General features: G+C 62.2%; 194 protein-coding genes, 1 tRNA gene, 1 other RNA gene, 2 pseudogenes and 3 riboswitches (2 of these 201 only partly in view). Of the genes and pseudogenes, 90 read left to right on the top strand and 108 right to left on the bottom strand.

The window, feature by feature from the left end; all coding sequences use genetic code 11:
• From E8L22_RS04050 to E8L22_RS04030, 5 genes are all read right to left on the bottom strand, one after another.
• A protein-coding gene (locus E8L22_RS04050; protein ID WP_136523958.1) for an OmpA family protein crosses the window boundary here: on the bottom strand, positions 1 to 3,682 show its 5' portion. The gene continues 3,080 nt to the left of window position 1, outside the view; 3,682 of the gene's 6,762 nt are visible here — the first part of the coding sequence; the start codon lies at positions 3,680 to 3,682; its stop codon lies off the left edge, out of view.
• Between the two features lie 18 nt (positions 3,683 to 3,700).
• Entirely contained in the window at positions 3,701 to 4,960 is a 1,260-nt protein-coding gene (locus E8L22_RS04045; protein ID WP_136523957.1) for a hypothetical protein, read from the bottom strand.
• A 52-nt stretch (positions 4,961 to 5,012) separates the two neighbouring features.
• Positions 5,013 to 6,452 carry a hypothetical protein gene (locus E8L22_RS04040; protein WP_136523956.1) on the bottom strand — a complete coding sequence of 480 codons (1,440 nt, stop codon included), beginning with the start codon at positions 6,450 to 6,452 and terminating at the stop codon, positions 5,013 to 5,015.
• A 225-nt stretch (positions 6,453 to 6,677) separates the two neighbouring features.
• Positions 6,678 to 7,175, bottom strand: a complete 498-nt coding sequence (locus tag E8L22_RS04035) for a DUF11 domain-containing protein (protein WP_136523955.1) — start codon at positions 7,173 to 7,175, stop codon at positions 6,678 to 6,680.
• A gap of 206 nt (positions 7,176 to 7,381) precedes the next feature.
• Positions 7,382 to 7,466: riboswitch (cyclic di-GMP riboswitch) on the bottom strand.
• Between the two features lie 185 nt (positions 7,467 to 7,651).
• A riboswitch (cyclic di-GMP riboswitch) is annotated at positions 7,652 to 7,737 on the bottom strand.
• Between the two features lie 383 nt (positions 7,738 to 8,120).
• Positions 8,121 to 8,726, bottom strand: a complete 606-nt coding sequence (locus E8L22_RS04030) for a hypothetical protein (RefSeq protein ID WP_136523954.1) — start codon at positions 8,724 to 8,726, stop codon at positions 8,121 to 8,123.
• Between the two features lie 373 nt (positions 8,727 to 9,099).
• On the opposite strand from E8L22_RS04030, the gene E8L22_RS04025 reads away from it, so the two are divergent.
• The 9 genes from E8L22_RS04025 (at position 9,100) to E8L22_RS03985 (ending at position 18,037) form a co-directional block, all read left to right on the top strand.
• On the top strand, positions 9,100 to 10,467 hold the full coding sequence (locus E8L22_RS04025) for a UbiD family decarboxylase (protein WP_136523953.1): 1,368 nt from the start codon (positions 9,100 to 9,102) through the stop codon (positions 10,465 to 10,467).
• A 27-nt stretch (positions 10,468 to 10,494) separates the two neighbouring features.
• Positions 10,495 to 11,364, top strand: coding sequence for a 4-hydroxybenzoate octaprenyltransferase (locus E8L22_RS04020; RefSeq protein WP_136523952.1), 870 nt, complete (start codon positions 10,495 to 10,497; stop codon positions 11,362 to 11,364).
• Positions 11,361 to 11,972 carry a UbiX family flavin prenyltransferase gene (locus tag E8L22_RS04015; protein ID WP_136523951.1) on the top strand — a complete coding sequence of 204 codons (612 nt, stop codon included), beginning with the start codon at positions 11,361 to 11,363 and terminating at the stop codon, positions 11,970 to 11,972. The genes E8L22_RS04020 and E8L22_RS04015 overlap by 4 nt, the downstream gene beginning before the upstream one ends.
• 98 nt (positions 11,973 to 12,070) lie before the next feature.
• Positions 12,071 to 13,147, top strand: coding sequence for an aminofutalosine synthase MqnE (gene mqnE, locus E8L22_RS04010; protein ID WP_136523950.1), 1,077 nt, complete (start codon positions 12,071 to 12,073; stop codon positions 13,145 to 13,147).
• 100 nt (positions 13,148 to 13,247) lie between these two features.
• Positions 13,248 to 14,312, top strand: coding sequence for a cyclic dehypoxanthinyl futalosine synthase (gene mqnC / locus E8L22_RS04005; RefSeq protein WP_136523949.1), 1,065 nt, complete (start codon positions 13,248 to 13,250; stop codon positions 14,310 to 14,312).
• A 74-nt stretch (positions 14,313 to 14,386) separates the two neighbouring features.
• Positions 14,387 to 15,439 (top strand): histidinol-phosphate transaminase, encoded by a 1,053-nt coding sequence (gene hisC / locus E8L22_RS04000; protein ID WP_136523948.1) that lies wholly within the window; start codon positions 14,387 to 14,389, stop codon positions 15,437 to 15,439.
• 171 nt (positions 15,440 to 15,610) lie between these two features.
• Positions 15,611 to 16,744 carry a ribonuclease D gene (locus E8L22_RS03995; RefSeq protein WP_136523947.1) on the top strand — a complete coding sequence of 378 codons (1,134 nt, stop codon included), beginning with the start codon at positions 15,611 to 15,613 and terminating at the stop codon, positions 16,742 to 16,744.
• A 164-nt stretch (positions 16,745 to 16,908) separates the two neighbouring features.
• Positions 16,909 to 17,613, top strand: a complete 705-nt coding sequence (locus tag E8L22_RS03990; protein ID WP_136523946.1) for a DUF72 domain-containing protein — start codon at positions 16,909 to 16,911, stop codon at positions 17,611 to 17,613.
• 97 nt (positions 17,614 to 17,710) lie between these two features.
• Positions 17,711 to 18,037, top strand: a complete 327-nt coding sequence (locus E8L22_RS03985; RefSeq protein WP_136523945.1) for a hypothetical protein — start codon at positions 17,711 to 17,713, stop codon at positions 18,035 to 18,037.
• 13 nt (positions 18,038 to 18,050) lie between these two features.
• Here E8L22_RS03985 and E8L22_RS03980 read toward each other — a convergent pair whose 3' ends face one another.
• Positions 18,051 to 18,791 carry a 16S rRNA (uracil(1498)-N(3))-methyltransferase gene (locus E8L22_RS03980; RefSeq protein ID WP_136523944.1) on the bottom strand — a complete coding sequence of 247 codons (741 nt, stop codon included), beginning with the start codon at positions 18,789 to 18,791 and terminating at the stop codon, positions 18,051 to 18,053.
• A gap of 3 nt (positions 18,792 to 18,794) precedes the next feature.
• Entirely contained in the window at positions 18,795 to 19,715 is a 921-nt protein-coding gene (gene prmA, locus E8L22_RS03975) for a 50S ribosomal protein L11 methyltransferase (RefSeq protein WP_136523943.1), read from the bottom strand.
• A 270-nt stretch (positions 19,716 to 19,985) separates the two neighbouring features.
• Here prmA and E8L22_RS03970 point away from each other — a divergent pair, with 270 nt between their 5' ends.
• The 3 genes from E8L22_RS03970 (at position 19,986) to E8L22_RS03960 (ending at position 23,053) form a co-directional block, all read left to right on the top strand.
• A complete protein-coding gene (locus E8L22_RS03970; RefSeq protein WP_136523942.1) occupies positions 19,986 to 20,798 on the top strand; it encodes a pyruvate, water dikinase regulatory protein in 813 nt (270 codons plus the stop codon).
• 35 nt (positions 20,799 to 20,833) lie between these two features.
• A complete protein-coding gene (locus E8L22_RS03965) occupies positions 20,834 to 21,508 on the top strand; it encodes a response regulator transcription factor (protein ID WP_129125324.1) in 675 nt (224 codons plus the stop codon).
• A 165-nt stretch (positions 21,509 to 21,673) separates the two neighbouring features.
• Positions 21,674 to 23,053: a DegQ family serine endoprotease gene (locus tag E8L22_RS03960; protein ID WP_136523941.1), complete on the top strand. Its 1,380-nt coding sequence runs from the start codon at positions 21,674 to 21,676 to the stop codon at positions 23,051 to 23,053.
• 115 nt (positions 23,054 to 23,168) lie between these two features.
• On the opposite strand, the gene E8L22_RS03955 is transcribed toward E8L22_RS03960, so the two are convergent.
• Entirely contained in the window at positions 23,169 to 24,215 is a 1,047-nt protein-coding gene (locus E8L22_RS03955; protein WP_136523940.1) for a ribonuclease Z, read from the bottom strand.
• A gap of 165 nt (positions 24,216 to 24,380) precedes the next feature.
• A non-coding RNA gene (gene ssrS, locus E8L22_RS03950) (6S RNA) lies at positions 24,381 to 24,562 on the bottom strand.
• A gap of 155 nt (positions 24,563 to 24,717) precedes the next feature.
• On the opposite strand from ssrS, the pseudogene E8L22_RS22005 reads away from it, so the two are divergent.
• The 5 genes and pseudogenes from E8L22_RS22005 to E8L22_RS03920 all read left to right on the top strand — a co-directional run bounded on the left by E8L22_RS22005 (position 24,718) and on the right by E8L22_RS03920 (position 30,858).
• Positions 24,718 to 25,311 (top strand): annotated as a pseudogene (locus tag E8L22_RS22005) (DUF507 family protein).
• 159 nt (positions 25,312 to 25,470) lie between these two features.
• Positions 25,471 to 25,761 (top strand): co-chaperone GroES, encoded by a 291-nt coding sequence (gene groES, locus E8L22_RS03935; RefSeq protein WP_136523937.1) that lies wholly within the window; start codon positions 25,471 to 25,473, stop codon positions 25,759 to 25,761.
• Positions 25,762 to 25,824: 63 nt separating this feature from the next.
• On the top strand, positions 25,825 to 27,468 hold the full coding sequence (groL, locus tag E8L22_RS03930; RefSeq protein WP_136523936.1) for a chaperonin GroEL: 1,644 nt from the start codon (positions 25,825 to 25,827) through the stop codon (positions 27,466 to 27,468).
• A gap of 251 nt (positions 27,469 to 27,719) precedes the next feature.
• Entirely contained in the window at positions 27,720 to 29,405 is a 1,686-nt protein-coding gene (locus tag E8L22_RS03925; RefSeq protein WP_136523935.1) for a HEAT repeat domain-containing protein, read from the top strand.
• A gap of 16 nt (positions 29,406 to 29,421) precedes the next feature.
• A complete protein-coding gene (locus E8L22_RS03920) occupies positions 29,422 to 30,858 on the top strand; it encodes an HD-GYP domain-containing protein (RefSeq protein ID WP_136523934.1) in 1,437 nt (478 codons plus the stop codon).
• Here the strand turns inward: E8L22_RS03920 and E8L22_RS03915 are convergent, their stop codons facing one another.
• Positions 30,859 to 31,455, bottom strand: coding sequence for a hypothetical protein (locus E8L22_RS03915; protein ID WP_136523933.1), 597 nt, complete (start codon positions 31,453 to 31,455; stop codon positions 30,859 to 30,861).
• A gap of 358 nt (positions 31,456 to 31,813) precedes the next feature.
• Between E8L22_RS03915 and E8L22_RS03910 the strand changes: the two genes are divergently transcribed.
• From E8L22_RS03910 to E8L22_RS03895, 4 genes are all read left to right on the top strand, one after another.
• Positions 31,814 to 33,865: a serine protein kinase PrkA gene (locus E8L22_RS03910; RefSeq protein ID WP_136523932.1), complete on the top strand. Its 2,052-nt coding sequence runs from the start codon at positions 31,814 to 31,816 to the stop codon at positions 33,863 to 33,865.
• 105 nt (positions 33,866 to 33,970) lie between these two features.
• Positions 33,971 to 35,332: a DUF444 family protein gene (locus E8L22_RS03905; RefSeq protein ID WP_136523931.1), complete on the top strand. Its 1,362-nt coding sequence runs from the start codon at positions 33,971 to 33,973 to the stop codon at positions 35,330 to 35,332.
• Positions 35,333 to 35,341: 9 nt separating this feature from the next.
• On the top strand, positions 35,342 to 36,967 hold the full coding sequence (locus E8L22_RS03900; protein ID WP_136523930.1) for a SpoVR family protein: 1,626 nt from the start codon (positions 35,342 to 35,344) through the stop codon (positions 36,965 to 36,967).
• Between the two features lie 14 nt (positions 36,968 to 36,981).
• Positions 36,982 to 39,270 (top strand): serine protein kinase PrkA, encoded by a 2,289-nt coding sequence (locus E8L22_RS03895; RefSeq protein WP_136523929.1) that lies wholly within the window; start codon positions 36,982 to 36,984, stop codon positions 39,268 to 39,270.
• Between the two features lie 151 nt (positions 39,271 to 39,421).
• Here the strand turns inward: E8L22_RS03895 and E8L22_RS03890 are convergent, their stop codons facing one another.
• The 5 genes from E8L22_RS03890 to E8L22_RS03870 all read right to left on the bottom strand — a co-directional run bounded on the left by E8L22_RS03890 (position 39,422) and on the right by E8L22_RS03870 (position 43,926).
• On the bottom strand, positions 39,422 to 40,603 hold the full coding sequence (locus E8L22_RS03890) for a methyl-accepting chemotaxis protein (RefSeq protein WP_136523928.1): 1,182 nt from the start codon (positions 40,601 to 40,603) through the stop codon (positions 39,422 to 39,424).
• A 212-nt stretch (positions 40,604 to 40,815) separates the two neighbouring features.
• Complete coding sequence (gene sucD / locus E8L22_RS03885) at positions 40,816 to 41,706, bottom strand: succinate--CoA ligase subunit alpha (RefSeq protein WP_136523927.1); 891 nt, start codon at positions 41,704 to 41,706, stop codon at positions 40,816 to 40,818.
• A gap of 44 nt (positions 41,707 to 41,750) precedes the next feature.
• Positions 41,751 to 42,908, bottom strand: a complete 1,158-nt coding sequence (gene sucC, locus E8L22_RS03880; protein WP_136523926.1) for an ADP-forming succinate--CoA ligase subunit beta — start codon at positions 42,906 to 42,908, stop codon at positions 41,751 to 41,753.
• A gap of 210 nt (positions 42,909 to 43,118) precedes the next feature.
• Positions 43,119 to 43,445: a hypothetical protein gene (locus E8L22_RS03875; RefSeq protein WP_136523925.1), complete on the bottom strand. Its 327-nt coding sequence runs from the start codon at positions 43,443 to 43,445 to the stop codon at positions 43,119 to 43,121.
• A 19-nt stretch (positions 43,446 to 43,464) separates the two neighbouring features.
• Positions 43,465 to 43,926, bottom strand: a complete 462-nt coding sequence (locus E8L22_RS03870) for a DUF4124 domain-containing protein (protein WP_246044541.1) — start codon at positions 43,924 to 43,926, stop codon at positions 43,465 to 43,467.
• Between the two features lie 218 nt (positions 43,927 to 44,144).
• On the opposite strand from E8L22_RS03870, the gene msrB reads away from it, so the two are divergent.
• The 5 genes from msrB to corA all read left to right on the top strand — a co-directional run bounded on the left by msrB (position 44,145) and on the right by corA (position 48,865).
• Positions 44,145 to 44,660, top strand: a complete 516-nt coding sequence (msrB, locus tag E8L22_RS03865; RefSeq protein ID WP_136523923.1) for a peptide-methionine (R)-S-oxide reductase MsrB — start codon at positions 44,145 to 44,147, stop codon at positions 44,658 to 44,660.
• A 236-nt stretch (positions 44,661 to 44,896) separates the two neighbouring features.
• Positions 44,897 to 45,502 carry a peptide-methionine (S)-S-oxide reductase MsrA gene (gene msrA, locus E8L22_RS03860; RefSeq protein ID WP_136523922.1) on the top strand — a complete coding sequence of 202 codons (606 nt, stop codon included), beginning with the start codon at positions 44,897 to 44,899 and terminating at the stop codon, positions 45,500 to 45,502.
• A 36-nt stretch (positions 45,503 to 45,538) separates the two neighbouring features.
• Positions 45,539 to 47,257 (top strand): DNA polymerase/3'-5' exonuclease PolX, encoded by a 1,719-nt coding sequence (polX, locus tag E8L22_RS03855; protein WP_136523921.1) that lies wholly within the window; start codon positions 45,539 to 45,541, stop codon positions 47,255 to 47,257.
• Positions 47,258 to 47,277: 20 nt separating this feature from the next.
• Complete coding sequence (locus E8L22_RS03850) at positions 47,278 to 47,748, top strand: EVE domain-containing protein (protein WP_136523920.1); 471 nt, start codon at positions 47,278 to 47,280, stop codon at positions 47,746 to 47,748.
• A gap of 52 nt (positions 47,749 to 47,800) precedes the next feature.
• The gene (gene corA / locus E8L22_RS03845; protein ID WP_136523919.1) at positions 47,801 to 48,865 is read left to right on the top strand and encodes a magnesium/cobalt transporter CorA; all 1,065 of its coding nucleotides are present in this window, start codon (positions 47,801 to 47,803) and stop codon (positions 48,863 to 48,865) included.
• A 6-nt stretch (positions 48,866 to 48,871) separates the two neighbouring features.
• Here the strand turns inward: corA and E8L22_RS03840 are convergent, their stop codons facing one another.
• Positions 48,872 to 51,592, bottom strand: coding sequence for an EAL domain-containing protein (locus E8L22_RS03840; protein WP_136523918.1), 2,721 nt, complete (start codon positions 51,590 to 51,592; stop codon positions 48,872 to 48,874).
• Between the two features lie 92 nt (positions 51,593 to 51,684).
• The gene (gene pepN, locus E8L22_RS03835; RefSeq protein WP_136523917.1) at positions 51,685 to 54,327 is read right to left on the bottom strand and encodes an aminopeptidase N; all 2,643 of its coding nucleotides are present in this window, start codon (positions 54,325 to 54,327) and stop codon (positions 51,685 to 51,687) included.
• Positions 54,328 to 54,518: 191 nt separating this feature from the next.
• On the opposite strand from pepN, the gene E8L22_RS03830 reads away from it, so the two are divergent.
• Positions 54,519 to 55,424, top strand: a complete 906-nt coding sequence (locus E8L22_RS03830) for a CopD family protein (protein WP_281282912.1) — start codon at positions 54,519 to 54,521, stop codon at positions 55,422 to 55,424.
• 35 nt (positions 55,425 to 55,459) lie between these two features.
• Positions 55,460 to 56,683: a GGDEF domain-containing protein gene (locus tag E8L22_RS03825; protein ID WP_136523915.1), complete on the top strand. Its 1,224-nt coding sequence runs from the start codon at positions 55,460 to 55,462 to the stop codon at positions 56,681 to 56,683.
• Here E8L22_RS03825 and E8L22_RS03820 read toward each other — a convergent pair.
• The 8 genes from E8L22_RS03820 to E8L22_RS03785 all read right to left on the bottom strand — a co-directional run bounded on the left by E8L22_RS03820 (position 56,680) and on the right by E8L22_RS03785 (position 68,924).
• A complete protein-coding gene (locus tag E8L22_RS03820) occupies positions 56,680 to 57,252 on the bottom strand; it encodes a response regulator (protein WP_136523914.1) in 573 nt (190 codons plus the stop codon). The two genes, E8L22_RS03825 and E8L22_RS03820, sit on opposite strands and share 4 nt — an antisense overlap.
• 32 nt (positions 57,253 to 57,284) lie before the next feature.
• Positions 57,285 to 59,663, bottom strand: a complete 2,379-nt coding sequence (locus E8L22_RS03815; protein WP_136523913.1) for an ATPase, T2SS/T4P/T4SS family — start codon at positions 59,661 to 59,663, stop codon at positions 57,285 to 57,287.
• 3 nt (positions 59,664 to 59,666) lie between these two features.
• Positions 59,667 to 60,953, bottom strand: a complete 1,287-nt coding sequence (locus tag E8L22_RS03810; protein ID WP_136523912.1) for a sensor histidine kinase — start codon at positions 60,951 to 60,953, stop codon at positions 59,667 to 59,669.
• The gene (locus E8L22_RS03805; protein ID WP_136523911.1) at positions 60,950 to 61,609 is read right to left on the bottom strand and encodes a GTP-binding protein; all 660 of its coding nucleotides are present in this window, start codon (positions 61,607 to 61,609) and stop codon (positions 60,950 to 60,952) included. The genes E8L22_RS03810 and E8L22_RS03805 overlap by 4 nt, the downstream gene beginning before the upstream one ends.
• Positions 61,606 to 63,177, bottom strand: a complete 1,572-nt coding sequence (locus E8L22_RS03800; RefSeq protein WP_136523910.1) for an HD domain-containing phosphohydrolase — start codon at positions 63,175 to 63,177, stop codon at positions 61,606 to 61,608. The genes E8L22_RS03805 and E8L22_RS03800 overlap by 4 nt, the downstream gene beginning before the upstream one ends.
• A gap of 61 nt (positions 63,178 to 63,238) precedes the next feature.
• Positions 63,239 to 64,054 carry a response regulator gene (locus tag E8L22_RS03795; RefSeq protein WP_136523909.1) on the bottom strand — a complete coding sequence of 272 codons (816 nt, stop codon included), beginning with the start codon at positions 64,052 to 64,054 and terminating at the stop codon, positions 63,239 to 63,241.
• Complete coding sequence (locus E8L22_RS03790; RefSeq protein ID WP_136523908.1) at positions 64,047 to 67,514, bottom strand: PAS domain S-box protein; 3,468 nt, start codon at positions 67,512 to 67,514, stop codon at positions 64,047 to 64,049. The genes E8L22_RS03795 and E8L22_RS03790 overlap by 8 nt, the downstream gene beginning before the upstream one ends.
• Before the next feature lie 144 nt (positions 67,515 to 67,658).
• Positions 67,659 to 68,924, bottom strand: a complete 1,266-nt coding sequence (locus E8L22_RS03785; RefSeq protein ID WP_136523907.1) for a sensor histidine kinase — start codon at positions 68,922 to 68,924, stop codon at positions 67,659 to 67,661.
• A 184-nt stretch (positions 68,925 to 69,108) separates the two neighbouring features.
• Here E8L22_RS03785 and E8L22_RS03780 point away from each other — a divergent pair, with 184 nt between their 5' ends.
• A complete protein-coding gene (locus tag E8L22_RS03780) occupies positions 69,109 to 70,398 on the top strand; it encodes a nitrite/sulfite reductase (RefSeq protein WP_136523906.1) in 1,290 nt (429 codons plus the stop codon).
• Positions 70,399 to 70,553: 155 nt separating this feature from the next.
• Here E8L22_RS03780 and E8L22_RS03775 read toward each other — a convergent pair whose 3' ends face one another.
• Both E8L22_RS03775 and E8L22_RS03770 read right to left on the bottom strand, forming a co-directional pair.
• Positions 70,554 to 73,154 carry a cache domain-containing protein gene (locus E8L22_RS03775; protein ID WP_136523905.1) on the bottom strand — a complete coding sequence of 867 codons (2,601 nt, stop codon included), beginning with the start codon at positions 73,152 to 73,154 and terminating at the stop codon, positions 70,554 to 70,556.
• Positions 73,155 to 73,716: 562 nt separating this feature from the next.
• Entirely contained in the window at positions 73,717 to 77,163 is a 3,447-nt protein-coding gene (locus E8L22_RS03770; RefSeq protein WP_136523904.1) for a pyruvate carboxylase, read from the bottom strand.
• Between the two features lie 286 nt (positions 77,164 to 77,449).
• Here E8L22_RS03770 and E8L22_RS03765 point away from each other — a divergent pair, with 286 nt between their 5' ends.
• The 11 genes from E8L22_RS03765 to E8L22_RS03715 all read left to right on the top strand — a co-directional run bounded on the left by E8L22_RS03765 (position 77,450) and on the right by E8L22_RS03715 (position 90,091).
• Positions 77,450 to 78,136: a DUF554 domain-containing protein gene (locus tag E8L22_RS03765; protein ID WP_136524817.1), complete on the top strand. Its 687-nt coding sequence runs from the start codon at positions 77,450 to 77,452 to the stop codon at positions 78,134 to 78,136.
• A gap of 288 nt (positions 78,137 to 78,424) precedes the next feature.
• Positions 78,425 to 79,261 (top strand): glutamate racemase, encoded by an 837-nt coding sequence (murI, locus tag E8L22_RS03760; protein WP_136524816.1) that lies wholly within the window; start codon positions 78,425 to 78,427, stop codon positions 79,259 to 79,261.
• A complete protein-coding gene (locus E8L22_RS03755) occupies positions 79,245 to 79,811 on the top strand; it encodes a GerMN domain-containing protein (RefSeq protein ID WP_136523903.1) in 567 nt (188 codons plus the stop codon). Before murI ends, E8L22_RS03755 begins: the two co-directional genes overlap by 17 nt.
• A gap of 147 nt (positions 79,812 to 79,958) precedes the next feature.
• Complete coding sequence (locus E8L22_RS03750; protein ID WP_136523902.1) at positions 79,959 to 82,397, top strand: homocysteine S-methyltransferase family protein; 2,439 nt, start codon at positions 79,959 to 79,961, stop codon at positions 82,395 to 82,397.
• Between the two features lie 111 nt (positions 82,398 to 82,508).
• A complete protein-coding gene (locus tag E8L22_RS03745; protein ID WP_136523901.1) occupies positions 82,509 to 82,988 on the top strand; it encodes a hypothetical protein in 480 nt (159 codons plus the stop codon).
• A gap of 24 nt (positions 82,989 to 83,012) precedes the next feature.
• Positions 83,013 to 83,837 (top strand): transketolase, encoded by an 825-nt coding sequence (locus E8L22_RS03740; RefSeq protein ID WP_136523900.1) that lies wholly within the window; start codon positions 83,013 to 83,015, stop codon positions 83,835 to 83,837.
• Positions 83,838 to 83,875: 38 nt separating this feature from the next.
• Positions 83,876 to 84,808 carry a transketolase family protein gene (locus E8L22_RS03735; protein ID WP_136523899.1) on the top strand — a complete coding sequence of 311 codons (933 nt, stop codon included), beginning with the start codon at positions 83,876 to 83,878 and terminating at the stop codon, positions 84,806 to 84,808.
• Entirely contained in the window at positions 84,808 to 85,437 is a 630-nt protein-coding gene (locus E8L22_RS03730) for a type II secretion system protein (RefSeq protein ID WP_198420116.1), read from the top strand. The genes E8L22_RS03735 and E8L22_RS03730 overlap by 1 nt, the downstream gene beginning before the upstream one ends.
• 53 nt (positions 85,438 to 85,490) lie before the next feature.
• Positions 85,491 to 86,972, top strand: coding sequence for a two-component system sensor histidine kinase NtrB (locus tag E8L22_RS03725; RefSeq protein ID WP_246044540.1), 1,482 nt, complete (start codon positions 85,491 to 85,493; stop codon positions 86,970 to 86,972).
• A 70-nt stretch (positions 86,973 to 87,042) separates the two neighbouring features.
• Positions 87,043 to 88,413, top strand: coding sequence for a sigma-54-dependent transcriptional regulator (locus E8L22_RS03720; RefSeq protein ID WP_136515490.1), 1,371 nt, complete (start codon positions 87,043 to 87,045; stop codon positions 88,411 to 88,413).
• 88 nt (positions 88,414 to 88,501) lie between these two features.
• Entirely contained in the window at positions 88,502 to 90,091 is a 1,590-nt protein-coding gene (locus E8L22_RS03715; RefSeq protein ID WP_246044539.1) for a hypothetical protein, read from the top strand.
• Here the strand turns inward: E8L22_RS03715 and E8L22_RS03710 are convergent.
• Complete coding sequence (locus E8L22_RS03710; RefSeq protein ID WP_136515492.1) at positions 90,088 to 91,194, bottom strand: DUF362 domain-containing protein; 1,107 nt, start codon at positions 91,192 to 91,194, stop codon at positions 90,088 to 90,090. The two genes, E8L22_RS03715 and E8L22_RS03710, sit on opposite strands and share 4 nt — an antisense overlap.
• Positions 91,195 to 91,463: 269 nt before the next feature.
• Between E8L22_RS03710 and E8L22_RS03705 the strand changes: the two genes are divergently transcribed.
• Positions 91,464 to 92,201: a response regulator gene (locus E8L22_RS03705; protein ID WP_136515493.1), complete on the top strand. Its 738-nt coding sequence runs from the start codon at positions 91,464 to 91,466 to the stop codon at positions 92,199 to 92,201.
• A gap of 341 nt (positions 92,202 to 92,542) precedes the next feature.
• Here the strand turns inward: E8L22_RS03705 and E8L22_RS03700 are convergent, their stop codons facing one another.
• The gene (locus tag E8L22_RS03700) at positions 92,543 to 93,583 is read right to left on the bottom strand and encodes an SDR family oxidoreductase (RefSeq protein ID WP_136523896.1); all 1,041 of its coding nucleotides are present in this window, start codon (positions 93,581 to 93,583) and stop codon (positions 92,543 to 92,545) included.
• Positions 93,584 to 93,722: 139 nt separating this feature from the next.
• The gene (locus E8L22_RS03695; protein WP_136523895.1) at positions 93,723 to 95,087 is read right to left on the bottom strand and encodes a chloride channel protein; all 1,365 of its coding nucleotides are present in this window, start codon (positions 95,085 to 95,087) and stop codon (positions 93,723 to 93,725) included.
• A 215-nt stretch (positions 95,088 to 95,302) separates the two neighbouring features.
• Between E8L22_RS03695 and E8L22_RS03690 the strand changes: the two genes are divergently transcribed.
• Positions 95,303 to 95,758, top strand: a complete 456-nt coding sequence (locus E8L22_RS03690; RefSeq protein ID WP_136523894.1) for a single stranded DNA-binding domain-containing protein — start codon at positions 95,303 to 95,305, stop codon at positions 95,756 to 95,758.
• A 74-nt stretch (positions 95,759 to 95,832) separates the two neighbouring features.
• On the opposite strand, the gene E8L22_RS03685 is transcribed toward E8L22_RS03690, so the two are convergent.
• From E8L22_RS03685 to E8L22_RS21700, 4 genes and pseudogenes are all read right to left on the bottom strand, one after another.
• On the bottom strand, positions 95,833 to 97,740 hold the full coding sequence (locus E8L22_RS03685; RefSeq protein ID WP_136523893.1) for a tetratricopeptide repeat protein: 1,908 nt from the start codon (positions 97,738 to 97,740) through the stop codon (positions 95,833 to 95,835).
• Positions 97,741 to 98,076: 336 nt separating this feature from the next.
• A complete protein-coding gene (locus tag E8L22_RS03680) occupies positions 98,077 to 98,670 on the bottom strand; it encodes an OmpA family protein (RefSeq protein WP_136523892.1) in 594 nt (197 codons plus the stop codon).
• 120 nt (positions 98,671 to 98,790) lie between these two features.
• Entirely contained in the window at positions 98,791 to 99,117 is a 327-nt protein-coding gene (locus E8L22_RS03675) for a hypothetical protein (RefSeq protein ID WP_136523891.1), read from the bottom strand.
• 111 nt (positions 99,118 to 99,228) lie between these two features.
• Positions 99,229 to 99,387: pseudogene (locus E8L22_RS21700) on the bottom strand (ATPase, T2SS/T4P/T4SS family); the annotation flags it as partial.
• Between E8L22_RS21700 and E8L22_RS22055 the strand changes: the two are divergent.
• Complete coding sequence (locus tag E8L22_RS22055) at positions 99,344 to 99,508, top strand: hypothetical protein (protein WP_198420115.1); 165 nt, start codon at positions 99,344 to 99,346, stop codon at positions 99,506 to 99,508. The pseudogene E8L22_RS21700 and the gene E8L22_RS22055 overlap by 44 nt on opposite strands.
• A gap of 77 nt (positions 99,509 to 99,585) precedes the next feature.
• On the top strand, positions 99,586 to 100,818 hold the full coding sequence (locus tag E8L22_RS03665) for a Tll0287-like domain-containing protein (RefSeq protein WP_136523890.1): 1,233 nt from the start codon (positions 99,586 to 99,588) through the stop codon (positions 100,816 to 100,818).
• Between the two features lie 33 nt (positions 100,819 to 100,851).
• On the opposite strand, the gene E8L22_RS03660 is transcribed toward E8L22_RS03665, so the two are convergent.
• On the bottom strand, positions 100,852 to 101,820 hold the full coding sequence (locus E8L22_RS03660) for a TolB family protein (protein ID WP_136523889.1): 969 nt from the start codon (positions 101,818 to 101,820) through the stop codon (positions 100,852 to 100,854).
• 324 nt (positions 101,821 to 102,144) lie between these two features.
• Here E8L22_RS03660 and E8L22_RS03655 point away from each other — a divergent pair, with 324 nt between their 5' ends.
• Positions 102,145 to 104,163 carry a hypothetical protein gene (locus tag E8L22_RS03655; RefSeq protein WP_162604769.1) on the top strand — a complete coding sequence of 673 codons (2,019 nt, stop codon included), beginning with the start codon at positions 102,145 to 102,147 and terminating at the stop codon, positions 104,161 to 104,163.
• Between the two features lie 259 nt (positions 104,164 to 104,422).
• Positions 104,423 to 105,277: a hypothetical protein gene (locus tag E8L22_RS03650; RefSeq protein ID WP_246044538.1), complete on the top strand. Its 855-nt coding sequence runs from the start codon at positions 104,423 to 104,425 to the stop codon at positions 105,275 to 105,277.
• A gap of 224 nt (positions 105,278 to 105,501) precedes the next feature.
• Here E8L22_RS03650 and E8L22_RS03645 read toward each other — a convergent pair whose 3' ends face one another.
• Positions 105,502 to 105,864: a winged helix-turn-helix transcriptional regulator gene (locus E8L22_RS03645; RefSeq protein WP_136523886.1), complete on the bottom strand. Its 363-nt coding sequence runs from the start codon at positions 105,862 to 105,864 to the stop codon at positions 105,502 to 105,504.
• A 170-nt stretch (positions 105,865 to 106,034) separates the two neighbouring features.
• Between E8L22_RS03645 and E8L22_RS03640 the strand changes: the two genes are divergently transcribed.
• Together E8L22_RS03640 and E8L22_RS03635 are read left to right on the top strand one after the other, a co-directional pair.
• The gene (locus E8L22_RS03640; protein WP_136523885.1) at positions 106,035 to 106,670 is read left to right on the top strand and encodes a flavodoxin family protein; all 636 of its coding nucleotides are present in this window, start codon (positions 106,035 to 106,037) and stop codon (positions 106,668 to 106,670) included.
• 17 nt (positions 106,671 to 106,687) lie between these two features.
• A complete protein-coding gene (locus E8L22_RS03635; RefSeq protein ID WP_136523884.1) occupies positions 106,688 to 107,512 on the top strand; it encodes a nitroreductase family protein in 825 nt (274 codons plus the stop codon).
• Positions 107,513 to 107,576: 64 nt separating this feature from the next.
• Here E8L22_RS03635 and E8L22_RS03630 read toward each other — a convergent pair whose 3' ends face one another.
• The 3 genes from E8L22_RS03630 to E8L22_RS03620 form a co-directional block, all read right to left on the bottom strand.
• Entirely contained in the window at positions 107,577 to 109,136 is a 1,560-nt protein-coding gene (locus E8L22_RS03630; protein WP_198420114.1) for a YiiX/YebB-like N1pC/P60 family cysteine hydrolase, read from the bottom strand.
• Between the two features lie 242 nt (positions 109,137 to 109,378).
• Entirely contained in the window at positions 109,379 to 112,753 is a 3,375-nt protein-coding gene (locus tag E8L22_RS03625) for an acyl-[ACP]--phospholipid O-acyltransferase (protein WP_136523883.1), read from the bottom strand.
• A 15-nt stretch (positions 112,754 to 112,768) separates the two neighbouring features.
• Complete coding sequence (locus tag E8L22_RS03620) at positions 112,769 to 113,773, bottom strand: amidohydrolase family protein (RefSeq protein WP_136523882.1); 1,005 nt, start codon at positions 113,771 to 113,773, stop codon at positions 112,769 to 112,771.
• A 276-nt stretch (positions 113,774 to 114,049) separates the two neighbouring features.
• Between E8L22_RS03620 and E8L22_RS03615 the strand changes: the two genes are divergently transcribed.
• A complete protein-coding gene (locus E8L22_RS03615) occupies positions 114,050 to 115,531 on the top strand; it encodes a sigma 54-interacting transcriptional regulator (protein WP_136523881.1) in 1,482 nt (493 codons plus the stop codon).
• 56 nt (positions 115,532 to 115,587) lie between these two features.
• Here the strand turns inward: E8L22_RS03615 and E8L22_RS03610 are convergent, their stop codons facing one another.
• The gene (locus E8L22_RS03610; protein ID WP_136523880.1) at positions 115,588 to 116,478 is read right to left on the bottom strand and encodes a GGDEF domain-containing protein; all 891 of its coding nucleotides are present in this window, start codon (positions 116,476 to 116,478) and stop codon (positions 115,588 to 115,590) included.
• A gap of 213 nt (positions 116,479 to 116,691) precedes the next feature.
• On the opposite strand from E8L22_RS03610, the gene E8L22_RS03605 reads away from it, so the two are divergent.
• Entirely contained in the window at positions 116,692 to 117,000 is a 309-nt protein-coding gene (locus E8L22_RS03605) for a TRL-like family protein (protein WP_198420113.1), read from the top strand.
• Positions 117,001 to 117,059: 59 nt separating this feature from the next.
• Here the strand turns inward: E8L22_RS03605 and E8L22_RS03600 are convergent, their stop codons facing one another.
• The 11 genes from E8L22_RS03600 to E8L22_RS03550 form a co-directional block, all read right to left on the bottom strand.
• Positions 117,060 to 117,968 (bottom strand): NAD(P)-dependent oxidoreductase, encoded by a 909-nt coding sequence (locus tag E8L22_RS03600; protein WP_246044537.1) that lies wholly within the window; start codon positions 117,966 to 117,968, stop codon positions 117,060 to 117,062.
• 38 nt (positions 117,969 to 118,006) lie between these two features.
• Positions 118,007 to 118,801, bottom strand: a complete 795-nt coding sequence (locus E8L22_RS03595; protein ID WP_162604768.1) for a universal stress protein — start codon at positions 118,799 to 118,801, stop codon at positions 118,007 to 118,009.
• Between the two features lie 37 nt (positions 118,802 to 118,838).
• Positions 118,839 to 121,775: an NAD-glutamate dehydrogenase domain-containing protein gene (locus E8L22_RS03590; RefSeq protein ID WP_246044588.1), complete on the bottom strand. Its 2,937-nt coding sequence runs from the start codon at positions 121,773 to 121,775 to the stop codon at positions 118,839 to 118,841.
• 104 nt (positions 121,776 to 121,879) lie between these two features.
• Positions 121,880 to 123,724 (bottom strand): aldehyde ferredoxin oxidoreductase C-terminal domain-containing protein, encoded by a 1,845-nt coding sequence (locus tag E8L22_RS03585; RefSeq protein WP_136523876.1) that lies wholly within the window; start codon positions 123,722 to 123,724, stop codon positions 121,880 to 121,882.
• 51 nt (positions 123,725 to 123,775) lie between these two features.
• The gene (locus E8L22_RS03580) at positions 123,776 to 124,000 is read right to left on the bottom strand and encodes a MoaD/ThiS family protein (protein WP_136523875.1); all 225 of its coding nucleotides are present in this window, start codon (positions 123,998 to 124,000) and stop codon (positions 123,776 to 123,778) included.
• Positions 124,001 to 124,136: 136 nt separating this feature from the next.
• The gene (locus tag E8L22_RS03575) at positions 124,137 to 124,847 is read right to left on the bottom strand and encodes an ABC transporter ATP-binding protein (protein WP_136523874.1); all 711 of its coding nucleotides are present in this window, start codon (positions 124,845 to 124,847) and stop codon (positions 124,137 to 124,139) included.
• Positions 124,844 to 125,569 carry an ABC transporter ATP-binding protein gene (locus tag E8L22_RS03570; RefSeq protein ID WP_136523873.1) on the bottom strand — a complete coding sequence of 242 codons (726 nt, stop codon included), beginning with the start codon at positions 125,567 to 125,569 and terminating at the stop codon, positions 124,844 to 124,846. The genes E8L22_RS03575 and E8L22_RS03570 overlap by 4 nt, the downstream gene beginning before the upstream one ends.
• Before the next feature lie 2 nt (positions 125,570 to 125,571).
• Complete coding sequence (locus E8L22_RS03565) at positions 125,572 to 126,573, bottom strand: branched-chain amino acid ABC transporter permease (RefSeq protein WP_136523872.1); 1,002 nt, start codon at positions 126,571 to 126,573, stop codon at positions 125,572 to 125,574.
• A 1-nt stretch (position 126,574) separates the two neighbouring features.
• Positions 126,575 to 127,462, bottom strand: a complete 888-nt coding sequence (locus tag E8L22_RS03560; RefSeq protein ID WP_246037871.1) for a branched-chain amino acid ABC transporter permease — start codon at positions 127,460 to 127,462, stop codon at positions 126,575 to 126,577.
• Positions 127,463 to 127,608: 146 nt separating this feature from the next.
• Entirely contained in the window at positions 127,609 to 128,850 is a 1,242-nt protein-coding gene (locus E8L22_RS03555) for an amino acid ABC transporter substrate-binding protein (RefSeq protein WP_136523871.1), read from the bottom strand.
• A gap of 369 nt (positions 128,851 to 129,219) precedes the next feature.
• Positions 129,220 to 131,001 carry a sigma 54-interacting transcriptional regulator gene (locus E8L22_RS03550; protein WP_136523870.1) on the bottom strand — a complete coding sequence of 594 codons (1,782 nt, stop codon included), beginning with the start codon at positions 130,999 to 131,001 and terminating at the stop codon, positions 129,220 to 129,222.
• Between the two features lie 509 nt (positions 131,002 to 131,510).
• On the opposite strand from E8L22_RS03550, the gene gabT reads away from it, so the two are divergent.
• From gabT to bfr, 3 genes are all read left to right on the top strand, one after another.
• Entirely contained in the window at positions 131,511 to 132,821 is a 1,311-nt protein-coding gene (gene gabT / locus E8L22_RS03545) for a 4-aminobutyrate--2-oxoglutarate transaminase (RefSeq protein WP_136523869.1), read from the top strand.
• 225 nt (positions 132,822 to 133,046) lie between these two features.
• Complete coding sequence (locus E8L22_RS03540) at positions 133,047 to 133,529, top strand: NUDIX hydrolase (RefSeq protein WP_136523868.1); 483 nt, start codon at positions 133,047 to 133,049, stop codon at positions 133,527 to 133,529.
• A gap of 246 nt (positions 133,530 to 133,775) precedes the next feature.
• Positions 133,776 to 134,243 carry a bacterioferritin gene (bfr, locus tag E8L22_RS03535; protein ID WP_136523867.1) on the top strand — a complete coding sequence of 156 codons (468 nt, stop codon included), beginning with the start codon at positions 133,776 to 133,778 and terminating at the stop codon, positions 134,241 to 134,243.
• An 89-nt stretch (positions 134,244 to 134,332) separates the two neighbouring features.
• Here bfr and E8L22_RS03530 read toward each other — a convergent pair whose 3' ends face one another.
• Positions 134,333 to 136,921 (bottom strand): MASE3 domain-containing protein, encoded by a 2,589-nt coding sequence (locus E8L22_RS03530; protein WP_136523866.1) that lies wholly within the window; start codon positions 136,919 to 136,921, stop codon positions 134,333 to 134,335.
• Positions 136,922 to 137,216: 295 nt separating this feature from the next.
• Between E8L22_RS03530 and E8L22_RS03525 the strand changes: the two genes are divergently transcribed.
• Positions 137,217 to 137,945 carry an AzlC family ABC transporter permease gene (locus tag E8L22_RS03525; RefSeq protein WP_136523865.1) on the top strand — a complete coding sequence of 243 codons (729 nt, stop codon included), beginning with the start codon at positions 137,217 to 137,219 and terminating at the stop codon, positions 137,943 to 137,945.
• Entirely contained in the window at positions 137,929 to 138,237 is a 309-nt protein-coding gene (locus E8L22_RS03520; RefSeq protein WP_136523864.1) for an AzlD family protein, read from the top strand. The genes E8L22_RS03525 and E8L22_RS03520 overlap by 17 nt, the downstream gene beginning before the upstream one ends.
• Before the next feature lie 171 nt (positions 138,238 to 138,408).
• On the opposite strand, the gene E8L22_RS03515 is transcribed toward E8L22_RS03520, so the two are convergent.
• The 3 genes from E8L22_RS03515 to E8L22_RS03505 all read right to left on the bottom strand — a co-directional run bounded on the left by E8L22_RS03515 (position 138,409) and on the right by E8L22_RS03505 (position 144,018).
• Positions 138,409 to 141,195 carry a GPMC system transcriptional regulator gene (locus E8L22_RS03515; protein ID WP_136523863.1) on the bottom strand — a complete coding sequence of 929 codons (2,787 nt, stop codon included), beginning with the start codon at positions 141,193 to 141,195 and terminating at the stop codon, positions 138,409 to 138,411.
• Positions 141,196 to 141,386: 191 nt separating this feature from the next.
• A complete protein-coding gene (locus E8L22_RS03510; protein WP_136523862.1) occupies positions 141,387 to 143,231 on the bottom strand; it encodes a TIGR04442 family protein in 1,845 nt (614 codons plus the stop codon).
• A gap of 31 nt (positions 143,232 to 143,262) precedes the next feature.
• Positions 143,263 to 144,018 (bottom strand): GPMC system MBL fold metallohydrolase, encoded by a 756-nt coding sequence (locus E8L22_RS03505; RefSeq protein WP_136523861.1) that lies wholly within the window; start codon positions 144,016 to 144,018, stop codon positions 143,263 to 143,265.
• A gap of 156 nt (positions 144,019 to 144,174) precedes the next feature.
• Here E8L22_RS03505 and E8L22_RS03500 point away from each other — a divergent pair, with 156 nt between their 5' ends.
• The 7 genes from E8L22_RS03500 (at position 144,175) to E8L22_RS03470 (ending at position 150,147) form a co-directional block, all read left to right on the top strand.
• Positions 144,175 to 145,197, top strand: coding sequence for a GPMC system family 4 glycosyltransferase (locus tag E8L22_RS03500; RefSeq protein WP_136523860.1), 1,023 nt, complete (start codon positions 144,175 to 144,177; stop codon positions 145,195 to 145,197).
• 301 nt (positions 145,198 to 145,498) lie between these two features.
• Positions 145,499 to 147,004, top strand: a complete 1,506-nt coding sequence (locus E8L22_RS03495; RefSeq protein ID WP_136523859.1) for a methylmalonyl-CoA carboxytransferase subunit 5S — start codon at positions 145,499 to 145,501, stop codon at positions 147,002 to 147,004.
• Positions 147,005 to 147,026: 22 nt separating this feature from the next.
• Positions 147,027 to 148,571, top strand: a complete 1,545-nt coding sequence (locus tag E8L22_RS03490) for an acyl-CoA carboxylase subunit beta (RefSeq protein ID WP_136523858.1) — start codon at positions 147,027 to 147,029, stop codon at positions 148,569 to 148,571.
• A gap of 11 nt (positions 148,572 to 148,582) precedes the next feature.
• Positions 148,583 to 148,783 (top strand): hypothetical protein, encoded by a 201-nt coding sequence (locus E8L22_RS03485; protein ID WP_136523857.1) that lies wholly within the window; start codon positions 148,583 to 148,585, stop codon positions 148,781 to 148,783.
• Positions 148,784 to 148,798: 15 nt separating this feature from the next.
• Complete coding sequence (locus E8L22_RS03480) at positions 148,799 to 149,203, top strand: biotin/lipoyl-containing protein (protein ID WP_136523856.1); 405 nt, start codon at positions 148,799 to 148,801, stop codon at positions 149,201 to 149,203.
• Positions 149,204 to 149,279: 76 nt separating this feature from the next.
• Positions 149,280 to 149,582, top strand: a complete 303-nt coding sequence (locus E8L22_RS03475; protein ID WP_136523855.1) for a helix-turn-helix domain-containing protein — start codon at positions 149,280 to 149,282, stop codon at positions 149,580 to 149,582.
• A gap of 100 nt (positions 149,583 to 149,682) precedes the next feature.
• Positions 149,683 to 150,147, top strand: a complete 465-nt coding sequence (locus tag E8L22_RS03470; protein ID WP_135868638.1) for a CHRD domain-containing protein — start codon at positions 149,683 to 149,685, stop codon at positions 150,145 to 150,147.
• Between the two features lie 290 nt (positions 150,148 to 150,437).
• Here E8L22_RS03470 and rmuC read toward each other — a convergent pair whose 3' ends face one another.
• The 5 genes from rmuC to recC form a co-directional block, all read right to left on the bottom strand.
• Positions 150,438 to 151,760 (bottom strand): DNA recombination protein RmuC, encoded by a 1,323-nt coding sequence (rmuC, locus tag E8L22_RS03465; protein ID WP_136523854.1) that lies wholly within the window; start codon positions 151,758 to 151,760, stop codon positions 150,438 to 150,440.
• Positions 151,761 to 151,762: 2 nt separating this feature from the next.
• Complete coding sequence (locus tag E8L22_RS03460; protein WP_136523853.1) at positions 151,763 to 152,560, bottom strand: alpha/beta fold hydrolase; 798 nt, start codon at positions 152,558 to 152,560, stop codon at positions 151,763 to 151,765.
• A 71-nt stretch (positions 152,561 to 152,631) separates the two neighbouring features.
• The gene (recD, locus tag E8L22_RS03455) at positions 152,632 to 154,434 is read right to left on the bottom strand and encodes an exodeoxyribonuclease V subunit alpha (RefSeq protein WP_136523852.1); all 1,803 of its coding nucleotides are present in this window, start codon (positions 154,432 to 154,434) and stop codon (positions 152,632 to 152,634) included.
• Positions 154,435 to 154,681: 247 nt separating this feature from the next.
• Positions 154,682 to 158,056, bottom strand: coding sequence for an exodeoxyribonuclease V subunit beta (gene recB, locus E8L22_RS03450; RefSeq protein ID WP_136523851.1), 3,375 nt, complete (start codon positions 158,054 to 158,056; stop codon positions 154,682 to 154,684).
• Positions 158,053 to 161,274 (bottom strand): exodeoxyribonuclease V subunit gamma, encoded by a 3,222-nt coding sequence (gene recC, locus E8L22_RS03445; protein ID WP_136523850.1) that lies wholly within the window; start codon positions 161,272 to 161,274, stop codon positions 158,053 to 158,055. Before recC ends, recB begins: the two co-directional genes overlap by 4 nt.
• A 259-nt stretch (positions 161,275 to 161,533) precedes the next feature.
• On the opposite strand from recC, the gene E8L22_RS03440 reads away from it, so the two are divergent.
• The 3 genes from E8L22_RS03440 to E8L22_RS03430 all read left to right on the top strand — a co-directional run bounded on the left by E8L22_RS03440 (position 161,534) and on the right by E8L22_RS03430 (position 165,185).
• Positions 161,534 to 162,565 carry a polysaccharide deacetylase family protein gene (locus tag E8L22_RS03440; RefSeq protein ID WP_246044536.1) on the top strand — a complete coding sequence of 344 codons (1,032 nt, stop codon included), beginning with the start codon at positions 161,534 to 161,536 and terminating at the stop codon, positions 162,563 to 162,565.
• Entirely contained in the window at positions 162,562 to 163,611 is a 1,050-nt protein-coding gene (locus E8L22_RS03435) for an endonuclease/exonuclease/phosphatase family protein (RefSeq protein WP_246044535.1), read from the top strand. Before E8L22_RS03440 ends, E8L22_RS03435 begins: the two co-directional genes overlap by 4 nt.
• Positions 163,612 to 163,976: 365 nt before the next feature.
• Positions 163,977 to 165,185, top strand: coding sequence for an acetate kinase (locus E8L22_RS03430; protein WP_136523849.1), 1,209 nt, complete (start codon positions 163,977 to 163,979; stop codon positions 165,183 to 165,185).
• Positions 165,186 to 165,252: 67 nt separating this feature from the next.
• On the opposite strand, the gene metX is transcribed toward E8L22_RS03430, so the two are convergent.
• The 5 genes from metX to E8L22_RS03410 all read right to left on the bottom strand — a co-directional run bounded on the left by metX (position 165,253) and on the right by E8L22_RS03410 (position 170,399).
• A complete protein-coding gene (metX, locus tag E8L22_RS03425) occupies positions 165,253 to 166,356 on the bottom strand; it encodes a homoserine O-acetyltransferase MetX (RefSeq protein WP_136523848.1) in 1,104 nt (367 codons plus the stop codon).
• 100 nt (positions 166,357 to 166,456) lie between these two features.
• Positions 166,457 to 166,556, bottom strand: a riboswitch (SAM riboswitch).
• Between the two features lie 87 nt (positions 166,557 to 166,643).
• Positions 166,644 to 166,814: a hypothetical protein gene (locus tag E8L22_RS21465; protein ID WP_198420112.1), complete on the bottom strand. Its 171-nt coding sequence runs from the start codon at positions 166,812 to 166,814 to the stop codon at positions 166,644 to 166,646.
• Positions 166,811 to 167,674 carry an NAD(P)-dependent oxidoreductase gene (locus E8L22_RS03420; protein WP_136523847.1) on the bottom strand — a complete coding sequence of 288 codons (864 nt, stop codon included), beginning with the start codon at positions 167,672 to 167,674 and terminating at the stop codon, positions 166,811 to 166,813. Before E8L22_RS03420 ends, E8L22_RS21465 begins: the two co-directional genes overlap by 4 nt.
• A 149-nt stretch (positions 167,675 to 167,823) precedes the next feature.
• Positions 167,824 to 169,542 (bottom strand): aminodeoxychorismate synthase component I, encoded by a 1,719-nt coding sequence (gene pabB / locus E8L22_RS03415; RefSeq protein ID WP_136523846.1) that lies wholly within the window; start codon positions 169,540 to 169,542, stop codon positions 167,824 to 167,826.
• Positions 169,542 to 170,399 carry a TIGR02757 family protein gene (locus E8L22_RS03410; protein WP_136523845.1) on the bottom strand — a complete coding sequence of 286 codons (858 nt, stop codon included), beginning with the start codon at positions 170,397 to 170,399 and terminating at the stop codon, positions 169,542 to 169,544. Before E8L22_RS03410 ends, pabB begins: the two co-directional genes overlap by 1 nt.
• Before the next feature lie 115 nt (positions 170,400 to 170,514).
• Between E8L22_RS03410 and E8L22_RS03405 the strand changes: the two genes are divergently transcribed.
• Positions 170,515 to 170,886, top strand: a complete 372-nt coding sequence (locus E8L22_RS03405) for a pyridoxamine 5'-phosphate oxidase family protein (RefSeq protein ID WP_136515601.1) — start codon at positions 170,515 to 170,517, stop codon at positions 170,884 to 170,886.
• On the opposite strand, the gene dtd is transcribed toward E8L22_RS03405, so the two are convergent.
• The 5 genes from dtd to dapF all read right to left on the bottom strand — a co-directional run bounded on the left by dtd (position 170,887) and on the right by dapF (position 174,136).
• Positions 170,887 to 171,336, bottom strand: a complete 450-nt coding sequence (gene dtd / locus E8L22_RS03400) for a D-aminoacyl-tRNA deacylase (protein WP_136523844.1) — start codon at positions 171,334 to 171,336, stop codon at positions 170,887 to 170,889.
• Positions 171,336 to 171,851: an O-acetyl-ADP-ribose deacetylase gene (locus E8L22_RS03395; RefSeq protein ID WP_136523843.1), complete on the bottom strand. Its 516-nt coding sequence runs from the start codon at positions 171,849 to 171,851 to the stop codon at positions 171,336 to 171,338. The genes dtd and E8L22_RS03395 overlap by 1 nt, the downstream gene beginning before the upstream one ends.
• A 23-nt stretch (positions 171,852 to 171,874) precedes the next feature.
• The gene (locus E8L22_RS03390) at positions 171,875 to 172,726 is read right to left on the bottom strand and encodes a deoxyribonuclease IV (RefSeq protein ID WP_136523842.1); all 852 of its coding nucleotides are present in this window, start codon (positions 172,724 to 172,726) and stop codon (positions 171,875 to 171,877) included.
• Entirely contained in the window at positions 172,726 to 173,160 is a 435-nt protein-coding gene (locus E8L22_RS03385) for an HIT family protein (RefSeq protein ID WP_136523841.1), read from the bottom strand. The genes E8L22_RS03390 and E8L22_RS03385 overlap by 1 nt, the downstream gene beginning before the upstream one ends.
• 133 nt (positions 173,161 to 173,293) lie before the next feature.
• A complete protein-coding gene (dapF, locus tag E8L22_RS03380) occupies positions 173,294 to 174,136 on the bottom strand; it encodes a diaminopimelate epimerase (protein ID WP_136523840.1) in 843 nt (280 codons plus the stop codon).
• 134 nt (positions 174,137 to 174,270) lie between these two features.
• Between dapF and E8L22_RS03375 the strand changes: the two genes are divergently transcribed.
• The 3 genes from E8L22_RS03375 to larE all read left to right on the top strand — a co-directional run bounded on the left by E8L22_RS03375 (position 174,271) and on the right by larE (position 175,950).
• A complete protein-coding gene (locus tag E8L22_RS03375) occupies positions 174,271 to 174,480 on the top strand; it encodes a hypothetical protein (RefSeq protein WP_136523839.1) in 210 nt (69 codons plus the stop codon).
• Between the two features lie 110 nt (positions 174,481 to 174,590).
• Entirely contained in the window at positions 174,591 to 175,049 is a 459-nt protein-coding gene (locus tag E8L22_RS03370; protein WP_129128128.1) for an RrF2 family transcriptional regulator, read from the top strand.
• Between the two features lie 94 nt (positions 175,050 to 175,143).
• Complete coding sequence (gene larE, locus E8L22_RS03365; protein ID WP_136523838.1) at positions 175,144 to 175,950, top strand: ATP-dependent sacrificial sulfur transferase LarE; 807 nt, start codon at positions 175,144 to 175,146, stop codon at positions 175,948 to 175,950.
• Position 175,951: 1 nt separating this feature from the next.
• On the opposite strand, the gene E8L22_RS03360 is transcribed toward larE, so the two are convergent.
• A complete protein-coding gene (locus E8L22_RS03360) occupies positions 175,952 to 176,374 on the bottom strand; it encodes an Hsp20/alpha crystallin family protein (protein ID WP_136523837.1) in 423 nt (140 codons plus the stop codon).
• Positions 176,375 to 176,484: 110 nt separating this feature from the next.
• The gene (locus E8L22_RS21460; RefSeq protein ID WP_198419372.1) at positions 176,485 to 176,658 is read right to left on the bottom strand and encodes a hypothetical protein; all 174 of its coding nucleotides are present in this window, start codon (positions 176,656 to 176,658) and stop codon (positions 176,485 to 176,487) included.
• Positions 176,659 to 176,842: 184 nt separating this feature from the next.
• Between E8L22_RS21460 and E8L22_RS03355 the strand changes: the two genes are divergently transcribed.
• From E8L22_RS03355 to E8L22_RS03345, 3 genes are read left to right on the top strand one after another with little or no spacing between them, the layout of a single operon-like run.
• A complete protein-coding gene (locus E8L22_RS03355) occupies positions 176,843 to 177,016 on the top strand; it encodes a DUF4177 domain-containing protein (protein WP_129128131.1) in 174 nt (57 codons plus the stop codon).
• Positions 177,017 to 179,695 (top strand): DNA polymerase I, encoded by a 2,679-nt coding sequence (gene polA, locus E8L22_RS03350; RefSeq protein ID WP_136523836.1) that lies wholly within the window; start codon positions 177,017 to 177,019, stop codon positions 179,693 to 179,695.
• 55 nt (positions 179,696 to 179,750) lie between these two features.
• Positions 179,751 to 180,737: a PilZ-like domain-containing protein gene (locus E8L22_RS03345; RefSeq protein ID WP_136523835.1), complete on the top strand. Its 987-nt coding sequence runs from the start codon at positions 179,751 to 179,753 to the stop codon at positions 180,735 to 180,737.
• Here E8L22_RS03345 and E8L22_RS03340 read toward each other — a convergent pair.
• Positions 180,721 to 181,572, bottom strand: a complete 852-nt coding sequence (locus tag E8L22_RS03340; protein WP_136523834.1) for an HDOD domain-containing protein — start codon at positions 181,570 to 181,572, stop codon at positions 180,721 to 180,723. The two genes, E8L22_RS03345 and E8L22_RS03340, sit on opposite strands and share 17 nt — an antisense overlap.
• A 1-nt stretch (position 181,573) precedes the next feature.
• Complete coding sequence (locus E8L22_RS03335; protein WP_136523833.1) at positions 181,574 to 183,484, bottom strand: GspE/PulE family protein; 1,911 nt, start codon at positions 183,482 to 183,484, stop codon at positions 181,574 to 181,576.
• Between the two features lie 246 nt (positions 183,485 to 183,730).
• Between E8L22_RS03335 and E8L22_RS03330 the strand changes: the two genes are divergently transcribed.
• From E8L22_RS03330 to E8L22_RS03320, 3 genes are all read left to right on the top strand, one after another.
• A complete protein-coding gene (locus E8L22_RS03330; protein WP_136523832.1) occupies positions 183,731 to 184,438 on the top strand; it encodes a Smr/MutS family protein in 708 nt (235 codons plus the stop codon).
• 244 nt (positions 184,439 to 184,682) lie between these two features.
• Positions 184,683 to 185,585 carry an ROK family protein gene (locus E8L22_RS03325; RefSeq protein ID WP_198420111.1) on the top strand — a complete coding sequence of 301 codons (903 nt, stop codon included), beginning with the start codon at positions 184,683 to 184,685 and terminating at the stop codon, positions 185,583 to 185,585.
• 78 nt (positions 185,586 to 185,663) lie between these two features.
• Positions 185,664 to 186,062 (top strand): FKBP-type peptidyl-prolyl cis-trans isomerase, encoded by a 399-nt coding sequence (locus tag E8L22_RS03320; RefSeq protein WP_136523831.1) that lies wholly within the window; start codon positions 185,664 to 185,666, stop codon positions 186,060 to 186,062.
• Positions 186,063 to 186,096: 34 nt separating this feature from the next.
• Here E8L22_RS03320 and E8L22_RS03315 read toward each other — a convergent pair whose 3' ends face one another.
• Positions 186,097 to 186,297, bottom strand: coding sequence for a hypothetical protein (locus tag E8L22_RS03315; RefSeq protein ID WP_136523830.1), 201 nt, complete (start codon positions 186,295 to 186,297; stop codon positions 186,097 to 186,099).
• A 10-nt stretch (positions 186,298 to 186,307) separates the two neighbouring features.
• Positions 186,308 to 186,604, bottom strand: coding sequence for an MTH1187 family thiamine-binding protein (locus tag E8L22_RS03310; protein ID WP_129128141.1), 297 nt, complete (start codon positions 186,602 to 186,604; stop codon positions 186,308 to 186,310).
• A gap of 212 nt (positions 186,605 to 186,816) precedes the next feature.
• Here E8L22_RS03310 and E8L22_RS03305 point away from each other — a divergent pair, with 212 nt between their 5' ends.
• The 4 genes from E8L22_RS03305 to E8L22_RS03290 all read left to right on the top strand — a co-directional run bounded on the left by E8L22_RS03305 (position 186,817) and on the right by E8L22_RS03290 (position 189,731).
• Complete coding sequence (locus E8L22_RS03305) at positions 186,817 to 187,752, top strand: NmrA family NAD(P)-binding protein (RefSeq protein WP_246044533.1); 936 nt, start codon at positions 186,817 to 186,819, stop codon at positions 187,750 to 187,752.
• A gap of 99 nt (positions 187,753 to 187,851) precedes the next feature.
• Positions 187,852 to 188,244, top strand: a complete 393-nt coding sequence (locus E8L22_RS03300; RefSeq protein ID WP_136523829.1) for a response regulator — start codon at positions 187,852 to 187,854, stop codon at positions 188,242 to 188,244.
• Between the two features lie 17 nt (positions 188,245 to 188,261).
• Positions 188,262 to 188,978, top strand: a complete 717-nt coding sequence (locus tag E8L22_RS03295) for a PilZ domain-containing protein (protein ID WP_136523828.1) — start codon at positions 188,262 to 188,264, stop codon at positions 188,976 to 188,978.
• A 42-nt stretch (positions 188,979 to 189,020) separates the two neighbouring features.
• Positions 189,021 to 189,731, top strand: a complete 711-nt coding sequence (locus E8L22_RS03290) for a cytidylate kinase-like family protein (protein WP_136523827.1) — start codon at positions 189,021 to 189,023, stop codon at positions 189,729 to 189,731.
• 33 nt (positions 189,732 to 189,764) lie between these two features.
• Here E8L22_RS03290 and E8L22_RS03285 read toward each other — a convergent pair whose 3' ends face one another.
• The 21 genes from E8L22_RS03285 to E8L22_RS03185 form a co-directional block, all read right to left on the bottom strand.
• Entirely contained in the window at positions 189,765 to 191,933 is a 2,169-nt protein-coding gene (locus E8L22_RS03285; RefSeq protein WP_136523826.1) for an alpha-amylase family protein, read from the bottom strand.
• Between the two features lie 154 nt (positions 191,934 to 192,087).
• Positions 192,088 to 192,513, bottom strand: a complete 426-nt coding sequence (locus tag E8L22_RS03280) for a MarR family winged helix-turn-helix transcriptional regulator (RefSeq protein WP_136515620.1) — start codon at positions 192,511 to 192,513, stop codon at positions 192,088 to 192,090.
• Positions 192,514 to 192,524: 11 nt separating this feature from the next.
• Positions 192,525 to 192,818 carry a hypothetical protein gene (locus E8L22_RS21675; protein WP_136523825.1) on the bottom strand — a complete coding sequence of 98 codons (294 nt, stop codon included), beginning with the start codon at positions 192,816 to 192,818 and terminating at the stop codon, positions 192,525 to 192,527.
• Positions 192,805 to 193,965, bottom strand: coding sequence for a sensor histidine kinase (locus E8L22_RS03270; protein ID WP_246044532.1), 1,161 nt, complete (start codon positions 193,963 to 193,965; stop codon positions 192,805 to 192,807). The genes E8L22_RS21675 and E8L22_RS03270 overlap by 14 nt, the downstream gene beginning before the upstream one ends.
• A 178-nt stretch (positions 193,966 to 194,143) precedes the next feature.
• Positions 194,144 to 194,893: a molybdate ABC transporter substrate-binding protein gene (gene modA / locus E8L22_RS03265; protein ID WP_136523823.1), complete on the bottom strand. Its 750-nt coding sequence runs from the start codon at positions 194,891 to 194,893 to the stop codon at positions 194,144 to 194,146.
• Positions 194,894 to 195,098: 205 nt separating this feature from the next.
• Positions 195,099 to 195,434 (bottom strand): c-type cytochrome, encoded by a 336-nt coding sequence (locus E8L22_RS03260; RefSeq protein ID WP_136523822.1) that lies wholly within the window; start codon positions 195,432 to 195,434, stop codon positions 195,099 to 195,101.
• Between the two features lie 5 nt (positions 195,435 to 195,439).
• On the bottom strand, positions 195,440 to 195,976 hold the full coding sequence (locus E8L22_RS03255) for a HyaD/HybD family hydrogenase maturation endopeptidase (RefSeq protein ID WP_281282911.1): 537 nt from the start codon (positions 195,974 to 195,976) through the stop codon (positions 195,440 to 195,442).
• Between the two features lie 3 nt (positions 195,977 to 195,979).
• Positions 195,980 to 196,648, bottom strand: coding sequence for a Ni/Fe-hydrogenase, b-type cytochrome subunit (gene cybH / locus E8L22_RS03250; protein ID WP_136523821.1), 669 nt, complete (start codon positions 196,646 to 196,648; stop codon positions 195,980 to 195,982).
• A gap of 15 nt (positions 196,649 to 196,663) precedes the next feature.
• The gene (locus tag E8L22_RS03245; RefSeq protein WP_136523820.1) at positions 196,664 to 198,361 is read right to left on the bottom strand and encodes a nickel-dependent hydrogenase large subunit; all 1,698 of its coding nucleotides are present in this window, start codon (positions 198,359 to 198,361) and stop codon (positions 196,664 to 196,666) included.
• Position 198,362: 1 nt separating this feature from the next.
• Positions 198,363 to 199,478 carry a hydrogenase small subunit gene (locus E8L22_RS03240; RefSeq protein ID WP_136523819.1) on the bottom strand — a complete coding sequence of 372 codons (1,116 nt, stop codon included), beginning with the start codon at positions 199,476 to 199,478 and terminating at the stop codon, positions 198,363 to 198,365.
• Between the two features lie 344 nt (positions 199,479 to 199,822).
• A complete protein-coding gene (locus E8L22_RS03235; RefSeq protein WP_136523818.1) occupies positions 199,823 to 200,461 on the bottom strand; it encodes a response regulator in 639 nt (212 codons plus the stop codon).
• Between the two features lies 1 nt (position 200,462).
• Positions 200,463 to 202,166, bottom strand: coding sequence for a sensor histidine kinase (locus tag E8L22_RS03230; protein WP_136523817.1), 1,704 nt, complete (start codon positions 202,164 to 202,166; stop codon positions 200,463 to 200,465).
• Between the two features lie 219 nt (positions 202,167 to 202,385).
• Positions 202,386 to 202,925, bottom strand: a complete 540-nt coding sequence (locus E8L22_RS03225) for a C-GCAxxG-C-C family protein (protein WP_162604693.1) — start codon at positions 202,923 to 202,925, stop codon at positions 202,386 to 202,388.
• 114 nt (positions 202,926 to 203,039) lie between these two features.
• On the bottom strand, positions 203,040 to 204,170 hold the full coding sequence (locus tag E8L22_RS03220) for an ABC transporter permease (protein ID WP_136523815.1): 1,131 nt from the start codon (positions 204,168 to 204,170) through the stop codon (positions 203,040 to 203,042).
• Positions 204,171 to 204,179: 9 nt separating this feature from the next.
• Positions 204,180 to 205,313 (bottom strand): ABC transporter permease, encoded by a 1,134-nt coding sequence (locus tag E8L22_RS03215; RefSeq protein ID WP_136523814.1) that lies wholly within the window; start codon positions 205,311 to 205,313, stop codon positions 204,180 to 204,182.
• On the bottom strand, positions 205,310 to 206,266 hold the full coding sequence (locus E8L22_RS03210; RefSeq protein ID WP_136515633.1) for an ABC transporter ATP-binding protein: 957 nt from the start codon (positions 206,264 to 206,266) through the stop codon (positions 205,310 to 205,312). The genes E8L22_RS03215 and E8L22_RS03210 overlap by 4 nt, the downstream gene beginning before the upstream one ends.
• Positions 206,263 to 207,207 (bottom strand): ABC transporter ATP-binding protein, encoded by a 945-nt coding sequence (locus tag E8L22_RS03205; protein WP_136523813.1) that lies wholly within the window; start codon positions 207,205 to 207,207, stop codon positions 206,263 to 206,265. The genes E8L22_RS03210 and E8L22_RS03205 overlap by 4 nt, the downstream gene beginning before the upstream one ends.
• Before the next feature lies 1 nt (position 207,208).
• On the bottom strand, positions 207,209 to 208,201 hold the full coding sequence (locus E8L22_RS03200; RefSeq protein ID WP_136523812.1) for an HlyD family secretion protein: 993 nt from the start codon (positions 208,199 to 208,201) through the stop codon (positions 207,209 to 207,211).
• Between the two features lie 15 nt (positions 208,202 to 208,216).
• Positions 208,217 to 209,557: a TolC family protein gene (locus E8L22_RS03195; RefSeq protein WP_136523811.1), complete on the bottom strand. Its 1,341-nt coding sequence runs from the start codon at positions 209,555 to 209,557 to the stop codon at positions 208,217 to 208,219.
• 23 nt (positions 209,558 to 209,580) lie between these two features.
• Positions 209,581 to 210,216, bottom strand: coding sequence for a TetR/AcrR family transcriptional regulator (locus E8L22_RS03190; protein WP_136523810.1), 636 nt, complete (start codon positions 210,214 to 210,216; stop codon positions 209,581 to 209,583).
• Between the two features lie 302 nt (positions 210,217 to 210,518).
• A tRNA-Asn gene (locus E8L22_RS03185) sits at positions 210,519 to 210,594 on the bottom strand.
• A gap of 293 nt (positions 210,595 to 210,887) precedes the next feature.
• Here E8L22_RS03185 and E8L22_RS03180 point away from each other — a divergent pair.
• From E8L22_RS03180 to E8L22_RS03165, 4 genes are all read left to right on the top strand, one after another.
• Entirely contained in the window at positions 210,888 to 211,517 is a 630-nt protein-coding gene (locus E8L22_RS03180; RefSeq protein WP_136523809.1) for a cation transporter, read from the top strand.
• 161 nt (positions 211,518 to 211,678) lie between these two features.
• Positions 211,679 to 212,107, top strand: a complete 429-nt coding sequence (mscL, locus tag E8L22_RS03175; protein WP_136523808.1) for a large conductance mechanosensitive channel protein MscL — start codon at positions 211,679 to 211,681, stop codon at positions 212,105 to 212,107.
• Between the two features lie 43 nt (positions 212,108 to 212,150).
• Positions 212,151 to 213,425 (top strand): OmpA family protein, encoded by a 1,275-nt coding sequence (locus E8L22_RS03170; protein ID WP_136523807.1) that lies wholly within the window; start codon positions 212,151 to 212,153, stop codon positions 213,423 to 213,425.
• 295 nt (positions 213,426 to 213,720) lie between these two features.
• Positions 213,721 to 215,091 (top strand): OmpA family protein, encoded by a 1,371-nt coding sequence (locus E8L22_RS03165; protein WP_136523806.1) that lies wholly within the window; start codon positions 213,721 to 213,723, stop codon positions 215,089 to 215,091.
• A 148-nt stretch (positions 215,092 to 215,239) separates the two neighbouring features.
• Here the strand turns inward: E8L22_RS03165 and E8L22_RS03160 are convergent, their stop codons facing one another.
• The 6 genes from E8L22_RS03160 to E8L22_RS03135 all read right to left on the bottom strand — a co-directional run bounded on the left by E8L22_RS03160 (position 215,240) and on the right by E8L22_RS03135 (position 219,308).
• Complete coding sequence (locus E8L22_RS03160; RefSeq protein WP_136523805.1) at positions 215,240 to 215,893, bottom strand: hypothetical protein; 654 nt, start codon at positions 215,891 to 215,893, stop codon at positions 215,240 to 215,242.
• Between the two features lie 89 nt (positions 215,894 to 215,982).
• Positions 215,983 to 216,564 carry a putative metallopeptidase gene (locus E8L22_RS03155; protein ID WP_136523804.1) on the bottom strand — a complete coding sequence of 194 codons (582 nt, stop codon included), beginning with the start codon at positions 216,562 to 216,564 and terminating at the stop codon, positions 215,983 to 215,985.
• Positions 216,561 to 216,860 carry a cytochrome C gene (locus E8L22_RS03150; RefSeq protein ID WP_136523803.1) on the bottom strand — a complete coding sequence of 100 codons (300 nt, stop codon included), beginning with the start codon at positions 216,858 to 216,860 and terminating at the stop codon, positions 216,561 to 216,563. Before E8L22_RS03150 ends, E8L22_RS03155 begins: the two co-directional genes overlap by 4 nt.
• A 203-nt stretch (positions 216,861 to 217,063) precedes the next feature.
• Positions 217,064 to 217,840, bottom strand: a complete 777-nt coding sequence (locus E8L22_RS03145; protein ID WP_136523802.1) for an acyl-CoA dehydratase activase — start codon at positions 217,838 to 217,840, stop codon at positions 217,064 to 217,066.
• Between the two features lie 140 nt (positions 217,841 to 217,980).
• Positions 217,981 to 218,964 carry a 2-hydroxyacyl-CoA dehydratase family protein gene (locus E8L22_RS03140; protein ID WP_136523801.1) on the bottom strand — a complete coding sequence of 328 codons (984 nt, stop codon included), beginning with the start codon at positions 218,962 to 218,964 and terminating at the stop codon, positions 217,981 to 217,983.
• A 5-nt stretch (positions 218,965 to 218,969) separates the two neighbouring features.
• Positions 218,970 to 219,308, bottom strand: coding sequence for a hypothetical protein (locus E8L22_RS03135; RefSeq protein WP_136523800.1), 339 nt, complete (start codon positions 219,306 to 219,308; stop codon positions 218,970 to 218,972).
• A 149-nt stretch (positions 219,309 to 219,457) separates the two neighbouring features.
• Here E8L22_RS03135 and gcvT point away from each other — a divergent pair, with 149 nt between their 5' ends.
• The 7 genes from gcvT (at position 219,458) to E8L22_RS03100 (ending at position 226,407) form a co-directional block, all read left to right on the top strand.
• Positions 219,458 to 220,549: a glycine cleavage system aminomethyltransferase GcvT gene (gcvT, locus tag E8L22_RS03130; RefSeq protein WP_136523799.1), complete on the top strand. Its 1,092-nt coding sequence runs from the start codon at positions 219,458 to 219,460 to the stop codon at positions 220,547 to 220,549.
• A gap of 50 nt (positions 220,550 to 220,599) precedes the next feature.
• Positions 220,600 to 220,971 (top strand): glycine cleavage system protein GcvH, encoded by a 372-nt coding sequence (gcvH, locus tag E8L22_RS03125; protein ID WP_136523798.1) that lies wholly within the window; start codon positions 220,600 to 220,602, stop codon positions 220,969 to 220,971.
• 2 nt (positions 220,972 to 220,973) lie between these two features.
• A complete protein-coding gene (gcvPA, locus tag E8L22_RS03120) occupies positions 220,974 to 222,311 on the top strand; it encodes an aminomethyl-transferring glycine dehydrogenase subunit GcvPA (protein WP_136523797.1) in 1,338 nt (445 codons plus the stop codon).
• Entirely contained in the window at positions 222,302 to 223,741 is a 1,440-nt protein-coding gene (gcvPB, locus tag E8L22_RS03115) for an aminomethyl-transferring glycine dehydrogenase subunit GcvPB (protein WP_136523796.1), read from the top strand. Before gcvPA ends, gcvPB begins: the two co-directional genes overlap by 10 nt.
• Before the next feature lie 222 nt (positions 223,742 to 223,963).
• Positions 223,964 to 224,773: a lipoate--protein ligase family protein gene (locus E8L22_RS03110; RefSeq protein WP_136523795.1), complete on the top strand. Its 810-nt coding sequence runs from the start codon at positions 223,964 to 223,966 to the stop codon at positions 224,771 to 224,773.
• Positions 224,773 to 225,669, top strand: a complete 897-nt coding sequence (gene lipA, locus E8L22_RS03105) for a lipoyl synthase (RefSeq protein WP_136523794.1) — start codon at positions 224,773 to 224,775, stop codon at positions 225,667 to 225,669. Before E8L22_RS03110 ends, lipA begins: the two co-directional genes overlap by 1 nt.
• 264 nt (positions 225,670 to 225,933) lie before the next feature.
• Positions 225,934 to 226,407, top strand: a complete 474-nt coding sequence (locus E8L22_RS03100) for a response regulator (protein ID WP_136523793.1) — start codon at positions 225,934 to 225,936, stop codon at positions 226,405 to 226,407.
• A 140-nt stretch (positions 226,408 to 226,547) separates the two neighbouring features.
• Here the strand turns inward: E8L22_RS03100 and E8L22_RS03095 are convergent, their stop codons facing one another.
• The 5 genes from E8L22_RS03095 to E8L22_RS03075 all read right to left on the bottom strand — a co-directional run.
• Positions 226,548 to 226,877, bottom strand: coding sequence for a carboxymuconolactone decarboxylase family protein (locus E8L22_RS03095; RefSeq protein ID WP_136523792.1), 330 nt, complete (start codon positions 226,875 to 226,877; stop codon positions 226,548 to 226,550).
• Between the two features lie 19 nt (positions 226,878 to 226,896).
• The gene (locus E8L22_RS03090) at positions 226,897 to 227,418 is read right to left on the bottom strand and encodes a flavodoxin (protein ID WP_136523791.1); all 522 of its coding nucleotides are present in this window, start codon (positions 227,416 to 227,418) and stop codon (positions 226,897 to 226,899) included.
• A gap of 11 nt (positions 227,419 to 227,429) precedes the next feature.
• Positions 227,430 to 229,232, bottom strand: a complete 1,803-nt coding sequence (locus tag E8L22_RS03085; protein WP_136523790.1) for an aldehyde ferredoxin oxidoreductase family protein — start codon at positions 229,230 to 229,232, stop codon at positions 227,430 to 227,432.
• Entirely contained in the window at positions 229,229 to 229,951 is a 723-nt protein-coding gene (locus E8L22_RS03080) for a 4Fe-4S dicluster domain-containing protein (protein ID WP_136523789.1), read from the bottom strand. Before E8L22_RS03080 ends, E8L22_RS03085 begins: the two co-directional genes overlap by 4 nt.
• A gap of 302 nt (positions 229,952 to 230,253) precedes the next feature.
• Positions 230,254 to 230,686, bottom strand: partial view of an MBL fold metallo-hydrolase gene (locus tag E8L22_RS03075; protein ID WP_198420110.1) — the final stretch only. Its footprint extends 647 nt past the window's final position; 433 of the gene's 1,080 nt are visible here — the last part of the coding sequence; its start codon lies beyond the right edge, outside the window; the stop codon is at positions 230,254 to 230,256.

The raw sequence follows: 230,686 nt of genomic DNA, 5'->3' as shown, positions 1-230,686 counted from the left end.
CCTTCTCTTGGCCGGCGTCGGCCTTTCCTTTGGCGACTTTTTCCTCGAACTCGACGCTGGTCTCCTCGTTCATCTTTGCCGGGGTCGGTGCCGCCTGGGGCTGCGACGCGACATCGGGGCGGTTGATATCGTCCATGCTGTCGGAGAGTTCCGCAGTGGCGCTGAGAGTCTTGATCGCCTTACCGTCGGCGTCGCAGATCCGGACGGTGACGTTGGTGTTGGAGTTCTCCTCCTTGACGTCGGGGTCGAGGAGCGACTGCAGGCGCAGGTCGAATTTGCCGTCCTTCGGGAGCTTTTCGAAGTGGTAAATCAGTTCGGTGTCGGTGACTTTCGGGTCAGCGGTTTCGCTCGCGCACAGGCGGGAGGTGCCGTTCATGTAGAGGAGGCTCTTCGGGAGCGCGAGGTTCACCGTGACGTTCTTGAGCGCCTGGTCCATGCCGGCCAGCTTGATGCGGTGGTGCACAACACCCTCGTTAAGGGCTGAGTAGAGCTCGACGCGCTCTGCCTTAAGGGCTGCGGCAGCAGGCGCCGCAGCTGTCGTAGCTGTCGGACTGGTCGGACTGGTCGGACTGGTCGGACTGGTCGGACTGGTCGGATGCGCGGCAGTTGCCGGAGCTACCTGGGCTACTGTCGCTGCTGTCGCTGCTGTCGCTGCCGGTACGGTTGTGGCGACCGGTGCGGGTGCGGGTGCAGCCGCGGATGCCCCAGCCGGTATGGCTGCCGGTTTGCTACCGGCCAACGGCTGCTTCTTCACGCCGCTTCTGTCTTTCACCATGGTCACCCGGCTCGTCTGCACCTGTCGGGAGAGCGAGACCTTCACTTCCACGCGACGGTTCTGCGCGCGCCCGGCTTCGCTCCTGTTGCTTGCTACCGGCTCCTTCTCGCCCCGGCCGGTAAGATAAAGCGCCTCGGGCGGTAGGTGCAGCGCGGCGGTCAGGTAACGCCCGACGTTCTTCGCGCGGGCGAAGGAAAGGGCGGTGTTGTCCGCATAGACGGCGCGGCTGCGCGGGGAGATGCGGACCTGGTCGGTGTGCCCGGTTACGTCGATCCGGTCGATATTGTATTGCTTGAGTAGGTCGGCCAGCGCTGCGAGCTGCTTGCGGTCCTCTTCGTTGAGCTCGGCGCCGAAGGTCGGGAAGTGCGGGCGCAGCACCATCGGCGGAAGCGAAACGCGGCTTTCTTCGCGTACGAGAGAGAGGACGTTGTCTGTCTCAGGGGCGGCAACACCTTTCGCGTCTGGGGTGTCAAAGGACAGGGTCGCCCTCGTCTGCAGGGCTCCTTGCGCTGCACCGTCGATGCCTGCCTTGAAACGGAGTTCTTTGACCCAAGCGGCGTCGGCAGCACCGAGATCGAAGATGAGGCGGTTTCCGGTGTTCTCGGGGTCGGGGTGCGGGAGGCCGCCCAGGTTGCTGCTTCCCTTGCGGTAGCTCACTCCCTGCGGGAGAAGAACGGCGAGACGCAGCTTCTGCAGGGGGACGCCGGCAGCCTGCATCGGTATCCGGTACTCAATTACTTCACCGCTTTGGGAGCTGATCATCTCCAGAGCGACTTCGCCTTGATATCTCGGGTCTTCCACTGGCGGCGCTGCGGTGACCGTGGATGCCGTGGATGCCGTGGACGCGGTTGCCGTGGCCGTGGATGCCGTTGCCTTGGGCGCGCTTGCAGCAGAGGTGGTTACTGCGGACGCGGTGGCTGGGGCGGACGCGCTGGTTTTCTCGGCGGTTACGGTCGGCACTGCGTCTGCGGTGGCGCCCTTGTTACCCAGCCGGGAGAGGTAGAAGTCGGTGCGCCACATGGTGCCGCCTTGCATCTCGGCAAACTGCGAGTAAGCGCGCCCGGCGAAACGGCTGTTCTTCTCGCACTGCTGCACCTGGTAACCCTCGGGGAGGGAGTCGATGTCGAGCTGCACTACGTGCGTGCCCGAGGCCACTCCCTCGAAGTGGAACATGCCGCGCTTGTCACTCACCACGAAGGTGCCGTCCTCAAGGTAGATCCCGACTCCTTCCATCCCTTTCTTGTTGTCCTCAGGGTTCTCGCCGCAGGCGCCCACGAAGACGCGCCCCATGATGATGTTGCGGCTCTGCATGAACGGCTCCTGCACCGTTACGGAAGCGGTGGCCGGTGTCGCGCTGACGGCGGGTGTGCTTGTGGCCGAAGCGATGTTCACCGCGGTGCCGGGTCTCGCGCTTGTACCGACCACGACGACATAACGCAGAAGTGCCGTGCTCTGCGGACCGAGGTCGCCGATCCTGAAGGTCAGCGTGCTGCCGTCGGCGGAGATCGCGGGATCTGCCACGGCGGAGCCGTTCAGGCGGACGGACCCCTTCTGGTAGCGGAACCCGGCGGGGAGCTTGTCGGTGATCACGGTGTTGAAGACGGTGCCGACCGAGTCGGTGTTCTGCACCGCGACGTCGTAGCTCAGGTACTCGCCGGTGGAAACGATGCTCTTGCCGGCATTCTTCTTGAGCCAGAGGGTGCCGATCTTCGGATCGATCGGTAGGTCGACGCGTATCGCGGGGCCTGCCGGTACCACGAAGACCTCACCGCGCGAACCGGGCTCCAGGATCTTGTACGGCGCCCCGGAGAGGGTTTGCAGCTTCGCGGTGTCGACCGTGGAGGGGGCGGTGTAGCGGTCCGGCGCCGTGACCTTGAGGATGTAGTTGCCCGGAGCGACGTACGGGAAACGGTATCCCCCCGGGCTGAAAGCGTAGGTTCTCCCCTCGCTGTCGTGGGCGATACCGCCGGATACGACCTTGTTCGGGAAGAGGTTGCCGGCGACACCGTTGTCGCCCAGGACCGTGGCGCCAAGCCCGGTGCCGGCGTCGATGAGTTCTACGGTGACACCGTCGACTGGTCGTCCGGTCACTGAATCGAAGACGATACCGAAGGGGTCGACGATGGCGGCGGCCGCGGAGCTGTCACTGCCGTCCACCTTGTCGACATACCGTGCCCTTATGTCGGAGGCCTCGGCCACGCTGAGGACACCGTTGCCGGCAACGCCCGTCTGGGACGTAGTCTGGATGTAGCCGACGAAGATGCCGGTATCAGGACCGGTTTCCGTGAGCAGCAGGTTTTCGCTGTCGCCGGTAGCGGGATCGGTGATCGTCACCTTCACACTTTCGGCGCTTTCCCTATCCAGGTTCTGGTCCGGATCGGTGATCCTGACGAAGAGGGGCTCACCGGCGTGGAATGTGTCGGAAGCGGATAGTTGCACCGGCGCGGAGAGGTCGATCGTGCTCTCGGTTCCAGAGGTGACCGGTGCGGCGAGCTTGGCGAGCGTGCCGGTCGCGTCGTAGAAGGAGGTGACAGGGACGGTGACGCTGCTTGCACCGGTCACGCCTGGTGAGTACTTGAGAAACTCCGCGGTCGAACTGGTGCGCGCCATCACCGTCACCGTTACCTGGGTCGTAACTTCCGGAAGCTGGCTGCAACTGAAAGTGGCGCGGTTCACGATCTGAACGCCGTTCACGGCGGCCAGGCCCTCCCTTCCCCCGAACAGCAGGAGAAGGGAGAGGATGAGAAGTGTCAGCGAGGCAGGGATGTGGCGCAGCTTCGGACGCAACTCTAGCGCAGCCCGCGGCGCAGACGCACCGCGACTAGGCCGGCGACCACTGGCGCCGGCAAGTTCCCCGGCCCGAAGGCCGGAGAGACTGCTCAAGATGTTGCAGATCCGTTTCATCATCACGCTGCCGTTATGCTCCTACTTGATCTTCACGCGGTAAGCCACGGCAATCCCTTTGCCTTTCGGGATGGTCCCGGCGGTGGTGGCGTTGGCGCCATCTCCGACGTTGACGATCAGGTTCGGGGAGTTGCCTGCTACGTAGCTCGCCTGGTTGGCGCCGACGGCGCCGGCGGCGATGGTGGAAGCGGCGGCGTTGGTGTCTATGTAGAAGATCGCACGGGAGCCGGTGTAGGCCGGCAGCGGATCGGTCACGTAGGCGGTCGGAATGTGGTCCGAGACGGCGCACGTGGTGAGGTCGAAGGTGCTGGCCCCGCTGTTGGACACCTCGATGACGTACTCGATCACGTCGTCAGGTTTCCCGGTGACCCCGCCGGTGAAGTAGGGAAGCGAGCCCGCGCCGGTGTTCCCCTCGATGGAGGAGTTGTAGTGCGGGGTGCCGCTGCCGGTGACCGGCGACGACACGTTCCTGGAGTACTTCTGGAATGTGATGGTCGGAGGCGTGGAGGTCCACTTGTCCGCCGGCGCGGTGGTGGCGGAATTGGTCGGGAAGTTGGTCGCGGTGACCTCCGCCTTCACCGTGGTGGTGATGTCCAGGCCGAGCGTGGCGATGGTGCCGGGCTTCGCGGTGAGGGTAACCTCCTGGCGCTCGCCGACCTGCACGCCCGCACTGAGGACGTCGGTAGAGGCGATCGCCTGGGTGTTGGCCCAGTTGATGGTGAAGGTGTTGTTGGCCGAGTTGTACTGGGTCGACGTCACCTTTGGGGTGTAGGTGTGGTTGTTCACCGTGAAGACGATGATGTCGTTCACGGCGATGCCGTTCACCTCGGCGTCGGCGGTGATGGCACCCCCGATCGGGGCCGGGACCACGATGGAGGTGGTGGTACCGGTGCCGGCGGTGATGGTCGCACCGAGTTTGATGCTCGTGCCGCCGGTAACGGTTGCACCGGTGGTGTTGCTCGCAGCTGCCACTGACGGGGTAACCGTGTAGTCGGCCGGGCCGTTCGCGGACGAGGTCACGGTGACCGTGTTCGAGATTGCGGGGGTATCGGGGCCCTGGTAGGCGCCGCTGCCGCTGGTGATGGTGACGTTGGGGAGCGACGGTACCAGGTCGACCTTGACCGTGACCGAGCTCTCGGCGGTGAGCCCCCCGTTATAGGAAAGGACCGCCTTGTTCACGATGGCGGTATTGGCAGCTGTGCTGGCGAACGCAGCCTGGGCGCACAACACCGCCGTAGCGGCCAGCGCAGGCGCCAGCCACTTCTTGCCGAAAAACTTCATGGGATGCCTCCTGCGGCGTCCCGGTCACCGTAGCGGCCGGGACGCCGGACGGTTAGTCGATCTTGACCTGATAGAGGATGGTGTAGGTATCAAGCCAAGTGCCGCCTTTGGTCGTGCACTCGCTCTGCGTTGCCGCAGTGGCGCTGCTGCAGGAAGGTACTGTTCCGCCAGCGGACTGGCTGGAGGTATCGCCCAGGTAGAAGTTTATGGCCCTGTTCGTATCGGTCGGGACTGCATCGCCGAAGCCGGTATTGATGGAAGTCGGCTGCCCCTCAGCGTCCACGGCCGTGGTGACCGTCACGCTTTTGCCGAGGGAGTCGGTGATGGTTGCGAAGTTGTTGCCGTTGGTAACGAGCGTGGTGTAGGCCGGGACTGCGTCCTTGATGCTGACCTTCGCTGCCTGTCCGCCGATGTTCTTGACGGTGATCTTGTATTCAAGGATGTCACCCGGGTTGCCGGTTGCGGTCCCGCCCCAAACGCCGCCGGCGGTGTTGCGCACCTGTTTCTGGATGGAGAGCTGGCTGCGCTTGTAGAAGCTTGCGGTGCAGGTGAGGTCGGTGCTCTTAGTACCGTTGGTGGCAGTGAGGGTGTAGCCGACCAGACCATCATTGGTAATGCTCGATGCGCTGGCTTTGACGTCGACCTTTACCAGCACCATTTCTCCGACCGGCACTCCCATGGTGGGAGCGGTGGCCGGGGTGGTGAAGGCCGGTGCGATGCTGTTGCCGCCGAAGGTGAACGTAGAACCGTTGAGTGTCACGGTGGTGTTTTCGTAAGCACCCAGTTTCAGGGAGCCTTTCACCTCAGGTTTTGCGTCGGATAACGCACCGGTGGTGTAGCCGGTGACTCCGTCGTTGTTGTCGTAGGTGGCCGGTGATCCAGGGGTAACTGCAAGGACCTTGTAGGCGCGTTTCACCTTGCCGCTGCCTTCTGCTACTTCCACGAGGACTATGTCGTTCTGCTCAAAGCCGCTCAGCGAGCCGCCCGGGAAGAGAAGGGTGTCAGCCGCGCTCACGCCGACCGGGATGGCGCTGCCGAGGATCCTGGAGCCGGGGTTAACCGTCTCAACACCGCCGTTGTAGGTCAGTGTGGTGTAGGTCCTGGTGATGTCTGTTACGTTTGCGGTGGTGCTGGGGGTGTTGTCTCCCATGGTGAGGGTATAGGTGTCCGCGCCGTTGGCCGTTGCGCTAAGGGCGTAGATCGCGGAAACCGTACCGCCGGACACGGTATCCACGGTGCCAAGGCAGCCAAGGCCGCCTACCGTGCCGTTGGAAGGGGCGGTGGTCGCATTAAGTGCCGACTGCACCAGGTTTACCGTGGTGGTGGTGGAGGCTGCTGCGGTGAATTTGTTGTTGCCGCTGGTGTCGCTGTAGGTGACTTCGACTACGTTGACCACTTTAGCGCCGGCGGAAGTGTTGGCGAGTGCCGTGGCGGGAACGGCGGCTGCCGCCACGGCGCTGAGCGCCAGGACGGCAAAAAGGTTGCGTTTCATAAGATCTCCTTTTGTACTGCTTCATTTCAATAAAAAATAAAAGGTCCTGCTGTTACTGCTGTTACTGCTGTTACTGCTGTTACTGCTGTTACTGCTGTTACTGCTGATTCTGCTGATTCTGCTGATTCTGCTGATTCTGTGGGGCTTCGGTTTAGTCTTGTGTCATATGCCTCCTTTGTACGTAACTTGTCGTTTTGTTTTCCTCTAGTCGTTCTGCGTTGATAACTATTTCACTTTTACCTTAAAGCTGACCGATCCCTTGCCACCTGCAGGCACCTGGGGGATGGTCCAGCGCACATCGGTATAATCGTCCGGGGACGCCACCTTCTTCTCCGGTTTCCCGGTGCTCCCCTTCACCTCGTAGGTGAGCAGTGTCGGCTTCTTGAAGGTTTTCCCCTTGTCGATGGAGAATGAGAGGTCGCCGGTCTCGCTCGCGCTGCCTGGGATGTACGAGGTCCCGGCAGGGATCGGATCACTGATGATCACGTCTTTGGCGGCATCGGTACCGGAGTTGACGTAGTTGAGGGTGTAGATGATCTCCTCGCCCGGCTGCACTCCTTTGGCCGCGACCCGTTTCTTAACCTGTTTCCCCTTGGCGGTGACACTCACCTCTTTCTCGGCCTTGATGGTGATGGCCACCTTGGGCTGCGCCCATGCGGACAGCGGCATTGCCGCCAGTATCAAACCTACGGCGCCTGCGAATAACCTACTGGTTCTTTTCATTTCTTCTCCTTGTTGTGCTCGTTGTGCTCTTGTTTTTGCACGGATTAGTTTTTCTTTGTTTTCGTCATAAGTGTCGCTTATACGGCTATTTGCTGAGTTTCATGTTTCTGATACAAAAATACCCGTCTGCATATGAAAATGGAGACGGGCATCTCTGTCCGGTGGGAAAGCGCAGCTTTCCCTTGCGGGCCTGACTCCAGATGCTCTTCGGTAGCCCGGCTATCCCTTGCTGCTCGCAGTGGACCCGTGGCTTTGCGTCGCCGGATTGCTCCGGGTTTGCCGTTATCGGAGTAAGCTATGTCTTTAGGTGAGCTATGGAACCATGCCTTCCTTTGATCGGTTGAAAACTTTATAAGCCAGCTTTCACGCTTTCATACTTATGATACAAAAATACCCGTCTGCATATAAATGGAGACGGGCATCTCTATCCGGTGGGAAAGCGCAGCTTTCCCTTGCGGGCCTGACTCCAGATGCTCTTCGGTAGCCCGGCTATCCCCTGCTTGCTTGCAGTGGACCCGTGGCTTTGCGTCGCCGGATTGCTCCGGGTTTGCCGTTATCGGAGTAAGCTATGTCTTTAGGTGAGCTATGGAACCATGCCTTCCTTTGATTAGTTGGAAACTGGTTATACCAATATTGTCGAGTGGTTACGGCGTCGATCTCCAGGGGCACTTCCGAGTGTGCTTAGATGTCCGCCATCTTATGTCCTACAAAATCGCGCCACAATACCAAATTGCTTGAAAAATATAAAGTTATTTTTCCAATGAGAGGTAGGGCGGATGCGTTGGCGCATCTGTCTTGCCGCTGCGACGGGTGGCACCCTGCTTCATTCATGAGTCGGCTTTCGATCAAGGGGGCTGGCTGGAGGGCAAAAAGAAACCGCCGTCGGCAGTGTTGCTGCCGACGGCGGTGGTTTATCAGGCTTTTTATGGGGCGGTGAACGTTTGGTTAAGGGGCCGGTGCCGGGCCGTAGCTGTCGATCACGAAGTCGAAGCTCGCGGCGATCGTGTAGGTAGGCTTGGCCGGGTTGTTGTCGTCTTCGATTATCGCGTTGTAGCTGCCGCTCACCCTGTCCCCGGTGTTGTTGCCGTAACGGGTGAAGCTGATCGTGCCGCCGATCGTTCTGATCAGGGTAGAAGGTTGCCCGTTGAGGAAGTAGACGCTGCCGGGGAAGGCCGGGGCCGCTCCACCGCTCCCCAAGGAGTACACCACCTGCGGCGTGATCGCTGCACCCGGGTCGATGTCGATGCGGGTGACCGTCTTGTAGTCCGGATCGGTGAGGCTCGTCGCGATGGCGGCGCGGAACACGATGCCGAGATCGGATTTGCTAGAGGAGAGGTAAGTCGCCTTTACCAGCCCGTAGCCGTCGCTCGTGATGGTGTAGGAGTTGCTCGGCGCGGTCGGAGTCGTGTCGACACCTGCAGGGGCGCTGCTGCCTCCGCCACCGCCGCAGCCGGCGAGGACCACCAAGGCAATCGAGAGAAGAAGCGCCCTGGTCCTGGCGCTGAATGAGCTTTTGCGGAATGTGTAGTTTGTGGTGGTGTAGGTGTTCATGGAAGCCCCCCCTGTTTACGTGGTTGCTACCTCTATTACATACACGGTGCCAGAATTTTCTCATGTGAAAGAATCGTCGTATGTAGTTCACTTATCGGCATTAATTTGTGTGAACTGGAGAAATTTTGCTCGCTATTTTCAAAAAGTTGATGTGCAGCGTTTGCGCAGCTTTGAGGGGTGCTGTACTAAACTTGGCTAGCAGCACGTCCTGCCCAAGTCCAGGGCGAAGGCTCATGAACAGCTGCGCATTCCGGAGACTGAGACTGGGGGTGCGCGGGAGGCTTTGGGCGCCCTGGTCTGGGGGAAGAAAAACGTTGTCATCGCCCAGTGGAAGTGTTAAAAACTTGCAGTTCAGGTTATTTGCGGAGTGTGCATGGCCATCAGGGACTTACGCGGCTTTCTTGCCGAGCTGGACGCGGCGGGAGAACTGCAGCGGGTGGATGCGGAGGTCGATCCCGAACTGGAGATCGCCTGCATCACGGATCGCCAGAGCAAGCTCCCCAACGGCGGCAAGGCGCTTCTCTTTGAGAGCGTGAAGGGAAGTTCACACCCGCTGGCAACAAACCTCTTCGGCTCACCCCTGCGGATGGCGCTCGCGCTCCAGGTTGAGAACCTCTCCCAACTGACCGGCAAGATGGAACACCTGCTTGAATCTCCGGACCTGGCCCCGGCGCCGCGTTTGGTGCGGCACCCTTCCTGTCAGGAAGTGGTCTGTCGTACACCGGACTTGGGACGTTACCCTTTCCTGAAGAGCTGGCCCGGCGAGCAAGGGCGCTTCATCACCCTTCCCCTAGTCTTCACGCGCGACCACGACACCGGCGCCGCCAACTGCGGCATGTACCGGGTTCGCATCTTCGATGAGCGGTCCGCGGGGATTCGGTGGAAGCCGGGAAGCGGTGGGCATGCGCACTGGCAAAAGTACCTCGATGCCGGCAAACCCATGCCGGTCGCCATCGCGGTAGGTGCGGCTCCAGCACTGACCCTGGCTGCCGCGCTCCCCCTGCCGCAAGGAGTGGACGAGGTTACTTTCGCCGGCTACCTGGAAGGGGCGCCGGTGGAGATGTCGCGCTGCCTCGATTCGGATCTCCTGGTTCCGGCCTTCGCCGAGATGGTGATCGAAGGGGTCATCGAGCCGGGCGCGACCCGGGGCGAGGGGCCTTTCGGGAACCACACCGGCGCATACGATCCGGGGGAAGAGGTCCCGCTGCTGCGGGTAACCTGCATCACCCACAGGAAAGATCTCATCTGCCAGGCCACCGTGGTCGGACCTCCGCCCATGGAAGACTGCTACCTCGCCAAGGCCGGCGAGCGGCTGCTGCTCCCGCTTTTGCGGCGCGATTGTCCCGAGATAGTCGACTTGGTCATGCCTTTGGAGGGGATCTTTCACGGCTGCGCCATCGTCGCCATCGAAAAGAAGGCGCCGGGGGACGGGCGACGGGTCCTGGAGAGGCTGCGCAGCGAGGGATGGCTGAAACGGGGAAAACTCCTGGTGGTCGTGGATAGGCCGGAAGGGGAGCTGACCCTTGCGGAAGGGTTTTGGCAGGCGCTGAATTCGGTTCAATTTCCGCGCGACCTGGTGGTGACGCCCGACGGCTGCCTCGGGGTCGACGCGACAGGCAAGCTTCCGGAGGAAGGGGGGCTTGCATCGGATAAATTACGGCAGGACGCATCGATAAGCGCCCGAGTGGAGAAGAGGTGGCGTGAGTACGGCTTCTTCGACAGCGACGGGCGGGAAAGGTAGTTCATGAGCAGTCACGCAGGAGTAGAGATGACGATATACGCCAGGGTAAGAATTTTCCTGGAGATGATAAAGTTCAGCCACACCATTTTCGCGCTTCCCTTCGCCTTCACCGGTGCCGTACTGGCCGCCCGTGGGGTGCCGACGCTGGCCCAGGTGGGGTGGATCATCCTCGCCATGGTCGGGGCGCGTACCGCAGCCATGGGGCTCAACCGGGTGATCGACGCCGAGATCGACGGCAGAAACCCGCGCACCGCGGGGCGCGCCATTCCGGCGGGCCTTCTGGGGCGCGGCGCCGTGCTCTTTTTCATCGCCATTTCCGTGCTGCTCATGCTTTTTGCGGCGCGCATGCTGAACCCGCTCTGCCTCTACCTTTCACCGGTGGCACTCGGTTTCATCCTGCTCTACTCGTACTGCAAGCGCTTTACCTCGCTGGCACACGTGGTCCTGGGCATCTGCCTTGCCGGGGCACCGCTCGGTGCATGGATCGCCATTCGCGGCAGCGCCGATCTCCCCGCCTTCCTGCTTGCCTTCGCCGTGCTGTTCTGGGTGGCCGGTTTCGACATCCTCTACGCGCTGCAGGACATGGACTTCGACCGCGCAAGCGGGCTGCATTCCATTCCGGCGAGGCTAGGCGTCAACGGGTCGCTCTGGACCTCGCGCATCTTCCATGTCGTTTCCTGTCTTTTCCTGATCGGCCTTTATTCCCACCTCGGGCTCGGCCATTTCTTCCTGGCCGGTGTGGTCGCCACCTGCGGAATGCTGCTGTATGAGCATTACCTGTTGCGCGGCGGGGACCTCGCCTGTCTCGATGCCGCCTTCTTCAACATGAACGGTTACATCAGCGTGACCCTCTTTTTCGCCACGTTGCTGGACACGATGACCGCGGGTGCGCTGTGAGTAAGCGGCACTTCGTCGTCGCCATAACCGGTGCCTCCGGCAGTGTGTACGGGCTTAGGGTTGTCGAGGAACTGCTCAAGGGGGGTGCCCGGGTCAGCGTCCTGCTCACCGCGGCGGGGTTCACCGTCCTGCGCGAGGAGTGCGGGCTTTCCTGGGGCGGGACGGCCGCAGAGGTGCAGGAACAGTTGCGCGGCTGGCTGGGGTATGAGGGTGACGGGCTGCGTTACTACGCCAGCGATGACCTTTTCGCCCCCATCGCCAGCGGTTCCTCCGCGCCGGATGCCATGATCGTGGTGCCATGTTCCATGGGGACGCTCTCCCGCATCAGTTGCGGCAACGCGGGCAACCTGCTCGAGCGTGCCGCCGACGTGATGCTCAAGGAGGGGCGCCCGCTCGTGCTGGTACCCCGTGAGACCCCCTTCAACGCGATACACCTGGAGCACATGCTGAAGCTCTCCCGGTTGGGTGTGCGCATCGTCCCCGCGATGCCCGGCTTCTACCACAAGCCGCAAAGCCTTGAGGATCTGGTGGACTTCGTGGTGGGGAAGGTGCTGGACAGCGTGCAGGTCGAGCACGATCTCTTCAAGCGCTGGGGTGCTGAAGCATAGCGGGCTTGTGAGCTGGGCCCTTCAAACCCGTCCGACTGTCCGACTGGTCCGACTGGTCCGACTGGTCCGACGTCCGACAAGAAAGGAAAAAAGCAGCTATGAATTTTGCAGCGATAGCAGAAAAAGTAAATTCCGGAGTGCGCATCGACGAAGCCGAGGCGCTCTTTCTCTTTGAGTACCCCGACCTCTTGGCGCTTGGTGAACTGGCCCAGACCGTGAACGAGCGGCGCAACGGCCGCAAGGTCTTCTTCAACGTCAACCGCCACATCAACCACACCAACATCTGCGTGAACCGCTGCCGCTTCTGCGCCTTCTTCAGAAGGCCCGGCGAGAAGGGCGCCTACCTGATGTCCATGGACGAGGTGCGTGCCCGGGCCGAGGAGGCGCTGCAGCAGGGGGCTACCGAGATCCACGTAGTCGGGGGGCTGCACCCCGATCTACCCTTCGAGTTCTATCTGGAACTGCTCGCTACCATCAAGGCGGTCTCCCCCGACCTCCACGTGAAGGCCTTCACCGCGGTCGAGATCGCTTACCTTGCCGACCTTGCCAAGCTCACCATCCCGCAGACCCTCGAGAAGCTCAAAGAGGCCGGGCTCGGTTCGCTTCCCGGCGGCGGCGCCGAGATCTTCGCCCCGGAAATCCGCAACCAGCTCTGCCCCGAGAAGATTAGCGGCGCAGAGTGGCTCTCGATCATGAAACAGGTGCACGAGGCAGGGCTGAAGTCGAACGCCACCATGCTCTACGGGCACCTGGAGAGCGTTGCCGACCGCGTCGATCACATGCGTCAGTTGAGGGAGCTGCAAGACGTAACCGGCGGCTTCCAGGTTTTCATCCCGCTTGCCTTCCAGCCCGAGCACTCGCAGCTTAAGATCGGCGGAAGCGGCACGAGCGGCGTCGACGACCTGCGGACCCTGGCGGTCGGCCGCATCTATCTCGACAACTTCGCCAACGTGAAGGCCTACTGGGTCATGCTCGGAGAGAAGATCGCGCAGGTCGCGCTCTGCTTCGGCGTCAACGACCTCGACGGGACCGTGGTAGAGGAACGCATCGGCCACGATGCCGGCGCCGAGACGCCGCAGGCGATGAGCCGCGACGCTATCGTCGCCATGATCCGCAAGGCGGGGCGCACCCCGGTCGAGCGCGACACGCTCTACCGCGAACTGCGCGTTTACTAGCATCCCCGTCCACGGTCGGTCCACCAGCTCCACTGCCTCACCAGGTCCACCGGGTCCACACCCCGTTGCTCGCGAGCCGAAAGAAAATGGCAGGTTTACCATGCTCAAAACCATAAAAGATAAAGTAGCCTCCGGCGCCGAACTGACCCGTGAAGAAGCCCTCTGGTGCCTCACCGAGGGGGACCTCGTTGCCGTCGGTCGCATCGCCGACACTATCCGCCGCACCATGCACCCGGATGGGTGCGTGAGCTTCGTGGTCGACCGCAACGTCAATTACACCAACGTCTGCGAGTCGCAGTGCAAGTTCTGCGCGTTCTACAGAAACGCCGACTCCCCCGACGCCTACCTGCTGGAAAACGGCGAAATCATGGCGAAGATCCAGGAACTCGTGGACCAGGGGGGCACCCAGCTCCTGATGCAGGGAGGGCTGCATCCTTCCCTCGACGTCACCTATTTCGAGAAGCTCTTCCGAGAGATCAAGCGCCGCTTCCCCGGCGTGCAGAACCACTCGCTCTCTCCCGCGGAGATCACCCATGTCGCCAAGCTCTCCGGACTCTCCATCCCCGAAACGCTCGCGCGCCTCAACGAGGCGGGGCTCGATTCCGTCCCGGGCGGCGGCGCCGAGATCCTCGTGGACAGCGTGCGCGCCGAGATCTCCCCGAAGAAGATCGGGTGGCAGGGATGGGCGACGGTGATGCACGAGGCGGCGAAACTCGGGATGTCCACCACGGCGACTATGATGTTCGGCAGCAAGGAGCGCATCGAGGACGTCGTCGAGCACCTGTTCCGGGTGCGCGACCTGCAGGCCGAAGGTGGCAGTTTCACCGCCTTCATCCCCTGGACCTATCAGCCGGGGAACACCGAGCTTGGCGGCGAGACGGCGAGCGGCGTTGAATACCTGAAGGTGCTGGCGCTCTCCCGCATCGTGCTGCGCAACATCAAAAACATCCAGGCAAGCTGGGTGACCCAGGGAGCCAAGATGGCCCAGGTCGCCCTCTTCTTCGGCGCGAATGACGTCGGGGGGACCATGCTCGAGGAGAATGTCGTCGCCGCGGCGGGATGTCGCTTCCGCATGTCGCAGCAGCAGATGATCGAACTGATCAAGGGCGCCGGCTTCACGCCGGTCCGACGCACCACCCTCTACCGGGAGCTTGAGCGCTACTAAACGCGGCGATCTTTGACTTTCCCGTTGAAATTTGGTTATATTCACACCCTGAATCTGCCAGCAAAGGAGTTGCCATGAGTGCCCTGCGAAAAAATATCGCAGATATGGCAGGCTATGTCCCCGGCTTCCAGCCCGAAGATGCGGCCTCCTACATCAAGCTCAACACGAACGAGAACCCCTATCCGCCGTCACCGCGGGTGATCGAGGCGATAAACGCCGAGGTCGGCGAGGGGCTGCGCCGCTACCCGGATGCCGCGAGCCGCATGGCCCGCGAGGAAGCCGGCAGGCTGTACGGATTCGATCCATCATGGATCATCATGGCCAACGGTTCGGATGAGGTGCTGAACAACCTGATCCGCGCCTTCGCCGGCGAGGGTGAAGAGGTCGCCTACATCCATCCCTCCTATTCTTATTACGGGACGCTTGCCGAGATCCAGGGCGCTAGGGTGCGCACCTTCGGGCTCTCCGAGGCGTTCGAGCCGCAGGGGATTCCGGAGCGCTACGACGCGAAGCTCTTTTTCCTCACCAATCCGAACGCGCCGCTTGGCTTCACCTACAGCCAGAAGTACATAGCGGATCTGGCCGGCCGGCTCTCCGGGGTACTCGTCGTGGACGAGGCGTACGCCGATTTCGCCGAGGAGACCTCGCTCGAGCTCGTGCGCTCCCTGGACAACGTCGTGGTCACCCGGACCTTCTCCAAGAGCTACTCGCTCGCCGGGATGAGGCTCGGCCTCGCCATCGCCCGTCCCGAGGTGATCGCTGCGCTCAACAAGATCCGCGACCACTACAACCTGGACCGCCTGGCCCAGACCGCCGCTGCCGCCGCGCTGAGCGATCAGGAGTATTTCCGCGGATGCGTCGCAAAGATCAAGGAGACGCGCGCCTGGTTCACCGCCGAGCTTGAAAAGATCGGCTACCACGTGATCCCTTCCAGCGGGAACTACGTCTTTGCCTCCCCCCCCGACCGAGACGGCACCCGCGTCTACCAAGGGCTCTACGACAGAAAGATCCTCGTGCGGCACTTCACCGACCCGAAGCTCAGCCACGGCCTGCGTATCAGCATCGGGACGAAAGAGGAGATGGAGCGCACCGTGCAGGCCCTGGTCGAGATCGGCCCGGGGCGGTAAACCGTCTCCTGGACGAGAAGTTTTTTCACAAAAAAGAAATTCAGGCACTTGTGTACTAGGTGAAAAAGTTGTAATCTTTGCGGCTGGCGCGTCGACTGGCTCAGCCAGCCGGCATCCTGCCCAGCTAACCATTTTGACCGCATATAGAGATGCAGAAACGGACGGAGACTTTTGCAGAACAGACATAAAGCTACAAATCCCGCAGCGGCAGACCTCATCACCGACCAAAAGACCCTGGATGAACTCGTTGAGCGGCTCGCGAAAGAGACGGTTCTGGCTTTCGATCTCGAGGCTGACTCGCTGCACCACTACACCGAGAAGGTATGCTTGATCCAGGTCTCTTCCGAGCAGGAAAACCGCCTGATCGATCCGCTGGCCGACCTCGATGTGAGGGTACTTGCCCCCATTTTCGCGAACCCCGCCATTAAGAAGATCTTCCACGGCGCTGACTACGACATGCGCTCGCTGTACCGCGACTTCGGCATCGAGGTCGTAAACCTGTTCGACACCATGATCGCCAGCCAATTCCTGGGCGAGAGCGAGTTCGGCCTGGCGGCGCTGCTGAAGAAGCGTTTCGGGGTGGAGTTGGACAAGCGTTACCAGAAGGCGGACTGGAGCAAGCGTCCCTTCTCGCCGGAGATGCTGGAATACGCCATGAAGGACACCTCTCTCCTCATCCCGCTTTACCGTCAGCTCGAACAGGAACTGGTCGGCAAGGGGCGTCTCACCTGGGTGGAGGAGGAGTCGGAGCTGGTGGCCGGGGTGCGTTCTCCTTCGCGCGAGGGGGAGCTTATGTGTCTGCGCTTCAAGGGGGCCAACAAGATGAAGCCGCGCGAGCTCGCCGTCCTTGAGGAGCTCTTGAAGTTCCGCGACGAGAAGGCGCGTACCGCCGATGTCCCTCCATTCCGTATTCTGAGCAACGACCTGCTGCGCGAGCTGGCGGAGAAGCAGCCGAGGAACAACTTCGAGCTGGTCGGCATCCACAGCATGTCCTCAAAGCTTATCGAACGTCTGGGTCGCGGCCTGCTGCAGGCGGTCGCCGCCGGTCTCGCGGTGCCGCAGGATAAGCTCCCCCAGGTCCAGCAGTCGCGTCGTCCGGTGCTGGACCGGATCCAGGATGAAAAGGTGAAACGGCTCAAGGTCTGGCGCGAGGCGAAGTCGGCCCAGCTCGGGCTCGGCGTCGGTCTTGTCGCTAACAACACGCTGCTGGAGGCCCTGGCCGAGCCCGGCTCCTCGCAGAACGCGCTTTTGAAGCGCTGGCAGCGCGAGGCCTTCGGCGACGAGCTCGCTTCTCTCATTTCCTAAAAGACCGTACATATCGCTGTGCTGAAAAGGCGGGTTCCTGTGAACCCGCCTTTTTTCGTAAATGAGCCTCGCCGCCCGTTCTTTTCCATTAGAACTCCTTGTGCGGGGCAAGGGGTGCTGTATAAATATGAAGCTGAAGTGGGAAGCGATCGGCGGAGGAGCAGATGGCTCTATACGTAGGGACCAGCGGGTTCTCGTACGCGGCATGGAAGGGGAGCTTCTACCCCGAGCACCTCGCGGGGCAACACATGCTCTCCTTTTACGGCACGCGCTTCAACGGTGTGGAGATCAACAACACCTTCCACCGGATGCCGAAACCCTCGTTGCTGGAAGGGTGGCGCGGTGAGGTACCGGAAGGGTTCCGGTTCGCGCTCAAGGCGCCGCAGAGCATCACCCACGTTCGGCGCCTGCGCGAGGTCGACGACGCGGTCTCTTATTTCTTCGACGTGGCCGGGGTGCTTGGAGAGCGGCTGGGGGCGGTGCTGTTCCAGATACCACCGAGCCTGAAGAAGGACGTCCCCCTGCTGCACGACTTTCTGTCCCTGGTCCCTCCCGGGCGCCGGGTCGCCCTGCAGTTTCGCAACCGCTCCTGGCTTGATGACGAGGTTTTCTCCCTGCTGCAGCGAAACGATGCGGCGCTATGCCTGGTGGACAGCGAGGAAGACGAAGCGATGCCTGACGTGGCGACTGCCGGGTGGGGATACCTGAGGCTACGGCGTCCGGAGTACGGCGCTGCGGAGTTGGGGCGCTGGGTAGACTTGGTCAACCGGCAGAGGTGGCGCGACGCTTTTGTCTTCTTCAAACATGAGGATGCGGCAAAGGGCCCCATGTTCGCGCGACAGTTTCTCGATATCGTTGCAGGGGGATGAGGAAAACGGGGGCAGTAGCGTGCCCCAGGAACGACCTGAAAAATGACTATGCTCAGAGCCGATTCCGGCTCGAGGAAGGCAAATAAGGGAGGTAAAGATGAGCATCTGGAGCGTGGCGAAGATAGCGGCGACGAAGATCCCGTGGGGAAGGGTGTTCGAGAACCTCCCTGTAGTGGTCGAGATGGCGAACAGGGCCAAGGGGCGGTTCATGGGGGAAGGCGCGGCAAGCGACCTGGAGGCGAGGGTGCAGCAGCTCCACGAGGAGAACCGCAAACTGGAGAAGGCGCTTCTTGAGACCTCCGGGCACCTGCAACTTGCCGTTAAGACGCTGAAGGTGGTGCTGGCCCGTCAGAAAGTTTTGATGGCTGCCACGGCGGTTTCTTTGGTGGTGGCCATCGCAGCGCTGGTGGTGGCGCTCAACTGAGGATTACCACCTGCTACCTGATGTCGCCCCAGTGGAACTGCAGGATTGAGACCATGGCAAGCCCCGCGGTCTCGGTGCGCAGGATCCGCTTGCCGAGGGTGACCGGGGTGAAACCGCAGGCCAGCGCCTCCTGTACTTCCTCTGGGCTCAAGCCTCCCTCCGGGCCAACGACGATCGCCACGCTCTTTGGCTCCGTGTGATGGGCCAGCGTTTCCCGCAGCGTGTTTTCGTCCTCCCCTTCCCACAAGAGCAGCTTCACATCCTGCCGCGATTCCTTGAGCACTTCCTTCAGATTCCCGCCTATCGCGACCCTTGGCGCGGCACTCCGCCCCGACTGCCGGGCCGCTTCCTGCACGATCTTCTCGAAACGCGCAAGTTTTCCTGCCGTCTTCTCACCGCGGAATTTAACGATGGAGCGCGCACCGTCGAAGGTGACCACCTCGGATATGCCGAGTTCGGTGCACTTTTGTAGGATGAGGTCCAGCTTCTCCCCCTTCGGGAGCCCCTGGTAGAGGGTGATGCTGAGTGCGGGGTCTTCTACAGCAGGTGCGGCGCTTGCGGCGATGCGGACGGTGAGGGTTTTTGCCCCCACCTCCGCGATAGTGCCGCAGTGCCTCACCCCGCCGGCGTCGATGAGCTCAACCTCGGCCCCTTCTTTGAGCCGCAGCACGCGGGCCATGTGCCGGTAGAGCTCACCGGTGACGACGGCTTCACCGTCACTGATGGCGTTGTCGCCCAGGAAAAAGCTGCGCATCCGCTACTGGGGCTTTCTCAGGGTTAGGCAGGACCACTCGGCCTCCCTGGGGTTTTCCACGAGGGTGAGCGAGGGAAAGCCGGCAAGGACAAACTCTTCCTTCTCGGTCAGGATACCGGAAAGGATGAGCCATCCGTCGGGAGCGACGCGGGAGATGAGCTGGTCGGAGAGTCGTACGAGTTCCTCGGCGAGGATGTTGGCGACCACCACGGGGTAGCTGCCCGGGAGCTTGCCAAGGTCCGTGGTGGACGCGGCCACCCGGTCGGCCACACCGTTCAGCTCGAGATTTTCCTGGGTGACGCGCACCGCCTCGGGGTCGATGTCGACGGCGGTAATGGCGTCGGCGCCGAGAAGGGCGGCGGCTATGCTGAGCACGCCGGAGCCGGTCCCGACGTCGAGAACGGGGGAGGGGAGCACGCCGCCGCAATGGTCGAGGGCGATCCGCTCCATAGACTCGAGGCACATCTTGGTCGTGGGATGGGCACCGGTGCCGAACGCCATGCCGGGGTCGATCTGGATCACCAAGTCGCCTGCCACCTCCTGGTATTCCTCCCAGGTCGGTTTGATGACCAGACGCCTGCCGATACGGACCGGCTTGAAGTGCACCTTCCAGTTGTTGGCCCAGTCTTCGTTCTTGATGACGGTGACGACGGGAGGCTTGTAGACGTACCCCTCGAATTCGGGCCCGCGCGTGGCGAGGAACTGCTCCACCTTGATGCGCATGTCCTCCAGGGAGTCGTCGAGAGGGAGGTACCCCTTGACGGTTTTGATGCTGCTATCCTCGAGGGAATCTAGGGAAAAGGTATCGAGATGCATGTTGTCGATGCCGACGCCGTTGCCGGTCAGTTCGACGAGGAAGTCCGCTAATGTGTCCACCATTTCGGCGGGGACGTCGCAGGCGATTTCGGCCCAGTCCGTGGTCATAATGAGTTTTTGTCTCCTTTGGGGTTTGCGAGTGCCGGATTAAACTAGCAGAGAAATAAAGGAAATGGCAATGAAAACCTTGACATCCAAAAAAAGTCGGGCGTAATTATAATTAAAATTTTTCGGGCATGTGTCGATAAGAAAAATCGAGAAGCTTTTCCCATTAAATTTTAGTTTTGCCTAAAATGAAAAAACATGGTATATATCTAATGAATTTGGCCGGGCGGGCGGTAAGAACCCAGTAAGGCCGCGGATTTTGGGTGATTAAAGATGTATCACGTCTATTTACTTTCGGATGCAACGGGTGAGACGGTGGAGAGGGTGGCGCGGGCCGCGCTGACCCAATTCAAGGACGTGGACGTCCGGCTGCGCCGGGTCGGGCAGATAAGGAACCAGGAAGACATCCTGAAGGCTCTGGACGAGGTCGCCAAGACCCCCGGCATAATCTTCTACACCCTGGTCAACACGGAACTGGCGCAGTTCGTACGAAACGAATGCGAGGCAAGGCAGCTCGATGCGGTGGACCTCATCACGCCGCTTCTCTTCAAGCTTGCCGAGTTTCTGGAAATGAGGCCGCAGAAGCTTCCCGGCCTGCAGTACGAGATGAACTCGGAGTACTACCGCCGCATGGAGGCGGTTGATTTCACGGTAAAGCAGGATGACGGCCAGGAGCCGCGCAACCTGCACAAGGCCGACATCGTTCTGGTCGGGGTGTCCCGCTCCTCCAAAACGCCACTTTCCATGTACCTGGCGCACAAGGGGTACAAAGTGGCGAACGTCCCGATCATACAGGGGATCGACCCGCCGCCGGAGCTGGAAGAAGTTGAGCCGGAGCGGGTGGTTGGCCTTATCATCAGCACCCAGCGGCTGGTAGACATCCGTTCGGCGCGCCTGAGAAACCTCAGGCAGAGCCCGCGCGGCAGTTACGCGGATTTCAGGCTGGTCGAAGAGGAGCTGGCGTACTGCCGGCGCTTTTACCGGGACCACCCCGCATGGCTGGTCATCGATGTAACCAACAAATCCGTTGAGGAGTCCGCGGCAGAGATCCTGAGCCGGCTCCATGGTGATATCAGGCACGATTAGAGGTCGACATATTTAACAAAGAGAGGGAAAACAACATGAAAATTCTGGTGGTTGAAGACGAGAAGAAGGTTGCCAGCTTCATAAAGCGCGGGCTCGAAGAAGAGCAGTACGAAGTCACCACCGCGGCGGACGGTGAAGAGGGGCTGAAACTTGCGTTGGAGAAGCCGTTCGACCTGATCGTGCTCGACTGGATGCTCCCGAAAAAGGACGGCCTGTCCGTTCTGAAGGAGCTCAGGGAGCGGAAGAACGTCACCCCGATCCTGATGCTGACCGCAAAGGACTCCGTAGAAGATATCGTGGCTGGTCTTGATTCCGGTTCCGACGACTACCTGACCAAGCCGTTCGCGTTCGCCGAGCTGCTCGCCCGCGTCCGTGCACTGATGAGGAGGAGCGAGCTCGACCGCGGTGCCGAGATCCGTTTCGCCGACCTGCGTCTTGACCCGGTAACCCACAAGGTGTGGCGCAAGGACAAGGAGATCGACCTTACCGCGAAGGAGTACGGCCTGCTCGAGTACTTCATGCGCAACCCGCACCAGGTGCTCACCAGGACCATGATCGCCGAGCACGTCTGGGACTACACCTTCGACAGCTTCACCAACATCATCGACGTCTACGTGAACTACCTGCGTAAGAAGATCGACCGCGACGCCGACAAGAAGCTCATCCACACCGTGAGGGGGGTAGGCTACATCCTCAAAGAAGAAGAATAAACAGAGGCCGAAGGCACCTGCCCTGCTGAATAAAACGGACCTTTTCCAGTCGAAACACGACCGGGAGGGGTCCGTTTTTCTTTGGAAGCGGTACAGTGTCGGGAGTCTTGACAAAGTACGGGAGCGGTATTAGCTTTACCCTACTCAAACTCTCAGGAGGTAGCCATGCAGGCAGCAATCGTAGCAAGATTCCTGGTGTTAAGCTTATTCCTCTCCTCAGTATTCTCGGCCGTGGCTGGAGCCGCGCCCCTCACCCCCGACTTTGCCAAGCTGGCTAAGAAACTGAAGCCGGCGGTAGTCAACATCAGCACTTCAAAGACGGTAGGCATGAAGAAGCACCCGAACGTAGGTCCCGGCGGCGATCCCTTCCAGGACTACTTCGAAAAGTTCTTCGAGACGCCCAGGCAGCACCCCTACAAGCAAAGGAGCATGGGCTCCGGCTTCATCATCAGCGACGACGGTTACCTGATCACCAACAACCACGTGGTGAAGGATGCCGACGAGATCAAGGTCAAGCTCTCCGACGGCCGCGAATTCAAGGGCGAGGTGAAGGGACGCGACGACAAGCTCGACCTCGCACTGATAAAGATCGCCGCCAAGGGGCACCTGCCGGTGGCACCTTTGGGGGACAGCGACAAGATCGAGGTCGGGGACTGGGTCATGGCGATCGGCAACCCCTTCGGTCTCGCGCAGACGGTGACCGCGGGGATCATCAGCGCCCAGGGGCGCGTTATCGGCAGCGGGCCCTATGACGACTTCATCCAGACCGACGCCTCGATCAACCCCGGCAACTCCGGCGGTCCCCTCTTCAACACCGACGGCGAGGTAATCGGGATCAACACCGCCATCGTCTCGGGCGGCCAGGGGATCGGCTTCGCCATCCCGATCAACATGGCCAAGGACATCCTGCCCCAGTTGAAGGAGAGCGGCAAAGTGACCCGCGGATGGCTCGGCGTGTCGGTGCAGCAGGTGACCCAGGATCTCGCCCAGTCCTTCGGTATGGAAGGGGAGGCGGGGGCGCTTGTCGCCGAAGTGATCAAGGACAGCCCCGCCGAGAAGGCTGGTGTCAAGGGTGGGGACATCATCCTCGAGTACGACGGTCACCACATCAAGGAGATGAGCGAGCTGCCGCGCCGCGTTGCTGCAACTGCGGTGGGGAAAACGGTGAAACTGGTGGTGCTGCGTGACGGCAAGCAGGTGCCGTTGCAGGTCACCATCGAGAAGTTGAAGGACGGCGAGGAGGAAGACGCCGCGGTGAGCGGCGACCGTCTCGGCCTCAAAGTGGCCGATCTCTCGGCGGAGCGTGCGCAGCAGCTGAGGCTCCAGGGCGACAAGGGGGTGCTTGTTACCGATGTCGATGCGGATAGCCTGGCCGAGCGTGCCGGCATCGTCGAGGGGGACGTGATCCGGGAGATCAACGGCGTCAGGATCACCAGCGTTAAGGATTACAGCAAGTCGATTGCGGCCGTGAAGAAGGGTGGTTACCTGAAGATGCTGCTCAAAAGGGGCGAAGCCTCCCTGTTCGTCGCTCTCAGGATCGACTAGGTCGCGCACAATAAAATCAGGAGACAAAAGGGGATCCGGTGTGCCGGGTCCCCTTTTTTAGTTCTGCGGAGCATGCAGCCCCCTCACCTACGGTCCCTCTCCAGCTTTCGCGGGCCTAAGCGCTCCGGCGTGCAGGCCCGGGGGCGAGAGGGTGCCGGTCGTGCCCGCTTCCGAAGGCCTCCGCCACTTCCCGGCGCAGCTCCTCTTCCGCGCCCAGGTGTCGCGGGGAGAAGTGGAAGGGGATCGCGCGCGCGGCACCGGCCTCGCGTGCGAGGGTCCCGGCCTGCCTGGCGGTCAGGTGCGCGCGCTCGCGGGCGCGCTCCCGGTCAGCATCGAGAAAGACCGCCTCGATGAAGAAGTAGTCCGCCCCGCGTGCTAGTTCCACGATGCGGCGGCGGTTTTCCGGCGTGTACGCGGTGTCGGTCACGTAGGCGATCTTTTCCCCCGGGACCACCTGCAGCACCTGCTCCTTCAGCTCGCCGAGTAAGAGCCCGCGCGCCCCTCCTGAGGGTAAGGGCACCGTGAACACGGTATCGTCCGGCGCACCGCGCAACACAGCGCGCTTCACCTCGGAGAGCCACGCGCCCACCGGCAGACCGAGTGCGGTGAGCCTGTTCTTCATGAAGTTTACGTGCAGCTTCTCCTCGAACGCGTAGCCGAGGCATGGGATGCTGTGCTCCAGGAATGTGACGGTGAGCCTCAGGTTCTCCTCCTCGTGGACCACTCCGTCGCGGAACGGGAACTCTTCCTCATCTTCCCGGGCGAAGACGCGCCGGGAGCTGAAGCGGGCGCGTCGGGCCATCCCTTCGGGATGCAGTTCGATGACGGTGATGACAAACTCGGTCGGATAGCTCTGGATAAGGTTCCAGCTGTAGGAGGCGAGCCGGTGCTCCACCTGGCTCAGGATGCCGGGCGGCCCGAAGAGGCGGAGCGTCATATCCCGTCCGAGCATGATGCGTAGCATCAGATCGAAGCCGATGAAGTGGTCGATGTGGGTGTGGGAGATGCAGACGTCGGTCAGCCTCAGGATCTTCCGTGCGCCAAGAGAGGCGATCTCGCCCAGGTCGAAGAGGAGCGCACGCCGTGCGAACTGGAAGTCGACATAGACCCCGGGGTCGCCAAAGGGTGGGTTGACGAGCCTGGGGAGGAAGTGGGGAGTCATGCGGCCTCCTTAACAGCCGTTCTACGTTCTACGTTCTACGTTCTACGTTCTGCGTTCTGCGTTACGTCGACGACGGGAGGCGGAGCAACTCCTGCTATATATCCATATGGGGCCGAGCGCAAGACGAAAAAAGGGGATCCGTTTCCGGATCCCCTCAGTGCTACAGCTCTCTCCGCCTTGTCGTTTGGTTGGGGGGCCTCACAGCGAGTTCCCATTCAGGTGGGTTCCTGTAGGTCGCTTTAGGCAATTCCCGCGCAATGGGGCAGCACACCACGACCGAAACAGGCTCCCGTACAAAAAATTATTCCGCAGGGGCGTTAATAACCTCACGGACAACGCAGAGAGAGCAAGTAAGTGGCTGTATTGTAGCGTCGCCCAAATGTGAAAGCAACATTGTTTTCTTTAATGTGAATTGTTGTGCCACCGGCCCCAAAACTGTTGCAATTTTGACCGGTTGACGTAGAATGCGCCGAACGAAAAATCCTCATAAACGGGAGGGAAGATGCGTCTTAAAGAGGAGCAGATCGCACGTCTGGCGGAGAAGGTTCTGGGCGATTTGGAACGAGCCCAACTCGTGGAGCAGAAGCAGGGGCGTGGCGCCGTGCTTACCGCCATCAAAGCGGCCATCGCGCAGGATCTGAAGCGGGAAGAGGACCTTGAGCGCGATGCCGAGGCGCTTCTCGAACAGACCCTGAAGGCGACGGGAGGGGCGGGGATCGACCGGCACAGGATGTTGAAGATGATCAAGGACAAACTGGCCAAGGAGAGGAAGATCGTCCTGTGATAACCGGTGTCGTCGGTAAAGCAAACCAAGGAGCCCACCATGCACATCTCTGAAGACCGCATCTCGCACATAGCCCACAAGATATACGACAAGCTCTACAACGACGACCTGGCCGATTTTCCGGACGAGCGGCGCGCCCTGGAAGCGATCAAGGGGTCGATCGAGGGTTTCTTCTCCATCATGGAACAGGTGGATCAGGCTGTGCGCGTGAAACTCTCCTCCTACAGCCAGGCCAAGGTTCCCGGAAGCCGGGAATGGGAGATCCTGTACCAGAAGTTTTACGCGGAGGAGCTGGCAAAAAGGAAGTGGTAACGCTGGAATAGCACGCGGAAAAATAATTTGGAGAGCGCCCTTGATTTTTGAGGGCATGCTGTTTATATTTAGCAGGTCTTTAGCACTCAGTGGTTTTGAGTGCTAATATTTTTTCAATATCAAGAGATCGTATGTATCTCAAGAAAGGAGAGGAAAAGCATGAATCTTAGACCGCTGCAGGACCGTATCATCGTGAAGAGGGTTGAGGAAGCTACCATGACCGCCGGTGGGCTTTACATCCCGGAGACCGCCAAGGAAAAGCCGCAGCAGGGCGAAGTCGTGGCAGTCGGTAACGGGAAGAGGGGCGAGGACGGCAAGGTGTACCCGATCGATCTCAAGGTGGGCGACAAGGTGCTGTTCGGTAAGTACGCAGGGAGCGAGGTGAAGCTCGAGGGGGAGGATTACCTCATCATGCGTGAGGACGACATCCTCGGCGTTGTCGAGAAGTAATTCCTTCAAGCCCGCGCCATCACGCGCATCGCGATTCATAAAATTCCAAGGAGGATATATACAATGGCAGCAAAGATCATCAAGTTCGACCAGGAGGCGCGCAACTGCATCCTCAAAGGCGTCAACACCCTGGCAGATGCCGTTAAGGTGACCCTGGGCCCGAAGGGGCGCAACGTCGTCATCGAGAAGTCCTACGGTGCACCGCTCATCACCAAGGACGGCGTGACCGTCGCCAAAGAGATCGAGCTCGAAGACAAGTTCGAGAACATGGGCGCGCAGCTGGTGAAGGAAGTCGCCTCCAAGACCTCCGACGTCGCCGGTGACGGCACCACCACCGCAACCGTTCTCGCCCAGGCCATCTACCGCCAGGGCGCCAAGCTGGTCGCTGCCGGCCACAACCCGATGGAGATCAAGCGCGGTCTCGACCAGGCCGTAGAGGCGCTGGTAGCCGAGCTGAAGAGCATCTCCAAGCCGATCAAGGACCACAAGGAAATCGCACAGGTCGGCACCATCTCCGCCAACAACGACAAGACCATCGGCGACATCATCGCCGAGGCCATGGAGAAGGTCGGCAAGGAAGGGGTCATCACCGTCGAGGAAGCCAAAGCGATGGAGACCACCCTTGAGACCGTCGAGGGTATGCAGTTTGACCGCGGCTACCTCTCCCCGTACTTCGTGACCGATCCGGAGCGCATGGAAGCGGCCATGGACAACGTCGCGATCCTGATCCACGACAAGAAGATCTCCAACATGAAGGACCTCCTCCCGGTTCTCGAGCAGACCGCCAAGTCCGGCCGTCCGCTGCTGATCATCGCCGAGGACATCGAGGGCGAGGCGCTGGCCACCCTGGTGGTCAACAAGCTGCGCGGCGTGCTGAACGTCTGCGCCGTCAAGGCCCCGGGCTTCGGCGACCGCAGGAAAGCGATGCTCGAAGACATCGCCATCCTCACCGGCGGCAAGGTCATCTCCGAGGAAGTCGGCTTCAGGCTCGAGAACACCACCCTCGACATGCTCGGCCAGGCTAAGAAGATCACCGTCGACAAGGACAACACCACCATCATCGACGGCTACGGTGCCGAGGCGGACATCCAGGGACGCGTCAAGATGATCCGTGCCCAGATCGAGGAGACCTCCTCCGATTACGACCGCGAGAAGCTCCAGGAGCGTCTGGCGAAATTGGTCGGCGGCGTCGCCGTGATCAAGGTCGGTGCGGCTACCGAGATCGAGATGAAGGAGAAGAAGGCACGCGTAGAAGACGCTCTTCACGCGACCCGCGCGGCAGTCGACGAGGGCATCGTCCCTGGCGGCGGCGTGGCTTACCTGCGCGCCCTCAGAGTGCTGGACAACCTCAAACTCGCTCCCGAGCAGCAGTTCGGCGTCAACGTGATCAAGCGCGCCCTCGAGGAGCCGATCCGTCAGATCGCCCAGAACGCGGGCGTTGACGGCTCCATCGTGGTCGACAAGGTGAAAAACGGCCAGGAGGCCTTCGGCTACAACGCGGCCGACGACGTCTACGTCGACATGATCGAGGCCGGCATCATCGACCCGACCAAGGTCTCCAGGAGCGCGCTGCAGAACGCCGCTTCCGTGGCCGGTCTCATGATGACCACCGAGGCCATGATCGCCGACAAGCCGAGGGAAGAGCCGGCAATGCCGGCGATGCCGGGCGGCATGGGCGGTATGGGCGGCATGGGCGGCATGATGTAACCAAAGTCGTATTTGGCAGCAAAGGGGGGGCGACCGCAAGGTCGTCCCCCTTTTTTTTACCCGATCAACGACGGCCTCTGGCTGGTCCCTCTCCCGCTTTCGGGCCGAAGCCTCTCCTTTGTACCTTCCCCGTCCTTCTCATGAGAACGTCGTCTTTACATCCCCCCCTCCCGCCGCGTATACTACCCGGGCAAAGATGAGAACGACTCGGGCCGGAAACACATGAGGCATGGTAGCCGCCAGGGAAGGGCATGACGCAAGAGACGCTGCAACAAGAAGACACCATTGGCAAAGAGGAACACGCCTCGGTGGTGCAGATCATCCAGACCATGGTGAAGACCTCCAAGGCGCTCAGGATCTATCTGCCGAACAACCCGGTCCTCATCGGGTTCATCTCCGAGCTCGACACCAAGATGACGGTACACCTTGCGCGTTACGGTGAGCTGAGCCTGGAGGTTGACCCCTTCGCGCTTCGCTGCCAGGGCGCCAAGGTGTACGAGAACACCGATCCCAAAGAGAGCATCGCAAGTCGCCTCTACGCCGACGGCATCAGGGCCCTGTTCTTCGACCAGGGGGTGCAGAGCGCGGAACTCACCGCCTTCCTGGGGATCGCCGGTTTCGACCGCCCGAGCAACGACGACGATATCGTCACTCAGCTCTGGGAGCGTAACCTCCAGCACATAGGGTACCTGACCGAGGAGGATTTCCGGGAGGGTGCTCCGACCGAGGAGGCCGGCACCTCGGGGGACCAGCGCGAGGCGCTGGAACGTATCCGCCAGGCGCTCGCGGAGCAGCCCCCTCCCGCGCCGAGGATGATACCGAAACATCTCCTCATGCTGAACGTCGACGAGGAGAAATGGCTGCAGGGCGCGCTGGAAGCCGAGGGACGCTGCAACGGGCTGGATGACGTCATCGGCGTCCTGGCCGCGACTGTGGCGGGGACAAGGGACACCGAGCTCTACCGCGACTTCATCGCGATGATGGAGACCCTCGCCGTCACCTTGCTCCTCGCCGGCGACATGGGGCATGCCCTCAAGCTGGTCCGGTTCCTCGACCGGATGAGGCAGCGCATCGGTATCACAGAAGAACAGCGGACCCCGCTCGAAGCGGCGCTCGCCGCGGTCCTCTCCGACGCGACGGTCCAGACGCTGCAGGTCTCCCTGGACACCACCGATGCCCGCACCGGTTACGGCGAACTGAAGGAGTTGCTGCTGATCCTTGGGCTCCCCGCTCTCGGGCCGATCTGCGAACTGCTCGGCAGGGTGGAAAAGCTCAAGGTGCGCAAGCTGCTGATCGAGGTCCTGGTTGAACTCGGGCGCGAGGATCCGGCGGTGTTCCGCCCCTTCCTGAACGACCCGCGCTGGTACTTGGTACGGAACCTCGTGCTGATCCTCTCCCTGATCGGGACACCCGAGGCACTCAGGATGATCCTCGGGCTCACCTCGAACCGGGAGGCGCGCATCCGGCGCGAGGTGCTCGGGTTTCTTGAACGCACCGACGATGAAAAGTCCAAGCCGTACATCCTCAAGTACCTGCGCGACGAGTCGAGCGCGTTGCGCATCAAGGCGCTCCAGGTGCTGGCGCGTGAGCGGCTACCCTTCGCCTTGAAACCGATTGTCGCCCTGGCCGCGGCCGACGATTTCCAGGAGCGTCCCTTCCCGGAGCGGATGGCGGTCTGTCTGGCACTCGGCGAGCTGGGGCAGGAGCGTGCCATCCCGATGCTGCGCGAGCTGCTCATGAAACGTTATTGGTTCAACAAAGGGAGCGAAAAGGAGGCAGTGCAGCTCGCCCTTGCGGGGCTTGCGCGCATCAACGGTTCCGCCGTCCTCCCCCTTCTGGAGGAGGCGCGCAGCCAGAAAAGAGGGAGCGAGTTGCGCGAGCTTCTCGACCAGGCGGTGAGCGAAGCGAGGGCGGCCAAGATCGTGAGAAAGAGATGAGGGGGAGCGCGTGGTCGTGAACGTCGAGACAGACCGGGAACGTCTGGGAGCTGAAATGGCGCGGCTGGGAAAAACCCTGGTCTCGCACCTCTTCGTCCTTTTGAAGAATTGCGCCAATTACAGCCCCGGTCATGCGGCCGTCCTGCAGCGGGTGACGAACCTGCTAGCGGTGGTGCGGGAGATTGCCGGGAGAAGCGAGGACGCCTCTCTTCAATTGACCGGAGCGCATCTGTACCTGGGCGAGTTGCGGCTGAAACCGGACATCGCGAGTTTCGAGGGGCCCCGCTACATCATCGAGCTCATGCAGCGCCACCAACTCGGGAGGATCACCTTCGCTCCCGACGTGAGCGCGGACGACGTGCAGCGTCTCGCATACCTGTTGCGTGAGCCGGAAACCGGCGACGACCCGTACCAGCGGTTCCTGGATGCCGTCAAAGAGCGGGGGATCACCGGGCTGGAGTTCGATATCCTGCGTGCGGAAGAGGTGCTGACCATCTCGACGCGGCAGCGCCGGGTGAGGGGAGGGGGACACACCGCCCGCCCGCTGTACCGAAAGCTCCTGGCGACGATGGATGAGGTTGCGGCAGAGGTGGCTTCCGGGCGCCGTCTGCGCCTCAGGGAGTCGAAGCGCGTGGTACAGCAGGTGATCGACCTCCTCTACACCCACGAGGCCGACCTTTTAGGGCTGAGCACAATGCGTTCCCACGACCGCTCCAGCCAGCACCACGCCGCCAACGTCTGCATCCTCTCCCTCGTCATGGGCAAGCGCCTCGGGATGAACAAGTTCCATCTCTGCGAGCTTGGGCTTGCCGCACTCTTCCACGACATCGGGTACTGCGATCTGCCGCCTGAATTGCTGGACAAGCCGGGGGAGCTTACCGCCGAGGAGCGGGAGGTGATGGAACGGCATCCCCTGTACGGGGTGAGGAAGGTGATGAACCTGAAGGGGCTCGACGAACTTTCCGCCCGCATCATCACGGGGATCTTCGAGCACCACCTGATGGCGGATTTCTCGGGTTACCCGCGGGTCGGGTACCGGAAACTGGGGCTTTTGGGGCGCATCATCAGCATCGCGGACAGCTACGACGGCCTTACCTCATCACGGGTGAGCGGCAGGAACGCCTATCCCCCCCATAAGGCACTCAGGGTGATGCTTTCCCAGAGCGGGAGATCCTACGATCAGGCGCTCTTGAAACTCTTCGTCGGCTGCGTGGGGATCCACCCGGTCGGCTCGCTTCTCCTGCTCGACGGCGGGGAACTGGCCGTGGTGGTCGGCAACAGCGAGGACCCCGCGCAGTGGGACAACCCGCTCGTGCGTATCATCGCCGCTCGCAGCGGTGAGTGGGTGGAGGGGGGAGAGGTGGTCGCTCTTGGCTCCCCCGGCTCCCCCCAGACCGTTACCGCCACGCTCGACGCCTACCACTACGATCTGGACGTGAGCAGGTTTTTCTAGCTAGTCGTAGACCACGACCAGCTTCGGAGGCGTTAAGTTCGATTCGCTGAGTTCCACCAGCCCCTGGACGTTGAAGTCGCGGTTCTCCAGGACGCGGAGCTGGAAGTCGTCGAAACCTCGCCGCTGGGCCTCGCGCATCAGGGATGTGACGTTGAAGGATACCTGATTGAAAGCGTTTGGGGCCGGCAGGGTGTACAGGGACGAGGCGTAGACGGTGAGCCCCTCCTCGTAGTAAGACGGGAGTAGCCCGGACGACGGCTGGAAGGAAACCAACTCCATTTCCAGCGGGATGTCGTCGGTGGGCGGAACGAGCGTAAAGGTCAACGTCGCCGAATGTATGAAGGCATCCAAGGGGATGGCATTCAGCGGAAAGCTCAGGAATCCCCGGTACTCTCCGGTGCTGGTCACCCCTGTCAAAACGGTTGACCCCTGCGCAACTATGCGAGGGTCGCCGTTTAGCGGCTCAAAAATATCACCGTCGACGTTCAAATCGCTCGCAATGGTCGTTTCCAACACCGGCCTGTCGCTTCCACCACCACATCCGGCCAGTGCAACAAGCACCGCCGCCAGCACCAGCCATAAAATCTTCCTCTTCATTTAGACCTCCTTTTCTTCATCCCAATTAGAGTCCCCCCCCAGGTGGAACACGCAAAATCCTACCAGACGAAACGGAAAATAAAAGACGGCGCCGGGGTCGCCATGAGCACTTTTCGGTTTAAGGGGGCAGCTTGCACAAACCTCAATGCCGGGTACAATACCTTGGCTAAATTCTAATGTAAACGCCGAAGTGCAGGCATTAACAGCGGGACGGGGAGCTGCCGTGCCGCCGCTTGCCCCCCCGGGGGCTCTCCCCTAAAGACTTTGCAAAAGTAAAGGGGGCGGGGGTATAATTTTTTTGGATATCAAAATCAATTAAAACGGAAAAACCGCAGCTTAACAAAACGCGGAGGGAACCATGACAGCGAAGAACGAAACGCTCCGTCAGCACCTGGCCGCCGTCAAGGCGGGAGAAAGGGTATTCGAAAACGCCTTCCAGGGGATCATCCGGATGATCCTGGAGCCGGGGTTCGAGAAGGTCGTCGTTAACGGCAAGACGACCTACGACTTCAACATCTTCCGGACCGGTCGCAAGCACACCATCGGCATGTACGACGAGATCAACAGCTTCGTCTCCTTCGTGAAGGACGCGGCCGAAGGGGGCTCCAGCAAGGAGATGGCGTTCGTACTGGTGGGGGAACCTGGCAACGGCAAGACCTTCTTCGTGGAGTTTCTCTGCGGCAAGTACCGCAACTTCCTGCAAGGTCGCAACCGGAAGTACAGCTTCAGGTTCCTGAACATGGAACAGATGGGGAACTACGGCCGCATCCGGGAGATCGACTCGGAGACGTACGAGGATCCTATGATCCTTGCCATGAACCTCTTCGAGGACCCGGAGGAGAGCCGCCGCTTCATCGGCGAGCAGGGGTTCTCGGAGGTCGAGCTGGACAACCTGTACCGGAACTACCGGCCACTCGGCGCGAGTACCGGCTATATCCTCAATGAGATCCGGATGCACCACGATAACGACATCGAGAAGGTGCTCGACTCGATTGCGGTGCTCCCCGTCCCGATGAGCGAGAGCCTCGGCACGCTGACCGGCAAGTACCCGGCCAAGGACAAGATCACCTCTTCGGCGGTCGACCTCTTGGGTGAGGAGTCGATCCAGCGCCTGTTGCACCTCTCCGACACCAACAACCCGTACCGCTTCGACCTGCGTCGCGGCGCACTGGCCCGCGTGGCCGGTGGCGGCATCCACTTTTCGGACGAGATCTTCAAGAATAAGAAGGACCTGGTACAGGTGTACCTCGGCGTGATCCAGAACCGCGCCATCGAGATCGACGGGTACAAGTGGCCCATCGATTCCATGATCATCGCGACGAGTAACAACTCCGAGTTCAACCGGTTCCTGGCCGAGAAGGAGGAGGCGCCGATCGTCGACCGTTGCCGCATCTGCTACGTCTCCCACAACACCAACTACCGGATGCAGGAGGGGCTCACCGCCTACGCCATCGGCGGCGAGTCGAAGACCACCCTCACGAAGGAAGAGCTGCACCAGGACCCGAACCTGAACTACGCGGCTTCGGTGGGGGTCGTGCTGACCAGGCTCCCGAGATCGGAGAAACTCACCCCGATCGAGACGATGAAGCTCGCCGCGGGCGAGGTGGCCGGCGAGAAGAGCATCAAGGCGCTCGCCGAGGTGATCGACACCCTTGGGCAGGAGCCGGACATCACCAAGCGCTTTGGGCAGCGCGGGCTCGGGCACCGCAGCCTCGGGAGGAGCATCCAGATTTTGAAGGAGAGCTCGGAGACCAACGAGGGGCGCTGCATGGTCGCCTACGACGTCTTCAAGAGCCTCGAGCGGGTGGTGCTTGACTACGTGGTCGAGCCGAACGAGCGGGCCAAATACCTGGAAGACCTGAAGACCGGAAAGAAGCTCTACCGCGAACGGATCATGACCGAGATGTTCAACGCCTACATGGACGAGCCCTTCGCGATCAAGAAGGACGTGCAGAACTACGTCAACATGATCATCGGCATAGACGCCGAGAACCTCGGGCCGGACCGGATGTGGAAGTACAAGGATCCGCAGACCGGCGAGCTGAAGGCGCTGAAGATCGACGAGCGCTACGTGAAGAGCGTAGAGGAGCGCATCGGTCTCAAGACCGAGGAGCAGCGCGCCTCGTTCCGGACCTCGATCCGGAAGATCTACGGCCAGAAGATCTCGGTAGACCCGAGCTACGACTTCATGGACAACCTGGAGCTCGTTAAGGCGGTCACCGACGTGCGGCTCAAGTCCGACATCGCCGGGGCGGGAAGCCTCATCGGGGCGCTTGCCAACCGGACCAACGAGGAGAACCAGAAGCTCTACGACAGGATGATCGTGACCATGCTGGGGAAACTCGGCTACTGCCGCACCTGCGCCCAGAAGACCATCGAGTACTTCTGCACCCAGGAGGATGAGAGCTAGCTCGGGCGTTGCCGCGAAGAGACGACCCCTCTCCCGAAGGGCGAGTGAATGGACAAACGTAGGGGCGAATGATCTTCGCCCGCCTTTTAAAAGGCCGATGACGCCATGAAAGATCCTCAAAAATACCTCGAAGAGCTGAAGGCCAAGGGGCTCGAGCCGGAGCGCGAGGAGCGCTTCAGGGAGGAACTGCGCGTGACGAGGGAATTCCCATCAGGCCGCGGGCGCGGTCCTTTCCCGGACTTTTCCCGCAGCCTCTACGCCTGGCACGACCTCGCCGTCCTCATGGGGCAGGAGCGGGTGCCGAACCCGTACCAGCTCCACATGAAGGCCCTGGACGAGCTTCTGGAAAGGGACCGGCAGCGCGAGAAAGACGGCTTCCCCCGCAAGATCAGGGTGGGGCGCCTCATCAAGCCTGGCAAGGCGGGTAAAGGTAAGATCGTCGTCGTTCCCTCGACGGAAGAGGAGAAGTTCCTCCACGACCCGACTATCCGCCCTCCTGGTGAGGGTGGCTCCACCGGCGGCTCCGGCAAGGGCGAGGAAGGGGAGGTAATAGGCGAGCAGAAGGTGCGCGAGACCGGTGAGGAACCGGGGCAGGGGCCCGGGCAGGGCGAGGGGGAGGCCCACGAGATGGGCGCCTCGGCCTACGAACTCGGGCGGGTGCTTACCGAACAGTTCCAGCTCCCGAACCTGAAGGAGAAAGGGAAGAAGCGCTCCTTCACCCGCTACATTTACGAGCTCACCGACCGCAACCGCGGCTCCGGGCAGGTGATGGACAAGAAGGCGACGCTGAGAAAGATCGTCGAGACCAACATCTCGCTCGGCAACCTTCCCGACCCCTCCGACCTCGATCCCACCCGTTTCCTCATCTCGCCACGGGACAAGGTCTACCGCATCTTCTCACAGGAGAAGGACTACGAGCCGCAGGCCATGGTCTTCTTCCTGCGCGATTACTCCGGATCCATGGCGGGCAAGGTGACCGAGCTCGTGGCGACCCAGCACGTGATGATCTACAGCTGGCTTTTGTACCAGTACGCGGGGCAGGTCGAGTCCCGTTTCATCCTGCACGACACCGAGGCGAAGGAGGTGCCGGACTTCGACACCTATTACAATTCGCGCGTGGCGGGGGGGACCGAGGTGGCGAGCGCGTACCGCCTGGTGAACGAGATCGTGGAGAAGGAAAATCTCGCCGCCGACTACAACATTTACGTATTCCACGGCACCGACGGCGACGACTGGGACACCGGCGGCGACAAGTCGATTCCCGAGCTGGTTAAGATCCTCAGCTACGTAAGCCGCATGGGGGTCACCATCGCCGAACACGCCGGGACGCAGTGGACCGAGGTGGCGCGCTACCTCGAGAACTCCGGGCTTTTGCGGGACAAGCCCGACCTTTTGCGCATGGACATCATGCACGAGGACGCCGAGGAGGCGCGAGTCATCGAGGGGATCAAGAGGCTCATCTCGTAAGAGGCAGTCATGGAACTCATCAACCAACATACCAAAGCGATCATGGAAGGGTGCAAGGAGAGGGCGCGGGCCGCAGGGCTCACCTTCACCGACGAGAGCCTCGAGTACATCGTCACGAATCGCGACCTGATCGAGCTCTCCCCTAAGGTAATGATCCCGACGCTCTACGACTACTGGGTGCACGACGTCGAGGTGCTCCGGGGCAAGGGGGAGTACGAGCTCTACCCGCACAACCCCTACGAGACGGTGATCAACACCCGTCCCCCAATCTCCTTCTACAACGATAACAACCCGGACTGGCTCAACGTGATGATCTTCTATCACGTGCTCGGTCACATCGACTTCTTCCAGAACAACCTCTACTTCCGCCACACCTGGGAGTACGACTTCACCGGCCAGGCCCTTTCCGACAAACGGGTGATCGCGAAACTGAGGGCGGAGAAGGGGCGTTGGGTCGACTACATCCTGGAATTCGCACGCTCCATCGACAACCTTGTGGCCTACCACGACGAGCTCTCACCGCTCTTCGCGGCGCCGGAAGCGGCCACCTCTAGTCGGCTCGACTACTACTTCGACGTATTCCTCCAAGTGGAGAAAAAACTCCCGGTGGGGGACTACCTGAAGGAGGTGGCGCGTTACAACGAGGCCATCGCTCAGAACAGGGAAGAGGGGGAGCGCATCTTCTTCGCCGAGGTGACCGCGAAGTACCCGGAGATGGAGGCGCATTTCGCCAAGGCGCAAAACGTTAAAAGGGTGGAGCGCCGCGACCTCATGAAGTTCCTGATCGAGAACTCGGAGTTCCTCTCCCGGGATGAGAACCAGTGGATGCGCAGCGTGCTTGAGGTGGTGAGAAAGACCTCGATCTTCTTCCAGCCGCAGATCCGCACCAAGATCATGAACGAGGGGTGGGCGAGCTACTGGCACGAGAAGCTCTTCCTCGTGGACGACCGCATCAAGGGACACGAGGTGGACTTCGCCCGCGTCCACGCCGGGGTCACCTCGATGCCGCGAGTGGGGATGAACCCGTACGCGCTCGGCATGCGCCTCATGTACCAGTTGAAGGATGCGGGGGACAAGGGCAAGACCGGCTACGAGTTCGACCGTCTCTCGGACCGCGAGCAGAGGCGTCACTTTGACACCGAAGCCGGCAAGGGGGAAGAGTACCTCTTCAAGATCAGGAGCAACTACTGCGATTACCTCTTCATCAAGGACTTCGTGGACCAGGAATTCACCGACCGCTACGACCTTTTCGTGACCGGAAAGAGGCTCGACCCGCAGCGCATGGTCTGGCAGTACTACGTGAAGAGCCGGGACGCCAAAGAGTATCGCGACATGGTGCTCGCCTCGCTCTACCATCCCCCCCACATCGAGATCGCGCCGGAACGAGGCGAGGAGGGGAGCCTTTACCTGGTGCACCACTTCGAGGGGAAGCAGCTCGTCTCGGAATACATCGCCAACACCATGGTCGGGATCGAATACCTTTGGGGGGCGCCGGTGCAGCTCGAGACGAGCGAGGCGCACATCGAGCAGCCGCGCGGCGGCGCCGGGCGTGAAGGGGTGGAAGAGGCGGATATCACCTGGCAGCGTGTGGTCTACACCATGAAAGACAAGGTTCTCAGCCGGCAGGTACTGTGACAGGCGGATAAGCTATGCCAGATCTAGAGACAGTCATAAAGCAGTTGAGCCGCACCATCGTCGAGCACAAGAAGGCGGCGTACATGTCGTTCGAGGAGTATATGCGTCTCGCCACGGAGCAGCCGGAACGGGTGATGCGCAACATCTTCCAGCTTTTCCACGACATGGTGCAGAGTTACGTGAACGAAGGCAACGACGAATATCCGGAGGACCCGGAGTCGATCAACTTCGTCCCGTACGATACCGGGAAGCTCTTCGTGCGCGAATCCGACCGCCCGTTCTTCGCCGATCGCCTCTTCGCCAACCGCTTCATGAACCACGTGGCCGCCATGAAGAGCGGGGCGCGCCAGAACAAGATCTACATCTTCGAGGGGCCGCCGGGTTCCGGCAAGAGCACCTTCCTGAACAACCTGCTGATGAAATTCGAGGAGTACGCGAGCACCGAAGAAGGTAAGACCTACGAGGTGGTGTGGCACCTGGACCGCCGCGTGCTGGGGAGCTTCAAGGAGCACCAGGTGAGCGCCTTCGTCGAGAAGCTTTCGCACCTTCTGGACGAGTACGAGCTGGAAACCCACGACCACATCGATCCGCGGGCCCTATTGCGCGGCGGCGACGTCGTCGAGGTCCCCTGCCCGTCGCACGACAGCCCGCTCCTCATGATCGACAAGGCGCAGCGCCGGGCCTTCTTCGACGACCTGTTCCAGAACGATTCCTTCAAATGGAAGCTCTTCACCGAGAAGGAGTACGACTGGGTCTTCCGCGACTCGCCATGCACCATCTGCACCTCCATCTTCCAGGCCCTTTCGGCGCGGCTCCAGGACCCGGCCGAGATCTTCAGCATGATCAAGGTGCGTCCCTACCGCTTCAACCGCAGGCTCGGCGAGGGGATCACAGTCTTCAACCCCGGCGACAAGTCGATGAAGCAGAACATCCTCACCAACGACATGCTGCAGAGGAAGATCGACCTCCTTCTTGGGGACAGCAACGAGGTGAAGTACCTCTTCTCCAACTTCGCCAAGACCAACAACGGCATCTACGCCCTCATGGACGTGAAGTCGCACAACGCGGAGCGGCTTCTCGAGCTGCACAACATCATCAGCGAGGGGATCCACAAGGTCGAGGACATTGAGGAGAACGTGAGGAGCCTCTTCATCGCTCTCATGAACCCCGAGGACGAGCGGAGCATCGAAGGGGTGCAGTCCTTCACGGACCGCATCGAGTTCATCAATATCCCCTACGTCATGGACCTGAACACCGAGGTGGAGATCTACCGCAACATCTTCGGCAAGCACATCGACACGAGCTTCCTGCCGAGGGTCCTGCACAACTTCGCCCGGGTCATCATCTCCACCAGGATGAACGTGAAGTCCGATGCGCTTTTGGAGTGGATCGGCGACCCCGAGAAGTATCGGCTTTACTGCGACGAGAACCTGCAGCTCCTGAAGATGGAGATCTACACCGGCCACATCCCCGACTGGCTCTCGGAAGACGACAGGAAGAGGCTGAACGCGAAGCGGAGGAAAAAGATCATCGCCGAGAGCGAGCACGAAGGGGACCACGGCTTCTCGGGGCGCGAGTCGATCAAGATCTTCTCCGACTTCTACGCCGCCTACGCCCGCAAGGACAAGATGATCAACATGAACAACCTGTCCACCTTCTTCACGAGATGGCACAAGGAGCTCAAGGAATCGATCCCGGACGGCTTCATGGAGAGCCTCGTGCACAACTACGACTACGTGGTGCTCCAGGAGGTGAAGGAGGCGCTCTATTACTACAACGAGGCGCAGATCGAGCGCGACATCCTGCATTACATGTTCGCGGTGAACTTCGAGCCGGGCGCCGTAGAGGTGTGCCGCTTCACCGGTGAGAAGCTCGAGATCACCGAAGAGTTCCTGGCCGCGATCGAGCGGCGCCTCTTGGGGGCGAAGGTAGAGGACGAGGCGCGTCTCGCCTTCCGTCAGGAGACCCAGCGCGAATACACCGGCCGCACCCTGACGCAGGAGATCATGGTCGAGGGGAGAAGGGCCCAGGAGACCCAGCTATTCCAGTCGCTGCATGACCGCTACGTCTTCAACCTGAAGGAAAAGGTGCTCGAGCCGTTCCTCGAGAACGCCAACTTCCGGCGCGCCATCAAGGACTTCGACACCGAGGCCTTCAAGACCTACGACAAGAGGATCCGGGACGACGTCACCTTCCTGATCAACAACCTGAGCTCCGAAAAGTTCAAGTACACCAAGCAGTGCGCCAAGGAGATCTGCGTGTACGTGATCGACAACGACCTGGCCCGCAAGTTCCATGTGTAGTCAATTGACAATGGACCATTGACATTGACAATGCGACGGCAGCTTTGGCTGAATAAACAAACAAGGGGGATGACTGCAACGCCTTTAGGCAGCGGTCATCCCCCTTCTTTGTTGCTTCGGCTTTTCGTTCTCAATTGCCCATCGTCAATCGTCAATTGGTTTTGAACCGGTTCACCATCTCCTGCAGCGATTGTGCGGAGCGGGCGAGTTCCTCGGCGGCGCAGGCCGACTCCTGGGCTCCGCTCGCCGTCTCACGCACCACATCCATGATCTGCCGCATGCTCTCGGAAATGTCGTTGGTCGTCGCGGACTGCTCCTCGGCGGCGGTGGCCACCTGGGATACGTCGTCCAGCAGCGGGGTTATCTGCTCCTTGATGGTGCCGATGGCCCGGCTGGAGTGATGCACGTCCTCCGTCCCGCTTCTGACGCTCGTCGCACTCCGCTCCATGAGCCCCACCACGTTTCGCACGTCACCCTGCAGCGATGCGATGATGGTCTGGACTTCCCTGGTCGACGAGGTGGTCCGCTCGGCGAGCCTTCTCACTTCGTCGGCCACGACCGCGAAGCCACGCCCCTGCTCGCCGGCGCGCGCCGCCTCTATGGCCGCGTTCAGTGCCAGGAGGTTCGTCTGGTCGGCGATGTCCTGGATGGCCACCACGATGTCGCCGATCTTGTCGGAGTTGGTCCCGAGGGCCTTCACCGCCTCGACGGTACCGGTAACCATCGTCTCGATTTCATCCATCACCGCGATCATCCGGGCGATGGTCTCTTCCCCTTTGCTGGTGGCGCTGTTGGTGCTACCGGCGCGCTCGGCCATCTTCTGGCAGCTTTCGGCGATATTGTTGCTCACCCCGGCCATTTCCCCGACCGCACTCGAGACAGAGTGCGACTGGTGCGAGGCATGCTCGGTTCCCTGGGCGATCATGGTGGAGGTGCTGCTCAGATCGTTGGAGGCGCTGGTCAGGTGATCGGCGGTTTGCTGAATCCCCGCTATCATGCCGCGCATCGAGCCTTGCAGCTTCTGCAGAGCACGCAGCATCTGGCTGATCTCGTTGCGGCGGTTGATAACGATTTCCTCGCTCAGGTCGCCTTGCGCCATGGTCTCCAAGTAGCCGACCGCCCTTACCAGCGGGGTTCTGATGGACCAAATGTTTATGCAGCCGAAGATGCCTCCCAGCACGATGAAAAGTGCGACGGAGCCGTACTTGATGATGATCGAGTCTGCCTGGGCCGCCCATGCTGCCGCAATGAGACAGAGGCTGTAGCAAAAGCACAAGAGGCTCAGCCTGAATTTGATAGTGAGGTTTAGGTAGTAGTTCCAGATTTGAGTCATGTCCATCTCCTTGCGTTGCAGCCGCTACCAGTGAAACAGTTCCTCACGCCTGTCCGCGATCCTTTAAGGGACATGGCTCTTATCGGGGGAGAAGGATCGAACTTGAACGTTTCTTCAACGATAACAATGAGGTTAGATAAAAATAATGCACAAAAAGGGGCACCCGGCCGATGCCGAGTGCCCCTGGTGTAAGTGTAACGTCGCCGGGTCAGTTACCCTTTTCCCTTCCCTTTCGCCGCCATCGCCATCTGCATTGCCTCTCCCATCCTCGTCGGGCTCGATGCCACGATGACCCCGCACTCGGTAAGGGTGCGGATCTTGTCTTCGGCCTTTCCCTTGCCGCCGGTGATGATGGCACCGGCGTGCCCCATCCTCTTGCCCGGCGGGGCGGTCACCCCCGCAATGAAGGCGGCCACCGGCTTCTTCATGTTCTCCTGGATCCAGTGCGCCGCGTCTTCCTCCGCGGCCCCCCCGATCTCCCCGATCATGAAGACACCTTCGGTACCGGGATCTTCGTTGAAAAGCTTAAGCACATCGACGAAGCTCATGCCGATGATGGGGTCTCCGCCGATACCGACGCCGGTGGACTGGCCGAGACCGGCGTCGGAGAGCTGCTTCACCGCCTCGTAGGTGAGCGTGCCGCTGCGCGAGACGACGCCGATGCTCCCGGGCTTGTGTATATGTCCCGGCATGATGCCGATCTTGCACTCGCCGGGGGTGATGACGCCGGGGCAGTTGGGGCCGACAAGGCGCATCTTGCTTTGCTTGAGGATCGCCTTCACCGGTACCATGTCACGGACCGGGATCCCCTCGGTGATGCAGACCGCGAGTTCGAGCCCCGCGTCAGCCGCCTCGAGGATGGCATCCGCCGCGCCGGGGGGCGGAACGAAGATCATGGAGACGTTGGCGTTGGTGTACTTCACGGCCTCTGCCACGGTGTTGAAGACCGGGATCCCCTCGATGTGGATCCCGCCTTTGCCCGGAGTCACCCCTGCGACGATGTTGCTGCCGTACTCGCGGCACTGCTGGGTGTGGAAGAGCCCGCTGCGGCCTGTGATCCCCTGGACCACAATTCTCGAGGATTTATTTACCAGTATGGACATATCGCTATCTCCCTGAATTTGAATCCCTACCCGGGTTGGGGGAGCTATCCAAGCATACCTACGATCTTGGAGGCCGCGTCGCCCAGGTTGTCGCTGCACTGGACGTTCAGGCCGCTCTCGGTGAGGAGGCGTTTCCCCTCCTCGACCTGGCTGCCGTCCATGCGCACCACGATGGGGAGGGTGCAATTCACCTCGCCGGCCGCCTCGATGATACCGTGGGCGATCACGTCGCAGCGCATGATGCCGCCGAAGATGTTGACGAAGATCCCTTTCACGTCGGTGTCCTGCAGGATGATCTTGAAGGCCTCGGCGACCTTTTCACGGGTGGCGCCCCCCCCGACGTCCAGGAAGTTCGCCGGCTCGCCGCCGTACTCCTTCAGGACGTCCAGGGTGGCCATGGCGAGCCCGGCGCCGTTCACCAAGCAGCCGATGGATCCGGAGAGCTTTATGTAGGCGAGGTCGTATTTGCCCGCGTTGATCTCGAGCGGGTCGAGCTGCGAGTAGTCCATCATGTCGGGGTATTCGCGGTGCCTGAAGATGGCGTTGTCGTCGAAGGTGATCTTGGCGTCCATCGCCATGAGCCATCCGGCCCGAGTCACGACCAGCGGGTTGATCTCCACGAGCGCGCAGTCCTTCTCAAGGCAGACGCGGTAGAGGTTGAGGATCAGGTTCACGCAGTCCTCGCAGACGCTGCCGGAGAGCCCAAGTTGCAGGGCGATCCACCGCGCCTGGTAGGACCTGAGACCGGTGAAGGGATCGATGGTGAGGGTATGGATCTTCTCCGGGGTCTTGCTGGCGACCTCCTCGATCTCCATCCCCCCTTCGGCGGAGGCGATCAGGACGTAGCGGGAACTGCTGCGGTCGAGCGTTATGGAGAGGTAGAACTCGCGCGCGATGTCCACCGCCTCCTCCACGAGGATGCGGCGCACCTTGAGCCCCTCCGGACCGGTCTGCGGGGTCACGAGGGTCTTGCCGAAAAGCTCCTTCGCGTATTCCTGCGCCTGCTCGGGATGATGGATCAGCTTGACGCCGCCAGCCTTGCCACGTCCGCCGGCGTAGATCTGGGCCTTGACGACGCAGCGCCCTCCCATCTCTTTCGCGGCTCGTTCCACCTGGTCGGCGGTGAGCGCCACGCGGCCACGCGGGATAGGGATGCCGTACGCATTCAGTATCTCCTTGGCCTGATACTCATGAATGTTCATCACGATCTCCTCTGGTGCGGCTATGGATTTTCAGCGCATGCGGGGTAAGCGTCCGTTCCGCTTGCCTTTGCGGCGAAGCGGCATGTAGGACTTATCGGCAACCGCGGGTGGAATTTCAAATTAAGAGTAAATAGTAACACAGGTTTAAAAAAAAGGAGCCCGATGGGGCTCCCCTTTTGACCGCAGTCAGCGAACTATTCGGATGAAGTGCTAAGGCAAGGTCTGTAGCGAGCGGCGCACCTCGAAGCTTTCCGTCCCCCTGGTGCAGTGCAGCTCCACCTCCGAGACCGCCCTGAAGTTGCCGCCGGGATTTTTGCGCGCCGCCCTTGCCTGGCGTTCGCGCGCGATGATCTTGCATTGGGCGAGGACCGCGTTCACGTCGCTTCCGGTGACGTCTGCCACCTCGAAGCGGTGCTTGCGTGCCACGATTCCCTCCCCTTGGGTGCTGATGATGTTGCCGCGGCAAAAGAGTTCCTCGCCGCCGGCGGTGCCGGTCAGCAAAAGAAGCAGGATTGCCGGTGCCATGAGTCTCTTCATGAGTTTCCTCCGGGGCGTGTCACTCGTCCGCGGCGTTGATACGCGCCCTGCGGGCCGCCCGGCGTTCAGCGAAGCTGGTGGGGCGGCGAGAGGATGGCGTGGTTACCTGCGGCTGCGGTGCCGGCTGAGGCTGAGCTACAGCGGCCGGCCCGGGTGGGGGCGTCGCCGGTTGCCCGGCAGCGGCTGCGGCAGGTTCTGGTGACGGCGCTGCGGTAGGCGGTGCGGCAGGCTGGGCGGCCGCCGGAGCCGGCAGCGCCAGCGGCGCCCTTGCCGTGGCGGACGCCACCGGTTGCGCCGGTGCGGGGGGCTGTGCGGTGGCGAGCCCACCGAGCTTGCCCGTGGCCACGTCCAGAACCCGTGCCTTTTTCAGGTACTTCGCAGGGATCTCGTGCAGGCTGTTGGTGTAAAACCTGGTCCCCTTGTTGTCTTTCCAGGTGTAAATGTCGGCCGACGCGGTGGTGGCCGAGAACGTGAGCAGCAATAATGCCAGAAGCGCCTTCATCTTCCCTCCAGATGCTGACTTGCAGCGTTACCTATTATTCAGGATAAGCTCTCCCTGTTCAACCCCAAACTGGCATTACTCTTCGGCAAAGAGCGATGATTCTTCAGTCCGGAGCTGTCATGCAATATTTGACGCCGTATGTTATCCTGAGTCTGTGCAACTGGAGACGTTCCAACAGTGTAGAGGAGGCAGACGTCATGAAGAAGGCCAGACTGATAATCGGCTTTTTGTTCTTTCTGGCGACGGCACTAGGTATCGAGGCCGACGCCGCTTCCAAGCTCAAAGTGTACTCCGCGGAAAAGGGGAGTTATATCATGACTGACGAGGTAGTAAAGACCAACGCGGAATGGAAGAAGATACTAACCCCGGAGCAGTACCACATCCTTCGTGAGAAAGGTACCGAGCGTGCCTTCACCGGCAAGTACGCGACGACCCATGATCACGGCGTTTACCGTTGTGCGGGGTGCGGACTGGATTTGTTCAAGTCCGAGGACAAGTTCGAGTCCGGCACCGGGTGGCCCAGCTTCACCCGCCCCATCGCGGCGGAGAACGTGAAGACGGCGGTGGATAGAAGCTTCTTCTCCACCAGGACCGAGGTGCTCTGCCGCCGCTGCGGTGGTCACCTGGGTCACGTCTTCAATGACGGCCCGAAGCCGACCGGGCTGCGCTACTGCATGAACTCAGCGGCGCTGCAGTTCGTGGCCACCAAGTAGTTAAAGACGAAAAACGTAAAGACTCAACGCAAAGACGCGAAGCCGCTAAGGCGCAAAGAAAGGCTTTAATACGTTTAACAGGGATGAAGGGGATGAACAGGATAGAGGCTTTACACCTTGAAACACAGGAATGTAAACCATAGAGCCTTCGGGCTTGACCTTATCCCCTGTATCCCTTTCATCCCTGGATACTTCGCTTTTTGTCTGGCTTTGCGGCTCGTTTTGGAGAGACGACGATGAAAACTTTGACTGCAGTGACGCTAGCCTTCCTGTTCCTGCTGACGGCGGCGGGTTCGTTGCCGGCCGCCCCGTTGCAGAAGGCGACCTTCGCCGGGGGGTGCTTCTGGTGCATGGAGCACCCCTTCGATGAACTGCCGGGGGTGGTTTCCGTCACCTCCGGGTACACCGGCGGACATGCCAGGAACCCGACCTACGAGGAGGTTTCCGCAGGAGGCACCGGCCACGCCGAATCGGTTCAGGTCATCTACGATCCCGGGAAGATAAGCTACGACAAGCTCCTCACGCGCTTCTGGCACAACATCGACCCGACCGCCAAGGACCGCCAGTTCTGCGACGCCGGACACCAGTACCGCAGCGCCATCTTCTATCACGACGAGGAGCAGCGCCGTCTGGCGCTCAAGTCCAAGCAGGCACTCGAGGCGAACAAGCCGTTCAAGGGGACGATCGCGACGGAGATCGTGCCGGCGACCGAGTTTTATCCGGCTGAGGAATATCATCAGCACTATTACAAGAAGAACCCGTTGCGGTACTCTTACTACCGTTTGAGCTGCGGCCGGGACCACAGGCTGAAGGAGCTTTGGGGCGACCAGGCCGGGCGCTGATCCGACGACGGTGACGGAAACCGGTTGGAGGTCCATATGAAAAACCGCGAGATAGCGCGGATCTTCGATGAGATCGCCGACATCATGGAGATCCGGCAGGACAACATCTTCAAGATCAGGGCCTATCGCAGGGCGTCCTTGAACCTGGAGGGGCTGAACCGCGACCTCGCCCAGATGACGCACAAGGAGCTCCTGGAGATCCCGGGTGTGGGTGCGGACCTCGCGGCACGCATAGAGGAATACCTGCAGACCGGGAGCATGGCCTACTACGAGCAACTGAAGCAGGAGATCCCGGCGGGGGTCTTCAACATGCTGGCCGTCCCGGACTTGGGCCCCAAGACCGCCAAGGCGATTTACGATGCGCTGCAGATAGCGAGCCTCGAGGAGTTGGAAAAGGCGGCTCTCGATCACCGCCTCACAGGCATCAAGGGGATCAAGCAGAAGACCGAGGAGAACATCCTCAAGGGGATCCAGGCGGTAAAGCGGGGACGCGAGCGCCAGCCGCTCGGGCGCATGCTGCCGGCGGCCGAGGAGCTGGTGGCGGCTCTAAGGGAGAAGGCGCCCGTCGAGCGCATCGAGGTGGCCGGGAGCATCCGGCGCCGGCGCGACACCATCAAGGACATCGACATCGTTGCCACCTCTCCCGATCCAGCGGCGGTCATGGAGGCCTTTCTCGGTCTCACGCAGGTGCACGACGTGATCATGAGGGGACCGACCCGGGCCAGCGTCACGATTCGGGAGGGGGTGCAGGTTGACCTGCGTGTGGTCGAGCCTGCCTCGTACGGCGCGGCGCTTGCCTATCTGACCGGGAGTCAGGCCCACAACGTGCGCCTGAGGGAGATGGCGCAGAAACGTGGGCTGAAGATCAACGAGTACGGCATCTTCCGCGAGGAGGACAACGCCCGGGTGGGGGGCGAGAACGAGGAGGACATCTACCGCCTGCTGGAGCTTTCCTTCGTTCCCGCCGTGCTGCGCGAGGACCAGGGTGAGATCGAGGCGGCGCTCAAGGGGCGGCTGCCGCGACTGATCACCGCACAAGACGTGAAGGGGGACCTGCACGTCCATTCACGGTGGAGCGACGGCGCCCACGGCATCGCGGAGCTCGTCGAGGCGGCCCGTCTCAGGGGGCTCTCCTACATCGCGGTTACCGACCATTCCCAGGGGCTCGGCGTCGCCCGCGGTCTCACCGTGGAGCGCCTCATGGAGCAGCAGGCGGAGGTCCGGGCGCTGAACCGGGAGCTGGACGGTTTCAGGGTGCTGCACGGCACGGAGATGGACATCCGCAACGACGGCTCCCTCGATTTCCCGGACGAGGTGCTGGCGGAGCTCGACGTGGTGGTGGCATCGATCCATTCCGGCTTCAACGGGACGAAGGAGGCGATGACGGCGCGCATCGTGGCCGCCATGCGCAACCCGCACGTGCACATCATCGCGCATCCGACCGGCCGCATCATCGGGGAGCGGGAGGGGTACCAGCTCGACATGGAAGAGGTGCTGCAGGTAGCGAAGGAGACCGGGACCGCCCTCGAGATCAACGCCTATCCGCTCCGGCTCGACCTGGAGGACCGCTACGTGCGCCGCGCGAAGGAGCTCGGCGTGAAGATCGCGATCAACACGGACACGCACGCGAAGCTGCAGTTCGAGACCCTGCCCTGGGGGATTTCCGTCGCGCAGCGCGGCTGGCTCGAGCGGGAGGACGTGCTCAACACGCTGTCGGCGGAGGAACTGCTGAAGCGGTTGAAAAGGAAGAAGTAACCAAGAAAGGAACATAAGACATGCCCAATTACTGGCTCTTCAAGAGCGAACCCTCCAGCTTTTCCCTCGACGATCTCAGGAATCGTCCCGACGCCACCGAGCATTGGGACGGGGTCCGCAACTTCCAGGCGCGCAACTTTCTGCGCGACCAGATCAAGGTCGGTGACCAGGTCCTCTTCTACCACAGCAACATCGCGGAGCCCGCCGTCGTGGGGCTCGCCGAGGTGGTGCGGGAAGGGTATCCCGACTTCACCGCCTTCGACCCCGCAAGCAAGTACTTCGACCCGCGCAGCAATCCGGAAAAGCCGACCTGGTTCATGGTAGACGTTCGCTTCGTGCGCGAGTTGCCGAGGCCGGTGACCCTTGCGGAGCTGAAGACCGTCACCGAGCTTTCGGAGATGGTGCTTTTGAACCGCAGCCGTCTGTCGGTCCAGCCGGTGCGCAAGGAGGAGTGGGACAGGATCATGAAGCTCGCCGGTGTCGCCCCCTGAAGTACCACACGGACGTAGAACCTAGAACGTAGAACGTAGAACCGGGGTTTTCATGGCATCGATAAAGAAACGCTCGAAAAAGGCAGGCCTTGCGCCGGGCACGCTGATCCACATGGGGCGCGCCAAGGCGGGCGACACCAGGGTGGACATGGTGGAATACGACGCAACCCACCTCGAGAAGCACCATGTCGCTTCCCTGGACCGCTGCCTGACCCGGCCGGACGCCCCCACCGTCTCATGGATAAACGTGGAGGGGCTCTCCGACATCGAGGTGCTCAGACACTTCGGGAGCTGCTACGGCATTCATCCCCTGGTCCTGGAGGATATCCTTGCCACGGACCAGCGCCCGAAAGCCGCCGACTACGGCGACTACCTCTACGTGGTCTTGAAGATGATCGAACTGGACGACGCGACAGGGGAGATCAAGAGCGAGCAGGTGAGCCTGGTGCTGGGGCGGAACTACCTGATCTCCTTTCAGGAGGGGCTCGAAGGGGACGTGTTCGAGCAGGTCCGCAACCGGCTCGGCAATGAGAAGGCGCGGCTGCGGACCATGGGAGCGGACTTTCTGCTGCACGCCCTGCTGGACGTGATCGTCGATCACTACTTCCTGGTGCTGGAGAAGCTCGCCGACCGGATCGAGGACCTTGAGGACGAGGTGATCGACAACCCCGCCCCGGCCACGGTGCAGTCCATCTACCACCTGAAGCGGCAGATGCTCTTCCTGCACAAGGCCGTCTGGCCGCTACGCGAGGTGGTGAGCGGCCTGCAGCGGCGTGATTCCCGGCTCATCGACGACGCCACCGTCATCTACCTGAGGGACCTCTACGACCACACCGTCCAGGTGCTGGACACCCTGGAAACCCTGCGCGACATGCTGTCCGGCATGCTTGACATCTACCTCTCAAGCGTCTCGAACCGGCTGAACGAGGTGATGAAGGTGCTCACCATCATCGCCACCATCTTCATGCCGCTCGCCTTCGTGGTGGGGTGGTACGGCATGAACTTCAAACACATGCCCGAACTGGACTGGAGCTTCGGGTACCCGATGGTCTTCGTCCTCTGCCTCACCATTTCCGGCGGGATGCTCATCTATTTCAGAAAGAAGCGCTGGCTGTGAGGCGCCCTAGCGGCTTGAGTGCAGCAGCGCGTAGTGCCTGAACGCCTCTCCCACGTTCTCTTTGATGTCGTTCTCACCCCACGGTTTGTACATAACCTTGTAGACCGCCCCGAGGTTGACCGCATTGGTGATCGCGTTGATGTCGGCGTAGCCGGAGAGCATGATGCGCACCGTGTCCGGGTAGAGTTCCCTGGCGCGCCCGAGAAACTCGGCCCCGTCCATCCCGGGCATCTTGAAGTCGGAAAGGATCACCAAGACCCGGTTGAGCGACAGCAGTTCGAAAGCCTCCTCCGCGTTCCTTGCCGTCAGCACGTTGTATCCCTCATCAAGAAGCACCCGCTGCAGCGCCCCAAGAATCCCCTCGTCGTCGTCCACCACCAGCACCGTTTTTTCCGGGCATGCGGCTCCGGGCTCCTGGACCTGGATGTGTCTTTGTTCCGTGAGGAGCCTTTCGAACTCACCCGCCGGGACCGGCTTGCTGAGGAAGTACCCCTGGATCTCGTCGCACCCCTGGCTCTTTAGGTAGTTCAGCTGCCCCTGGGTCTCAACCCCCTCGGCAATCACCTTGAGGTGCAGGCTGTGCGCCATGGCGATTACCGCCTTGGCGATGGCAGCGCTGTCTGGATCGCGTGTTATGTCCCGCACGAAGGACTTGTCGATCTTTAGCTTGTCGAAGGGGAAGCGCTTAAGGTAACCGAGGCTTGAATAGCCGGTCCCGAAGTCGTCCATGGCGAGGGTGAGCCCCATCTGCTTCAGCTCCCCGAGCACCGCGGCGACCCGAGTCGCATCCTGCATCACCATCCCCTCGGTGATCTCCAGTTCGAGCAGGTGTGGTTCGAGCCCGGTCTCGACGAGAACCTGCGCCACCGCCGCCGCTATGTCATGCTGCCGGAACTGGCGCGGCGACAGGTTGACCGCCACGGGGGGGGACGCTATCCCGGTGTCACGCCAGGCGCGGATCTGGGCGCAGGCCGTCTTCAGCACCCAGGCCCCGATCGGAAGGATGAGGCCGGTCTCCTCGGCAAGCGGGATGAAGGTGTCGGGGGGGACCACCCCGAGCTCCGGGCTGTGCCAGCGTAAAAGCGCCTCCATCCCGACCACGGCGCCGGAGGAGAGGCTTGCCTTGGGCTGGTAGTAGACGACCAGCTCATGGCGCTCCAGGGCGTGGCGCAGGTGGTTTTCCAAGGTCATGCGGGCGAGGGATCTCGCGTTCATCTCGCCGGTGTGGAATTGGAAGTTCTGGCGCCCCAGTTCCTTGGCGCGGTAGAGGGCTGCCTCGGCGTTGCGCAAAAGCGTCGGCGCGTCCTCGCCGTCCCTGGGATGGACGGCGATGCCGACGTTCGCCGTGACCGCTACCTCCCGTCCCGCAAGCCGTATGGGGCGGGCCACTGCCTCCTGGAGCTTGCCGGCGATGAGGGCCGCGTTGTCGGAGGCGGCTGGGTCCGAGATCAGTACCACGAACTCGTCGCTGTCGCGGCGCGCCACGGTGTCTTCGGCCCTGACGCAGCCGGCCAGGCGTTCGGCGATCACCTTGAGCAGGCGATCCCCCTCGTCGTGGCCGACGGCGTCGTTCACCGCCTGGAAGCTGTCCAGATCCAGCATGAAAAGCGCCACCTCGCGCCGCTCCCGGCGGGACATGAGCAGCGCCTGGCGCATGCGGTCGGCGAGCAGGTTGCGGTTCACGAGCCCGGTCAGGAGGTCGTAGCTCGCCTGGTATTCGAGCTGCTCCTCGTAGCGCTTGCGCTGGGTGATGTCCTCGAGGGACTCGATCACCGCCAGCAGCTTCCCGCTGCCGGAGCGTACCGGTGCGGCGTCGAATACGATGTAGCGGTCCTGCCCGTTCAGGTTGTTGTACCACCCCTCCGCCTGGAGCCCTTCAGGGATGAGATGGGACTGCCGCACCGGGCCGCACTCCTCGCGCACCCTTTCCAGGTCGCCGGTGATCACGAGGTCGGCAAGAACCGGGGTGGGGGAGGGGTAGAAGGCTTGCCAGGCGAGGTCGGTCCCGACCATCTCTTGCGCCTTCCTGCCGGTCAGCTCCTCGCAGGCGCGGTTCCAGATCAGCACGCGGTGCTCGGGATCCAGCACGAAGATGGGGACGGCGCTTTGCTGCAGGAGGCTCCCCAAAAGAGCATGCTGTTCCTCGGCCGCGGCGAGCGCGCGCTTCAGCGCCCTGATGTCGCGGACTATCGCGATGAACTTCCCGCCGCGCGGCAGTTCCAGCTCTCCCACCGAGACCTCCACCGGGAGGAGGGTGCCGTCCCGGTGCCGCCCGCGGCTCTCGCCTGGAGGGCGCCGCCAGGCAAGGGGCGGTTCGCTGGGGGCGATTTCCGGCAGGACGAGAAGGATGTCGCGTCCCTCCATTTCGCCGGGAGCGTAGCCGAAGATGGTTTCGGCGGCGTGGTTCAGGGTGTAGATGGTCCCGTTAGCGTCGAAGATGATCACCGCTTCGGCGATGGAGCGAAGCACGGTCCGGGCCGTGACGGATTCCCGACGCGCGAGGAACTCCAGAGGACGTGCGATGAGCCACCATACCGCCGGGGCACTCAGGGCGGTAAGGAAAAGGGCGTCGGTGAAGACCGCGGGGAATCCGTCAAGGGAGGGGAACAGGTATGAAAGGAGGGACATCACCACGGATTCCGTGACGAAGGTGACCATGAGGAGCAGGCCGAGGACGGCCAGCGGCCGCGCGGTCAGCAGATTGTCTTGAGACGTGGTTGGTTTCATATGTCGGCCGATAAGCGGCTCCTCCGTCCAAAATGGTTCCGGATGAGTTACTTATCGGCCGCTTTTTCATTATCTGAAGGGGAGCATGAGTACTAGAGGCTCTTCTCGGCGAGCTCGTAGACGTCGCGGGCAAGTCCGGGTTCGGCCAGGATGCGCTCCAGCTCCTTCTTCATCAGCTCCTGGCGGGCGGCATCGAAGCGGCGCCAGCGGCTGAACGGGGTGAGCATGCGCGCGGCGATCTGCGGGTTGATCGCGTTCAGGCGCAGGATCTGGTCGCCGAGGAAGCGGTAACCCCGTCCGCTTACGTCGTGGAAACGGACCTGGTTCGCCTGGCTGAAGGCGCCGACCAGCGAACGCACCCGGTTCGGGTTGCGGATGTCGAAGTCGGGGTGCTCCAGGAGCGCGAGCACGCGGTCCAAGGTGTCGGGAAGACGCGAGGTCGCCTGCAGCGAGAACCACTTGTCGATGACGCCGCGGTCGCCGCGCCATTTGTCGTAGAAAAGTCCCAGCGCCTCCTCGCGCTCCGGGCAGGCGCATCCGGTCAGCGAGACGAGGGCGCCCAAGGTGTCGGTCATGTTGTCCGAGCGCCTAAGCTGCGCCATGCTCATGTCGATGGCATCCTGTCCGCCCGCCGCCATCAGGTAGGAGAGGCAGATGGTGTTCACCCTGCGGCAGCCGGAGAGCCCGTCGTCGGGGCGGTAGGGTGCGGTAGGCGCGCACTTTTGCCGCACGCGTAAAAGCTCGGCGGAAAGCCTTCCCCCCACCGTGGCGCGCACGAGCTCACGGGCGGCGTGGATCGCGGATGGATCGATCACCTCCATCTGCTCGGCGAGGTAGCTCTCGGAGGGTAGGGTGAGCGCTTCGGCGAGGAAGGCCCGGTCCTGGCGGTCGTCGTTCAGAAGCCTGCGGAACGACTCGATGAAGCTCTCGGAAACGCGCGCATCGCGTCCCGCCTGGAAGTCGGCGACAAGCCCCATGATCTGCTTGAGCGCCTGCACCTGTCCCGCCTCCCAGCGCACGAAGGGATCGCTGTCGCGGGTCATCAGGAGGGTGAGGTCATCGTCGCTGTAGGGGTAGTCGAGCTTCACCGGCGCGGAGAAGTTCCTGTTCAGCGAGGGGACCGGGCGGCTGGAAAGCCCCGTGAAGACGAAGCTCTCGGTCTCCCGGGTAAGTTCCAGCACCCGCTTTGTCCCGGACGGGGCGGCTTCACCTGCGAGCGTAAGCGGAAGTTCGTTCCCTTCGCGGTCCAAAAGTCCCATGACGAGCGGCATGTGGAAGGGCTTCTTCTCGGGCTGCCCCGGCGTCGGCGGGCAGCTCTGTTTGACGGTGAGGGTGTAGCTGCCGCTCCCCGCGTCCCAGGCGTCGGTCACGGTGAGGACCGAGGTGCCGGCCTGGTCGTACCAGAGCATGAACTGCGCGAGGTCGCGCCCGCCTGCGTCCGCCATCGCCTGCACGAATTCGTCGACCCGGACCGCCTGGCCGTCGTGCCGCTCGAAGTAAAGGTCCATCCCCTTGCGGAAACCCTCCCGGCCGAGCAGGGTCTCGAGCATCCGGATCACCTCGCCACCCTTGTGGTAGACGGTCATGCTGTAGAAGTTGTTGATCTCGACGTACGACTCCGGGCGCACCGGGTGGGCCAAGGGGCCGGCGTCCTCGGCGAACTGGGCGCTTCTGAGCCCCTTTACGTCGGCGATTCGCTTCACCGGGCGCGACTGCATGTCCGCGGAGAACTCCTGGTCGCGGAAGATGGTGAGCCCCTCCTTCAGCGAAAGCTGGAACCAGTCGCGGCAGGTGATGCGGTTGCCGGTCCAGTTATGGAAGTACTCGTGCCCGATCACCTCCTCGATCGCCATGTAGTCGTCGTCGGTGGCGCTCTCCGGGCTTGCCAGCACGTAGCGCGAGTTGAAGACGTTCAGCCCCTTGTTCTCCATGGCGCCCATGTTGAAATCGTCCACCGCGACCACCATGTAGACGTCCAGGTCGTACTCGCGGCCGAATTTCTCCTCGTCCCAGCGCATGGCGTTGGCGAGCGAGACGAGCGCGTGGCCGCACTTGTCCCGGTTTCTCTCCTCGACGTAGATCTCCAGCGTCACCTCGCGTCCGCTCATGGTCGTGAAGCGATCCGAGATGTGCACGAGGTCGCCGGCGACCACCGCGAAGAGGTAGCTCGGCTTCTTGAAGGGGTCGTGCCACACGGCGTAGTGGCGCCCGTCCGGCAGTTCCCCCTTCTCGACGAGGTTCCCGTTGGAGAGCAGGACCGGGCAGGCCGCCTTGTCCCCTCTGAGCGTCACGGTGTAGACCGCCATGACGTCGGGGCGGTCCAGGAAGTAGGTGATGCGCCGGAACCCTTCCGCTTCGCACTGGGTGCAGAGCATGGGGCCGGAGGCGTAGAGGCCGGAAAGGGCGGTGTTCGCGGCGGGGTTGATCCTGGTGGTCACCTCGAGGACGAAGCGCTCCGGCGGGGCGTCGATGACGAGCCTTTCCTCCTCGACCCGGTAGCGCTCAGGCGCGAGCTCGGCGCCGTCCAGCTTCAGCGAAAGCAAGGTCAGCTCCTCGCCGTCCAGCACGAGGGGGCGCGGAGTCGCGCCGCGCTCATGGTTGCTGCGCAGGGAGAGGCGCGAGACCACCTTGGTCTCTTCCGGATCAAGGTCGAACTCGAGCTCGACTGTCTCAACCAAGTAGTCGGGAACTGTGTAGTCTTTCTGATGGATGGTCTGGTGCCGGCACTGTGACATGATTTCCCTCTCAAGGTGGTATTTACGCTGGACAAGGGAGCTATTGTACCGACACGGCACTCTCTTTTCAACGCCCGGGCGCTCTTCGCGGGAGATTCCTGCCATAGCCCACATCCGTTCAAAGAGAAAACATCGCGGCGGGAATGGGCAAAAAGTTGACTTTACAGGTAGATGGAGATATACAGGTGCGCATGAAAAGAGCCCTCCTACTGATCCTTTTCCTTTCGTGCCTCTGGTGCGCGGCGCCCGCGTCGGCCACCGAAATCTACGCGCAGCAGACCGGCAAGAGCTGCAACGTCTGCCATCTCGACCCGGCAGGGGGCGGAGAGCTCACCGCGGCAGGCAAGGAATTCGCGGCCTCCCGTACCGCGAAGAGCGAAGCGCCCGCGATGGGGGGGGTCGCCAAGGTGGTCCGTTTCGCGGCGGGCTACCTGCACATGCTCACCGCCATCCTCTGGTTCGGCACCATCCTCTACGTCCACCTCGTGCTGAAGCCGGCCTACGCCGCAGGGGGGCTGCCGCGCGGCGAGGTCCGGGTCGGCGTTCTCTCCATGGCGGTCATGGGGGTGACCGGCGCGGTGCTCACCCACTTCCGCGTCACCTCGCTCGACATGCTGCTGCACACCCGTTTCGGGGTGCTGCTTCTGATCAAGATCTCCCTCTACCTGTTCATGGTTCTTTCCGCCACCTACGTGGTCCTCTTCATAGGGCCGAAACTCAAGGCGAAGCGGCGTGAACCGGTCGCCCTTCCCACCGGGAGCGAGCTGACCGTGGACGAACTCGGCTCCTTCGACGGCAAGGAGGGGCGTCCCACCTGGTTCGCCTACGACGGGAAGCTCTACGACGCGAGTGCCAGCCGCCTCTGGAAGCAGGGTGTGCACATGGGGCGCCACAACGCAGGCGAAGACCTGAGCGAGGCGCTCAAGCTCGCGCCGCACGGCCCGGAGAAGGTGCTCGCCATGCCGCAGGTCGGGACGCTTTCTTCCGGGGCCCGCAAGGCCCCCCTGCACGAGCGGGTCTTCTTCTTCATGGCCTACATGAACCTAAGCATCGTCTTCCTCATCGTGCTGATACTGTCGCTCTGGCGCTGGGCCTGACGCGGCTCCCGGCATGCCGGGACCAAGGAAACACCGTGAAGCTGTTACGTATCTTTACCTACGCCGACGCCAAGAGGGATCCCGATTCCCTGTTGCGCCTGTTCGTTTCCATCGCCCTCCTTTCCATGGTCCTGATCACCTCAGGGGCCGGTTGCGCCTTTTTCCATCTCCTGTACCGAAACGTGATCGTCAGCGCCGAGGACGACGCCGTCAAAGTGAGCCAGGCGCTTCTTGAGAATCAGAGGAAGCGCATCATCTCGGTAGACGGCAGCGGCAGCAGGGTGGCCGTGGCGCCGGAAAACCTCGCCGAGCTCGACGACCGGCTGAGAAAGTTCCTCGCCCCTTTCGACATCGTAAAGATAAAGATCTATTCCTCCGACGCCCGAATCGTCTACAGCACCGAGGCGAAGCTGATCGGCGAGACGAACCGCGGCAACAAGCGGCTCGCCAACGCCCTGGCCGGTGCCAACGATTCCAAGCTGGAGAGAAAGGAAGAGGTGAAGGACTTAGCGGACGAGCGGAAGTTCAACGTGGACGTGGTTGAGACCTACATCCCGATCCGGGACCACGGCCGGGTGATCGGGAGCTTCGAGGTCTACATCGATGTCACCGGTTACCGCAGGCAGAGCGTCAACGCCGGGCTTCTCTCGCTGGCGTCCCTGGTGGCCATCCTGGTAGCGGTCTTCGGCATCTCCTATTTCGTTATCCGCAGGGGGACTCGGGAGCTCAAGGAGACCCAGGAGGTGCTCCGCAAACAGACGATCACCGATCCGCTGACGGGAACCTTCAACAAGCGACAGATAGAACTGATAGGGAGGCGGGAATTCGCACACGCCTTGCGGCGCAGGGAGAAGGGGATGTCCGATGCGGGAAGCGGCTTCCTGATGATCGACATCGACCGGTTCAAGGAGGTGAACGACCGCCACGGGCACCTGGCCGGCGACGACCTTTTGCGGCAGTTCGCAGAACGGATCGCCGCATCGCTTAGAAACTACGATTCGCTCGGGCGCTTCGGAGGTGAGGAGTTCCTGGTGGTGCTCCCCGGCTCGGACCCGGCACAGACCCGCGCGGTGGCGGAAAAGATCCTCACGCTGATCCGGCAGGAACCTTTCAGCCTGGATGGGGCTCCCTTGAAGCTCACCGCCAGCATCGGCATGACCACGGTGGAGGAGGGGGACGAAGACCTCATGGAGGTGCTGCGCCGCGCCGACCGCAACCTCTACCGGGCGAAGAGCGGCGGGCGCAACCAGGCGGTCTAGCTGGAGCGCTCGGCATCGTTGCACCCGGCGATGATGCTCGCTATCTCCTCCTCGGTGACGTCCTCGTCGATCCGGATCGCGCCGTCCGCTTCCCGGCGCAGTTCGGTAATCCCCGGATAACTCTTCTCCAGGTACTTAAGCTCCTGCGACTGGCGCTTCACCGTCCTCAAAAGGCGCCGGTTTTCCTCTTCCAGGTTGTACTTCTCAACGGCGCTTCTAAGCGCGAGCTTCAGCTCCGTTTCGTCCCATGGTTTCGTAAAGAAGCGGTAGATCTCGCCGCTGTTCACCGCGCGCATGGTCGCCTCGACGCTGGCGTGCCCGGTGAGCATGATGCGCACCGTCTCCGGGTAGAGCTCCTTCACGGCGCCCAGGAACTCCGCCCCGTCCATCCCCGGCATCTTCTCGTCGGAAATGACCACCTTGTAGCGGTGCTGCACCATGAGGCCGAGCGCCTCCTTTCCCCCGTGCGCCCCCGTGATCAGGTAGGGCTCCTCGTCCAGCCCGCGCACCAGGGCCGAGATCACGTGCGGCTCGTCGTCCACTAATAGAATCCTCGTTTCATCGGTCATCTTATCCTCCATGCTTTTGATCCTTTCTCCCGCTACTCCCTTGCCGCGCCGCAGTGCGGGCAGTTCAACCACTCCGGTTCCAGGGGGAGCTTGCAGTCGCGGCAGAGGTTGCGGCGCAGGGTGCCGCAGAAGGGGCAGAAGAGGTATTTCGCGTCCACCATCCGGTTGCAGCAGTCGCACCGGCGCTGGTGCAGGAGCTGCGGCCCCAGGACCCGTAAAAGCTCCTCCAGTGTGGTGAGCCCCAGGCGGACCTTCTCCAGGCCGTCCTCGAGGAGGGTGCGCATCCCCCCCGCGCGCGCCATGTCGAAGAGCTCGGTCTCCTTGTAGCTCGTGCTGATGAAATGCCGGAAGTCCTCGTTCATGGTGAAGAGCTCGAAGACTCCGGTCCGCCCCCGGTAGCCGGTCTTGTTGCACTGATCGCACCCCTTGCCGCGGCGCACCGCCCCGTCGAGGTATCCCGGCGGGACGCGCAGCAGCTCCATGATCTCCCGGTCCGGGGCGACCTCGGTGCTGCAGGCGGAGCAGACGCGCCGCACCAGGCGCTGCGCGAAGAGCCCCTCGAGCGCCGAGGCGATGATGTAAGGCTTCACCCCCATGTCGATGAGCCGTGTGATGGAGCCGACCGCGGAGTTCGTGTGCAGCGTGGAGAGGACCATGTGGCCGGTGAGCGCCGCCTTGAAGGCGACGTCCGCCGTCTCGGCGTCCCGGATCTCGCCGACCAGGATCACGTCCGGGTCCTGGCGCAGCGTGGCGCGCAAAACGCTCGCAAAGGAGAGCCCGATCTTCTCCCGCACCGCGACCTGGTTCGCCTCCTCGACGAAGTACTCCACCGGCTCCTCGATGGTCTCGAAGTTCCTGCTCCCCTCGAGCATGGTGGAGAGGATCGAGTAGAGCATGGTGGTCTTGCCGCTGCCGGTTGGGCCGGTCGCGATGATCACCCCCTGCGGCTTCTTCACCAGGGTGCGGATCTTCTTAAGCCCGTCCGGGAGCACCCCGAGGTCCGGGAGCTCCTTGATCGCGGCACTTTTGTCCAGGATGCGCAAGACGAGCTTCTCGCCGTTCAGGGTCGGCATGGAGGAGACGCGCATGTCGACGATGCGGGTCCCGGCCTTCACGGTGATGCGCCCGTCCTGGGGCTTTCTCCGTTCGGAGATGTCCATCTTGGCGAGGATCTTCACGCGCGAGACGATGGCGGGGTGCAGGTCGGCCGGGATCTTGATCTTGCTGTGCAACAGTCCGTCGATGCGGAAGCGCACCAGGGTGTACTTGGTCTTCCCCTCGATGTGGATGTCGCTTGCGTGGTAACGGATCGCCTCCGAGATGACCGCGTTCACGATGCGGATCACCGGCGGGACCTCGGAGGAGCCGATGAGCTCGGTGACGCTCACCTGGCTCTCCTCGTCGTCGATGATGATGTCGATCTCGTCGATCGGCTCCAGGTCCGTCGCCTGTTCGAGCGCCTGGCCCTCGCCCCAGGCCCGTTCCAGTAGGGCGAGGATCTCGGAACCGGTGGCGATGAGGGGGACCACGGCGAGTCCGGTCATCATGGAGATGTTGTCGACCTTGTAGATGTCGGAGGGATCGGCCATGGCCACGGTGAGCTGGCGGCCGGTCATCCGGATCGGGACCATGCGGTTTCTCTCGCACAGGTCGCGCGGCAAAAAGCGCACCGCCTGGGGCGTGATCTCCGCCGAGGCGAGATCCACGTAGTCGATGTTCAGCGCCGCCTGCAGGGCCTTCACCACCTCCCCCTCGGTGACGACCCCGAGGCGCACCAAGGCGTCGGTCAGGAGTTCCCCCTGGGCACGCTCCGTTGCGGCGCGGGCCAGATCCTCCCTCGTCACCGCCCCCGCCTTCAAGAGGATGTTGCCCGCCATGCCGCGGTTCTCGTCGAAGAGGCTTGCGTAATTCTTTATGCGCTGCTGCTGCGAGCGGGTGAGCTCTTTAAGGTTCTGGTTTTCCTGCATCAGCACGTACTGTTGCAGGGCGAGGCTCACCGTGAGGCGCAGGTCGTCGTCGTTCCAGGGCTTGGTGATGAACTTGTAGACCGCACCGTCCTTCACCGCTCCCATCACCGAGTTCACGTCGGCGTGCCCGGTGAGCATGATCCTGATCACCTGAGGCCAGCGTTCCTTCACCGTCTTCAAAAGCTCCGCGCCGGTCATGCCGGGCATGCGGTGGTCCGAGACGATGAGCTGCACCTCGTTCTCCTCCATCACGGCAAGCGCTTCCGCGCCGCTTGCCGCGGTGAAGAGACGGTAGTTCTCCTCCATGAAGATGCGGCGCATCGCGGAGAGGACTCCGGGCTCGTCGTCGACGAAGAGGACGCCGAAACTCTTGGCGGCGGGCTCCTGCGCCTCCCGCTCCTCCCCCTTCGCCGCCGTCTTGAATAGCTGTGAATATCTCGACATCGTTTAGTTCCTGCCTGCGGGGATGGTGATGATGAAGTCGGCGCCTCCCCCCGGGGCGTCGGCTACGGCAACGGTTCCTTGCAGCTTGAGGACCGCCTCCCAGACCACGGCGAGCCCCATGCCGGTTCCGGAGCCGACCGGCAGCGTGGTGAAGAACGGGTCGAAGATCTGCCCCCTGAGCGCTGCGGGGATCCCGGGGCCGTTGTCGGCGATGCTGATCCTGATCCTCTCCCCGTCGAAGCAGCTGGAGAGGGTGATGCGCGGCGAGGCCCCGGCGTGGGTGAGGGCGTTCTGGATCAGGTTCAGGAAGATCTGCCCGGGGAGCTGCCCCTGGCATTTAACCTCCGGGAGCGGCTGCAGCTCCTTGACGATCTCGGCGCGGCCGGCCAACTGGTGCGATAAAAGCGTGAGGGTCCGCTCCAGCTCCTGGTTCAGGTCCACGACGCTTTCGCCGCTCTCGTCGACATGGGAGAAACCCTTCAGGTCGGCGACGATGCGGGAGACCCGCTCGGCCCCGGCGAGGCTCTGCGCCATCAGGTCGCCGACGTCGGCCATGACATGCGGGAGCTTCAGCTCGCGCCACTTCGTCTCGGCCTCGGTAACGAGCCGTTCGCGCGGCTGCTCGAGCTCCAGGTGCTCGCGGTAGAACTGCAGCATGGCGCAGAAGCGGGCCACGTACTTCTGCAGCGTGTGCAGGTTGGAGGTGATGAAGCCGAGCGGGTTGTTGATCTCGTGGGCGACACCGGCGGCCAACTGCCCCACTGCGGCCATCTTTTCCTGCTGCAGCAGGTGCGCCTGGGCGCGCCGCAGTTCCGCGGTCCGCTCCTTCACGCGCAGCTCCAGGTTCTCCGCGAGCTCGCGGTAGCGCGCCTCGCTTCTCGCAAGCTCCGCGTTCATGGCGACGAGCTCCTCGTGCGAGCTGTTCACCACCGAGGTGTGGATCTCCGTGGTGAGGACCCGCTTCAGGCTGTTCCTTAGCACGGTGTCGAGCGCCACGATAAGGAGCGAGGCAAGCGGCTCCAGGCGCTCACGCATCTCCGGTGCCCCGAAAAGCTCCAGGTGCGCCACCGGTTCCCCTTCGAGCATGAGCGGCAGGGAGCGGAGGAGCTCCCCGCGTCCGGCCGGGGAACACGCCCCCCAGAGTTCCTCCCCGTCGTCACCGGTGACCCGGGCGCAGGAGGCCCCCGCCGCGAGTGCCCCCTTGAGCAGCGGGAGCACGTCCGCATCGAGCAGAAGCTCGCGCACCTTTTTCTCTTCCCCGACCACGAAATGCAGTGTCTCTGCGCTCATGGCTCCTCCTTGAGCGAGGTGAGCTGGGCGATGAAGCGCTCGCGCGTAAGGGCGTGCGTCGCGGCGAGGGCGAAGCGGGCGTCGATCCGGTCGTAGACGAGCCCCGCAAGCATGGCGAAGGTCTCGGCCACCCCCACCCCGTTCAGTGCGCTCGCCATCACCACCGGGATTCCGGTGGGGTCCCAGACGGTGCGGATCTCCTCCTCGGGGACCGCGGCCGGCAGGTCGCGCTTGTTGAACTGGATCACCAACGGGATGCTGTCGATGTCGAGCCCGACCAGGGAGAGGTTGCGCTCCAGGTTGTCGAAGCTCACCACGTTGTTTCCCGCTTCGGCGCGATTCGAATCGGCGACGAAGACCACGCCGTCGGCGCGCTGCAGGACCGCCTTTCTCGTCGCGTCGTGGCAGACCTGCCCCGGCACCGTGTAGACCTTCACCTTGATCTTCAGCCCGCTCGGCGCGGTGAGGAAGAAGGGGAGGAGATCGAAGTAGATGGTCCGGTCTCCGCTGGTGTCGAGCACCATCAGTTCGCCGCGCCCCTGCCGGGTGAGCAGGTCGTGCAGCTGCAACAGGTTGGTGGTCTTCCCCGAGAGCGCCGGGCCGTAGTAGACCAGCTTAAGCACCATGCGCCGCTCTTTCTCGTCGAACTCGATCATCGCGCCTTCTCGTCCGCCACGTAGACCCCGCAGGACGGCGGGTCGATCTGGTAGTAGCGCAGCACGGCCTCGATGCTGCCGCGGTTCAACTGCGTCCCCTCGGTCAAAAGCAAAAGCCCCGTCCCGCTGTAGAGGTTCCTGGTGAGCCGCATCCCTTCCTTGAGCCGCTTCGGCTCGACCTCGCGCTCGGGCACCGCCTCGGTCACGGCGATCTTCACACTCCCTGCGTCGGCGCGCCCGGAGGGGGCCCAACTGACGAAGATCCCGCCCGAGGGGGGATCGACCTGGTAGCTGCGCACGACGGCCATGATGCGCCCCGCGTCGAGCACCGTGCCGCGTTCCACGATGAGCGCGCCGGAACCGCTATAAAGGTCGCGGGTGGTGGTCATTCCCTCCAGAAGCTGCTTCGGGCGGAGCTCCTTCTCCGCCGCCTCGGCGCGCCGGGAGTAGGCGGCGAGGTAAAGTTCGCGCACGTGCCGCTCCGCGGCGGGGTAGAGCTCCGGGTCGAGGCTCTTGCCGAGCTCCTGCGTGATGCGCGCGAAAAGGGCGGGGAGGGGATCGTCGCCGCGCTGCTCGGTGAGTTCGCGGTCCACGAAGTCGGCCATGGCGATGATGCGGGCACCCAAGGGGATGCCGGCGCCGCTAAGCCCGTCGGGGAATCCGGCGCCGTCGTAGCGCTCATGGTGGTGCCGGATCAGCACCCCCGCCTCGCGCAACTCCTCGACCGCGTCCAGGGTGGCCTGTCCGCGCACCGCGTGCTGCAGGAAGATGCCGGTCTCCTCGCGGGTCATCGCGGACATCCGCTTTTGCAGGATCTCCTGGCTGATGCCGATCACGCCGATGTCGTGCAAAAGAGCGGCGGTCCGCACCGTCTCGACCTCTTCGGGGGAAAGCCCCGCTTCGCGGGCTAGCCGCACACTCAGCTCGGTGACGTTCCGGGTGTGTTCCTGCAGGCGGCTCGAGTGGAGCTCGATGAGGCGGGAGAAGGCGACGATGGTCTCGCGGAAGGCGTGCCCCACGCGCCGGTTACGCTCCTTCAGCTCCTCGTTCTGCCGCCTGATGGTCGACGTCTGCTCCAAAACGCGCCCCTTCAGGTTGTCGTTCCAGGCGGAAAGCTCGCGGTTTTGCTCCTCGACCAGGGCGGTCAGGCGCCGGTTTTCCTGGACCAGGTGGTACTGCTGCACCCCCTCCTGGATGGTGCGCACGAGCACGTCGTCGTCCCAGGGTTTCAGGAGGTAGCGCGAGGCGCCACCCTTGTTGATGGCGTCCATGGTGGCTGCCATGTCGGCGTAGCCGGTCAGGACCATGCGCACCGCGTCCGGGACGAGCCCACGCGCCTGCTCGAGGAACTGCGCGCCGCTCATGCCGGGCATGCGCTGGTCCGAGAGGATGAGGGCGACGTCCGGATGCTCCCTGAGCCTCTCCAGACCCTCGGCCCCGGAGGCGGCCCGCAGCACCTCGAGCTCCACCTCCTGCTCCATGAGAAGGCGCGCAATGGAGCGGGTGATGTTCTCCTCGTCGTCAACCAGAAGCACCTTGTGCGGTGCCGTTTCGGTTTGTATATCCATCTGTTGCTCCTCGTTTGCATCATAGGGCGCGGTACCGCGGGGCGCCTTACGCCGCGTCACCTCACGCCGCGCGCGCGATGGTGACCAGCAGTTCCACCGCGCCGTCACCAAGCGGATGGAGCTGCCGCAGGTTCAGCCGGTACCCCCCGGTCTCGACGGTGCCGGAGCCGGGGGCCGCCGCGGAAAACCCGTCGCCCAGGTCTGCGAACTGCGGCAGCGCTTCGGCGAGGCGTCGCCCCACCAGTTGTCCGTCGGCGACCTGCAAAAGATCCGCCGCCTCCCGGTTCATCTGCAGCACGATGCCGTCGCCGTTCAGGGCGAGCACCCCGAACGGCAGATGGTCCAGGATGAGGGCCGCGTGCGCCAGCGAGGCGTGTTCCTGCATGAAACCGCAGGAGCACGAGGCGGCCCGCCGCGCAAGGTCCGCGTTCAGCTCTTTAAGCTCGTCGGTCTTGCGCCTGAGCTCCTCGGCCAGCTGCTCGTTCCTGCGCTGGGTGGCGAAGTGCTCGAGAGCCTTGGCGACCGTCACCCTCAGCTCGTCGTCGTTCCACGGCTTCGGGATGAACTTGTATATCTTCCCCTCGTTTATGGCGGCGACCACCGCCGCCGTGTCGGCGTACCCGGAGAGAACGATGCGGATCGTCTCGGGATGGCTCTTGAACACCTCCTTCAGGAACTCGACCCCGTTCATCCCCGGCATCCGGAAGTCCGAGATCACCACCTGCACCTGCGGCGAGGCGTTCAGGAGTTCGAGCCCCTCCTCGCCGGAGGCTGCGGTGAGTATCTCGTAGTCGTCGTCGATGAAGATGCGCTCGAGGGCGCGGAGCACGTTGCGCTCGTCGTCCACGCATAGGATCCTGGTCTGGTGATCACTCATTTGAGCCAACCCCCTCTATCGGGAGCCTGATGGTGAAGGTGGTGCCGACCCCCACCTCGCTTTCCACCTCAATGCTCCCGTGATGTTTCTTGATGATGTCGTAACTGATGGAGAGGCCGAGCCCGGTCCCCTTGCCGACTTCCTTGGTGGTGAAAAACGGCTCGAAGATCCGGCTTCTGAGCTCCTCCGGGATGCCGCCCCCCGTGTCGCTGATGGCGATGAGGACCTGATCCCCCTCGCGCCTGGTGGTTACGGTGATCTCCCCCTGTTTCTCGATGGCGTGCGCCGCGTTCACCAGCATATTTAGGAACACCTGGTTCAACTGCTGGGGGAGGCATTTCACCGGGGGGAGTTCGCCGTAATCACGCGTGAGCGTGGTCTTGTACTTGAGCTCGTTCCAGGCGATGGTGATGGTGCTCTCGATGCATTCGTTCAGGTCCACGTAGGTGGCCTGCGCGTCGTCCACCCTGGAGAAGCTTTTCAGGTTCTGCACGATGTTGCGCACCCTCTCCGCTCCGTCCTGGGACTCGGCCAGGAGGCTGCGCGCATCCTCGAGGATGTAATCCACCTTGAACTTCTTGCGTGCCTGGGAGATGCGCTCCCTGGCCTCCGGCGTCGCCGCGGCGAGCCCATCGGACTGGGCCTCCAGGAATCCTTCCAGCCGCTCGAGGTATTTCCCCATGGTGCCGAGGTTGCTGGAGATGAACCCCATGGGGTTGTTGATCTCGTGGGCGACCCCGGCCGCCAGCTGCCCTATCGACGCCATCTTCTCCTGCTGCAAAAGCTGGGAGTGGGTCGCCTTCAGCTCCTGGTAGGCGACGACGAGCTCCTCGGAGACCCGCTTGATCTCGGTCAGGTCGTGCAGCATGATCACCTGCGATCCCTGTTCACCGTATGGGTAGATCCTGAGGGTGAACCAGCGCCCCGACGCCTCGTGCTGCAGCTCGGCCTGCCCGCGGTCCAGGGTGCTCAGGTCGAGCCCTGCCCCCTGCATCAGGTCGCGCCAGTTGGCCGAGACCAGGCGCGAGTAGGAGTTGCCGGTCAGCTGCTTGAAAGCGCGGTTGCAGCGCCTGACCCGCCCCTGGCTGTCCACCATGGCCACCAGGTCGTCAACGCAGTCCATGGTCTGTTCCCATTCCCGTTTTCCCTTCTCCACCTGCCGGAACAGCTCCGAGAGTTGCTCGTGCTTCAGGACCATCTCCGCCTGGTTCTTCAAAAGCTGGCGCTCGGCGTTCTTCTTCGCCGTGATCTCCTCTTTCACCCCGAGGAAGTGGGTGATGCGCCCCTGCTGGTCGCAGATCGGGGCGATGGTCGCGTTCTCCCAGAAGAAGGTGCCGTCCTTGCGCTTGTTGTTGAACTCGCCGTGCCATTCCTTCCCGGCCGTTATGGTCTCCCACAGCTGCCGGTAGGTTTCCTCCAACTGTCGTCCCGACTTAAGGATGCTCGGCTTTTGCCCCAGCGCCTCCTCCCTCTTGAAGCCGCTCACCTCGCAGAACTTGCGGTTCACGTACTGGATCACCCCCTCGGTGTCGGTGATCACGATGGCGCTCGCGCTCTGTTCCACCGCCTCGGAGAACAGGTGCAGGGACTCCTCGGCACGGGCCCTTTCGGTGATGTCGTACAGCGTCTCCACCACCGCGATGGTACCGCCGTCCCTGGTGACCGGCGCCGCATCGAAGAAGAGATAGCGTTCCCTGCCGTTCAGGTTGTGGTACCACCCCTCGGCCCTGATGATCCCCTTCATCACGACGTCGCAGCTGTGGGTCGGGTAGAACTCGGCGGCCCGGTCGGTCTCTCCTGACATGATGAGGTCACACAGGGTGGGGCGTTTGGTCGGGTAGAAGGGTTCCCACTGCCGGTCGGTGCCGAGCATTTCGGCCGCGGGCATTCCGGTCAGCTCCGCGATGGCGCGGTTCCAGACGATGATGCGGTGGTTTCTGTCGATGACGAAGAGCGGCGTGGAGGTGTTCTCCAGAAGGCTCTCGACGAAACGGCGCTCCTCCTCCAGCATTCCCTCCAGGCGCCGGTCCATGGAGATGTCCCTGAAACTGCCGCGCTTGCCGAGGCTTTCGCCGTCGGCGCCACGCACCTCCCGGCAGGTGTACTTGAACCAGCGCTGATCCCCGTCTTTTGTGTTGAGGCGCAGCTCCACGGGGGACGCCTGCGTGTCCGGGGCCGCACCGCAGCAGTTGCGGCGCAACAGCTCGCGGTCCTCCGGGTGGATGATGCTCTCCAGAAGGCCGGGGACGGCCAGAAACTCGCGGTCGGTGTAGCCGGTCAGCGCTTCGCAGTTAGAGGAGATGTAGCGCAGCGAGCCGTCGGGGTTCGTGAGGATGGCGAGTTCCGAGGTGAACTCGGCGATGATGCGGTAGAGCTCCTGGTTCTCCTCCAGGGTCTCCTGCCGTCTGTCCATGGTTTCCACCATGTTGTTCACCGCAAGCGCCAGGTGCTCCAGCTCGTCGCCGGTCGCTATGGATACGAGCCGTTCGGGCCCCTTCTTTTGGTTGAGACTGCCGACGTGGTTTACCAGCCGGGCGAGCGGTTCGGTGATGTGCCGGATCAGGCGCCATAGCGTCACCTGGGTCAAAAGGAGGATGATGACGAGGGCCGCGGCGAAAAAAAGGCGCGCCTCCCTGAGCGGTTCGTACGCCTCCGTTTCGGGGTACTGCACCGCCACGATGAAGTTCGCGTTTTTCAGCGGGAGGGCCGTGGAGATCCAGGTCTCTCCCGCGGCGTCCCGGGTCTCGCCGCTGGCCATGACATTTCTCTGCAGCGCGTCGTCGATGGCCGGGTTCTCCCCGGGGGCGAGGTAGGACATCACCTGGCTTTGATCCGGATGCCAGACGATGGTGCGGTTTCTCTCCATAACGAGCAGGCGCCCGCGCTTTCCGACCGTGTGGAGCGCCCGGTCGGTTCTGCCGTCTTCTTGGAGGTCGTGATGCCCCGCCAAAAGCCCGGCGACGCTGCCGTCGGCGCGCAGGATGGGAACCCCGAAGCTGATCAGGGGGTGTTTGGGGGGGGCGGAGGAGAAGTAGGGGGCGGAGATGTAGGGTTTGCCGGTCGCGAGGGTGAAGGCTACGTAGCTGTTTCCCTTCTTGATCGGGCTCTGTGCGGTACGGGGGCTTTGCGCGATGCTGCGCCCTTCCGCATCGATGACCTCCAGGCCGCCGTTGAAGAAGGTGCGCGCCGCTCGGAACTGGTCGAGCGCCCGCTGCATCTTCTTCGGGTCGTCGAGCAGGGCGGGATCGATCCCCTTCGCCATCAGATCGAGCATCTGCCGTGAGTGCAAAAGCTCGTCATCGATGTAGCGCGAGGCGAGGGCCAGCGTCGCCGCGTGCTGCCGCGCCACGGTCTCGATCAGGGCGTGGGCCAGGTAGCGGTACCCCGCCAGGGTGAGCAGCACCATAAGTGATGACACCAGCAGGAATACCGGCCCGGATATCTTGGTCTTTATCCTCATATGCTTGCGCTCCGCAGAGGGCGTAAGGAAACATCGCGCGACGAGACTTGCCTCTATCCAGCTTGCTGTTTCCATCGGAAAAAACGATGTTTTCTTGAGTGGAATATTGCGCTAACTTGTCGGAATAAAAAAGGTTAAAGTCTTTTAATCCGCGGCGGTGGCGCCATCGAGGTGTTGGGAGAGGGGGAGTTCGACCCGAACGCAGGTTCCGGAGGCGTCGCTGGAGATGAGGATGCGTCCGCCGTGCCCTGCGATGAAGCGCTGGGCGATGGTCAGGCCGAGCCCCACGTGGCTGTCCGGGGCCTTGGTGGTGAAGAAGGGATCGAACAGCGATGGGAGGTTTTCCGGCGGGATGCCGGGTCCGCTGTCGGAGATGACGATCTCGGCAACTTCGCCCTGCGAGGCGACCGAGACGTTGATGGTGCCCGGGGCGCTGCCGAGCGCCTCGCAGGCGTTTTTCAAGAGCGCCACGAGGGCGGTGTTCAGAAGGGTGAGCGCCCCTCGCACGAATACGCCTTGTTCGGGGAGCGACCAGCGCACTTCGGTCCCGGTGGGGGCGAGGACCGTTACGATGTCCACGAGCGTTTTCATGAGGCCCACGAGCTCTAGTTCCTGCATCGTCTGGCTCGCGAGCCCGAGCTCTAACTGCGCCATCTGCTGCACGATGAGGGCGATGCGCTGTCCCCCCTCCCTTGTCTCGTGCAGGAGGGCGGAGAGGTCGAGGTTTATCTGGCGCAGGCGGTGCTTCTTTTCCAGTTGCAGGATAGCCTGGGCGGAGTCGGGGTCGGCGGCGCGCAGCAGGTCGGTGAGCGCGTTTGCGTGCTGCTGCAGGGCGAAGGCGTAACGCTCCAGGGTCGAGAGGTTGCTCATCACGAAGCCCAGAGGGTTGTTGATGTAATGGGCGGCCCCGGCGGCAAGGCGGGCGACGGCTCCCACTTTTTCCTGCTCGACCAGTTTCCTCTGGGTCTTTTGCAGCTTGGCTAGGGTCTGTTCGATCTCCTGCCGTGCCTTGGCAAGGGCGGTTTTCTGGCGCGTGTTGCGCACCGCGGCACGGATGCGGGCGAGGAGGTCGACCTCCTGGAAGGGCTTGACGATGTAGTCGTCGGCACCGAGGTCGAGGCCCGCGGCGATCTGCTCGTGGGTCCCCTGGGAGGTGAAGAGGATCACGGAATACATGCGATCGTGCAGGGGGGGCGCGCGCAGCACGTCGAGGCCGGAGAGCCCCGGCATCTCGACGTCGAGGAGCATCACGTCCGGGGGAGCGCTGGCCAAGGCGACGAGGGCGCTCACCCCGTCCACCGCCTCCCGTACCCGGTAGCCGTCCTGGGAGAGGAGGGCTACCACGTAGCTGCGTATGGCGGCGCTGTCGTCAACGACGAGTATTTCCGGCTGCTCTGGGAATTCGGTCATAGGTGCAAACCCGCATCGGCGTGTTTCTGAGCGGCGCCGTCGTTTGCCTGTCCGGCGCACCTTTCTCATCGGCGCAGGATGACATCCACTGAAGCCTTTTTCGTTGCCGGGGCCGAGGCATTTCCTGTACTATCCGTCACCATGCCGGCTGCGGCCGGCTTTTAACGTACAGGAGACAAAAGCCATGTCCATAGACAGAAATCTGCGCCTGGAGGGGATCTACCCCCAGCGCCAGAAGGAGTTTTTCATGCAGCGCGTCAAGCTCCCCGCCGGGATCATCTCCGCCGACCAGGCGCTCAAGGTGGCGCAGGTAGCCGGGGTCCACGCGCGCGGTCTCGTGCATCTCACCACGAGGGGGAGCATCGAGCTGCACTGGCTGTCCGAGGAGGCGCTCCCTTCGGTTGCGGCCCAGCTCGCCCAGGTTGGGTTGTACAACCGTGGCGCCTGCGGCGGCGCGGTGCGCGGCGTCATCTGCGGGAGCCTCTCCGCAGCCGGAGCGCCCGCTCTCGAGGCGCTGGTCAGGAAGATCCACCGGCACTTCACCGGGAACCCGCGTTTCGAGAAACTCCCGAAGAAGTTCAAGATCGGCGTCGAGGCGGACACGGCAAGCCGCAGGCACCTGATCCAGGACCTCTGCTTCATCCCCGTCCCCTCCGATGATGAAAGGTCGCGCTACGACGTCTACGCGGCCGGCGGGCTCGGGCGTGAGCCGACCCCGGGCTTTTTGCTGGCGCAAGGGGTCGCGGAGGATGCCCTCATCCCGCTTACCGAGAACGTGCTCAGGGAGTACGAGGCAAACACGCCTCCCCCGAAGCGTCTGAAGCACCTCGTGCGCGAGATCGGGCAGGAGGAGTTCCGCCGCAGGGTGCTGGGGGAAGTGGCGCTCGAGGAGCTTACCACCGTTCCCACCCTGACCGGGAGCCTGGTGCCGGTACCCGCAGACTCTGAGGATCGGCTCGAGGCGCATGTCTTTGCCGGGGAGCTGCAGGCGGAAGGGCTCGCTGCCCTTGCCCGTGTCGCGGCGCAGTTTTGCGGCGGGATCCTCATGGTGACCGGGAACCAGACCGTGGTGATGCACGTGGTCGAGGGGGCGGATCGGGAGAAGGCGCGCGAGGCGTTGGCGCAGGCGGGGTTTGCCGGAGCGAGCGCTGCGGAGCGGGTGGTCTTCCGGTGCTGCCCGGGGAGCCATGAGTGCATCATGGGGCTTGCCCCGACCCGGGAGGTGGCGGCCGCCGTGGTGGCGGAGCTTGGGGATGAGGCGCTTGCCATGAACTGGGCGATTTCCGGTTGTCCGAACTGCTGCGCGCAGCCGCAGCTTGCGCAGGCGGGGATCGTCGCTTCGCGTCTGGTGAACGACCAGGCCGGGCGCGCGCCGCGTTTCGACCTGTACCGTGCCGGTGCCGGCCCCTTCGCCGAGCCGGTGCAGCAGGGGCTTACCCTGGCCCAGCTCCTCGCGGCGGTCAAGGAAGGCTAGAAACCGTTCAACGTTCAGCGTTCAACGTTACCCCCCCCTCTCTCCCTTCTGCCGGAGGCGAGGGGGGGCTCCCACCTCGTGACAGCATCAAACACCAAACGTTGACCCCTGAACCTTGAACCTTGAACGTTGAACGTTGAACGTTGAACGGCCGTTCAGCCTTCGTCCAGTATGTCCCTCACCTTCCCGAGCAGTTCGTTGATCTTGATCGGCTTCGACACGAAGTGGCGGGGGTCCCCCTTGGTCAGCGTGTCGGTGACGATGTCCGCGGTGTAACCGCTCATGAACATCGCCTTCACCCCGGGAGAGATGGCGGCTATCGCCTCGTAGGCGTCGCGCCCGTTCATGCGCGGCATGATCACGTCCAAGATCACCAGCGCAATCCGGTCTCCGGCCACCTTGAACTTCTCCACCGCGTCGATCCCGTCCACCGCGGTGATCACCCGGTACCCGAAATCCTGCAAAAGCTCCCGCACCATGTCGCGGATCACCGCATCGTCCTCGACGAGAAGGATGGTCTCGTTTCCCCCGCGCACCGCCTGGTCCTCGGGCGCACTCTCGCTTCCCGCAGGGTGGTCGATCAGCGGAAGATACACCCGGAACACGGTGCCGTGCCCGAGCTCGCTGTAGCAGTTGATGAAACCGCTGTGCTGCTTCACGATGCCGTACACCATGGCGAGCCCGAGACCGGTCCCCTTGCCCGGCTCCTTCGTGGTGAAGAAGGGCTCGAATATGCGGTCCCGGGTCTTCGCGTCCATCCCTGTGCCGGTGTCGGCGACGGTGATCAGGGCGTAACTGCCGGGCTCCCCGTAGCCGTGGGAGTCGATGAACTCCTGGTCCAGGATGATGGGATCGGTGCTGATGCGCAGGATCCCCCCTTTGGCCATGGCGTCCCGCGCGTTGACGGAAAGGTTCATCACCACCTGCTCGATCTGGCCCGCATCGGCGAGCACCGGGAGTTCCTCCTGGCAAAGCTGCATCCTGAACTCGATATGCTCGGGAATCAGGCGGTGCAGCATCGCTTGCACGTTGGTGAGGATGCCGTTCACGCCGACCGGAACCGGGTTGCTAACCTGTTTGCGGCTGTAGGCAAGCAGGCTGCGGGTGAGGCTCGCCGCACGCTCGGAAGCGCGCATGATCTCGGCCACCTTCACCTGCATGGGGTGCGCGGGCTCGAGCTGCAGCTGGATCATGGTGCTGTACCCGATGATCGCGGTAAGGATGTTGTTGAAGTCGTGGGCTATGCCGCCGGTCAGCGTGCCGATCGCCTCCATCTTCTGGGACTGGGTCAGTTGGTGTTCCAGCGCCCTTCTCGCCTCCTCGGCTTCGAGCCGGTCGGTCACGTCGTAGCAGGTCCCGATGTAGCCGGCGAAGTTCCCGTCCAGCCCGTTGAAGGGCCTTCCCATATCCACGACCCACCGGTAGCTCCCGCTATGGTGCCTTAGCCGGTACTGCATCTGGAAGGGGGCGCGCAAGGCGAAAGCGTTGCGGTAGGTCGAGACGCACTGTGCCACGTCCTCGGGATGGATCCCCTCGGTCCAGCCGTCGCCAAGCTCGCTCTCCAGGGGGCGTCCGGTGAATTCGAGCCAGGTCTGGTTGAAGTAGTTGGCTGCGCCGTCGGTGCCGACGCGCCAGATCAAGGCGGGGAAATTTTCGAAGAGGGTCAGGTAGAAATCCGCCGAGCGCTCGAGCTCGAGCAGCATCCTGTTGAAGGTGCGTGCCAGCTGGCCGATCTCGTCCTCGGAGGTAACCGGGGCGAGTCGTTGCGCGAGTTCCCCCATGGCCGGAAGCTGCTCCAGGTGCTTCGTGAAGGAAACGAGCGGCCTGGTGAGGTGTTGCATGAAGGGCCAGATGATCAGCAGCGACAGGATCGCCGCCGCCAGTGAGCCGGCGAGCAGGAAGTTCCTGGCGGTCCGCAGCGGACCGTACGCCTCGTCGAGCGGGTAGCTGACCGCAAGCACCCACCCGGTGGACTTCAGACGTTTTACCGATCTCAGTACGGGAATTCCGGTTTGCGTCATCGTCTCGGCGGTTCCCTGGAAACCGGAGAGGGCCCGGTCCAGCATCTCATTCCGGCCGGGCGGGTCCTGGCGCAGCACCCGCTTCTTATCCGGGTGCATGAGCACGTTGCGGCTCGCATCGTAAAGGGACAGGAATCCGTTACGGCCGAGTTTCAGCGAGGCGAGGGAGTGCAGGAAGTGTTGTTCGCGCAGGTCGATGCTGCCGGACAGCACCCCGATCAACTTCTGTCCTGGACCGAAAAGAGGGACGGTGAACATGATGATCGGCCGACTTTGGCGCTGAAGGGAGGCAAAGGGGCCGGAGATGTAGTTTCTGCGCAGCCTGACCGTCTCCCTGAAATATTCGCGGAAGGAAAAGTCGCGGCCGATGTAGTTGAGGTCCTGTGGGGTGGCCGCGATGAGCATCCCTTTCTCCGAGAAGAGAAACAGCGAGTTGTCGAAGAAAGGGCGCTGCCTGATCTGGGAGTCCAGGATGTGCTGCGCCTGCTTCGGGTGCTCCAAGGTGTCCGGCGGCAGGCTTTTGGCCAGGTGGTCGAGCTCGGCGGTGAAGTCGAAGATGCGGTCGTCGATTTGGTTCGCCAGTGAGTCGAGTAGTATCGACTGCTGCTGCGAGATGTTCTGCTTGAAGGTTTTTTGCAAAAAAAGCAGGGAGGTGACGGCGGTTGCCGACATCAGTAGACCGACCATAAGGAAGACGGCAAGCGTCATCTTGGTTTTCATGCTGGAAAAAAGCACACGAACTCCGATTGGCGCACAAGAGGCCAGCTCAAAACCCGCAAAAGACAGTCATAGCAAAACATATAAACGTTCGGGGCGAAATGACAACGCGCTCTATGAGCATAGTGCATGGACGAGTGCTGATTCTACCGTGTTTTCATTGGATATAAAAGCGTACTTATTATAGGCCGTCAAATTTGTCCCTGTGCCGGGGGATGCAACACGCTTTTCTGCCAGGTGCCTGCGGGGAGGGCCCCCGTGGCGGGAGACAAAAAACGTCAAGGAAATGTCGGGAACTCGTTTTCTGCCGGTAAAGTGGACAACTATCAAGGCTTTAGGAATGTTTACAGTGCGGAGCGTTGCTGGATGATGCTCTTCTATCCACGTGGCCTGTGGAAAAGTATGTGGAGAAATGGGCGGTAAAGGGGACTATTGGCAACAAATGGGATATTTCTAGCAAAATGCCCAAATTTTAGGCGGCGTAAAAGGCCGTTATTGCTGCGTCGCCAAGGTTTTGGCGACCGGACGAAAAAAAAGGGGGGCTCGTGCCCCCCTTTCGCGTGCGTTTGGTCTTTCTGCTTTAGGACAAAACGAAGAGGAGCTCCTCTTTTTCCACCTTTCCACCCTCTTTGCACTTCACCTCGGCAATGCAACCGTCTTCCTTGGCCTTGATGTTCGTTTCCATCTTCATGGCTTCGGTGACCGCGAGAATGTCACCCGCCTTGACGGCGTCCCCCGGCTTCACGTTGAGCTTGATGACCTTGCCCGGCATCGGGGCCCCGACGTGCTTCGGGTTCGACTTGTCGGCCTTCTCGTGGCCGCACTCGTCGCTTTGCACCGACTGGTCGCGCACCGTGACGCTCCTCGCGTTGCCGTTCAACTCGAAGTAGATCTTCTTGGTACCATCGGGCTGGGTCTTGCCGATGGCGTTCAGCTTCACGATGAGCGTCTTGCCCGGCTGCAGCTCGATGGAGGTCTCCTGGCCGGGCTCTAAGCCGTAGAAGAAGATCGGGGTCGGGATCACCGAGACGTCGGAGAACTCCTGGCGGTGCTTGGCGTACTCCACGTAGACGTTCGGGTACATCATGTACGACATCAACTCCTCGTCGTTCACCGGGTGGCCTACCTTCGCCTCGGCGGTCGCGCGCTCCTTCTCGAAGTCGGCGGGCTCGAGGAGTTCGCCCGGACGGCAGGTGATGGGCTCCTGCCCCTTGAGGATGATCTTCTGCAGCTCCTTGGGAAAGCCCTGGTAGGGCTGGCCGATCATACCCTTGAAGAAGCCGACCACCGACTCGGGGAAGGCGAGGTCAGCGCCGGGGGCGAAGACGTCTTCCGGCTCGAGGTTGTTCTTCACGAGGAACATCGCCATGTCGCCGACCACCTTGGAGGAGGGGGTGACCTTGACCACGTCGCCGAAGAGGAGGTTCACCTTGTGGTACATCTCCTTGCACTCCTCCCAGCGCTCGATGAGGCCCAAGCCCGCGACCTGCGGCTTGTAGTTGGAGTACTGTCCACCCGGGATCTCGTGGTGGTACACCTCGGCGGTGCCGCTTTTGAGCCCGGACTCGAAGGGGGTGTAGTAATCGCGCACCGTCTCCCAGTAGTTGGCGAGCTGCTGCATGCCGCGCTCGTCCACCTGCGGGTCGCGCTCGGTCCCCTTCATGGTCGCTACGAGGGCGTTCAGGTTGGGCTGCGAGGTGAGGCCGGAGATGGAGGAGAGCGCCGCATCCACGATGTCGACACCGGCCTGCGCCGCCATGAGCAGAAGCGCGCCGCCGTTGCCGGAGGTGTCGTGCGTGTGCAGGTGCACCGGGATGCCGATCTCCTCCTTGAGCGCCTTCACGAGCTGGTAGCCGGCGTACGGTTTGAGAAGCCCCGCCATGTCCTTGATGGCGAGGATGTGCGCACCCATCTTCTCCAGTTCCTTCGCCATGGAGACGTAGTAGGAGAGGGGGTACTTGGTGCGGGTGGGGTCGGAGATGTCGCCGGTGTAGCAGATGGCTGCCTCGCAGATCTTGCCCGACTTCTGCACCGCCTCCATGGCGACCTGCATGCCGCGGGTCCAGTTGAGCGAGTCGAAGACGCGGAAGACGTCGACGCCGCTCTCGGCGGCCTGGGCCACGAAGCGCTGCACCACGTTGTCCGGGTAGTTCGTGTAGCCGACCGCGTTCGCTCCCCTTAAAAGCATCTGGAAGAGAACGTTGGGGATAGCCTCGGAGAGGGCGTGCAGCCTCTGCCAGGGGTCCTCTTTCAGAAAGCGCATCGAGACGTCGAAGGTGGCGCCCCCCCAAAGCTCCAGCGAGAAGAGGTCGCTCGCAAGGTACGAGGTAGGCTCGGCGATCTTCAGGAGATCGTAGGTCCTGACGCGGGTGGCGAGCAGCGACTGGTGTGCGTCCCGCATCGTGGTGTCGGTTAGGAGGAGCTTCTTCTGCTCGAGAACCCACTTGGCGAGCCCCTCGGCCCCCTTCTCGCGCAGGATGTCCTTGGTCCCCTTGGGCTTTTGCGCGAACGGCTCGATCTGCGGGACGCACGCGTCGATGAGTTCGGCCGAGCGCAAGGGCTTCGCGACGCCGGCGGAGCCGTTCACGATCACGTCGCCCAGAAAGTTCAGCACCTTGTTGGCGCGGTCCTTCTTCTCGGGGATGACGAGGAGCTCGGGGTGCTGGTCGATGAAGGAGGTGTTGCACTCGCCCGCAAGGAAGACCGGGTGGGTGATCACGTTCTCCAAAAAGCCTATGTTGGTCTTCACGCCGCGCACGCGGAATTCCTGGAGGCTTCGATCCATGATGTGGGCCGCCTCGGTGAAGGTGAGGCCCCAGGAGCTCACCTTGACGAGCAGCGAGTCGTAGTGCGGCGTGATCTGCGCACCGGTGAAGGCGTTACCCGCGTCGAGGCGGACGCCGCAGCCTGCCGAGGAGCGGTAGGTGGTCAGCGTGCCGAAGTCGGGGGCGAAGTTGTTGGTCGGGTCCTCGGTGGTGATGCGGCACTGGATGGCGTAGCCGCGCATCTCGATGGAGCCCTGGTTCGGGATGTTGATCTCCGGGTCGGCGAGCCTTTTCCCTTCGGCGATGAGGATCTGGGCCTGCACGAGATTACGGCCGGTGATCATCTCGGTCACGGTATGCTCTACCTGGATGCGCGGGTTCATCTCGATGAAGTAGTAGCGCCCCTCCTCGTCGAGGAGGAATTCGACGGTGCCGGCGTTACGGTACCCCACCTGCTTGGCGATCTTCAGAGCGTCGGTGCAAAGGGCTAAGCGGGTGTCGCCGGGAAGGGCCAAGGACGGCGCGAACTCGACCACCTTCTGGTGGCGGCGCTGGATGGAGCAGTCGCGCTCATAGAAGTGCACGAGGCTGCCATAGCCGTCCCCCAGGACCTGCACCTCGATGTGCTTCGGGTTTTTCAGGTAGCGCTCGAGGAAGACGGAGGGGTCGCCGAAGGCGGCCTTCGCCTCGGACGAGGCCGACTGCAGCCCTTCGAGGAGCTCCTTCTGGTTCGTCGCGACGCGCATGCCGCGCCCGCCGCCGCCCGCCGCCGCCTTGATGATGATCGGGTAACCGTGGTTCTTGGCGAACTTGAGCGCGTCCTCCTCGTGGAGGATGGGCTCCTCGGTGCCGGGGACCGTCGCAACGCCCGCGGCTTTCGCCACCTTCCTCGCGGCGACCTTGTCACCGAGGGCACGTTGCATCTCGGCGGTAGGTCCGATGAAGGCGATGCCGTTTGCCTCGCACTTCTCGGCGAATTCGGCGTTCTCGGCCAGGAAGCCGTAACCGGGGTGGATGGCGTCGACGTCGCGCTTCTTGGCGAGCGCGATGATCTCGTCGATCCCCAGGTAGGCGTCGATGGGGGCTTTCCCCTTTCCTACCTGGTAGGCTTCATCCGCCTTGTAACGGTGCAGTGAGAGCTTGTCCTCTTCCGAATAGATGGCAACCGTGCTGATGCCTAGTTCGGTGCAGGCGCGGAAGATCCTGATCGCGATCTCCCCGCGGTTAGCTGCCATCACCTTCCTGAATTTCCGAGCTTCCATTTCTTCTCCTTTAGTGGGGTGTTTTTTACCGAGACTAAAACAAATGGTGGAAATTTTATTGCGATAATAAAACAGGTGCCGCCCTATTGGTAAAACCAATTTCCCTTTAATTTCTGAGGGTTTAATTATGTATTCAAAAAGGTGGCATATAAAAGCAGATTCGAAATCGAATGTCAATCCAGAATGTAGTTATATTTTTGTATGCTGTCGCCAAACCGCAAAATGGGGGCAGCAGCGGGGCGGCTTTTTGCTTGCCTTGGCCTTGGACCTGCCTTATCTTGGCGCGATGATCATGCAAGGTACGGCAGCAAACGCAGCAGCAATAGTAATCGGTGGCTTTATCGGCATCAAGGCGGGACACCTCATTTCCAGTCGTGTGAGGGGGACCGTCATGTCCGGAGTCGGGCTCGCAGTATTACTTATCGGCATGCAGCTCTCTTTGAAAAGTCAGCAGCCGCTGATTATCATCGGCTCGCTCATCGGCGGCGGGATCATCGGCGAGCTCTTCGGCATCGAGGGGCGCCTGGAGGCCCTTGGGAACTGGATCGGCGACCGCTTCAAGGGAAGCGGCAAGGTGGCCGAGGGGTTCGTCACGGCGAGCCTTTTGTACTGCGTCGGAGCCATGGCCATCATGGGGGCGTTGCAGGACGGTCTCGGGTCGCGCCCGGACATCCTTTACGCGAAGGCCGCCCTGGACGGCATCGCCTCGGTGGCGCTCGCCTCCACCCTCGGAGTGGGCGTCCTCTTCTCCGCGCTGCCGCTCTTCGCCTACCAGGGTGCCATCACCCTCTCCGCGTCCTTCGCCCAGCAGATCATGACACCCGCCGTGGTGCAGGAGATGAACGCCGTCGGCGGGCTTTTGATCCTCGCCATCGGCCTCGACATGCTCGGGGTGAAACGGGTCCCGGTGGGGAACCTGCTCCCCGCGGTTTTCCTGGCTCCGCCGCTCGTCATGCTCTTCGTATCTTCCTGACCCCTCCGCTGGACGTAAACCTTGACACTCCCTCTAAAAATCTAATAACATCCCACCTTCGCCTATCGGCTACGGTGGGCAGGCTCCACGCTTCGCCTATCGGCTACGGTGGGCAGGCTCCACGCTTCGCCTATCGGCTACGGCGGGCAGGGCTACACCTTCGCTTACAACGCTACGGTGGACGGTTTGTCTTCGCAATGCCCGGTGAAAGACGGGATGTGGACGTCTTTCCGGGGCGGGTCGGCAGAAGATCTGCCAGCAGGAAATAAACTAATGGAGAGAACAGTTTTGGCCTGGAAAGCAATCGGCATCTTCGATTCCGGCGTGGGCGGTCTTACCGTCCTGAAGGAAGTGATTCACACGCTCCCGCAGGAGGACACCATCTACCTTGGTGATACCGCCCGCGTTCCCTACGGCACCAAGTCGCCGGAAACGGTGGTCCGCTACTCGCGCCAGATCGCGCGCTACCTCATGAACCGCGACATAAAGCTCCTGGTCGTCGCCTGCAACACGGCCTCCGCCGTGGCGCTCGCCGCGCTGCAGCAGGAGTTCGACATCCCCATCGTGGGGGTGATCGAGCCGGGCGCGCGCGCCGCTGCCGCCGCCACCAGAAGCGGGAAGGTCGGGGTGATCGGCACCGCAGCTACCGTCGCCTCTTCCGCCTATACCAAGGCCATCAAGAGGATCAACCCAGACATCGAGGTGGTGAACCGCGCCTGCCCGCTCTTCGTGCCGCTGGCCGAAGAGGGGTGGGTGGACAATGAGGTCGCCAGGATGACGGCGCGCATCTACCTCGAGGACCTGAAACAGCAAGGTGTGGACACTTTGGTCCTTGGCTGCACCCATTACCCGATCCTGAAGGAAGTGATCGCCGAGGTGATGGGGCCGGAGGTGGCATTGGTCGACTCCGCTGCCGAGACCGCGCGTACCGTGGCACAGATCCTCTCCGGCGAGGGCCTTTTGCGTCCCGATTGCGAAAGAGGCAACCACCATTTCTACGTGACCGACATCCCCGCCGGCTTCATCAGGGTCGGCAACCGTTTCCTCGGTGGCGAACTGGGGGACGTTTACCAGGTGAGCCTGGAACAGGAACAGGAGGGCGAGGACGGTGAAGAGACGTACTAACAAGGCCAAAGGCGTCCTCCTGGTCGCCTTCCTGGTGTTTGCCATCGTCGTGGGGCTTCTCGTCTTGCGCAAGTACCGGACCGCGAGTCAGCCGGCCCAGGTTGCGCCGCAGACCGAGCAGGCTCCCGATACGCGGGTGGTGACGCTTTTCTTCGGCAACGAGGAAGGGTCCGGTCTTGCCCGTGAGGGGCGTGAGATCGCCGTGGAGGATACCGCCGACGACATGGTCGCCAGCGTGGTGGACGAGCTGGTGGTGGGCCCCCTGGGGAGCCTGGCGCCGAGCCTGCCGACCAACGCGCGCGTGCTCGGGGCGCATCTTAAGGGGGATGTGGCCGAGGTCGATTTCTCCCACGAGCTGGTGGAGGGGCTTCCGGAGGGGAGTTCCGCAGAGATGACCGCGGTGTATTCCGTGGTCGACACCGTGGCAGCCAACTTCCCGCAGGTGAAGGGGGTGCAGTTCCTGATCGACGGCAAGCCGGTGAAGGAGTTCAAGGGGCATCTCGACCTCTCCGCCCCGATCCCGCCGGACTTCACGCTGGAGAAGAAATAACGTTCAACGTTCGGCGTTCAGCGTGCGCCATTTGGGGTTGCTCCTTGCTTGAATTGTTGCGCGGCATCCGCGGCACTGGGGCAGGCCGGAGGGAAAAAACTTTTTGAACGTTGAACGTAGAACGTTGAACGTTTCCTGGGGGTTAAGATGAAGATGCCGTTTATGCAGGCGGTTAAGGAGCGGGTGCTGGTTCTGGACGGCGCCATGGGGACGATGCTGCAGGAGCGCGGACTCAAACCCGGGCAGTCTCCGGAGGAAATGAACCTGACCGCACCCGAGGTGGTGGCAGGGGTGCACCGCGCCTACCTCGAGGCGGGCGCGGACATCATCGTCACCAACACCTTCGGCGGCACCAAGGCGAAGCTGGAACACTACGGCCTGGGCGACCAGGTGACCCGCATCAACGCGGAGGCGGTGCGCTTGGCCCGTGAGGTCTGCGGCGAAAACGCCTACGTCGCTGGTTCCATCGGCCCCACCGGGCGTTTTGTGGAGCCGGTCGGCGACATGAGCTTCGACGAAGCTTACGGCATGTTCCAGGAACAGGCGAAGGCGCTCATCGACGCCGGCGCCGACCTCATCTCGCTGGAGACCTTCCTCGACATCAAGGAGATCCGCGCGGCCCTCATCGCCATCCGCGACCTCTCCGCCGATATCCCGGTCATCGCCATGCTCACCTTCGAGGAGAAGGGAAGGAGCGTGCTCGGCTCTCCGCCGGAGGCGGCGGCCATCACCCTCGAGGCGGCAGGCGCCTCCCTCGTCGGCTCGAACTGCGGCCTCGGCGTGGACGGCATCTACGACATCCTCTGCGCCATGAGAAAGGTGACCTCGCTCCCGCTCATCTCCCAGGCGAATGCGGGGCTGCCGGTCCTCAAGGACGGCGTCACCGTATTCCCCGGCACCCCGGACGAGATGACCGCCTACCACGACCGCATGATCGGCCTCGGCGTTCGCGTCATCGGCGGGTGCTGCGGCACGACTCCCGCCCACATCAGGGCCATCAAGGACACCCTCGCCGAAAAACAGACCCCCTTCGTCCCGAAGGAGGATGACGGCACCACCTGGATCTCGAGCCGCGGCTCCTTCGCCCCGATGGGTGCCAAGCACCCGGCCGCGCTCATCGGCGAGCGCATCAACCCGACCGGAAAGAAGCTCTACTCCCAGGAACTCAGGGAAGGGAAGGTGAGCTACATCCGCCGCGAGGCGCTGGAGCAGACCGAACTCGGGGCGACGCTGCTCGACGTGAACGTCGGCGCCCCGGGGATCGACGAGCTGGCCGCCATGGAGCGCGCCGTCTTCTGCATCACCGGCGCGGTGCAGACCCCGCTCGTGCTCGACTCCTCCTCGCCCGAGGCGCTGGAGCGCGGCCTCAAGGCCGCGGACGGTAAGGTGCTCATCAACTCGGTGAACGGCGAGGAGAAGAGCATGGCCGCGGTGCTGCCGCTCGCGAAGAAATACGGGGCGGCGGTCGTCTGCCTCACCCTCGACGAAGCGGGCATCCCCGCCGAGGCAGACGGTCGGGTGGCCGTGGCGCAGAAGGTCGCCGAGCGTGCCTCGCAAATGGGGATCAAGAGGAGCGACATCGTCGTAGACTGTCTCACCCTCACCGTGAGCGCAGAACCGAAGGGGGGACTCGTCGCCCTCGAGGCGGTGCGCAAGGTGAGCGAGCTCAAGCTCAACACGACGCTCGGGGTCTCCAATATCTCCTTCGGGCTTCCCTGCCGTCCGCTCATCTCCTCCACCTTCTTCTCCATGGCGCTCGCCGCAGGGCTCACCTCCGCCATCGTCAACGTGAAGGAGGCGCCCATGATGGCGGCATGGCGCAGCGCGATGGTGCTTCTCGGCAAGGATACGAACGCCGCCGGCTACATCGAGGCCTACAAGGGGCAGGCGGTGACCGCCTCGACCCAGCCCGCATCGGCCGGCGCCGGCGCCCCCGTCGAAGCCGCCGTGGAGCCGGAAGGGATCCGCGGTCGTCTCGCCAAGGCGGTCATCAACGGCGAGCTGGAAGGTGTGGTCGCCCTGGTCGAGGAGGCGCTCGCCGAGGGGCTCACCCCGATGGAGATCAGCTCGGAGGCGCTCCTGGTCGGCCTGGACGAGGTGGGCAAGCGCTTCGGCAACGGCTCCTTCTTCCTTCCGCAGGTCATGGTCTCCGCGGACACCATGAAGGCCGCCTTCGCCCGGCTCAAGAGCGAACTCGCGTCCGGCGCGCTGAAGAGCATCGGCAAGATCCTCATGGCCACCGTCGAGGGTGACATCCATGACATCGGCAAGAACATCCTGGTTACCCTCCTCGAGAACAACGGCTTCGAGGTGATCGACCTCGGCAAGAACGTACCGGCGGCCAAGATCCTCGATGCGGCGCGCGAGCACCAGGTGGACGCGGTGGGGCTCTCCGCGCTCATGACCACCACCATGGCCCAGATGGACAAGGTGGTGGCCCTTTTGAAGTCTGAAGGGGTGAAGAGCTTCACCATGGTGGGGGGCGCGGTGGTGACCCAGCAGTACGCCGACGAGATCGGCGCCGACCTCTACGCCAAGGACGCCATGGAGGCGGTGGCGCGCATCAAGGAACTGCTGGCAAAATAAACGCTTTTTTGCCATATCGTAGGCCCACGGAGTCAGCAACTATCGCTTGCAACGCCGCGCACCCTGTGTTAACGTGCCAGCGAGGTACGCCATTTGGCGTAGAGGGCGCTCATGGTTTTGGGATTCAACCACAATATCAGGTACAAAGGGGTTCTCTTCCACGTCCAGACCGAGGACAGCGGCAAGGCAAACCCGCACATAATCACCCTGCTCTACCGTGAAGGAACCATCATCGCTTCCGCCAAGACCAGCTACGCCGACATCATCACGGTGGAGCAGCTCGAGGCGGTGGTCGAATCGATCATGAAAGAGCAGCACAAGGATATGATGCGCCGCCTGAAAAACGGAGAGTTCGACGCCCGCATCTTCCCCGATGGAGCCCCCGAGCCTACGGCGGCACCGCAGAAGCCGGCCGCCGCACCGCAAACACCGGAAGTACCGGCGCCGCAGGTCCAGGCCGCCGCACCGCAGACACCGGCCGCCGCGTCACAGGCACCGGAACCGCCCAAGGACACACCCCCGACAACGCCAGCCAATCGCAGCCTGGATGAGGTCATCCTCGATTACCTCATCACCGGCGAGGACAAATAAAAAGCCAGCCTGAAAGGAACCTTCGTGAAAGAAAAGATTGCAGATCTGGAGGAAAAGGCGAGACGCCTGCGCGTCGCCATCGTGAAGACGCTGCACAAGTCGCAGTCCGGGCACACCGGCGGGTCGCTCTCCGCCATCGACATGGTGTGCGCGCTGTACTTCCACAAGATGCGCCACAACCCGCAGGAGCCTGCCTGGGACGGGCGTGACCGCTTCGTGCTCAGCAAGGGACACGCCGCTCCGGCGCTTTACGTGACCTTGGCCGAGTGCGGCTACTTCCCCTCCGAGGACCTGATGATGCTGCGCCGTCTTGGCAGCCACCTCCAGGGACACCCGGACAGCAAGGGGACCCCGGGCGTCGACGTCTGCACCGGCAGCCTCGGCCAGGGGCTTTCGATGGCCAACGGCATGGCACTGGGCCTTAAGCTCGACGGCAAGGACAACCGCGTCTATGCGGTCCTTGGCGACGGCGAGCTGCAGGAAGGGCAGGTATGGGAGGCCGCCATGGCCGCCGCCCACTACAAGAGCGACAACCTCTGCGCCCTCATCGATTCCAACGGGCTGCAGATCGACGGCGACGTCTCCAAGGTCATGAACGTCTCCTCCATCTCCGACAAGTTCAAGGCCTTCGGCTGGAACGTGATCGAGATCGACGGGCACGATATGGGGCAGATCATCGCCGCGCTGGATGCCGCCGAGGCGCACAAGGGTGCACCGACCGCCATCGTCGCCAAGACGGTTAAGGGCAAGGGCGTTCACCTGTTCGAGAACAAGGCGTCCTACCACGGCGTCACCCCCAACGACGAGGAGCTTCCCGAGGCGCTCAAGTGTCTTGGTTGCTTCGACTAAATCAATTTGGCAGGGACATACAAGAAAGGAACACGACTATGATCGCAACGAGGGACGCCTACGGCGAGGTGCTGGCCGAGCTGGGGGGCGAGAACGATAAGATAGTGGTGCTCGACGCCGACCTCTCCGGCTCCACCAAGACCGGCGTATTCGCCAAGAAATTCCCCAACCGTTTCTTCAACATGGGGATCGCGGAGGCCAACATGGTGGGGACCGCGGCAGGTCTTGCCTCTGTCGGCAAGATCCCCTTCCTCTCCACCTTCGCCATCTTCGCCGCAGGCCGCGGCTGGGAGCAGATCCGCCAGGCGCTCGCCTACCCGAAGGCGAACGTGAAGGTCGTCGCCACCCACGGCGGCGTCACGGTCGGTGAGGACGGTGGCTCGCACCAGTCCGTCGAGGACGTGGCCATCATGCGCGCCATCCCGAACATGACCGTCATCGTCCCCGCCGACGGCGAGGAGACCAAGGGGGCCATCCGCGCTGCCGCGGCATACAAGGGGCCCGTCTACGTACGCCTTGGCCGCAACAAGGTGCCGAGCGTCTTCCCGGCGGGTCACAAATTCGAAATCGGCAAAGGGGTGGTCGTCGTCCCCGGCACCGACCTCACCTTCATCACCACCGGCCTCATGACCGCACAGGCGGTCATCGCTGCCGAGAAGCTGAAGGCGGAAGGGATCTCCGCACGCGTCCTGCACATCGGCACCATAAAGCCGCTCGACAAGGAGCTCGTGGAAGAGGCGGCACGTGAGACCGGCGCCGTCATCACCGCCGAGGAGCACTCCGTGATCGGTGGCCTGGGCGGCGCGGTTGCCGAATTCCTCGGCGAGAACTGCCCGACCCTCATGAAGCGCGTCGGCGTGTACGATCGTTTCGGTACCTCCGGGAAGTCGGACGAACTCCTCAAGTATTTCGGGCTGAACGCGGAAACCCTCATCGAAGAGGCCAGGGAGATCGTCTCGAGGAAGAAATGATGCTGAGGGTGCTCCGGTCCAAGGGTGGCTTCACCTACATCGGCGCCCTGGTAATGGTCATGATCGTTGGGATCATGGCCACCCGGGCCGCCGTGGTCTGGAGCACCGCGGCGAAGCGCGAGCGCGAGGAGGAACTCCTATCCCGCGGTACGCAGATCCGTGACGCGCTGCGCAAGTGGTACAAAGTGCAGGTCGTGAACGGGCAACCGGTTACCACTAACGTGCCCGCCCCCGGGGGTCAGTCCGGCCCGACTACGGATATTCCTGGCCCGGCGGACCTAAAGGCGCTGTTGAGTGACCCGAACAGCGCGGCTAAGGCGCGCTACCTGAGGCCGTATTGTCTTGTCGATCCCATGACCGGCAAGGAGTGGGACGTTATCAGAGAGAACGGCAAGATCGTCGGTGTGAAGTCGACGAGCGCGCAGGAACCTGTGAAGCAGGGTAACTTCCCTTTCGATCTGGAACCTCAGGACTTCGAAAAGAAGAACAAGTACAGCGAATGGCAGTTCTTCTATAATCACTTTCCCAAGTCGGCCGCAACCGGCGGGGCCATAACCGGCCTCGGGGGGAGCAAGAGCTCCCTTAAGTCACCTTCAACCGGAGCATCGGGCTCAAACACACCACAGTAGCGGATGGAAGCGGAGGCACCCTGATCTTCAAGAGTCTCACATCGCGCGTTATCGTGCTCTCCATCTGCCTGCTCGTCTTCGGCATCGGTACCTTCGCGTTCCTGACGCTCAGGCGCGAGCAGATGCAGCTCATCAACTCCGCCCGGGAGTCGAGCGAGCTGCTGCTCGACACCATCGAACGATCCCTCTACAACTCCATGCGCCACGGCAACACCGAGGACGTGAAGGTCATCCTCGAGATGGTGGGACAGAGCGAGAACCTCGTTGGGGTGCGCATCTTCCATCCCCACGGCGTCATCCTAAAGTCCTCGCAGGGGGGGGAGGTGGGGCGCGTCGTCGACGAGCACGACTTCAAGCTCTTCCTGGACAACAAGCGCGAGGGGGTCTTCACCCTGGAGGGGCACGGCGAGGTGCTCGGCATGGTGAAGCCGATCTACAACAACCGCCAGTGCAACCTGTGCCACGGCTCCAAAAGCCGTATCATCGGCCTCCTCAACGTCAACTACTCGCTGGTCGAGACCAGGCGCCGCATCGTCGAGCTGACCAAGCTCTTCGTCATGTCGACCGTCGCCATCATCGGCTTCCTTTCGCTTGCCATCTCCCTTGTCATGCTTAAGTTCGTCAAGAAGCCGCTGCACCAGCTTGCCAGGAACATGGCGCGGGTGGAGGCGGGCGACCTGTCGGTGCGCATGGTCCCGGAGGGGAAGGATGAGATCGGGCGCCTGATCGTCTCCTTCGACTCCATGGTGGACCGGCTGGACCGTGCGAAAAGGGAGCTGGAGACCTACCACTTCCAGCAGATGGAGCGCGCCGACCGGCTCGCCTCGGTGGGTGAGATGGCCGCCGGCATCGCCCACGAGATCAAGAACCCGCTCACCGGGATCGCGGCCGCCATCACCGTCTTGAAGGACGACTTTTCTCCCGAGGACGGGCGCGCCCTGATCATCGGCGAGGTGCTGGAGCAGATCTCGCGTCTGGACAAGACGGTGAACGACCTCCTCTTCTTCGGCAAGCCGACCGTGGCGGAGCCGACCTGCACCGACATAAACAGCGCCCTCAAGAAGATCCTCATCTTCGCCTCGCAGCACCGCGGCGGCAAGAACATCGAGAAGAAGCTGGAGCTCGCCGAGGACCTGCCGCCGGTCTACGTAGACCCGAAGCAGATCCAGCAGGTCTTCCTGAACCTCTTTTTGAACGCGGTGCAGGCGATGCAGTCTGGTGGAACCCTCACCGTCACGAGCAGGCTCGCGAGAATCGACGAGATGGACATGGTGCAGGTGAAGGTTGCCGACACCGGCCAGGGTATCCCCCCGCAGATCCTGGAGAAGATCTTCACCCCGTTCTTCACCACCAAGGCCCAGGGGACCGGCCTCGGTCTCGCCATCAGCCACCGTCTCATCGAGCAGCATGGCGGGCGCCTCTCCTGCGTGAGCCAGGACGGTGCGGGAACTACCTTCACCGTGGAACTCCCCGCCTACTGCCCGACGCAGGCCGAGCTGGAAGAGGCGATGGCTGGTTCGGGGACCATCGGTTGAAAACGGCAGTAACGGCAGCAACCGGCGCATTCCGGTGCTGAGCACGGCACATCATCCTTAAGGAGCCGCTATGCGCAGAGCGAAGATAATGGTCGTCGATGACGAGCACCTGATCCGGTGGTCCCTGGAGCAGAACCTCAAGAAGCAGGGGTACGAAGTCTGCACGGCGGGAACCGGCGAGGACGCCATAAGGCTTGCCAGGGAGGAGCAGCCCGAGCTGGTGCTGCTCGACTACCACCTCCCCGGCATCAACGGCCTGGAGGTGCTGCAGCGCCTGAAAGAGATCGACGAGGAGCTGCTCGTCATCATGGTCACCGCGCAGGGAGGGCTGGAAACGGCCGTGAACACCATGCGGCACGGGGCCTACGACTACATCAACAAGCCCTTCAACCTGGACGAGATGTCGCTCGTGGTCAGGAAGGCACTCGATACCTCCGAGCTGCGCCGCGAGGTGGTCCAGCTCAGAAGCGAGCACAAGAAGCAGGGGCCGCCGAAGATCATCGGCAACTCCAAGCACATGAAAAACGTGCTCGAGATGATGGCGAAGGTGGCCAAAAGCGACGCCTCCACCGTCCTCGTGCAGGGTGAGTCGGGGACCGGCAAGGAGTTGGTGGCGAAGTATATCCACTACGAGTCCGCCCGTGCCGAGAAGCCGTTCGTCGCGATCAACTGCGCCGCGGTCCCGGCCACTCTCCTCGAAAGCGAACTCTTCGGCCACGAGAAAGGTGCCTTTACCGACGCGAAGACCTCCAAGAAGGGGCTTTTCGAACTGGCCGACGGCGGCACCGTTTTCCTCGACGAGATTGGCGACATGGAACTCGGCATGCAGGCGAAACTGCTCCGCTTTCTCGAGGACCGCACCTTCCGCCGCATCGGCGGCACCAAGATGATCCCGGTCGACGTGAGGATCGTTTCAGCGACAAACAAGGACCTGTTGAAGGCGATCGAGGATAAGACCTTCAGAAACGACCTGTACTACCGGCTCCAGGTAATCCCGATCTTCCTTCCGGCGCTGCGCGAGCGCAAGGAGGACATCCTGATGCTCGCCAACCACTTCATCGAGACCTTCTCCCGCGAGTTCGGCAAGTCGACCAAGGGGATTTCGAGCATGGCGGAGAAGCTCCTCGTGGAATACAACTGGCCCGGCAACATCCGCGAGCTGAAGAACGTCATCGAGCGCGCCATCATCCTCGGCAACGAAGACACCCTGCTTATGGAGAACCTGCCGCTCGAGATCATCGCCAAGGCCTCGCAGGTGACCGTTCCCCTCACCACCTTCAAGCTCCCCGCGGAGGGGATCGACATCGAGGAGGTCGAACGCGAGCTGATCAAGCAGTCGCTCGAGATGACCGACTGGAACCAGTCGAAGGCGGCGAAGAAGCTTAATCTCGGCATCGACGCCTTCCGTTACCGCATGAAGAAATTCGGCTTCCTCAAATAGGAGCCTTGTTCCTGGAGGTTCCCCCGCTCCTTCGGGGCAGGGCGCAGTAGTTGGTACAGACCGGATGCCCAAGACATCCCTTCGAAAAATGATCCTTCGCCCTGGCAGATTCCATGCCGGGGCGTTCTTCGTCCTGCTGGCGGCGTATCTCGCGGCGCCGCTGCCCGCCCGCGCCTCCTATTCCGACGTGCCTCCGCCCCTTGCTTTACCCGTGCCTGTTGCCCCGGCGCCGGACTTCGTTCCTCTTCCCATCCCGGGGCTCGCCCTTGCCGCTCCCCTGGTCGTTCCGACCTTTTCATTTCGCAGCGAATTTCAAGCGGAGTACCCGACCGAGCCGTGGCTCAACGACCGGTTACGTAGGCCGTCCTTCGTTCTGCAGCGGGGCGAGTACGGCGGGAGCGGTTTTAAGGTGCTCGCGGAGATGGGGGACCTGCGCCTCAAGGAGACCGGCAACACCCTGCAGGAGGCGCGGGGCAGGGGCGGGCGTTTCTCCCTTTTGACCGGAAACGCCGGGAACCGGGCTACCTTCAAAACCTTCGCAACTTCAGGGGCACTTCACCCCGGGCCGGAAGACACCTTGGTGGGGGCGACGGGGGAGCTTTCCCTCCTGGACGACAGCGCGCTCTTTAAGACCATCTTCGTCTCCGGCCGCAGTTCGCTGGACCGTGAGGGGCGCTGGCCGACCGCGGGGGCCAAGAGGGGGGATGTGGTGGGGTTCGTGGCCCGCCTGGAGCCGGTCAGGGGGAAGCTCGCCGCGGAAGCGGAGTACGACTACTCCGTCTATGACGCGAACACCGCCGCTCCCGGCTCCGCGCTGCGCGACAGCGCATGTCGCTTGAAGATGACCGGGGACTGGGGGCGCAGCCGCTACACGGCGCTCTACGAGAAGACCGGTCCGAGGTACCGGCTCATGGGAGACGGGCCGGAGCGGGACCGGGAAGGGGGGACCTTCGGTGTTGCCACCGCCTTTGTGCTGCACGACCTCGACGTGAGGCTTTCGCGCTACAACGACAACACGGAGAAGGACCCGCTCAACCCGAGGCTCTACCGCTACGAGGGGGTCGTTGACTACAAGTTCAAGGGATTCAAGATGCTCCCGCTCGCGTTGCAGTACCGCAAGACCTTCATCGACAGCACCAATGAGCCGGTGGGGTACGCCCCCAAGGACGTTGCCGAGGATGCGATGTCCGGGCAGGTGAACCTCCTCGCCGGACGATGGGACCTGGGGCTGCGCGGGGGCGTGACGCAGAGGACCGACCGGATTAAGCAGCAGCGGGAGCTTTCCAGCGCGAGCGTCGGGTTATTCCCCAAGTTTTCCGCGGGAAACTTCACCCTTTTCCCCGATCTTTCCATGAAGCGGATCAACGACTATGCCGCAGACCAGCGCACCGACCAGTACGCGGTGAACCTCGGGGTTACCGGGAATCTTTTGGAGAAGAGGCTGGATTACGAAGTGAAGGGGGGCTTCAAGAAAGAGAGCACCGGAGTAGGGACCGGGCGGGAGGTGTTGGGGGCAAAGGTGAAGGCGCTCTACCCCCTGGCGGGCCTGTTCAAATGGACGCGCTCCCCCTCGCTGGGGATCAAGGGGGAGTTCAACGGCATCAACAACCTGACCGAGGACCGCAGGGAGAACGATTTCTCCCTGCTTATCTCGCTGGATGGCGGGAGTTTCCTCTAGATTTTGACGAGCTCGTAGCTCCTGGTACCGATACCGATCTTCTCGGCGTGCTCCAACTGCACCTCCCAGTCGATCTCGGGATGAACGCCGCGGAACTTGTCGCCTCCCGGCTCGTGCCCTGAGGCGAGCGCGGTGTCCTGGTTGCCGCGGGCGTTGTTCACCAGATCGGCGCAGGCCTGGTCCAGCGCCACCGGGTCGGTGGAGGCGCATATGCCGATATCGTTCACGATGGGGGCGTCGGCGTGGCCGTAACAGTCGCAGGCCGGGGAGACCTGGGTGATGAAGTTGAGGAACAGGGTCTTGCCGGCCTTGCCATGCAGGGCCCCCTTGGCGTACTCGGCCATCTTGCGCATGACGAGCGAGGCGCTCTCGTTCCACTGGATGTTGATCGCCTTTCTCTGGCAGGCGGTGATGCAGCGGCTGCACCCGACGCAGGCATCCGCATCGATGTGGGCTTTCCCTTCGATGATGGTGATGGCGGCATGGGCGCAGGACTTGAGGCAGACGCTGCAGCCGTTGCAGAAACGCTCCGCGACCTTAGGGGCCACCGTCGAGTGCTGCTGCATCTTCCCGGTGCGGCTCGAGCATCCCATGCCGAGGTTCTTAAGCGTCCCGCCGAAGCCGGTCAACTCGTGGCACTTGAAGTGCGACACCGCGATCAGGGCGTCCGCTTCGAGGATCTCCGCCCCTATGTTCACCGTCTTCAGGACCTCGCCATCCACCTGCACGTCCTTCGCGTTATGCCCCTTGAGGCCGTCGCACATGATGAGCGGCGCATTCACCACCGCGTATGCGAAACCGTTCTCGACGGCGCAGGCAAGGGCGGATACCGCTTCCTTGCGCTCACCGGGGTAGAGCGTGGAAGAGTCGGTGAGGAAAGGTTTCCCCTCGCACCCCTTGATCTCATCGACCACGCGGCGTAAAAAGATCGGGCGGATGAAGGTATGGTTCCCCCGCTCACCGAAGTGCACCTTTACCGCGACCAGGTCGCCGGGGGCGATCGCCACCGAAAGCCCAGCCTGCTGCATCAGTCGCCCGATTTTGGCGAAAAGGTTCTCCTTGGCTCCGGCGCGCATGTCAGCGAAAAATACCCTGCTCTTCATAAACTTCCCCTCCTTTAGCGGTTGCACCCGAACAGCGGTCAGCGATTGGTATCACATATCGCTGGTCAATTCAACTGCACAACTTTTTCTTGCTCTGTAGTAAAAATATGTTATTTATTAAAAATTCTGAGTGAACCGGAACGGCGCGGTGGGAGCGGCATCCCGCCCTCCGGACGGCGAGCCTGCTTGCGGCAACGGTGCTCTTCACACCATTAAAGGTACGCCCCGGAGAGGTTCATGACCGGGCGCAGGTACGATAAGGAGCGCAGATGATCGAATGTGATGAGCGGGAACTCTGGATCATGGGACTGGGCGAGCGCGTTGAGCGCGGAGCCATCGTCTGCAGCTATCTGGCGGAAGGAGGGCACCGGGCAAGGACGGCGAAGATCTCGGAACTGACCGGTTGCACGCCGAGGGCGATCCTCCTCGATCTTTCCCCCTGGTCTGACGATGGATGGGGGGTGCTCTTGAAGCTGAAGGAGAACCCGGCAACTCGCGAGATTCCGATTCTTCCGATGTACCTGAGCGAGATCGGCCAGGTGGGGGCGGTCTTCCCGGTGGCTGGGTTCTTCACCCTCCCGATGGACGTCCCATACATGACGAGGAAGCTTAACCAGCTTGGGCTGGCTGAGGAATCCGAGGATTACGACCTGCAGGTGATGATGGTGACCCGCAGGGGTGAAGAGGATGTACAGAAGGCGCTCACCAAGATGGGGTTTGAGGTGGTGAACGCTTACACCGCCAAGGAGGCGGTGGCCGTTGGCACCATCATGCATCCGTACATGATGTTCTGTGCGCTCATGCTCCCGGACCAGGCGGCCTTCGAGCTCTTGGAGCGTTTCCGGCTCTACCCGCAGACAAGGAACATCCCGTTCTTCGTACTCCTGAAGGGAGAGATGAAGGATGGCGAGCGTCAGGCCATGAGCCGCGGCATCGAGCACCTCGTGCGCAAGAAGTGGTTAACCCGCCAGGAATTCCTGGGTTACTTCAAGAAGAGCAAGGAATGACGAAAAAGGGGGACGGCATCAGCCGTCCCCCTTTTTCGTCTTTTGCCTCCGGCAGCGCTCCTGGCTTGTAACCTCCACCGTCCGATTCCCAGCCTATCACTTCAGACTGCCAAACCTATCACTTCGGCTGCCACTTCGGGACCCAAACCTGCCACTTTCGAATCGAAACCTTTCACTTCCGTCCTCCAAACCTACCACTTCGCGCCCCAAACCTACCACTTCGGGGCCCAAACCTGCCACTTCCAACCCCGAAACCTATAACTTCCGGCCCGATACCTTCTCATTCGACTTGCGAAGCCATAAGTTTCGCCCGTCAAAGCTACGGCATCCGACTGCACAAGCTATAGCTTCCGATGCCAAAAGGGCTTGCTTCGCGATCCGGACTTGCCGCGAGCCTCGGCGAAAGCGGCCGCCGCCATGGCGCATCCCGCCAACATGATGCCAAGCCCCCACTTGTTCTCGGAGATCCAGACTTGTGCGCTAGTCGACTTCGCACGCGCGTCGAAGCGACCGTGCGCGGCGTACGGCCCGGGAACGCTTTCCCACAGGTTCGCGGGCCGGTCCGCCCGCTCCGGTTCATCGGTTTGCTGCGAACGATACCCGGTGCGGCCGAGATAACGGTCGATGAGGCCGGGGATGAACTTGTTGCCCCACATCGCCTTCACCGTCGGCATGCCGACGTATATTTCCCGGCGCCGGTGGTGTGAGGCCCAGACGATGGCCCTTGCGGCTACATCGGGCTGGAATATCGGGGGGACCGGCTGCGGGCGGTTCGGAAGACGCGACTTCACCCAGTCGAACTGGGGAGTGTTCATCGCGGGGAGTTGCACCATGGTCATGCGCACGCGGCTTTTCCTGTGCAGAAGTTCGCAGCGGATCGAGTCGGTGAAGCCGCGCATGCCGTGCTTTGCGCCGCAGTAGGCGGACTGCAGCGGGATACTACGATCGGCGAGGGCCGAGCCTACCTGGATGATGATGCCGTCGTCGCGAGGCAGCATCCTCTTCAGTGCCGCCATGGTGCCGTGCACAGCGCCGAGATAGGTCACCTCGGTAACCCTTTTGAATTCCTCGGGCGTCATAGCGTCGAACGGAGAGAAGACCGAGGTCATGGCGTTATTGACCCATACATCGATAGGGCCGAATTCCCGCTCCACCTCGGTCGCGGCCTCCTCAACCCGCCCGGAGTCAGCCACATCCCCCACGAGCACGAGCGCCTTTCCCCCGAGTCGTTCCACCTCTTCCCTGGCTGCCTCGAGCCTCTCCAGGTTCCGCGCGAAAAGACCGATACATGCACCCTCGCGGGCGAACGCCTGCGCTATGGCGCGCCCGACACCGGCCGATGCGCCGGTGATAACGACAACCCTGCCGGAACTTTTTTCCATGTGAGCCTCCTTGTGCCTGCGATTTTCGGCGGGTGAACCAGCCGCTTACCACGAAGACAAGGAAACCATGATATCAGATGTGAAAAAATTAACTTTTACGACAGGGCGCCCGATCACTACCGGGGGTGGCAACCGCGGTTTATTTGCGGATTTTCCTCCCTTTGCCAAGCACCTTCGCTCCCTTAACTATGAAGGCTGGGAAGGAGATAGCCAGGCGGTCCTGCAGTTTCTCGGGGTTCAGTTGACCGAGGGGCCTGCCCGTTTCCACCTTCAAGGAAGTGCTTTTCTGGATGCCGAGGATCTGGCTCGGATAGATGCTGCGGTATCCGACGATGAGAAAACTGACCATGCAGGCGACGCCTGCATGCGGGGCGATTCCAGCGCCGAAGAGCTCCATGGCCATCACCGATGCGGCGATCGGGGTGTTGGCGGCGCCGGCGAGAAGGGCGACCATGCCGATCGCCGAGAAGGTGGCGACCAGCGGTTCATGGAAAAGCGACGCGAAAAGGTTCCCCGCTGCCGTTCCAATGAAGAAGATAGGGGTGACGACGCCGCCACTGCCGCCACTTCCCAGGGTGATCGAAGTGGCGATCATCTTCATGAAGGTGGCGTCGAAAGGAAGTACCTGCCCCTTCAGCGCGGCGTCGATACTGTCCAGCCCGAGACCCAGGTAGCGCTGGGACACGAACCTGCCGATCAGCACCATTAGCGCCCCGCCGAAAATAGCCTTCACCACCGGGTGCCATGAAAGTCGGCCGAAAAGCCGGTGCCCCAACTGCATGAGCTCGATAAAGAGCAGGGCCGCGAGACCGCACCAGATGCCGAGCAGGATCATCTCGGTGAAGCTCCAGCCGGTGACGGCGGGGATGATTTCAGTGGCTGGATGCGGATAGCTCGCCCCAAGTTTTCCCGCCACGTGGAACCCAATGATGCCAGCGACGAAAGAAGGAAAGAGCACGTCGTAGAAGACCTGTCCGAGCACAAGCACCTCGACGCCGAAAAGCGCACCGGCGATGGGGGTGCCGAAGACGGTGGCGAACCCGGCACTGATGCCGCAGATCACAAGCTTGCGCCGGTCGACGTCGTTCAGCCGCAACAAAGATGCGAAGGAAGAGGCAAGCCCGGCGCCGATCTGTGCGCAGGGGCCTTCCTTGCCCGCCGAGCCACCGCCGGCCAGCGTGATGACAGTGGCGGCCAATTTAACCGGGACAACCATCACGGATATTCTCCCCATCTTCTGGTGCACCGCCTCAATCACCTTCTCGGTGCCGTGCCCGGCAGCGTCAGGGGCGAACCACCTGACCAGCAGGGTGCTCACGACGAGGGTCAGCGGCAACAGCAGGTAGTAGTCAGGCACCTTGGCGTACTGTGCAGAGGTCCAGGAAAGGGCCTTCAAAAAGGCCGTGGTGCCCCCTCCCACCAGTACCCCTACGATGGAGGCGTAGCTTGCCCACTTGATCACGCTGGCAAGCAGCGTCACCTGTTCGACTATTTTCCGGTTCACATGCGTCCTTTCTTCTCTATTTGGCTTCAACGGCGGTTACCCGCCATCTTGCTGAGCTGCGGAGTGCTGCGATAGCGCTGACTTGATCGATGGTTTCGTTAACCAGGCGGCCTCAGAGAGTTCTGAATGGAATAGATGAGGCGTCTGGAGCTTTATAGCTGAGGAAGTCCCCGGCGGTGGTATGCTTTCAGCCTATTTCACACAAGGAGGTTCTTATGGCAACAAGAAACGTCTCCGTAGTTGTGACATCACTGCTTGCTTTAACCATCACCGCTTCAGCCTACGCCGCTCCGTGGCAAGGGTGGCGCGGCAGCGGGGGATGGGGCATGAACGGCGCCTACCAGCGGCTCTACGACCCGGCGAAGGTGGAGACCGTGGCCGGTGAAGTGGTAAAGGTGGAGGTCATGTCGGCAAGGAAGGGACCGGGCAACGGCGTGCATCTCCAGTTGAAGACCGACCAGGGGACCATCCCGGTGCATCTCGGCCCGGCGTGGTTCGTGGAGCGCCTCGACACGAAGATCGAGAAGGGGGACCGGGTCGAAGTGAAGGGCGCGCGGATCAATTTCGACGGCAAGCCCGCCATCATCGCGGCGGAGGTCAAAAAGGGTGACGCGGTTCTGCAACTGCGAGACGCGGCAGGCGTCCCGGTCTGGGCAGGCTGGCGCCGGTGACGCAAAGCCATCGATGGTGAAAAAGGAGGCGCCTTGTGCAGCGCCTCCTTTCTTTTTTCAACGCAAGCGATCAGCTACCGTTTGGACTTCCGCTTGGCCCCCTTCTTCGAGGCTCCTTTGGAACTCCCTTTCTTCTTCGACTTAGAAACCGCCTTCGAGCTCCCCTTTTTCTTCTTCGAGGACTTGCTCACTTTCGCCTTCTTTTCCGCGTATTTCTTCGGCTCCGCGCTCAGTTTGCTCCAAAGCTCCACAGGCTCGAGCAGGTCCGGATCCGCCTTTCTTGCCGCGGCGAAGGCCTCACGCGCCTTGTCCCGGTCCCCTTCCTTCAGGTAGAGCTTGCCTAACGCGTTCAGGGCCCTCGCATGGTCCGGCTTCAACTTCAATGCCGCGTCGAACTGTTGCAGGGCCTTTTCGTCCTCGCGTTTGAATGCGTAGATCACGCCGAGCCGGTACTGACTGTCGGCACTTTGCGGGTTCAGGCGCGCGTCCTCCTCGAGCAGGGAGGTCACCTGGTCGTACTTCTTCTGCTTCACCGACAAGGAGATGAGCGCGTCCCTTGCCTGCGCATTCCTCGGATCGAGTTTCAGCACCTCGTGCAGGTGCTGCTCGGCCTGCTCGGGCTGCTTCAAGCGCAGGAACAGGAAGGCGATGCTGCGGTGCGCCTCGCTGTTCGCAGGGTCCAGGGCGAGCGCCTTCTCATAGGAGCCGATCGCGTCCTTGTAGGTACGCCGCTTTTCCTGCAGCCGCGCGAGTTTCAAGTAGTTCAGCGGGTTGTCGGCCTGCCGCGAGATGAGGTCCTGATAGGCCCGGATCGCTTCCTCAAGATCGCCGCGCAGGGCGTAGATGTCGGCAAGCCGCCTGCGGGCGTCGCTGTTGGCCGGATCGAGCCTGAGCGACGCGCTGAAGTTGCGTACCGCCTCGTCAAGGTCCCCCTTGCGCTCGTAGAGGGTGCCCAGGTGGTAACGCACCCGCCCGGAATCCTCCTTCTTGCGCAGGGCATCCTCGTAAGCGGTGATCGCCTCTGCGTCGTGGCCGGCGGCCAGTTCGGCGTCGCCCAGTTTCTCGCGCACACCGGCCGCGTCGGGATTCTTCACCAGCAGGGCGCGATATTCGGTCGCCGCGAGGGCGAACTCGCCTTCGTCTTCGTATTTGGCCGCCCGTTTCAGATGGTCGGCGAGCGTGTCGGTGCGCTTCACCCCGGAACGCGCGTATTCCTTGGCGGCTTCGTCGCGTTTCCCCGAGAGTTCCAGCAGTTGGGCCAGCCGGAAATGGTAGCTGGCGTTGTTTGGATCTGCGGTGATCGCCTGGCGCAGATGTGCCGCAGCCTGCACGTAGTCGTTGCGCTCCTGGTACAGGGTGCCCAGTTCGAGATGGACCGTGGCGTTACCCGTCTGCAGGCGGAGCGCTTCCTGAAGGGCCTCCATGGCGTGGTTCTGGTCGCCCAGGCCGCGGTAGCTGCGGGCGATGCTGAGGTACAGGTTCGCATCGTCCGGGAAGGAGGGCTGGACCTGGCGGTACTGGGTGAGGGCCAGGGCGTAAAGTTTGGCGTCGAGGAAGATGTCGGCAAGGGCTCGTGCGTAGCGCGGCTCTTTCGTCTGTCGCGCCGCTTCGAAGAGGTCGACCGAAGCCTCCTCGCGGTTACCTTTCGCCAGGAGCAAAAGGCCGATGCGCCCCCTCGCCTGCAAAAGGAGCGGATCCTTGGCGAAGGCATCGCGGTAGGCAGTCACGGCGCCATCGCTGTCGTGGGCCGCTTCCATGGAAATCCCCTTCAGGTAAAGCGGCGCACCTCCGTCGGGGCAGAGGTCGCGCACCTTGCGCTCCGCCTCGGCCCTCTCTGCGGCGGCACTCTCGGGGGTGATCTTTTCTATTGTTTCACGAGCTTCCGTGCATTTGTCCTTCCCCCCCCAGGTAAAACCGCAGGAAAGAAAGGCGACAACGACGATGGCGGCACGCAAGGCACCGCGTCTTGATTTGTGATTCATTGCACACCTTTTAATGCTGAAAGGGCCGTACTCCGGGTAATGAGGAGTACAGCGGCCTGAAGATGGCTCAGCCCACGCAGCGTTGCAGGAGCCGCAACGTTCCCCCCTTTGCGAAGGGGGGGCAGGGGGGATTTGCCTTGGTCAGATCGCGGACGCTGCGCGAAAATTGATTCATGCCGAACTTACTTAGATCCCCCGTCCTCCTTCGCAAAGGGGGGAGCGCGAGTTCATGTCCTGCGCTTCGTAGGCGACCTCCCCCTCTCGGATGGAAGTTCGTAAAGGGGGACGGGGCCCCGCAGCGATTTGCTGTCGTTGCCCCTCCTGATGTCTGCCTCTTTACTTGCTGATGGTGAATTCGTCGCGCCTGTTCTTGGACCAGGCGTCCTCGGTGTGGGCGGCGTCGACAGGCTTCTCCTCGCCGTAGCCGATGAAGGAGAGGCGGCTCGCGGGGATGCCGAGCGAGGTCAGGTACTTCACCGCTGCCTGCGCGCGGCGCTCGCTGAGGGCCAGGTTGTAATCGTCGGAGCCGCGCTCGTCGCAGTTACCCTCGACGCGGACCTTGACGTTACCCATAGCCTTCAGCTTGTCGAAGTTGGCGGCGAGGGTCTTGCGGGCGGTGTCGCTCAGGATGTCGGAGTCGAAGTCGAAGTAGATCTTTTCGAGAGCCTGGGAAACGGCGGCGGCCTTGGAGGGGGCCGCCTGAGCCTGAGCGAGCCCTTCACTCTTTATGTTGGAGTCCGGCAGGGCCGTCGTGGGAGCCGCCGCCGGTTTGGACTCGGCCGGCTTAGCCTGCGTGGGTGCGGCCGACTGGGTGGTGGTAGAAGGAGCGATCGGCTGGTCGGCCTTGACTGCCTGCTGCTTGGCGCAGCCGCCTGCGATCAAAAGGCCGGTGCAAAGAACGGGAACGAAACGCTTGAGAGACATCTTCATGGAAAACCTCCATCTTCTGCTTTCAGTAGTTTATTGGACGCGACAGGGCGCGCGCGGACGCAAGCGACCGCATGATTGCCATCTCGTGGCAACGGAGCTGTGGTTAATGGCGCGAATGGGTCAGGCTGCGGAGTGAGGAGGCGCCCGGGAAAGGTTGGGGAAATACGGGGAGAGTGCCGCGCCGTGGAAGGCGTGGGGGAGCTCGGTGCGATAGGTGGCATGAAGTACCGGTTCGACGGCCGGCGGCAGTTCGGCATGAACGTGGTCCAGTGACTTCTTGGCCGCGGTTTCATGGTGCTTCTTGAACTGCTCTTCTATGTAGGCGCGGGGTTTCGGCTTGGGGCTGCGCCCCGGCTGCGAGATTTCAGGCACTCGCATCCCGAAGAATAGGACGCAGAGCGTAGTGGCGCAGGTGAGGAATATCAGCAGTGATCTATGATGCAGCATTTTATTGATCATAGTGAAGGTTTGCCGACGAGTTATAGGCAGACAAGACTTTATAACCGATCTCTCGGTGAAACACAACCCTCCTACTTGATACAGACGCGACGCACCTCGTGTACGTCGGTGATTCCCTGCAGGCACTTGAGTATGCCGTCCTGCTTGAGTGTGGTCATGTTGATAGCTCTCCTTGCAGGCCGAACACAGGCGGCGGGCCAGACGCTGGGCGAGGATGCACAAAAGCGCATCGGAGAAGCTGAAGGGATCAAGCCCCATGTCGAGCAGGCGGGTAATCGTCTCCGGCGCCGAGGTGGTGTGCAGGGTGGAGAAGACAGAGGGGGGACGCAGCAATACGACTGGGACCTTCAGCGGGACTGCGGCCGGGATTGTGCGGTAGCCGAAATGGCTAAAAACCCCATTGACAGCTATTGTCGCTGACAGTAGGGTGGCTAAAACCCTGATGACGGAAGGCAAATGCGCGCGATTTCAGCTAAAAATCTGTTCCTGGCTCTGTATGTGACCTCCTTTGTTGCTGTCGCGGCTGCCATCGTCGTTACGGTGAACTATCACCAGCGCGGGCAGGCACTGGCGGAGGCCCAGGAAAAGGCGCGCCTCATTCTGGACCGCAACATGGCCATCCACAGCTACTTCTCCAACCAGCTGAAGCCGCATGTTTTCGATCTCAGCGACCGTTACCGTACGCCGGAGTACTTCGATCCGGTCTGGATGTCGTCCACCTACGCGGTGCGTGAGATCGACGCCTACAACAAGGCCTTCTCAAGGAGTGATTACTACTACAAGGAATGCGCGGTGAACGCGAGAAGCCCGAAGAACGAGGCAGACCCGTTCGAACGCGCCTTCATCGCCGACCTCAAGCGCGATAACGCACTCGATGTCCGTTCCGACATACGTCAGATAGACGGAAAGCCCTACTTCGTCGTCATGCGTCGCGGGGAGAGCATGGAGAAGAGCTGCCTGCGCTGCCACAGCATGCCGCAGTCGGCGCCCGCGGAACTGGTCAGGCAATACGGGGAGACGCGAAGTTTCAACCGGCAGGATCGCGAGCTCGTCTCCGCCATCTCGATCCGCATCCCGCTGCAGCAGGCCTACGCCAGCGCCAACGAACTCTCCTTCAAGCTTTCCGTGCTGCTGTTGACCATACTCGGAGTTTCATCGGCCCTGCAGTTCCTGTTCATGGACCGCTTGCTGCTCGGGCCGCTCGGGGACCTCCGCGACCGGACTATGGCAATCATCCGCGATGACAAAAAGCTCGGAGAGGATATTGCGCTACCGCTCCATGGGACGGAACTGAGGGAGCTGACCGGCGCCTTCAACGATCTGTCCAGGCATCTGCGGGCCGAGAAGGATGGGCTGGTGGGGCAGGTGAAGGAGAGGACTGCGGAGCTTGAAACGCTGAACAGAATCTTGGAACAGGACGTGGCTGAGCGAAAGGTAATCCAGGGGGAGCTGGCGGCAAAGGTGGAGGAATTGGAGGCTGCGCTTGCCAAAGTGCGCATCCTCGAGGGAGTGATCCCGATCTGCTCCTACTGCAAGAAGATCCGCAATGACCAGGAGAGCTGGCAGCAGATGGAACAGTACATCTCGGAGCACACCGACGCCTTGTTCAGCCACGGCATCTGCCCCTCCTGTTTCGAGGAAATGAAAGAAGGCCTGCAGTCCAAACGGGAGAAGCCTCCCGAGTCATGATAAGTCTACGCACCCGCCTCGCGGGGTGGGCGGTTACCTGGCGCCGCCGGTTGGTATCGTCGCCAGATAGATGTTCTTCAGGTCACTGAAGACAACACGATCGCCGTAGATCGCCGGTGTGTAGTAATCCGTGGTCCCGTGAGTCAGCGCGGTTTCCTTGCCGGTCGCCAGGTCGAGGAGGTGGATATCTTCTGCCTCCGCCCGGGAATTGTCGACGAAAACGACCTTGGTCTCCCAGACGCGCGGGAAGCGCTGGTTGGCGTCGCTTCTGGTGAGCTGTCTCTCCTTGCCCGTGGCGGTGTCATAGAGGTAGATGTCGTAGTTGGGCAGTACGTCCTTGTTCCGGTTATCCTCCCACACCACCAAGTTCCCGTACGCGGCCGGCGACCACTGGGCCTCCGGGTTGCTGGTGATCCTCGACTCTTTTCCCTTCGCGATGTCATAGAGGTAGATGTCGCCCGAATCGTTGCGCTCGTCCTTCCAGACCAGGTATTGCGCCGACAGGGCGGCGAACCCTTGCGGCGCCTGCCCTGACGTCATCCACTTTTCCTTTTTTGTGGCCGGATCGTACAGACAGACCGTTCCCTTGCCGTCGCTCAGGTCGGTCCAGGCCAGGTACCGTTCCGAGACGGCAAGGTCGATCTTCTGGATCGGCGACACCACCACCGGCCTCTCCTTTTTCTCCGCAAGATCGTACATGTAGATGTCCGAGTTCCCGTTGCGGTAGTCCTGCCAGTAGATCCTGTCCCCGTAGATGCGCGGCTTCTTGTGGTCGTGCCCACCTTGGGTTATCCGCGTTTCGATGCCTGATGCGATGTCGAAGAGGTAGATGTCCGCCTTGCCGTTGCGGCTGTCCTGCCAGACCACGCGCCCGCCGTATATGTCCGGGAACTGTTTCGTCCCCGCGCCGCTGCTGATACGGGTGATGGTGACGTCGCCGGCGTTGACGAACGCTGGGAGAAGAAGGATGGCGATTATCGCGGCACGGATAGCGTTTTTCATGATGCCTCTCGTAGAACGGCTCTCTTGGAGCAGGTGATGGTCAGCAGGGGACTTGTATGAGATTTAGCTTAATATGTCAACGTTTCTCTGTTAATGGGGATTTCACCCTAGCTGGTGGTGTATAACACCCAACAGGGTGGAGTGGCTCACCCGGAGCGGCAGGTCTGTAGGAGGGGATCGGACATTTCTGTAGGTGAAACGGTTGCTTATTAGGGCGCGCCCATTTTGGTATAAGTGTTGCTTGTTATGCCCACTTGTGAACGCACAGACCGTGGCCACGGGCAAATAGTTCGCACTGCAGGGAACACATCCAAGGAGGTTGACATGAAGAAAACCGCACTGGTTGGAGGCGTGCTGCTGGCCGCTTCCTGCTACGGCACCGCTTTCGCGGCGACCCTTTCGGTGCAGACGGCGACCAACAAGCTGAACTATGGTCAGAGTTCCGTCGTAACCGTGAAGGCCAACGCCGAGAACGGCACCACCCGGATCACCACTTCCCAGATCCGCTACGCAAACGTCACCATCAAGAGCCCTACCGGGACGACGCTCTTGAACGGTGTCGCCATGAGCAAGGACCCGTACACCGGGTTCGCCTACTACAACTACACCCTCTCGAGCTCCGCACCGAAAGGGACCTACACCGCCACGGTCAGCTTCACCGACACGAGCAGCAACACCGGTTCCGGCTCCACCACCTTCAAGGTGCAGCTCCCGGTGCCGAGCCACGCAAGCTACGTGACCGCGTACAACGGTCCGGCCACCTGCATCACCAGCTCCTGCCACGCAAGCCAGGCGACCGCCATGTTCGGTTCGGTACACTACCAGTGGACCGGCGACAACCAGAAGGCGATTGAGCTGGCGGCTTCCGGCTCCAAGGCCTCCAAGATGGGCGGCATCAACAACTTCTGCATTCAGCCGGACATGAACTGGCTGACCATCTTCGCCAAGACCGACGGGACCACCGGCCCCGGCGGCTGCGCGGTCTGCCATGCGGGCAACGGTTTGAAGCCCTCCACCACCTCCAGCCAGGCGCAGCTTGAGAACATCGACTGCCTCATGTGCCACGGCAACGGCTACTCCAGGAAGGTGATCCAGAACGCCGACGGCACCTTCTCCATGGTCCCGGCCGACGGTCTGAACGTGCTCTCCATCGCGCAGAACGTGATCCGACCGACCCGCACCACCTGCATGCGCTGCCACGAGAAGTCCGGCGGCGGTGACAACTACAAGCGCGGCGACATCGAATCGACCAACAAGGTCTGCACCAAGGCTTACGACGTGCACATGGGAAGCGACGGGCAGAACTTCGCCTGCCAGGAGTGCCATAGGACCGAAGGACACCGGATGGCAGGCCGCGGCTCCGACATGCGCGCTCTTGACACCACCCGCGTACTTTCCTGCGAGAACTGCCACTCCCGCATCCCGCACCGCTCCACCAACGTGAGCTACAACGACTTGAACCGCCACAGCGACAAGGTTAACTGCTCCGTATGCCACGTACCGACCTTCGCGAAGACCATCCCGACCGACACGCACAGGAACTGGGCCGTCATGGAGATCGACACAGCCAAGGCGCTGTGGGACCCGGAGATGACCAAGGGCACCAACATCATGCCGACCTACGCGTGGTTCAACGGGTTCAGCCACTTCTACAAGTTCAAGGATCCCGCCAGCCTCGATTCCCGCGGCGTGCAGGTGATCAGCAGCCCCGACGGAGCTTTCGTCGATCCGACCGGGAAGTTCTCCAAGCTCTACCCGTTCAAACTCCACACCGGTTCGCAGCCGATGGAGACCACCACCAAGCAGCTCCTGCCGGTGAAGAACAAGTACGCCTTCGAGACCGGTGACATCAACACCGCCATCCAGTTGGGCGCCGCCGCCCAGGGGATGACCTACAATGCCCACACCTTCGTCCCGACTGAGCAGTACGAGGGGATCTTCCACGGCGTAGGTCCGAAGACCACCGCAGTCTCCTGCTCCAACGGCGGCTGCCACCCGCAGGTCACCGCCGGCGCGAACCGTATTCCGTTCGCAAACCTCGGCTACACCCGTCGCGGCACCACCGCGCAACTGTGCGACGTTTGCCACTCGGCGAAGACCTACACGAGCTTCACCTCGCTGCACAGCAACCACCGCGACCGCAAGAACTGCGCGGCCTGCCACGGCACCGGCTATCCGCTGAAGGAAGCGATGACCACCCTGTGCGACAACTGCCATGGCATGAAGAGCTTCCCGGGCGCCAACAGCGTCCACAGCACCCACGTCCAGAGCAAAGGGTATGACTGCAGCAACTGCCATACCTTCAGCGCAGGGATGACCGGCGGGCATACCGAAGAGCACTAGCGGTAATCAGCAGTAACAGTCGCAGTACCGAAAAGCCACCCATACGGGTGGCTTTTCCTTTGTGTTGCGGTGGCTGTTTTGGTGCAGCAGCTGGAATGTGGTATGCTGTTATGCGGCGCGATGCTGTAAGAGAGGGCCGCGCCGCTTTGAGATACCTACAACACCTGCTGAGTAAATGGAGGACAATATGCAAAGATTGCGTCATTGCTTCATAGTACTGGGCTTGCTGTTCTGTCTGTCCACTACCGCAACAGCCTCAGTGAGCGTTGGCATAGGGATCGGGCTTCCCAACGTGAGCATCGGGATCAATCTCGGTGGCTACCCCGACCTGCGCCCTATACCGGGTTATCCCGTCTACTATGCCCCCAATGTCCCCGGCAACTACTTCTTTTATGACGGCATGTACTGGAGCTTCTGGAACGATAACTGGTACGTGAGCTCCTGGTACAACGGTCCATGGGCTCTGGTAGACCCCTATGTGGTGCCGGTCTACATCCTGCGCGTACCGGTGCGGTACTATGTTGAACCGCCGGTCTACTTCAGGTCCTGGGCGCCCAACTACCCGCCGCGCTGGGGACAGCACTGGGGACGCGGATGGGAAGAACGCCGCCACGGCTGGGACCGCTGGGACAGAAGCCGCGCGCCCGGCAGGGCGCCGCTTCCCACCTACCAGCGCCGCTATACCGGTGATCGCTATCCTTCTACTTACGAACAGCAGCAAAGGGTGCGCCGTGACAGTTACCGTTACCAGCCTAAAAACAGCGTGGTACGGCAACATCTGAGGGAGGTGGAAAAACGTCCATCCGGTCCGCCGGTACGCCAGGAGCGTCCCGAGATGAGAGGGCCGGGTGCAATGCCGCCGGCCCAGATGCAGCGCGGGCCGGAACGCGAGCGGCAGGCACCGATGCAGCACGAACCGAGGATGCAGCCTCCTGCCCAGCACGCGCCGAAGGCCATGGAGCCTCCAAGGGGGCATGAGCCTCGCATTGAGCAGCGCATGGAACCGCGCCAGGAAAGGATGCAGGAGAGGATGGAAAGAGGTGGCGGCCCCGAGAGGGGCGGCGGCCAGGGCCGGGGCCGCGGCCAGGACAAGGATGACGAACGTGGCCGCTAGTGCGGTAATCCAGTAGCACGAATGGGCCCCTCCCCGGCATCGGGAGAGGGGCCCTTTACTTTGTTTTTGCAGAAAGTTCCGGGGAACGTGAAGTGCGGCCTCCTGCGAAGCACTGCATGAGCCCCTACGTTCCCCACTTGATGTAGGGGGAGCCTGCCCCCCGTAGCGCGCCTTCGCGAAGGGGGGACAGGGGGGATTTGCCTTGATGCGATCTCAGGCCGGTTTCAGGGCGTGTTCGCCGCCTTAAGGTAGCTCGCCCCCCAGTCGCACATCATCTCCAGGATCGGAAAGATGCTCTTTCCCTGCTCGGTCAGTGAGTACTCGACCTTGGGCGGAACCTGCGGGTAGACTTCGCGGTGCACCAGCCCATCGCCCTCCAGTTCGCGCAACTGCTGGGTGAGCATCTTCCTCGTCGTGTCCGCGAACTGTCGCTGCAGGTCGGAAAAGCGCATGGTGTCCTGTGCGAGATGCCATAGGATGGAGGCCTTCCATTTCCCACCGACAAGAGCCAGTGTCACGTCGATACCGCACTTGTATTCCTTGTCCCGCAATGTCATTACTTCGGCTGTAGACTGGCTTTGCTGCATGTCATCTCCTTCTGGCGAGGTTCCCTGTAGGGTACCGTGTTTCAAATAAGGTACTACGTTTCGCAAAAGTACGTTATTGACGGTCCGGCACCAATGGTCCTATATAGCCCAACTGCAAAAAAAAGAAAAGCGTCGGGTTGATTCAGAACAGCCAGACGGGAGGAGACACAATGAAGGTCGTGGCATTCAACGGCAGCCCCAACAAGGAAGGGAACACCTATCACGCCATCAAGCTGGTGGCCGAAGAGCTGGCCAAGGATGGGATCGAGACCGAGATCGTCCATGTCGGGAACAAGGCGATCCGCGGCTGCATCGCCTGTTACCAGTGCTTGAAGAACCAGGATGAACGGTGCGCCATCAAGGACGACGAGGTGAACGAGTACGTCCAGAAGATGAAGGGTGCCGATGGCATCATCCTGGGGTCCCCGGTGCACTATTCAGGGGTCGGGGGGACCTTGAAGTCGTTCATGGACCGCGCCTTCTTCGTGGCCGGCGTGAACGGCGGCCTGCTGCGCCACAAGGTGGGTGCGGCGGTGGTCGCGGTGCGCCGCTCCGGCGGAGTGACGACCTTCGACCAGTTGAATCACTTCCTGAACTACTCCGAGATGCTGCTCCCCACTTCCAACTACTGGAACGTGATCCACGGCAGGACACCCGGCGAGGCTCTTCAGGACGGCGAAGGTGTGCAGATAATGCGCGTTCTCGCCAAGAACATGGCGTGGCTTCTCAAGCTTGTGGAAAACGGCAAGGGGGTGGTGCCCGAGCCGGAGCAGGAGACCAAGATCTTCACCAACTTCATCAGGTAAAGGGTCCGGAGGGAAGGATGCTGCAATTCAAGGTAGACAAGGAGAAATGCACCAGGTGCGGCCTGTGCGTTGCCGACTGTCCGGCGCACGTCATGGATACGGCGGATGGGTTTCCATTGATCATGGCGGAGAAGGAGGCGGGATGCTACCGCTGCCAGCACTGCTTCGCGGTCTGTCCCACCGGCGCCGTATCAATCCTGGGGCTCGACCCGCAAGAGAGTACGCCGCTTGAGGGGGACTGGCGCCCGGACCCGGCAAAGCTGGAGACCCTGATGAAAGGGCGTCGGTCTGTGCGGCGCTACAAGCAGGAGAACCTGGAGCCGGAACTTTTGCAGCGCCTGCTCGAGGTCGCCTGGCACGCACCTACCGGCGTCAACACCCGCCAGGTACGCTTCACGGTTATCGACGATCGGGAAAAGCTCGCCTCCTTCCGCGATGAACTTTTGGCCGGTGTCGCGCGTCTGGTGCGTGAGAACGCGCTTCCCGAGCAGCTCGCGTTCTTCGGCGATTTCGTGAAGCTCTGGGAGGAGCAGTGCGTGGACGTTCTTTTCCGCGGCGCACCGCACCTGCTGGTCGCGTCGGTCTCGGACAAGGCGGTCTCGCCGCTGCAGGACTGCATGATCGCGCTCAGCTACTTCGAGCTCTTCGCGCAGGCAAACGGCGTGGGTACCGTCTGGGACGGCCTCGCCAAGATCGCCATCAACGATCTCGTCCCCGAATCCCTGGCCCGCCTCGGCATCCCAGAGGACCACACCGTCGGCTATTGCATCGCCTTCGGCAAGCCCGCCGTCCAATACGCGCGCACCGTCCAGCACCAGGGCGCCCTGATCCACCGCATCTGATAAAAAAAGGGGACCGGCTCTTTATGTGCCGGTCCCCCCTTCCTTCCGCCCCTTCCTTCCGCCCTTACCGCGCCGACTGGCTCCCGTTGGGTAATCCCATAAGCTTCGCCATGGTGTTGAGCGGGTCGTGTGAGACCAGATTCCCCTCGTGGTAGAAGGCCACCAACTGCAGGGTGCCCCCCTTGATCGCCTTGATGGCCACGTCGTCCGGCGTGAAGGTGGTGCGTCCCAGCGACTTCTTGGTCGGCCAATCGACCCCGCTGTAGCTCATGTACACAAGCTTTGAGCAGTACACCCTCCCCTTGGACTCGACGTCGAAGTTGAAGTCGTACGGCTTCCCTACCTGGCGCAGTGCCTGGATCACAGTGTGGGCGCGGTCTTGACGTGTGGCCGCGGTCTTGCGCAGGATCCCGATGCTGTCGATGTTGAGGAAGTGCTGCATGGTGTTCATCTCGACCCCGGAGCGCAGCGCCTCGACCACCATGTGGCCGCTTTTTATCTGTTGCTGGTACGGCTTAACCACCGGGTGATCCCAGATCCCCAGCTCCCGCAACTCCTGCTCGGAGCCGGTCCACACCGCCGCATGCCCCCAGTAGCCCGGAATCAGCTTGTCGGTGAGCCGGAAGGGGGTCTTCTCCAGGAGAATGTCTCCCGCCTGCAGGTTTCTCTGCACCTCGGCCCTTACCGCTTCCTTCCCGTACAGTTTTCCCTTCCGGGTCTCCACGAGCCCCACCGCGTTTCCGAAAACCATGCTGAACAGGCTGGTCCCCTCCCGCTCAAGACCTAGCAGTGTGTCCGTGGTCACCGCGCCGAAGAAGCCGAGCTTTCTGCCGATTACGTAGAAGGGGGACCATTTCTTTACTATGTCGTATGAGGGGCTTTGCCTTATCAGGGTGGAGACGTAGTCCATGGCGAGGGTGTCCGAGGTGAAGGGGGATTTCCTGATCTGTTTCTCGTAGAAGTTGATCGCCCTGCGTACCCGCTGGCGGTTCGCGATGGAATCGTAGTTCATGGTGACCTTGGCAAGCTCGGCGCGCCGCACCGCATAACCCGGGTCGCGCTCGTTCAGGATGCGGCGCAGCTTAGCGTCACCCTCGAAGAGGGAGATGGCGAGCAGGTAGTTGTCGTAGAGGACCAGGGCGGAGGAAAGCGAGAGCATGACCCCTTTGAGCCGGCTCTCCTTGGTTACCCCGAGCTCGGCGAAATACCTGTCGTCGACATCGAGCCAGCACTCGTGCGCCTCTGCCAGGGCTAGGAGCTTCTCGCGCAGCGCCAAGTGGTCGATGATTCCCTGGTTGATGAGGGCGAGGTCGTCGCCTGAGAGTGGTTTGCCACGCTCCATTTCTTGCTTGATGCGGATGCCGGTCTTGATGGTCTCCGCGCGCAGCGCGAGCGCCTCTTCCGCGAGGGTGCGGAACTCGTTTAGCTCCCGCGTGAGCCCCTGCTCCACGCTCGCCTTGGTGCAGCCGTGCGCCTCGAGGAAGTGCCCGGTACAGGTATTGTCCGATTCCCCGCCGCATGCCCCCCTTTCGACGAGTTCTTTAAGGGTGTCTGCGGCCATGACCGGCGGCGCGCAGGATAGGGCGATGAAGAGCGAGAGCAGGATGCAGAGACGAAGCCTCATGTGGGGCCTCCTTGTACGATTGTTTGAATTTGCCCTCTCGCGCCGAGGCCCTTCCCCCCGCAGGGGCTTCGGTCCCAAGGGGGAGAGGGTCAGGAAGGGGGCGCGCAGCGTCTTGGTTCCGCTTTCCCCCCTCCCGGCCTCCCCCCTCCAGGGGGAGGAGTTGTGGGCCGGTTGCGGCGCGCCGATGGGCGGATGGTGACCGCAGGCGCGGAAAAGATACCGGTAACGCTTCTAAATGACAACTAATTTGTTGCCGCCAGCGCGATCTCTTTCAGCCCCTTCAGGTCCAGCTTTCCCGTTCCGAGTATGGGAAGGCTCTCTACTTCGACGAACCCGTCGCGTCCGGGCTTCCAGAGGTTGGGGAGCTCGCTCTCGGAAAGGTGTTGTAAGAGCGTCGCGGCATCGGTCGCACCGCGGGTATAGACCACCACCAGCCGCTCCCCCTTTTTCTCGTCGGGTACCGCGGTTACCGCGAGGATCCCGCTCTGCCCGAGCCGGGCGTGCAACTCGTCCTCGATCACCCCGTGGGGAACCATCTCGCCGCCGATCTTGCTGAAGCGAGAGATGCGGTCCGTGATCCTGACAAAGCCGTCGTCGTCCATGACGCCTAGGTCTCCGGTGACGTACCAGCCGTCGCGCACCACCTCGTCGGTCAACTCCTCTCTTCCCAGGTAGCCGAGCATCACGTTCGGTCCCTTCACCTGGAGCATCCCGGCCTCCCCGGGCTTCAATACCGCTCCGCTTTCCGGGTCGACCACGCGGATGGCGACGCCGGGGATCGGGTGCCCTACGCTCCCCTCCTTGGCCCCGTGCTGCTTCACCCCGTCGATCTCCACGTCCGGAAGGCTCAGGGTGATAACGGGAGAGAGCTCCGTGGCGCCGTACCCCTCCATAGGGCGGATGCCGAACTTCTCCTGGAAGCTGTCCGCCACCTTGCTCTTCAGTTTCTCCGCTCCCGTGATCACGAGGCGCAGCGTGGCGAAATCCTCGCGCTTCGCGCGGCGCAGGTAGGAGAGGAGGAAGGTGGGGGTGGCGAGGAGGAGCGTGGAGCGGTGTTCGCGCACCACCTGGGCGATTTTCTCCCCCTCCATCGGGTTCGTGTGGTAGGCGGAGGAAAAGCCGCTCGTGAGCGGGAACCAGAGCGTCGCGGTGAAGCCCAGGGAATGGAAGAAAGGGAGGGCCGAGCAGATGTTGTCGTTCAGATCGACCTTGAACACCATGCGCAGCGCCTCGATGTTCGACATGATGTTGTGATGGCTGAGCATCACCCCCTTCGGCTCGCCGGTGCTCCCCGAGGAGAAGATCACCGTGGCGCTTTGGTCGACGTGGAACCCTTTAGCGCGGCAGAGGAGGGTAGCGGGATAGAGCCTCGCCTTGAGAAGGGCCATGAGCTTTGCCCGGCCGGAGATGGCGGGGACGATGTCCTCCAGGAAGATCATGCCGTCAAGCCGCGGCAGGGTCGGGACCCTTTCCAGGAACGCGCGCGAGGTGACGATGGTGCGAATGCCGCACTGGGCCACCGCGGAGGAAAGTGAAGCCTCGGAGGCGGTGTAGTTGAGGTTCACGGTAACACGCCCCAGCATGGAGAGGGCGAGGTTCGCGAGCACGCCCCCGGCGGACGGCGGCAGCAAAAGTCCCACGTGTTCCGCATCGTCGATCATCCCGTCGAGCTTTCCGGCCAGGGCGACGGCGGAGGTCAGGGTGCGGCCGTAGCTCAGGTTCTTCCCCGAGGTATCGGCAATGGCGCGGCGTCCCCAGTAACGGCGTGCGGTGCGGATGAAATACTCCGGCAGCGGCCGGCGCTGCTCCTTTCTGGAGGCGAAGTAGTCGCAGGAAAGCTCGGCCACCTTCTGGCGCACCTCGACGGCGAGGCTCGTCGCGGGCATCGGGTCCCCGAAGAGGATGGTGACCGGGTAGGGGGAGAGTGCGGGGAGCCGGGAGAGGAGCTTTCCGTGTGCGTAGGAGAGGATGCTCCCCCAGGCTCCGCCGATGTACACCGGGATGATCGGGTGGCCGCTGTCCTTCACGATGCGCTCGAAGCCGCCGCGGAACTCGCCCAGCATGCCGGTCCTCGTCAGCGCCCCCTCGGCGAAGATGCAGACCATGTACCCCTCGTCCAGCGCGGCGCGCGCCCTCTTGATGAACTCCAGCATCTCCCTTTTGCCGTCCGTCGAGGAAACCGGGATCACCCCCATGAGCCGGAACAGGCCGCGCAAGAGGGGCGTGTTGTAGATGCTTCGCTCCATGACGAAGCGAATGCGGCGCTGGCAGGTGGCGGTGAGCAAGAGGGCGTCGGCCCAGGTGACGTGGTTCGGGATCAGAAGCGCCGGCCCCTCCACCGGGAGGTTTTCGAGCCCTTTGATGCGCAGCCGGTAGAAGACCCGCATGGTGACGAGGGCGATGAAGCGGATCAGGAAGTCCGGGAGGATCCGGAACGAGAGGAGCGTCAGGATCAGGGTCAATGCGCCGACGGCGCTGAAGCCCTGCGCGGCGGAGAGCCCCATCGGACCGCTGAAGAGCCAGGTGAGCCCGGATGCGGCGAGGATGCCGACCCAGTTGATGAAGGATGAGGCTGCCAGCACCTCGCCGCGGATGGCGGCGTCGGCCCGCAGTTGTATGAAGGTCTGCAGCGGCAGGCTGAAGACCCCCGCCGAGACACCGAAAAAGACGATGACGATGAGGCTCGCGGCAAGGTTGCCGGGGAGGATGTGCAGCAGGACCGGGGCGAGGGTGAGCCCGGCGGCGCCGAGCGGAACGATGCCGAACTCGACGTCGCGGCCGGAGAGCTTGGCGGCGAGGAGCGAGCCCCCGCCGATGCCGAGCGCCGCGGCGAGAAACAGGTAGCCGCTTTGCGCCTCGGAGAGCCCGAGCCTTTCCATGCCGTAGCCGATCAAGTTCAGTTGCGCGAAGGCGCCGATGAACATGAACCAGGCGAGCCCGATGATGGCGAGCATGAGGTGGCGGTCTTTCGAGATGCCGCGAACCGTGTGCAGGATGCCGGTGGGGAGAAGGGCCACGGGACGGGCCGCGTCCCCGGGAGTGCTTTCGCCGATCATCCTCGCGCAGGCAAGCCCGGCGCTGGCGACGGCGAGGCTGAAGAGCGAGGCGATCCAGAAGCTTCCTCCCGCTGCCTGGGCGAGTCCGGAGGCAAGGCCGGTGCCGACGATGATGGCGAGGAAGGTGCAGGATTCCATCAGCCCGTTCACCCGGGAGAGTTCATCCTTCCGGACCAGTTCGGGGACGATGCTGTACTTCGCCGGTGCGAAGAAGGCGCTGTGGCTCGCCATGAGGAAAACGACCAGGTAGAGGAGATGTTCCTGTCTGAAGGCGAAGGCGGCGACGGCCAAGAGGGTGACCGCCACCTCGAAGAGCTTCACGTTCACGATGAGCTTCGATTTCGCCATGCGGTCGGCGAGGCATCCGGCCGGCGCGGAAAAGAGGATGAAGGGGACGACGAAGGCGGCGCCGACCGAGGCGGTGATCATCCCGGCGTGGGCGCGTCCCCGGCTGCCGATCAGGAAGAAGATGATCAAGAGCTTCAGGATGTTGTCGTTCAGCGCCCCGAGGAACTGGGTGGCGTTCAGCCAGGCGAAGGATTTGGATGAGGCGGTGGTCATGTCGGTGCTCCAGGATCAGGGGGTGGGGACGGGAAGCCTGAGGACGTTGTTTGCGTTCGAGAAGACCTGCTCGGGCACTCCGAGCGCCTCCTTGAGGGCCACGTCCTGGTCCCAGGGGTTGGCGATCCGGGAGAGCTCCACCATGCGGCGTGGCGAGAGCTTGATGGGGAACGCGTAGGGGGTGACCGAGACGGTGTTGGGAAGCGGCATGTCGGTGCCGTAGAGAAGCTGTCCGGAAACGCCCTTCTTCAACAGGCGCGTGAGGTGCCACTTCCGGTTTATCTGGGTGAGCGCGGAGATGTCGCCGTAGCAGTTGGGGAACTCGTCGATGAGTCGGAGAAAGCGGCGGTAGTTGCTCTCCCCTTCGTTTCTGCCGCAGCTGCCGCAGTGCGCCGCGATCACCTTCACCCCGAGCGAAAGCGGGAGTCTTAGCCGTTCCGGGTCGCCCAGTTCGTTGCGCGTCATGGTGAAGGAGTGCTCGGTGCCGGTGTGGGTGAGCAGCGGAAGCCCCAGCTCTTTCAGCTTCAGGTAGAACGGGATCAGGTGCTCGTCGGCCGGGTCGAAGTGCTGGATGGAGGGGAGCCACTTGACCAGTACGGCGCCGTCCGCCGCCGCTTTCTCCAGGCGCGTGAGGGCGTCGTGGCGCAGCGGGTTGATGCTTGCCCCGAATAGGAGGTTCGGATATTTGGCGGTCTCAGCCGCGACGAAGTCGTTGGGGATGTACATCTCGGTGCTGTTGCGATCAAGCTCGTCGTTGCCGTCCACCGCGCCGTCCATGGCGAGGATGACGGCGGCGGTTACGCGCTGCGAGGCGGCGAGCCGCTCGGAGATGCGCCGCATCACCAGGGCGTCCCCTTCCTGCAAGAGCTGCTCTTCGGTGACCCAGAAGGCTTTCAGGAAGACCCTGTAGCGCCAGCTTTTGCGCATGGCGGGCGAGATGAAGCAGCCGCTGTTTCCTGCGCCGATGCCGGCGGTGTGGCAGTGCATGTCGATGATGCCGTTTGCTGATGCTGCGTGCATGTCGGTGTCTCCTGTGCGTGAGATGCCATTGTCATTACAGGTAGTGTGCCAAGGACTGTTTTAAAGAGGTGATAGCGGATAAGGTGCTGGTTTGTCGTAAGACATGACTGCGACTGTGCCTGATGCTTCAAAAGGCTTGTTGACATTTTATGTGCATTGATACTACATAAAATGATCATTGTCTTTGTGTCGACGCCCTCACCCTGACCCTCTCCCAGGGGGAGAGGGGGAAATGAGATGGTTGGAGTAACAGCAGCACTTATGTGAAGAGGTTATATGACAGTCGCAAAAATTACCGACCAAGAGTGGACTTTCTTGGAGACAGTGGCACGGGCGGCTTTTGCCAATCCCTTCGGCGATACGCGCGACGACCTCGATATCCTGATTGGCGGCGCGTCGCCCGGTTCTTCCCCCGACGAGATCCTCACCTCGGTGCTCACCCGGGTGGCGACCCAGGTCGAGAGCCTGCGGGCGCGCGGGGTGGCAGACCTGCGTGCCGTGGAAGGGACCAGGCGCGAGGTGCTGCGCAGGTTCTTCCTCTTCCACGTCTTCCACCGCTACGTCGATCACTTCGACCAGCTCATCCAGGCCCAGTTGCAGGCGGGGGACAAGCCGTGCCGGGTCGGCTTCGCCGGCGACGCGCTCGCGGAGATGGCTCGCTTCGGGCTATCCGAAGACGAGGCTGAGCGGACATTTGCCGTCTTCTACCAGTTGCGCCGCGCCTTCTACTTCATCAGAAACGGCCTCGTCGGGAGCTCACCTTCCATGAAGGCGCTGCGCCGGCATCTCTGGGATTGCGTCTTCACCCATGATATCCGCTGGTTCGAGGCGGGGCTTTGGAACCGGATGGAGGAGTTCTCCATCCTGCTTCTCGGTGAGACCGGAACCGGCAAGGGGGCCGCGGCTGCCGCCATCGGACGCTCCGGCTTCATCCCCTACGACCGGGCCGGAAACGGCTTCCCGGAGAGTTTCACCCGGAATTTCGTCGCCATCAACCTCTCTCAGTATTCCGAGGGGGTGCTCGAGTCCGAGCTGTTCGGGCACAAAAAGGGGGCGTTCACCGGCGCGGTGGAGAACCACGAGGGGCTTTTCAGCCGCTGTGCGCCGCACGGCGTCATCTTCCTCGACGAGATCGGCGACGTGAGCGTGCCGGTGCAGATAAAGCTCTTGCAGGTGCTGCAGGAAAGGGTTTTCTATCCGGTGGGAAGTCATGAGGCGAGGCGCTTCAGCGGGCGCATCGTTGCCGCCACGAACCGGCCGCTCGATGACATGATGCTAGGGGGAAAGTTCCGGGAGGATCTCTACTACCGCCTCTGTTCCGACGTGGTCACCATCCCGCCGCTGCGTGAGAGGCTCGGCGAGGACCCGGAGGAGCTGGACAACCTGATCGCGGCCATCCTGTCGCGCGTTGCCGGGCAGCAGGTTCCCGCGCGGGAGCGGCAACTGGTGAAGAAGGTGATCAGGCGCGACGTCGGGGTGGATTACGACTGGCCGGGGAACGTAAGGGAGCTGGAGCAGGCGGTGAAGCGGATCATCCTGACCGGTCGCTACCAGGGGGTGCGCCGGGAGAAGGGAGCGGGCCGGGCGGATCGTCTCGCAGCGGGGATACGGGAGGGCTCGTTCGGTGCGGAAGAGCTCCTCGCCGCCTACTGCGGGCTTTTATACGACACCTGCGGCACCTACGAGGAAGTCGCCCGCCGCACCCGCCTCGACCGGCGCACGGTGAAGAAGTACGTGCAGATGGGGGAAAAGGAGTAAATTGCCGGTTGACCCAGATGTCGGTGCATTCCCGCAAACGCTGAGCCCACCTTCTTCTATCCCCTCTCTACTATCTCGGCCGCCTCTTGCCGGGGTTCGAAGCGCACCACCTTGTTGCGCCCCTGCTGTTTTGCCTGGTACATCGCTTGGTCGGCTCGCTGCAAAAGCGACTCGACCGTGTCGTGTTCCGGCAGAAGGCCGGCGCAGCCGATGCTCACCGTCACCGTCAGTTCCGTCTTCTCTCCGTGGTGATCAGTGATGCTCACCGGGGTTCCGGCGATGGTGCGGCGCAGGCGCTCGGCCACGTCGCAGGTCTCGGCGGGCGGGGTGTGCGGCAGCAGGATGGTGATCTCCTCGCCGCCGTAGCGGGCCACCACGTCGGTCTGCCGCAGCGATTCCATCAAAAGCCGCGCCACGTGCTGCAGGACGAGGTCCCCTGCCTGGTGACCGTAGGTGTCGTTCACTGACTTGAAGCGGTCGAGGTCGACCATCAAAAGCCCCAGGTCCAGATGGTGACGCCGTGCACGCATCACCTCGTCGCGCAGCCTGCGGTCCAGGACGCGCCGGTTGTAGATCCCCAGCAGCGGATCGGTCATCGCCTCGTGCTCGAGGATGTAAATCCGCTTCAGTTCAAGGGTGGTCCGGTAAGCGAGCAGACAGACCATCAGGCAGAAGACCGCCCCCAGCAGGAAGATCACCACGACGAGCATCTCGGAGTGCGTGTAGAGGCTGCCGGCCTTGAGGGACAAAAAGCCTACGTATCCCGATAGGAACAGCAGCAGGAGCCCGGCCAGCACGTACCACCAGTTGCGGTTGGCGCCTTTCGGGAGTTCTTTGGTCAGCTTCCGCACCAGGTAGAGCGCCGCAGTCAAAAGCACGGCTCCCCCCAGGAGTAGAATCGACATGACTTTCGCTAAAACCGGGAATATGTCTGCAGTGGTTTCCATGGGCTTCCTAAAGTAGCGGGATTGGCGGATTTTACTAGCAAGCTTTTGTACCAGTCAATTAATAAACGAGTAAGGTAATGCGAATAGTCGTATACGAATTCTTGAATTAAGTGTGGTCTCATGCTAAGGTCGCCGGGCCTAACCTTTCAGGATGACTGGTACAAATACAGGGTTTCAGGAGGCGATGGCAAATACTTTGTTCAGGAGGAAGCTGTGAAGAAAGTTCTTTACGTTGGTATGTTGGCTGGTCTCGGGATGATGTTCGGTTGCGCTTCGCCGGTGCCGATGGGCGCCCTCTACACGGAGCTGAAACTACCGGTGGCGGCTACCGGGAACGGTGCTGATAGAAAGCATGGCGTGGCGGAGTGCAAGAGCGTGCTGGGACTGGTAGCTACCGGCGACTGCAGCATCGAAACCGCGAAGAAGAACGGCGGCGTTTCCAAGGTTTCCGCAGTCGACTGGGAAGGGAAGAACATCCTCGGTCTCTTCGGCGAATACAAGCTGCACGTCTACGGCGAATAGTCAGTAAAAACCACGGAAACAACGAAGCCGGGCCCCCGATGGAGGCCCGGCTTTTTTTGTTAGACCACCAGGTTGCGCGGGTGCCCGAGAACGAACCCTTCCAGGTTTCCGATCAACTGCTCGGCCAGCGTTGCGAGGGAACGGTCGCTGATCCAGGCGACATGCGGCGTGACGATCAGGTTGTGCTGTTTCAAGTCGAGAAGCGGAGAGCCCTCTCGGGGCGGTTCCTGGGTCAGGACGTCGAGCCCGGCTCCCGCGATCGTCCCTTCCGCCAACGCCTGCGCCAGCGCTGCTTCATCGAGCAGCCCGCCGCGGCCGCAGTTGATGAGGATCGCGTGGCGCGGCATCAGCTCGAGCTCGGCTTTTCCGATCATGCCGAAGCTCTCCTCGGTCAAGGGGCACAGCAGCACCAGGACGTCGCTTTTCGCCAGCACCTCGTTAAACGGCGTCCGTCCCGGGCGTACCTCCGCCGCACCCTTTCTCTCGGCGCAGAGGATCTCCATGCCGAAGGCCTCGCCCAGCGCAGCCACCGCGCTCCCCAGTGCGCCGACGCCGATGATGCCGAGGGGCGCCCCGTAGAGGGAGCGCGGCATCGGTTCCACCTGCACCAGATACCCCTCCGAACGCTGCCAGACACCCCCCTGGACTGCCTCATGGTAGGCAAGGAGGTTGCGTCGCAGGGCTAGGATGAGGGAGAAGACGTGTTCCGGGACGCTCACCGACCAGTTGCGCACGTTGGAGACTGCGACACCGCGGCGGCGGCAGGCTTCGAGATCGACGTGATTGACCCCGGTGGCGGCGACCGCGATCAGGCGCAGTTGCGGCAGCTCGGCCAGGTGCTCCGCGGTGATGGCGACCTGGTCCGTGATGGCGACGGTGGCGTCGGCCAGGCGCTCCACCACCTCGGCTTCGCGCGTGTCCGGGTATTCCGTCCACCGGTGCGGGAAGCACGGCGCGCGTAGCGGCACCGAAATGCCGCCGCGGTCTAAAAAGACGATCCGCTCCATCAGTGGGACATGAAGACCGGGATGGTCATGTGGCGCAGCACGTGCTTCGCGACGTCGCCGAGGACGTAGGTGCCGAAGTGCAGGTCGGCGTATCCCCCCATCACCAGGAGGTCGCTCCCCTCGTCAGACACGCGGTTCAGGAGCACGTCGCCGATGCCGAGCTCGGTGATGGCGCTCGTCTCGACCTGGGCCTTCACGCCGTGGGCGGCTAAGTAGCGCCGCAGCCCTTCCATGTCGGCCATCTCGTCGTTGCTCGGGTTCACCTCGAAGATGTGGGCCGACTCGGCGACCCGCAGCAGGGGGAGGGCATCGGTGAGCGCGCGCGAAGACTCGCGCCCGGTCTTCCACGCCACGAGGATGTTCCTGCCGACGCTCTGGTAGCGCCCGGCGTAGGGGACGATGAGGACCGGCTTGCCGGAGCCGAACACCACCTTTTCGGGGAGGAAATCGGTGGCGCGGCGCTCCGTGGAGCCGTGCTCGCTTTGTCCGACGATGACCAGGTCTGCGAAGGTGGCGTAGTGGCTGATCGCCTCAACGACGCCCCCGCCGAGCGCCTTGGCGTCCGCCGTTATCCATTCACCCTTCACGTCGGCGGCTCCCGTCTTCTCACGGAAAAGCTGCGCCAGCTCCTCGCCCGCCTCCTTGTCGTGCCCCCTCCGCATCGGGATCAGGGGATGCACCGCCACCTTGAGTCCCGTGATCGTCGCGCGGTGCCGTTTCGCCAGGTCGATGGCCAGTTCGAGCCGGTCCGCGGAATGTTCCAGGTTGTCCATGAAGACTAGTATCTGTTTCAACTCCATCTGGTGCGCCTCCTTGATGCGTGCGGGTGAGTTACTGGATGTATTGTGCTGCCGTCACCGGCCGGGTGAGCGCTTCGGGCCGGGCGAAGTTGCGCAACAGGTGTCCCTTGATCATCTCCTTGAAGTCCGCCTCCTGGTCACCCCGGTAGACGAGAGACGAGGCGATCTCGGCGGCGAGGATGGCGTAGCGGCACTTGGCCGGCAGCCGCTCCAGGCGCCCCTGGTACTGGGGCTCGCGCAGCATGGCGGGAAGGTGTGCGAGGATGGCGCTTTGGAAGACCGGCTCGTCGCACAGCTCCGGGTTTCTCTGGAAGAACGAGAAGAGGCGCGCATAGTGGCCGTTGATCTCGTGGCTTATGGCGTCGGAAATCTCGGTGTAGATGAAGCTTCCCCCCGCCTCGCGGTGGCGCCGGAAGATGAGCTCGGCTTCGTCGCGCGCCCGTCTTTCCAGGATCGTCAGCACGTCCCCCACGTAGCGCTCCTTGTGGGCCAGGAACTCCTCCTCGGAGAGCATGAGGTTCGCGATGATCTCGTAGGACGATGAGATCACGCCGCACTTGTTGGCCGAGGCGTCGCGCATGATGACGATGCCGCGCCGCTGCATCTGGGTCCGCGCCTCCGGCGTGATGAAGGAATTCGCCCCCTCGACGATGGCGCGGGTGGTGGGGGTGCCGTCCTCGCGGAAAAAGCGCGGCCAGTTCTCGGCATCGATGGTCTCGGGGCGTCCCCCCCCGGGGATGAAGAGGTCGGTCGGGACCGAGAAGAGGAGGTTTCCGAACTCGCGGTGGAACTGGTCCGTGGTCACCCACTGTTCCTGAACCCCGGCCCCGGTGCTGACGGCGCGTTTGAAAAGTTCGCGCAGCCCGTCGGTGCGCCGCTCGTTGCGGTACAGGATGAAGCCCCCCGGGTGCAGGCGGGCCGGATCAAAGGCGTCCAGGTCGTGCTTGAGCACGATGCGGGATAGTTCGCCGTGGTCCATCCCCTCCGGGTCGAAGATGGCGCCTGAGCCGTCGAGGATCAGCTTGATGCACGCCTCGGGAGAGCGCTCGAGCATGATGCGCAGCGCGTTCCCCGCCACGTCGCCGCTCGGCCCTCCGGTGAATTTCACGCTGAAGCGGTCGCGTCTTATGTCGATGCCGAGCTGCTGCATGGCGGTCTCGGCGAACTGCATCACGCCGGTCGAGGTGACCCCGTATTCCTTGTGGTTGATCCCGACCCGCTTGCTGGAGATGAGGCCGATGCCGAGCAGGTAGCCGCGCTTTAGCGACTGGCGCGCGATCATCTCGATCATCACGTCGTGCATGTTCTCGTCCGGGCCTAGCTCGATCGGCTCGTCCTCGCCGTAGTAGTCGACGACGCGCGGGTCGCGGGCCCGGCCGTTCTCGGTGACGAAGATGTCCAAAAAGGCGTTGATGAAGCCGAACTGCAGCTTGTAAAGGCGCTGGGTGGAGAGGTCGCGCGCCTCGAGACGGGCGGCGTCGAGCACCACCACCATCTTCGAGCCCCCCTCGTAGATGTCCTTGTTCTTCAGATGCTGGGTGTGGGCGAGGACGTAGACCTCTCGGAAGAGGGTGCTCGCCGAGGTGACGTACTCGTCGCGATTCCTCGTGACGATGGTGCGCCACCCGCCGCGGGCGATGTCGGAGAAGCCGATGTGGTAGCCGCTGCCGTAGCGCCCGAAGAAGAAGGTGATGCGGAACGGGATCTCCGGGGGAAGGTCGGCGGTGAATTCGGGTGCCAGCTCGGCCAGGTAGGCCGGGTCGAGCCGGAAGGCGAGGGCGTGCTTCTCGCGCACGTAGAAGTTCGTCTTCAGCGTGTTCCTGATGAAGGTGATGGCGCAGCGGAAGATGGCGCGGCGCAGGTCGTCGATGTAGCGGTGCCCGGTGTTGTAGGACTCGACGAAGCGGACCGTCTCCTCGAGCGTCTTCCGGTAGAACTCCTCGCGCAGGGAAAGCCCCGGCTGGAAGCGGATCCTGAAAAGCTTCGCGAGCTGCAGCGCTATGTCCGGGTGCGAGTGGAAGGCGAGCATCACGTCCTCGTAGCCGTACGGGTCGGGGTGGTGATGGGCGAGGTTCGTGTGGCAGAAGGCGATGAAGGCGTTTACGAGCGACGCTTCCTCGCCGGTCATCACGCGGCTCGTGACGAACTCGCGGTAGGTCCTCGAGGCGGTGGAGAGGATCTGGGTGTTGTAGAGCTCCATCTGCAGCCGGTCGAAGAGCTCGCTCCCCTTGGAGAGAAGCGGCGCGTCGGGGCGCTTCCTGACGTAGAAGGTGCCGAGGAAGTAGGGATGCACGCCGTTGGAGATGGTGAGGCAGTAGGCGCGCTGCACCCCGAAGCCCAGGCGGTTGAAGACCTCCATGGTCTGCAAGAGGAAGTCGTTCTGCGGCGGGTTGCCCACCGCGAAGAGGACGCGGGTCTCGCTGTCGAGCCCCATGTCGTCGGTCTCTTCCACGTCCAGGAAAATGCCACCCTGGCGGTTCCCTTCCTGGAAGACCCAGAGGATCTGGGCCACCCGGTTCGGGGGGGAGATGCGCACGTACTGCTCGTTGTTGAGCCACAAAAGGCGCAGTAGCGCGTCGAGCTGGCCCAGATCGAAGAGGGGATAGCGCGTTTTCAGCGCCTCCTCGATGCCGGCGCGCAGCTCGGCCGGGATCTCGGGGGCAGGGGCGTCGGCGATCTCGCTGTGCTCCTTGCGGTCGAAGTCGAAGCGCTGCACCTCGAGCCCCTGGGAAAGCCCCGGCACCGCCCCCTTCGAGTGGGTGAACTCGGCGTAGGAGATGTCGCGCTCCTGCAGGGTGCGCAGGGTGTCGTAGAGCGAGCCGGGGCGGTTCAGGCGGGCGAGGATCAGCGTCTTCGCCCGGTCCGCCACGGTGAGCCGCTGGTTTTGCGCCAAGGTCTTCAGCCCCACGGCGAGGGCGTGCACCGCCTCGGACTCCTCCTTCATGGTGATGAAGAAGTAGGAGTCCATCTGCGCCTTCAGCCAGGCGAGGTTCTCCCTGGACCTCGCGTCGCTTTCGGCGATGAGGCGGTCGACTGCTGCCAGGAGGTTTTGGTCGGCGCTTGGGCGCATGGCTACCCCTTAAGGACCGGCAAAAGTCCTTCCATTTCAGGCTTGAAGACGCTCCAGACCCGTTCGCGCAGCTGGGCCAGGAAGTCGTGGGTGATGAACTTCGGGAGCGTCACCTTGTGGTTCGGGTCGTCCATGACCTGCGAGGGGAGGGTGTACTCCTCGTGCTCGTGGAAGCCCTGGCGCAGTTCGAGGGCGAGCCCGCGCAGGTATGCCCGGCGCACGGAGGCGACGATGTCCGCCGAGGCGATCTCGAGCCCCGCCGCTTCCTTCACGGCACGCACGATGATGTCGTGGCCGATGCCGACGCCGACGAACTTGCACAGGCCGATCATGTCGTAGCCCACCTGCAGGAGGCCGCCGCTCGTGATCGCCTGCACCCACTCATCCAGAGAGTGCTTCCCTTCTTTCGCGAGCATCATGTGCGTCCCCATGGACATGTGCCCACCGGCGATGGCGAAGATGTAGCCGGGGTTCGTGTCCGGGAGGTAGGCGGGAAGCTCGAGCCCCTTCACGTGCATGGCGTAGGCGGTCTCGCCGAGCGCCTCGGAGAGGCGCTTCACGCCGCGCCCGAGTTCGGGGTGGAGGCCGCGCCCGGCGCCGTCGATGAGCGCCGCGATTTTCTCGTAGTCGCCGAAAACGGCTCCGTTCAGGATCGGCGCCTCCGGGTGGCGCTCGTTGTAGTCGAGCAGGTAGGCGATGGTGGTGCCGAGCGAGATGGCGTCCATGCCGAGGAGGTCGCAGCGGTGGATCAGGTCGCAGACTTCCTTCGGGTCGTGCACGCCGAGGTTCGAGCCGAACAGGATGAGCGGCTCGAAGTCGAACTTCGCGGCGAGCTTGCCGCGGCTGCCGTCCTCGTTCTTGTGGAAGAGGTTGTTGTGGCAGCGGATGCCGCAGCGGTGGCAGGCCTCGGTGGCGACCTCGAACTCCCTCTCCACCTCGTCGCGGAACAGGCGCTCCACGTTGTCGCACCCCTTGGGGCGGAAGTTGTTGAGCGGCACGGCGTGAAAGACCTGCAGCACCTCGATGTTGGCCCAGGTGCCCCCGCCGCCCCCCTGGCTCGTCGGCTGGAAGCGCGCGCTACCGCCGCTTTTCAGGATGTCGCGGTTCACGTCGCGGATCTCGGGGGTGATCTTCTGCAGCTTGTCCGGGCTCTGGGCCACGATGGCGAGGAGGTTCTTGTACCCCATGAGGCTCCCCATGCCGCCGCGCCCGGCGAAGCGGCTCTTCGGCTCCCCGGATTTCAGCTCGTTGTCGGTGCTCATGACAACGGCACCCATGTAGTTCGTCTCCCAGTTCTCGCCCGCCGGGCCGATGGCCGCGAAGTGGGCGTCCGGGTACTCGGCGGCAAGCGCCATGATCTTCGCGTGCCCGGTGAGGCCAATCAGATGCCCGGCCGGCTTCAGCTCGACCTCGGGGCCGTTCGCCCCTTCCCTTAACACCGCGTACACCGGGGTCTCGGAGCGGTTCTCGAATATCACCTCGTCGAGGCCGGTCCACTTGAACTTGTTGCCGAAGTTGCCGCTGCCGGTGGACCACATGGCGCCGGGGCGCCCGGTGCCGGACTGCTTCAACGGGCTGTAGCCGGAGAAGTAGCTGCGCATCCCGGTCATCACGCTGGTGCCGGTCAGAAGGCCGGAGTTCAGTATCAGCGGGTTTTCCGGGGAGTAGGCGCGAGCTATGTCGCGCTCGGCCAGGATCTGGAAGCTCCTGCCGAAGCCGCCGAGGACGTCCTCGAGGTTCCTGCAGGGGACCGCGGCGAAGTCGGCGCGGCCGGTGGCGAGGTCGATGGTGCAGCGCTGGTAGATCACGCTTTCCGGGTCGGTGCTCATCATTTTGTTGTCGCTCATATCTTTTTGCTCCGCAAAGTCGGTTTGTGTCGAACGGCAAGGCTCCGGGGGCTACCCCCCGCCCATGCGCGGCAAAAGGGAAAGGACGTCGCCGTCCTGCACCATCTCGTCCCAGGCCGCGTGCAGCCCGTTCACGAGGACGGTTCCCACGTCGTTTCTGGGAAGCCCCAACTGCTCCACGATGGAGGCGACCTTCTGCCCCGGGGTGCATTCCCACTCAGCCTCTTCGAAAAGCTTCCAGCGCAGGGAAGCGTAGAGTTTGATCCTGATCTGCATCCTTCAAACCTCGTAGCTAAAAGGTAAAAAGCCCCCGTCAGGCCGCACGGTTCCCATACAGGCGCCGGGAGTGACCCGGCGCCTTCCGGAAAAGCGGTTTCAGGGAGTCTGAAAGGAACGTGTTCTTGGTGGTTGGTTAGAAGCCGAGGTAGGCCTCGCGGATGGAGGCATCGGCTTCGAGGTCGTCGCCGGACCCCTGCCCCACGATGCGCCCGTTCTCCATGACGTAGCAGTAGTCCGCGACCTTCAGGGTCTGGTGCACGTTCTGCTCGACGAGGAATATGGTGAGCCCGGCATTGTGCAGCTCCTGGATCACCTTGAAGACCTCCTGCACCATGATGGGCGCGAGACCAAGGCTCGGCTCGTCGAACATGATCACCTGCGGGTCCTGCATGAGCGCGCGGCCGATGGCCACCATCTGCTGCTCGCCGCCGGAGAGGGTCTCGGCGGTCTGGGTGCGCCGCTCTTCCAGGCGCGGGAAGATCTCGTAGACCCGCTTCAGGGTCTGCTGGCGCTTGCCGTGGGCCCTTTTGAGGTAGGCCCCGACCAGGAGGTTCTCCTCCACGGTCATCTTCGGGAAGAGCTGGCGCCCCTCGGGGACCAGGGTGATGCCGAGGTCGACCACCTTGTGTACCGGCATGCCGGTCACCTGGGTGCCGTTGTAGTGGATGGTGCCGTTCGCGGTCGGGATCAGGCCGCAAAGCGCCTTGAGGGTCGTGGTCTTGCCGGCGCCGTTCGCACCGATGAGCGCGACGAGCTGCCCCTTGGCCACCGAGAAGGAGATGTTCCAGAGGGCCTGGATGTCGCCGTAGTTGACGGAGATGCCGTTGACGTCGAGTAGATTCATGCTGCTTCCTCTCCAAAGTACGCTTGTACTACGTGCGGATCGCTGGAGACCTCGGCCGGGGTCCCCTCGGCGATCTTCTTGCCGAAATTGAGCACCACCAGGCGGTCCGAGATGTTCATGATGACGCGCATGATGTGCTCGACGATGAGGATGGTGAGCCCCTGCGCCTTGAGCTTCATGATGAGCTCGACGGTGCGGTCCGCCTCGGTCGGGTTGAGCCCCGCCACCACCTCGTCCAAAAGGAGGAAGGAGGGGTCGAGGGCGAGCGCCTTGCTGATCTCGAGGCGCTTTCTGCCCGCCAGGGTGAGCCCTGCCGCGGAGAGGTGGGCGCGGTCGGCAAGACCGGTGGTCTCGAGCACCTGCCAGGCGTGGCGCTCCGCGTCCGCCTTCTTCGGGTGTTTCAAGAACGAGGCGATGGTGACGTTTTCGAGCACGGTGAGCCCGGCGAACGGCTTCACCACCTGGAAGGTGCGCCCGATGCCGACCCCGGCCAGGTGGTAGGGGGGCTTGCCGGAGATGTCGTTGCCCTGGAACAACACGCTACCCTTGGTGGGGGCGTAGTAGCCGGAAATGACGTTGAAAAGGGTGGTCTTGCCGGCGCCGTTGGGGCCGATGAGCCCGACGATCTCGCCTTTCTCGACGCTGAAGCTCACGTCGTCGACCGCGGTGAGGCCGCCGAAACATTTGGTTACCGAATTAACCTTGAGGATGGGTTCAGTCATGATTAGTTCCCCTCTTCCGGTACTGCCACGGCGGAGAGAACCGCGGGTTCCGATGCCGGTTCAGGCTTTTGCTGCGGCCTGGCCACCGCCTTGCGTTTGACCAGGGTGCCCCAGAGGCCGTTGGGTATGAAGATGACGCTGATCGCGATCAGCGCGCCCAGGATGATCAGGTAGAGAAGCTGGAAGTCGGACAGGTACGCCCAGAAGATGGTCTTGAAGGCGAAGATGAGGATCGCGCCTAGCGCCGGTCCGAAGAGGGTGCCCATGCCGCCGAACACCACCATGACCACCGCCTGGTCGCTCACCAGGTCCCCCAGCGTGGAGGAGGGGTCTATGAAGGTGATCCAGTAGGCGTAGATGCCGCCCAGGATGCCGGTCGGGATCGCCGAGAGGATGAAGGACTGCATCTTCAGCATGGTCGGGTTGAGTCCCAGAGCCTTCGCCCCTTCCTCGTCCTCGCGGATCGCCTTCAGCTTGAGCCCGAAGGGGGCACGCTCCAGGAGGTACCAAAGGACCAGGAAGATCACCCCGACGGTGATGAGCATCAGGTAGTAGAAGAACAGCGGGTTCAGGAAGGCCTCGAGGCGCATGCCGTCCGGGCCGCCGGTGAACTCGACGTTCAGGGCGAGCTGCTGGATGGCGCGCGAGAGAGCCCATGTCGCGATGGCGAAATAGGCCCCCTTGAGCCTCAGCGTCGGGATGCCGGCGATGAGCGCGGTCAAGGCGGCCGCCACGCCGCCGAGCGGAAGCGCCACCCAGAAGGGGAGATGCGCCTGCATCATGAGGATGCCGATGGTGTAGGCGCCGATGCCGAAGAAGGCGCCGTGACCGAAGTTCAGGTAACCGGTGTAGCCCGCGATGACGTCGAAGGCGATGGCAAGCCCGATCCACATGATCCCCTCGGTGAGCACGCGCAGGACGAAGGTGTCGTGCACGACGAGAGGCAGGATCAATAGGGCTGCGGTGATGATGGCGAGGATGGCTGCGCCGCGACTGGTTTTCATGTCAGACCCCCTTGCCGAACAGCCCGCGCGGGGAAATCAGCAGGATGATGTAAAGGATGACGAACACGGCGAGCAGGGTGTGGCTCGGGTTGAAGTAGATCATGAAGATCGACTGCACGAGGCCCAGAAGAAGCGCCGCCCAGGGGACGCCGGCCAGATACCCCATGCCGGCTAAGACCACCACGAAGAAGGCGAAGATGGTGTACTCGTTCCCCATCTGCGCGCCGATGGAAAGGATGCAGCCCAAAAGCACCCCGGTCATGGCGGAGATCCCCACGTAGATGCCGTACACGTAGGAACCGGTGCGCTTCGCGTTCACCCCCATGAGACCCGCGGCATCCTTGTGCTGTGCCAGCGCCCGGACGCCGAGGCCGAAATTGGTCTTTTTGAGGAGGTAATGCAGGATCAGGGTGATCGCCACAGCGTAGGCAAGCCCCATGAGACGCACCGTCGGGATGGTCACGGTGAGGCCGATGGACTCGAGGTTGAAGGACCCCTCCGAGAACGCGGACGGGATCGAATTCGAGTAGAAGCCGAACGCGGTGAGGGCAAGCCCGCGGAACATGATGGCCAGGCCGAAGGTGAAAACGAGCCCCATCAGGAAGGGGTTCCCCTTGGTGCCCGAAAGCACCCGGTGGATCACCGGTTGGACCAGGTAGCCGACCCCGAAATAGATGACGAAGATGACCGGAAGGAAGATGAAGGGATCGAGACCGGTCCATTTGTTCAGGTAGTAGCCGGTGAAGGCCCCGAACATGATCCACTCCCCGACGGCGAAGTCGATGACGTGCATGACCCCGTAGGTGAGCGAGAAAGCGATGGCGATGGTGATGTAGATCCCGCCCAAAAGAATCCCGTCGGTCAGGGCTTGTGGCAGCAGTTCCATCATAAAGCGAGTCCTCCAGCGTTGCGATTAAAGCAAATGCGGCAGTTACTTCATGGGGGCCGCGGGACGGCGTATCACCGGCACCCGCGGCCTCAACAGTCCCTGCCGGTGCGGTGACCGGCAGGGAAGCTTTGTTTCATCTTCGAGGCTTAGCGGGATTTCCATTCCTTCATCGGGTACTGGGCGGCCGCTTCCACCGAGGCCTTCGGGCCAACCGTCTTGATCTGGCCTTTCTGGATCTGGATGGTGAGCGGGTCGAGACCGACGTTGGCGTGGTAGAACTCGCCGGAGGTGGCGAACTTCACGCGGCCGTAGAAGGTCTGGACGTCGATCTGCTCGAGCGCCTGCACGAGTTTCGCGCGCATCGCCTCGTCCATGCCCGGCTTCGCGCCGATCTTCTGGAGTGCGGTCTGGAAGGCGATGCCTGCCGCGGAGCAGCCACCCTGGGTGTAGTCGCCCGGGTTCTTGAAGGCCTTCTGGGAGGCGGCAGCGTAGGCGGAAGCGGTCGGCCAGAGCACCTTGCTCTTGGTCTTGGCGGTGCCGGTCCAGCAGGTGGTGCCGAAGATCTGCTCGCCGTCCTTGCCTACCGCGTCGGTGAACGCCTTGTCGGTGATGCCACAGTGCATGAGGAGCGCTTTCGGGGTGTAGCCGATCTGCTTGAGCGCTTTCACGAACTTCACGTGCTCCTCGTCATGGCCGCCGAAGGCGATGACGTCGGGCTTCATGCTGCGCACTGCGGAAAGAAGCGGGGTCATGTCCTGGCCGGAGGGGACGATGCTGAACTTTACGATCTTAAGCTTCGCTTTCTCGGCTGCGGTCTTGTAGGCCTCTGCGGTCGCCTTGGAGAAGGCGTCGTTGGAGCCTATGATGGCGATGGTCTTCGGAGCCGGCTTCAGCTCGGTAAGGGTCTTGATGGAGGTGGCGCCGGTGAAGTTGATTGGGGGAATGGTGCCGAAGGTGTACTTGAACTTGTTCTTCCAGATGAGCGGGCTTTCTGCGGAGCCGGTGATCATCGGGACCTTGTACTTGTCGACGACAGGTGCCACGGCGAGGGTTACGCCGGAGGAGTAGGGGCCGAGGATGAAATCGACCTTCTCCTGGGTGATCAGCCTCTCGGCTGCCGCTGCGCCGGCGGCGGGATTGCTCTGGGCGTCGGCGTAAACCAGTTTCACCTGGTACTTCTTGCCCTGGACCTCGATGCCACCCTTGGCGTTCACTTCCTGGGCCCAGAGGTCGTAGCCGCGCTTGGTGATGTTGCCGCCGGTCACGAGGTCACCCGAGAGCTCGGTGATGACGCCGATCTTGTAGAAGTTCCTCTGTTCCGCGTGGACCGGGATGGCCACGAAGAGGGCCGCGATGAGCAGCAGTACCCTGACGAATCCAAACTTCATTGTGCTACCTCCTGTTTGTGATGTTGCGATTAGAGTTCGGCCAGCGTTGCATTGCATTACATCCGGTGCTCGCGGCGCTCAGGCAGACGACGTCGGCTGTCGGCGACCGAAGGAGACCCGGCCCGCACCCTCGGCGCAGGTTGGCCGTATACAGCAGAAAGCATGCCAAGGAGGTGGCAACGGGTAAAAAGGGGGCGGCGACGGGGGCATAGGGACGGAAAATCGCGCTCCGGAGGGGCTGCACAGGTTTGTCCGCAGGAAAACGCACCTAGGCGGCGCGCCGTGCTTCGGCGTAACGGGTCCGTGGCGGGCAGGAAAATATTCACATCTGAATAACGAAAGGGTGTCCGTATACGGGCGGGGTGCCCGCTATGCGGTCAGTCCGTAGCGCTTGAGCTTCCGGGCTATGGTCGGCTGGCTAACGCCGAGCGCCTGGGCGATGTCGGCCTGGCTGCCGTGGGCCTCCGCCGCCTGCGCGAGGAGCGCCCTTTCAGTACTTTCGAGCACCTGCGGCAGCGTCATGGTCTCGGGCCACTGCGCAGGCACCGTGTCGCCTGCGACATCCCCCTTGGCGACATCGGCAGGGAGGTCCTGCAGGCTGATCACCTCGGTTTCGGTCATGACGACGAGGCGCTCGCAGAGGTTCATGAGCTCCCTCACGTTACCGGGGAAGGGGTAGCCTAACAGGGTGTCGCAGGCCGCGCGGGAGAGGCGTTTGCGGGTCTTGTGTTTCTTCGCGTACCACTCGATGTAGTGGAGGATGAGGGGGAGCAGGCATTCCTTGCGCTCCTTCAGGGAGGGGACGTGAATCGGGATCACCTTGAGGCGGTAGTAGAGGTCGAGGCGGAACTTTCCTTCCTCGACCATCTGCTCGAGATTTCGATGTGTTGCGGCTAGGATGCGCACCTTCACCTCGCGGGACCGGGTGCTGCCCAGGCGCATGATGGTGCCGTCCTCCATGAAGCGCAAAAGCTTCACCTGCGAGGGGAGGGGGAGTTCGGCGATCTCGTCGAGGAAGAGGATGCCGCCGTCGGCGAGCTCGAAGTAGCCCGGTTTGCCACTGGACTGCGCACCGGTGAAGGCCCCCTTGTCGTAGCCGAAAAGCTCCGATTCTATGAGGGATTCCGGGATGGCGCCGCAGTTGATCTTGATGAGCGGCTTGTCGGCGCGCTCCGAGTTCTTGTGGATCAGGTCGGCGAAGAGCCCCTTGCCCACCCCCGAGGGGCCGAGGATGAGCACGGTCGATTCCACCTTGCTCACCTTGAGCGCCTGGCGCAAAGCCTTCAGCATGGCTGGGCTTTTTGCGATGATCTGCTGGTTTTCCAGCTGCTGTTCCTGCTGCATCTCGAGCATCTGGTTGCGGAACTGGTCCTTGATCGCCTCCTGGTCCTCGAGCTCGCGTTGCAGGTCGTCGATTTCCGTTATGTCCCGCTCGCTTACCACGATGCGGGTGATGCGGCCTGCGGAATCGTAAACCGGGGTCGCCGTGGTGATGAGCTTTTTCCCCTCGCGCGACTGCAGAAGGTTCACCCGCGAGCGGGTGCGGAGCACCTCGAGCGTCGCGGAACGGTCGAAAACCCGCTGGTTTACCAGGTCGCGCATGTTGCGCCCCACCACGTCTTTTGCCTGCACGTTGTTGATGCGCTCGGAGGCGGGGTTGATGCGCACCACGTTCGCGTCGGCGTCGCAGATCCAGAGCCCGTCCGAGGAGGAGTCGATGATGGTGTCCAGTTCCCGGGTAAGTTCCTGGAAAAACTCCATCTGTTTCGCCATGTCCTCGAGCTCGGTGCTTTCCACGAAGACGCAGACCGCGCCCACCTGCTCCTGGTCCAGGAGCATCGGGCTCACCCGAACGAGGAAGTTCGACTCGATGCCGCGCACCGATATTTCCGCGTTGTTCCGGGAAGTTCCCAAAAGGCGCTGCGCCACCTTGGGCCAGAGCTCCGGGAGGACGTCGTTCAGGTGCACCCCCTGGAAGGCACCGAACCCCTCGCGGACGGCCCGGTTGGCGAGGATGATCATCCCCGAGGTGTTGACGGCGAGGATGCCTACCTCGACGGCGTTCACCATGGCCTGGTAGAAGTGGTCCGAGCGTAAATCACCGTTGCCTAAAAAACCGATCAGTTCCACAGGGTTGAGCGAGCTGTTCACGGGCTGCGTCTCCTTCTTCCCGGCTCATTTTGCGAGTGTTGCAAGCCGCTGAGGCGGTTTCGCGACGGTCGTTCACGGCGTCGCGGACGGGGGTGTTTCGGCGCATTATGCAGAATTGAATCAAATATTCAAGGATAAATAAAAAAGGAGGCTCAAACAGTCACTGCCCTTCATACCACTGTCACAGTCCTAAGTCCTTATTTTTCGCGTATGACATTTTCCGCTCTTTAAACAGGGAGACCCCTAGGCTCCTGTCTGTGCCCGTATGTGCAGATACATAGGTGCTCCATTGTATAAGGTTCGGTTCGTGTCTCAGCCGTGTTTACCTTTACGTCAAATCCCGATTTATGACTGGGCGCGGGCAGACGGCGGGTGCTTGGTACGGTCCTTGTAGTGGGGGATATTCCGACGACGCATTCTCATGCCGTCCGTGCCGATCCGCCACGTGGGCCGGTGTCCTCATCGAGCGACCCCGGCAGTCACAAATACTAGGCAAAGGAGCTGTATCCATGACCGCTGGTAACGAACAACTGATGGAGTTACGCAACCAACATGTTCCCGGAGGGGTCGCGCTTTTGAGCAACGCCTTCATCGCCAAGGCCCAGGGGGCCATCATGACCGACGTCGATGGGCGGGACCTGATCGATTTCGCCGGGGGGATCGGCGTCAACAACGTGGGGCACAGCCACCCCAAGGTCGTTAAGGCGATCCAGGAGCAGGCGGAGAAGTTCATCCATACCTGTTTCCATGTCGCTCCCTACCAGGGGTACGTTGAGCTCGCGCAGCGCCTGAACGAGCTCGCTCCCGGCAGCTCCGAGAAGAAGACCATGCTGGCCAACTCCGGCGCCGAGGCGGTCGAGAACGCCATCAAGATTGCCCGCTACGTGACCAAACGTCCCGGGATCATCTCCCTTGAGAACGGCTTCCACGGCCGCACCCTGATGACCATGACCCTTACCTCCAAGGTGAAGCCCTACAAGTACGGCTTCGGTCCCTTTGCGCCGGAGAGCTACCGCATCCCCTCCGCCTACTGCTACCGCTGCCCCTACGGCGAGAGCTACCCGAGCTGCCAGTGCGCTTGCGCCCACAAGCTCGACGAGTTCTTCACCGGTTACGTGGCGGCCGAGCAGACCGCGGCGGTGATCATCGAGCCGATCCAGGGTGAAGGCGGCTTCGTCACCCCGCCGAAGGAGTACTTCGAGATCGTGCAGGGGATCTGCAAGAAGCACGGCATCCTGCTCATCATCGACGAGATCCAGAGCGGCATGGGGCGTACCGGCAAGCTCTTCGCCATCGATCACTGGGGCATCGAGCCCGACATCATCACCACCGCCAAGAGCCTCGCCGGCGGCATGCCGCTTTCCGCGGTGACCGGCCGCTCCGAGATCATGAGCCTGCCGCACGCAGGCGGCCTGGGCGGCACCTATGGCGGCAACCCGCTCTCCTGCGCTGCGGCCCTTGCCGTCCTAGACATCTTCCTCAAAGACGGCCTGCTCGAGCATTCCGTGAAGCTCGGCGACCAGCTGCAGGAGCGCTTCGCGAAGATGCAGGAGCAGTACGAGATCATCGGCGAGGTGCGCGGCAAAGGGCCCATGCTCGCCCTCGAGCTCGTGCGCGACCGCAACACCAAGGCCCCGGCCGGCGACCTGGCGAAGAAACTCGTCAAGCTCTGCTTCGACAAGGGGCTCGTCATCCTCTCCTGCGGCGCCCTCGGCAACGTGGTCCGTCTGTTGATGCCGCTCGTCATCACCGACGAGCAGCTTGAGCGCGGTCTCGCCATCCTCGAGGAGTCCCTGGCAGAGGTGAACGCAGAGATCTAACGCAACTGCGGCGGCAACAACACGGCAACGGCAGTGTCCGGCATCTCACCGTTGGGGGAAGAGGTGCACAGGCACTGCCGTTGTCGTTTTGTAGCGCGAAACGTAGGCCTCGATCCCGGGTGGAGCATGACCTGTTAGTGATGATGGCGAGCTGGGTCCTTGCCAAGGCCGCGTTGCAAATGGCTTAGTGTGCGAGGCAGTCAAAGGTGAGAAAGGAGGTGGCGCATGACCGGGAAGAGCGAACCGCGGCACACGGTGATAGTTGGTTGTCTGGTCCGCAACGCCGAGAATCAGGTCCTGCTGATCCGCCACTATAGGCGCGGCTGGGAGATTCCCCAGGGGCACGTCGAAGAGAGCGAGAACCTCGTCGATGCCGCGAAGCGTGAGGTGGCGGAGGAGGCGGGGGTGAACGCCGAGATCGGTCCGCTAGCAGCCATGTGGTCCATGGTCTCGCCCAGCTCCGTGCTCATCTTCGGTTTTCTTGGGCGCTACCTTAGCGGGGAGCTAAACCCGACCGACGACAGCGAGGAAGCCGCCTGGGTTTCCGAGGAAACCGCCCTCGAAATGGTGGTGAGTCCCACCATGAGACAGCGGTTGGAGGCCTTGCTGTATTACGACGGCAGGGTCAGCTACCGGTCCTACTCGTTAAAACCCTACCAGTTGCACCTTGAGCGCGACCTGCTCTCCTGGCCCGACCCCACCCCGTAGGACGGGCCCCCGCCGCCTGCAAAATCCGGCTGTGCTATCGTCGGCCCAGCCGCTTCCTTCATGCATGATCCCGCACTCCGCAGTCACAGTCACAGTCACAGTCATAGTCATAGTCATAGTCATAGAGTGCGCCTCCACACTCAGCAGCCCATTTGACAGTTTGAAAACCCCTGTTTCAATTGTTCAGGCAAAAGTCACAGCGAGAGCATTTGGGGAGTTTGATAGGCTAACTTAGGGAGGTCTTAAATGAAAGGACACGAGAAAGTGGTTGCCACGCTGAACGCACGTCTGGCAGAGGAACTCACAGCAATAAACCAGTACTTCGTTCATGCTGAAATGTGTGAAAACTGGAATTACGAGAAGCTGCACGGCATGATCCGCAAACGCTCCATCGACGAGATGAAGCATGCCGAGAAGCTGATCGCCCGCATCCTGTTCCTGGACGGCATCCCCATCGTGAGCAACTACAACAAGATGCACATAGGTGCCGAGGTTCCGGTGATGCACGAGAACGACCGGCAGGCAGAGGAGGGGGCCATCAAGGGGTACAACGAGAGCATAAGGCTCTGCGTCGAGCTCGGCGACAACGGGACCCGTGAGCTCCTGGAGTCGATACTGCACGACGAGGAAGAGCACATCGACCTTCTGGAGGCCCAGCTCGACCAGATCAAGCAGATGGGAATCCAGAACTACCTGACGGAGCAGATCGACTGAAAAGTGTTGCCTCGGAAATGAGCGCTGCCGGATGGCGCCGTAACGCGCGTCGGGGATGAAAAAGGGATCGGGGAGCCGAAGCTCCCCGATCATCCAAGTAACACGTGGATTTTGTTCAGGCACTCCCTGAAATCGATCGGCTTTGAAATGTAGTCATCCATCCCGGCCGCGATGCAGCGCTGCTCGTCGTCTTTCATGGCGTGGGCGGTCATGGCGAGGATCGGGATCCTCCCGGCGCGCCCCCCCGCCTCGATCTCGCGTATGCTGCGCGTCGCCTCGAACCCGTTCACCCGCGGCATCTGGACGTCCATGATCAGCATGTCGAACGATGCTTCCTGCCACCTCGCCACGGCCTGGATGCCGTCCTCCGCGAACTCTATCTCGTAACCTATTCTGCCCAGCATCGTCCCAAGCACCTGCCGGATGGTGGGGTCGTCTTCGGCGACCAGCAGCCGGCGTCCCTTGCCGGTGCCCGGTGAGAAAGAAGCAGGCGCGACGGCCGGACGGGCCTCTTCCGACGCCCCATCAGCCACCCCCAGGCGTACCGAGAAGGAGAAGCAGCTTCCTTTCCCCCCTTCGCTTTCCAAAACGATGCTTCCCCCCATCCGCTCGATGATCTCCTTGCTGATGGCAAGCCCCAGCCCGGTTCCGCCATGGCTTCGGGTATCTGAGTCATCAAGCTGGCTGAAAGAGCTGAAAAGGAGGTGCCGTTTCTCCTCCGGTATCCCGATGCCCGTGTCGCGTACCGAGAAGCTGACCTCGACGGAGCCGTCCGGGGCGCGCGCTCCGCTGCGCAAAGCGATTTGTACGCCGCCGCGTTCGGTGAATTTCACAGCGTTGCCGACGAGGTTCGTCAGCACCTGGCGCAGCCGGACCTGGTCTCCAATGACGTGATCCGGCAACTGCTCATCGACCTGCAGGGCAAGCTCGAGCCCCTTGCGCCGCACCTCCGGCATCACGACCTCCACGGTCTGGGAGAGGCAGGCGCGCAGGGCGAACGGTTTCGGGTCCAGCGAGAATTTTCCCGCCTCGACCTTGGCGAGATCGAGCACGTCGTTAAGAATCCGCAGCAGAGACCGGGCGGAGCGCTGGGCGGTCTCGATATACTCGGTCCTCTCGGCGTCGTCGGCGGTCTGCAGGGCGAGGTCCAGCATCCCTAGCACGCCGGTCATCGGAGTGCGCAGCTCATGGCTCATGTTGGCCACGAACCTGCTCTTGGTATGGCTGGCCGCCTCGGCCACCTGCTTGGCCTGGCGCAGGCTCTCCTCCATCAGGTGCCGCTGCATGGCGATGGACACCTGGTCGGCAACCGCCTTCATGAGTGAGAGTTCGTCGTCGTTGAAACTGTTTCTGCTGCGCGTGCCGAAGGATAGCGTCCCCAGCACCCGTCCCTGCGACAACAGAGGGTGGCAAGCGTAGGCGCGGACCCCTAGGGACTTTACCAGCTCCGTGCGCGGGTCCGGTGTCTCCGGGATGTTCTCGGCGACGATCCTGCAGGCATCCCGTGCCGCGCACCCGCAGATCGCTACCCCCAGATCCAGGCGTTGGATCTCGGCCGCCTGTTTCTCGCCGATGCCCGCGCAAGCGTTCAGCTTCAGCACACCTTCGGCCTCGTCCAGCAGATAATTGAAAAAGACATCGCAACCGAGAAAATTCATGACCTCGCGACACAGCTCGTCAGCCAATTGCTGCGGTGCGCCGCTTTGCAGCAGCCGGTTCGCCGATGCCGCGAGAAGGTCGAGGCGCTGATTGGTCCGCTTCAGGGCTGCTTCGCTACGCTGCAACTCGGCGTTCAGTTCTTCTTTCTCGATCAGCTCTCTGGTGCGCTGCTCCAGGGCGGCCTGCAGTTGCGCCTCGCTGCGCTTTAGGGCCTGCTCGCTCTGTTCGAGGCTGCGGAACAGGAGCGCGGCGGGCTGCTTCAAACCGGTCGATACGATGGCCTGGTAGATCATAAAGGAGGAGAGAAAGAGGAGCAGGTGTCCGACGAGGTTCGCCTGCCCGTAGACACTCAGGTACTTCGTGAAGGCTAGGTCGGCGGCTGCACCGCTCAGCACGGCAACCAGGAGTGCGCTGAAAACGCGGCTGTCGAAACTGGCCCTGTTCTTGTAAAGCAGGACCGCTGCAGCAAGCAGGATGGATATGATCACGTACTCGCTGTAGATCTTGAACGGCGTGAGGCCGCTCCCTTCGATGAAACAGTCGGGAAAGTTTCCTGAGAATATGGCAAAGACGAGTAGGGCGCTTGCGGTGACGAAGGCCGAAAGTGCTGTCTGCAGGTGGAGTTTTCGGACTATGAAGAGTGGAGCGGCAAGAAAAGAGAGGCTGACCACGTAGCGAGAGGCGATCCAAAGCTGCGTGGGGAGGTTCGCATCGTATCCGATGAAGATGCCAAGGCCCTTGAAAGAGAAAGTGTGTAGAAGCTGCAGGACCGATGAGGTGGAGAAAGCAAGGGCGAGGAAAAGGAAGTAGTGGTTGTCCAGAAATCTACGAGAATTCCAGGCGATGAAAAAGACACCCAGGGTGACGATGGTGCAGAAGAGTTCGACCAGAGTGTGGAACAGCAGATATGAGTACAGGCTGCAGATGTAGAGGATCAGGACAGCGAGCGCGAACGTGACAAAGGAAACGACCTGCGTTTCAGTCCGTTGCATCACGTTGCCGGTGGCCACACCGCCCACGTCCCCTCCTAACCTCTTGCAGCGAGATTTCTTTGGGGCCAGTGCAGAACCCGCGATAACGATTGAGAACTTATCACTTTCTCATAAGGACAGTCAAAGGCTTTTTTAGGTTTTTGCGTACATTTAAATTCCATCTGGAGTATTATCCATAGGCTCATGTCTCGAAGTTTTAGGGGCAATACAGTAAGGCTCGATTTAATGTGGTATTTGTGCCTACTGGCGACAGTTTGGCTATGGTAGTATCGACGCGGTATACAGAGTTTTAACGAGGCGCATGAGTCTTTAAGGTGGGAGCATGAAACAGAGAAAGCCCGAGTTCATAAGAGGGGCGAGGGCCAATGTGCCTGTCGCCGCGAGCGCCATGGCCTATGGCAGCGTGCTGGGGGTGCTCGCCTCGCAAAAGGGGCTGAGCTGGCTCGACATGATGTACATGAACACCGCCGTCTTCGCCGGTGCCGCCCAGTTCGTCATGGTGGACATGTGGTCGCATCATCTTCCCATCCTGGAGATGACCCTTGCCGTGTTGGTGATCAACCTGCGTTACCTGCTGATCGGCGCTTCGCTGGATCCGCTTTTCTCCGGCAAGCGGCTTTTGCACAAGGTGGGGATGATGCATCTGGTCGCCGACGAAAACTGGGCGGTGACCATGTCTGAGCAGCGTCGGGGAAGCGCCAGCACCTGGTTTCTCTTTGGTGGAGGGGTGTTTCTTTACATGGCCTGGAGCAGCGGTACGCTCATCGGTCTGCTTGGCGGAGGCTTCATCACGAGGCCCGAAGATTATGCCCTGGACTTCGCCTTCACCGCGGTGTTCACCGCGCTGGCTGTCGGGGTGTGGCGCGGGAAGAGCGATGTCATACCCTGGGTAGCCGCTGGCGGCGCCGCCCTGCTTACCCATCACTTCGTGCCGGGAAAATGGTACATCGTGGCAGGCGGTCTTGCCGGTGCGTTAAGCGCGATGATCGGGCCGGGCGAGGCCGCGGTCGATGGTGAAGAGGAGGGGGAAGAGAATGCAGTCGGCTATTGAAACTCAGGTCATTATAGCGGTGGCGCTTGCCGCCGCGGTCACATATTCGCTGCGTCTGGGTGGGCTGCTGCTCGCCTCACGTTTCCCGCGCTCCGGACGTTTCCGCAGAGGCATGGACGCCCTTCCCGGTGCGCTGCTGTTCTCCCTGGTATTGCCCTCCATCGTCGCCGAAGGCGTGTGGGGGCTCATGGCCGCCGCACTTACCGGCATCGTCGTGATTCGTACCCGCAACACCCTCGCCGCCATGCTCTGCGGCATGCTGGTCATCTTCCTTGCACGAAGGTTCAGTTGAGCGCGGTTCATATCGGCAATTGGTCGCAGTTTCTCTTGTGAAACGCAGGCCTTAGCCTACTCCTCTGTCACATCCGTATAGTTTTTCCCTTGTTGTTCCCGTGCCACAAGCCTGGCTTGAGTCATTCGATCCCTGAGGCGGCCTCCTTAAGGAAGGCGGCCTCCAGACCGCCTAAATCTTCACCGTCTTGTAAAGGAAGTTCTTGAATCTAAAGAAGCGCTTCCTTTCTTCTTCGTCCTCCTGTGGATCGCCGGTGATGGCTTTCAGATGCCGGGCTACTTCGGGCATGCTCTTGCCGGCGGCACTCCGACTCCGCTCGACTACCAGCTTCACCACGTCGCGGGAAATCCTGCTCTGAGAGTAGGGCTCGTAGACCGCTTCCCAAAAATCCTTCCCCGTCTCTATCTCGGTCATGATGCTGCTGGCCACTTCTTCGGCCAAACGCTCGGAGGCCGGTACCATCTGCTCTTGTGCACCATCCCTGATGGCTTTCCTGATGTCATCGCCGGTCACAAGCTTCCCGCTCCTGAAAAACAGCGCCCGCAGCAGGATGCTTCGCAACTCGCGGATGTTCCCTTTGTAGTTGTGGCCGACGAGAGCTTCCTTGGCGTCGTTTGAGAGGCTCGGCTCGTCGTCGCGAACGGCTTCCTCGGTGCTTCGGTAAGTCCTGTAGAGCTTGCCGAGGAAGTGGGTGGATAGGTCGGGGATGTCCTCTCGCCGCTCGTTAAGAGACGGGACCACGACGGAGAGCTCGGTGAGACGGTGGTACAGGTCCTCACGGAAGTTCCCGAGGGCGATCTCTTTTCTCAGGTCTTTGTTGGTGGCGGCGACGAGCAGGACGCGGCTGATCCTCTCCCGGTTCTCGCCTAGACGGACGAAACCGCCGTTGTCCAGAAAACGCAAAAGCTGCACCTGGGTTTTCGGGTCGGCGTCGCCGATCTCGTCGAGGAAGACGATGCCGCCGGAAGCCTCTTCGAGGATCCCCTTGCGGTCGCTGTAGGCGCCGGTGAAGGCCCCCTTGATATGACCGAAAAGCTCGGAGTAGGTGAGGTCTCCGCTGTAGGCGGCGATGTTGGTCTTCTTGACAGGGAGCTCGCCGTCCGGGTTGATCTGCTGCCGGTACAGCTCGTTCAGCTTGTTGTACAGGTTGTTGAAGAAGAATTCCTTACCCGCTCCGGTGGGACCGAGCACCAGTATGGACGGCAGCCCGATGGTCGCCTCCTGCAAAACGTGGCGGCTCCAGAGGGCGATGCGGTTTGAAAGCGGTTGGGAAACGGTGTTGATGAAGGCGACGATCTCCTGCGCCTTGCGGCTGTTGCCGATGATGTTGCCGAGACGGTACGAGGAAACCTTCGGGTCCTTGTAGGCGATGTCGCTTTGCAGCTTGTTCACCTCGGACTGCAGGCGCTCGATGCGCTGGATGTCGGAGATGTGCCGGGACGTTAGGCGGTCGATAATCTGCAGGATACGCTTGTGCTCTTCGGTGAAATATCCTTCCTGCAGCGAGTTCAGGCAGATGACTGCGATCACCTCGTCGTCGCTGATCACCGGAACGGCCATCTCGCTCTTGATCAGCTCGTTCATGGGACGGTGAAAGCCCGAATGCTGCGAGGTGTCCGTGACCTCTCCGATGATCTTCGGCTCCTTTGTCCACGCGACGTAACCGGTCAGGCTGCGTTCCTGCACGGGGAGGTCTTCGCCGCCGATCTTGAAGGGCGGGATCTTCTTCTTGAGCCATTCCTTGTTCTTCGCCCCGACAATGGCACCTTCCTCGTTCTCAACCACCAGCCACTTCTCACCCTCGCGCTCCTGCACGATGGCTATGCTCCCGGTGTCCGCGCCGATCAGCTCGGTCGCCTTGGAAAGCACCTTGGTGAGGAAGGGATGCAGTCCCTCGTTGCGCTCCTGCAAAAGGTCGGAGATCTCGGAGAGGACCTTGATTTCCAGGTGCTCCCCGCCGACCTCGTTGATGACGCGCTCCACCATCTCGGCGTGGGTCTGAAGGAGTCCTTCCTCGAACTCGCTGAAGCTCGCCAACTCGCGGGTGAAGTAGTTGATGAGGCAGATGAGGCGGCGCGTGTCCGGCTCGAGGCGAGGCACCATGTAGAGAGTTCTCAGCCCCATCTCCTCGGTGAGGGCGCGACGCTGTATGGTCTGGTCCTGCAGATCGGCGATGAAGAGCGGTTTCAGGAGTTGGTCGTCGGTGACGACGCCCGCTTCGTTCACGTAGCGGGAGACGAGCGAGGTGCCGTGTTTCAGGTCGATGTTGCCGACGTTGTCATAGCGCTGTTTGAGCTCCAGGTTCTCGGCATGGCTTGCCAGCACCTCCATGCCGCCGCGCACCGGGATCAGCACCGACGCAAGGGTGAGCCCGTCGATCAGGTGCACCGCGGAGCGGACCATGAAGCTCGCGGCTTCCCTTTTCTTGTAGACCTCAACGCGGCGGGCCAGCAGCAGTTGCTGGTGGTACTTCCGGGCATGGTCCACCCGTTCTCCGGCGCGGGCGAGAAATGGGATGAGCATCTCGATGCGGTCGCGGGAGAGGAGTTCCCCGTCGACGCAGGCAACCCCGATGGATTTGCCGTTGCTGGTGATCGGAAGCATGGTGGTGCCGTCGATCTCGAAGCGTCGGGAAAAGTCCTGATCGAGCGGGAGACCACTGCTCGCGGGATGCAGGAATTGTGCGGGCATCTGGGTTACGAAGGTATTCGAAACGGCTGCTTCGGCGGAGATGATGGGGAAGGTTTCCTGGCGGATCTCGGTGGCAAAGCTGCCGCAGGCGAAAGCACAGGAAAGGGCGCCGCGGGTGAGGTCTTCCAGGTAGATTCGCACCCGCTCCTGATCGGAGACGAGGCGCGCTCCCTCGCCGACCAGGTGCAGCATCTCGTCGAGGTTCTCTTTCCCGTAGGCGGCGATGCGGTCGCCGAGCGTCTTTAGTTGTTGCTCTGTAGCAGCCATGTGCTCTCCTGAGTACATAATTTACACAGGGCACGGTAAAGGAATTGGGGGCTGGTGTCAAGGGGGGGATGGAAGTAATGGGACCGATAGGGCAGATGGGACTAGTGGGGGCAGATGGGAGGGGGCAGGGTATGTCGGGGCGAGATGATTCGCCCCGACGGAAAGGCGACGACTAACCGTTAGCCTCTGATTTAGTTGAACCCTTTCCTGAACTGATACAGCTCTTCGAGGTCCAGGCCGTTCAGCTCGAAGAACTCGCGCTCGAGCTCCTCGACGTAGAAACGGTCGAGGCCGGAGTTCTCCAGGAAGTCCTCGCGTAGCGCCCAGCTCTTCTCGAGGATGATCTGCGGCAGCAGGTTGTGGATGTACACCGCTTCTTTCTTGATGGTGAGGATCGCCTCGCGGAACAGGTGGTCGGGGATCTCGCCGTCGATGAGTTTCTTGTTCTTCAACTCCTCGGCGAGCTCCTTCTTGAGGGCATCCTGGTCCGCCTTGGTGGCGTACTTGGAGTAGAAATTGCGGATGCGATCCTTGATGTGAGCGAGCAGGGTGAGGTGCAGGCGCTCGTCGCTGTCGATCTTCACCAACTGCTCGAGAAGGCCGCTGGTGGTGAGGCGGTTTTCCTCGATGAGCTTGAGGCCCGCTGCCAAATGGCTCACCTTCTTCCTGCCGTAGATCCCAAGGTACTTGTCCTCGAAGATGCCGGAGAGGAAGAGCTTCGTGAAGAGGTCGGGGGCTAGCATGTCGAAGGCGTGCTTGTTGCCGAGCAGGCTTCGGATCATCTCCTCGGAAATCCTCACGTTCTCCATGAAGGCGAGCTGGTTGATCGCCGAGGAGGTCGCGTCGTAGCGGTCGAAGTAGGTGATGATGTAGGAGTAGCCTTCCAGGATGGATATGTCGGCGCCGTCGCGGATCTTCTCGTCGCAGGCCTTGCTGGCGTCAAGAAGCATCTCCTCGAAGGCGTGGTCGCGGTTCTCCGCAGCCTGTTTTTTAGCGTAGAGGAGTTTCAGCATGTCCTCAGCGTCGATGGTGCTCTCGATCTGCCGCTCGGAAAGGAACATCCCCTCCAGGATGGTGCGGGTCTCGGAGATGTAGTTGCTCTCCTCCAGGTCGACCAGCTTCTTGTCCTTCTTGAGCATCTCGTCCAGGGTGTAAAAGAGCGCCCCGGGGATCTTGTTGCGCACCGAAAGGGTCTTGAGGCGCGTCAGGCGCGCGTTCTCGAGCTTGTTGATCTCCCCCTTGCGGTTGCAGGCGATCAGGATGTTCTTGTACTCGTCGACGATGCGCCGGTTGTCGGGATGCTTGTACATCACGTCGATCCGGATTCTCTCCTGCTGATAGCGGTCGATGCCGTAACGTTCGGCAAGGACGGCCAAGGACTGGAACTCGGAGTCGGTGATCTTCTTGTTGTTGAAGTAGAGCGCCTTGAAGGCCTCGCTGTACTCGCGGTGCCGGACGTTGATCAGCTTGAAGAGGAAGAGGTGGGCGTTGGGGTCGTCGATGATGTCGAGGATTTCCCGGATGATCAGGTTATCCTGTTCTTCGCCGACCGCACCTGAGCGCTTGAGTGCCTTCCCCAGCACCCTGAGGATGCGCTCCTGCTGCTCGTGCATGGGGGCGGAGAAGTCGGCCCCGGTAAGGGCGAAGAAATAGTTGAAGATGGCGTTGCCGTCGAAGAAGATCTTGTCGTAGCTTACGTACCCTTCGGTGCGCTCGCTGAACCTCAGCGTGCCGGAGCGGTTGTCGTAGTGGGTGCCGTAGATGATGAGGCGGTTGGAGACGTCTTCCTTGGCGAGGTCGGCGATCGGCTGGTCCACCCCGAACATGTACTCGCAGAAGGAGCCGCCGTTGCCGCGGTGGCTGATGCCGTTCTTGCCGATGATGAACTCGTTGCCGGGAGAGAAGAAGCGGATCTCGCCTGGATCGGTCGGATCGGTGTTGAAGAAGTACCGGTTGTACGCCTCGCTGCCCGCCGTGATGGCGTAGAACTCGATCTGGTCGTTTGCATAGCCGTGCAGCCGAATGTCTCTGAACATCAGTTCCGTCCGTTCTTCAGGTCTTAGTTCCTCAAAGCTCGAGCGTCATGCCGTCGTAGGCGAACTCCACCCCGTCTGGGAGGCGCTCGCCGTCGCTGTGGTGCACCTCGTGGGTCAGGTGGGTCAGCACGGTGCGGCGCGGTTTCAGAATCTCGGTCATCCTCAACGCACCCTCGATGTTGAAATGGTTCGGGTGTGGAGAGAAACGCAGGGCGTCGATGATCATCAGATCGAGCCCCTGCAGAAGCTCCATGGAGGCTTCCGGTATTTCGCTGCAGTCGGTAAGGTAAGCAGCGTCGTCGAAGCGGTAACCGGTAGCCAGGAAGGAGCCGTGCCTGATGGGGACGGGCGTGATCCGGCAGCCGAACAGGTCGAAGGGGACCTCCACCGGGTGCGATTCCATAAGCGGTGAGTATCCCTCCGAGCAGAGTCCCTCGAAGATATAGGAGAAGGTGCCGCGCACCTGTCCGATGGTGTCCGGGCTGCCATAGCACGGGATCACCTTGCGGTGAATGAAATGGAAGCCACGCAGGTCATCTATGCCGTTGATGTGGTCGGCATGGGTGTGGGTGAGCAGAACGGCGTCGATCTGCGGTACCCCTTCCCTGAGCGCCTGCGTCCTCAGGTCGGTAGAGGTGTCGACGAGGATGCGCTGCCCCTGGGACTCGACCAGGATCGAGGCTCGTGTTCTTTTGTCGCGCGGGTCAGAGGAGCCGCAGACCTGGCAGTGACAACCGACCATGGGGACACCGGTCGAGGTGCCAGAGCCGAGGATGGTAATTTTCATGTGTCGCACCTCGGAATGGTGCGTAAGGTACCATGAACGTTTGAGTGAGGCAAGGGTTTATCCCTTGCCTAGTGCGGGTTTTGAGGCTATTATCTGAACCTGCCGCGGTAGCGGCTTTTTAATGATGCGGTGAAAATACTCCTGTAGAGGTTCTTAATGCGTGTCGGCATTGTCGCCCCCAATTACTATCCTGCTGAAACCGGCAACGCCGTTACTGTAAGACGTATCGAGAGCGAACTGAGGCTTCTTGGCTGCGAGGTGCAGGTATTCCCGGTGGACCGTCTGTCGGGAGAGCGCCTGCAGGAGGCGGTAAGGGAGTTCCAGCCGCAGCTTTTGCATGCCTTCCATGCCTACCACGGCGGGCGCGTGGCCTACGCGCTCTCGAAGCTGCTGTCCATTCCCTATCTGATTACCTTGACCGGTACCGACGTGTACCAGGCGCTGTGCGATCAGCGCGGGCTGGAGATGCACGGTGCGCTGCGCGGTGCCGCGCGGCTGGTCGCGTTCCACGGCTGCGTGAAGAAGCGGCTTGGCGAACACCTGCACAGCCTTGAGGCGCGCACCGTCCTGATCCGCCAGGGGGTCGAGCTTCCCAAGGAATTCGCTTCCGTTGCGTCCGCGGAAGGAAAAGGCGAGTTCACCTTCCTGCTTCCTGCCGGCCTGCGTCCGGTGAAGAACGCGATGTTTCCCCTGGCGCCGCTTGCCGAGCTGCACGCACGCTACCCGCAGCTGCGCCTTGAGCTGGCCGGCCCGGTGCTCGACACGGCCTACGCCGCCGAGGTGATGGAGGCCCTGGAAAGCTGTCCCTTCGCCCGATACCTCGGCGTCGTGCCCCATGATTCCATGGGAGCGCTCTACCGGCGGGTCGACGTCGTGCTGAACACCTCCCTCACCGAGGGGGGGATGGCAAACACCGTGCTGGAGGCATCGGCCTACGCGAAGCCGCTCCTCGTTGCGGACATCGAGGGGAACCGTTCCATCGTGAAAGACGGCGTGAACGGTCTCGTGTACCATGGCGCCGCTGAGTTTAAGGCCAAGGCCAAGCAGTTGCTGACCGACGCCCATCTGCGCGAACGTCTGGGTAAAAACGGCCGCGACCTCGTGCGCGAACAGTGCTGCCCCGAGAAGGAAGGGCAGGCCTATTATTCTCTCTACCAGGAGATCCTCGCCGAAGCGTAAAAGCTTTCCTGATCAGTCCCCGACCAAGCCTTCCGCTACGTCCTGCCATTGAGTAAGCCCCTCCCCCCAGAGTGGGGAGGCTGAGAGGGGGGAAGCCGGGTCGAGCTGCTAAGCTCCCCCTCCCTGTCCCTCCCCCTCCGGGGAGGGTACGTCTCGGCAACTTTTTCAGAAGCCATGCCCCTTAGCGCATTACTTCCACCTTCCCTCTCCCCACCCCGTGCACCGCTTAAAATCAAATTAATCATTGCCAATGAATCCGGTTCCCGTAGACTATCCCTTCGTGACAAAAGGGAGGGAAGACATGAACCGAATCATCGACATCACCGAGCTGGCTCTGCGCGATGCCCACCAGAGCCTCATCGCTACGCGCCTCGGCATCGAGGACATGGTCCCCGTCTGTGAGGATCTCGACAACGCCGGGTTCTGGTCCCTTGAATGCTGGGGGGGCGCCACCTACGACGCCTGCATCCGTTTCCTGAACGAGGACCCCTGGGTGCGGCTCAGGACCTTCAAGTCGCTCATGCCCAAAACGCCGCTGCAGATGCTCTTGCGTGGTCAAAACCTTCTGGGATACCGCCACTACCAGGACGAGGTGGTGGACCGCTTCGTCGACAAGAGCGCAGAGAACGGGGTCGACGTCTTCCGCATCTTCGACGCCCTGAACGACCTGCGCAACATCGAGCGTTCGGTCAAGGCGGTCAAGAAGTGCGGCAAACATGCCCAGGGTGCCATCTCCTATACGGTAAGCCCGATCCACACCACCCAGGCCTACGTGGATCAGGCGAAACGGCTAGTTGAAATGGGGTGCGACTCGATCTGCATCAAGGACATGGCGGCGCTCATCAAGCCCCAGTCGGCCTATGAGCTCGTGCGCGGCATCAAGGAGAACTGCGGGGAGCAGACCCGGGTGCAACTGCACGTGCACGCCACCACCGGCGTCACCATGGTGAGCCTCATGAAGGCGGTGGAGGCGGGTGTCGACTGCGTGGATACCGCAGTGAGCTCGATGAGCCTAGGCCCGGGGCACAACCCGACCGAGAGCTTCGTCGAGATGCTGGAGCATACCGGGAACAGCACGAGGATTGACCTTGCGCGCATGCTGCGCGTGAAGGAGCACTTCTCGAAGATCCTGCCGCGCTACCGCGAGTTCCTTTCTACGGTCACCGGCGTGGAGACTGAGATCTTCAGGAGCCAGATCCCCGGCGGGATGCTCTCGAACATGGAGAGCCAGTTGAAGCAGCAGGGGGCGGCGGACCGGATGCATGAGGTGCTGGAAGAGATCCCGGTGGTGCGCAAGGACACCGGTTACGTGCCGCTGGTGACCCCGACCAGCCAGATCGTCGGAACCCAGGCCGTGCTGAACACTCTGATGGGGCGTTACAAGGTGCTCACCGGGGAATTTGCCGACCTGATGCTCGGCTATTACGGCGCCGCTCCGGGTGTGCTGAACCCGGAGGTGGTCGAGATGGCGCGGCGGCACGCGAAGAAGGACCCTATCGATGTGCGTCCCGCCGACCTGTTGGAGCCGGAATGGGGCAAGCTGCGCGCGGCGGCGCTGCCGCTTGAAGGGTGCGACGGCAGCGACGAGGACGTGCTCACTTACGCGCTCTTCCCGCAGGTGGCGCCGAAGTTCTTCGCCACCCGGCACGAGGGGCCGAAGAACGTCGGGCGCGATCCGGAGACCGGCGCGTCGGAAACCAACATCCCGGAGGGGCATCCAGGTAAAATTACCGGCCCCGTCACCTACACGGTCACCCTGAGCGGACAGCAGCACAAGGTCACCGTGGCGCCGTACGGCCAGGAGTAACGCCGCGCGCCGAGGAGGGCTCATGTCTATAGACGAGAAGGTCAAGGAGCTGAACGAGAGGAAAGAGCGGCTGAAGCTCGGCGGTGGACGGACGAAGATCGACGAGCAGCACGAACGGCAAAGCCTCACCGCCCGGGAGCGCATCGAGAGCTTGGTCGACAAGGACAGCTTTCAGGAGATCGGACTCTTCGCCCGGCATCGCTGCACGAATTTCGGAATGGCCGGAAAGGAATTCGCTGCGGAAGGGGTGGTCACCGGAGCGGGTAGCGTCGGGGGGCGGTTGGTGCACCTTGCGAGTCAGGATTTCACCGTCGCCGGCGGTTCCGCGGGTGAGGTGCACAGCGACAAGATCGTCCAAGCGATGCTCGCCGCGCTGAAGACCGGCACCCCCTTCGTGTTCATGAACGACTCCGGCGGCGCAAGGATTCAGGAGGGGATCGACTCGCTGGCTGGCTACGGCAAGATCTTCTATCACAACGTCATGCTCTCCGGGGTGGTGCCGCAGATCTCGCTCATCTGCGGTCCGTGTGCAGGCGGCGCCGCGTACAGCCCGGCCCTCACAGATTTCATCATCCAGACGGCGAACGCGAGGATGTTCATCACGGGGCCATCGGTCATCAAGGAAGCGACCGGTGAGGAGATCACCGCCGAGGCCCTTGGCGGCCCGCTTTCCCAGATGAACTACGCCGGGGTCGCGCACTTCGTCGCGGAAAACGATCTGGTGGCGCTGCGCATCTGCAAGAGGCTCCTCTCCTTCCTTCCTTCCAACAACCTCGAGGATCCGCCCCAACTCGAGGCGGACGACATCGTGGTGCCGGACAAGACGCTGAACACAATCGTCCCGGCCGATCCGAAGAAGAGTTACGACGTGCGCCAAGTGATCACGCGCCTTGTGGATGGCGGCGACTTCCTCGAGGTGCAGCCGCTTTTCGCAGCCAATATTGTGGTCGGTTTCGCCCGCATCCTCGGGCGGAGCGTCGGTGTGGTGGCGAACCAGCCGAGCGTGCTCGCCGGCGCACTGGACATCAACGCCTCGGACAAGGGGGCGCGCTTCGTTCGTTTCTGCAACGCCTTCAACATCCCGCTCATCACGCTGGTGGACGTGCCGGGATTCCTCCCCGGCGTGCAACAGGAGCAAGGGGGGATCATCAGGCACGGCGCCAAGATGCTCTTCGCCTACTCGGCGGCCACCGTCCCGAAGATCACCGTGATCATGCGCAAGGCCTACGGCGGCGCTTTCCTGGCCATGTGCGGCAAGGAACTGGAGACGGACCGGGTCTTCGCGTGGCCGACCGCGGAGATCGCGGTGATGGGGCCGCAGGGGGCGGTGAACGTGATATTCCGCAACGAGATCGCGCAGTCCGAAGATCCGCAGCAGAAGCGCCGGGAACTGATCGAGTCGTACCAGAGCACCTTTGCGACCCCCTACGCGGCGGCTGCGCGGCGTGACGTCGACGACATCATCGAGCCGGCGGAGACGAGACGTCATCTCGCCATGACGCTCGACATCCTGCACACCAAGCGGGAGTTCCGCCCCATGAAGAAGCACGGCCTGATCCCACTTTGAGGAGGCTTACCGTGGAAGAACATGCAGGGAAACATGAGGAGGTAACCCCGGAATTGTTGATGGTGATGGCGGCATCCATCGCAGCCTATCTGGGGAAGAACGTACGCATCCGCAGGGCGAGGTTCGTCGATCCCATGCAGGCGAACGCCTGGGGGCAGTCGAGCCGCGTCGTGCTGCAGGCGTCGCATAACTTGAACCTCAGAAGAGGGTAGTAAAAGGAGACCACCGTGCAACTGACCATGACGATCGACGGAAAGAAGTATCGGGTTGACGTGGAAGTCGAAGAGGGCGAAGAGGTTCGGCTGGCCGAATCGTTCCCTACTACGACGGTGCAGGCGGTGACGCCCCCTTCGGGCGCAATGCCGATGGCCGCCCCCGCCCCGGTTACCGGCGCTCCCCCAGGCGGCACGGCGGCATCGGACAAGATCTGCTGGAGCCCGATTGCCGGCGTTGTTTTCAAGGTCGTTGCGCAGGTCGGCCAGCACCTGGAGGTGAACGATCTGCTCGTCGTCCTGGAGGCGATGAAGATGGAGACGAACATCACGGCGCACATGTCCGGTACCGTGGATAAGATCCTCGTTTCCGTGGGCGAAGCTGTACAGCCGGGACAGCCCATCGCGGAGTTCGCGTAAAAATGACCGACTCCATTGATGTCGACAGCTGTATCACTAGGTGATATAGTGGCGGCTCAAGTTGAGGTGAAACAAGATGAGTGAAATTTTGGACATAGCTGATGAAATGGCGCGTGAATTGTTCGAAGCCGGCATGATGGATGACCTCACCTTCCGACAGATACAGGCGTTGTGCCTCCCACGTAAGAAACCATACCGGCCGGAAGAGATCAAACAGATCAGGATGGCCTGTCATGCCAGTCAGGCTGTTTTTGCGTCACTTCTAGGTATAGGTAAAAGCACTGTACAACAATGGGAACAAGGGGTGAAGAAGCCGAGTGGCCCTGCGTTGCGACTGCTGGACATCGTAGACCGTAAAGGGCTTGCTGCCCTGCGTTAACAAAGGGAAAAGTCTGAGGAGTGAGATGTATAGTGTTTTTTGAATGCAAAGGGTATAATCGCCGGTAGTGGTAACAACAAGGCTTTAGAGGAGGCAGGAAATGAAAAGGATAAGGCTGCTGATGCTGGTGGTGCTGGCTGCGTTCTTTGCTGTCTCAACCGGATATGCCGCTGAGCACAGCTTCAAGGCAAAACTGACCCCGAAGGAGGAAGTGGCAAAACCTGACGCCAAATCTTCCGGGAAGGCCGAATTCAAACTCAGCAAAGACGGCAAGGAGCTGACTTACAAGCTCCACGTTAAGGACGTGGTCGACGCCAGTGCGGCACACATCCATGTCGGCAAAAAAGGGGAGAATGGTCCTCCGATTGTCGGGCTCTTCAGCGGTGGCAAGAAAGGGAAATTCAGCGGTGTCCTCTCGGAAGGTAAGGTCAGCGGCAACGACCTGATGGGCGACTACAAAGGTAAATTCGACGAGCTGGTAAAACTGCTTCGTTCGGGCGATACCTACGTGAACGTCCACACCGACAAGTACCCGGACGGCGAAATCCGCGGGCAGATCAAATAACGGCTAAAGCGGCCGTACAATAAACAAGCCCGCCGGCACTGGTTCCATGGACCACCTGCCGACGGGCTTTTTCTTTGGTTCGTCCCAAGACAACAAAGGTCAGGGAAAGTGAGACCATCGAGCACGATGGTTCGGGAAATTCGCTGGAACATGGAGACAGCTCCCACGAAGCTCTGCATGAGCCCAAACGTTCCCCCCTTTGCGAAGGGGGGACAGGGGGGATTTGCCTCTGCCAAGGTATGCAAGAAATCCCCCTAAATCCCCCTTCGCAAAGGGGGGACTTAAGCCCTTTACGGCTCCTCGATCAGCACCGCCTCGCTTACCTCGGCCTCCGCGCCGCTGCCGAAGTCTACGCCCAAAATCGCCTTCGCCTCATGCTCAGGCAGCTCCTCTATCCCCTGCATCTTCCTCTGGATGCGCCTGGTCCTTGTGGCCGCGGTGTCGATGCTTGAGGATGCCTCGTCCAGCTTTTTCCTGGTCTTGTCCAATAGAGTCCCGAAGGTCATGAACTCGGTCTTGATCGCGCCCAGAAGGCGCCAGACGTCGCTGCTGCGCTTCTCGATTGCCAGCGTTCTGAATCCGAGGCTCAGCGACGAGAGGAGGGCGGCGATGGTGGTGGGGCCGGCGACGATCACCTTGTGCTCACGCAGGATGGCGTCGAAAAGCCCGGGGCGGCTCAACACCTGCGCGTAGCTTGCCTCGTTGGCTAGGAACATGACTGCAAAATCGGTGGTCTCCGGCGGCGCCAGGTACTTGTCGCAGATCAGCTTCGCCATCCCCTGGACTGTCCTGTCGAACTGCTTCGTTGCCTCGGCTACCGCGGCCAGGTTTCCCTGTTCTTGCGCCTCAACCAGACGCAGGAAGTCCTCCTGCGGGAACTTCGCATCGATGGGGAGCCAGAGCGGTTTGTCGTCCTTGCCGGGAAGCCGGACCGCGAACTCGACGCGGGCGTCGCTGCCGGGCTTGGTGGCGACGTTGGAGCTGTACTGGTCCGGGGTGAGGATCTGTTCGAGCAGGTTGTGCAGTTGCACCTCGCCCAGCGTTCCGCGCGTTTTGATGTTGGAGAGGACCTTTTTCAGATCGCCGACGCCGGATGCCAGCGATTGCATCTCGCCCAGTCCCTTGTGCACCTGTTCCAACTGCCCGCTCACCTGCTTGAATGATTCACCAAGTCGCTTCTCCAGGGTCTCATGCAGCTTCTCGTCCACCGTGGCGCGCATCTGCTCCAGTTTCTTCGAGTTGTCCTCCTGCAGCCATTTGAGCCTGAGCTCGACAGTCTCGCGCAGCTTGTCCAGTCGCTGTTCGTTGCTTGCGGTGAGGGCGCCCAACTGCTGCGTAAATCCTTCCATTTGCCCCTTTTGCAGCGACGCGATGTCGACCATCCGTTTCTGCACCGCCTCACCGAACTGTCGCAAGCTGCCGCCCAGCTCCTCCCGGTTTCGGCGTAGCTCGTCCTGAAGGGTCCGCTCCAGTCGCTCGAGTCCCTTCTCCAACTGATCGAAGCGCGCCTCGGACGAGGTGAGCCGTTTCAGGTGCAGGTAACAGAGGATGGCCACGGTGAAGGTGGCGGCGAGTAGAAGCAGCAGGATGAGTTGCAGCAGGTCGGTTCCCATGGCTACTCCGGTAGCGATTTAAGGAAAGAGATCATGGTCTCGTTGAAGATTTCAGGCTGTTCCATGTTCACCATGTGCCCTGCCTTTTCGATTACTTTGCTCCGGCAGCCGGCAAGTCCATGGATCAGCGTCTCGGCGGTTTCTGCGGGGGCGGCACGATCTTCCGCGCCTGCGATCACCAATGAGGGGTGCTTGAACGTGGGGAGGAGGGCTGTGTAGTCCTTGCGGTTGCGCATGCCGAGCAGACCGCCGGCGAGCCCCTGCGGACGGGTTTCGCGCATCCACGCGGTGACGCGGGCGATCAGCGCCGGGCTTTCCTGCGAGGTCTCCGCCGCGAACAGCAGTTCAGCGAATATCTTGATGATCGGGTTGGCGCCGAGCCTCTCAGCCTCCGCGGCCATGGCCTTTCTCCGCTCGCGTCCCGCTTCGTCGTCCGCGTTGCTGCGGGTCGCGATGAAGCAGGCGGCACGGACCCTTTCCGGGTAGCGCTCCAGGAGGTTCATGAGGACGTAGCCCCCCATGGACATGCCGCCGATGACCGCTTTGTCGATCTTCAAAGCATCCATGAGGGCGATCATATCTTCGGCGAGAAGTTCCATGCTGTAAGGCCCGGCGGGTGCGTCGCTTGCGCCGAAGCCGCGCAGGTCCGGGGCGATGACACGGTAACCGGCGTCGGCAATCGGCTTCAGTTGCGGCTGCCACATCTGGCGGTTGAGAGGAAAGCCGTGGATGAGCAGGACGGCAGGGCCTTGGCCTGCTTCATCATAGGCGATGTTTATATCATTAACGGTGCAGTGCATGGTTGCTCCTTGGTAGTGGATGAAGTGGGTCTCCCGTAGGGCGAGGGAGGGCTTGTGAAGGCATGCGGAGGTCAGATGATTGGCCCCCAAAGGCGTTCGCGCAGGCCTGACCGTCGGACAACGCGACGCTCAACTGTGGAGAGGAACAGTTCTTCTGTGGATAGAATCTCGGCGGAGCTCTTCGCCCTGGTGATCGCGGTGTACAGCAGTTCCCGCGTCAAGACCGGCGTGTCGCGGTCGGGGAGGACGAGCAGGACGCGGTCGAACTCGGAGCCCTGGCTCTTGTGCACGGTCATGGCGAAGGCGCACTCGTACTCGGGGAGCCTGAGCGGCAGCACCTTGCGCATCCCCCCGGAGCCGGAGGGGAAGAAGGCGCGCAGCTCGCCGCCGGACTCGGCATCGGGAAGGATGAGTCCCACGTCGCCGTTGAAGAGTCCGAGGTTGTAGTCGTTTTTGCTGATCATGACGGGCTGCCCCGCGTACCAGCGCCCGTGCGGATGGATGAGCCCGGCTTGCGCCAGGCGCTGCCGTACGAGCTGGTTGACGGACTCGACTCCGTACGGCCCGCTGCGCATGGCGCACAGGATGCGGAACCGGCTGAACTTGGCGAACGCCTCTTCGGGGCTCTGCTCGTGCAGGTATTCCGCATACCCGTCGGTGATGCGCTTGGCGAGGGCGTCGGCCAAGCCACCGGCGGGGGGAAGTGATGCCAGCGAGACCTCGGGGAGGGCCGGATCGAGGCAGGCGGCAAGGGCCGCGGCGGCGTCTCCTGCGTTCACCAGCGCGCCGATCTTGCCGATACCGCCGGTGGACGAGAAACGGTAGCTTTTCTTAAGCAGCACCACGGCATCGCCCAGCGGTCCCAGCCCCGGCTGGACGGAGACGGCATCGCCCGCAACTTCGGCGGCGAGCGCTGCGAAGTCGGGGGAGAAGCCGTGCACGGCGCCGGTGTCGCACATGTCGCCCAGCACCGCACCGGCCTCGACGGAGGCGAGCTGGTCCCGGTCGCCCAGCAGGATCAGGCGGGTGTCCCGGCGCAGGGCGCAGAGGAGCTTCGCCATGAGCGGCAGGGAAACCATGGACGCCTCGTCCACGATGACGACGTCGTAGGGTAGCGGATTCTCACTGTTGTGGCGGAAGCCGCTCGATCCCTTCAGGTATCCGAGGAGCCGGTGCAGGGTGAAGACGTCCTCCGGGATGAGGCCGCGCACCTCCTGTCCCGCCTTGTCCAGACCGGCGGCGATGGATTCCTTCAGTCGCGCGGCTGCCTTACCGGTGGGGGCGGCGAGGGCGATGCGTAGGGCGCTCCCGGTGCCCATGGCTTCCGCCTGCTCCAAAAGGAGTGCCAGCACCTTAACCACGGTGGAGGTCTTACCGGTGCCCGGTCCGCCGGAGATGACGCAGAAGCGCCTGGTTACGGCTGCAAGGGCGGCGACCCGTTGCCAGTCCGTTCCTCCCGGCGTTGCGGGGAAGAGGCGGGCAAGGCCCTGCTTGAGACGCTCGCGGTCGAACTGGGCGGGCTCGCCGCGCTTGAGGATCGCCTCCGCGAGTTCGTTCTCGTAGCGCCAGTAGCGCTGCAGGTAGAGCCGGTCCGCTTGGTCCAGGATGAGCGGCTTGAATTCGCCGGGATCCCCGACCACCGGCGCGGCGGCAAGGCGCTCGCGCCAAGTCGCAACCGACTCGAGCCGGTACCCGGCGGCACGCCCTTCATCGAGCGCGCCGGCGAGATCCAGGCAGACGTCCCCGGCCGTCACGCCGCGGCTCAAAAGGGCCGCCGCCGCTTCCAGGTGGGGATCACGGCTTCCCGCCTGCCTACAGATGAAGGCGGCGAACTGCCGGTCTATGTCGTTTAATTGCGCTCCTTCAGGAGTCATGGGGCACCTGTAAATCAAAAAAGCATCAACACAGAGGACACCGAGGTCCACAGAGGTCATGGAGGAAAATCGACTTCAGGGGTAAAGCAAAACGTCCCCTCGCCCACCGGGAGAGGGCTAGGGTGAGGGCGCCGGAAGCGCCAATTACTCACTTCGTGGCAACGCCCTCACCCGCCCTTTGGGCACCCTCTCCCGGCGGGAGAGGGAACTATGTACAGATCCTTCCGGCTTTCCGGTCTTTGTTCTCTTAGAACAAATCCAAGCTCAACTGCTGATCCGCCGCTTTCTTGCTCTTTTTGTCCACTCTCCCTCGCCCACCGGGAGAGGGCTGGGGTGAGGGCTGCGCTTCCTCGTGCTGCACCGTCTCCGGCAACAGCACGGCGGCGAGTTCGGTAATGAACTCCTTCGGCGGTCGGTCGGCGAAGACGCCGTGTCCTGTACCGTCGACACCGCGCAGGAAGAGGTAGAAGATCCCACCGAAATGGCGGTCGTAGTCGTAATCCTGGACGCGCAGCCGCAGGTAGTTGTCGAGCGCCACGGTGTAGAGGAGGTACTGCAGCGGATAGAAGTTCTCCTCCATCTCGCGCCTGAGCGCAGCCGGGCCGTAGTCCGAAGGAGCGTTGCCCAGGTGGTTCGACTTCCAGTCCACGATGTAGTAGCGCCCGCCATGCTCGAAGATGAGGTCGATGAAACCGAGCAGCATCCCCCGGACCGGCGCGAAGGAGAGCCGGGAGAAAAGCTCGGCCATATCCACCGGGAAGACGGCCTCCGCCCCCCGTGCGGCCATGAATCGCTCCGCCGCTTCTTTAAGCCGCTCCGAGGTAAGTGCCGCGAGTGGGAAGAAGAACTCAAGCTCGGTGAGGCGCCGCTCCGGCCCTACCTCTGCCAGGGGGATTCCCTGTTCTCCAAGCGGGGCCGTAAGGACGTTCTCCACCATGTCGCACACGGCCTGTTTCCAGTCGGTGGAGAAACCGTGCTTGTCCAGCTCGTCCTCGACCAGCGGCGCGAGCCGCTCGGCGCTCCGCGTGAAGTCGAGCTCCTCGAAGATCTTGTGCAGGAAGATGCCCGCTTTCGCCCCCTTGGGGAAGGCGAAGATGCCGGTAGGCTCCACGTCGCGCGCCGGGTTTTCCTCGCCCAAGCTTTCCTCGTCGTGGTCGGGCAGCTCGGCGGTGTGGGACGCGTGGTGCCGGCTGCTGGAAAGGGAGGTGAAGCTCGCCACGCGCCAGTCGCGGGAGATGGCGCCGGTGAACACCAGCGGTGCCAGTTCGGGCGCCTTCTCCTCGCTCGCCCGGTATCCCTGCAGGTCGGCTGGCGGCATGGTCAGCACCTCGATGTTTCCGGGGGACGAGGTTGCGAGCTCTCCCAGACGCTCGAGGATGTCGTCGTCGCTGATCGCCACCTGCCCTTTGACCGCGCTATGCCCCGGATGCAGCAGGTAATGCAGGGAACTGTCGCCGGCGTCCTTGAAGGCGCCCCAGATGACGTAGGTGCGGTGCTTGCCTCGGGTTAGGGCGACGTAGAGCAGGCGCAGGCTCTCGGCGAGCGCTTCCTGTGCCGCCTTCGCCCGGCTTTGTTCCATCTCCGGCGAACCGATGTCGAGGACGACACGGCCGTTGCCGTCGTGAAAGAGGGCACCCTCGTCCTTGCTGCCCGGCTCGGCCCATGAGAACGGGAGAAAGACGATCGGGTACTCGAGCCCCTTGCTCTTGTGGATGGTGACGAGTTGTACCGCTTCCTCGTCAGTCTCCAGGCGTACCTCGTACTCTTCCTTCTTGGGATCTTCGGTGATGCGGCCGGAGAGCCAGGTTACGACCCCTTCCATTCCGAGGCGCTCCTTCACCTGGGCCTGGTGGATGGTCTCGACCGCGTGCAGCACGTTGGTGAGGCGCCGTTCCCCCATCGGCCCGGCGAGCAGCCGCTCGCGCACCTTGCGCCGCTCCATGAACTGCAGCGCCATCGCCATGCAGCTCCCGGCGTTCCAGGTGTCGTGGTAGTCCCGGAACTCTTCCAGGATCTCCTCCCACTTGTCCTCGTCATCGATGAGCTCTGCGAGCTCGGTGCCGGTGACTCCGACCAAGTCGGTCGCCAGCGCGCCGCGCAGAAGCGCCTCGTGTCCCGGCTGCGCCACGGCGCTCAAAAGCCTCAGCAGTTCGGTCGCCTCCTCGGATTCGAAGAGGTTTCCAGCGTTGCAAAGAACGCTCGGGATGCCCCTGCGGGTGAGCGCCTGCTGCATCAGTTTCGCTTGATGGTTCGCACGCACCAGGACGGCTATGTCACGCGGCCGGACCGGCCGCCGCTCCCAGTGCTCCTCTTCGCCATCCTTTTTCAGCTCGTCGACGGCGAGCTTCCCAGCGTTTGCGTCACGCAGGAGTCGTGCGATCTCGGAGGCCACCGTCTCCGGGAGGAGCTCCCATGCGTCTCCCTTGTTGATTGGTTTGCCCGGCTCGGTGCGGGGGGCGAACCAGAATTTGAGCGGGGCCTTGCGCTCGCCGTTCACCTTCAGGACGCTTTTTTCCTTGGGCGCCGCCTCGACCTTGTTGAAGCCGATTTTTTCGTGCAGAAAAGGGAGCTCGCGAGAGTCGAAGACCGCGTTCACCGCTTCGATGAGCGTCGCCTCGGAGCGGAAGTTCTGCAGCAGGGTGTGCCGCTTTTCCGTCGCCTCCGCCGCCCCCATGTAGGCGAAGATGTCGGCGCCGCGGAAGCTGTAGATGGCCTGTTTCGGGTCGCCGATCAGGAAGAAGGGGAGCTCGCAGTCCGCGGGATAGACGGCGTCAAAGATGGCGAACTGGACCGGGTCGGTGTCCTGGAATTCGTCGATCAGTGCGGCCTGGTAGCGCTCACGTATCAGCTTCGGGAGCGTGGAGCCGGTGCGGATCAGCGCGGCATGCAGGTCGGCTAAGAGGTCGTCGAAGGAACGGACGTTTTTCAGCCGCTTTCGCTTCGGGAGTTCGGCACGCAGGTAGTCGAAGAAGTTGCGCTTGAGCGCGAGGAGCCACTCCGGGATCTCCTCGGTGGCGGCCGGTGCGGCGGGGACTACGGCGGCGTACGGGTCGCCGCTGACCCGCTTCACGAGTTTCAGCAGCGACTCCGGGGTCACCTTCGCCTGGTCGGCGGCGGCGATCCGCGCCACCGGGGCGCCGTAACAGTTGATGCGCCAGTAGTCTTGGGCGATCTCGCTTAAGATCTTTCCCTGGTCGGTGACGAGTTCGGTGTCGCAAAGCGACCCGCTCTCGAAGGGGTTGTCCTGCAGCATCCTCTGGCAGAAACCGTGAATGGTGAAGATGGCGGCCTCGTCGAAGCTGCGCACCGCACTCGCCAGAAGCCTTCTTACCCGCGCGTGATCCGCGGTACGTTCCATGATCCCGGCGATGAGGAAGTCGTCGCTCGCCCCGGTCTGGAAGCCTTCTTCCGCGTCCTTTAACTTCTTCCTGATGCGTTCCTTCAGCTCCTTCGTCGCGGCCTCGGTGAATGTCACTACAAGGATGCGCGACACGTCGAGCTCTTTCTCGATGACCAGGCGCAGGTAGACCCCGGCGATGGTGAAGGTCTTGCCGGTGCCGGCACTCGCCTCGATCAAGTTGCGCCCGGCAAGCGGGGTATGTAGGAGGTCGAAACGTTTCATTTTTTCTTCACGCTCTTCATCGCCTGGTGCTCCAGGATCGGCTCCCAAACCGCGAGGGCGAGGGCCTGGAACTCGTCGTCCAGCGGCGCGACTTCGCCAAAGCACCGGCGGCAGTACGGGTCCTTTCCTTCCCCCTTCTTGTAGTCGCTACCGCGCCAGACTCCCGCGGCGGCGGAAAGCGCCTTTCCCGCCTGCTTCGGATCGCGGCTCTTCTTGACGTACTCGAGCGAGGTCTCCGGGAAGAACTTGAGCGGCGCCCGCATGCCGGTTCGGTAGAGCTCGAGAAGCCGGTTCAACTCAGCCTCGCAACCCTCAATGGCCGGGGTGCGGACGGTGCCGTTGGCGGCGACGAAGGTGCTCTCGAGGGGATACCCTTCGGCCTCGACGCAGTTAAGCACCAGGTGCTCGACCCACAGCCGGAGTCGGTCCTTCGCCTTCAGGTCGGTGTAGCGGTAGCGCACCATGGCGTCGCCGCGCAGCTCCTCGATGCGCCCCACGATGCGACCGGCGGGGAGGCTCAGATCTATGTCCAGCGGGGTGAGGGGCTCGCCTGCGCAAGCCTCGCGCACCTTTTCTGCGAACTCCGCCGCCGGTTCGCCGAGCTTCTGGTACAGCGCCGCACCGCACACCCCGGGGGGAAGGTCGCCGCGCGCGCACGCCACCGCGAAGGGGACCTCGAGTTCATCGCCGCGCAGCACGGCCGCGACGATCTCCTGTTCCAGCTGGTACTTTTCCAAAGAGCCGAGCGCGAACGGTTCCGTCTCTTCCAGCGGATCGTCCTTTTCCTCGATGCGGATGCCGAGCCTGCGCCGCAACAGCTCCTTTGCCGGGTTGCACAAAAAGTCGGTCAGCGCCTTGACTGTGACGGTCCCTTCCTCCTCCCATGGCTCCAGCGGACTTGCCAGGAAGGGGGCGGCGGGAGCGGGAGGGGAGAGCTTGGCGACGGCCCCGGCGCAGTTTTGCTGCGAATAGCTGAAGAAACCGTCGGCGCCGCTGAAGTACTTCGGGCTGAAGGGCTGCAGCGGGTGGTGCCGCACCTGTCCCGCCTTCTCCCCATCGGCGGTCACGAAGCAACGCCCGAGGTAATCGAGGAGTTCGCTCACCAGCACGCAAGGGGGAAGCTCGGCGTTGTCCTTGATGCTCTGCCCGACGTAGCTTATATGCAGCCGCTTGCGGGCGGAGAGGAGCGCCTCGAGGAACAGGTAGCGATCCTCGTCGCGCGGCGAGCGGTCGCCCGGTCGGCGCTCCCTGGTCATCAGGTCAAAGCCCTGGGCAGGGTTGCGGCGCGGGAACTGCCCCTCGTCCATTCCGATCAGGGCCACCACCGGGAAGGGGATGCTGCGCATTGGGAGCATGGCGCAGAAGGTAACGCCGCCGGTGAGAAAGCCGAGGCCGCGCTCGGAGCTCCCTAACTGCTCTCCAAGCCAGTAGCGCACCACCTCGATGCCGACCTCTTCCTCGAAACCGGCTTCGCTGCCGCACGTGCCTAGCTTCTTCACGATTTCGATCAGCGAAAGGAGTTCGCGCTCCCCGTCACGGTCCGGCAGGATGAAGTCGTCCAGGATCTGGCGCAGTACCGGGACCCACTGTGCCGGGGTCCGCAGTCGGGCGAGTCCCCTCGTTTCGGCGAACAGCCTGTCGCAGAAGTTCATGAAGCGCCCGAGCACCAGCGCCGCGCCCCCCTCCATGTTGTCGAAGGGTAGGATCTCGTTGTAGAATGAGCGGCCGTCGCCGCTCATGGCGTAGCCTAGGAGCAGTCGGTCGAGACCCGCGGCCCACGAGTTCTCGTGGAAGGGGGGGACTCCCTGTTCCGCCCGCTGCGCCGCGTCGATACCCCACCTGATGTTCGCTTCCCTCAGCCAGTCGCGCACCGTCTCCAGCTCGTCTGCCGAGAGGTTGAAGCGCCGCGCAACCGGCGGGGATTCGAGGATGTCGATCACGGTCGCGACGCCGTAGCGCCCACCGCTCAGGGCGAGGATGGAGAGCAGCGCCTGCGCCGCCTCCCCCTCGTTCTTGAGGCTTCGGTCCGCGATGGAATAGGGGATGCGCTCCGCACCGGGCTCGGGATTGCCGAATGCCGCGGAGATGTACGGGGCGTACGCCTCGATGTCCGGCGTCATCACCAGCACGTCGCGTGGGGAGAGGGACGGGTCGGCGTCGAACATGGCGAGCAGCGTGTCATGGAGGACCTCCACCTCGCGCATCGGCGAGTGGCAGGAGTGCACCTCGATGGAGCGGTCGTCCGGCGCCACCTGGCGTACCCCGGCGTCGGCTCCGCGCAGCTCGACGATGTCCGCCTGCACCTCGTGCAAAAGCGAGCCCTGCGGCAGGGGAGGGAAGCTGTCTTCCCGCTCGTGTTCACCGCAGCCGTCGATGATTGCTTCGAAGAAGTCCCGCCCGAGCTTCCCCCAGGAGGCGAGGAGTGGGTTCCCGGTCTCGTACCACTGCTCCTCTCCGTCCCCCTCTTTCTCCAGCCGGGCCAGTTCCCGCTCCGACACGATCTCCCCCCAGTACTGTCGACAGGGGTTCAAAAGGAACAGGTTCACCTCGGTGTGACGGGCGACGCGGGCCAGGATCTCGAGGTGGAAGGGGGGGAGCGACGGTATGCCGATTACGGAGATGCGGCGCTCTTCGGGGACGCTTCCGGCATCGAGCGCTTTTCTGAATTCTTCCAGCAGGCGGGCGCGGTGCTTCTCTTCAACGCCGTCGGTGAGCGCGCGCCAAAGCTGCGCCTGCCAGTGTTCTTCCTTCCCTTTTTCCCATGCCGGCAGGAATTCAGGGCGGTAGATGGTGTAGCGGTCGAAGGTGTCGGCGATGCGCCGGGCAAGCTGCATGCGCTTAAGCCCGTCGCGGTCGTCGGCAAGATACCCCGCGATCTCCTCGAATCCCGGCTTTCCCGCCGATTGCTGCAAAAGTCCCAGCACCCGCCACGTCATCACTTCCGGGGAGAAGAGGGAGGCTTCTTCGGGGCACCCCGGGAGCACCTTCGCGAAGAGCTGCTCCACGAACTTGTTGGGGAAGAGGAATTCGCCGTTTGCCCAGACCCCGATGCGGGCAGCGAGCTCCATGGAAAGCCAGCGCTGCATCCCCTTGCTCTGCACCACGATCAGCTCCTTCTCGAAAGGGGAAGAGTGGGCGCGACGCGGCGCGCGGACCACCTTTTCCAGGCGGTCCACCAGGCGCTCCATCTGATTGCTGGTGTAGATGTTCAGGGGCATGGTCTTTCTCGTATCGCGGTCCTGCGGGGAGCATCCCGGTCACGTATCTCGCATGGAGCGGTCGGGGGGGTGGCGGAATGCGCAAAGATATCACATCCTCCCGCGGCTGTCTCGACCAAAAGCTCGGCCTCGGGGCTTTCAGTCAGCACCGCGTGCGCTTGCATTGCGTGCGGCTTCGTATATATTTTGTCACTGTTTGTCTAATTAGATTTATCTTATGCCTTGCCATCTGCTCGGGTGACAGACAAAGGAGCGGTGCATGAAGCTGATCAGCGAAGAGACCATTGCGCGCGCCTACTACCGAGTCAAGCCGTTGATGTCGCGCCGGCTGCAGATCGTCCTGCGCAGGATCGTCGCCAAGTCCAAGCGCTACTTCTTCCGGTCGATATGGCCGATAGATCCCAAGGCCGGCACTACCCCGCCGGGGTTCGGCGGGTGGCCCGAGGGGAGGCGCTTCTCCGTCGTGCTGACCCATGATGTCGATACGGCGCGCGGCCTGACACGGTGCGAAAATCTCATGGCGCTTGAACAGGAACTCGGCTTTCGGTCCTCTTTCAACTTCGTTGCCCACGACTACGACCTTCCCGCTGCCCTGCGCCACAAGCTGGTTGCCGAAGGCTTCGAGGTCGGCGTGCATGGGTTAGAGCACAACCGTAAGTTGTACGACTCGCCGGAGGTCTTTGCGGAACATGCCGTGCAGATCAACCGATATCTGAAGGAATGGGGAGCCGTGGGGTTCCGTTCCCCATGTGTCTACCACAACTTCGACTGGCTTCACGGTCTGGATATCCTCTATGAGGCCTCCGCCTTCGACACGGACCCTTTTGAACCGCAGTCGGATGGCCTGAGAACGATCTTTCCTGTGCACCACACCAAGGTTCCCGGGCGGGAATACGTGGTGCTCCCCTACACCCTGCCGCAGGATTTCACCATGTTCATCCTGTTCCGCGAGAAGAACATTCGCATCTGGAAGGAGAAGCTCCGCTGGATCGCCGAGCACGGAGGCATGGCGCTGCTGATCACTCACCCCGATTACATGAACTTCGACGGCAATCCAGGATTCGAAGAGTATCCAAGCGATTTTTACCGCGAATTGCTGATGCACATCAAAACCGAATACGAGGGGCAGTACTGGCACCTGCTTCCCCATGAGATGGCCACTTTCTGGAACGAAAGCGCCGGTAAGACGTGCCCGGAAGCCGAAAACGGCACTTCCCCGGAAGCGAGGCTGGATGGAAACAGTAAAGATGCGAAGGATTGCTCCGGTGCTGCTTTGGGGGAATCCAGATGAAGCTGCACCTCCTTCTGGCCATAAACGCCACCTACATCATCCTCATTGCCGCTCTCACCCTTTTGAACCGGGTCGGCCCGGACCGTTTTTGGATGGCGGCGCTGAACTTCTACCTACCCCAGCTGATCTGGGCACTTCCCGGCCTTCTGCTCGCCCCGTTGACCTTTCGCTATGCGCGCCTGTGGGCCATGTTGCCGGTTGCTGGCATCCTGTGGGTGCTGGGGCCTGTCATGGGGTGGCACTGGTCATGGCAGCCTCGCAGCGCGGTGGCTTCCGGTCCGGTCCTCAGGGTGATGACCTGGAACATCAAGTACGGCAACTGCGACATGACGCCGCTCATCGCTGAACTTAGGCGCAGTCGCCCTGACATAATGCTTTTCCAGGATGCACCAAACATCGGCAGGGGCCCCCTAACCGATTACCTGTCGGGGTGGCAGGTGGTGAACCGCGGGCAGTACGTCGTCGCGAGCCGGTACCCCCTCTCCGCCGTCCAACTGCATGAGCTCCCCTATCAAGAGGAGAAGGGGGAATCCTTCCTGCGCTGCGTCGTTAGGGTTGGCTCCCGGAACATCTCTATCTACAACGTCCACTTCAAGACACCAAGGTGGAGCTTGAACGCCTTCCGCAAGGCAAGTTCGGGCGCCTGGTACATACCCCAGGCTGTCGATCTTTTCGAAGGGAACGTTCAGACGAGGATTCTGCAGGCAGAACGTGTCGCCGAGTTCCTGGGGCAGGAGCGGGGCGATTGCATCGTTGCCGGCGACTTCAACTCTCCGGACCAGTCGCTCGTCTGCGAGATCATCAGACGCGCCGGGTTTGTCGACGCCTTCACGCAAAGCGGCAGGGGGTACGGCTACACCTATGGTCACAACGTTTTACAATACAGGGTGCCGTCCATCCGCGCTTCATGGATGCGCATCGACCACATCATGACGACTTCCGGCTTGAAGGCCCAGCGTTGCTGGGTCGGCACCCGTCAGGCCTCCGACCACCGCCCTGTGACGGCGGAGTTCCTCCTCGCCAACCTGCGCCGGACGCTCCAGTAGTCACGTCATCGCTTCACTCAATATGCTCCGCTGTCATCGGCTTAAGCCATTTTCTCCCCGTGCTTTTGGAAGAACCTGATCCTTGCCCTGCAAGGGCGAATAACCACTCGCCCAGTGTCATTTTCCCATCGGAAAGAGCGCCGCGTAAGTTTGTAAGACATCGTTACTAATTGCACTTTCGCGCAGATAGTGCTACTTATGGACGTTCCGCCGTGCGATAGTCCGTGAAGACCCTGTGATGACCCCAACCGATCATACTCTCCACACGTATCGTAGGTGACGTTTCAGTACCCACCCTGAGATACGCAACAAAGCAGCGGGTCCCGCTCAATTTATCCAGCAGGCCCGGATCGGAGTTTGGCAGCATGCTAATTCTCACCCTGAACTGCCGAAGGTTCTCGGCACAGTACCAACTTTACGACTGGAACAGGCAGGCCCTTCTGGCGACCGGCAAGGTGGAGCGGATCGTGGTCGGGGACTCCTTCGTGACGCACAGGGTGCCGGGGCAGGACCCGAGGCACCTGGACGGCGAGTGCGCCGATCACAAGGATGCGCTGCAGTTGATCCTGAACACGCTTACCAACGACAGAGATGGCGTCATCTCCGATGTCGCCCAAATTACCGCAGTCGGCCACCGCGTGGTGCACGGCGGCGAACGCTTCACCAAATCGGTGCTCATCGACGAAAACGTCGTCGATGCCATCAAGGAGGTGGCGACCCTAGCGCCTCTGCACAACAACCCGAACCTGGCCGGTATTCGCGCGTCCCAGGCGCTCCTGCCGGGGGTCCCCCAGGTCGCCATCTTCGATACCGCCTTCCATCAGACCATGCCAGAGATGGCCTACATCTACCCGCTTCCCTACGAGTGGTACAAAAATCACGGCATCAGGCGCTACGGCTTCCACGGGCAGTCCCATTCGCACGCGGCGCGGAGGGGTGCGGAGTTGATCGGCAAGCCGCTCGAGGAATGCAACATGATCACCGTGCACACCGGCAACGGCGTCTCGCTTTGTGCCCTGCGCAACGGTGCGTCCGTCGACACCAGCATGGGGCTTACCCCGCTGGAGGGTGTCATGATGGGGACCCGCTGCGGCGACATCGACGCCGGGATCATCCCGTTCATGGTGAACGAGGCGGGGGTCTCGGCGACCGAGCTCGACCTGTTCCTGAACCAGAAGAGCGGCCTCGCCGGCATCGTAGGGCGTCGCGTGAGCCGCCGGACCGTCGTGGACGAGGCGGTGGTCGGCGACGCCCGTTGCCAGCTTGCCCTCGATATGGAGACCTACCGTCTGCGCAAGTACCTGGGGGCCTACATCGCCGTCACCGGCAAGCCGGATGCCATCGTCTTCACCTACGGTGAGGATTGGGAGGACTGGCCGGTGCGCGGCATGGCGCTGAGCGGGATGGAGCACTTCGACATCAAGGTCGACCTGAAAAAGGACGAGGAAGCGCTCAAGGGCGAGCGGGAGATGCTGATCAGCGCGGAGGACTCGGGTGTCAAGGTGTTCGCGATACCGAGCGGCGAGGATATGGTGCTCAACGAGGACGTAGCCGCCATCATGGGCTGGCAGTAGCGTCACAAAGGAAAAGAAACGACAAAGGGCGGATGACCATGCAGGTCTCCGCCCTTTTTGCTGCCTCCTACGGCTTGATCCCTTGGAGGAACTGCCGCACCATCGGCGTGAAAGTCTGGTGTTCGAGGAGGAATGCGTCGTGGCCGTAGGCCGAGGTGATCAGGTGGTACTCCGTCTTTTTACCCAGCTTATTCAGCGTGTCGACCATCTCTTCGGTCTGCGCGGGAGGGTAGAGCCAGTCGGAGGTGAAGGCGAAGAACTGCATCGGCGCCGAGACCGGCGCGAAGGCCTCCTCCATCGACTCGCAACCGGCGGCGACGTCGTACAGGTCGAGCGCCTTGGCGAGGTAGAGGAAGGAGTTGGCGTCGAAGCGGTCCACGAAGTTGTAGCCGTTGTAGTTGAGGTAACGCTCCACCTCGAACTGTCCGAAGAAGTCGAACTGGCCGTCGCGGGCCGAGAAGCGGCGCCCGAACTTGGCGGTCATCGACTCGTCGGAGAGGAAGGTGATGTGACCGATGCCGCGGGCGAGCGCCAAGCCGTCCTTGGGATTCTTGCGGTACTCCCCCTTCTTCCAGGTCGGGTCGTTGAAGATGGCCCAGCGTGCCACGGCGTTCAGCGAGATGGCCTGTGCCGACGGCCTCGGCGTTGTGGCGAGCACCACCGCGGAGGCGATCCGGTCCGGATACTGGGTCGCCCACTCGAGCGCCTGCATCCCTCCCATGCTCCCGCCTAACACGCAGAAGAGCTTCTTGATCCCGAGCCGGTCGATGAGCAGGGTCTGCGCCTTCACCATGTCGCGGACGGTGATCACCGGGAAGGCGAGGTTGTAGCGCTTGCCGGTCTTCGGGTTGATCGAGGTGGGACCTGTGGAGCCGAAGCAGGATCCAAGCACGTTGGAACAGATGACGAAGTAGCGGTCGGTGTCGAGCAGGCATCCGGGTCCCACGATGTCGTCCCACCACCCCCCTCGCTTCTCGTCCTCGCTGTAGCGCCCGGCGAGGTGCGCGCTCCCGGTCCAGGCGTGGGTGACCAGGATGGCGTTGGAGCGGTCCTCGTTGAGGGTGCCGTAGGTTTCGTACGCGATATCGATCGGCCCGAGGATGCGGCCGCTTTCCAGGCGCAGTTCGGTGTCGAAGGTGGTGATTTGTTCTGTCACGATGCCGTAGGACATGTCTCTCTCGTACTTTCGGGTGCCGGCAAACGGCACGAAAAAAGCCCCGTCTCGATGTGAGAAGGGGCTTTTCGGGTGTGACAATAGCTCAAAAGCGCCTTTCTCATCTTCGCCTTTCGGCAGGATTTAGCACCTGTCGCCCGATTGGGCCGGTTGCTGTGGCTTCGCAGGGCCTTTCCCTCCACCACTCTAGATAAGCAGGTCTTTCTATTCAATTTTGGGGTGCAGGATAAGGGAGCCGCCGCTATTTGTCAACGGCAAACTGAGCTCCAGGTTCACGAGCGCGGTTACAGGTCGTGACGGTATTTCACCAGGATGTAGAAGCATGCCGCGCCCGCAAGCGCCATACCGAAGTCCCTGAGCCAAGGTACCGGCTTGTCCAAGCCGGACTGGATCAAGGGGTCGAGAAACGCACTGGTAAGGAGCGTCACCGCTGCAGTCGAGAGAAACTTCTTCACGACTTGATGGCCTTGTAGACGGCGCAGAAGTCCTCATCCGCAAAACCCGCTGCCTTGGCCCGTTTGAAGTTCTCATTGGCTGCTGCCGCGGTGAAGAGCGGCTGCCCGAGCGCGTCGCCCAAGGCGACGGCAAGCCGCATGTCCTTTTGCATGTGTTTGAGTGGGAAAGCCGGGGCGAAGTTGCCGCCGGTCATCTGTCCACCCTTCAGCTTGAACATCGGGTTCGCCATGGCACCCGAATCGAGCACGTCGAGGAGGTCGGCGCTGTCGAGCCCCGCCTTCTCGGCGAGCGCCATCCCCTCGCAGAATATGGTCATCATCCCCCCCATGACCATGTTGACGATGAGCTTCATCTCCGCGCCGCGTCCCACTTCGCCGAGAAAGAGGCTTTTTTTGCCCATCGTCTCAAAGAGCGGAACGGTCTCATCGAAAAGGCCGCGGTCGCCGGCGGACAGGATGATCAGCGTACCGTCCTCTGCCTGTTTCTTGCTCCCGGAAACGGGCGCCTCCAGAAACCTGCCTCCTCTGGCGGTCACCGCCGCGGCGATCTCCTTCGTGGTGCCGGCGTCAACGGTTGACATGTCGACGTAGCTGCGCCCGGCGCCGACCCCTTCCAGCACCCCCTGCGGTCCGAAGCAGACCTCGCGCACCGCAGCCGGGTCGGCCAGCATGGCGATGGTGATGGCGCAGGAGGACGCGACCTCGGCCGGTGTTGCCGCGACCTCGGCGCCCAGCGCGGCTAGTTCTTCGCACTTGGCCGGAGAACGGTTCCAGATCTTCACCTTGAAGCCCGCCTTGATGAGGTTTTTGGCCATGGCGCTTCCCATGATGCCTAGCCCCAGAAAACCGTACGTTTCCATAGTGTTGCCTCCTTGTGTTGATGGATACCAAGTTCCGTGAAAACTGCTGCAGTTGCCCCCTTCCCTTGCGGGAGGGGGAGATTGGAGGGCAAGATCCCCTTTCCCGGGCAGACGCGCTACGGGCGCAGGCCGTCAAGGGAGGGCGAGGATCAATCGAGAACCAGCGTCGCCTTGCGCCACTTGCGCACCGAGTTTACCAAATAAAGCGCCTCGGCCCGCTCGAGGTCCTCCCGCTTCAGGACCTTCTCCACGATCTCACCGCGCGCGAGCAACTCCTCGCGCAGGGTCCCCGGGAGAAGCCCGCACGACAGCGAAGGGGTGTAGTGGTGGCCGTCGATCCGCGCGACAACGTTGCTGTAGGTCCCTTCGGTGATCTCGTCCCGTTCGTTGAGAAAGATCACCTCTTGCACCCCGATTCGCCTGGAAAGCTCCTGCTGGTACAGCTCCCGGCGGCTAGTCTTGTGGTAGAGAAAGGGATCGCTCGAGTCGACGCGCTGTTGGGCGAAGGCGGCCTTCATTTCATTGGTTGGCTCAGGGATTTCCGTCGCATCGCAGCTCGTGGTGCCGTCGGGAAAGAGTAGAAAACGCACCTTGTAGCGTCGCGCGCAGTCCAGGGCGGTGGCCGCCTCTGCCAAGGTCCGCTGCGCAGCGGCCGCGTCGAACGGGAAGGAGAAGTAGCCTGCGGAACGGGTGAGGCGCTCCATATGCCGCTCCAGCAGGAAATAGCTTCCTTCCTCGTGCAGAACTGACTCGATCAGGTGGAACTCGGGCCTCTTCTCCCGGGCGAAACGCCCCTTCTCCAGGCATTCGCGGTACTCCGCCTCGGGGGTGGCATCCCAGGTGATTCCGCTGCCGATGCCGATCTCGCCGCACCCAGCCTCGCTGTCGATGACGGCGGTCCTGATGGCGACACTGAACTTTGCCTCCCCGCCGGGGGAGAAGTAACCGAGACTACCGGTGTATAGCCCGCGCGGGTCACCCTCCAGCCGGTCGATGATCTCCATGCTCCTGCGTTTGGGCGCTCCGGTCACCGAGCCGCAGGGGAAGAGAGTCTCGAACAGTTGCCGCGGCGTCACCCCTTCGTTGAGGCGCGACTCGATCGTGGAGGTCATCTGGTGCACCGTCGGGTGGCTCTCCACGTCGAAGAGCGAGGTCACCCGGACCGATCCGGTCCGCGACACCATCCCCATGTCATTGCGTAAAAGGTCGACGATCATCAGGTTTTCCGCCGCTTCCTTCGGGGTCTGGCGCAACTGTTCTCTCCGTGCGACGTCCTCTTCCCACCAGCGCCCGCGCGGCGCAGTACCCTTCATCGGACGGGTGACGAGCCTTTCGCCCGTGAGGGAGAAGAAAAGTTCGGGGGAGGCGGAGAGGATGCGCCATCGGTCGCACTCTAGGTAGCAGTTGTAGGGTGTGGGCTGGCTGCGGCAGAGTTCGCTGAAGAAGGAGCGTGGGCAACCGTCGAAGGCGAAGCGCTGGCGCAGGGTGAAGTTGACCTGGTAGGTCTCACCCGCTGCGATCAGCTCCCGGATCGTTTCAACCGCGCTTCGGTACTGCTCCTCTCCGAGTGAGGGATGCCAGTCGGTGCAGCAAAAAGGGGTGTCGTGCCGTGGGAACGGTTCGGCGCGGCGCTCCTCGTAGAGCCCGAACCACAAAAGCGGCATGGCGTGGGGGGAGCCGGCGGGGAGCGCTTCGTTGAGGCCCGAGGCCGCCTCGTAGCAGACAAAGCCGGCGGCGTGGAGACCCGCCGCCACCTGGCGCTCCAGCGCCTCGAAGGCCGGTCCCACTTCGGCCGGTGTGGCAGCGCGGATCTCGCCCACTTGGCGCGCGAAGGCGAAGCCGTGCAGGTAGGCCGGAAACTGCGGCATCACTCCGTTCCCGCGGAGCAGAAATCCACGATGGGACAGGCGGCGCACTTGAGACGATCCTTGCCGTCGCACCCCTCGGAAATCCCAAGGTGGCAGATGGAGAAGTCGTACTTCACCGGGTCCTGCGGGTCGAGCTCGCGCAGGGCGCGCGTGATCTCGCAGGCCATGCGCCAGTCCCCTTGCTTCCTGTCGGTGAAGCCCAGGAAGCGGCAGATGCGCTGGATGTGGGCGTCCACCGGGATGACGAGCTGCGTAGGTGAGATCCCCTTCCAGATGCCGAGGTCGATGCCGTCCGCCGGGCGCACCATCCATCTGAGGTACATGCAGAGGCGTTTGCAGGCGCTCCCCGAGGCGGGGGAGGGGAAGAAAAAGGGGAAGTAGGCGTCTTTCGGGACGCCGCCGGGGCCGAAGACCGGAGCGAGGTCGAGCGCTTTTACGGCCTCGCTGAAGCCGGAAAGGGTTCCGGTGATGTCTTCGCTTGCCGGGTCGTGGAAGCGCAGGAGCCACTTCTCCACGGAACCCGCCTCCTCGATCATGATGCGGCAGGCAAGGAGCAGGGCGCTTAGGTCGCGACCGTCGTTGAAGCGGTGCTTGAAGCCGGAGAAAAGGCGCAGCCCCTCGGCCGGATCGAAGCGTTCCACGAAGCGGCGCGGCGAGGGGCCCATGGCGTCGAAGATCACCGCGAGGTTCTTCTTGATGATCTTCACGTTTCCGTAGGCGAACGAGGAGGCGATCAGTCCGGCGACCTCCTGGTCCTGCGGCTCATGAAAGCGGTGGCAGAAGGATAATGGATCGTTGGCTAGGTGCTCCTGCGATCGGTTTTGGTACAGCGCTTCCAGTATGGTCTTCAGCTCCACTTGGTCTTCCTCATTGGCGGTGCGGCGGCTCTCATGTGGGCGATGGACAAACCCTTCGGGCCTGTTAGATTATCATAGTGATTCATCAGCTTAAAGGGAAAAGGGGGCGGAACTCATGAAACTTGCGGAACTGTTTCCGGAGGGTGGGCGCGGCATTATCGGAACTGCCGACGCGAACGGCCTGGTCAATCTAGCCGTCTTTGCCCTGCCGCACGTGGTGGACGAGGAGACCCTGGCCTGGGGGTTCAGCGAGGGGCGCAGCATCGAGAACCTGAGGCAGAACCCGCACGCGAGCTACCTCTATCTCGCGCCTTCCAGGGGTTACAGCGGCTGGAGGCTTACGCTGACCATGACCGAGGAAAAGGGGGAAGGGGAACTGCTGAACGAGATAAAGGAACGGACCGCGCTGGTGGCGAGCCCGCAGGCAAGCGCGCAGGTGAGCCGGGTGGCGTACTTCAAGGTGGATGAGGTGCGTCCGTTGATGTGATTACCGGGTGCGCGGGGTCTCCAGGATAAAGGTGACGGGGCCGTCGTTCACAAGCGACACCTCCATATCCGCCTGGAAGATCCCGCTTTGAACCGGGACGCCGAGCTCCCAGACTTTTCCCATGAAATAGCTGTAGAGGCGGTTTGCCTCGGCCGGGTCGGCCGCGGTGTCGAACGAGGGACGCCTCCCCTTGGAGCAGTTTCCGGCCAGGGTGAACTGCGAGACCGCCAGCATCTCCCCCTTCACGTCTGCCAGGGCTAGGTTCATCTTCCCCTGTTCGTCGGTGAAGATCCTGAGGTTCACGATCTTCTCGGCCAGCCAGTCCGCCTGTTTGCAGCCGTCGCCGATCTCGACGCCGAGGAGCACCAGGATGCCGTGGCCGATCTCGCCCACCACCTTGCCGTCCACCCGCACGCTCGCCGTTTTCACCCTCTGGATCACAGCCTTCACTAAAAAACCTCCTCCATCGTTTCCCGGTAGATCTCGGCCGCCTCCGGTGAGAAGGCGACGAAGACGATACGTGCGAGCTCGGGAGAGCTTTCGAGCGCCGACTTCGCCTCCTCCAGCGCGATGCGGCAGGCCGGACGCATGGGATAGCCGTAGACCCCGGTGCTGATGGCGGGGAAGGCTATCGTTGTCAGCCCGTTTTCGCGGGCGAGACGGTAGCAGTTGCGGTAGCAGGAGCGCAGAAAGGCGGGCTCACCGTGGTTGCCCCCCTGCCAGACCGGCCCAACAGTGTGGATCACGTGGCGCGCCGGGAGGCGGTACCCAGCCGTGATGCGTGCCTCGCCGGTCGGGCACCCGCCGATGGTGCGGCACTCGGCCAAAAGTTCCGGTCCGGCGGCCCGGTGGATGGCGCCGTCGACGCCCCCGCCGCCCAGAAGCGAGCTGTTTGCCGCGTTCACGATGGCGTCCACCGCGAGTTTCGTGATGTCACCCTGGAAGATCTCCACCTTCTCGCACATGCTAACCCCCTTTGCAGGGCCGATCAGCTTTCGACCAGGCTCCGCAGCAGTTTCAGGTTCACCGCATCCATCTCGTCGTCGTCCCCCTTGGGTGTCTCGATCACCTTCGGGACCAGGGCGAAGTGCGGGTCGTTCATGATGAGGCGAAACGCCTCGAGCCCCAGGGCTCCGGCGCCGATGTGCTCGTGGCGGTCCACCTTGCACCCGAGCCCCTTCCTCGAGTCGTTCAGGTGGAACGCCATGAGCCGCTCGATCCCCAAAAGGGCGTCGAATTCGTCGAAAGTCTTGCGGTAGCCGTCTCGCTCGGCGATGGGGTAGCCCGAGGCAAAGGCGTGGCAGGTGTCGAAGCAGACGCCGAAGCGGGTTGGGTGCGAGGAGCCTTCGATGATGGCCTTCAGGTGCTGGAACTGATAGCCCAGGTTGCTCCCCTGACCGGCGGTGTTTTCCAGGAGCACCTTGCCGGTGAACTCCGGAACTTCGGCAAAGAGCTTGTCAAACGCCTCGCAGACGCGTCGCAGGCCGGTCTCTTCGCCGTCGCCGTTATGAGAGCCGGGGTGCATGACGATTTTGTCGATGCCGAGCTTCGCGCAGCGCTGCAACTCCTCCCGGAAGGCGAGGAGGCTTTTGTCCTTCACGTCGCCCGGGGCGGCCGCCAGATTGATCAGGTAGATGTCGTGGCTCATCGCACCGGCGATGCCGCTGGCGGCGAGCTTGTCCCTGAATAGCTTGGCGTCGGCGTCCGAGATCGCCTTGCCGCGCCACTGGTTCGCATTCTGGGTGAAGACCTGTATGAAGCCGCATCCCGCAGCCACGCCGCGATCGACGGCGTTATGGATGCCTCCCGAAATGGAGACGTGGGCGCCCAGAAGATCCATTACCGCTCCCCCCTTGCTTCGAGTTTCTCCAGGTGGGTCCGGATCAGCGCCGCCCGCTCCAGGTACTCCTCGCCTTTGAGGATCAGCTCCTGGTGCGGCTCGCTCCAATGCGGGCGGGGCCAGAGGGGATCCCCCGAGCGGCGCGGCACGATGTGCCAGTGCATGTGGGGTGCCATGTTGCCGAGCAGTTCGTAGTTAATCTTGTCCGGGTTGAACGCGTTGTAAAGCGCCTCGGCGACGGCGCACACCTCCGCCATCACCCCGTTTCGGACCGACTCCTCCAGGTGAAAGAGCTCGGTTACGTGCGTCTTCGTGTAGACGAAGCAGTAGCCGGGAAAGAACTGGTCGCGGTTCAGGGAAACCAGCGTGTGTTCCAGTTCGACGACTCGCTGTTCCTCGTCGTCCTCCCATTTTGTGCAGATGGGGCAGTTCATAAGAATCCTCTTTCAATTGACAATCGATGATTGACAATTGACAACGGGAATCGTGTTGCGATCCCCGCTCTGCCATTGTCGTGTCATCGTTAATGTGTGTTGCCGGTAATTGTCAATTGTCCATTGCCAACTGTCAATTGCCTAACTCGATCTCGCCGCTGAACACCTCGACGGCGGGGCCGGTCATGTAGATGTTGCCGTCCTCGCTCCACTCCATCTCGAGGTCGCCCCCCAGCAGGTGGTTCAGGATCTTCTTCTCGGTGAGCCCGTTCAGAACGCAGGCCGCGGTCACGGCGCTGGAGCCGGTGCCGCAGGCGAGTGTTTCGCCGGCGCCGCGCTCCCAGGTCCGCTGGCGGATCTCGGTTCGGGAAAGAACCTGAACGAATTCCACGTTGGTCCGGCGCGGGAAGAGCTCGTGGTTCTCGATGATCGGGCCGTACTTCTCGACGGGGAAGTTGCCGACGTCGTCCACGAAGATGACGCAGTGCGGGTTCCCCATCGAGGCGCAGGTGATGTTGAAGGTGGAATGCAGCACGTTGAGCGGCTGGCTTACCACCTTCTCGTCCGGGTTCCCGAGCATCGGGATCTCCTTCCTGGTCAGGCGCGGCGGCCCCATGTTGACCCGCACCTTCTCAACCTTGTTGCCGCTGTCGGTGAAGAGCTGGAGGGTGAGGATGCCGGCGCCGGTCTCTGCGGTGATCTCTTTTTTCGAAACGATGCCGTGGTCGTAGGCGTACTTGGCGACGCAGCGGATGCCGTTGCCGCACATCTCACTCTCGGAACCGTCGGAATTGAACATGCGCATCCTGACGTCGGCCACCTCGCTCGGCATGATGAGGATGAGGCCATCGGAGCCAATGCCGAAGTTGCGGTTGGAAACCTTGATGGCAGCAGCGGCGGGATCCTGCACCTTTTCTTTAAAGCAGTCGACGTAGACGTAATCGTTGCCGGCGCCCTGCATCTTCGTGAATTTCATAGTGAAAACCCCCAAGGGAAAATGTCCTCTCTAAATAGCAAAAAGCGCCCCCGGCAACAAGCGAAAACGGGTGGTGCTTGACCGCCCCGTATACTTTTCAGTAAGATCATGAGAAAAATCGGGACGGAGGTCTAATGGAAATCAAGAACAAGATTTGGATGAACGGCAGCCTGGAGTGGTACGCCTACATCGACGACGCCGAGGTGTTCCTTGGGAGCAGGGAGGTTCCGACGCCGCTCGAGGAGGGGGACAAGTGGACCAACGTCTACGGAGACGTGTTCCAGATCATTGACGGTTTCATCGTGCTCGTAGAAAGGGTTGAGCCTCCGCAGCGTTACTGGTGATATGCCGCGTATTTGAGGGGGTAAATTCAGACATGCGATTGTTTATATTGTTGACACGAAAAATGTGGTATTGTATCTTCGCCTAACACCAATCAGTGGGAGATACAGCCATGAGACTTTCAACCAAAAGCCGTTACGGCTTGAGGGCTCTTTTCGACATCGCATACAACGCTGGGAGTCAGCCCGCCCAGATCCAGGACATCTCGCGCCGGCAGGACATCTCGCCGCGTTACCTCGAGCAGATCTTCCAGGGGCTCAAGAAGCACGGCATCTTAAAGAGCAAGCGCGGGCCGCAGGGTGGGTACTGCCTCGCCAAGAGCCCGGAAGAGATCACGGTGCGCGCCGTCATCGAGGCGACCGAGGGGGATACCCTGATCGTGGACTGCGCGGGGCGTAGGAAGGGGGAGTGCGGCTTCGACGGAAGCTGTGTGACCCAGACGGTCTGGGAGGAGTCGAACTCCAGGCTGAACGAGTTCTTTGAGTCGGTGACGCTGAAGACCCTGTGCGACAGGGGCGAGGCGATCGGCATCAAGCGGGAGCAGGACCACCGCTTCATGTACTTCATCTGACGTAGGCAACGACAAGTAATGCGACTGCAGCCGCGGCGCACCTGCTGTGACTGCAGTGGGGACGTCCCGTCTGACGGTGCTATCAAGAGGAAAGATGGGCACTCCCCAGGAAAAATACCTAAAGCTGCAGGAGATCCTGCGCGAAATGGGTTCGGTCCTCGTCGCCTTCTCGGGCGGGGTCGACTCCACCTTTCTGCTCAAGGCGGCCTGCGACACGCTCGGAACCGGGCGCGTCCTTGCCGTCACCGCAACTTCCCCCACCTATCCGGAATCGGAGCTTAACGAGGCGAAGCGTCTGGCCGCCGCCATCGGCGCGACGCAGATCCTCGTGGAATCCAACGAACTGGAAATACCGGGATTCAGCCATAACCCGAAGGACCGCTGCTACCACTGCAAGAGTGAGCTCTTCCGCATCTGCAGTGACAAGGCGCGCGAGAAAGGCTTCTCCTGCGTCGCAGACGGCAGCAACACCGACGACCTGGGGGATTACCGCCCGGGGCGGGTCGCCGCCTGCGAGCTCAAGGTGCGCTCACCGCTGCTCGAGGCGGAGCTCTCCAAATCCGACATCCGGGAACTCTCCCGGGGGCTCGGCCTTCCCACCTGGGACAAGCAGGCCTACGCCTGCCTGGCGAGCCGTTTCCCGTACGGGACCGAGATTACCGGCGAGCGGCTGAACCAGGTTGAGCGCTGCGAGGAGTTTCTGAAGGAGGAGGGCTTCCGCGTGTACCGGGTGCGCTTCCACCTGGAGAGCGCGCGCATCGAGCTCTCCGAGGACGAATTGCCGCGTATGCTCGAGCAGGCGTTGCGCCGGCGCACGGTGGACTTCTTCCGGCAAGCCGGGTTCACATACGTCTCACTCGACCTGCAGGGGTACCGCACCGGCAGCATGAACGAGGGGTGAGCTAGGCGAGCTCTACGGTGATGGTTTTGGGGATGGTGATGGTGAGAACGCCGCTGTCGCAGCTCGCACTCAGATGCGCGAGGTCGAAGTCGGCGGGAATGGCGAAGCTTCTCTGGAAGGGGCCGAAGTAGCGCTCGATGCGGTGGAAGTTCTCCTTGTGGATCTCCTCACCGTGCTTTCTCTCACCCTTGATGGTCAGGTTCTGCTCTTCGGCCCTGATGTCGATGTCGTCAAGCTCCACATCGGGGAGCTCCACCTTGATGGTGACCGCGGCGTTGCTCTCGTAGACGTCGGCGGGGGGCTGCCAGACGCCCTCCCGGATCTCCTCACCCACCTCGCGCGTCCAGGCCAGGTTCAGCAGCCGGTTCATCTTGTCCTGCATGCTTCTCAGTTCGCTCAGCGGGTTGTACCTGACGATCGCCATCTCTTTCCTCCGGATGATGCGCCGCACGGCGCATTCGCTAAATCTAAATCACAAATTTAAGGGGAGGGAGCCGTTCTCTCAAGCCCCCTCCCCGTAGTTTCCTTCTCCTTTTAAATCCGCTTTCCCTTGGGTACGGTGTGTTTCAGTTTCTTGGAGCCGTCATACAGGTGCTGTTTCACCTGCTCTCTTTGTGCCTTCAAGTCCTTTTTCTCGTAGTCGACTGCCAGGTTAACTTCCATCTGTTGCGCCAATTGGTCGATGGTCTCTTCGTCGTTTCTTGCCATGCTGGCTCCCCTTTTGCCTGGTTGGTTGACATCGAAAACCTAACTGCCTGAACTTGTTGCACCCCCTTTTAGTTTTTTGAGAATCATAACAGTTTGACCCTTTTTTGCAACAGAACATTTCGCCTTGAAGCACAGGGGTTTATCGGATAATATGGCCCGGAAATGCCAATCATGAGGAGTATTTATGCTGCAGTACAAGGTCGTCGAGATAAGCCACGTTTCGGAGGACACCATCGAGGAGGCGCTCAACGAATGGACCCGCAAGGGGTGGAAATTCGACGCCATGCAGTTCGCCATGCGGGACGCGAGCAAGCGCCCCTCCATGGCCTTCGTCGTCTTCACCAAAGAGGAGAACTAGGTGGCCGCTGAAAGAGAGACCCTGTACCTTCTGGACGGTTCATCCTATATCTACCGCGCCTACTTCGCCATACGCCACCTGAGCTCGCCCAACGGTTTCCCCACCAACGCGCTTTACGGCTTCACGCAGATGCTTCTGAAGGTGATGAAGGACCGGGCCCCGGCCCACGTGGCGGTTATTTTCGACGCCGGCAAGCACACCTTCAGAAACGAGCTCTTCCCTGCCTACAAGGCGACCCGAAGCGCCATGCCCGAGGACCTGGCCCAGCAGATCGCGCCGATCAAGCAGATGGTGCGCGCCTTCAACATCCCGGCCCTGGAGCTTCCGGGATGGGAGGCCGACGACATCATCGGGACCATCGCGAAAAAGGCGGAGAGCGCCGGGCTCGACTGCGTGGTGGTCACCGGCGACAAGGACCTGATGCAGATCGTCACCGAGCACGTGACCCTTCTGGACACCATGAAGGAGAAGAGCTTCGGCATCCCCGACGTCATAGAGAAGTTCGGTGTGGAGCCGGCGCGGGTGGTGGACGTGCTTGCGCTTTGGGGGGATACCTCGGACAACATCCCCGGTGTCCCGGGTGTGGGCGAGGTGACCGCGAAGAAGCTCCTGCAGGAATACCGTACGCTGGACGAGCTCTTAGAGCGCGCGGGTGAGGTGAAGGGGAAGACCGGCGAACGGCTCGTCGAGTTCGCGGACCAGGCACGTCTTTGCCGGACCCTGGCGACCATCGACTGCGATGTCCCCATCGAGTACGACATCGACGACTTCGCGGTGACCCCGCCAGACAACCGGCGCCTTGCCGCGCTCTTCAGGGAGTACGGCTTCGCCACCCTTTTGAAGGATCTGACCAGTTCGCCTACGCTCTCCTGCGAGCGCTATTCCGTCGTCCTCACCGAGGCCGAGCTGCGCGCGCTGGTGGAGAAGCTCGAAAAGGCCCCCGCCTTCGCCATCGATCTCGAGACCACGAGCCTCAACCCTTACGAGGCGCGCATCGTCGGTTACGCGGTGAGCTGCCACGGGCACGAGGCGTACTACATCCCGGTCGGGCACCGCTACTTGGGCGCGCCCGAACAGCTCTCCGAGGAGCTGGTGCTGCAGCTTCTGGGGCCGCTTTTAGCCGACCCGAACCGCAAGAAGATCGGCCAGAACCTGAAGTACGACTACCAGGTGCTGAAGCTCTCCGGCACCGAGCTTTCCGGCATCTGGTGCGACACCATGCTCGCCGCCTACTTGGTGAACCCGTCGCGCAACAGCCAGGGGCTGGACGCACTGGCCCTCGAGTACCTGGACCACCGCATGATCTCTTACTCCGAGGTGGTGGGAAGCGGCAAGTGCGAGCTGAACTTCTCGGAGGTCGACCTGGACCGGGCCGGCCCCTACTCCTGCGAGGACGCCGACGCGACCTTCCTTTTGCACGAGATCCTGCTTCCCAAGGTGCGCGAGCAGGGTATGGAGAAGCTCCTCTTCGAGGTCGAGATGCCGCTTATGGTTATCCTGGCCGACATGGAGCTGCAAGGGGTGAAGCTCGACGTGGAGCTTTTGAAGGAGCTCTCTGCGGGCTTCGGCCAGCAGCTGATCGAGCTTGAGGCGAAGATCCACGCGCACTGCGGCGGCCCCTTCAACATCAACTCCCCGAAACAGCTAGGCGAGATGCTCTTCGGGCGGATGGGGCTCGCCTCGGGGAAGAAGACCAAGGGTAAGACTGCCTGGTCCACCAACGTGGAGGAGCTGGAGCGGCTTGCCGAGGAGCACGAGGTGGCGCGGCTTCTGCTGCAGTACCGCAGCATCTCGAAGCTCAAGTCGACCTACACCGACGCGCTCCCGAGGCTCATCGATCCGAGGACAGGGCGGGTGCACACCTCCTACAACCAGGCGGTTACCAACACAGGCAGGCTCTCCTCATCTGACCCGAACCTGCAGAACATACCGGTGCGCGGCGAGGAGGGACGCGGCATCCGGCGCGCCTTCATTGCCGAGCCGGGGAGCCTGATTCTTTCCGCGGACTACTCCCAGATCGAGCTCAGGGTGCTTGCGCACCTCTCCGGCGACCGGGTGCTCTGCGACGCCTTCGCGGCCGGCGAGGACATCCACAGCCGCACCGCGGCCGAGGTGTTCGGCATGTTCCCGGAACTGGTGACCTCCGAGATGAGGCGCCAGGCCAAGGTGATCAACTTCGGCGTCATCTACGGCCAGGGGGCCTTCTCCCTCGCCAAGGAGCTGGGGGTGCCCCCCAAGCAGGCGAAGGCATTCATCGACAGTTACTTCGAGCGGCACGCGGGGGCGCGGAGCTTTCTCGATAGCTGCATCGCCGAGGCCGAGACCTGCGGCTTCGTCACGACGATCCTGGGCCGGAGGCTGCAGATCCCGGAGATCGCCAGCAAAAACGGCAACGTGCGCGCCTTCGCCCAGCGCAACGCCACCAACTACCCGATCCAGGGTTCTGCGGCGGACATCATCAAGGCCGCCATGATCCGGGTATCGCGCCGCATGCAGGAAGAGCAGGTGCAAAGCCGCCTGATCATGCAGGTGCACGACGAACTGGTCTTCGAGGTGCCCGAGAGCGAGCGGGAACTGATGGAGGAACTGGTGCGCACGGAGATGGAGGGGGCGCTGCCGCTTGCCGTGCCGCTCAAGGTCGACCTGAACTTCGGCCGGAACTGGAGCGAAGCCCACTAAGCTTTTGGCGCGCGGCGCCGAAGAGCTTTCTATTGCATATGACAGTGGAGGTAGTATGGCCCAGGAGCTGGAACAGTACGCAAGGTACTTCCACGAGGGGGAGCGGATCCGGGTGGGGATCCCCATGGAAGGGGGCGGCTGGTTCCCCGAGTGGGGCGTGGTCGCCACGCTGGACGACGATCTTCTCCTGGTCGACCTGTCGCGCGACCAGCTTCCTGAGGAGGCGCAGCTAAGGACCGGGGAGACCCTGAACGTCGGCATCCCCGAGAACGACGGGGGGGTGACCTGCCGCGCCGTTCTCGTGAGCGACGAGACGGCGGAGCACCGCCTGGTGCTGCGCCTGGTGGATGACGTCTACTCGTTCGAGCCGCGCGAGTACTACCGTCAGGACGTCTACCTGCCGCTCGACTTCCGGCTCCCCTTGAGCCAGATCGAGGCGGACGTGAAGCAGCGCTGGTTGAAGCGCCGCCTGGAGATGGAGTTCGCGGCGCAGACCCCGGAGCCGGGCGAGCCCGAGGAACTCGAGGACAGCAGGGAGGAGATCAGGGCACGGCTGGAAAAGCGCAAGGACGCCCCTCCCGTGGTCGCCAACATGTCCGGCGGGGGGCTGCGCATCAATATCAACCGGAAGATGATTGTGGGGCAGTTCATCGAGCTGAGCCTCTACCTTCCAGGCGCGCCGAGGCTCGTCGAGATCGTGGGTGAGGTGGTGGAGGTGCGCGAGCTGCCGGATACGACCCGTTTCAGCACCGCGGTTAAGTACCGCTTCATCGACGAGGCGGACCGGGACCGGCTCATCGGCTACATACAGGGGCAGCAGCTCAGGCAGCTCGCCCAGAATCCCCGGGTGCTTCCCGAACCGGAACCGGAGGTTTCGCCGTGGGTGCGGCGCCTGCAGGTGGCGTTTGTCCTGATCCTGCTCATCGCCTTCATCGGCTGTCAGGTGCGCGCCATCCTGGTGGCGAAGGAGCGAGGCGAGAAGTGGGAGGTGCAGCGCATCTTCGACGAGGGGTTCATCGACTTCCTCAAGCGGCAGAGGTGACCATCTCCATGGCGTCCTCTATCATGATTTCCAGCTCGGCGAGCATGATCTCCTTGATCCCCAGCCCCTGAGCCTCCGAGGTCGCGGCGAGCATCAGGTTCGGCTCCGGCGTCCCCCCCAGTCCCAGTTTCCTGCAGGCGTGGTCCACCAGGCGCACGAGGCTCAAAAGCACGTTACCCGTCTCCTCGAGATCCTTGTGGTGGTCCCGCACGATGTTGCAGTAAACCTCGGGGAGGTTCCACTTCTGCATCAGCTGGTAACCTGATTCGGTGTGCATGGCGGCGATGATCTCGTTGGTCAGTTCGCGCGATACCCCCCTTTGCTCGCCGTCGGTCAACACGATTCCCTCAAGAACCTTCAGTATCAGCAGGCTCCCGATGTCGTGGAGCAGCCCCGCGATGAACCCTTCCTGGGCGAGGTTCCGATAGCCGTTTTTCTCACACAGCCAGCGCGTGCCGATGGCACAGCCGATGGCGTGTTTCCAGAGCACCTGGGCATGTGACTTGAGCTCGGGGTGGGTCAGGCTGTTGTAGCTGTGCTGCTGTGAGGCGAGCATGGCGACGCTCGCCACCTCGCGCGTTCCGAGCCGCACCACGGCGTCGGTAATCGTGGTGACCTTGGCGAGCCCGCTGAAGAAGGCGGAGTTCGCGAGCCTCAGTACCTGGCTCGTCAGCGCCTGATCCTTGATGATCAGCGCCACCACCTGATCGATGCTGAAATCCTTGCCGGAGAGGATCCCTTGCAGCTTGACGGCGATAGGGTGGAACACGGGGAGGTTGAGCGTCTCGCTTTCGAGCTGTTCCTTCACTACCTCGACGAAAGGCTTCTCATGCATGTCATTCCCCCAGAAGGCGCCTGATCTCGGCGATCGGGCGCGGTTTGCCGATCCTCGGCAGAAGTCGTACCGCGTCGTGCAGGGAGACCTCCCCCCGGGCCGCCTTGCAAAGCCCCGATTCGAGAAGCGTCACCATGCCGGTCGTCTCCGTGGAGATCTTCCTGATCTCGTAGGAGGTCTTCTTGCTGAGTATGGCGTCTTTCACCAGTTCGTTCAGAATCAGCATCTCGAAAACGCCGACCCGGCCGCGGTAACCGCTGTAGCGGCACTTGCTGCACCCCCGTCCCACCTTGAACTCGGCGCCGCGCAGATCGGCGTTGCTGTAGCCGATCCGGCGCAGCTCGGTGGGATTGGGGAGGTAGGGCTCGGCGCATTCCGGGCAGACCCGGCGCAGCAGGCGCTGGGCGAGGACGCAGACCACGGTGGAGGCGATCAGGAAGGCCTCGATCTCCATGTTCATCAGGCGCAAAAGGCCGCCTACGCTGTCCTCGGTGTGGAAGGTGGTGAGCACCTTGTGCCCGGTGAGCGCCGCCTGGATCGCGATCTCTGCGGAGAAGTTGTCGCGGATCTCGCCGAGCACGATGATGTCCGGGCCCTGGCGCACGATGTGGCGCAGCGTTTCCTCGAAGGTGACCCCGATCTTCTGGTTGATGGAGCATTGGGCGATCCCCTCGATGACGTACTCGACCGGCTCTTCGGCGGTAACGATGCTTGTGGAGAGCTCGTTCAAGTGCTGGACGCAGCTGTACAGGGTCGAGGTCTTGCCGCTGCCGGTGGGGCCGGTGACGATGAGGACGCCGCTCGGCGTATCGACGGCGTCATCGATGAAGCGCTCGAGCATGCGCGCCGGCATCCCGATCTCCTTGAGATCGAGTAGCTCCCCCTTCATGCTCAGAAGGCGGAGCACGATCTTCTCGCCGTGGATGGTGATGTAGAAGGAGACCCTCATGTCGAGGGTGGCGCCTGTCTTCGCGCTTTCATAACAGATCCTGCCGTCCTGGTGCCTCCTTCTCTCGGCGATGTCCGCCTCGGCCATAACCTTGATCCTGCTGCTTAAGGGAAGCGCAAGCTCCTTGGCGAAGTCCTTGTACAGGATCAGCATGCCGTCGCGCCGGAAACGGACCCGGAGCACCCCCCTCATCGGCTCGATGTGGATGTCGCTCGCCCCCTCCTTGAGCGCCTCCTCGAAGATGGAGTTGACGATGCCGGTTACGGTGTGTTCGTCGGTGGCGGTGCCGTCTCCCTGGATGATGCCGCGCTTCAACAGGGTAAAGGCGTCGCGGATGGCCTTCATGGTGCAAATGGCGAAGACGGTGTTCGGGCCGAACAGCTTCTCAGCGGTCTTTCTCCCTTCCATGTTCAAGGGATCGGCGATGGCGACCGTCACCCGCCCTCCTTCCTCTTTAACCGGAACGAAGTTGTGCTGTGAGAGCCAGTGCTGAGGCACCTTGGCGAGGAGCGAACGGTCGATGTCGGCGGCGTCAAGGTCGATGAAGGGAAAGCCGAGCTGGAAGGCGAGCGCCTCAGCCAGGGTGTACTCCTCGATGAAGCGTTGCTCCACCAGGATCTCTCCGAGCATCTTGCCGTTGTCGCCGTCGCGCTGGATGCCGAGAGCCGCCTGCAACTCGGCCGGTTTCAGGTAGCCGAGCTCCACCAGCAGGGCTCCAAGCTTCACCGAAACGATGTTGTTGCGCAGCGTCTCGCGCAGTTGTTCGCGGCTAAAAAAGCCGAGTTCGAGCAGCACGGCGATCAGCGTCCTCGGCGTGACGAGCTTCCCCTTCACCCGCTGTGCGTAGGAGAGCTGTTGCTCCGCAAGGTGCCCGGACTTGACCATCAGCGATGCTATTTCCAGGCCGGAATCGACCACACCGTCTTTTCGGGCCGTCTCGTTCTGATAGTTGCAGCTCTCCATGTATCTTCCCCCGCACAGGCGCGAGACCCAGCAGACCGCGGCCGTGGATACTCTTCGTTGACATCCGCCCAAAAACCTTGGTAGTATACCATGCCAATTGGAGGGGGCTAATATTTCCACCTCCTGAGTCGACGCAGGGATAATTCTTTGACATCAACAAAAACAGCAGCTTATGCTGGCGCAGTTCTTGACGGTTGCACCGGGTCGGACCGCAGGCAGAGCAGAAGAGAGGGAAGGGCCCCCTGCATGAAAAATAAAGAGAAGCAGATTCCGAAGCAGAAAGAGTTCAGTTCGTCCCCGTTCAAGGCGCTCAAAGGGGCCTCCCTCGACGTGCGCAGTGCCGCGGCGCCACCTCCCCCGAAGAAGGAGGAGCCAGCCGCCAAGATCGGGCAGGACCTCTCGGACGAGATGCTGTTTTTCGAGGCGGTGGCTGGCGTGAAGCGGCTTGCCGGGACGCCCGCCGCGGCGCCCGCCAAGGTGAAGGAGCATAAGGAGGCGAAGGTCCGGCGCGATGAGGAAGACCACCAGCTGTTCCTGAAGGCGTTGGACGCCTTGAAACTCGACGTCAGGTTTGAGGATCAGTTGCACGAGGATGACCCGGCGCCGCGTCCCGCTCCGGTGAACCGGATGCGCCAGGTGCGTCGCGGAGGTATCCGGCTCGATTTCCAGCTCGATCTGCACGGCCTGACCAGGGACGAGGCGCTCGAGAACCTGGAGCGTTTCGTCAAGGGGGCCTACAACCGCGGTCAGAAAGGTGTTCTCGTCATCACCGGTAAGGGGAACAACTCCTCCGGGGAGCCGGTGCTGAAGACGGCGGTGGCCAAGTGGCTCAGGGAAAACGGCAAGGGGATGGTTGCCGAATGCGTTCAGGCTCCCAACGACATGGGGGGGAGCGGGGCGATCGTGGTCTTTTTGAAGGAGAAAAAGGTGGAGCCGGAGGAGAGCGGGGAGTAGGGGCACGCGAAGCGGCGGGGCTCAGTTCTTCCTAGCTCACACCGCGCAGCATTCATTTAGTGGTTGATCTCACGGCCCCCGTCTCCGGGGGCTTTTTATTGTTTATTTCCAGCTTACGTGGATAAAATGGCACTCGGCCTCCCCCTCCCTTGACGGGCCTGCGCGCCGTAGCGCTTCGGCAACATCCCCACCCCTTACTCCCTCCCGCAAGGGGAGGGGGAGCAATGGGATTCAGGAGTAAGAAATGCATGTTATGGAGCTTTACCGTATCGGGATAGACCTGGGTGGGACCAAGATCGAAGGGGTGCTGCTCGATGCGCGGGATACCGTGCTCACGCGGGAGCGCCGCGCGACGCCGCTTGTCGAGGGGTACCAGGCGATCGTCGAATCGGTGGTGCGGCTTGTGCGCGACCTTGCCTCCCGCGTTCCGGCTGGTGCCGGCTGCACCGTCGGCATCGGCATACCCGGCTCGGTCGACGAAGTCTCCGGCCTCGTGCGCAACGCGAACTCGGTGTGCCTCATCGGGCGCCCCTTCCAGGCGGACCTGGAGCGGCTTCTGGAACGGAAGATCGCCGTTCGTAACGATGCGGACTGCTTCACCCTTGCCGAGTGCCGCAAGGGAGCGGGGGCGGGTTACGGTCTCGTGTTCGGCGTGATCATGGGGACCGGTTGCGGCGGAGGGATCTGCCTGGACGGTGTGGTGCGCGAGGGGCCGCACCGGATCAGCGGGGAGTGGGGGCACATATCGATAGACCCGGCCGGTGCCATGTGCTACTGCGGCAACCGTGGTTGCATCGAGACCAAGATCAGCGGCTCCGGTGTCGAGGCCGCCTACCTCACCCGCAACGGCGTGAGCCTCACCATGGAGGAGATCGTGGCGGGGGCGCGTAGGGGGGAGCCACGGGCCCTGGTGGCCTTCAACACCTTCCTCGACGACTTCGGCCGCAGCCTGGGCGGACTCATCTCCATCCTCGATCCGGACGCCGTGGTCCTGGGGGGCGGGCTATCCAATATTGATGAACTATACGATGCCGGCCTGGAAAGGGTGCGGCACTACGTATTCCACAACGACCTGCGCACGCCGATCCTGAGGCACCGGCTGGGCGACTCCGCCGGAGTTTTCGGGGCTGCCTGGATCGGTATCTGAGTCGGCACCGGTTGCGTTTGAAATTGTCAACGTTACTATATTCTGGTTTTCATAAGACCCCTTGAAAGGTGGTGCCCCATGGAAACCGGAACCGGCAAAACGGTGAACATCAGGTACAAGTGCAGGCTCGAGGACGGCAGGGTTTATCTGGTCGGCGAACGTAACACCCTGGAGTTCGTCGTGGGGGACGGGAGGGTGCCGCCCGCACTGGAGCAGGGGCTCTTGGGAATGGTACCCGGAGACCATCGCATCGTCCGGGTTTCCGCCGCCGAGGCCAACCTCTTTCCTTTCCCGATGGGCTCCCATTTTGCCTTCTCGACCGAACGCGCCCCCGGAGTCGGCTACGATTTCGGCCCCGGCGCGGGAGGTGACGTTTCCCTTTCTCTCCCTGGTCGCCCGCGCGAGTACCGCGAGCCCCTTCCCCCCGGTCACGACGTCTTCTTCGAGGTCGAAATCCTCTCGGTAGAGGACCGGTAACCAGCGACACCCACCGCCTCGTTACGCACTCCGGCTACGACTCCGGATTGGAAACCAACTCAACCTTCACGGCGACGTAGCCCTGGTTCTTCGGGGCGTAACCCGTGATCTGACCGCAGAAGGCACTGCAAAATTCGTTGCCGAACTCGGTGATACCCATTTTCCGGTAGTACGGCTCCTTGAGCATCCGATACACCCCGCCCAGAAACTTCCTGTATGAGTCGGTCTGTGCCACCATTCTTTTTCTACATCTTCTCCTTCACGCTCCTGATCTTGTCCTCCATAGTTTGTTCGCGGTCGGTGCGGGTGCCGAGCTTCACCGTGGTGGTGATGCGCGGGGCTCCCATGGCGTGGACGGTCTCGTGACAACGCTTGATGGCGGCGAATACTTCGTCCCATTCTCCCTCTATGTTGGTCCCGTAAGAGTGCAGCGCGGTCTTTAGTCCCGCATCGGCCAGAACCTTCTCACAAGCAGCGATGTAACTGGAAAGTGAGACGCCGACACCAAGGGGAACGATGCACAGATCAACCATGACTTTCATTGCTTGTTTCTCCTTTAGCTGGTTATTGGAACGCAGATGGAAGTTTCTCAGAGTCCGAACCGATATAATAATCCAAGGGTGGCAGGTTGTGAAACAGCAAAACTGCTGTGACGGCCCCCGCTTTAGCGTTTCATGGAGCTGTTGACAACGATTCATCTGCACCTAAACTGGTTCAGTTCAAACAAAAGGCAGGCGGTTGTCAGGAGGAACATGTGAGTGAGAGTGTGAATGCAAGTGCCAAGGTGCTGGTGACTGGTGCAACCGGTTTCATCGGCAGACGACTGGTTGCCGCCCTCGCCGCGGAAGGGATTCCGGTGCGCTGCCTGGTGCGCAGTTCCTCGACCGCCTTCCCCACGCAGGTCGAGGTGGCGCAGGGTGATCTCCTGGAGGCGAACTCACTGGTCGCCCCCTTGAGAGGCATCGAGACGGCCTACTATCTGGTGCATGCCATGGGAGGCGACCGGGCCGGGTTCGACGAACGCGACCGGCAGGCAGCCCAAAACTTCGTACGTGCCGCCGAGATGCAGGGGGTGAAGCGGGTCATTTATCTTGGGGGGCTGGGTGAGGAGAGCGATCAACTCTCGGAGCATTTGGCGAGTCGCCTCGAGGTCGCGAGGGTCCTGCAAAAGGGTAATTTCCAGACCACCTACCTGCGCGCCGCCGTCATCATCGGCGCCGGCGGGGCCTCCTTCGAGATGATCCGGTACCTGGTGGAACGTCTCCCGGTGATGGTGACCCCGCGCTGGGTCTCCACACGCTGCCAGTTCATCGCGGTACAGGACGTCATCGCCTACCTCGTCGGTTGTCTCAAGGACGAACGCACCGCCGGACAGACCTACGACATCGGCGGCCCCGAACTCCTGTCCTATCGGGAGATGATGGAGCGCTTCGCCGAGATCGAGAAGAGATTCATCAAGATATTCCCGGTCCCGTTTCTCACTCCCAAGCTTTCCTCCTACTGGGTCTGGCTCATAACCCCGGTCAAGCCCTCGATCTCCATGCCGCTCATCGAGGGACTCGGCAACGAGGTGATCTGCCACGACGACGCAATCAGGACGATTCTCCCCATTCCCCTCACCGGGTACGATGAGGCGGTACGCACCGCACTCGAGGAGGAGGCTGCATCAGAAAACCTCAAGGTTAATTAGCCTGGACCGATAAGAAAACTTGTCATACGCAGGGCGGCAGCGCCGAAAACACCCCTGCGCGGGGCGCCCGAGCGGCGGGTGTCGCGGACGAGGAGCCATATGAAGTGCTTGATCATCGAGGACAACGAGTTCCTGCGTGAGGGACTCACGATGTTTCTGAAGGATGTTGCCGAGATAGATGTCGCGGACAACGGCAGGCAAGGGGTGGATCTCTTCACGGGCGCCCTCAAGGAGGGACATCCCTTCGATCTCGTGCTGCTCGACATCATCATGCCTGAGATGGACGGGCAGCAGGCGTTGAGGCTGATGCGCCAGGCGGAAAAAGACGCTCAGCGCCAGGAGCAAAAGAGCGTCATCATTATGACCAGTTCCCTTAACTCCCCGGAAAACGTGCAGGAAGCGATGTGGGACGGCGATTGTACCGACTATCTCGTGAAGCCGGTCGGGCGGGCCGACCTCATGGGCATGCTCAAACGCCACGGATTGCTCTAGAGCGGGGACTACCTGACATGGACCCAAGCCATTACCGAGCCGCAGTCAAGAGTTCCATCGAGCAGGACCGCGTCGAGATCCTCACGCGCCTTCGCGACATGATAAAGTCCGGTGCCGGGACTCGGGTGAAGCTCGTGAACTATTACAAGGGACTCCCGATCAGCTATCCCGCCACCCTGGTGGAGCTCTGCGGCGAGGTGCTCGAACTGGATGTGCACCCGCAGCAGGCGGTCGCACTCGGCCATTCCGGGCGGACCTGCATCAAGTGCGGCAGTTTTTCGCAGTCGCTTCTGGCCGAAGTGAAGGACTCCGACGTGCGCCGCATGATGGCTTCGCTGCACAACTTCTGCTACATCGACGTGCTCGCCGAGCAGCGCACCTCGCTGAGACTCGAGCTCGATCCCCCTTGCGAAGCCGAGATAGCGGCGCCCGGAGGGACCTTGAAGGCAAAGGCCCTCGACGTCTCCCTCGGTGGCTTCTCCATCCTGAGCGAAGCGTCGAGCAACCTGACAAAGGGGGATGAGGTCGTCCTGAAGGTGATGATCCCGAACCCGTTGCACAACACCGTGACGCCGCTGCAGGTGAATGCCGCCGTGGTCGACTGCACCAAGGAGGAGGGGGGCGATCTCTGCAGGTTCTCCATCTACTCCGATGCGCATATCGAGGGGGTACTCTCCCGGTTCATCTTCCAGCGTCAGGTCGACCTGATCCGGGAACTTAAGGAGATGAGCTGACAAGGCGGGACACTGCAATGAAACAATGAAAGGAGCGGGACTATGCCGGACAACCTGTTTATCCCCTCGGTCGATCTGAGGATCGGCAGCCTCGAGGAGTACAACCGCAGGCAGAAGGACAAGGCGGCCAGAAGCCAGGCCAAGCCAAAGGCCCGCCCCTGCATCACCATCTCCCGCGAATACGGCTGTACCGGCTATCCAATGGCGGAACTGTTGCGTGAGATCCTCATGCAGCGGACCGGCGACGAATGGGTCATGATCGACAAGGCGGTTATCGAGGAGGTGGCCAGCCGCCACAACCTCTCACAGGAGATCCTCGAGACGCTGGGCGAAAACAGCCGCATGCTTTCCGAGATACTCGCCACCTTTTCGCCGCGCTGGAAAAGCAACTACGACTACTTTCTCCCCCTCTCGCAACACGTGGCAGCGCTGGCGGAGCAGGGAAACGTGCTGATTCTCGAACTGGGGGGCTCCATCATCACGAGGCACTTAGAGCATTCCTACCACTTCCGCATCTTCGCCTCGGAGCGATTCAAAATCTCCACCCTCGCCAGGCGCCTCAACATCGAAGAAGAGGAGGCGGAGAAACTCATGCACCGCCAGCAGAAGGTGCGTGACCGCTTCACCAGGGATTTTCTGAGCCAGGACGACCACGATCCCTTGCTCTACGACCTCATGTTCAACAACGACCGCTGCGCCCCGGAGCAGATCGCCTACACCATCGCGAATTTCGTGCTCGGCCAGCCTAGGTGACAGATGCCGCTCCTTTTGAGTGCGCGGAATGCCTCACGCCGGTTCCAGTTTCAGGTACTGCACCTCGTTCGGGAGGGTGAAGACGACTAAGATGCCGTCGTCGTAGAGGGCCTCGGCGCTGCGCGGCGCGCCCCACAGTTGCCGGTGCGGGTCGTCCGCCACCAGGTTGCGCACCTGGTAATTTCCTGAGAGCCTGATGGCGCGTGGGATGATGAAGGTCCCGGCGTTACCGTGATGGACGTTCAGATTCACGAAAACCAGCGTCACGGCGTCTGTTTCCACCTCGTCTTTCCAGCGCGCCACGGAAAATACCTCCTCGTGGAAGCCGCCTCCTGAGAGGTTCAGGAAGTAGCGCTTCGGCTCCCGCAGCTCCGCCGTCGTCTCCCGAGCCTTATTGATCCTCGAGTACATCCGTCCCACCGCCTCCCGTTCAGGGATCTCATCGCTCCACGCCCGGTACATATTCGCCCAGCTGTCCCTGAAGGGGAGCTTGTCGGCAAGCCCGAGCGGCTGCCCCATGAACACCATGGGACAGCCGTACATGGCGGCGGTCACTGCGTAGCGCGCCGCCATGGCCCACTTGTCCGCATTGCCTCCCTCGTCGTGGCTGGTTCCGTTGTGCATCACGAGCGCCTCACCGCCGAAGAGGGTGCTTTCCTGCTCGAGCGACGCGAAGAGGTCGCTCATCCGGACCTCCTCCTGCCGGTACAGGTGGTGGTCCTTGGTGGTGAGGACGTCGAACACCCGGTTCAGCCGGTACTGGATCACGTCCGGGTCGAGCACCTCGGCGAGGAAGATGAAGTCCCAGCGGGCCTTGCGGGTGCGGTTCACGATGTATTCCCAGAGCTGGTTGGGTAGCCCTTGCGCGAAATCGGCCCGGATGCCGGCCAGCTTCCCGCCGCTTTTCTCGATCCAGTAGGGAAGGATGTAGCCGAAGTACTGCCACAGTTTCTCGGTCTCGGCCTGCACCGCCAGGTCGGTGTAAAAGAGGTCGCTCTCGTCCTCCGCGTTTCCCTTCGGGTCGTAGTGCGACACCGGGTTCCCCCAGTAGTCGGCGGCGCGGCCGGGCTTGGGACCAAGAGCCGCGTAGTCTCCGAAGAACCAGTCGACGTTGGCATCGTCCCAGACATGCTCGTTCAGCCGGTCCGTGGGTGCCCACACCGCGCACTCGAAATCCGAGCCGGCAGGTTCCCGGTAGTAGGGGACGCTGTGCCCGTCGACGAAGGCGGTGCCGCGGGTGCACCAGGCAGGGTGGTGTTCCCTTATCCACTGCTCCTCATCCTGCATGGTGCAGAACCCGAGGTCCACGGCCCCCGCGCCGTAGATGACGTCGCGCCCCGCGTGGTTGAAGGCGAGATCTATGAAGACGTCCAAGTCGACGGCCTCTGCCTCATCGAAGAGCATCCGGAAGAGCTCAAGGGCCCGTGCTGGTGCCGCGTTGTCGGCGAGCCAGCGGTTGATGCTCCAGTAGTCGCGGGAAGAATAGGGGCTCCCGGGGTTGTCGTTGGAGGCCCATTGCCACCTAGCCCGGTCCCAGCGCCACTGCGTGTTCGGGAATACCGGCATGAGCCAGAGCGTGTTGAACCCGAGCTCGTTGTTGACGTAGGTGAGTTGGAAGGGGTTGAACCCGTCGAAGTCGTGGATGGAGAGGAAGTCGTCGAGCGTGCTGCGGTTCTCGTAGGAGCCGCCGGCGAGTGCCTCCACGGTGAGGGCGTTCGCCTCGTAAAGTCGCGACCTGGCCGCTTTGGCGGGGGAGACCACCACGGCGCAGTCGCGCTGCAGCCGGTCGTTGGGGCGGGGGGCGAAGTCGTTATGCCACCACCAGGTATCGGTGCCGGACATGCGGTAGCGTGCCGAGATGCGATACGCCCCGCACTTGGTGACGGGGACCTCTGTCGTGAAGACGAGGTTGTCGAAGGAGCGTCCAAGAAAGGACATGCGCAACGGCATCCAGTAGGAGGTGGGGCCGCCCGAGTCAGCGAGCGGCTCGTGGGTCTTCACGAAGTCGCGCCGGTTCAGGTTGGTGAAGAGCTCAACCTCGAACGCGTCGGGAGGCATCCCGGGACCGGCGATCTCGACCGTGATGCCGAGGCGCGTCGGGTTTTCCCCGGTCATGGTCTCGTCAAGCAGGAGCTTCACCGTTCCGTAGTTCCCACCGCGACCGTTCACCTTCAGATTGCCGATCCAGGGGCCGTATGCCATCGCTGCACCTCCCGCGCCGGCGGCCGGGCCGCCGCATTGTCCTTAAAAAAAACAAGTAAGAACGGTAGCGAAGTTTGGCGGGATGGCAACAGGTGAGAAAAGAAGGGGCGGCGATTTGTGGGGAGGGAGTGACGTAAGCGGGGCGGCTATAAAATTACGGGAGGTTGCCTCTCACCTTCCTGAGCAGGCGTATCAGTTCCTGCTGCTCTGTTTCGTCGAAACCGCGCCAGATCCTTTCGATGAGGTTACGCGACACCTCCTGGAATACCGGCTTGAGCGCCTGGCCCTTGGGGGAGAGTCTCACGAAGACGGTCCGCTGGTCCTGGGTGCTGCTCGCCTTCTCGACATAGCCGTTTGCGACCAATTTGCCGACCAGCGCGGTCACCGTCGACTTGTCGCGCCGCACCGCCTTGGCGAGGTCCTTCATGGTCACCTGCTCGTTGTTGAACAGGTGGTGCAGGATGGCGCCGTGCGACGGGGCGAGTCCTTCGATCCCCAGGCGCTTGAGTTCCTGGAGCAGGTGCCGGTTGATCCCGGCGCGGGTGTCGCTTATGAGTGCTGCGATGCTCTTGGTTTCCATGGGAGGGGAATCTAGTTTGACGGCAAACTAAAGTCAAGAAAAAAATCCCTCGCGGACCAGTCGGACCAGTCGGACCAGTCGGACCAGTCGGACCAGTCGGACCAGTCGGACCAGTCGGACCAGTCGGACCAGTCGGACCAGTCGGACCAGTCGGACCAGTCGGAAAGGGCGGAAAGGGCGGAAAGGGCGGAAAGGGCGGAAAGGGCGGAAAGGGCGGAAAGGGCGGAAAGGGCGGAAAGGGCGGAAAGGGCGGAAAGGGCGGGCGGCGGGCGGCGGGCGGCGGGAGAGCTGCTAGCTGCGCTCAAGAGGAAAGGGGATCACCATGTGGAAGGTGCTGCCGTGGTTCTTGCGGCTTTCGACCCAAATATGCCCCCCCATGAGATGAACCAGCTCGCTGCTGATGGAGAGACCGAGTCCGGTGCCGCCGTACTGCCTGGTGATGGTGGCATCCTCCTGGCTAAAGGGGGTGAAGATGCGCTCCATAGCCTCGGCGGCGATGCCGATGCCGGTGTCGGCGACGCTGATTTTCAGGCGTGCCACGCCTGCGGTTTGCTCATGGACCTGGACCGAGACGGTTATGCCGCCTGCGTTGGTGAACTTGATGGCGTTACCGAGGACGTTGATGAACACCTGTTTCACCCGCAACCGGTCTCCCATCAAGTCGTCTGGGACGTCGTCGTCGATTTCAGTCCTGAAGGCAAGCCCCTTCCTGTTGATGACCGGCATCTGGGTCCTCACCACTTCTGCGATGCTCTGCCTGAGGCTGAAACCGTGGCACTCCAACTCGATACTGCCGGCTTCCGCCTTCGAGAGGTCGAGGATGTCGTTGACGATGGTCAGCAGCCCCTGAGAGGAATCGAGGATGCCGTCCACGTATTCCTTCTGTTCCGGGGTGAGGTCGGTGAAGGCGAGAAGTTGCGACATCCCCATGATGCTGTTCATCGGGGTGCGGATCTCGTGGCTCATGTTGGCAAGAAAGTAGCTCTTCGCGCGGTTGGCCGCTTCGGCGTTTTCCCGTGCGGCGTTCAGGTCTCTCTCGGCCTTCTTCCGGTCCGTTATGTCGAAGCAGTAGCCGATGTACCCGTCGAAGTGGCCCTCACCGGAGAATACCGGACGGCCTATGTCGAAGATCCAGCGGTAATGGCCGTCGCGGCGCCGCAGCCGGTACTCGATCTCGAAAGGCTCCCGCTTTCGAAAAGCGCGGAGCCGCTCGCCGATGTAGCGCTCCCGGTCTTCGACGTGCACCCCCGCGATCCACCCCTCGCCCAGTTCCTGTTCCATCGCCCGGCCGGTGAAGGCGAGCCAGGCGCCGTTGAGCCAATCGCGCCGGTTCTCGCTGTCGGCGCGCCAGATCAGGGCAGGCGCCTGGTCTAGTATTTCGAGGTAGCGTTCGCCCGTGGCACTGCCTGGTGTGGCGTCTTTGAAAGATTCACTGGAAGTCGTACTAGCCATGGTTGACCTTTGCCGGTACCGCATGCTGCCATAGGAGAAAACATTACCAGGTTGGAGCGTTGCCATTATTATCAAATAATTTAATTCTCTGAAAGGAAATTGTTATAAAAGGGGCTAATAGTGCCCAAATCGCTGTCTCAGCAGCGTTTTGAAGGACCATCGGATCCTCGGATTGTGGTTAATCGACGGCGAAACCGTATCGGTTCAGTACCGACTTTGCTTCCCGTCCTCTTAGATAGTTTAAAAACTCGACAGCGTCCCTGTTCTTAGTGCCGTTTGTTGTGAGTGCCATAGGGTAAACGATGCGTGGGTAGAGTTGCTGCGGGACCGTGAAAAGGATCCTGGCGTGTTTTCCCAGCAGGGCATCGGTGCGGTAGACGAAGGCGCCGTCGACCTCGCCGCGTTCGGCGTACATCATGCTCTCCCTTACGTCCTTGGCGAGGATCAATTTCCCGTTGAGCTCCTTCCCTAGCCCGGCCTTTCTCATCGCCTCTTCGGCGTATTCCCCGGCGGGAACGCTTTTGGGGCTGCCGATGGCGATGCTACCGAGGGAAGGAAGGTCGTGCATGCCGGAGATCTTCCGCGTCGTGGCGCCGGCAAAGACAAGGGTATTCCGCGTGAAGGTGTCGATGGAGGCCGCGGCAACGAGTTTCTTCTCCTTCAGGTGGCTCATCCACTCCTCGTTGGCCGAGATGAAGATGTCCGCGGGCGCGCCGCTTTCGATCTGTTTTGCGAGTGTCCCGGACGCGGCGTAGTTCCTGGTGATCTTCGTTCCCGGGTGCTTTTGGACGAACTTCTCGGCGATCTCGTTCACCGCCTCCTTGAGGCTCGCCGCGGCGGAAACGTTTATCTCGCCTGCGATTGCGGGGAGCGCGAGCAGCACCAGGGTGAGGAGGCAGAACGATACGCGGATCAGCAGCTTTTTCATGATGGACTCCTTTCCTCGAGGGGATAGGCAATGGGGTACATGACCCGTGCCATGTCGGAGGGAAGGAGGATTGCTGTGCGATATCAGGAGGTTTACTGACGGGTGAGAAGCGGGTCGTGGCCGGGACGTGCGAGAAAAAAGGGCAATTGCCGCCGGCGAGGGCAGTTGCGCGGGGGCGGCTAGCGTGACGGATGAGTCTGTCCGATCAGCGGAAGGTGGCTAGGATGTAATCCGCGATGAGGCGCGCGTCGGCGTCCGGGATGGTCCTCTGGTCGAAACGGACCATCCCGGGGCCTGGGTTGCGCATCTTCTTAACGATGTCGGCGGGCGTCGTGATGCCGTGGTCGGCGAGAACGCCTGCGTGCAGGGTCTTCTTCGGATTGATGACGTTGCCGCCATCCGGGTGGCAGGGGGCGCAGCGCTCCTTGAAAAACTGCCTACCCCTCTCCGTTACCACGGGGGGGGACCCGCCCCGTGGGGTGTCGGTGCAGCCGCTCATAAGGGCGGCGAGGATGATGAGCGTGACGGCGCGGCGGGGCATCGCGGCTAGTCCCTGCAGACGTTGACGGTACGCGAGACCGGGCGGCACTCGACGCCGAACGCGGTGAGCTCCTTGAGCACGGCCCCCTTCATGGTCTCCACCTGTAAGGACACCTCGTGGGTGAGGTCGGTTCCCATCTGGATGCTTCCAGGCTGCACGCCGATCAGCACCATCTCACCCGGCGCCTGACCCATGAGCCTCGCTACGGACAGGAGGTCTTTCAACCCCATCTGGTGCGGCGAAACCTTGGTCTCCAGGGCTATCGGAAGCTCCTCTCCGGCAAGGCGCACGCAGGTGCCGGGTTCCTTTCCGGTCTCCACCGCATCGACCATGATGAGGTGGCTGCGCCCCTCGAGCACCGGGAGGAGGTCGAGCCCGAGCGTCCCGCCGTCGACGATCTCGACGCTCTTCGGGAAGCGGTACTCGCGCTGCAACTGTTGCACGACCCGTATTCCCACGCCGTCGTCCCCCATCACCAGGTTACCTACGCCGAGCACCAGGAACTTCGGCGCCGGTTGCTGTTTAATCGAGTTTGCTTTCACCCGTTATTCTCCTTTTTGTTTGACCGTGAACTTGTAGCCGCTGAACATGCTGGAAATCTCGCCTCCATGCTCCTTTATGTCCATGAGCCAAGCGCTGTAGATGTGGTTGACGACGAAGCCGAAGATGAGCCACATGCCCATGTGGTGGGCAAGGCGCATCCCCTGCAGGCTGAAAAGCGAGTACATGAAGCCCAGCGACTTGAACATGATGCCGCCGGGGGTGTGGGCGGCGTACATGGCGAAGCCGGTGAGGATCATGGTGAGGTAGATCAGGAAGAGCACGAAGTACGCGGTGGTGGCGAGCGGGTTGTGCCCGACCGTTTCGGGGACCTCGTGGGAGCGGAGCAGGTAGTAGTTCAGCATCTTTTTGAGCTTTTCCCTTCCCTTCGCGCTGAACATCGGGAAGAAGGCGCGCCAACTCGCGTGCTCGTTGCCGATGAAGGCCCAGACGACGCGCGAGGCGACGCTCACCGTGAAGGCGTAGGCCGCGACGAAGTGCACGAAGCGGATCCACCCCATGGCGTAATCAGAAGGCGAGCTTCCGAGCGAAACAGGATGGCCGATCAGGAAGCCGGTCCCGGAGAGAACCACGATGGCGAGCACGTTGATCCAGTGAAACCAGCGCAGCGGCAGTTCCCAGACGTACTGCTTGAACTTGCAACGGTCCGACATGGCCCACCTCCTTGTCTAGGAAGCCTTCACGCGCACCATCTCCCGCCCGGTCGCGTCGAGGACGTGCACCGCGCAGGCGAGGCAAGGATCGAAGGAGTGGATGGTGCGCAGGATCTCGAGCGGCTTTTCCGGGTCGGCGACCGGCGTCCCAAGAAGCGCTGCCTCGTAGGGACCCGCCTGTCCCTTCGCGTCGCGCGGCGACGCGTTCCAGGTGGAGGGGACCACGGCCTGGTAGTTGAGGATCTTCTGGTCCTTGATCTTGATCCAGTGCCCGAGCCCGCCGCGCGGCGCCTCGTGCCAGCCGTAGCCGTGCGCCTCGGCGGGCCAGGTGGCGGGGTCCCACTTCTCGTTCGAGTGGATTCTGAGGTCCCCCTTGGCGATGTTGCCGATCAGCTCGTCGAGCCATTTGGGCGCCTGGCGCGCGATGACCAGACAGTCGACGCCGCGGGCGCCGGTGCGGCCGAGAGTGGAGAAGAGTGCCTCGGGGGGAACGTTCAGTTTCCCGAGTACCAGGTCCACCGCACCCTTGGTCTCCTTGTGCCCTGAGGCGTAGGCGACCAGCACGCGGGCGAGCGGCCCCACCTCCATCGGTTTCTCCTCGTAGCGCGGCGCCTTGACCCAGGAGTACTTCTTGTCCGTGTCGAGGTACTGGTAGGGAGGATTGGGGCCGGTGTAGTTCGGTTCGGTGGAGCCCTCATAGGGGTGCAGCCCCTTTCCGTCGCTCCCGGCGTCCTGGTACCAGGAATGCTCCACGTGCTCGGTGATCTTCTTCTGGTCGAGCGCCACCACCTTCGAGAGGTCCCGGTTCAGGATCGCCCCACCGGGAAGCCAGTTGTTGCCAGCCGCATCAGGGAACTCGGGGTAGCACATGTAGTTGCCGACCCCGGCACCGATGCCTGCCCACTCCTTGTAGAAAGAGGCGATGGCGAGAAGATCCGGGATGTAGACCTTTTCGACGAACTCCTGGGCTTTGGCGAGCAGGCGCTTTACCTCGATCAGCTTGTCCGCGTTCAGCGCGTTCTGCGAGTCCGGGTCGATCGGGATGGACATCCCCCCGACGAGGAAGGTCTGCGGGTGCGGGTTCTTGCTCCCGAGGATCGCGTGGATCTTGATGATATCTTTTTGCCACTCGAGCGCCTCGAGGTAGTGGGCCGTTGCCATCAGGTTCGCCTCGGGGGGGAGCTTGTAGGCGGGGTGCCCCCAGTAGGCGTTGGCGAAGGGGCCGAGGCGACCGGAGGCGACAAACGCCTTCAGCTTCTCCTGCACCGCCTTGAAGTGGGTGGCCGAGTTGTTGGGCCATTCCGAGAGCGATGCGGCGAGCTGGGCGGTCTTCACCGGGTCGGCCTTCAGCGCCGAGGTTATGTCCACCCAGTCGAGCGCGTGCAGGTGGTAGAAGTGGATCACGTGATCCTGGGTGTTCTGGATGGCGATGATGATGTTCCGGATCAGCTGCGCGTTTGGGGGGACCGGGATCTTCAAAGCGTCCTCGACGGCGCGGATCGATGCGATCGAGTGCACCGTGGTGCAGACGCCGCAGAAGCGCTGGGTCCAGTACCAGGCGTCGCGCGGGTCGCGATCCTTAAGGATCTTCTCGATGCCGCGGAACATGGTGCCGGAGACCCAGGCGTTGCTGATCTTGCCGCCGGAGACCTCCGCCTCGACGCGCAGGTGCCCTTCAATTCTGGTGATCGGGTCGACAACGATCTTGGTCATCTCAATCCTCCTTGGTGTCTTCGCCCGGTTCCTTGTCCTTTCTCATCGCGTTGAGCGCTCCGTGCACCACGAAGGCGCCCGCGGCCCCGGCGGCAAGCCCGAGGCCGATGGCGTCCGCGGTGTGCTCGATGCCGAAGCCCGGCACGTTCGGGAGCCTGCCATACATGGGGGACATCACGTCCCAGAACTGCGGCTCCGCGCAGCCGACGCAGGGGTGACCCGAGCCGATGGGCCAAGCGGTCTTCTCGTTGTAGCGTTGGGTGGGGCAGTTGTGGAAGGTCGCCGGTCCCTTGCAACCCATCTTGTAGAGGCAGTAACCCCTGCGGTGCCCGTCGTCCCCCCATGCCTCTACGTACTGGCCGGCGTCGAAGTGCGGGCGTCTCTCGCAGTTGTCGTGGATGCGCTTGCCGTAGGCGAAGAGGGGGCGACCGTGGCCGTCGAGCGCGGGGATCTTGTTGAAGACGAGGTAGTGGACGATGGTGGCGGTGAGGTTGTCCGCGTTGCAGGGGCATCCGGGGAGGTTGATCACGGTGGCGCCGGGAACAGCCTCCTTGACGCCGACTGCGCCGGTGGGGTTAGGGGCCGCCGCCGGAATGCCGCCGTATGAGGCGCAGGTGCCGATGGCGATGGTAGCCGCGGCGTTGCCGCACACCTCCCGGGCGCGCGCGAGGTTTGATTTTCCACCGACGCAGCCGTAGACCCCGCCGTCCTTCATCGGGATGGACCCCTCGATGACCGCGATGTATTTGCCCTTGTGCTCGGTGATCGCCTTGTCGAGGGCCGCCTCCGCCTGGTGCCCGGCGGCGGCCATGATGGTCTCGTGGTAGTCGACCGAGAGGATGTCGAGGACGATCTCGCCGACGGTCGGGTTTGCCGCCCGCAAAAGCGCCTCGCTGTCGCCGGTACATCCCTGGAACTCGAGCCATACCAGGGTGGGGCGCTTCACTTCATCAAGGGCACGCGCCACCGAGGGGGCGAAGGAAGGGGGGAGTGCCAGCGCGGCGGTCATCGTGGAGCAGAACTTCAGGAAGTCGCGCCGGGAAACGCCGCGTTCCTTCAGTATCCTGCTGATGGAGAATTCAGTGTCGTCTCTTCCCTCTGTTCTCGTCTTGCTCATCCCGGCCTCCCTTTTGCTCACGGCGCAACGATGGACTCTTTGGGGCGCGAACCCGAACTGACTGAATTATGATTGTAGTAGAAAGATGTTTTATTGCAAGAGGGGAATGTGCGGCCTATGAGAAAAAAATTCCCATAGCTATGGGAGGTTGACAGTAAAACGGGAATTGTGACAGTGGATATGTAGTCCACCCCCTCAGAATGGTTGCGACCTGCGAGGTCTTTACCTTTGAGAAGAGGGGGCGGTTTAAAGTCCCCCTTTGCGAAGGGGGATTTAGGGGGATTTCAGCGCGGGGTGGCAGAGGCAAATGCGCCTGACAGCAACGAGAATGGCCGTGACAGCTGCTAAACCAGTCCCTTTTCCTGTGCGTAGCGCAGAAGTGCCACGCGCCCGTCGACGTTGACCTTCTGGTAGATGTTGTGCAGGTGGACCTTCACCGTCCCCTCGCTTATGCAGAGCTGGCCGGCGATCTCCTTGTTGCGCAGCCCCCCCGCCACCATGCGCACCAGCTCGATCTCCCGCTGGGTGAGCAGGGCTGCCATCTCGCGCGCCCCCGCCTCGCGCTTCAAAAGCTTCTCCAGGGCCTGCTTGGTCGAGCGCCTCTCCAGCCACTGCTCCCCGTTGTGAACCTTGCGGATGCACTGTACCAGGAACTGCGGCGCCATCTCCTTCAGCACCACCCCCTGGATGCCGAGCATGACGGCGTCGAGCATGTCCTCGTCCTCGAGGGCGGCGGTCAAGAGCACGAGTCGTGCGCCGAGCTTCTCCTCGTTCACCTTGCGGGCCACCTCGATGCCGGTGAGACCAGGCATCCGTATGTCCAGTACCGCGACGTCGGGGCGCTCGCGCCGGATCGCCTCCAGGGCAGCGGCGCCGTCGGTGCAGCTTTCCAGCACCTCGAAGTCCGGCTCGAAATTGAAGAGGCTCGTCAGCCCGTTCAGGATCAGGGGGTGGTCGTCGGCAAGCACCAGTCGTATGGCCATGTCATGCTCCTTGTTCCACAAGGGGAAGGGTGATGTCGATGCGGGTGCCGCGGTCGCTCGAGTCGATGGTGAGTTCGCCGTTCAGGGCGTCGATCCGCTCCCTGAGCATCACCGGCCCGCGCTTCATGTCGCTTAGCTGGTCCTGGTCATAGCGCCCGTGGAAGGAGAAGCCGTGTCCGTCGTCAGTGACCGTGATCAGGACCCATTGGGCGTTGAAGGCGAGGTTGACCTTGAGGGTCGCCGCGCCGGCGTGGCGTACCGCGTTGATGACGGCTTCGTGAATGACGAAATAGATCTCCCTGGCGATGCCCCGCTCAAGCGGCGGCTGAGGCGTGCTGCAGTTGATCGAACAGGTGATTTCCCACTGCCGCCGGACGCGGGCAGAGAGGTCTTCCAGGCGCTTCATCAGGCCGAATTCCTCGGGCGTGCGGCGCGAGAAGAAGCGCTTCAGCGCGTTGATCTGGTTCCTTAGGTCGCGCTGCTCGGAGGCGAGCAGGTGCTGGACCTGCTGGATGCTCTCCCGCGCGGCCGTGTCGTGCTTGATGAGGCGGGCGGCTGTTTCCAGCTGCAGGCTGGCCCCTGCCAGCGACTGCAGCAGGCCGTCGTGCAGGTCATGGGCGAGGCGCAGGCGTTCTTCGTCGGCGGCGGCCTGTTGTAGCTGTTTCAGCAGCAGTCCATGGGAAAGCCGCGCCGCGACCTCTCGGGCCACGATACCCCCCAGTACCAGGTCGTCCGGGGTCGGGTGTCTCTTGTCCAGGGCGACGAGGTACCCGGAGATCTTGTCGCCGGCGATCCGGGAAACCACGGCGGAGGTGATCTCGAAATGTCTCGCGAACTCAGCATCGAAGGGAACTCCTTGCCACTGCTGCAGTCCGCCGGCGCTGTTGTAGACCACCTGCGCCTGTGCCTCTCCCGTGCGGCGGCAGAAAAAGCATGCCTCGGCAAGTTCCTCCGCGACGATGTTGCCGAAGGTTCCCGGCTCCTCCCGGTCGTAGCGCGATCCTTCCGCAGACCAGGTCAGAACATGCAGCCAGGGCTCCTCCGCCTCTTCCCAGCAGAGCACCACGCGCGGCGCATGCAGGATGGCGGCTGCGTGACCGAGCATCCCCGCTCCGTCGGGCCCCGGCTCCTCCGGCAGCGCCGCCCCGGGCCACTGCGACAGCATGTAAAGGACCTCGCGCATCGACTCCTCGTAGGCGCCTAGGTAACCGAGCAAACCTGCGACAACGGCGAGATAAGCGATGCGGATGATGAAGCGGTTCAGCTCGAAGCTCTGCTGCAGGAGAAGGTTGGACGGGTACCATGCGAGCAGCAAGGTGACGGCCATGGCGGTGACCGCGGTCCAGAGCGTGCCGCGCCACTGCCAGCGAAAGGTGGCGCAGACGAGTACGAAGATGAAATAGACGAAGAACGGGCTGTTGGGCCCGGTGGTGAGGAACATGAGGCCTGCGAAGACAAGGAGGTCGATGCCGTGCGTTACGAGGTGCAGCGTCTTCCAGCCGAACCCCCTGCGCTGGATGACGAACCCGATGATGATCGAATAAAGGAGGTAGCCTGCGAGGATGCCGTAGGTGAATCGCGCGAAGCGGGAGGGTTCTGAAGGGTCGAGCCACACGGCGAGGAGAAAGAATGCCGCCAGGATGACGCGCCCACTGGCGATCAGGTATTCCGCCCGGGTTTTCGAGTGGTATCTCTGCTGCGGCATCGACGTATCTCCGGCCCGAAAGGAAACGTCCTGCTGAAGGTAGGAATTCTTCACGCAGGCTCGTCAGATTAATTCCGGCGCCGCATTCTATACATGCCGTTTACGTTACGTCAATGATTTAGCGATGATGTGGGTGGGGTGGGGTCGATAATCCCCAGCGGGAACCTTGCGCCGCGGATTATCGACCACGAATTGGACTTCATATGGACCGACGCGTAGCTAGATCATCTTCTCAAGGATCTCTCCGGCGCTCTTCACGTAGTTGGGGCAGCGCGTCTTGAAAAGCCCCTTCCGTTTTGCTTCCTTCATCCCGTCCTTCGCCGCCATGTTCACGCCGAGAAGCTGCGAGCATCCAAGCTCGCCGTGCCGCGCCTTGAATTCCTTGTTGAACGCCTCGACCTTTGGAAAGACCTTCCACTCCTGCGGGCCGTGGGCGAGCCCCAGCACCATGTAGGCGGCGGTCACCGCACCGCACTCGTGACCGGTGGTCATGCCGCCGGCGAAGCCGGTGGCGAGACGGCAGGCGAGTTCGGGCTTGATGCCGTAGGCGGGGGCGTAGTTTTCGAGAATCGCTTGCGAGCAGTTCGTCGACTTCAGAAAGTGCTTCCGCGCCGCCTCCGGGCGGTCGGCCACCTGCGCCGCCTCCGCGGAGGCCTCGACGTTCAGTGTCCCCTGCGCGGCAAGGCACACCCCCAGACATAGCGATCCCTTCAGCATGGCGCGCCTGCTGATCGGTGCGTTAACTTCTTCCTTTTTCATGACAACCCTCCGGAGTACAGGGAGGCCGTTACGCCACCCGTGCGAATAAATTAATAGTAGCAATATCATAATATTTGCATGAAAGAAAGATTAAGTGCGTTGTGCGGGGCAGGGCTACTCGAGGGATTTCTGGAAGCGCAGCACGCTCACGGTCAGCATGACAAGTGCGATTGCGGCCATGGCCGCCATCTGGGGCCAGAGAAGGCCGAAGCCGCCACCTTTCAGGTAGACGCTTCTTAGCACCACCTCGTAGTAGCGCAGCGGGTTCAGGTAGGTGAGGTGCTGCAGGATCTCGGGCATGCTGCTGATGGGGGAGCCGAAACCGGAGAAGATGACCGCGGGCATGATGAAGAAGAAGCTCGTCACCATGGCCTGCTGCTGGGTCGCGGAGACGGTGGAGATGAAAAGCCCCACCCCCAGCATGCAGAGGATGAAGAAGACGGTCCCGGCGCCGAGGACGAGAAAGCTCCCGTTCAGCGGCACGTGGAACCAGAGCGTTCCGGCGGCGCTGATGAGCGCGGTGTCCAAAAGGCCGATCAGGAAGAAGGGGATGGTTTTTCCGAGGATGAATTCGACGCGCCGGATCGGTGTCACCATGATCTGCTCCAGGGTGCCGATCTCCCGCTCGCGCACCACGGCGAACGCGGTCAGCGTCACCACGATCACGAGGACGAGGTTGCCGATGACGCCGGGGACGAAGAACCACTGGCTGGACATGTCCGGGTTGTACCAGGGGCGTCTTTCCACGACGATCTCCGGGAGCCCCCCGGCCACTGCTGGCGCCTGCCTTGCAAGCGTTTTGAGCCGGTACTCCCGGGCGAACCCCTGGGCCACCTGGTTCACGTAGCCAAGCCCCACGAGCGCGGTGTTGGAGTTGCTCGCGTCGACGACCACCTGGAGATGGGCGGTCTCCCCTTTGCCTAAGTCGCGGGCGAAGCCGGAATTGATCTGGAGCGCCATGATCGCCTCGTCCCGGTCGATGAGCTCGGGGATTTCGCGCCGGTCCGAGAGGTGCCGCACCTCGAAGTAGCGGCTTGCCTGGAAGCGTGAGACGAGGTCGCGGCTCACCTGGCTGTTGTCGTAATCGACGATGGCGACCGGGACGTGCTTGATCTCGAGCGTGGCGGCATAGCCGAAGACGAGCGTCTGGATGACCGGCGGCGCGAAGAGGAAGAACCTCGCCCTCTTGTCGCGGATCACGTGCAGGAATTCCTTTATGAGCATCTGGCGCAGGCGGCCGAGCATGATTTCCCCCTAGGTCAGCTTCTTGCGGAAGATGCGCGTCGCCGCAAGCCCCAAAATGGCGGCGAAGAGCGCAAGCCCGAAAAAGTCCTGCCACATGTTGAAGACCGACGACCCCTTCAAAAAGACGTTGCGCAGGATGGCCATGTAGTAGCGGGCCGGCACGATGTGGGTGATCCCCTGCACCACCGCCGGCATCTGGTCGATGGGATAGACGAACCCGGAGAGGAGAAAGGCGGGCAGGAAGGTGGCGATGAGCGAGATCTGGCTTGCCGCGAGCTGGGTCTTCGCAACCACGGAGAAGAAGTAGCCAAGCGACAGCACCACGGTGAGAAAGAGGGTGGTGCTCAGCAAAAAGACCCAGATGTGCCCGCGGAAGGGGACCTCGAACCACCACACCGCCATGATCGCGCAGACGCTGGTGTCGATGAGGCCGATGGCGACGTAGGGGAGGAGCTTGCCGAGCATGATCTCCAAGGGGGTCACCGGCGTGGAGATGAGCTGCTCCATGGTGCCTCGCTCCCACTCGCGCGCGACGGTGAGCGAGGTGAGAAAAGTCCCCACCACCGCCATGACCATGGCGACCACCCCGGGGACGATGGTCACCATGCTCTCCAGGTTCTCGTTGAACCAGGTCCGGGAGTCGACGCTCAAGGGGGGGCGCACGCTTCCCTGACCGCGGGCGCGCAGCCAATCGAGCTGTAGCTTTTGTGAGTGCGCCTGCGCCACCGCCTCGGTGTAGCTCATGCCGAGGCTTGCGCTGTTGCTGTCGGTGCCGTCGAAGATCGCCTGGATGCTGACTCGCTCTCCGGAGCTGAGCTTCGCGGAGAAGTCCGGCGGGATCACGATGCCGATCTGGCAGGTCCCGGCGTCGACGGCATGCACCAGTTCCGGGTAGTTGCCGACCGAGCGCACCACGTTGAAGTAGCGGGAAGACTGAAAGCGCTTCAGGAAGTCCCGGGAGGCTTGGCTCTGCTCCTGGTCGTAGACGTAGACCGGTATGTGCTTCGTGTCGAAGCTGACGCCGTAGCCGAAGGCGAAGAGCATCACGATGGGCATCGCGATGACGATGCCGATGCTGCGGGCGTCGCGCCGGATCTGGATCATCTCCTTGCGCGCCATGGCGCACAGCCGGTTCCAGTTCATGCCTGCTCCTTTTCCCTGCGCCCTTTCAAGCTCGTGAGCGAGACGAAGACGTCCTCGAGGGTCGGGCGGATCTGCTCGATGCGGGAGACGGTGATGCCGCGTTCCCCGAGATAATTCCGCACCTCCGGGATGGCCCGCTCGGCATCGGGCACAACGAGGTGAAGCGCATGGCCGAAGATGGCGGCGTCGGTGACCCCCGGCGCCTCCTGAAGCGCTTCGAGCGCTTTCCCAACCTGGTCGCATTCGACGAGGAGCAACTCCCCCTCCATGCTCTTGAGTTTAAGCTCCAGCGGCGAGCCGGAGGCGACGATCCTGCCGCGGTCGATGAGCACGAGCCGGTTGCAGTACTCCGCCTCGTCCATGTAGTGCGTGGTCACGAAGACGGTAACCCCTTCGTCCGCCATGCGGTGGATCAGCTCCCAGAAGAGCCGGCGCGAAATGGGATCGACGCCGGAGGTCGGCTCGTCGAGAAAGACGATGGGGGGGCGGTGTAGCACCGCGCAGCCAAGGGCCAGGCGCTGCTTCCACCCGGCGGCGAGCGTCCCGGTGAGGAGGTGCTCCCGGCCGGTGAGTCCGGCCATGTCGATGGCCCAGGCAATACGCTCGGCCGCGTCGGCCTGGTTGACGCCGTACATCCCCGCGAAGAAGCGGAGGTTCTCGATTACCTTCAGGTCGTTGTATAGGGAGAACTTCTGCGACATGTAGCCGATATTCTGGCGCACCCGTTCCGGTTCGCGCGCGACGTCGACCCCGGCGACCAGCGCTTTGCCCGAGGTGGGGTGCAGAAGGCCGCAGAGTATCCTGATGGTGGTGGATTTCCCGGCGCCGTTGGGACCGAGAAAACCGAAGATCTCGCCGCGCGAGGCCTCGAAGGAGATGTTGTCGACCGCGGTGAAGTCGCCGAAGCGTTTCACGAGGTCCTGCACCACGACCGCCTGGGGCTGACCGTTCATGGCTTCTCCCCCTTGCTCTTTTGCACCGCCTCCACGAAAAGGTCCTCGATGCTGGGCGCGACCTTCTCGACGGAGTCGACTTTGAGCCCCGCCGCGGCGATGCGGGAACGCAGTTCCGGGATCAGGCGCTCGGGTTCCCTGACGACCAGGTGCAGCCCGTCCCCGACGATCATCATGGTCGAGATCCCTTCCATGCCGGAGATGAGCTCCTTCACCGGGCGCGGTTCGGCGCAGACGATGGAGACCACGGCGCCGTCGAGGTTCCCTTTCAGATTCTCGGGCGTGTCGCAAAAGAGCATGCGCCCCTCGTGCAAGAGCGCCACGCGGTGGCAGCGCTCCGCTTCGTCCAGGTAGGCGGTGCTGGTGAGGATGGTGACCCCCTGGTCGAGGAGCGTGTAGAGGATGCGCCAGAAGTCGCGGCGCGACACCGGGTCGACCCCGTTGGTCGGCTCATCGAGGAGGATCACTTCCGGGGTGTGGATGAGGGCGCAGACGAGACCCAGTTTCTGCTTCATGCCGCCGGAGAGTTTCCCTGCGAGCCGCGAGCGGAACTCCGCCATCCCCGCCGCCTGCAACAGTTCCGCCGCGCGCGTCTCCCTCTCGGAGCGTGGCACGCCGAAGAGGTCGGCGTAGAAGCGGATGTTCTCGTCCACGGTGAGTTCCTCGTAAAGCCCGAAACGCTGCGGCATGTAGCTTATATGCTGCTTGGCCCCCTCCGGGTCGCGCGTCATGTCGTAGCCCGCCACGCGGGCGCTCCCCGCGTCCGGGGCGAGGACGCCTGCCAGCATGCGCATGGTGGTCGTCTTGCCGGCGCCGTCCGGACCGACGAGACCGAAGATCTCGCCGCGCGCGACCTTGAAGCTGAGCCCGTCCACGGCGCGCACGTCGGGAAAGGACTTGGTGAGCCCGTCGAGCTCTATGGTGAAATCGTCGGCGCTCATGTCACTTGGCCGCCACGTCTAAGAGCGCGTCCGCCGGCATGCCCGGCTTCAGCTCGTGCGCCTGGTTTTCCAGATCGATCTTGATGCGGTACACGAGGGTGACCCGCTCCTTGTGCGTCTCGACGCTCTTCGGGGTGAACTCAGCCTGTGATGAGATGAAGGAGACGCGCCCCTTGTAGCTCTTGCCGGGGTAGGTGTCCGTTTTCACCGTGGCGACCTGTCCGAGTTTGACCCGCCCGAGGTCGGTCTCGCTCAGGTACCCGCGCAGCCAGAGGTGGTCGAGATCGGCGATGGTGACCACCGGCGTGCCGGCAGATACCACCTCGCCAAGTTCCGCGTGCCGCACCAGCACGACGCCGGTGATGGGGGCCTTGAGCGTCGCGTAGCCGAGCTTGATGCGCGACATCTCGAGCGCCTGCTCGGCCGTGCGGACCCCGGCCCGGTTGATGTCGACCTGTTCCCTGCGCACCCCTTCCTTGACCTGGTCGTAGTTCTGCTTCGCCCGCTCAAGCGCGGCGCTGCTTCGCTTCAGCGCGGCCGCCGCGGTGTCCCTTACCTGGGCCGAAACCTCGTCCTTCTCGTAGAGCGCCTGGTAGCGCGCGAGGTCGTGCTTTTTCAGCTCAAAGTCCGCCTGGGCGTCGAGCACCGACTGGTGGGCCGCCTGCTTCTCCTGGGGACGGCTCCCTGCCGTGGCAAGCCCCAGCTCGGCGCGCCGGGTGCCGAGGTTCGCCTCGTCGATGCGCAACTGCTGCTGGTAGTCCCCCTGGTCCAGCCTGGCGATGATCTCCCCGGCCCGGACCAGTTGCCCCTCCTCCACGGGGAGCTCGGCCACGCGCCCCGGCACCTTGAAGCCGACCACGCTCTCGTGCGCCTCGATGTTGCCGGAAAGGGTGATGGTGTTGGCGTCCGCCCGGTTCCGGTTGCGGCTGACGAAAAAGACTGCCGCGGCGACGGCCGCTGCCAGAATGACGATCGGGATCAGTTTTCGTTTCATCGGTTCATGTCCTCGTTATGGTTCGATGCCCAGGAAGAGCCGGTACGCCTTTTCGGTGTCGCCCAGGGCACGGGCGAGCGCGATCTTCGCCTCGACGTGCTGCGCGAGGGCGTTCAGCTCGTTGTCCCGTGCCCGCGCCAGCGCGTCCTGCGCCGTCACCACCTCGATGTTGTTGGCCACGCCGTTTTTGAAACGGTCGCTCGCGTACTGCAGTTCCTTCTCGGCGAGCGCGAGCCCCTGCCGTGCAGTGAGCACCTGGTCGTCGGCGGAGTTCAGGTTTAAAAGCGCCTCGCGGATATCCTGCTCCACCCCGAGCTTCAGGTCGGCGATCTGCTCCTCGTTCCGTTTGAGCCGGCTGTCGAGCTCCATCCGCTCACCCTTGCGGTCGTGGTCGAAAAGGTTCATCACCATGTTCACCTGGATCATGCCGGAGGGGTCGAGCTTGCTCATCTCCTGGCCGCTCGTGCCGTAGTTGCCGCTCAGGACGATCCTCGGGAGGTAGCGGGAGCGCGACGCCTTCATCTGCTCATCCAGGGAGGCGCGTTGGGCGAAAAGGGCGCGGTAATCGGGGCGGCTCTCGAGTGCCGCCTGCACCGCCTGCTCGAGCTGCGGCCCCTCCAGTTTCTTGAAGGCGAGCGTGTCGGTGAGGGCGATGGGGGTGCCGAGATCGAGGCCGATGCCGCGGGCAAGGGAGAGGCGGGCGAGTTCCGCGTTATTGCGGGTGACGAGGAGGTACTGGCGGTCGTTGGCTAGCTGCACCTGGGCGCGCAGCACGTCGAGCCCGTCGGCGATTCCCGCGGCTCGCTGGTCGGAGGCAAGCTTTTCCAGCACCTCCGAGGTCTCCACCCGGCTCTTGGCGGTCACGACCCGCGCCTCGGCGTACGCCGCGTTGATGTACTGCACGGCGACCTGGCGGATCACCTGGCCGCGCACGTCCCGGTAATCAAGCTGCCTCGCCTTTTGCTCCTGCTCGGCCGCCTTGATGGCGTGGTAGCTCTGCAGGTCGAGGATGTTCTGGTCCGCGTAGATGCGGAAGTCGTAGCTCGTGAAGGGGCCGACCACGGCGCGGGCGTTGGGGAGGGTGATCCCCTGCGCGCTGAGGTTCCTGGTCTGCCAGGCGAACGGGGTCTCCAGGCGCAGGTGCGGCAGATAGTTGGCGAGCCTGCGTTCGCGCGTCCCCTCGGCTTCGTCCGCCCGTGTCTTCGCGAGGAGCGCATTGAGGTTACTATCGAGTCCCCGGGTGATCGCCTGGTCCAGCGACAGGGGGAGGGGAGGGGGGCTCTCGGCGTGCGCGGCCTTGGCAGCCGACCAGAGCGCCAGGGAGACGGCCAACACTTTCATGATCTTTGCAGTCATGGCGTATCCTTTGTTGCCTGTCGCTACTTGGGCAGGACTCCGTTCACGAACAGTTCGATGCTTCTTTTCATGCTCTCTTCCAGCGGGTCGACCGGAGCGAGAGACCAGGTGATCATGGTGCCGAAGATCATGCGCTGGAACCCTTGGGCGATGTCGAAAGCGGAGAGGTCGCTGCGCAACTCTCCACGCTCCTGACGGTGCCCGACCAGCAGCGCGAGCTGTCGAACGTTGCCTTCGATCGCCTCCGCCATCCGTTTTTGTACCGTGTCGCTCGCAAACACCGCGGTCAGCAGGCTTTGGATCAGGCCCGGACTCTGCCCCTGTTCGATGGTCAGCGTGAGGGCGAGCTCCAGCAGAAGTGGGGCAAGCGGGCGGTCCGACTTGCGGTTCGCTGCCACGAAAGCGGCCACCCTCTCCATCTGCAGCTCGCGGTAGTTGAGGAGCACGCTTTCTTTGTTTTCGAAATAGTTGAAGAAAGTACCCTTGCCGACGTCGGCGGCGGCGGTGATCGCCTCGATGGTGGTGGCGTTGAAGCCGCGCTCTGCGAAGAGTTTGAGCGCGGCCCGAAAGATCTTCTCCCTGGTCTGCTCGCTCCTCTTGGCCCTGCGCCCGGGCTGGGCCGGGTTGGAAGGAGTCACCTGTTCCACATTGTGAGTCATTGCGGTCTCCTTGTTTAAAAATGACCATCGGTCAGGAATGACTGTAGGTCATGTTTGGCCCTTTGTCAAGCAGTCGGGAAAAAAATTGCAGTGAGGTTGCGGCAGAGACGGAACTGGGGAACGCGCGTGGCATTTGGAAGAGCAGGGGAGAACGAAAAAAGAGAAACCAGGACGTGTGTGATCGATCGCAGAGAGAAGCGCTTTTCCGTACAGGCCGGGAGGAGAGAGGACTCAGCGGATGGTGTCGCTAGGCAGAAAGCGAAAAGGGCTTACAGTGATTAGCTGTAAGCCCTTGAATTTGGTGGCTCCCGAGGTAGGACTCGAACCTACGACACACGGATTAACAGTCCGCTGATCTACCGACTGATCTACTCGGGAATATTGGGTTCTTCGCCCTGTGCCGCGAAGAGATTACGTGTATAGCATAGTGGTTTTTGGCTGTCAATAATATTTCTGCTGCTCTTTCCATCCAACCGGCAACTTTTTTTGAATACAACAAACACCTCTCTGGGAGCCGCGGCGAAGGGGCTGGTTGCATAGCGCGGCTCCCTCGGATGACTCAAATAGTGTCGAAGGAAGTTAACCGCACCCCTGTTGACTTCAAGCGGGCCAACAAGATATATTCAGGTTCTGTTATGCATCACCGATGACTGACTTTCACAAGGATTCCCATGACCTCGCAAACAGAACGACTCTACCGCACCGCCGCTGTCCTCGCCCTCATCACCATTTTCTACAACATCCTTGAAGGGGTCGTGTCGGCGTGGTTTGGCTTCGAGGACGAGTCCCTCGCGCTTTTCGGCTTCGGACTGGACTCCTTCGTAGAGGTCGTCTCGGGCGCCGGGATCTGGCACATGGTGCGCCGCCAGAGGAACAACCCGGATCGAAATCCGGACGAGTTTGAGCAACGGGCGCTCAGGATCACCGGCTTCAGCTTCTACGTGCTGGCGGTCGGGCTACTCGTCACCGCCGCCTACGATACGCTAAAGCTGCATGCTCCCACCACCACCTTCTGGGGGGTGATCGTCTCCTGCGTTTCCATCGCCTCGATGTGGCTGCTGATCCGGCAAAAGGTGAGGGTAGGCAATGCCCTTGGTTCACAGGCCATACTTGCCGACGCTGGCTGCACCCGCGTCTGCCTACTCCTCTCCGTGATCCTGCTCGTCTCTAGCGTAGGCTACCAACTAACCGGCATCGGCTGGCTCGACTCGGCCGGCGCCTTGGGCATCGGCTGGTTCTGCTTAAAGGAGGGAAAGGAGGCTTTCGACAAGGCGAAAGGCATCCCATGCTCATGCAGTTGAAGCAGTGCTGGTTAGCCGGTGGCTAACCTGGATCCAGAGTTGTTGGCAGTAGCCGTGTTGTCAGAAAAAAAACGACCACTCTTGCAGGTCATGAGAAAGGGTGCTACTCTTTTTTAATGTGAAACTGATGTTTTTGTTTTTAACAAAAGGAGGGGCACCATATGCTTGAGGAGTTCAAGAAGTTCGCGCTTAAGGGAAACGTCCTTGATCTCGCCATTGCCGTTGTCATCGGCGCGGCCTTCGGCAAGATCGTCAGTTCTTTCGTTGCAGACATCATTACTCCCCCCATCGGAAAGCTTCTGGGCAACATGGATTTCTCCTCCCTGTTCCTAAACCTCTCCTCCACGCCGGTCCGCTCCGTTGCGGAAGCAAAGGCTGCCGGTGTCCCGGTCATCGCCTATGGCCTTTTCCTAAACTCCATTTTCGATTTTATCATCATCGCTTTCGCCCTTTTTCTCGTCGTGCGCCAGATAAACAGGATGATGCCGGCTCCTCCTCCCCCGGTGACCACCAAGGAGTGCCCGCACTGCTGCACGATGATCCCGGTGAAAGCTACCCGCTGCCCCAACTGCACATCGAACCAGGACTGACGCTTTAGCCTGCGTTACCTGGAAAATACCAAGGAGGTCCCTGATGAAAAAAACTTTGCTGCTTCTTCTTGCTCCGGCTTTGATGCTGGGGGTCCACACTGAGGCCCGTGCCGCGGTCAAGGCGGAATCTTTCTCCCTCTCTCCCTACGTTGGCGGCTTTACCTTCATCGGTAAAGAGCATCTGGAGACGATGCCTGTTTACGGTCTGCGTGCCGGCTACAACTTCACCAAGAGCCTCGGCCTGGAAGCCGTTTTCGATTACGGCAGCACTGAGGGCAAGAAAAACAGCGGCATAGGGGATGGCGTAGACGTGTACAACTACCACCTCGACGCCCTGTACCATTTCATGCCCGACTCCCAGTTCGTGCCATATGTCGCCGCGGGCTTTGGCGGGCAGTCGAGGAATTATCCGGGACCTGCGCACACCGACCGCACTTCCTTCAACTACGGCCTGGGCGCCAAATACTTCCTGAGCGACGCGATGGCTCTTAGGGGGGATGTGCGCCACTTAGTGCTCAGGGATGACGGAGAGGCGTTCCACAACCTGGAATACACCGTGGGGATGGACTTCATCTTCGGCGGTGTCAAAGAAGCCCCTGCTCCTGTCGCAGCCCCGGCTCCCGCTCCCGCACCCGCTCCTGTAGTCGTGCCTCCGCCCCCGGCGGCGCCTACCGACCGATTGACCATCTCCCCGGCTTCGGTCACCAAGGGAGAGACGGCAACCCTTTCCTGGAACTCGGAAAACGCTACCAAGTGCGTCATCGAGCCGGGGATCGGTCCGGTACCGGTTTCCGGGACCATGACCGTGACTCCGGACTCGACGGTGTCCTACAGCCTCGTTTGCGACGGGGCCGGCGGCACCGCCAAGAGCCTCGCCAACGTAGACGTGGTCGCTCCGCCGCCTGCACCTGTACCGGCCCCTGTCGTCGTGCCCCCGCCGGTCGTGGCTCCCGCACCGGAACCGGCCAAGCTGTGCAAGCCGACGGTGATCAACATCCACTTCGATACCAACAAGGCCGATATCAAGCCGCAGTATCATGACGAACTGAAGGCGCTGGCCGACTTCCTTAAGGAATTCCCCAATGCGAAAGGGACTATAGAAGGTCACACCGACAACGTAGGGGACAAGGCGGCCAACATGAAGCTCTCGCAGCGCAGGGCGGAGAGCGTGCGCAACTACCTGATCAAGAATTTCGGCATCGCACCGGATAGGGTTAAGGCCGTTGGTTACGGCCCGACCAAACCGGCAGCCAGCAACAAGAGCGCGGCAGGAAAGCAGCAGAACCGCCGCATCGAGTCCAACTTCCGCTGCGACTAGACGGCAGCGGCTGAATACGTAAAAAGGCGCCCCTTGCCGGCAAGGGGCGCCTTTTTTATTGGATCAATACCGCGGATTTGATGGAAGAGCAACATGCGCAGACTGGCAGTGCACGTTGACGAAGCATGTGAGGTGCGGGATAAAGGCGCCCTTGCCGCTTAGCCTTTCGTGCGGAGTCTGTGCCGGTTCTTTGTTGCACGTCGCGCAAAGGGTGATAGCCTATCCCATGTCTTTTTCCAGGGGTGAAATAGAGGAGGAAGGCGAAATCAAAGCCTAACAACATAGGAGGTGTCAGATGAAAAAGTACCTGCTGTTTGTTCTGGTTCCGGCGCTGTTGTTCACCATGCTTCCAAAGGCTCACGCAGAAGTGAAGGCTGAAAGTTTTTCGCTCTCCCCCTACATCGGCGGCTACACCTTCATAGGCAAGGAGCACCTGGAGACCATGCCGGTTTACGGCCTGCGCGCGGGGTACAACTTCACGCGGCATTTCGGCCTTGAGGCGGTCTTCGACTACATCTCGACGGAAGGAAAGCGCAACAGCGGTATCGGCGATGTCGACGCCTACAACTACCATCTCGATATGCTCTACCACTTCATGCCGGAGGCGCGACTTGTCCCATACGTCGCCGCCGGCTTCGGCGGTCACTCAAGGGAGTACGAGGGAGGCGCCGACATGTCGCGTCCCGCCTTCAATTACGGAGTCGGTGCGAAGTACTTCCTGACCGAAGCGATGGCCCTTAGGGGGGATGTGCGGCACCTGATCCTGAGGGACGATGGCGAGACGTACCACAACCTCGAGTACACCGTAGGGGTGGACTTCGTCTTTGGTGGGGTAAAAGAGGCCTCTGCCGCCGCCGAGGCGGCTCCGGCTCCGGCTCCGGTCGCCGAGGAACCTCCGCTCGAGCCGGTTCCGGCCGCCGAGCCTGCACCGGGCCGCTACAAGTACTGCGTCACCCTGCACGGCGAATATGACATCAACCGGGCCGTGGTCCGCGAGGAGGACAAGGAAGAGATAGCCGTCGTCGGTGAGTTCATGAAGAAATATCCCACGACTACCGCGGTCCTCGAGGGGCACACCGACAACGTAGGGGCTCCCGAGTACAACCTCGAGCTCTCCAAGCGCCGCGCCGAGTCGGTAGTCGATTACCTCGTCAAAAACTACGGCATAGACCGCTCCCGGCTCGAGGCGCGGGGGTACGGCATGTCTCGTCCGGTGGCACCTAACACCACCGACGAGGGACGCCAGGCCAACCGCCGCGTCGAGGCCATCATCGACTGTGCCTTCGACGTGAAAGAGGTCAAGCCTCCCGAGCGGCTCTGCATGGGGCTCGTTGTCGACTTCGATACCGCCAAGGCGGATATCAAGCCGCAGTACCGGGACGAACTGGCTAAGGTCGCCGACTACATGAAGAAGTACCCGACTACGACGGCGGTCATCGAAGGGCACACCGACAACGTGGGTGGCTATGACTACAACATGAAGCTCTCGCTCGAGCGTGCCGAGAATACGGTGCGCTACCTCGTGGACAACTTCGGTATCGAGAAGAGCCGGCTTTCCGCGAAGGGGTACGGCTACACGCGGCGCATCGCCTACAACAACACTGCCGAGGGGCGGGCCAAGAACCGCAGGATCAACGCAGTCATCGACTGCGTGGTGAAGAAATGAGCCCGGGTGGAAAAATCTGAAACCGGAGCGAAATAAAAAAGGGGAAGCCGTTGGTGGCTTCCCCTTTTCCTTTCTTTGATTAGCCGCTGGCCGCAAGTCTGCGGAGGGGGCTGACATCGGGAACGCGCCCCGCCCTAGCTGCTTTCCCTTAGCCGATCTCCTTGGTGATCAGGCGCTGCACTGCGCGGAGCATCTCGTCGACGTCGGCGGTGCGGTAGCGTTCTCCCTGCCCGCTGATGAAGTCGGCCTTCATGTAGCACCAGTCCTTCACCCGCTGGTAGGTCCCCACCTGGTAGGCCTTCGCCTGGTAAAGCGCCTCGTTCATCTCCTCGGTGCTGCCGACGGGAACCCCCTTGCTGCTGCAGATGAGCATCAGGAATTGTTCAAGGAGAACCGAGGCAAGGATGCAGGCGGTGTGTTTGTCCCCACGCTTCAGGAAGTCGGAGGTCCTGCCGCTCAGGTACTCCAACACGGCATGGTCCAGGAAAAGGCGGATCTCGGTGAGTCCCCCCTGCTCGAACTCGGCCCTCGCCGACTGCACGATGGCACGGCAGTTGTCGAAGCTTTCCTTGTAGGTGATGTTGATGATCTTCGCGTAGATCGACTGGAAGTTGCGGTAATAGGCGCTTTCCTCGCCGAAGACCTGCTGCAAAAGGCTCAGGGCGGAGTTGGCCCAGTCTTGGAAAAGCTTGGAGTCGACGGTGGCGGCGATGTCGTTTATGAGCTGCGAGGAACTGACCTTTTTGGCCTTTTCCGCGAGTTCGTCGAATTTTCTGCTGATGGTGTAATCGAGCTTAAGCATGCGGTCTTGCTCCCCTCTGGGGTTGCGGTCCGTGAACGCCACATAACTTATAGTTTTGACGGAGAAAAGTCAACGGGCGATGCCCGGCTTCATGCCGGGGAGACGCTGATGCGGGGAGCCTGCAGCCTGCGCCCCACGATGGCGCTGTGCCGGGAGCGGAGTTCAGCCAGGTCCCCCTCGAGAAAGGCGAGCCCGCTGCGGTCCGGGGTCGCCTCCAGGTAACGGTCGACCAGCTGCCCCATGAAAAGGTTGTAGCTCCTGGTGGAAGAGCCGTGTGCGTAGTTCCTGCCGGGAAAACGGCGGATGTCGCCGTTGCATGCGGGGGAGATGTGGTACAGCTCGTGGAAGATGGTGATCAGCTTCTCCCGGAAAGGAAGCTCGAGAAAGCGGGGGACCAGGAAGTAGATGACGTAGAGCATCTCTTCGCCGCGGTGGGTGATGCTCGGCATGGTGCACAGCACGCTGCGCCGGCCGCGCCGCGCCTTGACGGAGCGCTCCCCCCCTTCAAAGCGCAAGGGGTGGATCTTAGCCAGGCTCCCGCCGCGGCTGGCCCTGCCGCTGGAGACGCAGACCAGGAGTTTCTCCGGGGCGATGTGTTGCAGCTCCGGGGTGCGGGCGACTATATCGCAGATCAGCCGCTCCAGCTCCCCGGTCAGGTTCAGCGTGGTCATTGCACTCCGGACAGTTTCAGTTTGTGGCAGAAGAGGCAGCGCATCGGTCCGTCCTTCGGTTTAACCGGGTGTTTGGCCGGGAACGGGATGCCGCCGGGTTCGGTGTTGTGGCAGGCCGGGCAACCCTTGTCCGCTTCCATCTTGCTGCCGGTCTTTTTGAACAGCTCATAGGACGCTTTGTGGGCATCGTCGAGGGGGACCCGCTTGGTCTTCTCCTCGCCGGAAATGAGATAGAAAACGAGAAAAACGACGGCTACCAAGCCGATGAAGATCATGTCTTTCTTGCCGATACGCATGTACCCTCCGGGGATTGAATGTAGCGGCGAGGTTAAACGGGCCGCTTCGAAAATTCAAGCAAAAACAAACGGCCTAACGCAAAGACGCAAAGCCGCGGAGACGCAAAGAGAACCTTTTGAAGGTTTTAAATCCTGAGGCTTTTCATGCCTTCTTAGCGTCTTGGCGCCTTCGCGTCTTTGCGTTAAAGCCTTGAAGCCTTTGCTCAGCCGTTCGAGGCGCAGCCGATGGCCCCGTTGTGTTGGGGATGTTTCGGGATGATGATCTCCATGCCGCACTGTGCCCGCAAAAGGGTGATCATGGCGCCGTTCAGGGCGACCCCGCCGGTGATGACCAGGGTGTCGGAAGGGAAGCGCTTCAGCATCGGCATGACCCGCTTCACCAAGGTGAGGTTCACACCGGCGCACAGCCGCGCTACCGGGTAACCGCGCAGGATCTGGCCAATCAACTCGCTCTCGCCGAAGATGCCGCAGGTTGCGTCCAGCGCCACCGGCTCGTCGCAGTGGGAGGAAAGCTCATCGAGGCTCACCTCGAGCACCGAGGCCATGTTCTCCAGGTAGCGGCCGCTCGAGGCGGCGCACTTGTCGTTCATGACGAAGTCGGTAAGGCGGCCCGCCACCACCTGGGCGACCTTGGTGTCCTGTCCACCCATGTCGAGCAGGGTGAAATCGCTAAGCCCCGTCTGGGTGCGTGCCCCGGCAACGTGCGCCTTTATTTCCGAGATGACGCGCGCCCCGTGCAGGTTGATGCTGTTGCGGCCGTAGCCGGTCACCGTGATCTGCGCCTCGCGCAGTTCTTCGGCGCTGAAGATGCCACTTCCTTCAAGGTCCAGGGAGAGCTCGTCGTCGACTATGCGGCCGTACTTCTTGTAAAAGGCAATGGTATCGAGATCGGCGAGGCGCAGGATCTCGCCGCCGCGCATGAGCGCGAACTTGGCCTTCCTGCTCCCCAGATCTATTCCTATTCTCAAAGCTTCTGACACCTGAACGGTTCTCCTGTCACTACCTGCTGGGCCACTCTATCTGAGTTGAGCGGCCGTCTCTTTTCTCGTCCCCGTTTGCTTGCCAATTCGGGACGTCATTGTATATTTGGTCACGGACTTGCCATCGCAGGAGGTCCGCTTCAGTTTCGATCCTCGAGCAATTCCAGAAAACCTTCCAGCCTGATCTTCGTCCTTGCGTCGACGTTGCCGGGCTTGTCACCTTCCAGCGTCATTACCGGGAGCTTGATGCTCTTTCTGAGCACCATGTCCTCGATCTGCCTGAAGCAGAAGGACTGCACATAGTGGATCACCCCGTCCACCTTCCTCTTTTGCAGCTCACGGCCGATGTCGTCGATGCGGTGGAAGATATCGTAGGGGTAGCTGTAGGCGCGGTACTGCTCCACCAGGTCCTCTATGCCGTATGGCATGCTGAACTGCCGCTGGGTCTCGTTGAAGACGACTCTCGCGCCGATTTCCTCGAGGAAGTCGTAGAGCCCGGAGACGATGGGGGGGACGCCGAGGAAGGCCAGCCTGATGGGCTCCTTTCTTTCGGGCCGCTGCACCGCCTCGGCCAGAAAGGCATCAACCTCGGCTTCGAAGGCGTCGAGGTCGCCGTTCATGTCGGAGGTGCAGACCTGGAAGTAGTGGTTCTCCTCGCCGGTGACCCGGTTCTCCTGCCAGGTAAGGCGGTCGATCTCATGCACCTTGACCCTGATCCGGTCCAGACGCTTCTTGGCGGCGTTCACCTCGTCCCAGCCGACGCCGAAATAAGACATGAGCTTCTCGATCTCGGCCTTGAGCGGGGCTGCCTCCCGGGTGCCGGGGTAGGCAAAGGGGTAGACGCGCACGCCGTTCAGCGAGAGCACCTCCATGAGGGCCTTCGTATAGCTGCAGTCACCTTCGGTCACGGCGACCATCTCGGTGATGCCGCTTGCAACCACGGAGCCGTAGATACCCTTGATCCAGGCGCATACGTTTCTGGGGAAGCCGGTCAGCTCGGCATCTTCTATCAGCGAGGCTTTTTCGGGATGGGTGATGAAGATGTTGTTCAGGTCGATGGGTGCCACCCCCGCCGCGACCAGGACTTCCAGCGGAATGGTGGTGGTAAAGCCTACTCTGCGCAAAAGTTCTACTCCGTCTTGATGAAGAATAAATAGATGAGGAACGCGCCGATGGCGAGCCCGCCGAAGGCGAATGGAAGGGTCGTGGAAAGGTTCAGCGAGTCCCCTTCCGCCGGCATGGTGTAGCGGACCAGGAGCAGCAGAGAGCAACTGGTGAACAACGCGGCGAGCACAAATTTAGATTTGCGGACCACGGCATAGAAGGTGATGATCAGGAAGCCGAAGACGAACCATGGGTTCGCGAGCGCGCTCTTCACGGTCAGGTGCCGCATGAAATCGACCATGTTTGCCGTTTCAAAGGGGGTTAGCTTTTGTGCAAGGTCTTGTAAGAAGGCTGATTTGTCCATTTCTTCTCCTAGCTCCGCTAGATTATATGCATATCGAGTAATTTGGCAAGAAGTTAAACCGGTAGCGCCTCCGGTGGCCTTGAGGCGCCGTTGACGTATCAACCGAGGCTGCCGACCGGAAAGTCGGACGGTTGGAAAGGAGTTCACCTATGGAAGATCTCAAGTCGACCCCTCTGCGTGCAGCTCACGAGGGCCTCAAGGCGCTCATGGCTCCCTTCGGGGGATGGCTCATGCCGATCCAGTACGCAGGGATCATCGCGGAGCACAGGTGGTGCCGGGAGAAGGCGGCCCTTTTCGATATCTGCCACATGGGCGAGTTTCTCTACAAAGGGGACATCGTCGCGGACGGGCTGGAAGGGGTCTTCACCTTTTCGGTAAAGGGGATCCCGGTCGGGCGCTCTCGCTACGGCTTCCTCTTGAACGAGGACGGAGGCGTGATCGACGATCTCATCGTCTTCCGGCTCGCCGAGGACGAGGCGATGATCGTCGTGAACGCGGCGACCACCGAAAACGACCTTTCCGTGATCCGCTCCCGCCTGAAAAATCCCGCCGTGCTGACCGACATCTCTTCCCGGACCGGCAAGGTCGACCTGCAGGGTCCGCTGTCGCGCGAGATCATGGTCCGGCACTTCGGCCCGCAGATCCTGGACATACCCTTCTTCAAATTCATCAGGACCCGCATCCTCGATGTCGACGCTATCGTGAGCCGCACCGGTTACACCGGCGAACTAGGCTACGAGATTTTCCTTTCCGCCGACAAGGTGGCCCGGCTTTGGGAGCTCCTGCTGGAGGAGCCGGATGTATCACCGGCGGGGCTCGGGGCGCGCGACCTGTTGCGCCTGGAGATGGGGTACTCCCTTTACGGCAGCGACCTAGACGAGGGGATCACGCCGCTTACCGCCGGCCTTTCCACTTTCGTGAACATGGAGAAGGAGTTCGTCGGCAAGGGGGCGCTGCAGCGCGAGCTGGCGCAGGGTTCTCCCCTGGCGAAGGTCGCCTTTCGGGTCGATTCGCGGCGCGCCCCGCGCCACCATTACGAGATCCTGCACGAAGGGGAAAAGGTGGGCAGCGTCACGAGCGGCGCCTTCTCCCCGATGCTTTCCTGCGGCATCGGTCTGGGGCTCGTGAAACCATCGGCCGCCGCCCTGGGGACGAGGCTCGTCATCCGTCACGAGCGGGTGGAGATGGAGGCGGAGGTGGTCGAGCTTCCTTTCTACACCGGCGGGTCGTTAAGGGCGTAAAAGGGGATGGGTCTGTTTGCTGAAATCCATGACAACGGAGGATAACCAAAATGGCAAAGTTCTTCACGAAGGAGCACGAGTGGGTAGAGGTGGCGGGTGGGCAGGCCACAGTGGGGATCAGCGAGCACGCCGCGCATGAACTGGGCGACATAACCTACGTCGAGCTTCCTAAGATCGGCAGGAGCGTAAAGCAGTTCGACACCCTCGCCGGGATCGAGTCGGTGAAGGCGGCAAGCGACATCTACGCGCCGATATCCGGCAAGGTGGTCGAGGTGAACCAGGCGCTCGACGAGGCTCCGGAACTGGTGAACCAGGGGGCGGAAGCCCAAGGATGGATCTGCAGGCTCGAAGGGGTGGACGAGGGGGAACTCGCCTCCCTCATGGACGCCGAGACCTACCGCACATACCTCAGAGGACTCTAGAGATGGGATACTGTCCGAACACGCCGGATGACATCCGGGAGATGCTTGCCGTGATCGGCGCGGGGAGTGTCGAGGAACTCTTCTCGTCCATACCCGCCGACCTCAGGGCGAGATCCTTCGATCTTCCACCCGGGATGTCGGAGCTCGAACTGACGCGCCACATGAAGGAGAAGGCGGCCGCCTGCGGCGCCGACGTCGTCCCCTTCATCGGCGGCGGCATCTACGACCATTTCATCCCCGCCGCCGTAGACCACTTGGCCTCGCGCGCCGAGTTCTACACCGCCTATACGCCGTACCAGCCCGAGTGCGCACAGGGAACCTTGCAGGCGCTCTACGAATACCAGAGCACCATCTGCCGCCTGACCGGCATGGAGGCCTCCAACGCCTCGCTCTACGACGGCGGCACCGCGGTCGCCGAGGCGGCGCTCATGTCGCTGCGCATAACGGAGCGGCACAAGGTGATCCTTGACGCATCAGTGAACCCGCTGCACCGCGAGATCGTCACGGGATACCTGCACGGCCTCTCCGCGGAAGCGGTGCAGGTGGAGCCGAAGGGTTGCGCCTCCGACCTTGACCGCCTCATGGCCGCCATCGATGGCGAAACCGCCGCGGTCATCGTGCAAAGCCCCGACTTCTTCGGCAACGTCCAGGATTTCCGTTCGCTGGCGCAGAAGGCGCACGAGCACGAGGCGCTCCTCATCGTCTCCTGCTACCCGATCGCCCTCGGACTCGTAGCGAGCCCCGGGGAGATGGGGGCGGACATCGCGGTCGGCGAGGGGCAGAGCCTCGGGAACCCGGTCTCCTTCGGCGGTCCGTACTTCGGTTTCATCGCCACCCGAAAGCGTTTCATCCGAAACCTCCCCGGACGCATCGTAGGCGAAACCATCGATCACCAGGCCAGGCGCGGTTTCGTCCTCACCTTGCAGGCGCGCGAACAGCACATAAAAAGGCACAAGGCGACCTCCAACATCTGCAGCAACCAGAGCCTGTGCGCCCTGCGCGGCCTGATCTTCTGCGCGGCGCTCGGTAAAAAGGGGTTCGAGGAGCTGGCCCTTTTGAACTACGACAAGGCGCAGTACGCGAAGTCGGTGCTCGGCTCGGTGAAGGGAGTGGATCTTCTCACCAAATGCGCCACCTTCAACGAGTTCACCTTGTCCCTTCCCACGGACGCCTCCGAAGTGGTACAAAGGATCCTCGAAAAAGGGGTGGCGGCGGGTGTTCCGCTCGGCCGGTACTACCAGGGAATGGAAAAGGCGCTGTTGGTCACCGTCACCGAAAAGCGGAGCAAGGATGAGATCGACCGCTTGGCGGTCCTGCTCGAGGAGGCCTTATGGAGCTGATATTCGAGAGATCCGTCTCCGGCCGTTGCGGCGTCCGGGTCCCGTTGAGCGACGTTCCCAAGGCGCCCCCCCTTTCCGAAGCGCTCAGGCGAAAGGAGCCGGTACGCCTTCCCGAGGTGAGCGAGCTCGACCTCGTGCGGCACTATACGAACCTTTCGCGCATGAACTTCTCCGTGGATACCAATTTCTATCCGCTTGGTTCCTGCACCATGAAATACAACAGCAAGATTAACGAGAACGTGGGTGGGCTCTTCGCGGGCTGTCATCCGGTGCTGGCCCTCATTCCCGGCGGGGAGAGCCTGGTGCAGGGGCCGCTCTCCCTCATCCACGGCCTCGAGCGCCAACTAGCCGAGATCACCGGGATGGACGAGGTGACCACCCAGCCGCTTGCCGGCGCCCACGGAGAGATGACCGGCATCATGGTGATCGCCGCCTACCACAAGGCGCGCGGCGACAACAAGCGGAAGTACGTCATCGTCCCAGATTCCTCCCACGGCACCAACCCGGCAAGTGCCGCCATGGCGGGCTACGAGATCGTCACCGTCCCGACCGCCCCCTACGGCGACATGGACCTCGACCTGTACCGTAAGGCGATGAACGAAGAGGTGGCGGCGGTGATGCTCACCTGCCCGAACACCCTCGGGCTCTTCAACCCGCACATCGCCGAGATCTGCGCCATAGCCCACGAGGCGGGCGCGCTCACCTACTACGACGGCGCGAACCTGAACGCTATCCTTGGCAAGGTGCGCCCAGGCGACGTCGGCTTCGACGTAATCCACGTGAACCTGCACAAAACCTTCAGCACGCCGCACGGCGGCGGTGGGCCGGGGAGCGGACCGATCGGGGTACGCGGAGACCTGGTGCGTTACCTTCCCACCCCGAGGGTGGTGCGCCGGGAGGACGGCAGTTTCACCGTCGAAGACCATCCCGAGGGGATCGGGCGGGTCTCCGACTTCTTCGGAAACTTCGGGATCATGGCGCGCGCCTATGCCTACATCACCATGCTCGGGCGCGAGGGACTCATCGAGGTGAGCGAGCAGGCGGTGTTGAACGCGAACTACATGATGGCGCGGCTCAAGGAGGAGTACGAGCTCCCCTTCGACCAGACCTGCATGCACGAGTGCGTCTTTTCGGCTGCCCGCCAGGTGGAACACGGCGTGCACGCCATCGACGTGGCGAAGTACCTGGTCGACCGAGGCTTCCATCCCCCCACGGTCTATTTCCCGCTCAACGTGAAAGAGGCGATCATGATCGAGCCCACCGAGACCGAGAGCAGGCAGACAATGGACGCCTTCATCGAGGTGATGCTAGAGGCGGCAAGGCTTGCGAGGGAAAACCCCGAGCGGCTGCACGAGGCCCCGGTCACGACACCGGTAGGGCGCCTGGACGAGACGCGCGCCGCAAGGGCTCAGCAGGTTTGCTGCGAGTGAGATGAAAAACTCAACGCAAAGACGCGGAGCCGCAAAGGCGCAAAGGAAAACCTTTTCGGATATATTTTCGTCCCCTCTCCCGCCGGGAGAGGGAGACGACAGGCTAGATGCTCATGGTGAGGTTAGTTGCATGAAAGTTTTGCCTGTTTCCCCCCAAGTTTCAGTTTTCTTTGCGTCTCCGCGGCTTTGCGTCTTTGCGTTAAGTTTGTGAGGTTTTAATTGATGTTCGAACCTAGAGCTACATGGCGACTTATCGATACCGGCCCCCTGGACGGCCCGGGCAACATGGCCCTGGACGAGGCGCTTCTCAACTGTTTCCAGCAGGACCCGGCGCGTCCGGTACTGCGCCTTTACGGCTGGAGCCCCGCCGCACTTTCCGTCGGGCGCTTCCAGGACGCGGCCGCGGCGCTCGACCTCGATCTCTGCCGGAAAGAAGGCGTCCCCGTGGTGCGCCGCATGACCGGCGGCGGCATCATCTACCACGCCGCCGAGGTCACTTACAGCATCGTATGCGCCCCCGACCACCTGGGGAGCGCCGGGGTGAAGGACGGATTCCGAAAACTCTGCGGATTCCTGCTCGGCACCTATGAACGGCTCGGGCTCGATGCCCGCTTCGCCGTCGACCTGAACCCCTCCGAGGAACGCCTCGGCGAGCGGACCGCCTTCTGCTTCGCCGGGAAAGAGGAGTTCGACGTGGTGGTGAATGACCGCAAGATCGGCGGCAACGCCCAGCGCAGGCTCTCGGGCGCCATCCTGCAACACGGCTCCATTCCGCTGGAAAGCCGGGTGCAGGAGGGACTGCGCTACCTGAAGGAGCCGGCCCCGGGGGCCGCACGTTCGGTGAGCCTCGCGGAGCTTGGGCGAAGGCCGGAACCGGAGGAACTGAAAAAACTCCTCGTGGCATCGTTTGAGGAGCGCCTGGGCGTTGAGCTCGCGGCGCAAGGGCTCACCCCTGAAGAGGCGGTTGTGGCGAAGAAGCTTGAAGAGCACAAGTACCGTTGCCGGCAGTGGACCCTAGAGGGACGCTGCTGATGCAGGAAAAGAGGGATAGGGTGGAAGTGGTGAATCAGTTGCGAAAGCCTGAATGGCTGCAGAAAAAGATTACTCCTACGGCCCACGCGGAGATGGAAGGGCTTTTGAAGGAGCTCAACCTGAACACGGTCTGCCAGCAGGCGCGCTGCCCGAACATAACGGAGTGCTTCCGCCAGCGGCAGGCGACCTTCCTGATCCTAGGGCGCGCCTGCACGAGGCTTTGTTCCTTCTGCTCGGTCTCGAAGGAAACGCCGCTTCCCGCGGAACAGGGGGAGCCGGCCGCGGTGGCTGAGGCGGTCTGCCGCCTGAAACTCTCCCACGTCGTCATCACGAGCCCCACCCGCGACGATCTTCCGGACGGCGGCGCCCGCCATTACGCCGAGACCGTTGCGGAAATCCGCAAGGCCTCTCCCGCGACCAAAATAGAACTGTTGATCCCCGACCTGCGCGGCGATCTGGAGGCCCTCAAGGTGGTGCTGGCAAGCGAGCCGGACATCCTCGGGCACAACCTGGAGACCGTTCCCCGGCTTTACGCGATCCGTTCCGGCGCCGATTATCAGAGGTCCCTGAAACTGCTGGCCGATGCGCACCGGCTGAGGCCGGATCTCAAGACGAAGTCGGGGCTCATGCTCGGGCTTGGCGAGGAGGAAGACGAACTCGTAGCCGTCTTCGAGGATCTGGTTGCCGCGGGTTGCAGCTATTTGAGCCTTGGTCAGTATCTCGCCCCCAGTCGGCAGCATTACCCGGTGCAGCGTTTCGTCGAGCCGGAACGCTTCGAGGCGCTGAAGGAAAAGGCGCTTATCGCCGGTCTCACCCATGTCGAAAGTGCCCCGTACGTGCGCAGTTCCTACCTTGCCGAGCGTTATCTCGCCGCCACTCCATCAGCTTCCCGCTGAGGGACAATAGACTTCCCGCCCATTGAGACGTTTTGAAAGTCCCCCTTTGCGAAGGGGGATTTAGGGGGATTTGCAGTTGGTTCATCAAAACCACGTGGGGAACGTGAAGGCCTCGGCGAATAATCATTCTCCCCGACAGTCCCTATCGGCAGCATTCCTACAATAAAATCATCTGCATCCCGCTATTCCCGATTCCCTTTCCCGCATATCCTGCGACCATGGGCACTGTAATGAATTGGCAGCTGACCGCCTCCAGGGGGGAATATGCGTGCATTGATTATCGAGGGGAGCGAGGCGAAACGGGTCTTGTTGGAGAAGATGCTGGCGCCTCATTGCGCAGTGGAATCTGCGAGGGACGCAGAGGAGGGATTGCGGAAGTTTATCGTGAGCTACCAGAGCGCCGATCCGTTTGCCATAGTCTGTACCGCCGTTGCACTTTCCGGAATGGGCGGGACTGACCTGGTAAAAAAGATCCGCCGCTTAGAAAAATACTGGCCCGAAGAGAAAATCTCGCCGCGCACCGTCTTTTGTGTCTTTCACGACCGTGTCGGGGAGGATCGGGTCGCCCTCGAGTTCCTGGGCGACCAGTTCATCTTCCACAACGCGACGCCGTTCGATAAGGTGGGACTCCTTTCCGCCATAGGATTCAGCCGTGGGGTCTGGTCCAGTTTTCGTACCCTTTCGGCGCGGGCCGCCGCCTCGGCAGCCGGGCAAAATGCAGTGCGGTGGTGGCAGTAACGTGAAGTCTTTATAGCGATTTCCAGCTGTGCAGCGGTGGCTGTCGCAGCTTGTTAGTAGCACGCGTTTCCTCTCCTTTTGCTCCAAGTTCCGCTCTAAAGGGAGCAGCCACTGGCCAAGGCCAGTGGCTTTTTTTGTCATCACTCCTGCATGCTGTCGATCACATGCTTTAGGTGGGCGAACCCAGAGGCTGCCGTAGGCCAGCCTGCGTAGAAGGCGATGTGCGTTATGGCTGCCACCAGCTCTTCCTTTGTCAGCCCGTTTTCCAATCCCTTTTTGAGGTGGAACTCCACCTGTTCGATCCGGTTCAGCGCCACGAGACAGGTGACCGTGATCAGGCTCTTATCCCGCGGCGAGAGTTCCGGGCGCTCCCATATTTCGCCGAAAAGGAAATCCTTGGTCAGTCTCGCGAACTCCGGTGCAACCGCCTCCAGATCGCTCATCCCTTTACCTTCTTCTTGCTTTGACATCGTCGCCTCCGTGTTTATCTCAAGCCGCCTCTGTTATGCCTAGCTTCTGCAGCCACTCCGACAGTTTCTGTCCGGCTCTTTTGACCTCTCCCCCGCGAATGGCGATGCCGTCGAGCACCGTCGCGCCCGGGCAGAGCTCCGCGATCTCCTTTGCGCTTCGCCCGAGACCAGTCCCTTCATGGGTGATGAACGGGAAGATGGCCTTGTCCGTCAGGTCGTGTCCTGCGAGAAAGGTCATCACCGGCGGCGCCACCGTATTCCACCAGTTCGGAGAGCCCACGAAGATGATGTCGTAATCGGCCGGGTCCGCTGCCGTTGCCTTCAGTTCGGGCCGGTGACGCGACTGCATTTCCCGCTTAGCCTGGGTGACGACTGTGTCGTAATCTTGCGGATAGGGGCGGGCCGGGATCAGTTCCAGCAGGTCGCCCCCAACCCTTTCGTTGATCTGTCTGGCGCATTCCCGCGTATTGCCGGAATGAGAGAAATAGACGGTCAGTGCCTTCCAGCTTCCTATGTTTTCCTTGCTGCTGTTCTTGCTCATCGAAAATCCTTTCAAATAAAATCCAGTCCCAGTTCCTTGAGCTTCGCCGTCCCCGGCTTCGTGCTCTCGGGATCCCATCCCCGGTCCTTGTAGTAACGGGTGAGCATCGCCTCGAACTCCTTCCGGTCGAGTACGGCTCCCTTCTTTGCGCCGATGGTGAAGGCGTCCTCGAAGAAACGGTCGGGGAGCCTGTCGTCGGCGCGGCGGAATCCCTCCCGGTAGTTGAACACCTTCTCCAGGTTGAAGATGCGCTCTCCTGCCTTCTCGAACTCCTTCTTGTTGTACTCGTGCCCGGTGATCGCGCTCAAAAGCTCCAGCATGGGCTCCTCAAGTGCGGGCTCGAAGGTCGGGAAAAAGCACATCCCGGTGGAGTCGAGCATGGCGCGCCTGTTCTGCATGGCGATGTTATCGCCGCTCATGTGACAGGCACCCCGCGAGGCGGTGGCGTAGGAGAGCCCCCTCGGCTGGTTCGCCTGGATGTTGTGCGCGGCGAGCTCGAGCCCCTTCACGTGGATCGCGAACTTCTCGCTCCCCTGCCCGATGTGTCGCGCGAGACCCGCCACCCCTTTGCCGGCAAGTTCCCCCACGCCGTCGCGGGCGGCGATCTTCTCGATCATGGCGAGCGTCGCGTCGACGCTCCCCCACTTGAGGTCGATGCCGTCCAGGAATTTGCGGTCTATCATCCCCTTCTCGTAGGCCTCCATCAGGAAGCCGATCACGTTTCCGGTGGAGATCTGGTCCAACCCGAGGTCGTCGATGACGGTGATGGCTTTGAGAAGTCCCGGCATGTCGGAGATCATCAGGTTGGAGCCGAGCATGACGCCCGTCTCGTACTCAGGCCCGTCATGGACCACGCCGCCGTACTTTCCCTTGGTGACGCCGCTTTTCTTGCAGGCGAGAGGACAGCAGAAACAGGCTATGTCCCTTACCCATACGTCGCGCCGTGCAGCGTCCCCGCCGATTTTGTCCGCCTCGGTGAAGGTCCCTTCGCGGTAGTTGCGCACCGACTCGGTCCCGGCGTTGCTGTTGCCTACGATGGCCCGGGCGGTTCCCTGCTCGGCCCACGACTTGGCGTAGGCTGTGCCGTAGAGGGCCTTTCTCGCCTTATCCAATGCCGCGAGAAAACGTTCGTGATCGGCGACGCTCGGCTGCCCCGTTCCCTTGACCGCGATCCCTTTCAGGTTCTTGGAGCCCATGACGCAGCCTGAGCCGCCGCGTCCTGCCGCCCTTCCGGCGGTGTGGATGATGCTGGAGTAGGGGACGAGCTTTTCACCGGCGGGGCCGATGTAGACGGTCTTGAATTTGCGGTCGCCGAGCTCTTCGAGGAAAGCCTTGTCGAATGCGTCGGTCCGCATCCCCCTGAACTTCCGGGCATCCCGGATCTCCACCTTGCCGTCGTCGATGACGATGTAGCTGAGTTCCCTGGCCTTTCCCGTGATCACCAGGCCGTCGTATCCCGCGAAACGGAGCTCGGGCCCGAAGAACCCGCCCATGTTGGAATAGGTGACCGTAGAGGCGTGAGGGTGATCGGAAGCCAACGGTGCGGTGATGGGGGACTTGGTGACGACGCAGGTCCTCGACGACGACGGCACTGGTAGCCCGGAGAACGGTCCCGGGATGAACATGAGCGGGTTTTCGGGGGAAAGCGCATCGACTCCCGGTTTCTTCAGACGGTCCCAAAGGAGCTTCATGCCGAGCCCCTGACCGCCGACGAACAGGTCCAGATCGCGGTGGGAAACGGGGACCGTCTCGCTTTTCCCGGTGGAGAGGTCAATGTTCAATATCTTGCCGTAGTATCCAGGTTTCGCGCTCATTTGGCACCTCCGAAGCTGGTCGTGCCGTACCAGTTCCTGGCCAGCTCCGCTGCAATTTTTTCCGGCCCGAGGCCGTAGAACTTCCTGTCACGCCTTACTTCGACGTAGGAGAGAGCGCCGAAGGGACAGCGCTTCACGCACTGCGGGTCGCCGCCGCACAGCGTGCACATCCCTTCCGGGCGTCCCGTCGCCGGGTTGGGATGAATGACGCCGGTGCGTTGCGATGCACAGGCCTTGGCGCAGCTTTGGCAACTGATGCAGCGCTTTTCATCGTTACGCATGGTGTGCGTCACGTCGTCGCGGTAAAAGGCGCGGCGGCCGCGCGAGTCCGGCTCGACCGGGCACGCCTTGGCACACGGAGTGTCGGCGCACATGGCGCAGACGCCGGCCACGTCCACATCAGGGTTGAAGCTGTGCACCCGGATGTTCGCGTAGATAGGATTGCCCAGTCCCGGGAGTTCCTTCCCCTTGACCGATGCCGGACGGTTTCGTGAGGCGCAGGCCGTCTCACAGGTCCGGCACCCCGTGCACTTGCCGTAATCCACCACGACCATCTTGAGGGCCGGTTCGCCGGAAAGGGCCCACGCGGCCGAGTGCACCCCGAACTGCCCGAAGAGTACCAGCGCACCGCCACCTATGCCGACTCCCTTGATGAAGTCACGCCGGGTGAGGTTCGTTCCGTTGCCGTGCCGGCCGGTTTCGTTCTTCTCACTGTTCATGCGAACCTCCCGTAAAAGTGGAAATTACTTTAGCTGCAGAAGTCTAAAGCTGTGTCTATCAGAGAGAAAGCGCCTCCCCCCGGAGGGGGGAGGTTGGGAGGGGGGAAGCCGGACTAAGCTGCGCGCGGCCCCCCCCCGACCCACCCCCNNNGGGGGGGGGGGGGGGGCCCCCCCCCCCGCCGGACTAAGCTGCGCGCTCCCCCTCCCTGACCCTCCCCCTCCGGGGGAGGGGATGTGGACGTGTCCGGCGGGAAGATCATGCTCTCGGTGACTGGTGTTTTGCCGCCACCACCCTACACCGGTCATTGCTGCTCGGGAACCGGGTCATGGCCTTTCACTAGAACGTGGCCGGTCCCACCGGCCGGATCGACGCCGGTCCACCACTGCCTCGTGCCGTCCGACTCCCGTGCATAAACAGGCTCTCCCATCAACGGCATCGAGACGCGAACGCTGCGCGCCTGTGCCAGATGAAGGATGCGCTCGAACGGTTCCTGCCAACGGTGCATGGATAGGTCGAAGGTGCCGTTGTGGATCGGGAGCAGGACCTTCCCCTTCAGATCGATGTGCGCCTGTACCGTCTCCTCAGGCATCATGTGGACGCCGGCCCAGTGCTCGTTGTAGGCGCCCGCCTCCAGCATGGTCAGGTCGAAGGGGCCGTATTCGTCGCCGATCCTTTTGAATCCTGAGAAGTAGCCGGAATCCCCGCTGAAAAAGACCCGGAAGCCGGGGGCGAGC

Origin of the sequence: Geomonas ferrireducens (genome assembly GCF_004917065.1) — a bacterium.
Taxonomy (GTDB): Bacteria; Desulfobacterota; Desulfuromonadia; order Geobacterales; family Geobacteraceae; genus Geomonas; species Geomonas ferrireducens.
Note: the sequence above shows the minus strand (reverse complement) of the source record. Positions and strands in the feature narration are given on the sequence as shown.

Bases quoted from the DNA above. Each gene is read 5' to 3' on its own strand.
- E8L22_RS03685 (WP_136523893.1), bottom strand. From the start codon at position 97,740: ATGAATCACAAATCAAGACGCGGTGCCTTGCGTGCCGCCATCGTCGTT.
- E8L22_RS03230 (WP_136523817.1), bottom strand. From the start codon at position 202,166: ATGCCGCAGCAGAGATACCACTCGAAAACCCGGGCGGAATACCTGATC.
- E8L22_RS03580 (WP_136523875.1), bottom strand. From the start codon at position 124,000: ATGCAGATCAGGATCAAACTCTACGCTTCCCTGCGCTGGAAGCTTTTC.
- E8L22_RS03590 (WP_246044588.1), bottom strand. From the start codon at position 121,775: ATGGACTCCTACTTCTTCATCACCATGAAGGAGGAGTCCGAGGCGGTG.
- E8L22_RS03475 (WP_136523855.1), top strand. From the start codon at position 149,280: ATGAGTGAAATTTTGGACATAGCTGATGAAATGGCGCGTGAATTGTTC.
- E8L22_RS03700 (WP_136523896.1), bottom strand. From the start codon at position 93,583: ATGGAAAAAAGTTCCGGCAGGGTTGTCGTTATCACCGGCGCATCGGCC.
- gcvH (WP_136523798.1), top strand. From the start codon at position 220,600: ATGGCAAAGTTCTTCACGAAGGAGCACGAGTGGGTAGAGGTGGCGGGT.
- groL (WP_136523936.1), top strand. From the start codon at position 25,825: ATGGCAGCAAAGATCATCAAGTTCGACCAGGAGGCGCGCAACTGCATC.
- E8L22_RS03655 (WP_162604769.1), top strand. From the start codon at position 102,145: ATGAAGAAAACCGCACTGGTTGGAGGCGTGCTGCTGGCCGCTTCCTGC.
- E8L22_RS03540 (WP_136523868.1), top strand. From the start codon at position 133,047: ATGACCGGGAAGAGCGAACCGCGGCACACGGTGATAGTTGGTTGTCTG.
- E8L22_RS03990 (WP_136523946.1), top strand. From the start codon at position 16,909: ATGGCTCTATACGTAGGGACCAGCGGGTTCTCGTACGCGGCATGGAAG.
- E8L22_RS03360 (WP_136523837.1), bottom strand. From the start codon at position 176,374: ATGGCGATCGTCAGGTACAACCCGCTGAGCGAACTGAGAAGCATGCAG.
- recC (WP_136523850.1), bottom strand. From the start codon at position 161,274: ATGCCCCTGAACATCTACACCAGCAATCAGATGGAGCGCCTGGTGGAC.
- E8L22_RS03770 (WP_136523904.1), bottom strand. From the start codon at position 77,163: ATGGAAGCTCGGAAATTCAGGAAGGTGATGGCAGCTAACCGCGGGGAG.
- E8L22_RS03495 (WP_136523859.1), top strand. From the start codon at position 145,499: ATGAACCGAATCATCGACATCACCGAGCTGGCTCTGCGCGATGCCCAC.
- modA (WP_136523823.1), bottom strand. From the start codon at position 194,893: ATGAAAAAGCTGCTGATCCGCGTATCGTTCTGCCTCCTCACCCTGGTG.
- E8L22_RS03765 (WP_136524817.1), top strand. From the start codon at position 77,450: ATGATCATGCAAGGTACGGCAGCAAACGCAGCAGCAATAGTAATCGGT.
- E8L22_RS03680 (WP_136523892.1), bottom strand. From the start codon at position 98,670: ATGAAGATGTCTCTCAAGCGTTTCGTTCCCGTTCTTTGCACCGGCCTT.
- E8L22_RS03970 (WP_136523942.1), top strand. From the start codon at position 19,986: ATGTATCACGTCTATTTACTTTCGGATGCAACGGGTGAGACGGTGGAG.
- E8L22_RS03745 (WP_136523901.1), top strand. From the start codon at position 82,509: ATGGTTTTGGGATTCAACCACAATATCAGGTACAAAGGGGTTCTCTTC.
- metX (WP_136523848.1), bottom strand. From the start codon at position 166,356: ATGTCCTACGGCATCGTGACAGAACAAATCACCACCTTCGACACCGAA.
- gcvPA (WP_136523797.1), top strand. From the start codon at position 220,974: ATGGGATACTGTCCGAACACGCCGGATGACATCCGGGAGATGCTTGCC.
- sucC (WP_136523926.1), bottom strand. From the start codon at position 42,908: ATGAACATTCATGAGTATCAGGCCAAGGAGATACTGAATGCGTACGGC.
- E8L22_RS03985 (WP_136523945.1), top strand. From the start codon at position 17,711: ATGAGCATCTGGAGCGTGGCGAAGATAGCGGCGACGAAGATCCCGTGG.
- E8L22_RS03720 (WP_136515490.1), top strand. From the start codon at position 87,043: ATGCGCAGAGCGAAGATAATGGTCGTCGATGACGAGCACCTGATCCGG.
- E8L22_RS03610 (WP_136523880.1), bottom strand. From the start codon at position 116,478: ATGGAAACCACTGCAGACATATTCCCGGTTTTAGCGAAAGTCATGTCG.
- E8L22_RS03925 (WP_136523935.1), top strand. From the start codon at position 27,720: ATGACGCAAGAGACGCTGCAACAAGAAGACACCATTGGCAAAGAGGAA.
- E8L22_RS03285 (WP_136523826.1), bottom strand. From the start codon at position 191,933: ATGGCATACGGCCCCTGGATCGGCAATCTGAAGGTGAACGGTCGCGGT.
- E8L22_RS03430 (WP_136523849.1), top strand. From the start codon at position 163,977: ATGCTAATTCTCACCCTGAACTGCCGAAGGTTCTCGGCACAGTACCAA.
- E8L22_RS03345 (WP_136523835.1), top strand. From the start codon at position 179,751: ATGGCCCAGGAGCTGGAACAGTACGCAAGGTACTTCCACGAGGGGGAG.
- E8L22_RS03910 (WP_136523932.1), top strand. From the start codon at position 31,814: ATGACAGCGAAGAACGAAACGCTCCGTCAGCACCTGGCCGCCGTCAAG.
- E8L22_RS03805 (WP_136523911.1), bottom strand. From the start codon at position 61,609: ATGATCGAGTTCGACGAGAAAGAGCGGCGCATGGTGCTTAAGCTGGTC.
- prmA (WP_136523943.1), bottom strand. From the start codon at position 19,715: ATGACCACGGACTGGGCCGAAATCGCCTGCGACGTCCCCGCCGAAATG.
- E8L22_RS03300 (WP_136523829.1), top strand. From the start codon at position 187,852: ATGAAGTGCTTGATCATCGAGGACAACGAGTTCCTGCGTGAGGGACTC.
- pepN (WP_136523917.1), bottom strand. From the start codon at position 54,327: ATGTCACAGTGCCGGCACCAGACCATCCATCAGAAAGACTACACAGTT.
- E8L22_RS03820 (WP_136523914.1), bottom strand. From the start codon at position 57,252: ATGACCGATGAAACGAGGATTCTATTAGTGGACGACGAGCCGCACGTG.
- E8L22_RS03705 (WP_136515493.1), top strand. From the start codon at position 91,464: ATGATCGAATGTGATGAGCGGGAACTCTGGATCATGGGACTGGGCGAG.
- E8L22_RS03470 (WP_135868638.1), top strand. From the start codon at position 149,683: ATGAAAAGGATAAGGCTGCTGATGCTGGTGGTGCTGGCTGCGTTCTTT.
- E8L22_RS03750 (WP_136523902.1), top strand. From the start codon at position 79,959: ATGAAGATGCCGTTTATGCAGGCGGTTAAGGAGCGGGTGCTGGTTCTG.
- E8L22_RS03375 (WP_136523839.1), top strand. From the start codon at position 174,271: ATGGAAATCAAGAACAAGATTTGGATGAACGGCAGCCTGGAGTGGTAC.
- E8L22_RS03095 (WP_136523792.1), bottom strand. From the start codon at position 226,877: ATGTCAAAGCAAGAAGAAGGTAAAGGGATGAGCGATCTGGAGGCGGTT.
- gabT (WP_136523869.1), top strand. From the start codon at position 131,511: ATGACCGCTGGTAACGAACAACTGATGGAGTTACGCAACCAACATGTT.
- E8L22_RS03280 (WP_136515620.1), bottom strand. From the start codon at position 192,513: ATGGAAACCAAGAGCATCGCAGCACTCATAAGCGACACCCGCGCCGGG.
- pabB (WP_136523846.1), bottom strand. From the start codon at position 169,542: ATGCCGCAGTTTCCGGCCTACCTGCACGGCTTCGCCTTCGCGCGCCAA.
- E8L22_RS03900 (WP_136523930.1), top strand. From the start codon at position 35,342: ATGGAACTCATCAACCAACATACCAAAGCGATCATGGAAGGGTGCAAG.
- E8L22_RS03635 (WP_136523884.1), top strand. From the start codon at position 106,688: ATGCTGCAATTCAAGGTAGACAAGGAGAAATGCACCAGGTGCGGCCTG.
- rmuC (WP_136523854.1), bottom strand. From the start codon at position 151,760: ATGGGAACCGACCTGCTGCAACTCATCCTGCTGCTTCTACTCGCCGCC.
- E8L22_RS03165 (WP_136523806.1), top strand. From the start codon at position 213,721: ATGAAAAAGTACCTGCTGTTTGTTCTGGTTCCGGCGCTGTTGTTCACC.
- E8L22_RS03615 (WP_136523881.1), top strand. From the start codon at position 114,050: ATGACAGTCGCAAAAATTACCGACCAAGAGTGGACTTTCTTGGAGACA.
- E8L22_RS03215 (WP_136523814.1), bottom strand. From the start codon at position 205,313: ATGAACTGGAACCGGCTGTGCGCCATGGCGCGCAAGGAGATGATCCAG.
- E8L22_RS03390 (WP_136523842.1), bottom strand. From the start codon at position 172,726: ATGGATCTTCTGGGCGCCCACGTCTCCATTTCGGGAGGCATCCATAAC.
- E8L22_RS04040 (WP_136523956.1), bottom strand. From the start codon at position 6,452: ATGAAACGCAACCTTTTTGCCGTCCTGGCGCTCAGCGCCGTGGCGGCA.
- E8L22_RS03240 (WP_136523819.1), bottom strand. From the start codon at position 199,478: ATGAGCAAGACGAGAACAGAGGGAAGAGACGACACTGAATTCTCCATC.
- E8L22_RS03245 (WP_136523820.1), bottom strand. From the start codon at position 198,361: ATGACCAAGATCGTTGTCGACCCGATCACCAGAATTGAAGGGCACCTG.
- E8L22_RS03210 (WP_136515633.1), bottom strand. From the start codon at position 206,266: ATGAACGGTCAGCCCCAGGCGGTCGTGGTGCAGGACCTCGTGAAACGC.
- E8L22_RS03200 (WP_136523812.1), bottom strand. From the start codon at position 208,201: ATGAAACGAAAACTGATCCCGATCGTCATTCTGGCAGCGGCCGTCGCC.
- E8L22_RS03665 (WP_136523890.1), top strand. From the start codon at position 99,586: ATGCGCGCGATTTCAGCTAAAAATCTGTTCCTGGCTCTGTATGTGACC.
- E8L22_RS03225 (WP_162604693.1), bottom strand. From the start codon at position 202,925: ATGAAAAAGGAAGAAGTTAACGCACCGATCAGCAGGCGCGCCATGCTG.
- E8L22_RS03620 (WP_136523882.1), bottom strand. From the start codon at position 113,773: ATGCACGCAGCATCAGCAAACGGCATCATCGACATGCACTGCCACACC.
- lipA (WP_136523794.1), top strand. From the start codon at position 224,773: ATGCAGGAAAAGAGGGATAGGGTGGAAGTGGTGAATCAGTTGCGAAAG.
- E8L22_RS03370 (WP_129128128.1), top strand. From the start codon at position 174,591: ATGAGACTTTCAACCAAAAGCCGTTACGGCTTGAGGGCTCTTTTCGAC.
- E8L22_RS03735 (WP_136523899.1), top strand. From the start codon at position 83,876: ATGATCGCAACGAGGGACGCCTACGGCGAGGTGCTGGCCGAGCTGGGG.
- E8L22_RS03625 (WP_136523883.1), bottom strand. From the start codon at position 112,753: ATGACCACCGCCTCATCCAAATCCTTCGCCTGGCTGAACGCCACCCAG.
- mqnE (WP_136523950.1), top strand. From the start codon at position 12,071: ATGAATTTTGCAGCGATAGCAGAAAAAGTAAATTCCGGAGTGCGCATC.
- E8L22_RS03195 (WP_136523811.1), bottom strand. From the start codon at position 209,557: ATGACTGCAAAGATCATGAAAGTGTTGGCCGTCTCCCTGGCGCTCTGG.
- gcvPB (WP_136523796.1), top strand. From the start codon at position 222,302: ATGGAGCTGATATTCGAGAGATCCGTCTCCGGCCGTTGCGGCGTCCGG.
- E8L22_RS03555 (WP_136523871.1), bottom strand. From the start codon at position 128,850: ATGAAGTTTGGATTCGTCAGGGTACTGCTGCTCATCGCGGCCCTCTTC.
- E8L22_RS03510 (WP_136523862.1), bottom strand. From the start codon at position 143,231: ATGTTCAGAGACATTCGGCTGCACGGCTATGCAAACGACCAGATCGAG.
- E8L22_RS03435 (WP_246044535.1), top strand. From the start codon at position 162,562: ATGAAGCTGCACCTCCTTCTGGCCATAAACGCCACCTACATCATCCTC.
- recD (WP_136523852.1), bottom strand. From the start codon at position 154,434: ATGACTCCTGAAGGAGCGCAATTAAACGACATAGACCGGCAGTTCGCC.
- E8L22_RS21460 (WP_198419372.1), bottom strand. From the start codon at position 176,658: ATGGCAAGAAACGACGAAGAGACCATCGACCAATTGGCGCAACAGATG.
- E8L22_RS03270 (WP_246044532.1), bottom strand. From the start codon at position 193,965: ATGGCTAGTACGACTTCCAGTGAATCTTTCAAAGACGCCACACCAGGC.
- E8L22_RS03730 (WP_198420116.1), top strand. From the start codon at position 84,808: ATGCTGAGGGTGCTCCGGTCCAAGGGTGGCTTCACCTACATCGGCGCC.
- E8L22_RS03335 (WP_136523833.1), bottom strand. From the start codon at position 183,484: ATGGAGAGCTGCAACTATCAGAACGAGACGGCCCGAAAAGACGGTGTG.
- cybH (WP_136523821.1), bottom strand. From the start codon at position 196,648: ATGTCGGACCGTTGCAAGTTCAAGCAGTACGTCTGGGAACTGCCGCTG.
- dapF (WP_136523840.1), bottom strand. From the start codon at position 174,136: ATGAAATTCACGAAGATGCAGGGCGCCGGCAACGATTACGTCTACGTC.
- E8L22_RS03385 (WP_136523841.1), bottom strand. From the start codon at position 173,160: ATGAACTGCCCCATCTGCACAAAATGGGAGGACGACGAGGAACAGCGA.
- E8L22_RS03395 (WP_136523843.1), bottom strand. From the start codon at position 171,851: ATGTGCGAGAAGGTGGAGATCTTCCAGGGTGACATCACGAAACTCGCG.
- E8L22_RS03100 (WP_136523793.1), top strand. From the start codon at position 225,934: ATGCGTGCATTGATTATCGAGGGGAGCGAGGCGAAACGGGTCTTGTTG.
- E8L22_RS03630 (WP_198420114.1), bottom strand. From the start codon at position 109,136: ATGAGGCTTCGTCTCTGCATCCTGCTCTCGCTCTTCATCGCCCTATCC.
- larE (WP_136523838.1), top strand. From the start codon at position 175,144: ATGGGCACTCCCCAGGAAAAATACCTAAAGCTGCAGGAGATCCTGCGC.
- E8L22_RS03560 (WP_246037871.1), bottom strand. From the start codon at position 127,462: ATGATGGAACTGCTGCCACAAGCCCTGACCGACGGGATTCTTTTGGGC.
- E8L22_RS03715 (WP_246044539.1), top strand. From the start codon at position 88,502: ATGATCCTTCGCCCTGGCAGATTCCATGCCGGGGCGTTCTTCGTCCTG.
- E8L22_RS03915 (WP_136523933.1), bottom strand. From the start codon at position 31,455: ATGAAGAGGAAGATTTTATGGCTGGTGCTGGCGGCGGTGCTTGTTGCA.
- E8L22_RS03460 (WP_136523853.1), bottom strand. From the start codon at position 152,560: ATGCACTGCACCGTTAATGATATAAACATCGCCTATGATGAAGCAGGC.
- E8L22_RS03420 (WP_136523847.1), bottom strand. From the start codon at position 167,674: ATGGAAACGTACGGTTTTCTGGGGCTAGGCATCATGGGAAGCGCCATG.
- E8L22_RS03235 (WP_136523818.1), bottom strand. From the start codon at position 200,461: ATGGCCATACGACTGGTGCTTGCCGACGACCACCCCCTGATCCTGAAC.
- E8L22_RS03170 (WP_136523807.1), top strand. From the start codon at position 212,151: ATGAAAAAAACTTTGCTGCTTCTTCTTGCTCCGGCTTTGATGCTGGGG.
- groES (WP_136523937.1), top strand. From the start codon at position 25,471: ATGAATCTTAGACCGCTGCAGGACCGTATCATCGTGAAGAGGGTTGAG.
- E8L22_RS03405 (WP_136515601.1), top strand. From the start codon at position 170,515: ATGAAACTTGCGGAACTGTTTCCGGAGGGTGGGCGCGGCATTATCGGA.
- E8L22_RS03810 (WP_136523912.1), bottom strand. From the start codon at position 60,953: ATGAGCGCAGAGACACTGCATTTCGTGGTCGGGGAAGAGAAAAAGGTG.
- E8L22_RS03565 (WP_136523872.1), bottom strand. From the start codon at position 126,573: ATGAAAACCAGTCGCGGCGCAGCCATCCTCGCCATCATCACCGCAGCC.
- gcvT (WP_136523799.1), top strand. From the start codon at position 219,458: ATGGAAGATCTCAAGTCGACCCCTCTGCGTGCAGCTCACGAGGGCCTC.
- E8L22_RS03815 (WP_136523913.1), bottom strand. From the start codon at position 59,663: ATGTCGAGATATTCACAGCTATTCAAGACGGCGGCGAAGGGGGAGGAG.
- E8L22_RS03790 (WP_136523908.1), bottom strand. From the start codon at position 67,514: ATGAGGATAAAGACCAAGATATCCGGGCCGGTATTCCTGCTGGTGTCA.
- E8L22_RS03505 (WP_136523861.1), bottom strand. From the start codon at position 144,018: ATGAAAATTACCATCCTCGGCTCTGGCACCTCGACCGGTGTCCCCATG.
- E8L22_RS03260 (WP_136523822.1), bottom strand. From the start codon at position 195,434: ATGCCCCGCCGCGCCGTCACGCTCATCATCCTCGCCGCCCTTATGAGC.
- E8L22_RS03440 (WP_246044536.1), top strand. From the start codon at position 161,534: ATGAAGCTGATCAGCGAAGAGACCATTGCGCGCGCCTACTACCGAGTC.
- E8L22_RS03895 (WP_136523929.1), top strand. From the start codon at position 36,982: ATGCCAGATCTAGAGACAGTCATAAAGCAGTTGAGCCGCACCATCGTC.
- msrA (WP_136523922.1), top strand. From the start codon at position 44,897: ATGAAAACTTTGACTGCAGTGACGCTAGCCTTCCTGTTCCTGCTGACG.
- E8L22_RS03310 (WP_129128141.1), bottom strand. From the start codon at position 186,604: ATGAAAGTCATGGTTGATCTGTGCATCGTTCCCCTTGGTGTCGGCGTC.
- E8L22_RS04035 (WP_136523955.1), bottom strand. From the start codon at position 7,175: ATGAAAAGAACCAGTAGGTTATTCGCAGGCGCCGTAGGTTTGATACTG.
- E8L22_RS03490 (WP_136523858.1), top strand. From the start codon at position 147,027: ATGTCTATAGACGAGAAGGTCAAGGAGCTGAACGAGAGGAAAGAGCGG.
- E8L22_RS04030 (WP_136523954.1), bottom strand. From the start codon at position 8,726: ATGAACACCTACACCACCACAAACTACACATTCCGCAAAAGCTCATTC.
- E8L22_RS03205 (WP_136523813.1), bottom strand. From the start codon at position 207,207: ATGAGCGCCGACGATTTCACCATAGAGCTCGACGGGCTCACCAAGTCC.
- E8L22_RS03955 (WP_136523940.1), bottom strand. From the start codon at position 24,215: ATGACTCCCCACTTCCTCCCCAGGCTCGTCAACCCACCCTTTGGCGAC.
- E8L22_RS03500 (WP_136523860.1), top strand. From the start codon at position 144,175: ATGCGTGTCGGCATTGTCGCCCCCAATTACTATCCTGCTGAAACCGGC.
- E8L22_RS03795 (WP_136523909.1), bottom strand. From the start codon at position 64,054: ATGAGTGATCACCAGACCAGGATCCTATGCGTGGACGACGAGCGCAAC.
- E8L22_RS03570 (WP_136523873.1), bottom strand. From the start codon at position 125,569: ATGACTGAACCCATCCTCAAGGTTAATTCGGTAACCAAATGTTTCGGC.
- E8L22_RS03330 (WP_136523832.1), top strand. From the start codon at position 183,731: ATGAAAAATAAAGAGAAGCAGATTCCGAAGCAGAAAGAGTTCAGTTCG.
- hisC (WP_136523948.1), top strand. From the start codon at position 14,387: ATGAGTGCCCTGCGAAAAAATATCGCAGATATGGCAGGCTATGTCCCC.
- E8L22_RS03135 (WP_136523800.1), bottom strand. From the start codon at position 219,308: ATGGACAAATCAGCCTTCTTACAAGACCTTGCACAAAAGCTAACCCCC.
- mscL (WP_136523808.1), top strand. From the start codon at position 211,679: ATGCTTGAGGAGTTCAAGAAGTTCGCGCTTAAGGGAAACGTCCTTGAT.
- E8L22_RS03355 (WP_129128131.1), top strand. From the start codon at position 176,843: ATGCTGCAGTACAAGGTCGTCGAGATAAGCCACGTTTCGGAGGACACC.
- E8L22_RS03640 (WP_136523885.1), top strand. From the start codon at position 106,035: ATGAAGGTCGTGGCATTCAACGGCAGCCCCAACAAGGAAGGGAACACC.
- corA (WP_136523919.1), top strand. From the start codon at position 47,801: ATGGCATCGATAAAGAAACGCTCGAAAAAGGCAGGCCTTGCGCCGGGC.
- E8L22_RS03980 (WP_136523944.1), bottom strand. From the start codon at position 18,791: ATGCGCAGCTTTTTCCTGGGCGACAACGCCATCAGTGACGGTGAAGCC.
- E8L22_RS03645 (WP_136523886.1), bottom strand. From the start codon at position 105,864: ATGCAGCAAAGCCAGTCTACAGCCGAAGTAATGACATTGCGGGACAAG.
- msrB (WP_136523923.1), top strand. From the start codon at position 44,145: ATGAAGAAGGCCAGACTGATAATCGGCTTTTTGTTCTTTCTGGCGACG.
- E8L22_RS03875 (WP_136523925.1), bottom strand. From the start codon at position 43,445: ATGAAGAGACTCATGGCACCGGCAATCCTGCTTCTTTTGCTGACCGGC.
- E8L22_RS22055 (WP_198420115.1), top strand. From the start codon at position 99,344: ATGCACAAAAGCGCATCGGAGAAGCTGAAGGGATCAAGCCCCATGTCG.
- E8L22_RS03340 (WP_136523834.1), bottom strand. From the start codon at position 181,572: ATGCATGAGAAGCCTTTCGTCGAGGTAGTGAAGGAACAGCTCGAAAGC.
- E8L22_RS03890 (WP_136523928.1), bottom strand. From the start codon at position 40,603: ATGACTCAAATCTGGAACTACTACCTAAACCTCACTATCAAATTCAGG.
- E8L22_RS03830 (WP_281282912.1), top strand. From the start codon at position 54,519: ATGAAAAGAGCCCTCCTACTGATCCTTTTCCTTTCGTGCCTCTGGTGC.
- E8L22_RS03780 (WP_136523906.1), top strand. From the start codon at position 69,109: ATGTCCATAGACAGAAATCTGCGCCTGGAGGGGATCTACCCCCAGCGC.
- E8L22_RS03710 (WP_136515492.1), bottom strand. From the start codon at position 91,194: ATGAAGAGCAGGGTATTTTTCGCTGACATGCGCGCCGGAGCCAAGGAG.
- E8L22_RS03220 (WP_136523815.1), bottom strand. From the start codon at position 204,170: ATGCTCGGCCGCCTGCGCCAGATGCTCATAAAGGAATTCCTGCACGTG.
- E8L22_RS03150 (WP_136523803.1), bottom strand. From the start codon at position 216,860: ATGCGTATCGGCAAGAAAGACATGATCTTCATCGGCTTGGTAGCCGTC.
- E8L22_RS03525 (WP_136523865.1), top strand. From the start codon at position 137,217: ATGAAACAGAGAAAGCCCGAGTTCATAAGAGGGGCGAGGGCCAATGTG.
- E8L22_RS03085 (WP_136523790.1), bottom strand. From the start codon at position 229,232: ATGAGCGCGAAACCTGGATACTACGGCAAGATATTGAACATTGACCTC.
- E8L22_RS04025 (WP_136523953.1), top strand. From the start codon at position 9,100: ATGGCCATCAGGGACTTACGCGGCTTTCTTGCCGAGCTGGACGCGGCG.
- E8L22_RS03180 (WP_136523809.1), top strand. From the start codon at position 210,888: ATGACCTCGCAAACAGAACGACTCTACCGCACCGCCGCTGTCCTCGCC.
- E8L22_RS03850 (WP_136523920.1), top strand. From the start codon at position 47,278: ATGCCCAATTACTGGCTCTTCAAGAGCGAACCCTCCAGCTTTTCCCTC.
- sucD (WP_136523927.1), bottom strand. From the start codon at position 41,706: ATGTCCATACTGGTAAATAAATCCTCGAGAATTGTGGTCCAGGGGATC.
- E8L22_RS03965 (WP_129125324.1), top strand. From the start codon at position 20,834: ATGAAAATTCTGGTGGTTGAAGACGAGAAGAAGGTTGCCAGCTTCATA.
- E8L22_RS03290 (WP_136523827.1), top strand. From the start codon at position 189,021: ATGCCGGACAACCTGTTTATCCCCTCGGTCGATCTGAGGATCGGCAGC.
- E8L22_RS03110 (WP_136523795.1), top strand. From the start codon at position 223,964: ATGTTCGAACCTAGAGCTACATGGCGACTTATCGATACCGGCCCCCTG.
- E8L22_RS03320 (WP_136523831.1), top strand. From the start codon at position 185,664: ATGGAAACCGGAACCGGCAAAACGGTGAACATCAGGTACAAGTGCAGG.
- E8L22_RS03155 (WP_136523804.1), bottom strand. From the start codon at position 216,564: ATGACCACGCTGAACCTGACCGGGGAGCTGGAGCGGCTGATCTGCGAT.
- E8L22_RS03585 (WP_136523876.1), bottom strand. From the start codon at position 123,724: ATGAGCGACAACAAAATGATGAGCACCGACCCGGAAAGCGTGATCTAC.
- E8L22_RS03080 (WP_136523789.1), bottom strand. From the start codon at position 229,951: ATGAACAGTGAGAAGAACGAAACCGGCCGGCACGGCAACGGAACGAAC.
- bfr (WP_136523867.1), top strand. From the start codon at position 133,776: ATGAAAGGACACGAGAAAGTGGTTGCCACGCTGAACGCACGTCTGGCA.
- E8L22_RS03660 (WP_136523889.1), bottom strand. From the start codon at position 101,820: ATGAAAAACGCTATCCGTGCCGCGATAATCGCCATCCTTCTTCTCCCA.
- E8L22_RS03575 (WP_136523874.1), bottom strand. From the start codon at position 124,847: ATGAATCTACTCGACGTCAACGGCATCTCCGTCAACTACGGCGACATC.
- E8L22_RS03190 (WP_136523810.1), bottom strand. From the start codon at position 210,216: ATGACTCACAATGTGGAACAGGTGACTCCTTCCAACCCGGCCCAGCCC.
- E8L22_RS03520 (WP_136523864.1), top strand. From the start codon at position 137,929: ATGCAGTCGGCTATTGAAACTCAGGTCATTATAGCGGTGGCGCTTGCC.
- E8L22_RS03160 (WP_136523805.1), bottom strand. From the start codon at position 215,893: ATGCTTAAGCTCGATTACACCATCAGCAGAAAATTCGACGAACTCGCG.
- E8L22_RS03690 (WP_136523894.1), top strand. From the start codon at position 95,303: ATGGCAACAAGAAACGTCTCCGTAGTTGTGACATCACTGCTTGCTTTA.
- E8L22_RS03840 (WP_136523918.1), bottom strand. From the start codon at position 51,592: ATGAAACCAACCACGTCTCAAGACAATCTGCTGACCGCGCGGCCGCTG.
- recB (WP_136523851.1), bottom strand. From the start codon at position 158,056: ATGAAACGTTTCGACCTCCTACATACCCCGCTTGCCGGGCGCAACTTG.
- polX (WP_136523921.1), top strand. From the start codon at position 45,539: ATGAAAAACCGCGAGATAGCGCGGATCTTCGATGAGATCGCCGACATC.
- E8L22_RS03295 (WP_136523828.1), top strand. From the start codon at position 188,262: ATGGACCCAAGCCATTACCGAGCCGCAGTCAAGAGTTCCATCGAGCAG.
- E8L22_RS04045 (WP_136523957.1), bottom strand. From the start codon at position 4,960: ATGAAGTTTTTCGGCAAGAAGTGGCTGGCGCCTGCGCTGGCCGCTACG.
- E8L22_RS03090 (WP_136523791.1), bottom strand. From the start codon at position 227,418: ATGAGCAAGAACAGCAGCAAGGAAAACATAGGAAGCTGGAAGGCACTG.
- E8L22_RS03800 (WP_136523910.1), bottom strand. From the start codon at position 63,177: ATGGATATACAAACCGAAACGGCACCGCACAAGGTGCTTCTGGTTGAC.
- E8L22_RS03785 (WP_136523907.1), bottom strand. From the start codon at position 68,924: ATGACCGAATTCCCAGAGCAGCCGGAAATACTCGTCGTTGACGACAGC.
- mqnC (WP_136523949.1), top strand. From the start codon at position 13,248: ATGCTCAAAACCATAAAAGATAAAGTAGCCTCCGGCGCCGAACTGACC.
- E8L22_RS03905 (WP_136523931.1), top strand. From the start codon at position 33,971: ATGAAAGATCCTCAAAAATACCTCGAAGAGCTGAAGGCCAAGGGGCTC.
- E8L22_RS03675 (WP_136523891.1), bottom strand. From the start codon at position 99,117: ATGCTGCATCATAGATCACTGCTGATATTCCTCACCTGCGCCACTACG.
- E8L22_RS03515 (WP_136523863.1), bottom strand. From the start codon at position 141,195: ATGGCTGCTACAGAGCAACAACTAAAGACGCTCGGCGACCGCATCGCC.
- E8L22_RS03960 (WP_136523941.1), top strand. From the start codon at position 21,674: ATGCAGGCAGCAATCGTAGCAAGATTCCTGGTGTTAAGCTTATTCCTC.
- E8L22_RS04020 (WP_136523952.1), top strand. From the start codon at position 10,495: ATGACGATATACGCCAGGGTAAGAATTTTCCTGGAGATGATAAAGTTC.
- E8L22_RS03325 (WP_198420111.1), top strand. From the start codon at position 184,683: ATGCATGTTATGGAGCTTTACCGTATCGGGATAGACCTGGGTGGGACC.